Origin of the sequence: Staphylococcus lugdunensis (genome assembly GCF_001558775.1) — a bacterium.
GTDB lineage: Bacteria > Bacillota > Bacilli > Staphylococcales > Staphylococcaceae > Staphylococcus > Staphylococcus lugdunensis.
In genome coordinates this window covers 1,038,085-1,240,000 of record NZ_CP014022.1, presented here as the reverse complement: position 1 = coordinate 1,240,000, position 201,916 = coordinate 1,038,085, and the positions used below count along the sequence as shown (strand labels likewise).

The window sequence follows — 201,916 nt, the reverse complement described above, 5'->3', positions numbered from 1 at the left end:
GGCCTATAGCTCAGCTGGTTAGAGCGCACGCCTGATAAGCGTGAGGTCGGTGGTTCGAGTCCACTTAGGCCCACCATTATTTTGTACATTGAAAACTAGATAAGTAAGTAAATTAGATTTTACCAAGCAAAACCGAGTGAATTAGAGTTTTAAATAAGCTTGAATTCATAAGAAATAATCGCTAGTGTTCGAAAGAACACTCACAAGATTAATAACACATACACACTTATATAATTTTGAAAGAAAACGTTTGTCAGGCGAGGCGTTGAAGCATTTCTAAGCGCAGTTTACTTTTGTAAATGAGCATTAGAAATGATGAAACAACAAAGCATGCGCGCGTTTGACTCAAAATGAATGAGCTTTAAAATGGTGAAACGAAGCCATATGAATGCGATTGACTTAAAGCGCAGTGTGGAAGATTAAGTTATTAAGGGCGCACGGTGGATGCCTTGGCACTAGAAGCCGATGAAGGACGTTACTAACGACGATATGCTTTGGGTAGCTGTAAGTAAGCATTGATCCAGAGATTTCCGAATGGGGAAACCCAGCACAAGTTATGTTGTGTTATCGACATGTGAATACATAGCATGTTAGAAGGCAGACCCGGAGAACTGAAACATCTTAGTACCCGGAGGAAGAGAAAGAAAAATCGATTCCCTGAGTAGCGGCGAGCGAAACGGGAAGAGCCCAAACCAATAAGCTTGCTTATTGGGGTTGTAGGACACTCTATACGGAGTTACAAAGGAATATATTAGACGAATCATCTGGAAAGATGAATCAAAGAAGGTAATAATCCTGTAGTTGAAAATATGTTCTCTCTTGAGTGGATCCTGAGTACGACGGAGCACGTGAAATTCCGTCGGAATCTGGGAGGACCATCTCCTAAGGCTAAATACTCTCTAGTGACCGATAGTGAACCAGTACCGTGAGGGAAAGGTGAAAAGTACCCCGGAAGGGGAGTGAAAGAGAACTTGAAACCGTGTGCTTACAAGTAGTCAGAGCCCGTTAATGGGTGATGGCGTGCCTTTTGTAGAATGAACCGGCGAGTTACGATTTGATGCAAGGTTAAGCAGGAAATGTGGAGCCGTAGCGAAAGCGAGTCTGAATAGGGCGTTGAGTATTTGGTCGTAGACCCGAAACCAGGTGATCTACCCTTGGTCAGGTTGAAGTTCAGGTAACACTGAATGGAGGACCGAACCGACTTACGTTGAAAAGTGAGCGGATGAACTGAGGGTAGCGGAGAAATTCCAATCGAACTTGGAGATAGCTGGTTCTCTCCGAAATAGCTTTAGGGCTAGCCTCAAGTGATGATTATTGGAGGTAGAGCACTGTTTGGACGAGGGGCCCCTCTCGGGTTACCGAATTCAGACAAACTCCGAATGCCAATTAATTTAACTTGGGAGTCAGAACATGGGTGATAAGGTCCGTGTTCGAAAGGGAAACAGCCCAGACCACCAGCTAAGGTCCCAAAATATATGTTAAGTGGAAAAGGATGTGGCGTTGCCCAGACAACTAGGATGTTGGCTTAGAAGCAGCCATCATTTAAAGAGTGCGTAATAGCTCACTAGTCGAGTGACACTGCGCCGAAAATGTACCGGGGCTAAACATATTACCGAAGCTGTGGATTGTCCTTTGGACAATGGTAGGAGAGCGTTCTAAGGGCGTTGAAGCATGATCGCAAGGACATGTGGAGCGCTTAGAAGTGAGAATGCCGGTGTGAGTAGCGAAAGACGGGTGAGAATCCCGTCCACCGATTGACTAAGGTTTCCAGAGGAAGGCTCGTCCGCTCTGGGTTAGTCGGGTCCTAAGCTGAGGCCGACAGGCGTAGGCGATGGATAACAGGTTGATATTCCTGTACCACCTAGTATCGTTTTAATCGATGGGGGGACGCAGTAGGATAGGCGAAGCGTACGATTGGATTGTACGTCTAAGCAGTGAGACTGAGTGTTAGGTAAATCCGGCACTCATAAGGTCAAGCTGTGATGGGGAGAGGAAATTGTTTCCTTGAGTCGTTGATTTCACACTGCCAAGAAAAGCCTCTAGATAGATAACAGGTGCCCGTACCGCAAACTGACACAGGTAGTCAAGATGAGAATTCTAAGGTGAGCGAGCGAACTCTCGTTAAGGAACTCGGCAAAATGACCCCGTAACTTCGGGAGAAGGGGTGCTCTTTAGGGTGCAAGCCCAGAAGAGCCGCAGTGAATAGGCCCAAGCGACTGTTTATCAAAAACACAGGTCTCTGCTAAACCGTAAGGTGATGTATAGGGGCTGACGCCTGCCCGGTGCTGGAAGGTTAAGAGGAGTGGTTAGCTTCTGCGAAGCTACGAATCGAAGCCCCAGTAAACGGCGGCCGTAACTATAACGGTCCTAAGGTAGCGAAATTCCTTGTCGGGTAAGTTCCGACCCGCACGAAAGGCGTAACGATTTGGGCACTGTCTCAACGAGAGACTCGGTGAAATCATAGTACCTGTGAAGATGCAGGTTACCCGCGACAGGACGGAAAGACCCCGTGGAGCTTTACTGTAGCCTGATATTGAAATTCGGCACAGCTTGTACAGGATAGGTAGGAGCCATTGAAACGTGAGCGCTAGCTTACGTGGAGGCGCTGGTGGGATACTACCCTAGCTGTGTTGGCTTTCTAACCCGCACCACTTATCGTGGTGGGAGACAGTGTCAGGCGGGCAGTTTGACTGGGGCGGTCGCCTCCTAAAAGGTAACGGAGGCGCTCAAAGGTTCCCTCAGAATGGTTGGAAATCATTCATAGAGTGTAAAGGCATAAGGGAGCTTGACTGCGAGACCTACAAGTCGAGCAGGGTCGAAAGACGGACTTAGTGATCCGGTGGTTCCGCATGGAAGGGCCATCGCTCAACGGATAAAAGCTACCCCGGGGATAACAGGCTTATCTCCCCCAAGAGTTCACATCGACGGGGAGGTTTGGCACCTCGATGTCGGCTCATCGCATCCTGGGGCTGTAGTCGGTCCCAAGGGTTGGGCTGTTCGCCCATTAAAGCGGTACGCGAGCTGGGTTCAGAACGTCGTGAGACAGTTCGGTCCCTATCCGTCGTGGGCGTAGGAAATTTGAGAGGAGCTGTCCTTAGTACGAGAGGACCGGGATGGACATACCTCTGGTGTACCAGTTGTCGTGCCAACGGCATAGCTGGGTAGCTATGTATGGACGGGATAAGTGCTGAAAGCATCTAAGCATGAAGCCCCCCTCAAGATGAGATTTCCCAACTTCGGTTATAAGATCCCTCAAAGATGATGAGGTTAATAGGTTCGAGGTGGAAGCGTGGCGACACGTGGAGCTGACGAATACTAATCGATCGAAGACTTAATCAAATATATGTTTTGCGACGCAAAATCAATTTTACTTACTATCTAGTTTTGAATGTATAACATTCACTTGTCTGGTGATAATGGCAAGGAGGTCACACCTGTTCCCATGCCGAACACAGAAGTTAAGCTCCTTAGCGCCGATGGTAGTCGGACTTACGTTCCGCTAGAGTAGGACGTTGCCAGGCAAAGCAAATGGATGCGATGAGCCGCATTGAGACCGAGAGGTCTCTTTTTTATGCCAAAAATTGAAAAACAAGTCGATAAATAACGGCTTTGCGAAGAGAAAGCGATTGAAGCTGACGTATTCTGACCTATAGAAAATACAAATTAAATGCGATACTTCAAAAATGAAAAAGTTATTGCTTTTTTAAATGATTAAAATTATTTTAAAACATTTGCACTGAAACTTAGTTTTTAAGTCTACAAAATTCTCACTCATAGTCATTTATGACGAGTGCGCTTATTAGTGCTTGGACATGATTAGACAAATCTTCATTTGAAATGCCACCAAACCCTAAAATAAAAGTAGGATAGCGTTCATTAGCATCATCGAAGTAATAGGGTTCCAGCTTAAGAGATATATTTGATGCGTTTTCTAGACATTGTTCCATTGTTAGCCCATTTATAACCCGAATGGTAAAATGCATGCCAGTTAATGCGCCATCAATCTTTAATTGGTTAGAGTAAGGTGCAAGTTGATTTAAAATATAAGTAAGTTTGTCGCGATAAATTTTTCTCATTTTATTTAGATGGCGTTCAAAACTGCCTGATGCCATAAATCTTTCGACGATATGTTGAATATGAACGGGAACTGTATTTCCTTCTTTATATGGATGATGATTATATATGTTTAATATTGGATAAGGTAAAACGATATACGCTATACGACAACTTGGAAATAGAGACTTAGAAAATGTACTAATATAAATAACTTTTCCTTTCGTGTCTAAACTTTGTAAAGCGGGTATCGGTTTGCCATAATATCTAAACTCAGAGTCGTAATCATCTTCAATAATATAACGTTTTTCTTGCTGCTGTGCCCATTGAATTAATTGGGTGCGTTTTTTTAAATTCATGATATGCCCCGTTGGAAATTGATGTGAAGGGGTAATATACAAAATATCATTATTGTATTCAAAGATGGGATCGACTTGGATGCCATCTTTTTCTACTATAACTTGTTTATAAGGCATCTGTTTCTTGTCTAATGTTTGTTTAATTGGTGGATAGCTTGGTTGTTCGATAATAAAGGAGCTATCTGATAGTACATCTGTAATCATATCGAGTAATTGTTCTGTAGAAGAACCGATAATAATTTGATTTGGATGACAAGTAACCCCTCTGCTGTTAAATAAATAATGGGCAATTTGTTGTCTTAATGCCAATTCACCCTGTGGATGTCCATGTTGTAAAAGGTCTATATTACTATCATCAAAAACATCTCGAGCATATTTTCTTAATGTATGCAATGGAAAGTTTTCAGCATCTATTTCAGCCAAGTTGAAGGCATAGCGGTAATGTGATTTTGGCGTTGACTTCTGAATGAAGTTGATTTCATGAAACCCTGATGTTTGTGGTACGACAGGCAGTGATTCGATATCTGATACATAATAGCCTGAACGTGGTTTGGCATAAATAAATCCTTCATCTAGTAAAAGTTGATAGGCATGTTCGATTGTTGTATGACTAAGTGATAAATGTTCACTTAATTGTCGCTTTGAAGGAAACTTTTCATTTGCCTGATAATGACCTTCAATAATTTGGGCTTTTAATTTTTCATAGAGTGATTGGTATAGTGCAGTTTTCTTCTTCATATCATCTGGCCTCTTTATTTATTATAAAATTGAACCTTTTTCAATATCAGTTTATCGTTTAGAATGGATTTAATCAATTAGAAAAGGGGCAATTTACATGTCTAAAATTGTAGGATCTGAAAGAGTTAAACGAGGTATGGCTGAAATGCAAAAAGGCGGCGTCATTATGGACGTTGTTAATGCAGAACAAGCTAGAATCGCGGAGGAAGCTGGAGCGGTTGCTGTTATGGCATTAGAGCGTGTGCCTTCTGATATTAGAGCGGCAGGAGGGGTAGCACGTAGCGCTAACCCTAAAATTGTTGAAGAAGTAATGAACGCTGTTTCTATACCGGTTATGGCTAAAGCACGTATTGGACACATTACTGAAGCGCGTGTGCTCGAAGCTATGGGGGTCGATTATATTGATGAATCTGAAGTATTAACACCAGCTGATGAAGAATATCATTTAAGAAAAGACCAGTTTACTGTACCGTTTGTTTGTGGGTGTCGTGATTTAGGTGAAGCCGCACGTCGTATTGGTGAAGGTGCAGCAATGTTACGTACGAAAGGTGAACCTGGAACTGGAAACATTGTTGAAGCAGTACGTCATATGAGAAAAGTAAATGCTGAAGTTAGTCGTTTAGTAGTAATGAACGACGATGAAATTATGACGTATGCTAAAGAATTAGGTGCGCCATATGAAATCTTGAAACAAATCAAGGATAACGGTCGCCTACCAGTTGTTAACTTTGCTGCTGGAGGTGTAGCAACACCTCAGGATGCTGCTTTAATGATGGAATTGGGTGCAGATGGCGTCTTTGTAGGTTCAGGTATTTTCAAATCAGAAGATCCTGAAAAATTTGCGAAAGCGATTGTACAAGCGACGACACATTATCAAGATTATGAGTTAATTGGTAAATTGGCTGCAGAATTAGGAACAGCAATGAAAGGCTTAGATATAAATAAAATTTCATTAGAAGAACGTATGCAAGAGCGTGGTTGGTAAGATATGAAGATAGGTGTATTGGCATTGCAAGGCGCTGTGCGTGAACATATTCGTCATATTGAATTAAGTGGTCACGAAGGCATAGCAATTAAAAGAGTAGAACAACTAGAAGAAATTGATGGATTGATTCTTCCTGGTGGTGAGTCAACCACACTTAGAAGATTGATGGATTTATATGGTTTTAAAGAAAAATTACAACAATCTAACTTACCTATGTTTGGCACATGTGCTGGCCTAATTGTATTAGCTAAACATGTCGAAGGTGAAACAGGGTATTTAAAAAAATTGGATATCACTGTAGAACGTAATTCGTTTGGTAGACAAGTAGATAGTTTTGAATCAGAACTTGATATTAAAGGCATTGCTGAAGATATAGAAGGTGTTTTTATTAGAGCACCACATATTGCTAGCGTAGAAGATGGCGTAGAAGTATTAAGTACTGTTGGCGATAAAATTGTTGCAGTTAAACAAGGGAACTATTTAGGTGTATCATTCCATCCTGAGTTAACGGATGATTATAGAGTTACGCAATACTTTATTGAACATATGGTCAAATAACATAGTCTTGTTGAAAGAGCACTCAAAAAATGAGTGCTCTTTTTTAATATAACCTATTAATATGAGACAATGATACGATGCAAGATTTGCTCTACATTAAATAGCTATTTTAAAATATTCGCTTTTTTATAAGAGATAGCAAGAAAGTATAAAAAAATGATGCTATAAGATGCCTACGATATAGGCTCTTATAGCATCACAAAACGATAATATGTCTATTTAATATTTATTTAAATAAAGAATCCAGCAATTGTTGCGGAGATAAATGAAACTAGTGTAGCACCGAACAATAATTTTAAGCCAAAGCGAGCAACAATATCACCTTTTTCAGAGTTAAGTGATTTAATGGCACCAGAAATAATTCCAATTGAGCTAAAGTTAGCGAATGATACTAGGAATACTGAAGTTACGCCTTTAGCGTGCGTTGAAATATCTGATAGTTTACCTAATGATTGCATAGCAACAAATTCATTAGAAAGCAGTTTTGTTGCCATAACTGAACCAGACTGTACAGCTTCGTTCCATGGAACACCAGATAAAAAGGCTAAAGGTGCAAAGACAAAGCCAATTAAAGTTTGGAAATCCCAAGAGACAGCGCCATGCGTTATGACACTTAAAAGACCACTAACGATACCGTTTAGTAATGCGATAATGGCGATATAGCCAATGAGCATTGCCCCAACGATAACCGCTACTTTAAATCCATCTAAAATGTACTCTCCTAACATTTCAAAGAAAGATTGATTTTTAGTTTCTGTTTCATCTACTAATAATTTATCTTCTTCTTCATTCACTTTATAAGGATTAATAATTGATGCAATAATGAAACCACCAAAAAGGTTAAGTACAACTGCCGTTACGACATACTTTGGTTCAATTAAAGTAAAGTATGCGCCAATAATTGAAGCTGAAACGGTAGACATAGCTGAAGCGGTTAATGTATATAACCGTTGTTTCGGTATGTAAGGTAATTGTTTTTTTAAAGAAATAAAAACTTCAGATTGCCCTAAGATGGCTGCGGCGACGGCATTATAAGATTCTAAACGTCCCATGCCATTGATTTTAGAAATTAACCAGCCTAACCCCTTAATAATGAGTGGTAGGATGCGAGTGTATTGTAGTATGCCGATTAACGCAGAGATAAATACAATCGGTAATAAAACACTAAAGAAGAATGGAGGGTTTTTAGGATTAACAAATTTAAATCCACCAAAGACAAAGTTAACGCCTTCTGCAGCTTTTTGTAGTAAATAATTAAAGCCGTTTGAAATTCCTCCGATGACATGTATACCTGCCGTCGTTTTAAGTAAAATAAAGGCGAATATAAATTGAATCACAAGTAACAAAGCGACGTACTTCCAACGAATATGCTTTCTATCTGAGCTAAATGCAAAGGCAAGCGCTAAGAAGAAAACGATTCCAATTATCCCAATGAGAATATGCATAGACCTGCTCCTTAATCTTTTTTCTAAATCTTATCATACAATAAATAGATGTGAACAAACACCTTTATTTTTTAAATTGAAAAACAAATTGGTTGAAAATGGTCAAAGTTGGTCATATAATATAGTCAAAGAAGGTCAAAAGGGGTGATAAGCATGCACAATATGTCTGACATCATAGAGCAGTACATTAAAAAATTATTTGAAGAAACGAATGGAGACGCTGTTGAAATACAACGAGCCAATATAGCACAGCGGTTTGATTGTGTGCCTTCTCAATTAAATTACGTTATTAAAACCAGATTCACCAATGAGCATGGTTATGAAATAGAAAGTAAACGTGGAGGCGGTGGATACATCCGAATCACGAAAATTGAAAATAAAGATGCAACGGGGTATATTAATCACTTGCTTCAATTAATTGGACCAACCATTTCACAGCAGCAAGGTTACTATGTTATTGACGGCTTGCTTGAAAAAGGTTTGATTAGTGAAAGAGAAGCTAAAATGATACAAGCTGTCATTGACCGTGAAACATTAAAAATGGATGTCATGTCTAGAGATATTATCCGAGCAAATATTTTAAAACGAATCTTACCGGTGATTAATTACTATTAATACTGAAAAATGCGAGGTGTTAAGACGTGCTTTGTGAAAATTGCCACTTAAATGAAGCAGAGGTAAAGCTTACGGTTAAAAGTAAAAATGGAACCAGTGAGAAATGGGTTTGTCCTGTTTGTGCACAAGGAGAAAATCCATGGAATCAGAATTACACATCTCATCACCAGTATCAAGATGATATTGAAGAAGCATTTGTTGTAAAGCAAATATTACAACATTTAGCTACAAAACATGGTATTGATTTTCAAAATGTTGCTTTTCAAGAAGAAAAACAGTGTCCAACTTGTCATATGACCTTAAAAGATATTGCGCATGTTGGTAAGTTTGGCTGTGCACAATGCTATGCTACCTTTAAAGATGACATTATTGATATTGTGAGACGGGTGCAAGGTGGACAGTATGAACATGTTGGGAAAACGCCGCATTCATCACATCAAAAATTAGCAATAAAAAAACAAATTGAAGAAAAATCACAATATTTAAATGTATTAATAGATGAACAAAAATTTGAAGAAGCTGCTCTTGTAAGAGATGAGATAAAAGCATTAAAGCAACAGAGTGAGGTGTTACATGATGAATGATTATAATATTAATCCTGATGATATATTGACCAATATCGAAACAGCACCAGTTGTTATGTCATCACGAATTCGCTTAGCACGTAATCTTGAAAATCATGTACACCCACTTATGTTTCCATCTGAACAAGAAGGTTTTCGAGTTATTAATGAAGTTCAGGATGCATTGCCAGATCTAGATTTACAACGTCTAGATCGCATGGACCAGCAAAGTAAGATGCAACTTGTTGCGAAACATTTAGTCAGTCCTGAACTAATTAAGCAACCAGCATCGGCAGTGATGACTAACGAGGATGAATCTCTTAGTATTATGATTAATGAAGAAGATCATATACGCATACAAGCGATGTCACCTGAGTTATCTTTGTCTGAATTATATACGAAAGCATCTGATATTGATGATTTACTCGATAAAGCGTTAGATATTAGTTACGATGAACATTTAGGGTACTTAACTACATGCCCAACCAATATTGGAACAGGCATGAGAGCAAGTATTATGTTACATTTGCCTGGTTTATCGATAATGAAACGAATGAATCGTATTGCTCAAACAATTAATCGTTTTGGCTTTACAATTCGTGGTATATATGGAGAGGGTTCGCAGGTCTATGGACATATATATCAGGTTTCAAATCAACTAACTTTAGGGAAAACAGAACAAGACATCATCGATAATTTAACAGAAGTTGTTAATCAAATTATTAATGAAGAAATGCAAATTCGCGAACGGTTACACACATATAACCAAATTGAAACGTTGGATCGTGTTTATCGTTCGCTTGGTATATTACAAAATTGTAGAATGATTTCTATGGAAGAAGCATCCTATCGACTTAGTGAAGTGAAATTAGGAATTGATTTAGGATATGTACAATTGCAAGATTTTAATTTTAATGAATTAATGGTGAGTATTCAATCTGCTTTCTTGTATAACGATGAAGACGAGGACGATGAGAAATCCGTCAATGAGAAACGTGCAGATATTTTAAGAGCTCAGACCATATAGGAGGTAAATAGATATGTTATTTGGTAGATTAACTGAACGTGCGCAGCGTGTTTTAGCACATGCACAAGAAGAAGCTATTCGTTTGAACCACTCAAATATTGGTACTGAACACTTGTTATTAGGTTTAATGAAGGAACCTGAAGGTATTGCTGCTAAAGTATTAGAAAGTTTCAATATTACTGAAGATAAAGTGATTACCGAAGTCGAAAAACTTATTGGCCACGGACAAGAACAAGCTGGGACGTTAAGATATACACCTAGAGCTAAAAAAGTCATTGAATTATCAATGGATGAAGCTAGAAAACTTCATCACAATTTTGTTGGTACAGAACATATTTTATTAGGTTTAATTCGTGAAAATGAAGGTGTAGCGGCACGTGTTTTTGCAAATTTAGATTTAAATATTACGAAGGCACGGGCTCAAGTTGTGAAAGCATTAGGTAGTCCAGAGATGGGTACGAAAAATGCACAAACAAATAAATCTAATAATACACCAACGTTAGATAGCTTAGCGCGTGACTTAACGGTGATTGCTAAAGATGGCACATTAGATCCGGTTATCGGTAGAACAAAAGAGATTACACGTGTGATTGAAGTCTTGAGCCGTCGAACTAAAAATAATCCTGTACTTATTGGTGAACCAGGTGTAGGTAAAACAGCTATTGCTGAAGGTTTAGCACAAGCAATCATAAATAATGAAGTGCCAGAAACGTTAAAAGACAAACGTGTGATGTCATTAGATATGGGTACGGTTGTAGCAGGTACGAAATATCGTGGTGAGTTTGAAGAACGCTTGAAAAAAGTAATGGAAGAGATTCATCAAGCCGGCAACGTGATTCTATTTATTGACGAGTTACACACGCTCGTTGGTGCAGGTGGTGCAGAAGGTGCTATTGACGCTTCAAACATTTTAAAACCAGCACTTGCACGTGGTGAGTTACAATGCATTGGTGCGACTACTTTAGATGAATATCGTAAAAACATCGAAAAAGATGCCGCTTTAGAACGTCGTTTCCAACCGGTACAAGTTGATGAGCCGTCAGTTGAGGATACAATCGAAATTTTAAAAGGATTGCGTGATCGATACGAAGCACATCATCGTATTAACATTTCAGATCAAGCTTTAGATGCGGCCGCAAAATTAAGTGACCGCTATGTTTCAGATCGCTTCTTGCCTGACAAAGCCATTGATTTAATTGATGAAGCAAGTTCTAAAGTAAGATTAAGAAGTCATACAACACCAACAAATTTAAAATCAATTGAGCAAGAAATTGAAACTGTAAAAAAAGAAAAAGATGCTGCAGTTCACGCTCAAGAATTTGAAAATGCAGCCAACCTTAGAGATAAACAATCTAAATTAGAAAAGCAATATGAAGATGCCAAAAAAGAATGGCAAAATGCGCAAGGTGGTAGTAACACAGAATTGTCGCAAGAAGATATTGCTGAAGTTATCGCCGGTTGGACCGGAATTCCTTTAACAAAAATTAATGAAACAGAATCAGATCGACTATTAAATCTCGAAGCGACATTACATGGTCGTGTCATAGGCCAAAATGACGCTGTGACATCAATTAGTAAAGCTGTGCGTCGTGCACGTGCCGGCTTGAAGGATCCTAAGCGTCCAATTGGTAGTTTCATCTTCTTAGGACCTACAGGGGTTGGTAAAACAGAATTAGCACGTGCATTAGCTGAAACAATGTTTGGTGAAGAAGATGCGATGATTCGTGTTGATATGAGTGAATTCATGGAAAAACACGCTGTGAGTCGCTTAGTTGGGGCGCCTCCAGGATATGTAGGCCATGATGACGGTGGTCAATTAACTGAAAAAGTAAGACGCAAACCATATTCAGTTATTTTATTTGACGAAATCGAAAAAGCGCATCCAGATGTATTTAATATTTTACTTCAAGTATTAGATGATGGACATTTAACAGATACGAAAGGACGTCGTGTAGATTTCCGCAATACTGTAATTATCATGACATCAAACGTTGGTGCCCAAGAGCTACAAGATCAACGATTTGCTGGATTTGGTGGTGCAAGCGAAGGTCAGGATTATGAGACAATTCGTAAAACAATGATGAAAGAGCTTAAAAATGCTTTCCGTCCAGAGTTCTTAAACCGTGTGGATGATATTATTGTCTTCCATAAATTATCTAAAGACGAATTAAAAGAAATTGTCACAATGATAGTTAATAAATTAACGCAACGTTTGTCAGAACAAGATATTCAAATTGAGGTTACAGACAAAGCGAAAGAAGTTATTGCTGAAGAAGGTTATGATCCGGAATATGGTGCTCGTCCACTCATTCGTGCAATTCAAAAAACAGTTGAAGATAATTTAAGTGAATTAATTTTAGAAGGTAATCAAATCGAAGGTAAAGCAGTGACTATCGATCATGATGGTACGGAGTTTAAATATGATATTCATGATAGAACTGCTAATTCTGAAGAAGAAATGACTCAAGCATAGAAAGACTGGAAATTAATGCGCTCGCTAGATAGATTTAGCGAGCGTTTTTTTTCATTTTTAATATAAAATGAATAAATGTACATAAACTATAGGTAAAAAATAATTTTATTGTAGTTATTTGATATATTATTTGTTAAATGATGATTTCCTATCTATTTGAATCTCTAAACATTTGTCATAACCGTGTGCAATGTATAAAATGGATTTAATGAAAATTGTGGAGGTGCGAAAGTGGCCAAGAAGAAAATCATTTTTGAGTGTATGGCATGTGGCTATCAATCTCCTAAATGGATGGGTAAATGTCCTAATTGTGGTGCTTGGAACCAAATGGAAGAGATTATAGAACAGAAGGCTGCACATCCTAAACATGGGGTTAAAGCACAAACGGCTACCGGAAAAGTTCAAAAATTAAACAGTATTCAACATGAATCGACACCACGTGTGCAAACGAAATCTCAAGAGTTTAATCGTGTGTTAGGTGGGGGGATTGTTAGTGGTTCTTTAGTGTTGATTGGTGGAGATCCAGGTATCGGGAAATCAACACTATTACTACAAATCTGTGCCTCGCTTTCGCAACAATTAAACGTGCTGTATATTACAGGTGAGGAATCATTAAATCAAACAAAATTGAGAGCAGAACGCTTAGAGGAAGACTCTAGTCAATTAAATGTGTTAGCTGAGACAGATTTAGAAGTTATTCACCAAACCGTTTCAGAAACTAAGCCAGATATTTTAGTGGTGGACTCTATTCAGACGATTTACCATCCTGAGATTGCATCGGCACCCGGATCTGTTTCTCAAGTGCGTGAGAGTACTCAAAGTTTGATGAATATTGCGAAGCAGATGGATATTGCCACATTTATTGTAGGACATGTGACTAAAGAGGGGCAGATAGCTGGTCCACGATTGTTAGAACACATGGTAGATACAGTGCTTTATTTTGAAGGTGATGAACATCATGCGTATCGTATTTTACGTGCTGTTAAAAACCGTTTTGGTTCAACAAATGAAATGGGTATTTTCGAAATGAAGCAAAGTGGTTTGAAAGGTGTCAAAAACCCGTCCGAAATGTTTTTAGAAGAACGTTCAACAAATGTTCCGGGTTCAACAATTGTGTCGACAATGGAAGGAACACGACCATTACTTATTGAAGTACAAGCTTTAGTGACCCCAACAACGTTTAATAATCCACGACGTATGGCAACAGGTATTGACCATAACCGTCTGAGCCTGCTTATGGCAGTGCTTGAAAAGAAAGAAAATTATTTATTGCAGCAACAAGATGCATATATTAAAGTAGCAGGTGGTGTAAGATTAACAGAACCGGCTGTAGACTTAAGTGTAATTGTAGCAACTGCATCAAGCTTTAAAGATGAAGCGGTTGATGGTTTAGATTGTTATATTGGAGAAGTAGGTTTGACTGGTGAAGTCAGACGTGTGTCACGTATTGAACAACGCGTTCAAGAAGCAGCTAAACTAGGATTTAAACGTGTGATACTCCCTAAAACAAATATCGGCGGATGGACATTTCCTGACAATATACAAGTCATAGGTGTTTCGACAGTACATGAGGCATTGAAATATGCTTTCAAAGCTTAAAATTTTCATACACAGCCAAAGAGGTGAAAGTTGAATGGATATACTTAAATTTATAGTAGTAATCATCTACTTTATTGTTGGTGCTGCTCTAGGAATTCTTATTATTCCAGAAGTCGTCAATGATATAGGGGTTACAAGTTATCCAATTTTAAAAAATCATTATATAGATGGGTTGCTTGGTGCGCTCATATTCTTTATTATTTTTGGTTTTTTCATTAACCAAGTAACACAATTAATCCGCACTATGGAACAGTGGATTATGAAGAGAAGTGCTGTTGAAATACTATTTGCGACAATTGGTCTTATTATAGGATTACTTATTGCAGTTATGGCATCATTTATTTTAGAAATGATTGGCAACTCGATATTTAATCATTTTATACCAATTATTATTACATTAATTTTATGTTATTTAGGATTTCAATTTGGTTTAAAGAAACGAGACGAAATGTTGCTATTTTTACCCGAAAATATGGCGCGTTCAATGTCGCAAAGTCATCGTAGTGCGGTGCCTAAACTGTTAGATACAAGTGCTATTATTGATGGGAGAATACTAGAAGTGATTCGCTGTGGATTTATAGATGGTGAAATTTTAATTCCACAAGGTGTAATTAATGAGTTGCAGATTGTTGCTGATGCCAATGACAGCGTTAAGCGAGAAAAGGGACAACGTGGCTTAGACGTATTAAATCAACTCTATGATTTAGACTATCCAACGCGTGTAATCCATCCGCAAAAGTCACATAGCGATATTGATACACTATTAGTTAAATTAGCACAGTCGTATCATGCGCATGTCATTACGACGGATTTTAATTTAAATAAAGTTTGTCATGTTCAAGGCATTCAAGCACTCAATGTGAATGACTTATCAGAAGCAATTAAACCCAATGTACATCAAGGTGACTACTTAAACATCTTACTCACAAAGATGGGGAAAGAGCCTGGACAAGGTGTTGGCTATCTTGATGATGGGACAATGGTCGTCGTAGATAATGCAAAACAGTTGGTTGGTCAGCAAGTAGAATTAGAAGTAATTAGTCTGTTGCAGACGTCATCAGGTCGTATTGTCTTTGCTAAAAAAATTGATGATAACCTGTGATTAACAAACCAATCATTAAACATTAACAGTTTCATGTGAAACGTATACGAGCAAAATTTAGTGTGTACGAATTACATGAAACTTTTTTGTTATAAGGCAAGGATATGACAAAACATGGTACTTATCAAAGTACTGAATAAGTGCTACAATATATGAGAAAATATTGTCTTACCAACTGAACATGGCCCTGAAAGTTATTCACTAAGAATTAATGTAGCGGAAAGTTGATTTTTAAGAATAGCTTTTTCTTATTAACTTAAAAGATATGCGAAGTGTTGCGTAAGTGATGAAAACAAGAAATAAATGACGTAGGAGTGAATATAATGAGTAATCGCGTTAGAGTAAGATACGCACCAAGTCCAACTGGATATTTGCATATTGGCAATGCCAGAACGGCGCTATTTAATTATTTATTTGCGAAACATTATGATGGAGATTTCGTTGTTCGTATAGAAGATACGGACAGTAAACGTAATTTGGAAGACGGAGAAGCTTCACAATTTAATAATTTAAAATGGTTAGGCTTGGATTGGGATGAATCTGTAGATAAAGACAAAGGTTATGGCCCTTATCGTCAATCTGAAAGAGCAGATTTTTATAACCCACTTATTCAACAATTACTAGATGAAGATAAAGCTTATAAATGTTATATGACAGAAGAGGAATTAGAAGCAGAACGTGAAGCGCAAATCGCGCGTGGCGAGATGCCTCGATACGGTGGACAACATGCGCATTTAACAGAAGAACAACGTCAACAATTTGAAGCGGAAGGACGTCAACCAGCTATTCGCTTTCGTGTACCTCAAAATCATACGTATACATTTAATGACATGGTTAAAGGTGAAATTTCATTTGACTCAAATAATATAGGTGATTGGGTTATCGTTAAAAAAGACGGGGTGCCAACATACAATTTTGCAGTAGCTGTCGATGATCACTATATGGAAATATCAGATGTTATTCGCGGAGATGATCATGTTTCAAATACGCCAAAACAATTAATGATTTATGATGCGTTTGGTTGGGAACCGCCGCGTTTCGCACACATGTCATTAATCGTCAATGAAGAGCGCAAGAAACTAAGTAAACGCGATGGTCAAATTTTACAATTTATCGAGCAATATCGTGACTTAGGATATTTACCAGAAGCATTGTTTAACTTTATTACATTGTTAGGTTGGTCTCCTGAAGGTGAAGATGAAATCTTTTCTAAGGAAACGTTTATTAAAATCTTTGATGAAAAGCGTTTATCTAAATCACCAGCAATGTTTGATAGACAAAAATTAGCATGGGTTAACAACCAATATATGAAGACCAAAGATACTGAAACAGTATTTGAACTCGCGTTACCACATTTAATCAAAGCAAATCTAATTCCTGAGCAACCAAGTGAGGAAGATCGCGAATGGGGTCGAAAATTAATTGCCTTGTATCAAAAAGAAATGAGCTATGCAGGAGAAATTGTGCCATTGTCCGAAATGTTCTTTAAAGATATGCCAGAATTAGGTGCAGAAGAACAAGAAGTAATCAATGGTGCGCAAGTTCCTGAATTAATGCAACATTTGTATGGCAAACTCGAAGCGCTAGAACCATTTGAAGCTGCAGAAATCAAAAAAACAATCAAAGAAGTTCAAAAAGAAACAGGTATTAAAGGTAAACAATTATTTATGCCAATACGTGTTGCTGTTACTGGACAAATGCATGGTCCTGAACTGCCAAATACAATTGAAGTGTTAGGTAAAGACAAGGTGTTAAGTCGTCTGAAACAATATGTATCATAGGAAGTCATGTTCGAGTGAGGAACTACTTGAAATTTTGAGCTAAACGACATATGATTAGAGTTGTATCGTCCACAAAGGATTAGTAAATAATGATATTGTGCTATAGAGAATGTACGGTTGGTGAAAGTACATCACAATAGTTATGGAATGCACCTTTGTGTAGACAATTGAATAATATAAACGAGAGTAAAGTGATATACTGATATTGCTTTACTGAATTAAGAGTGGAACCGTGCAAAAGCGCCTCTAACATCATACTTGTTAGAGGCGTTTTTTCATAAGAAACGTTTAAAGAACAAATTGATGTTATTAAATGGGCAAGGAAAGAAATAAGTTATTATGAAATCGGGGAGGAGATTATCTTGCTAAGAAGAATGAGAGACGACGTTAAAATGGTCTTTGAGCAAGATCCAGCAGCAAGAACAACATTTGAAGTAATCACTACGTATGCTGGGCTTCATGCGGTATGGAGTCATTTAATTGCACATAAATTATATAATAAGAAAAGATATGTACTAGCACGTATTATTTCACAAATTTCACGCTTTTTTACTGGTATAGAAATACATCCTGGTGCACAAATTGGCAAGCGCCTATTTATTGACCATGGCATGGGTGTAGTCATTGGTGAAACATGTACGATTGGAGACAACGTCACGATTTATCAAGGCGTTACGTTAGGTGGAACTGGAAAAGAAAAGGGTAAACGCCATCCAGACATTGGAGACAATGTTTTAATTGCAGCTGGATCGAAAATTTTAGGCAATATTCAAATTGAGTCGAACGTCAATATTGGCGCAAACTCAGTAGTATTGCAATCTGTGCCTAGTTATACAACTGTAGTGGGTATTCCAGGGCATATTGTAAAACAACAGGGTAAACGAATCGGGAAAACATTTGATCACCGTAACTTACCGGATCCATTATATGAGCAAATTAAGCAGCTAGAAAAACAACTAGAAAAAGCCAAGAACGGAGAGATTAAAGATGATTACATTATATAATACATTGACACGTCAAAAGGAAGTATTCAAACCCATAGAACCTGGGAAAGTTAAAATGTATGTCTGTGGGCCGACCGTATATAACTATATTCATATAGGGAATGCACGACCAGCGATTAACTATGATGTAGTACGTCGTTACTTTGAATACCAAGGGTATGACGTAGACTACGTCTCAAATTTTACTGATGTTGATGATAAACTTATTAAACGTTCACAAGAACTGAATGAATCCGTTCCTGAAATTGCTGATCGTTATATTCAAGCATTTTATGAAGATGTTGGTGCTTTAAATGTTAAGAAAGCCACTTCAAATCCACGTGTGATGGACCATATGGAAGATATCATTGAATTCATTAAAAATTTAGTCGACGAAGGTTATGCCTATGAAAGTCATGGAGATGTCTATTTTAGAACACGTAAATTTGATGGCTATGGTAAATTAAGCCATCAGTCTATTGACGACTTAAAAGTAGGCGCTCGCATTGAAGCGGGTGAACAAAAAGAAGATGCTTTAGACTTTACATTATGGAAAAAAGCTAAGCCTGGTGAAATTAGCTGGTCTAGTCCCTTTGGAGAAGGGCGCCCAGGGTGGCATATTGAGTGCTCTGTGATGGCATATCATGAACTTGGTAAGACCATTGATATTCATGCTGGAGGCTCCGATTTACAATTTCCTCATCATGAAAATGAAATTGCGCAATCAGAAGCACATAATCATGCACCATTTGCAAATTATTGGATGCATAACGGTTTTATCAACATAGACAATGAGAAAATGAGTAAGTCATTGGGGAATTTTATATTAGTGCATGATATCATCAAGGAAATTGATCCTGATGTCTTGCGTTTCTTTATGATTAGCGTACACTATCGCAGTCCAATCAACTATAATATGGAACTTGTTAGTGCAGCTAAAAGCGGCCTAGAACGCATTCGCAATAGCTATCAATTAATTGAAGAGCGTGAAACAATAGCTACCAATATTGTTGAACAAACAGACTACATTGAACAAATTGATGCAATATTAAAACAATTTGAGCAAGTGATGAATGATGATTTTAATACAGCTAATGCGGTAACTGCATGGTATGATTTAGCAAAATTAGCCAATAAATATGTGTTGGAGAAATCAACTTCAACGGCAGTAATCGAGCGTTTTAAAGAAGTGTATCAAATATTTAGTGATGTACTAGGCGTTCCTTTAAAAGGTCAAGAAGCAGATGTACTATTAGATGAAGAGATAGAGCAAATGATTGCTGAGCGTGATGAAGCACGTAAAAATAAAGATTTTGCGAGAGCAGATGAAATTAGAGATACATTAAAGGCACAACATATTATTTTGGAAGACACGCCTCAAGGTGTGAGATACAAACGTGGCTAATATGGATATAAAATTATTAAATCCACTAACATTAGCTTACATGGGTGATGCGGTTTTAGATCAACATGTTAGAGCATATATTGTGTTGAAATTACGCAGCAAACCTAATCGTCTTCATCAAGCAGCTAAACGCTATGTCTCAGCTAAAAGTCAGGCACAAACACTAGAAAAATTATTAGCACAGCAGTGGTTTACAGAAGAAGAATTAGATATCGTTCGGCGTGGTCGCAATGCTAAAAGCTATACAAAAGCTAAAAATACTGATATTCAAACGTATCGTAAAAGCTCTGCAATAGAAGCAGTGATTGGCTTCTTATACTTAGAGCAACGAGAGCAGCGTCTTAATTCACTATTAACAGAAATCATTCACATTGTTGACGAAAGAGAGGGAAGATAGCATTGGAAGATCATATAATAGTAGGTCGTCATGCCGTAAAGGAAGCCATTGTCACTGGTCATACAATAAATAAAATACTGATTCAAGAAGGTATTAAAAAACAACAAATCAAAGAAATTTTAACAAACGCAAAAACTCAAAAATTAGTCGTGCAAACAGTGCCAAAATCTAAATTAGATCATATGTCAGATGCGCCTCACCAAGGTGTTGCAGCCTTGATTGCACCATATGAATACGCCGATTTTAACCATTTTATTAAAATGCAACAACAAAAGGAAAGCCTATCTACGGTCATTATTTTAGATGGATTAGAAGATCCACATAACTTAGGTTCTATTTTGCGGACAGCAGATGCAACAGGTGTGGATGGTATTATTATTCCTAAACGTCGTTCAGTAGCGTTAACACAAATTGTAGCTAAAGCATCTACAGGAGCGATTCAGCATATACCTGTAATGCGTGTAACTAATTTATCTCAGACAATTGATGATTTGAAAGCGCATGGTTTTTGGATTGTAGGAACAGAAGCAGATAATGCCACAGACTATAGAGACATGGCAGCTGATATGTCATTAGCAATTGTCATTGGTAGTGAAGGCCAAGGGATGAGCCGTCTAGTTAAAGATAAATGTGATTTTTATATTAAAATTCCAATGGTCGGTCACGTGAATAGTTTAAATGCATCCGTGGCAGCTGGTTTGATGATGTATGAAGTATATCGTAAACGTCATTCATATGGAGACAAATAATGAAGCAAAAATATTTAGTTATAGACGGTTATAATATGATTGGCCAATCGCCAGAGTTGATGACCATTGCTAAAGAAAGCCTTGAAGAAGCACGCGAACAATTGTTGGATGCCATAGCGAATTATAGCGCTGTGATAGCTGATGAAGTGGTATGTGTCTTCGATGCATATGAACAATCAGGTATTGAACGTGAATATATGTATCATGGTGTAAAGATTATTTATACAAAAGAAAAAGAAACCGCAGATAGCTATATCGAACGTTATGTCTATGACTTATATAATAAACATACAACGCATATTACGGTTGTGACGAGTGATATGAGCGAACAGCATGCAATTTTTGGAACAGGTGCTTATCGTGTATCATCTCGAGAAATGTGGCGCGAATTAAAAGAAATGGAAATAACAGTAACAAAGTCGTTAGATGACTTTAGTCAATCAAAACCTAGAACTCGAATACCGTTATCTGATGATATACTTACTGAATTTGAAAAAATACGTCGAGGTCATCATCACAAACACTAGTATTGTGATATTGCCGAAATCCTATATCAGGGTATAAAATTTAGCATATAACTCTTATTGGAAAGTAGGCGACAAACATAACTGGTAGACATCTTGAAAGCGCGTTTAAAATGTACCGAGAGTGTGACAATAAAGATGATGCTTTTGCAGAACTTGTGAATTTGTGGAAACCCATTATTATTAATAAGCTTAAAAAGGTAGATTATTACCTAAATGATATCGACGATTTATATCAAGAGGTCTTAATTAAACTTTACTTGGTCATTGATCGCTATGACACACAACAAGATAAACCATTTGAGTATTATGTGAATTGTGTTATTAGGTCAGTTAAATATGATTATTTACGTAAACAATATGCCTATCATAAACGAATACAAAGCATGATTAAAGAGAGTCATGTAAACGTATATTACAATCAACATGTGAATCCTGTTGAAATAAAAATGTTACAACGCGCAGATTTAATGAATATATTTGAACACACGAAGTATTTTACTAAGGTAGAAAAAAGGGTGTTTTACGCGCTGATTGCAGGATATAAACCATTAGAAATTGCACGAATACTTAAGTTACAACGCAAAGCGGTTTACAATAGTATACAACGTTGTAAAATGAAATTATATAAAGTGATATTAAAGACTACGGAATGAGTTTTATTGATCATATTGTTTCATAGCTTCGTTTGACATTTAAGCCCAAATATAGGTATAGTATATTGGTATTAAAATGTGTAAGGGTGAATAAATGTGAAAAAAGTCCCTTTAAATTGCGATGTTTGTGGCAATAGAAATTATCATGTTCCAAAGAAAGATGGCTCAGCATCAAGGTTAACACTTAAAAAATATTGTCCAAGATGTAACTCACATACAGTACATAAAGAATCGAAATAATACTTTTAGTGCTATGAAAAGTGGTTATTCGATGTTGCAACATGAGACAACGTATAGGCTAGTTAATGAGTGAGAGTATGGAGGTTGTTTTTGATGGCTAAAGACAAAAACAAAGAAAAAGATAACTTTTTCAAAGGCGTTAAGTCTGAAATGGAGAAAACAAGTTGGCCAACGAAAGAAGAGTTATTCAAATACACTGTTATTGTAGTATCTACAGTGCTATTCTTTATGGCTTTTTTCTATGTTTTAGATATCGGTATCGGAAATCTTATTGAATTATTTAGATAAAAGTAAGGAGTGACAACATGTCTGAAGTAGTTGGTGCTAAACACTGGTATGCAGTGCACACATATTCTGGATATGAGAATAAAGTTAAAAAGAATTTAGAAAAAAGAGTCGAATCAATGAATATGACAGAACAGATTTTTAGAGTTGTCATACCCGAAGAGGAAGAGACTCAAGTCAAAGATGGCAAAGCTAAAAAAGTAGTTAAAAAGACATTTCCAGGATACGTTTTAGTGGAACTCATCATGACAGACGAATCATGGTATGTCGTGCGAAATACTCCTGGCGTTACTGGATTCGTTGGTTCTGCAGGCGCAGGATCTAAGCCGAATCCATTACTACCTGACGAAGTTCGTTTTATATTAAAACAAATGGGTCTTAAAGAAAAAACAATAGATATAGAATTAGAGATTGGCGAGCAAGTGCGTATCAAATCAGGTCCGTTTTCTAATCAAGTTGGAGAAGTTCAAGAGATTGAAGCAGATAAATTTAAATTAACTGTGTTAGTAGATATGTTTGGCAGAGAAACACCAGTAGAAGTTGAATTTGATCAAGTAGAAAAGCTTTAAAGTAAAGCCTCAATACTGGAACTGTGTTAATAATTGTTGAACGCTTTAAATGTTGAAATATTACTATTGATTTTTGTAACGAAAAGGTGTTAAAATAATGTGGTCGCGTTTTTAAGACGCTCATTTCGTCACGAAATGTTTGAGTGGGAGGGCAAAACTGAGCCCTGTGACCACATCACGATATCAAGGAGGTGCACATCGTGGCTAAAAAAGTAGAAAAAGTAGTTAAATTACAAATTCCTGCAGGGAAAGCAAATCCAGCACCACCAGTTGGACCAGCATTAGGTCAAGCAGGTGTGAACATCATGGGATTCTGTAAAGAATTCAACGCACGTACGCAAGAACAAGCAGGTTTAATCATTCCGGTAGAAATCAGTGTATATGAAGATCGTTCATTTACATTTATCACAAAAACTCCACCGGCTCCAGTACTACTTAAAAAAGCAGCTGGCGTAGAAAAAGGTTCAGGTGAACCTAACAAAACTAAAGTTGCTACAGTTACTAAAGAACAAGTACGTGAAATTGCTAATTCTAAAATGCAAGATTTAAACGCTGCAGACGAAGAAGCAGCTATGCGTATTATTGAAGGTACTGCTCGTAGCATGGGTATTACTGTAGAATAATTAAGAATTTAAACTTGAAATGAATTGATAGACGATAACAGCAGATAACGAAATGGCAACCAACGCTATTGTCTTCGATGGATTTAAGTGAAATTGGGTGAACATCGTCTCCCAAAATTAACATAGATATCATCAGTTATCTGCTCTTAACTTGTGTGATACGCAAGTGAAATGTGGGAGGAAATTCCGCTAAAACCACTAAAGGAGGAAGAATAATGGCTAAAAAAGGTAAAAAGTATCAAGAAGCAGCTAGCAAAATTGACCGTACGCAACACTACAGTGTTGAGGAAGCAATTAGCTTAGCTAAAGAAACTAGCGTAGCTAACTTTGATGCATCAGTTGAAGTTGCATTCCGTTTAGGTATTGATACACGTAAAAATGATCAACAAATCCGTGGTGCAGTTGTACTACCAAACGGAACTGGTAAATCACAACGTGTATTAGTATTTGCGAAAGGTGATAAAATCACTGAAGCAGAAGAAGCAGGCGCAGATTATGTAGGTGAAGCAGAATATGCTCAAAAAATCCAACAAGGTTGGTTTGATTTCGATGTAGTTGTTGCTACACCTGACATGATGGGTGAAGTTGGTAAATTAGGTAGAGTATTAGGACCAAAAGGTTTAATGCCTAACCCTAAAACTGGCACTGTTACGATGGACGTTAAAAAAGCTGTTGAAGAAATCAAAGCAGGTAAAGTTGAATACCGTGCTGAAAAAGCAGGTATTGTTCACGCTACTATCGGTAAAGTTTCATTTGATACTGATAAATTAATTGAAAACTTTAACGCATTACAAGACGTTTTAGCAAAAGCAAAACCAGCTTCAGCTAAAGGTACTTACTTCAAATCCGTTGCTGTTACTACAACAATGGGTCCTGGCGTTAAAGTTGATACTTCATCATTTAAATTATAATTATATAATGACTTCAAAGACTGGCAACTTTTGCTAGTCTTTTTTTAAAAAACGATTGACATATTACAATAACAACGTTATATTAATTATTGTGATTATTTTACCTAAGACAGTAGGAGTTAATTATAACTTAAAAATCAATCCTACCGAGGCTAAAATTGACTTGAACGTGATGATTAATTGATCTTTCAAGCACTTTTTGCCGTGGGTAGAAAGTGCTTTTTTTATTGCTATTAAAAAAAGCACCGAACAAATTTAAATGGAGGTGTCTGAATGTCTGCTATCATTGAAGCAAAAAAACAACTTGTTGACGTTATTGCTGATCAACTTAAAAATTCAGTATCAACTGTCGTTGTCGATTACCGTGGTTTAACAGTTGCAGAAGTAACAGAATTGCGTTCACAATTACGTGAAGCTGGTGTTGAGTATAAAGTATACAAAAACACAATGGTTCGTCGTGCAGCTGAACAAGCAGGTATCGAAGGCTTAAACGATTTCTTAACAGGTCCTACAGCAATTGCAACTTCAACTGAAGATGTTGTAGCACCAGCGAAAGTTATCGCAGGTTTTGCAAAAGAACACGAAGCTTTAGAAATCAAAACAGGTGTCATGGACGGTAGTATTATATCAGCAGAAGAAGTTAAAACTGTTGGTTCATTACCTTCACACGACGGTCTTGTATCTATGCTTTTATCAGTATTACAAGCTCCAGTCCGCAACTTCGCTTATGCAGTTAAAGCTGTTGGAGAACAAAAAGAAGAAAGCGCTGAGTAATTGCGCATAAATTTTAAAATAACGGAGGAATTATAAAATGGCTAATCAAGAACAAATCATTGAAGCAATTAAAGAAATGTCAGTTTTAGAATTAAACGATTTAGTAAAAGCAATTGAAGAAGAATTTGGTGTAACTGCAGCAGCTCCAGTAGCAGCAGCAGGTGCAGCTGGTGGCGGAGACGCAGCAGCAGAAAAAACTGAATTTGATGTTGAATTAACTTCAGCTGGTTCATCTAAAATCAAAGTTGTTAAAGCAGTTAAAGAAGCAACTGGCTTAGGATTAAAAGATGCTAAAGAATTAGTAGATGGCGCTCCTAAAGTAATTAAAGAAGGCCTTGCTAAAGACGAAGCTGAAAAACTTAAAGAACAATTAGAAGAAGTAGGCGCGACTGTAGAATTAAAATAGTTCTCTCGTCTAAACTTAATATAGGTTAAGATAAATGAGATACATCGTTTGAATGTAGGAAGACTTAACCTAAATGCTTTGAGAAATGAAAACCCCGTTATCACGATAACGGGGTTTAGTTCATTTTCAGAATACAGTGGTACTTAATTAACGCATCCAAGTAGTTCAAGAAAAATGAAAAAATACACGAATAATATGTACTTTTTATGCTCATGACGTAAAAATACACGGTGATAATTCTTTAATACAAATCTATAAAGGAAAGGGGTGGGCTTATGAGTCATTATTATGATGAGTGCCCAGACGTTAAAAGTAATCAACAAACCATTGTTTACTCATATCAGCACGATAAATTACAGCTAGTGACAGATGCAGGTGTTTTTTCTAAAGATAAGGTAGATTTCGGCTCTGACTTGCTAATTCAAACGTTTTTGAATGAACATCCGCCTGGTCCGAGTAAGTCGATTGTTGATGTTGGATGTGGATATGGTCCTATTGGCCTAACCATAGCAAAGGTCTGTCCGCACCATAAAGTGACAATGCTTGACGTTAACCAACGCGCATTAGCACTAGCTGAAAAAAATAGTAAGCATAATCAAATTGATAATGTCATTATTAAAGAAAGCGATGGTCTTTCTGCAGTAAAGCATAACGCTTGTGATTATATTTTAACTAATCCGCCAATTAGAGCTGGTAAAGAAGTTGTTCATCGAATTTTTGCTGAAGCATATGACAGGTTAAGGACACAGGGTGAGCTGTTCGTTGTCATACAAAAGAAACAAGGTATGCCATCCGCTAAAAAGAAATTGGCTGAACTATTTGATAATGTAGAAGTCGTCACAAAGAATAAAGGATATTATATATTAAGAAGTTCAAAAGGTTGATTTAATATTCGTATTCTGATATAGTTATAAAATGTAAAAATTTATGTTCAATAAGTGTGTACTTTTACCTAATAAGAGTAAGTGGAACAGGAATAACATGAAACGGAAATGGTGTCATCTTTAGTGTTGCCGTTTTCTTTTTGTCTTGTTAGCACACTTTTAAATGGACGGTAGCACACAATATTTGAGGGGTGAATCTGTTTGGCAGGTCAAGTTGTCCAATATGGAAGACATCGTAAACGTAGAAACTACGCGAGAATTTCAGAAGTATTAGAATTACCAAACTTAATAGAAATTCAAACTAAATCTTATGATTGGTTCCTAAAAGAAGGTTTACTAGAAATGTTCCGTGATATCTCACCAATTGAAGATTTCACAGGTAACCTATCATTAGAGTTTGTAGATTACAGATTAGGTGAACCAAAGTATGATTTAGAAGAATCGAAAAATCGTGACGCTACTTATGCTGCACCTCTTCGTGTTAAAGTGCGTCTCGTTATAAAAGAAACAGGTGAAGTTAAAGAGCAAGAAGTATTTATGGGAGACTTCCCATTAATGACAGATACAGGTACGTTTGTTATTAATGGTGCAGAGCGTGTTATTGTATCGCAATTAGTACGTTCACCATCCGTTTACTTTAATGAAAAAATTGACAAAAACGGACGAGAAAATTATGATGCTACAATCATTCCTAACCGTGGTGCCTGGTTAGAATACGAAACAGATGCTAAAGATGTTGTCTATGTTCGTATTGATAGAACTCGTAAATTGCCATTAACTGTCTTGTTACGCGCATTAGGCTTTTCAACTAATCAAGAAATTGTTGAGTTGTTAGGCGATAACGAATACTTGCGTAATACATTAGAAAAAGACGGAACAGAAAACACTGAACAAGCGTTATTAGAAATTTATGAACGTTTACGTCCTGGTGAACCACCAACAGTTGAAAATGCAAAAAGTTTATTATATTCTCGCTTCTTCGATCCGAAACGCTATGATTTAGCAAGCGTTGGACGTTATAAAGCGAACAAAAAATTGCATCTAAAACACCGTTTATTTAATCAAAAATTAGCAGAGCCTATCGTAAACAGCGAAACAGGTGAAATTGTTGCTGAAGAAGGTACTGTATTAGATCGTCGCAAATTAGACGAAATTATGGACGTTCTTGAAACAAATGCGAATAGTGAAGTATTCGAATTAGAAGGAACAGTAATAGACGAACCGGTTGAAATTCAATCAATCAAAGTCTATGTACCAAATGATGAAGAAGGTCGTACAACAACGATAATTGGTAATGCTTTACCAGATTCAGAAGTGAAATGTATCACACCTGCAGATATTATTTCTTCTATGAGTTACTTCTTCAACTTATTAGCTGGCATTGGTTACACGGATGATATCGATCATTTAGGTAACCGTCGTTTACGTTCAGTTGGTGAGTTATTGCAAAACCAATTCCGTATTGGTTTATCAAGAATGGAACGTGTTGTGCGTGAAAGAATGTCAATTCAAGATACAGAATCTATCACACCACAACAATTAATTAATATTAGACCAGTTATTGCATCAATTAAAGAATTCTTTGGTAGTTCTCAATTATCACAATTCATGGACCAAGCTAACCCATTAGCAGAATTAACACACAAACGTCGTTTATCTGCGTTAGGACCTGGTGGTTTAACACGTGAACGTGCACAAATGGAAGTTCGTGACGTGCATTATTCTCACTATGGCCGTATGTGTCCGATTGAAACACCAGAGGGTCCAAACATTGGTTTGATTAACTCATTATCTAGTTATGCGCGTGTCAACGAGTTTGGCTTTATTGAAACGCCTTATCGTAAAGTAGATATTGATACAAATGCAATCACAGATCAAATTGACTACTTAACTGCTGATGAAGAAGACAGTTATGTCGTTGCACAAGCGAACTCTCGCCTTGATGAAAATGGTCGTTTCTTAGATGATGAAGTAGTATGCCGTTTCCGCGGTAATAATACTGTTATGGCTAAAGAAAAAATGGACTACATGGATGTATCTCCTAAACAAGTTGTTTCAGCTGCGACAGCATGTATTCCATTCTTAGAGAACGATGACTCTAACCGTGCATTGATGGGTGCAAACATGCAACGTCAAGCAGTTCCGTTGATGAACCCTGAAGCGCCGTTCGTAGGAACAGGTATGGAGCATGTTGCTGCTCGTGACTCTGGTGCTGCGATTACTGCAAAATACAGAGGTCGTGTAGAACACGTTGAATCTAATGAAATCCTAGTGCGTCGATTAATTGAAGAAAATGGAAAAGAATATGAAGGCGAACTTGATCGCTATCCATTAGCGAAGTTTAAACGCTCTAACTCTGGTACATGTTATAACCAACGTCCAATTGTTTCTATTGGCGACGTTGTAGAATACAATGAAATTCTAGCTGACGGTCCATCAATGGAGCTTGGTGAAATGGCATTAGGCCGCAACGTTGTAGTTGGTTTCATGACTTGGGACGGCTATAACTATGAAGATGCTGTCATCATGAGTGAACGTTTAGTCAAAGATGACGTTTACACATCTATTCATATTGAAGAATATGAATCAGAAGCACGTGATACGAAATTAGGACCTGAGGAAATCACACGTGATATTCCTAACGTCTCTGAAAGTGCACTTAAAAACTTAGACGATCGCGGTATTGTTTATGTAGGTGCAGAAGTTAAAGATGGCGATATTTTAGTAGGTAAAGTAACGCCTAAAGGTGTCACAGAGCTAACAGCTGAAGAACGTCTATTACATGCAATCTTTGGTGAAAAAGCACGTGAAGTGCGTGACACTTCATTGCGTGTACCACATGGTGCTGGCGGTATTGTGCTAGATGTTAAAGTCTTCAACCGTGAAGAAGGAGATGACACACTTTCTCCAGGTGTTAACCAATTAGTACGCGTATATATTGTGCAGAAACGTAAAATACACGTTGGGGACAAAATGTGTGGTCGTCATGGTAACAAAGGTGTCATTTCTAAGATTGTTCCAGAAGAGGACATGCCTTATTTACCAGATGGACGTCCAATTGATATTATGTTAAACCCACTTGGTGTGCCATCACGTATGAACATTGGACAAGTTCTAGAGTTGCATTTAGGTATGGCTGCTAAAAACTTAGGTATTCATGTTGCGTCACCAGTATTTGATGGTGCGAACGATGAAGATGTATGGTCAACAATTGAAGAAGCTGGTATGGCACGTGACGGTAAAACCGTATTATATGATGGCCGTACAGGTGAGCCATTCGACAACCGTATCTCAGTTGGAGTTATGTACATGCTTAAACTTGCACATATGGTTGATGACAAATTACATGCTCGTTCAACAGGTCCATACTCATTAGTTACACAACAACCACTTGGTGGTAAAGCACAATTTGGTGGACAACGTTTCGGTGAGATGGAAGTATGGGCACTTGAAGCTTATGGTGCTGCCTATACATTGCAAGAAATCCTTACTTATAAATCTGATGATACGGTAGGCCGTGTTAAAACATACGAAGCTATCGTTAAAGGTGAAAACATTTCTAGACCAAGTGTTCCTGAATCATTCCGTGTATTGATGAAAGAACTTCAAAGTTTAGGTTTAGATGTGAAAGTGATGGATGAGCACGATAACGAAATCGAAATGGCAGATGTTGAAGATGAAGATACAACAGAGCGCAAAGTAGATTTGCAACAAAAAGATGCGCCACAATCTCAACAAGAAGAAACTGCTGATTAGTCAATATATTAGATATAAGGAATGGTGTTAGGAACAAGTGCTACGGATGTTTAAACATAATGTGTTTTGAGTTGCATCCATCCTAACCTTTCCTTAATTTCAATAGATGTAAATCAATCAAATGGCACAGCTAATCTAAATTGAAGGAGGTAGGCTCCTTGATTGATGTAAATAATTTCCATTATATGAAAATCGGTTTAGCCTCACCTGAAAAAATTCGTTCATGGTCATATGGTGAAGTGAAAAAACCAGAAACAATTAATTATCGTACGTTAAAACCAGAAAAAGATGGCTTATTCTGTGAGAGAATATTCGGCCCAACTAAAGATTGGGAATGTAGTTGTGGTAAATACAAACGTGTGCGTTATAAAGGCATGGTTTGTGATAGATGTGGTGTTGAAGTCACTAAATCTAAAGTTCGTCGTGAAAGAATGGGACATATTGAATTAGCAGCTCCTGTATCTCATATTTGGTACTTCAAAGGTATCCCAAGTCGTATGGGTCTGTTATTAGACATGTCTCCTAGAGCATTAGAAGAAGTTATCTATTTCGCTTCATATGTTGTCGTCGATCCAGGTCCAACTGGTTTAGAAAAGAAAACTTTATTATCTGAAGCTGAATTTAGAGACTACTATGACAAATATCCAGGACAATTCGTTGCTAAAATGGGTGCAGAAGGCATTAAAGATTTATTACATGAAATTGACCTTGATGAAGAGCTTAAGCAATTACGTGATGAATTAGAATCAGCAACTGGTCAAAGATTGACACGTGCAATTAAACGTTTAGAAGTTGTTGAATCTTTTAGAAATTCTGGCAATAAACCTGAGTGGATGATTTTAGATGTACTTCCAATTATTCCACCAGAAATCCGTCCTATGGTTCAATTAGACGGGGGCCGTTTTGCTACAAGTGACTTAAATGACTTATATCGTCGTGTCATTAATCGTAATAATCGTTTAAAACGTTTATTAGATTTAGGTGCGCCTGGTATTATCGTGCAAAATGAAAAACGTATGTTGCAAGAAGCAGTAGATGCTTTAATTGATAATGGACGACGCGGACGCCCAGTTACTGGACCAGGTAACAGACCTTTGAAATCTCTTTCTCATATGTTGAAAGGTAAACAAGGTCGTTTCCGTCAAAACTTACTCGGTAAACGTGTTGACTATTCAGGACGTTCAGTTATCGCAGTAGGTCCAAGCTTGAAAATGTACCAATGTGGTTTGCCAAAAGAAATGGCGCTCGAATTGTTCAAACCTTTTGTTATGAAAGAGTTAGTACAACGTGAAATTGCCACAAACATTAAAAATGCGAAAAGTAAAATTGAACGCATGGATGATGAAGTTTGGGATGTATTAGAAGATGTTATTAGAGAACATCCGGTTCTGTTAAACCGTGCGCCTACGCTTCATAGATTAGGTATTCAAGCATTTGAACCAACATTAGTAGAAGGTCGCGCAATTCGACTTCACCCACTTGTAACAACAGCTTACAATGCGGACTTTGATGGTGACCAAATGGCTGTTCACGTACCATTATCTAAAGAAGCTCAAGCAGAAGCACGTATGCTTATGCTGGCTGCACAAAATATTTTGAACCCTAAAGATGGTAAACCAGTTGTTACGCCATCACAAGATATGGTATTAGGTAACTACTACCTTACTTTAGAGCGCAAAGATGCAATTAATACTGGTGCTATTTTTAACGATACAAACGAAGTGTTAAAAGCATATGCCAATGGCTATGTACACTTGCATACACGTATCGGTGTACATGCTGGGTCATTTAACAACCCGACATTTACTGAAGAACAAAATAAAAAAATCTTAGCTACATCTGTAGGTAAAGTCATTTTTAATGAAATTATTCCAGAATCATTTGCGTATATTAATGAACCATCACAAGCAAATTTAGAAGACAAAACACCTGATAAATATTTTGTTGATCCATCACAATTAGGTGAAGGTGGACTTAAAGCATTCTTTGAAGAACAAGAATTGACTGAGCCATTCAACAAAAAATTCTTAGGTAATATTATTGCTGAAGTCTTTAATAGATTTAGCATTACTGATACATCAATGATGCTTGACCGTATGAAAGACTTAGGTTTCAAATTCTCATCAAAAGCAGGTATTACTGTAGGTGTCGCAGATATCGTTGTATTACCAGACAAAAAAGATATCTTAGATGAACATGAAAAACTTGTTGATCGAGTAACAAAACAATTCAATCGTGGTTTAATAACAGAAGATGAACGTTATAATGCAGTCGTTGAAATTTGGACAGATGCTAAAGACCAAATTCAAGGCGAATTAATGCAATCACTTGAGAAAACAAACCCAATCTTTATGATGAGTGATTCAGGTGCGCGTGGTAACGCATCTAACTTTACGCAATTAGCTGGTATGCGTGGTTTAATGGCTGCGCCATCAGGTAAAATTATTGAGTTGCCAATCACTTCTTCATTCCGTGAAGGTTTAACCGTATTAGAATACTTCATTTCTACCCATGGTGCACGTAAAGGTCTTGCCGATACAGCGCTTAAAACAGCTGACTCTGGTTACCTTACTCGTCGTCTTGTTGACGTTGCACAAGATGTTATTGTACGTGAAGAAGACTGTGGCACTGACCGTGGTTTACTTGTATCTGATATTAGAGAAGGTACAGAAATGATTGAACCGTTTATCGAACGTATCGAAGGTCGCTATTCTAAAGAAACAATTCGTCACCCTGAAACGGATGAAATTATCATTCGTCCTGATGAATTGATTACAGCTGAAATCGCGAAGAAAATTACCGATGCAGGTATTGAGCAAATGTACATCCGTTCAGCATTTACTTGTAACACACGTCACGGCGTATGTGAAAAATGTTATGGTAAAAACCTTGCGACAGGTGAAAAAGTTGAAGTGGGTGAAGCAGTTGGAACAATTGCTGCTCAATCAATTGGTGAACCAGGTACGCAGCTTACAATGCGTACATTCCACACAGGTGGTGTAGCAGGTAGCGATATCACTCAAGGTCTTCCACGTATCCAAGAGATTTTCGAAGCGCGTAATCCAAAAGGACAAGCTGTGATTACTGAAATCGAAGGTGTTGTTGAAGATATTAAATTAGCGAAAGACCGTCAACAAGAAATTGTTGTTAAAGGCGCAAACGAAACAAGATCTTACCTTGCTTCAGGTACTTCAAGATTAAAAGTAGAAGTAGGACAATCAGTTGAACGAGGAGAAGTATTAACAGAAGGTTCAATTGAGCCGAAAAACTTCTTAGCTGTGGCTGGTTTAAATGCTACTGAAAGTTACTTGCTTAAAGAGGTACAAAAAGTTTATCGTATGCAAGGTGTAGAAATCGATGATAAACACGTTGAAGTAATGGTTAGACAAATGCTACGTAAAGTGCGTATTATCGAAGCTGGCGACACTAAATTATTACCAGGTTCACTTGTAGATATTCACCACTTTACAGACGCAAACCGCGATGCATTTAAACAACGTAAACGCCCAGCAACAGCCAAACCAGTGTTGTTAGGTATTACTAAAGCATCTCTTGAAACAGAAAGCTTCTTATCAGCGGCTTCATTCCAAGAAACAACACGTGTCCTTACAGATGCAGCTATCAAAGGTAAACGTGATGACTTACTTGGACTTAAAGAGAATGTTATTATTGGTAAACTTATCCCAGCTGGTACAGGTATGAGACGATACAGTAGCGTTAAATACGATAAAACCACTGTTCCAGTAGCTGAACAAACAGAAGAACAATTAACAGACAAATAATAAAATTGACTGGGACATTTCCTGAAAAATTAGCTAGTAAATGCGGTTTTTGTAACATCATTTACTAGCTATTTTATTTACAATACTTGTATTGAAAGCTCACTTGCTTAGTCGACACTTCTGAGTGTGGTCCCAACTTGTTGGAAATATTTGTTTCTGACACTATGATTTTCAATCAATTTTGCTATTATATATTGACTGTAATAAAGTTAAGTGTTATTATTGTAAAGGTTGATGCAAGCAGAACTTTGGAGGATGTTCATGTCTAATGAAAAAGTTGCACGCTTTAACAAACAACACGTTGTAGTTGGTCTTAAAGAAACGCTCAAGGCGTTAAAGAAAGATCAAGTTACAGCATTGATTATTGCAAAAGACGTCGAAGTATTTTTATTATCTCACGTGTTTAGCTATATCAATCACACAAATATACCTGTTTATTATTTCGAGAGCAAACAAGCTCTTGGCAAATATGTAGGTATTAATGTTAATGCGACAATTGTTGCATTATTGAATGAGAATTAGTAAGTATTTGCTTACTAACTTTTATTTAACCTTAAAATGAACCACCTGGATGTGTGGGATTAAAAAGTGAAGAGAGGAGGACATACTCAATGCCAACTATTAACCAATTAGTACGTAAACCAAGACAAAGCAAATCTAAGAAATCAGATTCACCAGCTTTAAATAGAGGTTTCAACAGTAAAAAGAAACAATTTACTGACTTAAATTCACCTCAAAAACGTGGTGTTTGTACGCGTGTAGGAACAATGACTCCTAAGAAACCTAACTCAGCGTTACGTAAATATGCACGTGTGCGTTTATCAAATAACATTGAAATCAACGCATACATCCCTGGTATCGGACACAACTTACAAGAACACAGTGTTGTACTTGTTCGTGGTGGACGTGTAAAAGACTTACCAGGTGTGCGTTACCATATTGTACGTGGTGCACTTGATACTTCAGGTGTTGATGGACGTAAACAAGGTCGTTCATTATACGGAACTAAAAAACCTAAAAACTAAGTTTAAGATTGTGTAAATTTTAAATGAGAAAACTAAAAATATACTATAATGTGAAGGGAGGATTTTAATTATGCCTCGTAAAGGATCAGTACCTAAAAGAGACGTATTACCAGATCCAATTCATAACTCTAAGTTAGTTACGAAATTGATTAACAAAATTATGTTAGACGGTAAACGTGGAACAGCACAAAGAATTCTTTATTCTGCTTTCGACTTAGTTGAACAACGCAGCGGTCGAGATGCATTAGAAGTATTCGAAGAAGCAATCAATAATATTATGCCAGTATTAGAAGTTAAAGCTCGTCGTGTAGGTGGTTCTAACTATCAAGTACCAGTTGAAGTTCGTCCAGAACGTCGTACAACATTAGGTTTACGTTGGTTAGTAAACTATGCGCGTCTTCGTGGTGAAAAAACGATGGAAGATCGTTTAGCTAACGAAATTTTAGATGCAGCTAATAATACAGGTGGTGCAGTTAAGAAACGTGAGGATACTCACAAAATGGCTGAAGCGAACAAAGCATTCGCGCACTACCGCTGGTAAAATGAAAGCTTTTACCCTGAGCGTGCTCCAATCCATTGGTTTACCAGTGCTGGTACATGCTTAGGGCATCGCCATATCTAAAGTACTTATTCAGTAAATACTGGAAGGAGAAAAAATACATGGCAAGAGACTTTTCTTTGAAAAATACTCGTAACATCGGTATCATGGCTCACATTGATGCTGGTAAAACAACTACGACTGAACGTATTCTTTATTACACAGGTCGTATCCACAAAATTGGTGAAACACATGAAGGTGCTTCACAAATGGACTGGATGGAACAAGAGCAAGATCGCGGTATCACTATTACGTCAGCTGCTACAACTGCGCAATGGAATGGTCACCGTGTTAACATCATCGATACACCAGGACACGTAGACTTCACTGTTGAGGTTGAACGTTCTTTACGTGTACTTGATGGTGCGGTTACTGTACTTGATGCACAATCAGGTGTAGAACCACAAACTGAAACAGTATGGCGCCAAGCTACAACTTATGGCGTACCTCGTATTGTATTCGTAAACAAAATGGATAAATTAGGTGCGAACTTTGACTACTCTGTAAGCACATTACATGATCGCTTACAAGCAAATGCACAACCTATCCAATTACCAATTGGTGCTGAAGATGACTTTGAAGCAATCATCGATTTAGTTGAAATGAAATGTTTCAAATACAACAATGATTTAGGTACTGAAATTGAAGAAATCGAAATCCCAGATAGCCATAAAGAAAAAGCTGAAGAAGCACGTGCAACATTAATTGAAGCCGTTGCTGAAACAAGCGATGAGTTAATGGAAAAATATCTTGGTGACGAAGAAATTACTGTTCCTGAATTAAAAGAAGCGATTCGTGAAGCTACTACAAATGTAGAATTTTACCCAGTACTTTGCGGTACAGCTTTCAAAAATAAAGGTGTTCAATTAATGCTAGATGCAGTAATTGACTATTTACCATCACCATTAGATGTTAAACCAATCATTGGTCACCGTTCTGAAAATCCAGACGAAGAAGTTATCGCGAAAGCAGACGATGATGCAGAATTTGCTGCATTGGCTTTCAAAGTAATGACTGACCCTTATGTTGGTAAATTAACATTCTTCCGTGTGTACTCAGGTACATTATCATCTGGTTCATACGTGAAAAACTCTACAAAAGGTAAACGTGAACGTGTAGGTCGTTTATTACAAATGCATGCAAACTCACGTCAAGAAATTAGTACCGTGTACTCAGGCGATATCGCTGCTGCGGTAGGTCTTAAAGACACAGGTACAGGTGATACTTTATGTGGTGAGAAAAATGACATTATCTTGGAATCAATGGAATTCCCAGAACCTGTTATCCACTTATCAGTTGAACCAAAATCTAAAGCTGACCAAGATAAAATGACAACAGCTTTAGTTAAATTACAAGAAGAAGACCCAACATTCCATGCACATACTGATGATGAAACTGGACAAGTTATCATTGGTGGTATGGGTGAATTACACTTAGACATCTTGGTTGACCGTATGAAAAAAGAATTCAACGTTGAATGTAATGTAGGTGCGCCGATGGTTTCTTACCGTGAAACATTCAAAAAAGCTGCACAAGTTCAAGGTAAATTCTCTCGTCAATCTGGTGGACGTGGTCAATACGGTGATGTTCACATTGAATTTACACCTAATGAAACTGGCGCTGGTTTCGAATTCGAAAACGCAATCGTTGGTGGTGTAGTTCCTCGTGAATACATTCCATCAGTTGAAGCAGGTCTAAAAGATGCTATGGAAAATGGTGTCTTAGCTGGTTATCCACTAATTGATGTTAAAGCTAAATTATTTGATGGTTCATACCATGATGTCGATTCATCAGAAATGGCCTTCAAAATTGCTGCATCATTAGCGCTTAAAGAAGCTGCTAAAAAATGTGATCCAGTTATCTTAGAACCAATGATGAAAGTTACAATCGAAATGCCTGAAGAATACATGGGTGATATCATGGGTGACGTAACAGCTCGTCGTGGACGTGTTGATGGTATGGAACCTCGTGGTAATGCACAAGTTGTTAACGCTTATGTACCGCTTTCAGAAATGTTCGGTTATGCAACATCATTACGTTCTAACACACAAGGTCGCGGTACTTACACAATGTACTTTGACCACTATGCAGAAGTTCCAAAATCAATTTCTGAAGAAATCATTAAGAAAAACAAAGGCGAATAATTTAACTTGTTTTAACCTTGCTAACTAGGTTAAAATACACTTTGAGTTAAAACAACTTTGCTCACGCTTTTACAATTGATTTTTTGTAGAAAATGCATTATAAAGGAATTATGAATTTCTTTGAGGCAACTCAATCTATTATATTCTCATGATGGTGAGAAACTGTCATGAGAGATAATATTGAAATAACTTTTAACTAGAAGAGGAGAGATTTAATAATGGCAAAAGAAAAATTCGATCGCTCAAAAGAACATGCCAATATTGGTACTATCGGTCACGTTGACCATGGTAAAACTACTTTAACAGCTGCAATTGCAACTGTATTAGCAAAAAATGGTGATACTGTAGCACAATCATACGACATGATTGACAACGCTCCAGAAGAAAAAGAACGTGGTATTACAATCAATACTGCACACATCGAATATCAAACTGATAAACGTCACTATGCGCACGTTGACTGCCCAGGACACGCTGACTATGTTAAAAACATGATCACTGGTGCTGCTCAAATGGACGGCGGTATCTTAGTAGTTTCTGCTGCAGATGGTCCAATGCCACAAACTCGTGAACACATTCTTTTATCACGTAACGTTGGTGTGCCAGCATTAGTAGTATTCTTAAACAAAGTTGACATGGTTGACGATGAAGAATTATTAGAATTAGTAGAAATGGAAGTTCGTGATTTATTAACTGAATATGACTTCCCAGGTGACGATGTGCCTGTAATCGCTGGTTCAGCATTAAAAGCTTTAGAAGGCGACGAAAAATACGAAGCTAAAATCTTAGAATTAATGGATGCAGTTGATAACTACATTCCAACTCCAGAACGTGACTCTGACAAACCATTCATGATGCCAGTTGAGGACGTATTCTCAATCACTGGTCGTGGTACTGTTGCTACAGGCCGTGTTGAACGTGGTCAAATCAAAGTCGGTGAAGAAGTTGAAATTATTGGTATCCACGATACTACTAAAACAACTGTTACTGGTGTAGAAATGTTCCGTAAATTATTAGACTACGCTGAAGCTGGTGACAACATCGGTGCGTTATTACGTGGTGTTGCTCGTGAAGATGTACAACGTGGACAAGTATTAGCTGCTCCAGGTTCAATTACACCTCACACTAAATTTAAAGCTGACGTATATGTTTTATCTAAAGATGAAGGTGGACGTCATACACCATTCTTCTCAAACTACCGCCCACAATTCTATTTCCGTACTACAGACGTAACTGGTGTTGTTAACTTACCAGAAGGTACAGAAATGGTTATGCCTGGCGACAACGTTGAAATGACAGTTGAATTAATCGCTCCAATCGCTATCGAAGACGGAACTCGTTTCTCAATTCGTGAAGGTGGACGTACTGTAGGATCAGGCGTTGTAACTGAAATCATGGAATAATTTAATTATTCAAAGCTCCCTTTAGGGGGCTTTTTTAGATTTAGAATTGTTATATAAGTAAAAGCTACGCCATGATGATACTTGATTGTATCTTTGATGGCGTAGCTTTTTCAGTTAAAAAACATGTTCTAATTCTAGTATTTTTAAGAAGACACTAGCCGCATACTTAAATGCGGACTCATCAATATCAAAATGTGGATTATGATGAGGTGCTGTTATTCCTTTATCTACATTGCCACATCCCGTTAAGAAAAAGGCACCTGGACGCACTTTTAAATAGTGAGAAAAGTCTTCTCCAATCATCATTAAATCAGACTCGTTAAATCTTAAGTGCAAGTCATTCGATGCTTGTTTCACTTGAGCGTATGCTTGTGGATGATTATGCACTGGTAAATAGCCTTTAATGTATTCTAAATCATAAGTAATATCATTGGCTAAAGCTAGTCCCTGTAGTAGTTTGTCCATACGCATTTCGACGTGCTCTTGTATGTCAGTATCAAATGTTCGCACGGTACCTTTACAGAAAGCACTATCAGGAATAACACTATCAGATGAACCAGCTTGAATCATACCAAATGTTAATACAGCTTCTTTAACAGGGTCTATCGTACGAGAAATAATTTTTTGTGCACTTAATATAAATTCAGCCATAATAACGATAGGATCTATCGTTTCATGTGGCTTTGCACCGTGTCCACCTCTGCCTTTTATGGTAACTGAGAATTCGTCAGGGCTTGCCATGATTGCACCGGGTCTAGAATAAATCGTGCCTGTTTCATAACCACTCCATAAGTGTGTGCCATAAATTTTATCAACATCTTGTAAACAGCCATCTTCTATCATTTCTTGAGAACCGCCAGGCATGATCTCTTCACCATATTGGAATATGCAGACGACATTCCCTTTTAACAAATGACGATGCTCATGAATAATTTCTGCTACACCAAGTAAAATAGCGGTATGACCATCATGACCACAAGCATGCATAAAGCCTTCATGTCGCGATTTGTAAGGCACATCATTCAATTCCGTTACAGGTAATGCATCGAAATCAGCGCGAAAGGCTATAGTAGGGCCTTCTTCATTCCCTTTGAAGGTCGCCTTAATACCATTACGGCCAACAGGGGCTTCGATATCACAGTCAAGATGGCTGAGTTGATTTAAAATATAATTATGAGTCCAAGTTTCTTCGAATGATGGTTCGGGATACTGATGCATATAGCGCCGCATTTGAATCATTCGATTTTCTTTATGACTCGCTAATTGAAACCAATCTAACACGTGTTTCACTTCCTCCATTATGTTCGTATTTCTTAGTATATCAAACTCTGCACGAGCGATATAGATGTGAATAAAAATCTTTTATTTATAAAATTGATTATGCCATTTTTATATTAGGCTGGACATAAATTTCACAATAATATTCCGTATGATTGACTCGCTTGCTTAGGGGAAGTTTCAGCTTGTCCTATTCGCTTAAGTGTCTCACTAAAATACAGGATATTTATATGAGTTTTCATATTTAAAATACTTTAAAAAAACAAGGCACTTTTATAGTACTTAATCAATGTTACTAAACAAAATGAACGAGCTACCTTATGTATAAAAACGATAACATGAGGCATCATAAACTATTAATAGAAACTTCAGTTTTAATCCCTTTAGTTAGAAATAACACTCGAAAGAAATACTTTGACAGTGCTATTTTAATTCGTTACAGTTATATCCCAAACTGAGGGATTGATTTAATAAATGAAAAAATAATCATACTGCAATAATGATAAGGCTTTCATGAGCGATTAAAATAAGGTATGATAAATGTGAAATTCGAATACAAGGGGGACATATTTGTGGTTCAATCATTACACAACTTTTTAGAAGAAAATATTCAATATTTAAAAGACAACGGTTTATATAATGAAATCGATTCAATCGAAGGTGCCAATGGTCCTGAAATTACTATTAATGGTAAAACGTATATTAACCTATCTTCAAATAATTACTTAGGACTGGCTACTAACGAAGATTTAAAAACGGCAGCTAAATCTGCAATCGATTCACATGGTGTAGGCGCAGGTGCTGTACGCTCAATTAATGGTACATTAGACTTACATGATGAGTTAGAAGAAACATTAGCGCAGTTTAAAGGAACTGAAGCAGCCATTGCATATCAATCTGGGTTTAATTGCAATATGGCTGCAATTTCGGCAGTCATGAACAAAAATGACGCGATTTTATCAGATGAATTAAACCATGCTTCAATTATTGATGGTTGCCGATTATCTAAAGCTAAAATCATTCGTGTAAATCACTCAGATATGGATGACTTAAGAGCTAAAGCTAAAGAGGCTGTTGAATCTGGTAAATATAATAAAGTAATGTATATTACTGATGGCGTATTTAGCATGGATGGTGATGTTGCCAAGTTACCTGAAATTGTAGAAATTGCTGAAGAGTTTGGTTTAATCACTTATGTGGATGATGCACATGGTTCAGGAGTTATGGGTAATGGTGCTGGAACCGTTAAACATTTTGGTTTACAAGATAAGATTGATTTCCAAATCGGTACACTTTCTAAGGCCATTGGTGTTGTTGGTGGTTACGTAGCAGGTACGAAAGCGTTAATAGATTGGTTAAAGGCACAATCTAGACCATTTTTATTCTCTACATCATTAGCCCCTGGTGATACTAAAGCTATTACAGAAGCTGTAAAAAAATTAATGGCTTCTACTGAGTTGCATGACAAACTCTGGGATAATGCACGATACCTAAAAGACGGATTAGCAAAACTTGGCTTTAATACAGGTGAATCAGAGACACCAATTACTCCGGTTATTATTGGAGATGAAAAAGAAACTCAAGAATTTAGTAAACGTTTAAAAGACGAAGGTATATATGTAAAATCAATCGTCTTTCCAACAGTACCACGTGGCACTGGTCGAGTAAGAAATATGCCTACTGCAGCGCATACGAAAGAAATGTTAGATAAAGCAATTGCGGCTTATGAAAAAGTAGGTAAAGCATTAGGCACAATCGAATAGTGTAAACTATCATTATCCACTGGCTACAAAGCTAGTGGATGTTTTTTATGGAGTGAAATGCTAAACTGAAATGCGTAAACACACTTGTATGGAGGTCTGGGAATGTTAGTTATAAATGAACAAGATCAACAGCAATTATTGAATATGAAAGAAGTGATCGATGAAGTTGCTCATGCACTGAAAGCTTTTTCAGAGGGAAAGACAGAAACACCATTACGCTATGTATTACCATTTAATAATGAAAATAAATATTTGGTTATGCCTGCGCTTTCAGATGAGTTGAAAATTGTTGGTATCAAAACTGTAACATTTGCACCAGAAAATCCTGAAAAAGGTAAAAAAACAATTACTGGTTCTGTATTATTAAGTGACTATGAGACTGGAGAAACACTAGCTGTGTTAGATGGGAATTATTTAACCAAAATTCGCACAGGTGCTATTTCCGGTGTTGCAACTAAATACTTAGCACGTGAAGAAGCTAAAACATTATGCGTGATAGGTGCAGGGGACCAAGCACAAGGATTAGTGGCTGCAGTTATGGCAGTGAGAAATATAGATACTGTTCATTTTTCAAGTCGTACTAAAGAAAAAGCCAATCAATTCGCAGATACAGTTGCTAAAAAATATCACGTTACAACAAAAGTTTTTAATGTGGCCGATGATGCTATGGAAAAAGCCGACATTATTGTAACTGCTACGAATTCTAGTTACCCAGTTTATTCTCGTTCGCTAAAGCCTGGAGTGCATTTAAATGCGGTAGGTTCATTTAAGCCAGATATGCAAGAATTACCATCAGAATCAATGTTAGTTGCTAATAAAATTGTTGTAGAATCGGTTGAAGCAGCCATGGAAGAGACAGGGGATTTAAAAGTACCACAAGATGAAGGTTTAATTACAGTAAACTCACTGTATGGAGAGTTAGGTGATATTGTAGCGGGAAACATTCTAGGACGTGAAGACAATAAAGAAGTAACGCTATTTAAATCAGTTGGATTAGCAATTATCGATATTGTCGTTGCACATTATTTTTATAAGAAAGCACTAAAAAACAGCAATAAATCATAAAATATGTTGAAACAAGTGCTTCAATAAAAATAAATTAACACAACACCAAACGTAAAGATTGTTAGTCTAAACTAAAGCTAATACGGCAATTAAATTAATGAAAGAGAGATATTTTGTATGTTAGAACTGAGACCATTACGCAACAAAGATGAAGTTGCTTTAAGACATTATGTAGAAGCGTGGTATCATAACAATGAACCGATTGTGCCTAACAATACTGATTTAGCCAACTACACTTCCTTTAAACATATGGTTGAGGAATTGAATAACAAAGGTGTACATAAGGATTGGGTTCCTACAACAACACTATTTTGTTTTAAAAATGATGAAATTGTTGGTGCGGTAGATATTCGACATCAGTTAAATCAACGTTTGACCAATATAGGCGGTCATGTAGGTTATGGTGTAGTGAAATCTCAGAGAGGTCAAGGCATCGCTTTATATATGCTCAAAGAAGCGAAGAAAATATTGAAAGAATTGAATGTTGATAAAGTTTTAATGACGTGCAATCCTAAAAATTATGCGTCTCAAGCAGTTATAAAGCATTGTGCTGGCTATGAAATAGCACCTTATATTAAGAAAAATGGGCAGTTAGTCAGCCGTTTTGAAATTCCGAATGATTGAAGGTTAAAATATGAAAGAATTAAAAGTTGTATATGCATTAATTCAAAATGAAGATGGACAAGTCTTACTTGTACATAACACAGACGGTGGAGGTTGGTCATTGCCTGGAGGTAAAGTTGAGCCGGAAGAAACGTTAGTAGAGGCTGTAAAGAGAGAAATTATGGAAGAAACAGGTTTGGAAGGACAAATTGGTGATATATTAAGTATTAATGAGGGCAAGTCACGATCCATGGATGTCCACACACTATTCTTTATGTTTCGTGTAACGGTTACGTCATTTGCGACTCAAATCCAGGTGCCAAATGAAATATCCACAGTACGTTGGATGACGATAAGAGAAGCGGATGAGAAATTAATTTATTATCAACAAAGTTTAGCAGAACTGTTGAAAAATAGAGCAACTTACGATTATGAAGGTTATGTATCGTAAAAATAAAGGATGATAGAAGGTCTGTCTCAATAGGCCATTTATCATCTTTTCATATCTTTATGATTAACTGAATCATATTTTTAACAATAATACAGGCAACAATTAAAATAATGAGACTTGAAATCTTATTTAACAGGGTGATATATTTACCTGTTTTATCGAGATGACCGATGACTTTACCAATAATTGCTAATAAAATAAACCAAAACCAAGAAACGCTTATTGTTGCAAATGTAAACCACCATTTGTCTAGACCTTGATATAATGTTGAACTTGTACCAATGACTCCAATAGTATCCATAATAGCATGTGGATTAAGTAATGATACTGATAAAGTAAAACTAATTTGCTTCTTAGCAGACATAGGAGGTTGTGATTTTAAATCAGCCGGTTGTTCACGCCACAATGACCTAGCGATATATAATAAAAAAATGAAGCCAACAAGAAAAATGACGAGTTGTAACATAGGCAGTGAGATTAAGATAAGTGATACGCCTAGAACGGCTAGCAATATTAACACGCTATCACACAATCCTGCTGTGATAATGACAGGCAGTGTGCTTATGAAATGCTTATGATTAGCGCCTTGATTAAACACAAAGACATTTTGTGCGCCTAAAGGTAAAATTAAGCCTAATGCTAATAAAAAGCCATGGGAGATTGCTTGAAACATCTGAGTAACACGTCCTTTCAAGAATTTACTCAGCATATTATAAGTTCAATAAGTGGTAAAGACATTGTCGGAAATGCCTCACATCTTATGCGCTTAAAAATGAGTCAGTCGCAATAAATGAGTTTAGATTTAGAAGATTATGATAGCTAAAAATTAGTGGTTTAAGTAATTGCTAATTAATAAAGATAATGCAATAGACATCAAGGAATAGCGTACACTTAAAAGTGCAGCATATTCCCAATTGCTATTGTTGGGTAGAAAACATACATATTATTGTCCCTGTTTTCTACCCGGCGTCAAAAGTTTATAAATAGTTTTACAATGAACTGTAAAATCGCAAGGCAATGAAGTAAAACTAGGACTGCCTTTTATTTATAAATTTTAATTTAGCACAATGTAAATCAAAAAACAATATGTAATTACTGTGAATTTTTATATCAGGATTCATTTTTGAATGAAAAGAACCTAGTTTCGAATGTTTAATGAGTATCGAAATATCACTTAATAACAATCATATTTATAATAAATTGAATATTTGATGAATTAAAAAGCTAATATTTTAAAATTAGTTAGTAAAAATGTACTTTGTGTATATACATGTAAGCGTTTTTATATTATAATATTTGTGTAAATACAGGTAATGTACATATAGTAAGGACAAAAATACTTTTAGCAAAAACAAAGGGAGCGTATATTTTTATGAAAAGAATAATGATTACGGGTGCTTTAGGACAAATTGGTACGGAATTAGTAGGTAAATGCAGAGAAATTTATGGCACAGACAATGTTTTAGCTACTGATATTAGAGAGCCTGAAGCAGATTCACCTGTGAAAGATGGTCCTTTTGAAATTTTAGATGTGACTGATAAGGATCGTATGTTTGAGATTGTTAAGGATTTTGAAGCAGATTCATTGATGCATATGGCTGCTTTATTATCAGCGACTGCTGAGAAAAAACCGTTATTAGCATGGGAATTAAATATGGGTGGACTTATGAACGCGCTAGAAGCAGCAAGAGAATATGACTTGCACTTCTTTACGCCAAGTTCAATAGGTGCTTTTGGTAGCTCAACACCAAAAGTAAATACGCCACAAGTGACCATCCAACGACCAACAACGATGTATGGTGTGAATAAAGTAGCTGGAGAATTATTATGCCAATATTACTATGAAAAGTTTGGTGTAGATACACGTAGTGTCAGATTTCCAGGGCTTATATCTTATGTTAAAGAACCAGGGGGCGGCACGACTGATTATGCTGTTGAAATATACTTTAAAGCTGTTCGTGAAGGGCGTTACACTAGCTATATAGCTAAAGACACATATATGGATATGATGTTTATGGATGACGCGATTGATGCCATCATCAAACTAATGGAAGCAGATAGTGAAAATTTAGTAACACGCAATGGTTATAATCTTAGTGCAATGAGCTTTGAACCAGAAATGCTCAAAGAAGCGATTCAACAATACTATCCAAATTTTGTTTTAGATTATGAAGTGGATCCAGATCGTCAAGGCATTGCGGATACTTGGCCTGACAGTATTGATACAAGTTGTTCACGCAATGAATGGGGCTTTAATCCTCAATACGATTTACCTAAGATGACTAAGATTATGCTTCGAGCAATTGAAGCGAAAGACAAAATATAAATATATCTTCAAACACGATGCATATCAATAAAAAATAGGATAACTCTTACCTCATAAGCTTGAAAAATGCTTAAGGGGTAAGAGTTTTGTTATGCTTGTTAAATAACGGTTAATATTCTGATATATTTTGAATTTTTAGAAAATTTATTGAAAGACGCCGTTGAGATTGCTATAATTACATATAATTATTGATAACGGAAATTTTTAGGAGGCAATATTCATGTCAGAAAAAGTAAAATTTGTAGAACGTCAAGCACTTAAAGAAAAACCAGATACTGCTGGTTTAGGATTTGGACAATATTTCACAGATTACATGCTCAGTTATGACTATGATATCGATAAAGGTTGGCATGATTTAAAAATCGTACCGTATGCACCATTAGAAGTATCACCAGCCGCACAAGGTTTACATTATGGACAAGCCGTTTTTGAAGGGTTAAAAGCATATAAAACGAATGATGAGGTTGTCTTATTCCGTCCAGACCAAAACTTTAAACGTATTAACGATTCTTTAGCACGTTTAGAGATGCCGAAAATTGATGAAGATGTATTATTAGAGGGATTAAAACAATTAGTTGATGTAGAACGCGACTGGGTACCAGAAGGAGAAGGCCAATCATTATATATTCGACCATTTGTTTTTGCAACGGAAGGTATCCTTGGTGTGCGCCCATCACACCAATATAAATTATTAATTATTTTATCACCATCAGGTGCATATTATGGTGGAGACACATTGAAATCAACAAAGATTTATGTCGAAGATGAATATGTACGTGCCGTACGCGGTGGTGTTGGATTTGCTAAAGTAGCAGGAAATTATGCTGCAAGTTTACTCGCACAAAGTAATGCGAATAAGCTAGGTTATGATCAAGTATTGTGGTTAGATGGTGTTGAACAAAAATATGTTGAAGAAGTAGGTAGTATGAACATCTTCTTCGTTGAAAACGGAAAAGTAGTTACGCCAGCATTAAATGGTAGTATCTTACCTGGTATTACACGCAAATCAATCATCGAATTAGCTAAAGAATTAGGCTATGAAGTTGAAGAACGTAAAGTATCCGTTGATGAATTATTTGAAGCATACGATAAAGGTGCTTTAACTGAAGTGTTTGGTTCAGGTACAGCAGCAGTAATTTCACCAGTAGGAACATTACGTTATGAAGACCGTGAAATTGTAATTAACAATAATGAACCAGGAGAAATTACTAAAAAATTATACGATACTTACACAGGCATTCAAAGTGGTAAATTGGAAGATAAACACGGTTGGCGTGTGGTTGTTCCTAAATATTAATAGGTTATTAGAATTAAACAGGATGGGACATCAATGTCTCTGACAAGTTGAAGAGGGAGCGGGATAGAATTCATTATGAATTCGTATTCTCGCTCCCTTCATTATTCATATGAAGTGTCATTAAGACAAAGCTCAATGCTTTTAAGTATCAAGTATTTTAGGATTTATGTTCAACCTGCTTTAAATTTCTTGAAATAAAAAGAGAAGATTTAACATTTTTATTAAATTATAGCTTTGATTAGAAAAACAATGTCATTCATACTTAGGTACTGAATGTTTTTTATCAACAACGCATACTTTTTTGTGTCATTATTGAATCATAATTACAGCTTGGTATATAGAGTGGTTGTGTAGGAAAAATTAACCAAAAAGATTTTAGAAGAGATTAAAATAAAAGTGACAATAATATATTGAGGTGAGCAAAATGAATGATTTATTTGGTTTCATAACTAAAGTTATTGATTTCTTACGTAGTATTCTTGTCAACGGTGAACCTAGAAGATAACCAACGAAAAAACTCCTTAAGTATACTGAGCCTCAAATGATGCGTCTTGGTTTAGTACACTAATTAAAGAGCTTGTTTCCCAAAAAGGGAACAAGCTCTTTGATTTTTTATAAACTATGAAGTTAAACAATGGTTAATTATTTTATTTAAATAATAAAATACGTAGACTGTGTAGTAATATTTTAAAGTTATAAAACGAGAGAACACTCATCCATAAAATAGTTTGGAGAGTGTTCTCGATTTGTATCAATATATTTGTTGCCATTATATAAAAGAATATTTAATTTCTATAATACTAGCTACAACTACTAAGTTGTTTTTTTAGTATAAAGATATATTGGGGTACCTGCTAACGTAATAGCTATCCCAATAAACGCTAGTATCGGTTGTGTAATTAAGGTATTAACTAGAACGAATATACCGGCAATAAGCGCGATACCAGGAATAAATGGATACAATGGCACTTTGTACGGACGGGGCAACCCTGGTTCTCGACGTCGTAACAAGAATACGGCTATAAATGCCATACAGTAAAATGACCATATAACGAATATCAGCATATTTGTAATCGTATCAAAAGCGCCAAGTAAAATCATTACTGTAGCAATGATTACTTGTATCATGCCACCAAACCATGGTGCTTTTGTAGGTGTTAAGCTTGAGAATAGACGTTTAAATGGCAAGCGATTATTTTGCGCCATTGCGTATGGAATACGCATGCCTGTCATAGTATAACCATTCATTGTTCCATAGACTGATATTAAAATACCAATGGTAACCAGTTTACCGCCAATTGGTCCAAACAATAGGTTAGAAGCATCACTGGCAGCATTTAAGTTACCGGCAATATGAGAAATAGGTAATGTCATTAAAAATGCAGCATTTATTAATAAATATACTAGCATAATACAACCTATACCTATTGCGATAGCGCCAGGTAAATCTTTGCGTGGATTTTTAAGTTCTCCTGCAATATTTCCTACGTGAATCCAGCCATCATATGCAAACATCGTTGCTAGCAATCCACTACCAAGTGCTGTGAAGAAACCTGAATGCGTGCCGTTTTCTATAGGGAACAATGAGAAGTCTACATTGCTGCTATTGAACCAGCCGAATACTACGATAACGGCAATAGGAATAAGTTTGATTACTAAAGTTACGGATTGTAGAATACCACCGACTTTAGAACCCATGCAGTTAAATGCTAATATTGATACAGCACTAAGAAAGGCAATGGGAATAATCCAAGCTGGACTCAAATGAAACAAATTAATCAGTTGTGTCCCAAAGACAATCGCTAGTGCTGCGATATTGGCTGGGAAGTAAATAAAGGCTTGAGCCCACCCGGATAAAAAGCCCCAAAAATCACCATAGGTATATTCAATATATTTGGTGAGGCCTCCCGTTTCTGGGATAGCCGCAGCCAATTCAGCACCTGTTAGTCCCGCACAAATGGTCATGAGACCACCTAAGAACCATACAAGCATAGCCATACTTGTTGAGCCTGTTACTTCTGTTACATTGGATACTTTAAAAAATACACCTGATCCAATTACAGATCCCATAACAAGAGAAAGTGCTGCAAAAAAACCAATATTTTTCTTTAAATCTGTTGAGTTTGTATTCATGGTGCGACCTCCAATTTACGGGATTGAACTAGCCAACGACACCTTTACTAGTATCTGCAGGTTTTAATAAGTGATCAATAATATTTGATACACGACTTAAGTCAACGTTACCACCAGAAACTAGGGCAACAACATTTTTATCTTTAACCCAGCGAGGGTCTATTTTTCCACTAAGTAATGCGGCTGTTGGTAATGCACCAGCACCTTCAGTAATAATTTTGGTTCGTTGCATAAGTGTTTTCATCGCATTAGAAATTTCTTCTTCAGAAACTAAAATAAATTCATCTACTAATTCTTTTGTTATTTCAAATGTTTTATCACCTGGAATAGCAACTTCTGTGCCATCAGCGATTGTATGATCATTATATTGTGAAACGATTTCACCTTGTTTAATTGATTCAGCCATACCATGAACATTTTCGGATTGTACACCAATAATATGGATAGATGAATTAAATGATTTTAAAGCAGTTGCGACACCAGAAATAAGACCGCCGCCACCAACTGGAACAATCACGGTATCAACATCCCAAATCGCATCTAAGATTTCTAAGCCAATCGTACCTTGACCAGCCATAACTTCTGGATCGTTATAAGGATGTACGATTGTCATTCCTTTTTCTTTTGCCAACTCTTCCATATATAATCGAGAGTCATTAAAGGTTTCACCTTTTAAAATAACTTTGGCACCATAACCACGTGTAGCCTCTTGTTTAGAAATAGGTGCTTCTTCTGGCATAATAACTGTAACATCAACGCCAAGTAATTTCCCTGTTAAAGCTAAACCTTGCGCATGGTTTCCTGCTGATGCTGTAATGATACCTTTAGCTTTTTCTTCATCAGTAAGATGCATAACTTTATTAGCAGCACCTCTATATTTAAAAGAACCTGTAAATTGCATATTTTCTAGTTTTAAATAAACGTTACCACCAGTTGTATTATTACTTAAATACATAGATTGTATAAGAGGAGTTTGTCGAGCAATACCTTTTAATTTCATTTTAGCTTCTTGAATGGTACGTATATCACAGTAACCTGCTGTTTTTATTACTTCACTATTCATCGTCATAGATAAAACATCCTTTAATTTAAGTTATATTTTTGTAAAATTATATTTTGGAACTATGATTTAAATACAATGTGTTAACTAAGTGCTAAAGTACTTTATTTTAAAACAGAAGATAGTTCTTCATAAGTCATATCATGAGAAGTTGCAAGTCCTTGGTTAGTTACATGACCACGATAAATGTTAACGCCTGTTGCTAATACGGCATCATCTTTAATTGCTTGGTCGATACCTTTTTGACTAATTGCCATTAAGTAGTCAATATTACCAGCAGCTAGCACCATAGTAGATGTACGTGGAACAGCGCCTGGTTGGTTTGGCACGGCATAATGAACAACGCCGTCTTCTACATAAACAGGATCACTAATTGTTGTTGGGTGAATACCTTCAACCGTACCACCTTGGTCAATAGCGATATCGATTAATACTGAACCGGTTTTCATTGATTTAACCATGTCACGAGTAACTAATTTTGGTGGTTTTTGACCAGGTAATAAGATTGTTGAAATAAAGACATCAGCTGTTTTAATATGTTCAGCTAAATTTTCTTGTGTTGATTTAACAACGGTAACTTTATCATCTTTGAAATGTTGTTCTAACCATTCAATTCTTTCGTCTTTAAGCTCGATAATTGTAACTTCTGCTTGTAGTCCTAAAGCGATTGTAGCAGCGTTTACTGCAGCTGATCCTCCACCGAAAATAACAACTCTACCTGATGGAATACCTGAAATTGCATCTATACCAGAAATGAGAATACCTTCACCTTGATGTTGAGCTTCTAAATAATAAGCACCCATTAACATAGAACGGCGACCAGCAATTGCGCTCATAGGTGCAAGTAAAGGTGCAGCACCATCTTTTTCTATTGTTTCGCCACCAATAGCTGTGACACCTGCTTTTTGCATAGCCTCTACCGTTTCTTTAGATGATGCAAGATGTTGGAAGCCCCAGATGACTTGTCCTTCTTTGAAAAATTTAAATTCTTTTGCATCAGGTTCTTTAACTTTGACAATCAAGTCTGCTGTCCAACATTCTTCATGCGTAACGATTGTTGCACCAGCAGCTTCATATGCATCATCATAAAAGCCTGAGCCTACACCTGCATCATGCTCAACCATCACTTGATTACCAGCTTTTACTAATTTTTCAGCATTTTCTGGTGTACAAGCGACACGACCTTCTCCGGGTTTAAGTTCTTTTACAATTCCAATTTTCACTATTAAAACGCTCCTTTGTGATTTTTTTCACAAAAAATATACATCGCGAGAGCACCATTTGTCAAACGCTTTCATATATAGTAATTTTACATTAAACATGCCCGATTCCTTGATACACATAGGTATAAATACATTTTAGTTCGTGAAAATTCTTTTAAATAAGAAAATTATGAATCTTTGATATTTTGAGATTAATTGTAATTTTAAACTAAAAATAAATTTGAACTTAGAATTTTTTGAGATGAAATAAAAAGTAATCCGCAGTGATATGATATTTTTTATTTTATAACTATTTCAATTAGATTTATTTTTTAATTAAGTAAAATTCGGAAATTTTGTAAAAAGGTAGCTAAATCGTTACGTGGAATAGAGGGATTCCTACAATACAAAAGGGTATCGTGATTCATAAAGAGATGGTTGACTAGGTTGAATTTTTACAGCGTTGAATAGTTAAGATGATTACGAGGAAGTCCAAAGATTTTGTAACTTAATAAAATAGCATATTTTTGTTGTGAGCCTCATATTTATATTACAATAGACATAAACTTAGATAAATAACATATTGGGAGCGTGTCTCATTATATGGAATGGATATTATTTGACAAAGATGGTACGTTAATTGAATTTGATAAAAGTTGGGAAAAAATTGGGTTGCGATTGGTGGATCAGTTTTTAGAAACTTTCCCAGTAGCACATAAAGAAACAGCGCATCGTCAATTGGGTATTATAGATGATGCTATTGTTCCCAGTTCGGTTATGGGTTCAGGTTCATTAGATGAAATCATAACGGCATTTGGTAATCTTGCTGGACAAGATGTTTCTAAATGGACACGTACGGCAAGCCAAAGTTTAATAGATGAACGTCAACCTGAACATAACTGGATTACTGGTGTTTATGAGACAATTCAGCAGTTGCGTGTTAAAGGGTATAAAATTGGTATTGTAACGAGTGATACGAAAAAGGGAACGCTACAGTTTTTAGAAGAGACAAACTCAAGTGAACTGTTTGATTTAGTTATTTCTACGGAAACGCATGCAGCAGAAAAACCAGACCCAAAAGTGTTAGCACCGTTATTTGAAGCTTTTGATGTGAAACCAGAAGCGGTTACAATCATAGGAGACACAAATAATGATATGAAGACTGCTACCAATGCACATTTGGGCTTAGCAATTGGTGTGTTATCTGGCATAGCTACACGAGAAGAATTAACTAACGCAGATGTAATTGTGGAGGATGCATCACAAGTTTTTGATATTATAGAAAAACATCTATAAAGAAAATTTGGGGCATCATTATGTTTTAGGCTATGAACTTTATATTGGTGGTAGTTGACTGGATTGAAAATACGCTGATACCAAGCTATTTTCAATCCTAGTCAATCTTGCCAGGACGGGACTACGAATTCGTAGTTCTGCTCCCTATTTTTCTAGGAATTTTATCCCAGGCTGTTCACTTTGTTTGCTTAATTCGTCCAATGTCTAGTATCTACTTGACGATGCGTTTGAATAACATGTGCAATTTTTTCAATAATAGGATTTAATGAATCTGGATTTTCATGAATATCATAGTCATTAATATTGACTCGGATTACAGGACAAGCATTGAAATTATTAATCCAATCTTCATAACGTTTAAATAATTTTTTCCAATAATCAGGTTCTGTGTTGATTTCCATATCACGTCCACGTTGTTTAATGCGTTCAATGACTTCGTCATAGTTACACTCTAAATAAATTAAAACGTCTGGTTTAGGAAAATAAGGTGTCATGACCATGGCATTAAATAGTTCGGAATAAGTTTGGAAATCTTCAGGACTCATTGTTCCTTGTTCTTGATGCATTTTAGCGAAGATATCAACATCTTCATAAATAGAGCGGTCTTGTATAAACCCACCGCCATATTCAAACATGCGTTTTTGTTCTTTAAAGCGTTCAGCTAAAAAATAGATTTGTAGGTGAAAACTCCAACGTTCAAAGTCATCATAAAATTTATCAAGATACGGATTTTGGTCGACATTTTCAAAGGACGTTTTAAAATTGAGTTTATCTGCTAGTGCCCGTGTCAGTGTGGATTTACCAACACCCACTGTACCAGCAATTGTTATAACAGCGTCTCGAGGAATAAGTGTCTTAGTCATTTGTCAATTCTCCTAGCAAAGGTTTAATTTGAGTTAATATATCAGCATAATCTTCAGGGTTATGTACAAAATCGATATGTGTCGTATCAATTTGAATAACGCGAGCACCCTGTGCTTTTAGCGTTTCATAAAAGTGGTGGTATTCTTGTTGCAATGTCAATAAGTAATCATCTTCTATATGAGATTCAAAGCTGCGTTGTCTTTGCGCAATTCGTTGTTTCAATACACTTAGCTCAGCATCAAGAAAGATAATCATATTGGGTAATACTAAATCTTCAGTAATAATGTCGTAAATACGTTCAAATTTATCGAATTCACTAGCGTTGAGCGTATTACGGGCAAAGATTTTATTTTTATAAATATGATAATCACTGACAACACCATGTTGTAATGTTTTAAGATCATTTAATTGTTTATATCGGTTACATAAGAAGAACATTTCAGTTTGAAAGCTCCACTTACTAATATCTTCATAGAAATCTGATAAAAATGGATTTTCATCAACGATTTCTTTTTCTTCATAATAATCAAGTGTTTGGCTTAATTGATGAGCCAAAGACGATTTACCAACGCCGATTGGCCCCTCAATCGCAATAAAAGGTTTGTTCATAATCACTTCTCCAAATGTTAAAATAGATATTGAATATTGTATCATAAGTGAGGTAGCAGACATATGAGAAACGATGAATATTACATGAAAATAGCTATAGCAGAGGCTCGAAAAGCTGAGGCTATTGGAGAAGTTCCCATTGGCGCCGTGATAGTTAAAGACACACAAGTGATTGCACGTGCACATAACTTACGTGAAACCTCACAACAGCCTACTGCACATGCAGAACATATTGCAATTGAACGCGCCTCGGAAGTATTAGGTAGTTGGCGTTTAGAAGCGTGCACGCTCTATGTCACTTTAGAACCATGCGTGATGTGTGCAGGTGCGATTGTGATGAGTCGTATACCTCGAGTAGTCTACGGTGCGATTGATCCTAAAGGCGGCTGTAGTGGTAGTTTGATGAATTTATTAGAACAACCACAATTTAATCATCAAGCTATTGTCAAAACGGGTGTACTTGAACAAGAATGTGGTCAATTGTTGCGATCATTTTTTCAACGGCTTAGAGAAAAAAAGAGAAGACAATTCAAGTCATAATACAAAGTGTGTGAAGTTTGTTAGAATAAGAAGGGTAAGAGATACTTACAATTTTTGGACATCATTTTATAGTATATAAAACATAAATTAACTTAACTACAAAAAATGAAATGAGGTTAATGAATGATAAAGTTAATAGCTACAGACATGGATGGCACACTACTAAATGCTGCTCATGAAGTTTCTGAAGAAAATATTAAAGCAATTAAATATGCGCAACAACAAGGTGTAACTGTGGTGATTGCTACAGGCCGAGCTTTCTATGAGGCAAGTACACCAATTGCGGAAACCGATTTATGTGTACCATTTATTTGTTTAAATGGTGCAGAAGTACGAGATGAGACATTTAACATTTTGCATACATCCCATCTTAATCATGAGTTAACACAGCGCATTCAGAATGTGTTAAAAGATCACGATACGTATTATCAAATCTACACCAATAGAGGGATTTATACAGAAAATCCAGATAAAGATTTAGAAATATACATGGATATAGCTAAGCATGCGGGTCAACAAGGTGATATCGATAAGATTAGAGCGGGAATTCAAAAACGCATCGATAATGGTACGCTTAACATTGTTAAAAATTATGATGATATCGAAGAAATTCCAGGCGAGATTATTATGAAAATATTAGCATTTAATCCAGACCTAGAAAAATTAACTAAGATAGAACAATTATTAGCACAATCACCAAATTTAGCAGTTTCATCATCAGCAAGAGGCAATTTAGAAATTACGCACTCTGATGCACAAAAAGGTATCGCATTAGAAACGATTGCTGAACAGTTACGTATAGATTTAGCAGATGTTATGGCAATTGGTGATAATTTAAATGACATGTCAATGCTAGAACGTGTAGGGTATCCAGTAGCGATGGCTAATGCCACACAAGCAGTGAAAGATGCGGCAGTATATGTAACAGACACCAATGAACAAAGTGGTGTAGGTAAAGCCATAATGAAATTATTGCAAAGCGAAAATAAATAAGGAGTGTTTTTTAGAATGAAAGGATTAATTATTGTGGGTAGTGCACGTGTCAATTCTCATACGAATGCACTGGCAAAATACTTACAACAGCTTTTTGATAATCACCAGGTAGAATGCGAAATCTTTGATTTAGCAGAAAAGCCATTACATCAATTAGACTTTTCAGGAACAACACAAGCTGCTAACACAATCAAAGAAAATGCTAAAGTGTTACAAGAAAAAGCTATGGCAGCAGATTTTATGATTCTAGGCACACCAACGTATCATGGTTCCTATTCTGGTATTTTAAAAAACGCGTTAGATTTCTTGAATATGGATCACTTCAAAATGAAGCCAATTGGATTAATAGGCAATAGTGGTGGCATTTTAACATCAGAACCATTATCTCATCTACGTTTAATTGTACGCAGTTTACTAGGTATTGCAGTGCCAACACAAATTGCAACACACGATCATGATTATGGAACAGCAGCTGATGGTACATACTATTTACAAGATGATGAATTCCAATTACGTGCTAAATTATTTGTTGATCAAATTGTATCATTTGCTAACAATAGCCCATACGAACATTTAAAATAATAAGACAAAACATTTCAGTTTTGATACGCACCCCAAAAGTTAGATTTAATTTCTAATTTTTAGGGGTGTGTTTTTATATTGTAATGGTTGTTTTAGAAGACTTGAACAGTTTTATATAGATTGGTTAACAACAGTATACTATATTAATTAAAAATTAAATAAAAATATTCTATTATGTATTGTTTGGCATATATTTGGGTGATAATATAATTAATAGAGTGACTTTTAGACTTAAACAACAAGGAGTGATCATCAATGAAGTCCAAATCAAACAAGAATTTAGGTTTGAGTCCGATAAAACAAAATAAATACTCAATTCGTAAATTCAAATTAGGTGCAGCGAGTGTGACCGTAGCATCTTTATTAATCTTTGGTACGGCAGGCGTTGCTAAAGCAGCTGAAGTACATGGTGCTGATAAAGCTCAACAAGCTGAACATGTTGCTAATGTAGCTAAATCAGACACAGCTAAAGCAACAGAAGCACCACCGGCAGCAAGTACACAACAAAATGAAGTGAAAACTTCTGAAGCACCAAACACTGCTAAAGCTGTTACTGATAAAGAAGCAATAACACCAACAGCCGCACCGAAAGAAGACAAAGTTGTAAGCGATAAAGCAACAACGCAAGACAAAAAAGAAACACGTGGATACAAAGCGAATAATACAGAACCACAAAAAGGAACTAACGCTATCGCTAATACCGGTAAACACGATCCACGTAATGGACAAGCAATTCCAGGATATGGCACAAGTAGCTTCCGTGATGGAGGAAATACGGTGTCTATTGATGGTGGGAAAATTACAGCTAGTGGACATGTAAATGTTGACGACCGTGTCAATACGACAACTGGTATCAGCTATGACTATACGCTTAATTTTAAAGAAGGTGTTTTTCATGAAGGCGACACATTTAAAATAGGTATTAAAGAATTAGGTGAAGATACACGTTTACCTAAAGAATTAAAAGCAGATGATGGCACTACTTTTGCAATCCGTGATTCATACAAAAGCTTATATAACAACCCTAATACGAATCAAATACCATTCTTCTCTCAACGTAACCCAGGTACAATCGACGAAAAACGCTCTTGGCATTTACAAAGTAGAGGTACATTTTTAGAAGGTGTTTATAAATTTACAAAAGAAGTAGAAAAATTAAAAAATCTACACTTTTCATTTAGTAATAAAGATGGATTACGATTCCCAGAAGTAACTAAAGATAAAAGAGTGACAGGTGCAATTTTAGTTAATGATCAAGTGATAGCATCTAAAGATTATACAGTGGTCGGACAAGCAATTTCACCGGCACCAGTTAATTTAAACAAAGCTGTTATAGATACTAGTGGTGACATTAACATTGACAAAGATGGCACCGTTAAAAGTAAATGGGAAAATTTACGTTTAAATACTAATGGTAAAACATTTACAACAAATACAACGTTTACAGTGACATTACCAGATACAGGTATGAACTCATTTGAAAAGGTTGGAGATTTTAATGAAACAGGCGTTATGATTGTAGAGGTAGCAAGCAATGCTTCCAATTCAGTAGCCAATGAAAATGATGTTGTATTAAAAGCACCTAAAGAGGATCCATCACGAATTGCTAAAGTTCGTGTAGAAAGTGTTCAACCTAATAAGTTAGTATTTAAACTTGTTTCTGGTCAGTTAGATCCAAACAAGGTATATGTTTTTCTACTTAAAAATATGGGTGTAGAACGAAAAGTTAACAGCACAACGTTGAACTATTTAAGCCCTGACAAATCTTCAATTAGTGAGCAGGGAGCAACATTTGAAGTTACAAAAGATGGACAAAGATTGACAGACACATACACTACAACTGCAGGAGTAAACTGGAATGTAGTTGGTGATCGTACTAAACTTAATACTGGAGCTAGTCTTGCATTCTATGATGTTACATCAAGATATATTGACGGCAGTGGCAACCTATTAATTTCAGCTGATCCAGCTGTTGAACATGGTTTAGCATCTGTGGATGAGTTTAATACACATAATCCACAACCAAACTTTAATGAAGCTCAAGTTGGTAATCCAGATAATAGTCATGCAACAATTACGACTACAAACGGTTCAAATAAAAAAATCACAGATATTACGCCACCTTATCTTATTAAAAAAGATGGTAAATATTATGTGTTTAACCAATATTTAACAAAAAGTAATTATTATCAAAACACAAGAACTTCTGGTACAATCGAACATTCTCCAGTGAACGTTGTAGCACAATATGCGAATGCAAAATTCGGTACAGTATCAGTAGGTTATGAAATTAAAGACTCAAATGAAAAACTAAAAGCTGATGAAGTCATTCGTGATGGTTCTGCTCAATTAACTAACATCGTAGGTAATCAATACACAGTTCCAAGTGATAAAGTGCCAAATACGATTGAAAAAGACGGTATCCTTTATGTATTAAGTAAAGTTCCTGCTGATGCACCTTCAAATGCAACAGGTCAAATCGCAGAAACACCGACACGTGTAGTTTATAAGTACACTAATGCATATGTATCTGTAACACCAGAAAATCCTGGTCATCCAGGTCAACCGATTGACCCAAATAACCCTAGTATCGTTTGGCCACGTTACACAGATTTAGCATCATTAACAAAATCAGTCACTCGAACAATTAAATATGTAGATGCTGAAAATACAAGTAAAGTGTTACATGCACCAGTTATTCAAACAGTTAAATTTACGCGCACACCAATTGTTAACGTAGTAAATGGTCGCATTGTTGGCTATGATGAAGACGGCAATGGCACAATTGATACGACATCAGCTGAGAATGCTTGGGTTCCAGAAAATTCAGGAGCTACAACTTGGCCTGAACAAACTTCACCAAAAGCAAATGAGTTAACTGAACAAGGTTATCATGAAACAACGACACCTTCAGTGGCAGCAGTAAGTGTTAATGCCTCTACAATCTCAACAGAAGTATTAGTTAAATATCAACGTCAAGACAAAGAAAAATATGAACCAACGCCTGGTCAAATTAATCATGATTATGGTACGCCGACAACAGCAGATGAAGTTAAAAATTCAGTTAAAGTGCCGGGTTATCCTACAAGTGTTGGTACACCAACAATAACAGTAGATAATCCAAATCAAATACCAAATGGTCAAACACCAGGTACAGTAGTTATTCCAGTAACTGTAACGTACCCAGACGGTTCAAAAGATAAAACCACAGTTACTGTTGTAACAGGAAACCCTTTAAAAGATGCTTATGAACCATCTACTAAACCAATAAACAAACCATTTGGTACGCCAACAACAGCGGACGAAGTTAAAAAAGCAGTAACAGTACCAGATTACCCAAGTTCAAAAGGTACACCAGAAGTCACAATTGATGACCAAAGTAAAATACCAAATGGTCAAACACCGGGTACATATACAGTGCCGGTAACAGTGACATATCCAGATGGCTCAAAAGATCATGCCAATGTTACTGTTAATGTTGGAAACCCTGAAAATAGTACGTACGAACCACATGTTACACCAATAAACAAACCATTTGGTACGCCAACAACAGCGGACGAAGTTAAAAAAGCAGTGACAGTACCAGATTACCCAAGTTCAAAAGGTACACCAGAAGTCACAATTGATGACCAAAGTAAAATACCAAATGGTCAAACCCCAGGTACACACAATGTACCAGTGACAGTGACATATCCAGATGGCTCGAAAGATCATGTGAATGTTCCTGTTAATGTTGGTGATCCAGATAGCAGTAGACACGAACCAAAAGTAACACCAATCACAAAAGACTTTGGTACACCAACAACAGCGGATGATGTAACTAAAGCAGTAATCGTGCCAGATTATCCAAGCTCAAAAGGCACACCAACAGTAACAGTAGACAATCCAAGCACATTGCCAAATGGTCAAACGCCTGGAACGTACACAGTACCAGCAACGGTAATATACCCAGATGGATCAAAAGATCATGTGAATGTACCGGTAACAGTGAAAGAACAACCAGACAAAGACAAATATGAACCGAAAGTAACACCAATCACAAAAGGGTTTGGTACACCAACAACAGCGGATGAAGTTAAAAAAGCAGTAACAGTACCAGATTACCCAAGTTCAAAAGGCACACCAACAGTAACAGTAGATAATCCAAGCACATTACCAAATGGTCAAACCCCAGGTACGCATAATGTGCCAGTGACGGTGACATATCCAGATGGCACAAAAGACCATGTGAATGTACCGGTAACGGTTGGTGATCCTGATAGTAGTAGACATGAACCGAAAGTGACGCCAGTCACAAAAGATTTTGGCACACCAACAACAACTGATGACGTAACCAAAGCGGTAACCGTACCAGATTATCCAAGTTCAAAAGGTACATCAGTAGTAACAGTAGATAATCCAAGCACATTACCAAATGGTCAAACGCCTGGCACATATACAGTACCAGCAACGGTGACATACCCAGATGGATCAAAAGATCATGTGAATGTACCGGTAACAGTGAAAGAACAACCAGATAAAGACAAATATGAACCAAAAGTAACACCAATCACAAAAGACTTTGGTACACCGACAACAGCGGATGAAGTCAAAAAAGCGGTAACCGTACCAGATTATCCAAGTTCAAAAGGTACACCAGTAGTAACAGTAGATAATCCAAACACATTACCAGATGGTCAAACCCCAGGTACACACAATGTACCAGTGACAGTGACATATCCAGATGGCACAAAAGACCATGTGGATGTGCCAGTAACAGTGAAAGAACAACCAGACAAAGATAAATACGAACCAAAAGTGACGCCAGTCACAAAAGATTTTGGTACACCGACAACAGCGGATGAAGTCAAAAAAGCAGTGACTGTTCCGGATTATCCAAGTTCAAAAGGCACACCAGTAGTAACAGTAGATAATCCAAGCACATTACCAAATGGTCAAACGCCTGGAACGTTTACAGTACCGGCAACGGTAACATATCCAGATGGCACAAAAGACCATGTGGATGTGCCAGTAACAGTGAAAGAACAACCAGATAAAGACAAATATGAACCAACTACTAAACCAATTACTAAATCATTTGGTACGCCAACGACAGCAGATGAAGTCCAAAAAGCAGTAACGGTACCAGGTTTCCCAAGCTCGAAAGGTACACCAGTAGTAACAGTAGATAATCCAAGCACATTGCCAAATGGTCAAACACCGGGCACATATACAGTGCCGGTAACAGTAACATATCCAGATGGTACAAAAGACCATACCAATGTTACTGTTAATGTTGGCGATCCAGATAGCGGAAAATATGAACCGAAAGTGACACCAATCACAAAAGATTTTGGTACACCGACAACAACGGATGACGTAACAAAAGCAGTGACCGTGCCAAACTATCCAAGTGATAAACCAGCACCAAAAGTAAGTGTAGATGATCCAAGTACATTACCGAACGGTAAAACACCAGGAGAATACACAGTACCAGTGACAGTGACATATCCAGATGGCACAAAAGATCATGTCAATGTACCTGTAAAAGTTGGAAATCCAGATAGTAGTAAATATGAACCAAAAGTAACGCCAATCACAAAAGACTTTGGTACACCGACAACAGCGGATGAAGTCAAAAAAGCAGTGACTGTTCCGGATTATCCAAGTTCAAAAGGCACACCTGTAGTAACAATAGACAATGCAAGCACATTACCAAATGGTCAAACGCCTGGAACGTTTACAGTACCGGCAACGGTAACATATCCAGATGGTTCTAAAACCCATGTTGATGTTCCTGTAACAGTGAAAGAACAACCAGACAAAGATAAATATGAACCGAAAGTAACACCAGTCACAAAAGATTTTGGTACACCAACAACAGCGGATGACGTAACCAAAGCAGTAACAGTACCAGATTACCCAAGTTCAAAAGGCACACCAACAGTAACAGTAGACAATCCAAGCACATTACCAAATGGTCAAACGCCTGGAACGTTTACAGTACCGGCAACGGTAACATATCCAGATGGTTCTAAAACCCATGTTGATGTTCCTGTAACAGTGAAAGAACAACCAGACAAAGATAAATATGAACCGAAAGTAACACCAGTCACAAAAGATTTTGGTACACCGACAACAGCGGATGAAGTCAAAAAAGCAGTAACCGTGCCAGATTATCCAAGTTCAAAAGGAACGCCAATAGTAACAGTAGATAATCCAAGTACATTACCGAACGGTAGAACACCAGGAGAATACACAGTACCAGTAACAGTGACATATCCAGATGGTACAAAAGATCATGTAAATGTACCAGTTAAAGTTGGTGATCCAGATAGCGGAAAATATGAACCGAAAGTAACACCAATTACAAAAGACTTTGGTACACCAACAACAGCAGATGATGTAACCAAAGCAGTGACTGTTCCGGATTATCCAAGCTCAAAAGGCACACCAAAAGTAAGTGTAGATAATCCAAGTACATTACCGAATGGTCAAACACCGGACACATACACAGTACCAGTAACAGTGACATACCCAGATGGATCAAAAGATCATGTGAATGTACCGGTAACAGTGAAAGAACAACCAGACAAGGATAAATACGAACCAAAAGTAACACCGGTCACAAAAGACTTTGGCACACCAACAACAGCAGATGATGTAACCAAAGCAGTGACTGTTCCGGATTATCCAAGCTCAAAAGGCACACCAAAAGTAAGTGTAGATAATCCAAGTACATTACCGAATGGTCAAACACCGGGCACATACACAGTACCAGTAACAGTGACATACCCAGATGGTACAAAAGACCATGTGGATGTACCAGTAACAGTAAAAGAACAACCAGACAAAGATAAATATGAACCATCTACTAAGGCAATTACTAAACCATTTGGTACGCCAACGACAGCAGACGAAGTTAAAAAAGCAGTGACAGTACCAAATTATCCAAGCAATAAACCAACACCAGAAGTAAGTGTAGATGATTCAAGTAAAATACCAGATGGAAATACTACAGGTACATTTACCGTGCCAGTAACAGTGACATATCCAGATGGTTCTAAGACCCATGTGGATGTGCCAGTAACAGTGAAAGAACAACCAGACAAAGATAAATATGAACCATCTACTAAGGCAATTACTAAACCATTTGGTACGCCAACGACAGCAGATGAAGTTAAAAAAGCAGTGACAGTACCAAATTATCCAAGTGATAAACCAGCACCAAAAGTAAGTGTAGATGATCCAAGTACATTACCGAACGGTAAAACACCAGGAGAATACACAGTACCAGTGACCGTGACATACCCAGACGGATCAAAAGACCATGTAAATGTTACAGTTAAAGTTGGTGATCCGGATAGCGGAAAATATGAACCAAAAGTAACACCAATCACAAAAGATTTTGGTACACCAACAACAGCGGATGACGTAACTAAAGCAGTGACAGTACCAAATTATCCAAGTGATAAACCAGCACCAAAAGTAAGTGTAGATGATCCAAGTACATTACCGAACGGTAAGACACCTGGCACATACACAGTACCAGTGACCGTGACATACCCAGACGGATCAAAAGATCATGTGAATGTTACAGTTAAAGTTGGTGATCCGGATAGTGGAAAATATGAACCAAAAGTAACGCCAATCACAAAAGACTTTGGCACACCAACAACAACTGATGATGTAACCAAAGCGGTCACAGTACCAAACTATCCAAGCGATAAACCAGCACCAAAAGTAAGTGTAGATGATCCAAGTACATTACCGAACGGTAAGACACCTGGCACATATACAATACCAGTGACCGTAACATATCCAGACGGATCAAAAGATCATGTAAATGTCACAGTTAAAGTAGGCGATCCAGATAGCGGAAAATATGAACCAAAAGTAACACCAATCACAAAAGATTTTGGCACACCAACAACAGCGGATGATGTAATCAAAGCAGTAACCGTGCCAAACTATCCAAGTGATAAACCAGCACCAAAAGTAAATGTAGATAATCCAAGTACATTGCCAAACGGTAAAACACCAGGTACTGTATATGTACCAGTAACAGTGACATATCCAGATGGATCAAAAGATCATGTAACAGTTTCTGTAACTACTAGACCAAATAAACCATCTGAATCAGTACAACCAGTTCAACCAAATGAACCAGTTCAACCAGCTAAAGACGCAACACCTTTAGTCGATGGAAATCATGTAACTGTTGATACGCAAAATCATGCAAAAACAGCTACTAACCAATCAACTCTAGATAATAAACATCAAGCACCAGCTAAAGCTTCTGAACAGAAATCTTTACCTGATACAGGTCAAAAAGAAACTACAAATACAACATTATTCGCTGGCTTGTTCGCAGCATTAGCTACAGCTATGTTTGTATCTAGAAAACGTCGTAAAGACAACAAATAATAGTCAGTATATTAGTATTTAATGTTTAATATAATGACATTTAATTGGCCTAGCGAGGAGACAAATTATTCCTCGTTAGGCCTTTTTTAATACAAAATTTTATACTTATAGTAGACTACTCATATAATTCTTCTATAGGAATCAACCGTCCTTCGCTATCTCTATGTAATCCCATACGTTCTAATATATCTTCTTCAGAGTCGATATTAGTCATATTAATCTTATAGTCTTCTTTTAATTTCTTTTGGTTTAAGAAAAACAATACTGCAAGTAAAATATTTGTAAATATTAATAAATTTTTCATTGCAATAGCTCCTGTTAGATAATTTATTTTACTTTCATAGAAAGAAATCCATTAATTGTCGGATAAAAAGTGATATCATTTGAAGGTAATGTCATATTTTTGTTGTAAGCATATCTAATATTTAATGGTTTATAGTTATCATATATAACGAATACATTATAAATGCCTTTGCTAAGGTCATTTAGAATTGTTTCAGGTAGTTTAATTGTTAACAAGTCGTGGTTGATTGAATAATCTGATAAAAATATAGAATGCATAAAATTTGATCGACTTGCTAATTGAATGCCACTAATTGAAAGTTCAGATAAATTATGGATTGCTAATTGTAAATAGACAGACTTTTGAACTTGTTGTAAATTTTTAGTTGTTGCAAGTGGGTCTCTCACTTCAAAACGATAATCGTCTACGCTTATTAGCGAATAATGTTGTTGATTGGGCTTAGTTAGAAGTTTAGCACCGCTATTGTACCAAGCAAAAAAGGCGTTAAATTTATCAACATCGTCGTGATAAATTGCATTTATTACATCATCATATTTATGAGCAACGTTTGGTATAATATAATCACGTATATATGGATGTGTGCATATTTTTTTAATAATATCAAACACGCTAATTTTTTGCGTGAAATTTAAATTAATAAACACTTTTGAATTACAATTATTGAATAAATCATATTCAACAATGCGTAATAAAAATTTATCTCTAATTTTTTTATCTGAGATGTTTAAAGCAGACTTAAATATGATGTAATCACTTTCTCTTTTTGTTAAAAAATCTGATTTTTTAACGATAGAAACATTATCTGTTGAACGATTTAAATAGTTAGCTACGATAGGCGTCGTTGTAACATGATGTGCATTCACAAAGGCAGTCATAAAGAATAATTTGTCCTCACCAAAATGTAAGTTCAGAGGAAATTGAATGTTATTTTCAATAATCAACGATCTTTTAATAAATTTGCCACTGGGTCCCATATAATAATAAAGATAGGGAATATCGCTGCCTGGTTTATCTATATGTTCATCGATCGTCATAAATTTGGCATGAACGGTTGTATTACCATCTTTATATTTTATTACTTTCGCAATAATCAGATCGGTATCGTAAATAACATATTTGTTGGCTATCTTTTCTAAAATATTTAAATCTAACCAATCGTCACCATCGAGGAAGTAAATATAGTGGCCATGACTTAATTGAATGCCTAGATTGCGCGGTGCGGATGGGCCGCCACTGTTAAGTTCTAACTGATGAATTGTAAGATTATTTGCATTAAATGTCTGTAGTTTATTAAAAGTATCATCAGTCGATTTATCATCGATGACTATTATTTCATATAAATCGTTATTTAACGTTTGGTTTATTACAGAATTCAATGTTTTTTCAATAGTTTTATCATTATTAAAGGTAGTCACTATTATAGAAAAAAATGGTTTATTCATAAAAACGGTCCTCAATATATTAATTATAATATTTTGTTTCTCGTTACATTATAACTTGTTAATTGATATAATGTAATTAGAATTCTGAAATTTACAATATTTTAACAATCATATGAGAATATAACTGATATTATAAAGCTTATTAGAGCTTAGCTATAAGGTAATTGGAGGGAAATGAGTTGCATAAAATAACACAAGAAGGCACGGTTTTACATATATTATTTGATAGACCGGACAAAGTGATTCACCGAATTTTTGTAAAAAATGAATTTGATTCTATTGAATATGATAATGCAAGTGGCAGTAATCACTTTAAAATCAATTTGTTAGAAGTTGCTGAACATTTTAAATCACAAGATGATCCTAAAATCTATATTATTGTGGAAGAATCTACTGATATTTTAACTACACAAAGAACTTTAAAGGTTTTCAACGAAGATTTTGAAGTGGAAAATTTAAGTGCTGTTGTTGAAAATAATTGCATCATTTATCCATACATTACTAAAAATGGCTTTTTACATTTATCAATGAGTGACTATGTGCCAAGTAAAATATATTTTTCTCGCAGACATATTGATTCCTTGAAAATGAATAATCGTCAAGCACAAATTGATGGACAGTTTGCGATTATAAACTCACATTTAACTACAACACATTTATTAATAAAAACGAGATTTACGGATAGAGAAAAAAGGATAGCCATTGTACCTCAATTAAATGGCAATAACAAGAATGCAGCAACATATGATTTTTCAGCAGATATTTATGATGAACTGATAGAATTCATGCAGTATCCATATGATAGTGGTGATATCATAGATATTTTTCTAGAAATACAAGTTCAAGAAGTATTAGAGCCGATTAAATATAAATTAGGAAATCCACGCATTTTAGCCGAGCGTTTTTTAAAAGGTGAAATCATAACGGAATACAATAATGAAATCATTTCAATTACACCATATTTCACAATGAAAGGGCGCAATCTTTCATTCAGAATTAACCGTTATAGTATTGAGAGTTATTTACAATATATAAACAATATTAAAAAAACCAACATACACCATATACTTAAGAAAGAACAAGAAAAGATTTGGGTGATTGGTGAAAAATCATATAAAGCGCAGGATAATGGGTATCATTTCTTTAAATATATGCGTACACATTATCCGGAACGACCTGTGTACTATGTTATTGAAGAAAGCTCAAAGGAAGCCGAACATGTGCTGCCTTTAGGTAATGTCATATTTTATAAGACACCAGAACATTTTGATATTATGCTTCAAGCAGACTATATTTGTTCGACACATCATCCAGAGCTACTATATCCAACAAACAGTCAAATATACACACGAAAAATCAAAGCAATAAAGGTGTTTTTGCAACACGGCGTTTTAGGAACAAAAAATTTATCACAAATTAATGGAAATCAATTAAAAGATTTTAATGTCGACCTCTTTGTAACAAGCTCGGAACGTGAAAAAGAAATTGTTGTCAGAGATTTGAAGTTTGATAATAATCAAGTTGTTGTGACAGGTTTAGCCAGATTTGATGAGTTATTTAATCCTGATAATCAGGTGAAGAATCAGCTGCTTATTATTCCTACATGGCGTGACTGGTTAATCAATAGTGAACAACTTATTGAGTCGGATTATTTGAGTAGAATCAATGTATTACTCTATAGTTCTAAAATCAAAGAGGTTGTTGACCAAGGTATAGAAGTTATTTTCTGTTTGCATCCTAACATGCAACCATTTATTGATTTATTTGATGTGCCTCCGTATGTCACATGCATTAGACAGGGTGACGTAGATGTTCAACAATTGATTAAAGAAAGTAAATTAATGATTACGGATTATTCAAGTGTCGCTTTTGATTTTGGTTTCTTGTATAAACCTGTGATATATTATCAATTTGATAAAGAAAGATTTCTAGGTAAAGATGGTTCGCATATTGATATTGAGCAGGAATTACCTGGTGTGATAGTTAATTCACTAGCATCATTAGAACAAAAACTTAGTCATTATGTTAATCATAATTTTGAGGTTGAAGATGAGATTAAAGCAAGGGCGAATCAATTTATAAAGTATCGTGATCAGCATAATAGCTGTAGAATTTATAAAGCAGTCAGCTATTTTAAAGCACAGTATACTTTGAAAAATAAAGTTAAATATGATATTGTTTCACAGCATCTATTTAAACGGTTTAGAAAAAATAAATACTATTTCAAAACAATGGATAAGTATAATTCTGTAGTATCAAAAGTATTACCAACTAAAAAAGACTTAATTGTGTTTGAAAGTAATGTCGGAAAAACGGTTGGAGATAGTCCGAAAGTAATTTATGATACATTAAAGCAGTATCATCATCATTATGATATCGTGTGGGTGACAAATCAGGATTATCCTTTCAATGACCCACATGTGACAACTGTGGAAAGATTATCACCTGAATATTTCCATTATCTTTCTCGAGCAAAATATTGGATTAATAATCAAAATTTTCCATACTATCTTGCTAAGCCAAAAGACACCATCTATATTCAAACATGGCATGGAACACCTTTGAAAAAAATGTTAAACGATGTTGATACATTTGAAGGTAGAGATGAGGGTTATAAAGATCGAGTAAATCAGGCCATTAAAAATTGGGACTATCTTATTTCACCTAGCCCATACGCAAGTAAATGTTTTAAATCAGCTTTCAACTTTAAGAAAGAAATATTAGAAATAGGCTATCCTAGAAATGATATTTTTTACAGCAATAATGAAGCCCAACTAGAAGTAAAGAAAAAGATGATTAAACAGAAATTAGGCATCAAAGATCAGCGTAAAGTTATTTTATATGCACCAACATTTAGAGACGATGACATTAATAAAGCTAAAAAACACATCATTAAATTACACATGGATTTACAAAAAATGAAAGAAAATTTCGAGGAAGAGTACATTCTTATATTACGACCTCATATTATCATTAGTAATGCATTACATTTAGACGCATCATTAGATGAATTCGTAATTAATGCTAGTGCATATGATGATATTAGTGATTTATATTTAATCACAGATATTTGTATTACCGATTATTCTTCGGTTATGTTTGACTTTGCTAACACTAAAAAACCGATGTTATTCTTTACCTATGATTTGGATTATTATAAAAATCAATTAAGAGGTTTTTATTTTGATTTTGAACAAACTGCACCAGGACCACTGGTACGTACTAATGATGAATTAATTGATGCAATCAAACGAATAGAAACTGTTCGAGAACATTATGGTGAGAAGTATGATGCGTTTTATGAGCGATTTTGTCGATTTGAAACTGGTCATGCTGCCGAAGCAATTGTCAAAAGATTTTTCTTAAATTAAATCACGGTGTTACTCTTGAATCAATGATATCACTTAGCCATTAACAAAAAAGACAAATATTAAGACAATAAAAAAACTGAGCCAAGCAATAGTTGTGTAAACAACCTTGTTTGGCTCATTATTTATGAATGAAACAATTCTGACAAACAATGCGATGATTATCAGGATTTATTTTTATGATTTACGATATTTTAAGCGAGCAAAAGCATCGTGCTGATGGATAGACTCTTCGTTACGACATTCAATATCAAAACCATCTATCCACTCGAAATCAACAAGGTCAGCAGCAATTAAGCGAATCAAATCTTCGACAAAGCGTGGATTTTCATATGCGCGTTCAGTCACACGTTTTTCATCTGGACGTTTTAAAATAGGGTATAGGATCGAACTTGCATTCGCTTCCATGGCGTCCAAGATTTTCTCCTTGTAATCATCTACAATTTGTTCATCTTTATCTAAGTATGCTTTAACAGTAACAATTCCGCGCTGATTATGTGCAGAGTATTCACTAATTTCTTTAGAACATGGACATAGTGTAGTTACTGTTGCTTCTATCGTAAGCTCTTTACGGGTAATATTATTGCCTTCAATTGCCAGGCCATATGTGACATCTGCATTACCTACTGCTTTAATGTTTGTTACTGGACTATAGCGATCAAAGAACCATTTTCCTTTAACATCGACACCAGCTGAATTTTGTTTCATATTTTCTTGTAGTGTCCGTAATACTTGATACAATGTGCTGTAGTCCAATTCTAGGCCATTACTGTAATGCTTTTCAACGCTTTCTAAGATTCTACTCATATTAATTCCTTTTTCATTTTGTGTTAAGCTAGTCGAAAAACTAAATGTCCCGGCTGTTTGATATTGATTAATACGAACAGGGTACACAAGGTTTTTTATACCAACTTCTTCAATTTCAAAAAGGAAATTTTTATGTGTGCTTTGTAAGTCTGTCATGTCTTGTTTCGTCGTTGGTTTTGTACCTTCGACAGGATCAACTGAGCCAAAGTGTTTCCAACGACCTTCTCGTGTTGATAAATCAAATTCAGTCATATTTCAAACTCCCCTTATGCTTTAAAATGATAAGTCCAGAATGGTTCTACTTCTAAGAAACTTTGCGTTTCACCATCAATTTCAGGACTTGCTAATTGTTTTAAAAACGGACCTGTTTGTGATGCATGAGCTTCAAATGCTTTTAATTTAAGTTCTTTATATTTTGAAATATCATTTAAAATATCTGGTTCTCCTAAATGTTCGATTGCATCATTACTAAATGCAACTAATTGTAAACGAGGGCGCTGTGCAGCGGGCATACGTTTTACAGTTCTAATCACAGCGTCTGCAGTAGCTTCATGGTCAGGATGTACTGAGTAATTAGGATAAAAAGAAATAATGACAGAAGGATGTGTTTCGTCAATTAATCCTTGTATCATTGCATCCATTTGCGCATGAGGTTCAAATTCTACTGTTTTATCTCGTAAACCCATTTTTCTCAAATTTGTAATTCCTAAAATATTTGCGACGTTGTCAAGTTCTTGCTCTCTAATATCTGGTAAGGATTCTCTTGTTGCAAATGGTGGATTACCTAAATTACGTCCCATTTGTCCTAATGTAAGGCAAGCATATGTTACAGGTACTCCTGCCTCAATATAACTTGCTATCGTCCCAGCAGATGAGAAGGTTTCATCATCTGGATGTGGAAATATAACGAGTACATGTCTTTCATCATTCATGACTGTACCTCCTCTATAATGTGAATGGCTTATCACTGATTTCAATAGTGGCAGCCAATTGTCCTTCATAATTAAATCCAGCAATTAAAAATTCATTATTATTGTTGACTTCGAAGTGTGTGAGTCCTTGTACATAGACCCAGCCACCATCACGAAGTTTGAGACCAACGCGGTAAGGATCTTTGCCTCCGCCTTTAAGTTGTGCGTGTTCATATGTGACTTGTATATTTCTTAAAAACGTCCCCGCATTAAAAACACGTTGGTCGAAATGGTTTGCATACGCACCATTTGTTGTTTCAACGTGTAAATAAACAGGTTTATTTTCGTATGATGTGAGTCTTTTTTGTACTTCTATTTCATTAATTGGTTCCAACACATTCACTCCTTGTGCCATACAACATGTTTATCATTCTATTTTACTAAAAAGAACAGCGTAATTGTATATCTCTGCTCAATTTATTTAAAAAAGTAACAATAACGTTGTCATTATACATATAGACTATGCGAATACTTCAGTTAAAAGTTAATTGTTAGAGAAAAATCTAGTCGTTTAAAAAAAGATGAGACGGGTAAACTGCTAACTAGAAATAGAAAAACAAATAATGATTTATATAACATTAATGTTGAAAGGATGTTTGCATTGGAATTACAATTAGCAATCGATTTATTAAACAAAGAAGAAGCGGCAGAATTAGCTAAAAAAGTTGAGGAATATGTAGATATCGTAGAAATAGGTACGCCTATTGTTATCAATGAAGGATTACCAGCCGTTGAACATTTAAATAAAAATATAAATAATGCAAAAGTATTAGCAGATCTTAAAATAATGGATGCAGCAGATTATGAAGTAAGCCAAGCGATTAAATTTGGCGCAGACGTTGTAACTATTTTAGGTGTTGCTGAAGATGCTTCAATTAAAGCAGCAGTTGAAGAAGCGCATAAACATGATAAACAACTATTAGTAGATATGATTGCTGTTCAAGATTTAGAAAAACGTGCGCAAGAATTAGATGATATGGGTGCTGACTATATTGCAGTGCACACAGGTTATGACTTACAAGCTGAGGGACAATCGCCATTAGATAGCTTACGTAAAGTTAAATCTGTAATTAAAAATTCTAAAGTCGCCGTTGCTGGTGGTATTAAACCAGATACGATAAAAGAAATCGTTGCTGAAAATCCGGACTTAGTTATTGTAGGTGGCGGTATTGCTAACGCTGAAGATCCTGTAGAAGCGGCTAAACAATGTCGTGATGCGATTGAAGGTAAATAATATGTCTCAATTTACAAATTACCGTCTTATTCTTGAAGAGCTAGAGCGTACGTTATTACATGTTCAAGATGAACAATACGACCGTTTTGCGAATGATGTAAATGGTGCGCAAAGTATATTCACTGCAGGTAAAGGGCGTTCGGGCTTTATTGCGAATAGCTTTGCGATGCGTCTAAATCAATTAGGTAAAGATGCGTACGTCGTAGGGGAATCAACAACGCCGTCTATCAAAGAACATGATTTATTTGTAATCTTGTCTGGTTCAGGCTCAACAGCGCATTTACGTTTGTTAGCTGAAAAAGCCCAAACAGTAGGTGCTAAAGTCGTATTATTAACAACAAATCCTGATTCTCCAATTGGGGAGTTAGCAGAAACGGTGATTGAATTACCTGCTGGAACTAAATATAACGCAGAAGGTTCAGAACAACCTTTAGGCAGTTTATTTGAACAAGCTGCACTCCTGTTTTTAGATAGTGTGGTACTTGGACTCATGGATACATTTAATATTGATGAAGAAACAATGCAAAATAATCATGCTAATTTAGAATAAAAATTTATATATAATATATTCATTAGCCCGTTGAAATAGTAAATTTCGATGGGCTTTATTAATTAAATGATGTGCTTAAAAGTCTTATTTTACATAAATGAGTTACTAGTAAAAAGAGCAGTAACCACGTTGGTTTTTAGCGAAATAGATACAAAATGCCATTCTAATCGAAATAAATAAATATTAATAAAAGTGAATACATATAGATTATACAAAATATTGCATATGATTGGATAAATATATAGCGGGTATAGTTAGATGACATATTATATTTTATATAACACCGGATTTATGTTGAAAAAACAATATAAATTTTTGACAACTTTTATTGCCTTTAAAGTGAGTATTCGCTAGATTGACAACATTTTTCAAAATCCTTAAGTCATTGATATTAATGGAGATATAAGCATTATTAAAACGAGTGGAAATATGCCGGAATCCCTATGTTTAACTATGCGATAGTGAATATTTAAAGTCAAAATGTAGCGGGCAATATTTCAACACAATTTACTATAACACGATAAAGCATTAAAAATTTATATAAATATAATTAAAAATTCTGTAAAATGAATAAACTTGAATTTTAAAAATTAATTTTTCTTTAATCGATTTGACATTATAAATTAATAACGTATAATTATGTAACATATTACAAGGGAGTGTATCATTCATGGATTTCGAAAAAGAAAATATTAACATGGTAAACGCTCAAAAAGCCAAAAAAACTGTTATCGCAACAGGAATTGGTAATGCCATGGAATGGTTTGATTTTGGGGTTTATGCCTACACAACTGCATACATAGGTGCAAACTTCTTTTCTCCAGTTGAAAACGATCAAATTCGACTAATTCTTACTTTCGCTGCGTTAGCGATTGCTTTCTTATTACGACCAATTGGGGGAATTGTTTTTGGTGTTATAGGGGATAAATATGGTCGGAAAGTCGTATTAACAACGACAATTATTTTAATGGCGTTTTCAACGTTAACGATTGGTTTGTTACCCAACTACGATACTATAGGAATTTGGGCACCAATACTATTACTACTTGCTAGAGTGTTGCAAGGGTTCTCTACAGGAGGAGAATATGCTGGTGCAATGACATACGTAGCAGAGTCTTCTCCAGATAAAAGCCGTAATCGTTTAGGCTGTGGTTTGGAAATTGGGACATTATCGGGTTATATAGCAGCTTCAATTATGATTGCCATTTTAAGTTATTTATTAACGGCAGAACAAATGCAATCATGGGGCTGGAGAATACCGTTTATTCTAGGTTTATTCCTTGGTTTATTTGGATTATATTTACGTCGTCGCTTAGAAGAATCACCTATTTTCGAAAATGATATTGAAACGGCGCCACAACGAGATAATATTGGTTTTTTAACTATTATTCGTTACTATTACAAGGATATTTTAGTCTGTTTTGTAGCGGTTGTATTTTTTAACGTAACAAATTATACAGTCACTGCATATTTACCGACTTACTTAGAACAAATAGTGAAATTGGATGCGACAACAACAAGTGTGCTGATTACTTGTGTGATGGCTATTATGATTCCATTAGCACTTATGTTCGGTAGAATTGCAGATAAAATTGGTGAGAAAAAAGTGTTCTTAATAGGTACGGGTGGTTTAACACTATTAAGTATCGTTGCTTTTAGCTTATTGAATACTCGCTCATTACCACTGATTATTGTTGGTGTACTAGTATTAGGATTCTTCTTATCAACATATGAGGCGACAATGCCTGGATCGTTGCCAACAATGTTCTATACGCATATTAGATATCGAACATTGTCTGTAACCTTTAACTTATCAGTGTCATTATTTGGTGGTACGACACCACTTATAGCTGCTTGGTTAGTAAACTACACAAACAATATTTTAGCACCTGCATATTATTTAACTGCGATAAGCGTCATTGGTTTTGTTGTCATTTCATTACTGCATTTCAGTATGGCTGGAAAATCATTGAAAGGTTCTTATCCTAATGTCGATAGTGAAGAAGACCGTAGATACTTCGAAGAGCATCCTAAAGAGGCATTATGGTGGGTACAAGAACGTAAAGAAAAAGAAGACTTTTAGTATGACAATTAGACGTGCATGTCAATTTATGATGAATTGGCACGCACGTTATTTGTTTTTGTCGCTAAATTTGAATAAAAGGCGACGTCATTTTGTCAATCTTATGAACAGACTAGGTTATCGTGCTAACACGTTTTATAATATGGATAACTTATATAATAAAGGTGATTAATATGATAACGAAAGAAACAATTGTTGCAGAAGTAGTGACTGATTATCCAAAAGCAGCAGATGTTTTTAAGCATGCAGGCATAGATTTTTGTTGCGGTGGTGCTATTTCAATCGAACAAGCAAGCCAAAAGAGTAAATTATCGTTAGAAGCGTTGTTATCACAGCTTCAACAACTCGAAAGACAAAGTGAGCCAGGTGGCGGTTTAAATCCTAAATATTTAAGCGTGACCTCATTGATTCAGTATATTCAAGCTGCGTATCATGAACCACTAAAGGAAGAATTAAAACAACTAACGCCATATATAACAAAAGTAGCTAAAGTACATGGGCCGCAACACGATTATCTCATTGAGTTAAAAGCGTTATATACCCAATATAAAGACAACATGATTGCACACATGGCACAAGAAGATGATCATGATTTTCCTAAAATGATTGCTTTTTCAAATGGGCAAGATGTTGCAGAAATAGAACAAATTATTCTAGATTTGAAGACAGATCATGATGAGGTTGGTCAAATACTGAAGAAAATGAATCAGCTAACAAATGATTATACAATTCCAAATGAAGCATGCAATACATGGCGCCTCGTTTATCAACGCCTCCAAGCAATTGAAAAAGCAACATATCAACATGTGCATCTTGAAAATCATGTATTGTTTAATAAATTACATGCATAACAACAAACAAGCACTGATATTCGCCAAAGGGGACAACTTTGGAATGAATTCAGTGCTTGTTTGACTTTAATAAGGTGAATTTAGGAATACTATTTGACGTTTGTTACATGATAGGGGGGTCAGTAACACCGTACTTTTTTAAGGGTGGATCCATGACGAAATAACATGGAGGCCAATGAGGTTAATAACTTAATTTCATGTTATCAACGTCATTTTCTAGTAGAGAGAGCAATTTATAGATTTCGTTTTTATTAAACGTTTCATCGAATTTTACCGTAATTGTCTTGAAGGTTCGCGTAATGATTTCGTAGATAGGGACACCGTTTTCTATATTTTGCTTGTGAATAATCATGTTGACTTGCTCCTCCTTTATCTCTCTACACTTCATATCTTACTGAATTTTTAATTCAAAATCATGAGCCCCAAGTACCAACTTTTAATACGACGTACTACGTATAATCTTCTACGACTAAATACTTAGAATACGCAATGCTATCAGTGATTATGCTTCACCTTTAAATAGTTTGACAAAACGCTCAGGACTATCTTGGCCTAGACAAATATCCAATAGTTCGTGTGATTCTTGTTGCTCTGCTTCACTTCTAGGGAACATTTGACTTTCGTATTCTTTGATTACTTCGTCGAAATGATTGTAATTTTTAGCGATGCCTTCTGCTAATTCTGCACCATCTAGCATAGCTAAGTTAGCGCCTTCACCAGATGGCGCCATTAAATGTGCAGCGTCACCAATTAAAGTGATGCCTGACTTAGGTTCCCAGCGATGTTTGTCAGGTAAAGCATTGATTTTTCTAGCTACGATATTTGAATCTGACTCAGTTAACAATGCAGTAATTTCTGGTGCCCAGCCTTTAAATTCAGCTAAAATCGTTTTGATCGTTTCTGTTTTATTAGAAAAATCTATGCGATTAATCCAATCTAAATCACGGTTCATTTCTATATAAGTGTGAATAATATTATTTGCTTCGCGATGAGCTACAAAACCTTTTCCAGGAGAAAGGGCATACATCGCTCCTTCACCAACAATTTCAGCTGTTTTAGGATGTTTGTTATCAACATCGTGTAAATAAGTTTCAATAAAGGTTGTACCTACATAATTCGGTGTAATATCTGTTAATAATTTGCGTACTTTTGACCATGCACCATCTGCGCCAATTAATTTTGTAGTGTTTATAAAACTTTCATCTCTAAATACGACTTTATATTCTCCGTGTTGAATTTCTTCTATATGATCTACTTTTTTATTCCATTCAATTGTTTCTTCTGGAAGTGAGTGAATTAAAATTTGACGTAAGTCACCACGTAATACTTCAGGACGTCCATTTTCTTCATTAGCAGGCACCTCTAGAAGTAATTCTCCATTGGTATCTACAATTTTTGCTGCATCGGCACCTTCATGAATAATCGAATGAAATTCATCCATTAAATTAGCCTTTTCTAAAGCAACCTGACCATTATATTCATGAATATCTAATTGACCACCTTGTGTACGAGCATTCGGCGATGCATCTGCCTCATAGATTTTTGAAGGTATGCCATTCACATATAACACACGGGCAAGTGTTAAACCACCGATACCGCCACCAATAATTGTAATAGGTTCTTTTACTTTATTCATCATAAAACTCCTTTAAAACTCAATAATTAAATGCATTCTTACTTTACGCAAAAAACAGTTAGTTTAAACATAAAATAATAAATGTGATATAGTTTTTCCTATTCGTCGATGATTTTGATCGTTTATATTACTAAAATATTAGAAAGTAAAATAGACGAAATAGAAATAGTTACTGTAACTTATAGGGGCTAAAATGAACAAGTTGATATTTTAATACTATATAAAAAAGCTTTTAACTATTCCCGTTTGCTTTTGTTAAAGCCAAGAGAATAATTAAAAGCTTCATGTTAAAAAACTATACTTCTGTTACTTCTACGTCGATATGTTCAACACGATTAAATGCACCATGATCAACCGGTCCAACAAACGCATTCATTTTCCAGCCATTTTTAATTGCAGATGCCACAAAACCTTTAGCGGCAATAACAGCTTCTTTTGGTGATTTGCCATTAGCTAAATAAGCTGTTGTTGCTGCTGCAAATGTACAACCAGCACCATGATTGTAACTTTGTTGGAACATATCTGTTGTTAATTGATAGTAATTTGCGCCATCAAAGTATAAATCATAAGATTTATCTTGATCTAGTGCTTTACCACCTTTAATGATGACATGTTGTGCACCTTGATCATGAATGATTTTAGCTGCTTGTTTCATGTCTGCGATTGAAGTTAATTTACCTAAACCTGAAAGTTGTCCTGCTTCAAATAAATTAGGTGTCACTACGGTTGCTTTAGGTAATAAATATTTAATCATCGCATCAGTATTTCCTGGGTTAAGTACTTCATCTTCGCCTTTACAAACCATCACTGGGTCTACTACGAAGTATTTTGCACCCGATTGTTCAAAGGCCTCGCCAGCACGTTGAATAATTTCTTGTGTACCCAACATACCTGTTTTAATGGCGTCTGGACCAATTGAAATTGCAGTTTCAAGTTGTTTTTCGAGTAACTCCATTGGTAATGGTGTCACATCGTGAGACCACGTATCTTTGTCCATGGTAACGACAGCAGTCAATGCCACCATGCCATAAGTGTCTAATTCTTGGAATGTTTTTAGGTCTGCTTGCATTCCTGCGCCAGCACTGGTGTCAGAACCGGCAATTGTTAAAACTTTTTTTAAAGCCATTTAAGTTCACTCCCAATTATTTTCTAATACGTTTTTATCATATCATGTTTTAACGGTTAAGAAATAGCAGGGACACTTACATAGGTTGCTAGTCTTTAGTGTTTTTTAGCGGTGTAAATTGAATTTCTTGTTTCAATGGGAAAAACATCATCTCTTTTTGTGTCAGTATTTCTTCAGTTAATGTAAGCGAAAAAATTTGATTCGTTGAATATGGCTTGATGTAAAATGTTAATGTTTCACTGTCCATGACTAGTTGATACTGAGTATAGTGAGGTATGCCACCATCTAATACAGCACCTTTTGGAATACTCACACTATCCAGCAGCTTAAAGCAGTTGTTAAGATTTTGGCTTTCGTCAGTGGCACTGTGTAACTGTTGTCGAAGATAGCTTGCTCTTACAAAACGCTCGGTCGAAGTATAGCCTCCAGGCAAACCATTTGTACCTGCTTCGATGCCCATAGGACGAGTAAGTATCTTTCCTACAATAGGATAAGCAGTTTTCGTTGGTGACAGAAACGCGTAATTGCGTAAGTTTTCTATATGCCATTCTACGCTTGGTGCATTGGTAAGGACGTTTACATGATTATCTTTGATAATGACCCTACCATTACGTGGTTCAACTGTAGCAGTATGACCTGTTTTATCTGTGATCATAAATTGTAATGGGGGCACAATATTTAATGTCGTATTTTTTTCATTTAATATATTGATATGTGCTGCCTTTTGCTTTAAATCCGCAATGTTTTTTACGAAGCCTAATACCCAAACAATAAATTCTTCAGGTGCTAAATTAAAATATCCATAGCGTTTATGTTTACAATAAGAGGCTTCGCCGGTGAAATAATGATTGGAGATAGCAAGTCCTTGTTCATTGATACCATCACCAAAACGATATCGTCCCACTTTAAGATTAGTACCTACAAAACCATACGTTAATTGCAAAGCATCTTCTAAATCAAAATCATATTTGAAATCTCTTGGCACTACAGTAGGTATGCCATTAAATTCAAAGGCAAAATCCATGGTACGTGCTAAATAATGATGATTTTGTTTTGTATAAAAAGAAAAGCCAGTACACATCGTTATTTCTCCTTTATTTCCAGTGTTGTTATTTATTCATAGCATAATGAAATAGATATGATTTGTAAACTTTTGCGTATTATAAGTTTACATTATATAGATAGTGAACCTTTTAAGAGGTATATGTTAAACTATTGCTTGAGGTGAAGATAATGGAGTGGGCACAAATTTTTCATGATATAACATCTAGACATGATTTTTCTGCGATGCATGATTTTTTAGAAAAAGAATATACGACGCAAATTGTATACCCAGATAGAAAAAACATCTATCAAGCTTTTAGTTTAACGCCTTTTGAAAATATAAAAGTTGTGATTTTAGGTCAAGATCCTTATCACGGACCAAATCAAGCGCATGGTTTAGCTTTTTCGGTACAACCTAAAGCGAAATTCCCACCATCTTTAAAAAATATGTACCAAGAATTAGAAGATGATATTGGCTGTCATAGGACATCGCCGCATTTACAGGATTGGGCACGTGAAGGTGTTCTACTATTAAATACGGTGTTGACTGTGCGCCAAGGCCAGGCACATTCGCATAAAGATATAGGTTGGGAAATATTCACGGATGAAATTATTCAGGCTGTATCACGATATAGGCAAAATGTGGTTTTTATATTATGGGGCAAACCAGCGCAACAAAAAATGAAATTGATTGATACGCAAAAGCACTATATTATTAAATCGTCACATCCCAGTCCGTTATCGGCTTATCGAGGCTTTTTTGGCTCAAAACCTTATTCCAGAGCCAATGCTTATTTAGAGTCAAAAGGAATAGCACCAGTACATTGGTGTGAAAGTGGGGAGAATACTCATGGATAGAGAGAAAATCATCCAGTTAATTGAACAAGAATTAGTTCAGGCGGATGAAGCAAGTAATGAGCAACAATTTGAGAAGCACATATATGCGATTCATACGCTAACGTCTTTATATACAACCACAACATCAGGCCATCGAGCAAGTCAAGAAACATCCCAGGATGATATTATGGGACCAACTTTTTCAACCACGGTGAAGTCAAATACAAGATCAGCAGTGCAACAGACAGGACATAAGCAAACAGCAAAGGTAACAGCTGCTGAAATAGAAGCTATGGGCGGTAAAGTACCAAATTCCATGAAATCATCACACAACACGAACGTCGCTTCTTCAAATACTATGGTCACAGATGATGAAATTGGTAACGGCGATTCTATTTTTGATTTTTAAGCGTAAGGAGAGAACAAATAATGATGAAAGTATTTATTATCTTAGGTGCTTTATGTACTATGATGTCAGTTGGTACAGGTGCTTTTGGTGCCCATGTGCTTGAAGATAAACTCAATGAAAAATATATCTCTGTATGGGAAAAAGCAACAACATATCAAATGTACCATGGGTTAGTATTAATTCTAATTGGCATAATTAGTGGAACTACATCCATGAATGTTAATTGGGCAGGTTGGTTAATGTTTTTGGGTATCGTCTTCTTTAGTGGTTCGCTTTATATTTTAGCATTAACAGAGATTGGTATTTTAGGTGCAATTACGCCTATTGGTGGTGTCTTATTTATTGCGGGTTGGTTAATGCTAGTTATCGCAGCGTTTAAACTGCCAGTATAAAAGTAATGGTCATATAAATATGTTAGAGAACTCACTTTTGGGGTATACAGTTACCTTGAGGTGAGTTTTTTTATGACTGAAAAACAAAATAAAGTTGATAGAGGCGATTTAAAGCAAAATCTATCTGAGAAATTCGTATGGGCCATTGCTTATGGTTCATGTATAGGATGGGGAGCATTTATTTTACCAGGTGATTGGATTATGCAATCAGGACCTGTAGCCGCATCTTTAGGTATTTTTATAGGCGCATTGTTGATGATTTTAATCGCTGTCAGTTATGGTGCATTAGTTGAGCGCTTTCCCGTTTCTGGTGGTGCATTTGCATTTAGCTATTTAAGCTTTGGTAGATATGTTAGTTTCTTTTCATCATGGTTTCTAACATTTGGATATGTTTGTGTCGTGGCGTTAAATGCAACGGCTTTTAGTTTATTAATTAAATTTTTACTGCCCAATGTTTTAAACACTGGAAAGTTATATACTATAGCTGGTTGGGATGTTTACATAACTGAAATTATTATAGCAAGCGTATTACTTATCGTGTTTATGCTTATTTCGATTCGTGGTGCAAGTGTCTCTGGGTCACTACAATATTATTTTTGTGTTGCTATGGTGCTTGTCGTATTGTTAATGTTTGTAGGCTCATTTTTTGGTAGTACCTTTGATTTCGGTCATTTGCAACCATTAGCAAATCCTAAACGTGGTTGGTTTACATCTATTATTATGATTGTTGCGGTTGCTCCATGGGCTTACGTTGGTTTTGATAATATTCCACAAACGGCAGAAGAGTTTAACTTTTCACCCAATAAGACATTTAAGCTAATTGTTTATAGCTTATTAGCTGCAGCATTTACTTATGTCTTAATGATTTTGTATACAGGTTGGTTAAGCACGTCAGCAAAAAGTGTGAATGGCAATTTATGGTTGACTGGTGCGGTGACACAATCGACCTTTAGCTATATTGGATTGTTTGTCCTAGCGATTGCTATTATTATGGGGATTTTTACTGGATTAAATGGCTTCTTGATGAGTGCTAGTCGACTGCTCTTTTCAATGGGGCGTTCTGGAATTATGCCTACGATGTTTAGTAAATTACATCCCAAATATAAAACGCCTTATGTGGCAATTGTCTTCTTAGTTGCAGTTACTTTAATTGCACCATGGTTGGGGCGTACAGCTTTGACGTGGATCGTTAATATGTCATCCACGGGTGTATCGATTGCATACTTTATTACTTGTTTATCTGCTGCTAAATTATTTAGTTTTAATAAAGAGAGTGAAACATACGGCCCAGTATTTAAGAGTTTTGGTATTATTGGATCCATTATCTCATTTATATTCTTATACTTATTATTAATACCAGGGTCTCCGGCATCGTTATCGTTACCTTCATATGTTGCTTTAGCTGGCTGGTTAATTATTGGTTTAGTATTCTTTGTTATTCGCTATCCAAAAATAAAAGCGATGAACAATGATGAGCTAAGTCGTTTGATATTAAATCACTCTGAAGATGAAGTGAATGACATGATGAACGAAGATAAAAATGAATAATGACTATCAATGAATATATAAATTTTAAGAATACAAAAAGACACGCAGCGTCAATCTATGCACTGTGTGTCTTTATTTTAAATTGTTGTGTTCAAACGTTTGAAACACTATAGACGCTTATATCTTTTAACGAAACCGGACACACTAATTTTAGAAACTTGGTCTGCAAATAATAAGCCTAAAGCGATGGCACCTGCGATAAGTGTTACTTCTAACATTGTATTGATAGCTTTTCCAAACTCCAATAAGACAAGGCTTTTAGTGGCATCAAAAGCAAGACCACCAGGGACGAGTGGTATGATTCCAGTAACCATAAATATAATTGCAGGTTCTTTCTGTTTTCGCGCCATAAAATGACTGATAAGGCCTAAAGCTAAACTGCCAAAGAAACTAGAGTAGATCGTGTGGAGGCCTAAGCCGTTGAAAAATATAACGTAGACCATCCAACCACATGCACCTACAAGCCCACATGTCAGATATAATTTTCTAGGCGCATCAAAAATGACGCAAAAGAATAATGATGCGGTATAACTAAATATAAAGTTTAGTAACCAAAACATAAGACATTTCTCCTATACCATAATTAAGATTGAACCTACGCCTGCCCCGATACCAAATGAAGTAACGAGCGCCTCTAATGACTTGGTCGTAAACATCAGCATGTGACCACCAAATAAATCTTGTATTGCATTCGTAATTAATACTCCAGGAACTATAGGCATTACAGCAGCAATAATAATGGTGGCAAGATCACCATTGGGAATAAAATGATGCCCAGTCACAGCAATCATTCCAATGACTAAAGAACCAACAAACTCAGGAATAAATTGTGCGTGAAGCTTTCTATCTAAGATCTCAACGACTAAATAACCGAGACCACCAGCTAAAATGGCTGTTAAGGTATCGATGAGCGTACCACCTTGAAGATATAAGAAACTTAGCGCAATGATTGCAGCTGCTATTCCTTTAAAACTTAAGCTACTATCGCGTTCAGCAATATAAATGTGTTCGAGTCTATGTTTGGCATCTTCTAAATCAATTTTATTACTTGAAATCATTCGTGAAATTTCATTAGCTTGTGATATTTTAATTAAATTAGTATCACGGGCGTTGATTCTAAATAAACGAGGATATGTTTCATCGTGTAAAGTAAATTGAATGACAGTATTTGTGACGAAACTATTGCTGTCTGAATAGCCTAATGATTTAGCAATACGCGTCATTGTATCTTCAACACGTGTACCTTCTGCGCCTGATTCTAATAAGATACGACCTGCTAACATTATCACATCTTTAATTAGAGTTTCTCGCTCTGTATCTATATATTGTTTTTTGTTCATTTCATCACCATATCAAGTAGAATGTTACATTAATTATAGTAGATGCGTATCGAAATGGCTACACAATAATTTAAATCATGTAGCGATATTATAATGATGAAAGGTTAAACTTTAGTAACAAAAATTGTATTTTTATTACTTTTTTATCAGTATTATTGCGAGAACTTAACGAAATATGTTTATTTTTATTAAAAAGGGTTAAAATAAAAGTGTTAACAGGGAAAATATACTGGGTAGCGACAGTATATTTTGTGTAGTTAACGAATAGAGTAGTAGTAATTAAAGTTCTCCCAAGAGATACTAAGTAAGAACAGGGTTTAAAGCCCTGTTTTTTAAAAATACATATTGGGACAAATTCGCTAAAGCTACAAAAGAACTTCAGTGTAGTTGACATGCAGTAGAGTCTGCAAGATTTTCTGATGAAAATTTCAAAGGAATCAAGAGAACGAGCGCAACAAACTGAAATATGGTTTATGAGTATCACTAAACATAATATTAAATGGATTAATAACGCTGATTTAAAACAAGGTTTCCAATCAGCGATAAATGATGAACTCGATGACATAAAAGCTGAAACGAAAAACGCTGTTAATCCATTTCAAAACAATCAGATTTATGAATTAGATTGACAATTTACTGAAAATAAAACATTCAAACATAGATATTTGATACATTCTTAAAGCGCAAATTAACTTGAAAAGATCACTGAATTCAGTGATCTTTTTTATTATTATTTAGTTCTTTTTTGATTTCATCAGGTGATTTTCTTTCATGTGCGATTTTTAACAATTTATCAACGCCTTGACTTTTAATCATATCACCTACAAATTGAAAGTTACTCTCGGGGGATGCATAGGCTACAAAGTCATCATCTTTTTTATTATTTATGTATCCTTTAATTACAGCACTACCCATAGGGCTGTTTTCCAATTTAGTAAAGTTTACGAATTTAATGGTATTGGGTTCTTTGGTGTTGTGTTTAAGGTAAAGTGAAATACGTTCTTGTTGTTCTTTGTAGTAGATTTCCTTTTGTTTTTCACGTTCGTCATGTTTCATTTTGAGATAGACGCCTCCACTAATTATGCATAAACTCAAGATTATGCCAAGAATCATAAAAATGTGTTTTTTTGACATTGAATCAACTCCTAAACTGAGGTGAAATCTATGGATGAATTATATAATAACGATACTACATATTGTACTTTTTCATATATCACAGTTACATATAAAAATAATGAAAATGATTTAAAGTTACAGATTTTCGACAAGATAAGTATAACTCAATAAAGATGGAAGGAATATCCCTGTTGATAAGCACGGGAAAGTTCAGATCGATGATTTTTGGGGGATTTAAGAGAAAATATCAGATTGCCATTTTCTGTGCTAGGTACACAAGATGTAACGAAACTTTTCATTTGAGAAGTATTTAAAGTGTTTTTAAACATTAGCAAGTTTTAAATAAACAGTATGGGCCATCATTATGTTCTAGGCTATGAACTAAATATTGGCAGTAGTTGACTGGATTGAAAATGCGCTTATACCAAGCTTTTTCCAATCCTATTCAGCTTTGCCGGGCGGAACTACGAATTCATAATGAAGTCTGTCCTGCTCCCCATACTTTATGATGAAAAATTTATTGTGCATTAAAAAGAACCCTTAACTAAACTGAAGTGACGAATATCGGAATAGCTCGAGCTATTAACCTGCCGCATCAACAGTTTTTGAATTTGTTAAGGGTTTTGGGACTCAATTGCCAATAATACAATTGGAATAAAATATTAACAGTTCATGTCTTAAATGTTTTTGTTAAATAGCGAAAAATGAATCTAATTGATCAAGTTCTAGAATATGACCAATGTAGAAGCTGCCAAATTCACCATAGCGCGCTGTAGTTTCATCAAAACGCATTTCATAGACGATTTTTTTAAACTGTAGTACATCATCAGAGAACAATGTAACGCCCCATTCAAAATCATCAAAGCCAACTGAACCAGTAATAAATTGTTTGATTTTACCAGCATATTTACGACCGATTTTACCGTGGTTGTACATGAGCTCTTTTCTATCTTCCATCGGTAACATATACCAATTATATGTTTCATTTCGTCGTTTATCCATTGGGTAGAAGCAGATATATTCAGAATGTGGTAATTCTGGATATAAGCGTGCTTTAATATGTGGATTTTCATATGGGTCTTCATCAGATTTACCAGCAAGGTAATTACCTAACTCAATGACAGATACATAAGAGTATGTTGGAATTAGAAAATCTGAAATTCGACATTTATTTAATTCATTTTCGATTATATTTAATTCTTTCATTTCTGGACGCAACACCCATAATAAAAGATCTGCTTTCTGACCTGTAATATTATAGAGTGCTTGATCACCTGTATGAGAGGCTCTAGCATTTGCTTTATCGGCAAGAAATTGTTGTAGTTCTTGCACCATAGCATGACGGTCATCTTCAGGTACGAGTCTAAATGTTGTCCAATCTATCGCATAAAATAAATGTAAACTATACCAACCATCTAAAGTTTCTGCTGCTTCACTCATTAATAATCGCTCCTTTTCGTATCATTTATTTAAAATTTTAGCATAAGTTTGGTTGCTTATTCTAAATAAAAGATTACAAATTAGTGAAATGGAATTCTCATGATAAATCAAGTATAATTAAGAGTGCAAATATTATTATGTATAACAAATAGGAGGGTACTATGTCTTTATTAGATGTATTACAAAGTAAACTTTCAGGAAAAAATGTCAGAATCGTACTACCTGAAGGTGAAGACGAACGTGTTTTAACAGCTGCAACGCAATTACAAGCAACAGACTATGTAACGCCTATCGTATTAGGTGACGAAGCTAAAGTTAATGCTTTAGCACAAGACAAAGGATTGGATCTTACTGGTATTGAAGTTATCAATCCTACAACAAGCGAACTAAAACCAGAACTAGTGTCATCATTTGTAGAACGTCGTAAAGGGAAAGCGACAGAAGAACAAGCTAAAGAATTACTAAACAATGTTAACTATTTCGGAACGATGCTTGTATATGCTGGTAAAGCAGATGGTTTAGTAAGTGGTGCCGCACATTCAACAGGAGATACAGTGCGTCCTGCATTACAAATTATTAAAACAAAACCAGGTGTTTCAAGAACATCAGGTATCTTCTTTATGATTAAAGACGACAAACAATATATCTTTGGTGATTGCGCAATCAACCCAGAATTAGATGCACAGGGCTTAGCAGAAGTTGCTGTAGAAAGTGCTAAATCTGCTCAAAGCTTTGGTATGGATCCTCGTGTGGCAATGTTAAGCTTTTCTACTAAAGGTTCAGCAAAATCTGATGATGTTGAAAAAGTGGCTAATGCCGTTCAATTAGCACAAGAAAAAGTTTCAGCAGATCATTTAGAAAATGTCATTATTGATGGAGAATTCCAATTTGATGCTGCCATCGTACCTGCAGTGGCTGAGAAAAAAGCGCCAGGCGCTAAAATCCAAGGTGATGCAAATGTTTTTGTATTCCCAAGTTTAGAAGCAGGAAACATTGGTTATAAAATCGCACAACGTTTAGGTGGATTTGATGCGGTTGGTCCAGTATTGCAAGGACTTAATTCTCCAGTAAATGATTTATCACGTGGCTGCTCAATCGAAGACGTGTATAATTTATCAATTATTACTGCTGCTCAAACATTACAATAATGGAACTAAGTAGTAAATATTTTAATGGTGTGGATTGGCGCTATATAGACCATACGAATGGACTTGCGCCAATGCAATCATTTGCATTTGATGATACGTTTTCAGAGAGCGTGGGTAAAGATTTATCATGTAATGTTGTAAGAACTTGGATTCATCAACATACTGTTATATTAGGTATTCATGATTCACGTTTACCTTATCTCAAGGATGGTATTCGCTATTTAACTGATGAAGTTGGTTATAATGCGATTGTGCGCAACTCTGGCGGTTTAGGAGTTGTATTAGATCAAGGCATACTGAATATATCTTTAATTTTTAAAGGACAGACAGAAACAACAATTGATGAAGCTTTCTCAGTGATGTATTTATTAATTTGTAAAATGTTTGAAGACGATGATGTTGAAATTGAAACACATGAAATTGAACGTTCTTATTGTCCTGGAAAGTTTGATTTAAGCATTAATGATAAAAAGTTTGCCGGTATTTCGCAACGACGTGTCCGAGGTGGTATTGCTGTACAAATTTATTTGTGCGTGGAAGGCTCTGGGTCAAAGCGTGCTGAGATGATGCGCCATTTTTACCAACAGGCACTTAAAGGAGAAACAACAAAATTTAAATATCCAGACATCGAACCCCAATGTATGGCATCACTAGAAACGTTGTTAGAACGTGACATTAAAGTACAAGATGTTATGTTCCAATTATTACATGCGATTCAAGATTTAGGCGGCAAGCTAAACATGGATGCTATTACAGAAGATGAATGGCAACGATATGAAGGACATTTTGATAAAATAGTGGAGCGCAACGATAAAATGTCACGATTGTTATAGCACTAAGATGTGAGCATCCTGAATCATTGTATGATTATCTACAATGATTTAGGATGTTTTTTAATTTTGATACAAATAACGTGCACATTTAAATTGAAATTGTAGTATGATGGGTTAGGTAGAAAATAAAGAATATGAAATTAAGACTATAAATGTTTATAAAATCAAGATTTAAGGTAGAGTAAGTTAAATTTTTGAAACAAAAATACAATCGCTATATACTATTTAAGTGTTGTGCAACGAATGATAATTGTTATTTTACATTTTTGTGGTATTAGTCTACTATAAAAACAAAGTTTTATGACATAATTGTAGCGGAAACGTGACAAAGTTCGATAAAATAATAAGTTGAATAAAGCAAAAGATAGAATGTGAAGATTTCGAGCTTCGCGTTTTTTAATTGCAAATAAGTAAATAGAAAAAAGACTAAAGGTGAGCTAACATGACGCGACGAGGATATGGTGAATCGACTGGTAAGATTATCTTAATAGGTGAACATGCAGTAACATTTGGACAACCAGCCATTGCGATTCCGTTTAACGCTGGAAAGGTTAAAATTTTAATAGAAAGCTTAGAAAAAGGAAATTACTCTGCGATTCAAAGTGATGTCTATGATGGGCCTTTATATGATGCGCCAGAACATTTAAAGTCCATCGTTACCCGTTTTGTGGATAAACATCACATAGAAGATCCATTATTGGTTAAAATTAAAGCCAATTTGCCCCCATCACGTGGATTAGGTTCAAGTGCTGCTGTTGCAGTTGCATTTGTTAGAGCAAGCTATGACTATTTAGGTATTCCTTTATCTGATGACGACCTTTTAACCTATGCCAATTGGGCTGAACGTATTGCCCATGGTAAGCCAAGTGGCATTGACACACAAACGATTATTAGTAATAAACCGGTATGGTATCAGCAAGGTAAAGTTGAACATTTAAAAACTTTACAATTGGATGGCTATATGGTTGTTATTGATACTGGTGTGAAAGGATCAACGAAACAAGCAGTCGAGGACGTTCATCGTTTATGTAATAATGATGCTTATTATATGGATAAAATAACGCATATAGGTCAGTTAGTACATCAAGCAAGCGATGCAATTGAACACCATAGTTTTCAACAATTAGCTGAGATATTTAATCAATGTCAAGAAGACTTAAGAACATTAACAGTGAGTCATGACAAAATAGAACTATTTTTGAAGACGGCGCAACAAAATGGTGCAGTTGCTGGTAAATTAACTGGTGGGGGTCGTGGTGGAAGCATGCTGATTTTAGCAGAAGACCTGAATACCGCGAAACGTGTAGTATCAGCTGCAGAAAAGGCTGGGGCTGAGCATACTTGGATTGAATATTTAGGAGGTTAGGGCGTTGGTAAAAAGTGGCAAAGCACGCGCACATACAAATATTGCTGTTATAAAATATTGGGGAAAAAAAGATGAAGCATTAATCATCCCAATGAATAATAGTTTATCTGTTACGTTAGAACGTTTTTATACTGAAACACAAGTGACATTTAATCATAGTTATAATTCAGATCAGCTTATTTTAAATGGTGAACATGTTAGCGCGACAGAAAACCAAAAAATTCAACGTTTTATGGATATTGTTAGAGCCAAAGCGGGAATAACAATGCATGCCCTTATTGAAAGTACAAATCATGTGCCAACAGCTGCCGGTTTAGCCTCATCTGCAAGTGCTTATGCTGCTTTGGCCGCCGCTTGTAATGAAGCCTTAGAATTACAAATGACAGATAAAGATTTATCGAGATTGGCACGTCGTGGTTCTGGTTCGGCAAGTCGCAGTATTTTTGGTGGATTTGTTGAATGGCATAAAGGCTATGATGACTTAACATCATATGCTGAACAAATCGATGCCAAAGATTGGGAAAAGGATTTGGCCATGATCTTTATTGTTATTAACAAACAATCTAAAAAAGTTTCTAGTCGAGCGGGCATGTCGCTGACTAAAGAAACATCGCGTTTTTATCAATATTGGTTAGATTATGTAGAGCAAGATTTAGCAGATGCAAAAGCAGCGATCAAAACCAAAGATTTTCAACGGTTTGGTGAAACAATTGAAGCTAATGGATTACGTATGCATGCAACAAATTTAGGGGCGCAGCCACCTTTTACCTATTTAGTACCAGAAAGCTATTTGGCTATGGAAATTGTTCACCAATGTCGTGAAAATGGTATTCCTTGTTACTTCACTATGGATGCAGGGCCCAATGTCAAAGTCATTGTTGAAAAGAAAAATCTACAAGCTGTTCAATCAGCTTTTGAAGAAACATTTGAAACATCACAGATTATGTCGAGTGACATCATTTCATCAGGCGTCGAAATTATTAAGTAAGGAAGAGATAAAATGATTCGTGTGAAAGCTCCCGGAAAACTTTATATTGCAGGTGAATATGCCGTTACTGAACCGGGTTATAAATCCGTTTTGATTGCAGTGAATCGTTTTGTCACAGCTACAATTAAAGCTTCTAATGAAGTTGTTGGAACTATTCATTCTAAAACGCTGCATCATGATCCAGTATCATATAATCGTAATGATAATCAAATTGAAATTTCTGATACACATGCAGCGAAACAGTTGAAATATGTTGTCACTGCAATTGAAGTTTTTGAGCAATATGCTAGAAGCTGTGATATTAAGCTTGAGCATTTTCATTTAACTATTGATAGTAATCTTGCAGATGAATCAGGTCAGAAATATGGTTTAGGTTCAAGTGCTGCAGTATTAGTATCTGTAGTTAAAGCACTCAATAAATTTTATGATATGCAGTTATCTAATTTATATATCTATAAATTAGCTGTTATTGCAAATATGAAATTACAAAGTTTAAGTTCTTGTGGTGATATAGCTGTTAGTGTTTACAGTGGTTGGTTAGCCTATAGTACCTTTGATCATGATTGGGTGAAGCAACAAATGGAAGAAGGCCATGTAAGTGATGTTCTAGAAAAGAACTGGCCTGGCTTGCATATTGAGCCTTTACAAGCACCTGAAAATATGGAAGTTATTATCGGATGGACAGGATCTCCAGCATCTTCACCACATTTAGTTAGTGAAGTGAAACGTTTAAAATCAGATCCAGCATTTTACGGTGATTTTATTGAGCAATCACATTTGTGTGTTGAACAATTAATCAATGCCTTTAAGATGAATAATATTAAAGGTGTTCAGAAAATGATTCGCCAAAATCGTAAAGTGATACGTAAAATGGATGATGCAGCATCTGTAGATATCGAAACAAATAAATTAAAACGGTTATGTGATATTGCAGAAGCCCATGGTGGCGCAGCTAAAACGTCTGGTGCAGGTGGCGGCGATTGCGGCATAGCGATTATTGATACGAATGTTGATAAACACAAAATATATGAAGCATGGGCGCATGATGGCATTAAACCGTTACCTTTCAAAATATATCATGGACAGTAAATCAGATGTGACAACCTTTTGAATTTAATGAAGAGGTTGTTTTTCTTTTTGAAATATAATGTAATAATGTGATGATGTGTCTAAAGAGAACAGCTTGAAATTTTCTCTCAATAGAGTAAAATAAATAGAGTTAAATATGAATGCGAAGTAAAGGTGGGTGACACAATGAAAAACAAATTTTTAATTTGTGATGAATGTCAGGCAGTTAATATGAAGTCGCTAAAGAAAAAATTAGAAAAACTTGATCCAGATGCAGAGATTGAGATTGGATGCCAGTCATATTGTGGCCCAGGCCGACGAAAAACCTTTGCATTTGTTAATAATAGACCGTTAGCAGCATTGACAGAAGACGAATTGATGGAGAAAGTGGTAAAACAATTAAAAAAACCACGTAACCCTGAAGAAGAAGAACGCTTGAGAAAACGTAATGAAGAACGTAAACGACGTAAAGAAGAGCAAGATCGAAAACTAAAAGAAAAATTAGAACAACGCAAAGCTGCAAAATAAACAATTTGGAACATAAATACAAAGTATTAAAATTGTAATGTTAAAATCTTTTCTTCGGTATGATTTTTACAATATAATTTGAAGTGATTAAAACTGAAGCTTCTATTAATAACATATGTTGCGTCATGTTATCATTATTATACATAAGGCACCTTGTTTATTTAGTTTAGTAATATTTATTAAATGATACGAAACTGCCTTATTTTTTAAGCATTTAAAGGTGAAATTACATGTTAATACGTAGTATTGAATAAAAAATCAGCACTCAGATTGAGTTGAATTCAATTCATCTGAGTGCCATTTTTCTGGGATTTATGTTCCAGTCTGTTTTTATTATAAATTAAATAAATCATTGAATGCTTCTGTCATTGTTGGATGAGTATAAATATTATCTCTTAATACTTGATAAGGTATGTGTTGATCCATAGCTAATTTAATAAGGTTAATCATTTCTTCAGATTCCTTACCGTATAACGTTGCGCCTAAAATTTCATTTGTGTCCTTATTAATGACTACTTTAAACAAGCCGCGAGGATCATTATTAATTTTATGACGAGGAATGTTATTAACGGCTAGCTTGTTTTCCAAATAGTTATAATGACGTGCCTCTGCTTGAGCAGCAGTTAAACCAACTCGAGATAGTGGCGGATCAATAAATACGGTATAAGGAATTTGTCCACGATTTTCTGTTGTTCTATCCTTATTACCAAATAGTTTAGCTTTCAATATTCTAAAGTCATCTAGAGAAATATACGTAAATTGTAGTCCACCCTTTACATCTCCAGCAGCATATATATGCGGTACTGTAGTTTGTAGATGTGGATTCACTTTGATAGCACCATGTTCTTCTAATTCAATATCTGTATTTTCAAGGGTTAAATCTGTATTCGGAATACGGCCAGTAGCTAGAAGAACGGCATCAGCTACAAAATCTCCTTGAGATGTTTTCACTATTGTATGATCATTACTATCAATAAATTCAAATGTTTCAACATCGGTATGAATCTCGACGCCTTTATTTTCTAAATCATGGATGATAAGTTCAGCAATTTCACGATCTTCATTTGGGATGAGTGTTTGACTAGATTCAAGCACAGAGACATGTGTTCCTAAGTTAGCGAATAGTGAAGCAAATTCAAGTGCGATGTATCCACCGCCAACGATGACTAACTGTTGAGGTTGCGTAGCGAGATTTTGAATGCCAGTAGAGTCATATAATCGCGTGGCACGATCTACACCTTTAATATTCGGAATACGCGCTTTTGCACCTGTGTTAATAACAATATCTGTTGCACTAATGGTACGCTCAACTTGTCCTTGAGCATTAATTAAATTAACTTCAGTATTAGATTTGAACGTAGCTTTATAGTCCAAAACATCAATATGCGTATCATTTGCTAAATTTCCATAATTTTTCTTATTTAATGCTGATACGACTTCATTTTTTCTTGCAAAAGCATCAGCAAATGAACGGTTATGAAGTCCATCATGAATGAGTGTCTTTGTAGGAATACAACCAATGTTGATACATGTACCGCCATACATGTTTGCAGATTGTTCAACTACTGCGACACGTTGCCCTTGATTCGCAGCAAATTTTGCAAGCGTTTTTCCTGCTTTTCCAAAACCTATAATTAATAAATCATAATGTGTCATAACATTATGCCTCCTTTATTATATCTTCAATCACATCATCGATTGTCTTATCACGATAAAAATTTAAAATCAGTTGCTGTTCTTGTTCGCGATAGTGTGACATGGTAGTGGCAATTTGATTTGAAATGATACAATCACTGTCGATACTGCCTGTGAATAAGCGTTGTGTGTGTGTTTTATCGAGAACAAATTGTGAATAAAGTTCTGCTAGGGTGATAGCAGCCGTATGTTGATTAGCTTGATATCCTCCATGTTTACCACGAATTGTTTGTATATAATTACTATTGTTTAATTGTGACATTACACGTCTGAGTTGTACTGGATTTAAACACGTCAATTCTGCTAATTCAGTACTACTATAATGCTTATCTTTATGCTTTGCTAAAAAACATAAGACATGTACAGCAATGTTAAATTCTAAGTTCATCATGTCACCACCTTAATGTAACTATTATAGTTACATTAAATAAAATGTTAAGCAATGTGTCAACTTATTAGTCTTATTGAGCAGAAGTATGGAATGTTTTTACATGATGTGGGTAAATAATAATAAATAGATAAAGTTAAAGGAGTGTATTGTTTTGACCACTAAAGTACAATTAGGCAAATCAAATGTTGATGTTTACCCTATTGCGTTAGGTGCCAATGCAGTTGGTGGACACAATCTATATCCTAATTTAGATGAAGAACAAGGTAAACAAGTTGTACGTGAAGCAATTGATAATGGTATTACATTAATTGATACAGCTTTCATTTACGGACCTAAACGTTCCGAAGAACTTGTAGGTCAGGTACTTAAAGAATATCCAAGAGAGCAAGTTCAAGTGGCAACCAAGGGATCTCATGTCATAAATGAAGACGGTAAAGTTTATCATAATAATGAACCGGCATTTTTAAAGTCACAAGTAGAAGAGAGTCTTGCGCGTTTACAAGTAGATTATATTGATTTATATTATATACATTTTCCGGATGAATCAACGCCTAAAGATCAAGCTGTTGCTGCATTGCAAGAATTGAAAGAAGCAGGGAAGATTAGGGCGATTGGCGTTTCTAACTTTACTTTAGAACAACTTAAAGAAGCCAACAAAGATGGTTATGTCGACGTTGTGCAATTAGAGTATAATTTATTGCATCGTGAAAATGAGGATATTATGGCTTATGCGGCTGAAAATAATATTACATTTATTCCATATTTTCCGCTAGCTTCAGGCATTTTAGCTGGCAAATACACAGAAGATATGACATTTGACGATCACCGAGCTCCACGTCGGGATTTTCAACCTGAAACATTTAAAGATAATGTCCGCCGTGTCAATGCTTTAAAACCAATTGCGGAAGCGCATCAAACATCAATAGCTAATATTGTATTAGCCTTTTATTTAACAAGACCAGCCTTGGATGTCGTTATACCTGGAGCTAAACGAGTTGAACAGGTTAAAGAAAATATTGCAGCAGCACAGCTTATATTGACGGACAAAGATATTGAGACGATTGAACAATTATTTCCAATAGAAAAATAATGTCTTAATAATAAGTAAAAAGATTTCTGATAACGTTTATATAAGTGTCAGAAGTCTTTTTTTATATTGAGTATGTTAATGTGTATTTATAGAACTTGAAAGTAAGAAGAATGGGTATTAAGAACAATGTCAAGATTGGCATCATAAATAATAATGATATTATGAATTAAAGGAGAATGAGTATGATGATTACAGTGTTATTTGGAGGAAGTCGTCCTGATGGTAATACGGCACAATTAACAAAATATGCACTACAAGGACTTGAATATAACTGGATAGATTTGACAACATATCAGCTAAATCCAGTTAGAGATGCTAGACATGATAAGGGAGAAATCACTTCTTATTCTGATGATTATAAAGCACTTATTGACCAAGTGTTAGCAAGTGATGTGGTTATTTTTGCATCACCCGTATATTGGTATAGTGTTTCAGCTTCATTAAAGGCATTTATCGATCATTGGTCAGAAACACTTATAGATTCACAATACAAAGATTTTAAAATGCGTATGTCCCAAATTGATTTTCGTTTGATTTTAGTAGGTGGAGATGTACCTAAAGTAAAAGCTAAACCATGTATTACACAAATGAAATATAGTTTAGATTTTGTAAAAGCAGAGTTATCAGGATACATTATTGGTACAGCCGAACGTCCCGGAGATATTATGAAAGATAAACTAGCATTAGATAGAGCAACAGAATGGAATCAAGCATTTAGTAATAAGATATAAGCTAGCAAGTTGGATGATAAGCTATCTTTTAAATGCGTGATTTTTAAATTTTAAAGAGATATTCTAGGGTAACATTTCTAAAAAGTTAATGGCTTAAGTCTCATATCTATAATAATGATATGAATAACTCAAAATGTGATATAATGCAACTATTATTACTTCATTAACGGTCAGGAGAGACAGGCATGTATAGAGTTAGAAAAGCGACTGAGCAAGATGCAGTAGCCATTCGAGATGTTGCTACAAAAGCTTGGTATAACACGTATTTAGCAATTTATGCTGCATCAACAGTCAACGAACTATTGGCAGCTTCTTATAATGAGCAACATTTAGCGAAACGTTTAAAAGAACAATTATTTTTAGTTGCTGAAGAAGAAGGGATTATTGTAGGATTTGCCAACTTTATTTATGGTAAAGAACTATTTTTATCTGCCCATTATGTGCATCCTGAAGCACAGCATAAAGGATACGGCACAAGTTTATTAAATAAAGGTATAGAAACATTTAAAGGTCAGTACGATACAGTATATTTAGAAGTAGACAATAAAAATGCTAAAGGTATTGAATATTATCAAAATCATGGCTTTGAAATCGTGCGTTCGTATCAGCCAGAAATGTATGGCGAACATATGGATTTAGCTTTAATGAAAAAGGAAATAAAATAGCTTCGTTTTGCACAGCAGACAGCAACATGATTCATGATATTTCAAGCCTCAAAAGGAGGATAACTTTGAATTTATCATCATACGCGACAAAAAAGTTAGCAGAAGAAAAGGTGTTTAAAGACCCTATACACAGATATATACATGTCAAAGATCAACTGATTTGGGACTTAATCAAAACGAAGGAATTTCAACGCTTACGACGTATTAAACAACTTGGAACGTTGTATTTATCTTTTCATACAGCCGAACATAGTCGTTTCGGCCATTCTTTAGGTGTTTATGAAATCGTCAGACGTCTTATTGATGAGTCATTTAACGGGCGTGAAGCGTGGGATAACAGTGACAGACCACTCGCTTTATGTGCTGCGCTACTCCATGATTTAGGACATGGACCATTTTCACATAGCTTTGAGAAAATTTTCAATACTGATCATGAAGCCTTTACTCAAGCAATTATTGTTGGAGATACAGAAGTAAACGAAGTGTTAAGTCGCGTTTCGGATACTTTCCCACAAGAAGTTGCAGATGTTATTAATAAGACGCATAATAATAAGCTCGTGATTTCAATGATTTCATCACAAATTGATGCAGATAGAATGGATTATTTACAGCGTGATGCTTATTTTACAGGCGTATCTTATGGCACGTTTGATATGGAACGGATATTGAGATTAATGCGACCTTCTAAGGATGAAGTACTAATTAAAGAAAGTGGTATGCATGCTGTTGAGAATTTTATTATGAGTCGTTACCAAATGTATTGGCAAATCTATTTTCACCCAGTTAGTCGTGGAGGAGAAGTATTGCTCAATAATTGTTTGAAACGAGCGAAACACTTATATCAAGAAGGCTATATATTTAAAATGCATCCACATGACTTTGTACCGTTTTTTGAAGGAACAATGACCATAGAACAATATATTGATTTAGACGAAGCCGTTGTTCTTTATTATCTTAAAAATTGGATTAAAGAAGATGATGCAATATTAAGCGATTTATCGCGACGGTTTATCAATAGGGATTTGTTTAAGTACATTCCTTTTGATGGTTCTATTATAACAATTACGGAATTACAAGAATTATTTATTCAAGCTGGCATAGATCCAACGTATTATTTTGTTAGTGAAGCTTTTTCAGATTTACCTTACGATTATGATAGACCAGGATCTAACCGTCAACCGATTCATTTGCTACGAAAAAATGGTCATATTCGAGAAATTAGTAGTCAATCATTAGTAATTTCCAGTATTACAGGTATTAATCGTGAAGATTATAAATTATACTATCCTAAGGAGCGCATCCTTAATATTGCTGACCTTGAAGTTAAAGGTTCAATTATTAATTTACTCAATGAGTTAAATTAATGATTGATATAACCATTCAGTAACATTAGCTGATGCGTAGAATAGATAATAGTTAAAGTTCAAATAGATACTTTTTGATTTATATGGAGGTGTCATGATTGGCAGAGAATAAAGGATTTAAGTTTAATATTATTAAAAATGACCCTTTAGATGGCCATAAAGGTACAAATATTGGCTCAATTAGCTTAGATAATATTGCACCTGTATTTATTGATGTTGCCAACCAAGAAGCTTTTATTGATATTGGAGGTATGCATGCACGAGCTCAAGTAGAAAAAGGTGTGAAATGGATAACTGATAAAGAAACAGTAGAAGGTGACGATGCAAAGGAATATTGGCTTTGTTGGGTGACGACTGAACGTAGTGAACAAGGTCCATACTATGCAGGCGTTACTGCATGTTACTTGCTCGTTAATAAGTCCATTCGCCGTGGTTATAAAAGCATGCCTGAACATGTTAATATGATGGATAAATCAATGAAACATCATGTTATCATAGATCATATTGGTGACAATAACAAACAGGTACTCAAGAAATTTTTACAATCACATAATAGTGAAATGTGGAATAATTCGAGCTCTGAGCTACATTTAGCATTTGAATAAGATTGAGCTATACAAGCTTATATTATTTAAATATAAAGACAACACGTTTACCACTAAACTTGTAAAGTCTTGGATATAGATATCAGGTTGGGACATAAATCCCAGCATAATCGCACAAAGATGATTAAAAATTAAAAATCGTCTTTGTGCCTCTTTTATGCTCAATACGTCGTATTTAAAAGCACTTGGTTTGGTCTTAAGTGGTACGTAATATAACAAAGAATAAAGAAGCGCCTGAGAGATAACGCCTCATTTATTTTAGGTTCGTAACAATATATTGGCAGTAGTTGACTGGATAGAAAATACGCTTAAACTGAGTTTTTTCAATCTTAGTCAAGCTTGCCTGCGTGGGAATATGAATTCAAAATGAATGCTGTCTTACATGCTTGTTTAACTTGTCAAAGACATTGTTATCCCGGATGCTTTATATATTTTATGCTTAAAATATAATTTAATGAAAAACATTGTGAGCTAGGTTATTGCTAACGATAGTAAGCTTTTGCATGGTATAATTAAACTATAATAGTGTTGTATTACAACGAATGATAGGAGTGGAGTAATCATGAAAGCAGCTGTTGTTACGCAAGATCATAAAGTAAGTTTAGAAGATAAAACTTTACGTTCTTTGAAGCCTGGAGAAGCACTTGTTAAGACAGAATTTTGTGGTGTTTGTCATACTGATTTACATGTGAAAAATGCGGATTTTGGTGATGTTACAGGTAGAATACTAGGTCATGAAGGAATCGGAAAAGTGATTGAAGTTGCCGATGATGTTACCGCATTAAAAGTCGGCGATCGTGTGTCAATCGCTTGGATGTACGCAGCTTGTGGACGTTGTGAATATTGTACTTCTGGACGTGAAACATTATGTCGTGATGTCCAAAATGCAGGTTATACGGTCGATGGTGCAATGGCAGAAGAGGTTATTGTAAATGCAAATTATGCCGTTAAAGTGCCTGATGACTTAGATCCTGCCGCAGCTTCATCAATTACTTGTGCTGGTGTTACAACATATAAAGCGGTTAAAGTGAGCAAAATTAAACCTGGACAATGGATTGGAATATTTGGTATCGGTGGTTTAGGTAATTTAGCACTTCAATATGCTAAGAATGTGTTTAATGCTAAAGTCGTTGCATTTGATATTAGTGATGATAAGTTGAATTTTGCCAAAGAATTAGGTGCCGATGCAGTCGTGAACACTAAAAATCAAGATGCAACTGAAATCGTTAATCAACTAACCAATAATAAAGGTTTAGATGCCACAGTGATTACTGCAGTAGCGAAGACACCTTTTAACCAAGCAGTTGATGTTGTTAAAGCTGGTGCACGTGTTGTTGCTGTTGGTTTACCTGTAGACAAAATGGATTTAGATATACCACGTCTTGTGTTAGATGGTATTGAAGTCGTCGGTTCTTTAGTAGGAACACGTCAAGACTTAAAAGAAGCTTTCCAATTTGCTGCAGAAGGTAAAGTTGTTCCTAAAGTTAAAACACGTGACTTAGAGGATATTAATGATATCTTTGAAGAAATGGAACAAGGTAAAATCACTGGTCGTATGGTTATTAAGTTTTAATTTGAACGATACAACATCATTATAGCTATACATCAAGCTGGGACATTTTGTTACTGTTCCAGCTTCTATATGTTTTCATTGGTTAAAGAAACAAATTTAGGAAAGTGTGATAAAAATGACTAACAAAAATATTGATACAGTTTTTGAAATGGGTGAAAAAAATGACGCATTTAAAGAATATTTTATTGGGGGATAGTTATCTTAATATGTTGTCTACAGAAGGCATAACTATTGGTAATGTAACATTTGAACCTGGTTGTAGAAATAACTGGCATATCCATCATAAAGGTGGACAAATCTTACTTGTAACAGCAGGTGAAGGTTATTATCAAGCCTGGGGAGAACCTGCACGTAAGTTAACGAAAGGTGATGTGGTTCATATACCAGCAGAAGTCAAACATTGGCATGGTGCTACAAAAGATAGCTGGTTTACACATTTAGCGATTGAAGTTCCAGCAGAAAATAGCTCTAACGAATGGTTAGAACCCGTCGATGATGAGCAATATAGTAAGATTGAATAATAATGTTTAACGTGATTTTCCCATTTAAATGAATTAATTTTAAAACAAAATATGAATTATTTCTGTTCAGCGCATAGTGATAAAATATACAAATACTGAAATTTTATATATAATAAAATTAATAATTATATGGGAGAGATGACGTTATGCAGATGAAATTAAGAGAACAAGAACTTATAGATTTTTTAGAAATAAATTTTCCAGATAAAGAATTTAAAAAAGGGAGAATGTTAGTTGGTCAACATCATCGTGACGATTTGACAGTCTATTATCTTGGTGAAGAATTGTTTGCCGCTATCATTGTGGCATTTAACACATTTGAAACGAGAGAAGCTATGCTATTAGATTACACTGCAGTGAAGGATATCACGTTAAAAGAAGGTTGGCTATATCGCAAAATGATTATTACAACTGAAAATGAACGTATGAAATATGGTACTTCCAAAGTGCTATTAAGTGATTTCCAAACAGAAAACTTTAATTATTTTATAGATGGTCAAAAAGAACGTGTCATTTTTAAAAATGGGAAATTTGTCTAAAATCACCGTTAATGATTTATTTGAAATGTCAAAACACCTATGTTGTATCAAGCATAGATTAACTCTAAGCTGCTATATATAAACATATTACAAGATGCTTAAACGCTATGTAATAACCAGAGCGATACATATATTTGAAAAGGTTGCTCTATGTTAATGTAGCACAGTCTATTAATCAATTAATATTGTAATCAACTTAATAAATGGTATAATTTTTGTAAGTGAATTGATTTATAGAATGAGAGGACAACAAATGACTAAACTATTATTGTTTGTAACAACGCTTTGTTTTGGCATCATCTATTTCTATAAGTATAAAATGTTGGTAGATAAATATAATTATGACATAGTAGAACTTGAATCAGAAGCAGATATTTTTAGAAAGAATAGATAAATATTGTGACGCAGATGGCAAATTACAGTATATGATAGATTAAAATGAAGAAGCAAAGCAAAAGCTGGAGCAACTTATACAAGAGTTGTTTCAGCTTTTTAACGATTTAAGTAGTTAAAGCAATATAATTTTAAAAAAGAAGCAGTTGATGATGAGCTTAGCGATATGTCCAGTTTCATAAGGGGAATAATTGTCATAGAATGATGCATATTTATCGGCATACTCATGCTGACTATATCGCTATTTTGAATATGATTAACAAATGCATATTGTATTTCTGATATTGGTCCATGTAGTTCAATAGCAAAGTCTTTTAAAGCAAGATTAATTTTAATGATAAGATATTTAATATGTCGATAAGTCCATATTTTTAGTATATTGACGACTACAAGCGCTATAGTATTTATGCTATAATGTGGTGTAATTATTTAGAGATTAAGGTGAGTAACTTTTGACTAAGACTGTAAAGATTAATACAAAGCAAGTCTTAAAGCAAAATGGCGATAAGCAACAATTTGATATGACAACGATTGGTGTATGGCAACAGCGTCAGTCCGAATTCATTCGATATGAAGAAAATATAGAAGATGCTAATGTAAATGTAACGATTAAAATAGACCAACAAGGGGTCAAGCTCATTCGCAAAGGCGATATTAATATGAACCTCCATTTTGTTGAAGGTAAAACAACAACGACTTTGTACGATATTTCAGCAGGACGACTCACTTTAACGGTTAAAACATTGAGTATCCTGCATTTTGTCAACAAGTCGGGTGGCAAATTGAAGATACATTATGAGTTGTATCAAGAAGATGAAAAAATGGGCACGTACCAGTATGAAATAAACTATAAGGAGATAAGCGAATGAATATTATCGAACAAGTAAAGCAGACATTAATTAATGAAATTAAAACGAGCATAAAATCAGCTGAACTCATTCAAGATCAATCAATACCAGAAATAAAAATCGAAATTCCTAAAGATAGTAAAAATGGTGACTATTCTACCAACATTGCGATGGTCTTAACTAAATTAGCAAAGCGGAATCCACGCGAAATTGCTCAAGCCATTGTGGATCATCTTGATACAACGAAAGCACATGTAAAACAAGTAGACATCGCAGGACCAGGCTTTATAAATTTTTATTTAGATAATCATTATTTGACGGCAATCATTCCTGAAGCCATTTCTAAGGGAGCGTATTATGGTTATGCAAGTGAGCCTAAAAACAAACGTATTTTGTTGGAATATGTATCTGCCAATCCTACCGGGGACTTACATATTGGTCATGCTCGAAACGCAGCAGTAGGCGATTCACTAGCCAATATATTAATTGCTGCAGGATATGATGTAACACGAGAATATTATATTAATGACGCCGGTAATCAAATCACGAATTTAGCGCGTTCTATTGAAACAAGATTCTTTGAAGCATTAGGTGATACGAGTCATAAAATGCCGGAAGATGGGTATAACGGCAAAGACATTATTGAAATTGGTAAAGACTTAGCGCAGAAACATCCGGAAATTAAAGATTACTCTGACCATGACCGTTTAAAAACATTTAGACAATTAGGTGTTGAATACGAAATGGTGAAGCTGAAGAGAGATTTGGCTGATTTCAATGCGCACTTTGATAGTTGGTTTAGTGAAACAACGTTATATGACAATGGTGCTATTGAAAACACATTGGCACGTATGAAAGAAAACGGTTATACGTACGAAAAAGATGGTGCTACATGGTTACGCACGTCTGATTTTAAAGATGATAAAGACCGTGTTTTAATCAAAAGTGATGGCTCGTATACTTATTTCACACCTGATACGGCTTATCATTATGACAAAATTAATCGAGGTAATGATATCTTAATTGATTTAATGGGTGCAGATCATCACGGTTATATTAATCGTATTAAAGCAAGCTTAGAAACATTTGGCGTAGATAGCGATCGTTTAGAAATACAAATCATGCAAATGGTTCGTCTAATGCAAAATGGCGAAGAAGTAAAAATGAGTAAACGTACTGGAAATGCCATTACTTTACGTGAAATTATGGACGAGGTAGGCGTAGATGCGGCGCGTTACTTCCTAACCATGCGTAGTCCAGATTCACATTTTGACTTCGACATGGAACTTGCAAAAGAACAATCACAAGACAATCCAATTTACTATGCACAATATGCTCATGCGCGTATTTGTTCTATCTTGAAACAAGCAAGAGCGCAAGGAATAGACATCACTACAGATGTTGATTTTTCATTGATCACGAATGACAAAGCGATTGACTTATTGAAAAAGGTTGCTGAATTTGAACAAGTTATTGACAATGCTGCCGAGCACCGTGCACCTCATCGTTTAACAAATTATATTCAAGACTTAGCTGCAGCATTCCATAAATTTTATAATGCTGAAAAGGTTTTGACAGATCATCAAGAAAAGACAAAAGCACTTGTTGCACTTATTGAAGCGGTAAGAATTACATTGCATAATGCCTTAACTTTAGTAGGCGTGTCAGCACCTGAGTCTATGTAAAATAAATGAATTAAAGTACCCTCATAGCCTGTTGTTTATGAGGGTATTTTTATCTTATGAATGGGAGTGATAATGTGCCAACGCTAACAACTGAGCAACTTTATAAAAAATTATTCGAAGAGATGGGCCCACAAGCGTGGTGGCCTGCAGAAACTCCAGAAGAAATGATAGCAGGTGCGATATTAGTTCAAAATACAGCATGGAACAATGCACATATGGCATTGCTTCGTCTTAAAGAGGCAACACAATTTCAACCGCAAAGCATTTTATCTTTATCGTTAGAAACGTTGCAGCGCATAATTCGTCCTAGTGGATTTTATAGAAATAAAGCTAAGGCACTACATGAATTGTTCAGTTGGTTACATATGTATCACTTTGACTATGAACACATTGCACATTTATTTGATAAGCGATTGAGAGATGAACTGTTAGCAATTAAAGGGATTGGCTCGGAAACAGCGGATGTCTTAATGGTTTATATATTCAATGGTGTTGAATTTATTCCTGACAGTTATACACGGCGTTTATATCATAAATTAGGCTATCAACAAACAGCTAGCTATGATAAATTAAAGCAGCATATCACATTACCAGTAAATTTTACAAATCAAGATGCGAATGAGTTTCATGCATTATTAGATAATTTTGGTAAAAATTATTTCAATAGTTCAAATAGTAAAAAGTACAACTTTTTAGATGAATATTTTGAACAATAATATAGACATTAACGTAACGTTATTGTATATAGTAGTAGATAAGTATGCATGAATGAAAAATATTAAAGGGGTGAGTTGTTTGCATTACACATTTTTACCTAATGAAGTTGCGCATATTACGGGAAGTAGTACTAGAACATTACGTTACTATCATGAGATAGGGTTACTCATCCCCTCTATCATTGCGGAAAATGGTTATCGTTATTATAGTGAATCAGATATTGAGAAGTTACAAGAAATACAGTTTTTGAAAAATATGGGACTATCTTTGTCACAAATTCATAGGTATTGTCATAGTGATATAGAAGCTAAAAACAAGTTGCTTGAAGCACATTACCAGCAAATTTTGAAACGTTATGATGAGTTAGAACAGCGATTACAAGATTTACAACACCATCTCACTTCATCACATCAGAAAGCATTAGATGAACTTGATTATGATCATGTACGTTTGCATGCGCAATATGCTAAAGAAGCAAAAATAAAGTATGGGCAAACAGACTATTATCAGTCCTATAGCATACAGCAAGTGCAACAAAATAGCGCTTGTAAAAAGTGGGATGAACGTATTGAAGTACCCATGAATCAATTTTTTGATTGCATGAATGAATATTTAATACAAGGAGTTTCAGCTACACAACCAGAAGTTTACCTTAATATTGTTAAGTTAAAAAACATTATATTGCAACAAGTACCCCAATGCGATACTATATTTTTAAACTATATGGCGACACTCTATGAAGAGGATACACGCTTTAGTGCTTATATTAATCGACATAGAAGAGAAGGCCTAAATTGTTATATCTCTGAAGCAATTCGTGCCTATATTGCTTAAAAGATAATAGGCATCTTAATCTGTGGTAAAGTATAAACAAAGAATGTTTGATTACAAATAAGGAGAGATCATGCTGTGGGTTTTTACAAAAAATTTTGGTTAAATACATTTAAGCTTGAAGGAAGAACAAGACGCAAAGAATTTTGGCCGTCTGTCTTAATAACGTGGGGGCTAGTGATTGTGGCTTATTTTTTGATAGCTATCCTATCAATTGTGTTTCCTATATCACGTCCTATTAAAGACTCAATGATAACACTTGTTGAAATTGTTGCTTTATTTCCACTATTTAGTATTTCAGTTCGTCGTTTCCATGATTGTGGTCGCACCATGGCTGCACCGCTTATTATTGCAATATTTGACGGCTTATCAATCATTGAGAATATTTTTAAGATTGTGTTAAATGATTCTAGCGATAAATCATTATTTGAAATGGCAGGAAATATTGGACTATTCATTGGTTTAGTATATACTATAACATTTATTGTGACTGCGCTATATGCGCTTATTGTCTGTCTATTAGAAAGTGATAAAGGTCCTAATAAATATGGTGCAGAACCTGAAGTGCACTAGGCTGTAATAAGATACAAGTTTTAATATACCTACAATTATAAGTGCAAAATTTTTAAAGGTTTATAATGTAGAGACTAGGATACAAATCCCAACATAATCGCACAAAGATGATTAAAAAATTGAAAATCGTCTTTGTGCTTTTTTAATATTTTTGAAAATTACATAATAGTAGCTTAATAAATTTGATATGATGAATATTGAAATAAATATAAAGGTGGTAACATAATGAAGTTAAAATATGGGGTTATACTTTTGCTATCGATACTGCTTATATTAAGTGGTTGTAGTCAATCAGATAAAACGCAACGTAGTCAACATCAAAATGCGGATAAACAATCGCATACACCGTATCAACGAATAGTGTCATTGATGCCAAGCAATACAGAAATATTATATGAATTAGGATTGAAGAAACAACTCATTGGCGTTTCTACTGTGGATGATTATCCTAAAGATATTAAAAAAGGAAGAAAACAATTTGATGCGATGAATCTAAATAAAGAGGCGTTATTAAAAGCAAAACCAGATTTAATTGTTGCGCATGAATCACAAAAAGCATCATCTGATAAAGTACTTAAAGCGCTACAAAAAAATGGTGTCAAAGTGATTTATGTGAAAGATGCTCAATCTATCGATGAGATGTATCAAACATTTAAACAACTAGGTAAGGTAACTCATCGCGAGCAGCAAGCAGAAGCTTTGATACAAGACACAAAACAAAACATTAAAAAAGTAGTTGATAGTATACCGCAGCATCAACGACAACAAGAGGTGTTTTTAGAAGTGTCCTCTAAACCAGACATTTATACTGCAGGGCGGCAGACATTTTTTAACGATATGTTAACTATATTACATGCACGAAATAGCTTTAGTTCAATTGAAGGTTGGAAAGCTGTTAGCAAAGAAGCTATTATTAAAAAGAATCCAGATATATTAATATCTACAGAAGGTATTTCAAAATCTGAATACAACGATATCGTAAAAAAACGAGGTGGATTTAATCAAGTGAAAGCAGTGAAAAATGGTAGAGTTGAAGTTGTGAATGGTGACGAAGTTTCACGACCTGGTCCACGTATTGATGAGGGATTAAAGGATTTAAAAGAAGCCATCTATAAATGATAATAAAGTTGGTAAAAATGTGTGGGCTATTGCTGTAAGACTAATAATTAAACAGTATGTTTGGAAAATATAGCTTGCTTTGTATATTAATTTATTGCTTATAGTATATAGCTTATTTACTGTGGTCAAGTGAGGTTTTAATAAAAAAGATAAAGAGTGACGATAATGAAAGGATATCAGGTAGTAAGTCTTTGGCTAGTGTTATTATGTTTAGTTATAGGCACTAGTCTGTTATGGAACTTAGGCTCAATATTAGATCAATTTAATCAAATGATATTGCTAAAGGTGCGCATACCACGGGTACTTGAAGCGTTAATAGCTGGTGCTGTTTTAACTGTAGCTGGTCAACTGTTTCAAATTGTATTAAATAATCCGTTGGCAGATAGCTTCACATTAGGCTTAGCAAGTGGTGCCACATTTGGTGCGGCGTTACCACTATTTATTGGTATCAGCGTACTCTGGATACCTGTCTTCTCCATTGGTACAAGCATGTTAACACTTATCTTAGTTCTAGCAATTGTCTATACGATGGCTAAACAACAACCAATGCGATTATTAATTATTACAGGTTTAATGATTGGTGCATTGTTTAATGCATTACTTTATATTTTAATACTGATTAAGCCTAAACAACTTAATAATGTAGCAAATTATATGTTTGGAGGCTTTGCTACGGCAGAATTTTATGAATCTTGGATAATGCTTGTGGTATGTTTGCCTTTATTACTATGTTTATTTATTATGATACCGAGAATAAAATTACTACAAGTTGGAGATCTTAAAGGACAATCATTAGGTTTAAATGTAACCACGCTTACTTTCTATGTTTTAATTATAGCCTCAATGATGTCTGCTATTGTAATAGCATATGTAGGGATAATAGGTTTTATAGGTATGATTATTCCGCAATTAAGTCGCAGGATACATCATCGTTACTCACTATATATTCAAATGATATTGAATATTATAATTGGTGGGACTATGATGGTGATAACCGATTGGCTAGGCGCAATTATTATTGCACCAGTTCAAATTCCGGCAAGTATTATTTTAGCCATCATAGGGATCCCCGTGTTATTTTTAATGTTGATAAAATCTGCACGTTTTTTAAGATGACAATAAGTCTTTGCTACGATAATACAAATTATATAATAAAGAGGGACAAACATGGATTTAAGTGGTATTAAAGCAGTTGTATTTGATTTAGAAGGCACTTTATTAGATAGAAAGAAATCAAGAGATAAGTTTATTGAAGAACAATATGAACGTTTCCATGATTACTTCGTGCATGTTCAATTAGCAGATTTTAAAAAGACATTTATTGAATTAGATGATGATGAGGACAACGATAAACCAAATCTCTATAAAGAAATTATTAAACAATTTCATATTGATCGTTTAACATGGAAAGATTTATTTCGAGATTTTGAAATGCATTTTTATCGCTATGTCTTTCCATACTACGACACGCTATACACTTTAGAACAGTTAACAGAACGAAATTATCTTACTGGTGTGATTGCCAATGGTAAGTCAAAGATCAAACAATTTAGACTTCACTCTCTAGGAATTGAACATGTAATTAATTATCTATCGACCTCGGAAATGGTAGGATACCGTAAGCCACACCCAAAAATATTTGAAGATATGATTGCTCAATTAGGAGTTACACCAAATGAAATGATGTATGTAGGTGATGATGCACTAAACGATGTAGCACCAGCAAGAGCGATGGGCATGGTTAGTGTATGGTTTAAACAAGAAGATGCGGAAATTGAGCCATTAGCTGAAGAAGTAGATTACACGATAACAACGATTGAAGAAATATTAGACATTTTACCTCAACAATCAGCAGGGAAGGGAGAATAATAAATGGAGTTATTTACAAGAAAAGGTGGTATTACGATTCATTATCATACTGCAGGTGAAGGTTATCCTGTAGTATTAATACACACGGCATATGATAACGCAGCTATATTTAAAGATTTATCTAAGAAGTTAGCAGAATCATTTCAAGTTGTGCTGATAGATTTGAGAGGGCATGGTTATTCTGATAAACCAAGAATCATTAAATTTAATGAATTTGCAGATGATATCATTTTATTGCTCGATTATTTATATATCGAGCAAGCAGCGTTTATAGGTCACGAATTAGGAGCTAACATTATAGCTGATTTAGCCGTACGCTATCCTGAATATTGTTCTTCATTAACGCTAGTCAATCCAACGTTAATAGAGGGTGAATTGCCTGCTGAACGTTTGTTCCGTAAGTATGCTAATGAAATAAGAAATTGGGAAGACAATAAACAAGAGAAATTTTTAGATAAACATAGATATTATAAACCGCGTCATTTAAACAAATATTTAAAACATATTGAAGACACAAATGCGATTTCCACTAAAGAAGAGATAGAAGCGGTTGAAGAAGTATTTAAAACAACAGGAATTGCACAGTCATTTGACCAAGTAACGCAACCTACATACATTATCTCTGGAGAACATGGTGAGCAAGTTACAAGTGTAGAGGCAAAAGAAGTTGCAGATTTAGTAGGACAACCACAGTTTGAAGTGTTTAATGCTTCTAGTTTGTATCCTTTTATTGAAGAACAAGAACACTTTATTAGTCAGGTTAGTTCGTTTATTAAAGCACATATACCTCAACAATAGTAAGTAAAGAAACGGCAGGTTATATATTTATTATATTACAAATTACATATTTTTGTAATATATTTGTAATAGTAGTGTTATTTTAGTAATATGTAGGGTATAATATGAATGAGCAAATGAAAGATAGAAACAATAGAAGGAGAGAAAGCTTATGAAAAAATTAATGGCATCATTATTAGTTTCTGGCTTGGTAATCAGTGGCGTAGGCATATATCATGTTGAAGCTGCATCTGGAAATACTTCTCAAACTGTAGAACAATTAACGCATGGACAAAAAAATTTAGAAGATGTTAATATAGGCGAATCTATTAATAAAGTAACTAAAAAATATGGCACACCTATCTATTCAAAAGAGCCAAGTGGCAAAGAACATTATTATGAGTATCGCACAAGTAAAGGTGTTTTAGTTGTTACTGCAAATGGTCAAAAAGACCATGGTTATGTTACACGTATTTCTATGACTTATAATAAAGCAGATGGCCCAACATATAAGCATGTTAAGCACCTAGTGGGTAACAAAGCGATTGCACGCGTGCAATACAATAGCGTAAGTGGTAACTTTGGCTATATTGAAAATGGTAAAACAACATATCAATTTGCATCAAATTCACCAAAAGATAAAAATATTAAATTATATCGTATAGATATTGCAAAATAGCTTTTTGTGCAACACTGACATATTAATAATAGAAGCGACAAATACATGTTTTAAATGATTGTATTTTGTCGCTTTCTTTTTGTCATGTGACTTATGTTAAACTTTAAGTAAATGCGAATAACTTATGATACAATTGATTATTGAATCAGTTACGTAAAGGAGTTTATCATGCGTCCTAATGATAAAATATTACTAGAAAATATCGATGATTACTTCACACATAAAGGTTTACCCTCAAATATTATTGATGATATTGAAGAAAAATATCGTCATGATTTAGCTAAATCTGAAGCAAAAAACGAGGATTATATTGAGTATAGAGGGAAGTCGCCGGCACAAATTATCTTGACCATTCAACGCAATATTTTTGGTTTACAAATCAACCCGGCGATTTTCTTCATCATTAATTTTGTGCTTATCTCATATTTATATGATAAACAATTTGTTATTTATCAAGCAGCAACAACGATGTCTATTTGTTATTGTATTATATTATTTCCATTGACAGTTTTACTGCATTTTAGAATAGAAGCTAAAAATTATTTATATAGCAACCGTGTCGAGATGATTATGGGAGTTGTTATCGCTATATTAGCTATGATTTTAATTGTAATGCGCGCATTCAATTTTAATTTGGGGATTGTGCCAGTTTCGATGTATGGCCATCAAGTGGTCTTCTTTGTAGGAATTGCGCTAAGTTTATTAGGCATGTTTCTAAAGCGGTATGAGTTTACAGGAATAGGCCTTCTCTTTGCACAAAAAACAATCGATGCAGTTATTCATAACCCTCATCAAGCTCAAATATTTTCATTAGTAATATGGATATTAATTGTTGTATTAGTGATATACTATACAATTCAATTATCATCACGCACCAAAATATAAAAATTTTAAAAGCTTAGCCATAAGTATTGCTATGTTATGTAGGATGCTATGGGCTAAGCTTTTTATAATAAATGAATATAAATACAAAAGTAATAAAGTGTTTTTAAACTTCTTAGCGTATTCTTAGCGGGAGTGGGTATACAGATTAGTAAAGGGAGGTGCCGTCATGGACAAAATTAAATCGTTTGACCAAAAAGAATTAGTATATAAAGACGAAGGTCAGGGCATTCCCATTATCTTACTACATGGTTTAAATGGTAATTTAGCGGGTTTTTATAATTTAGCAGCAGAGTTAAAAACACAGTATCGAGTTATTACATATGATTTACGTGGTCATGGTAAGTCTTCGAGACCAGATGTGTATCACTTATCTGACCATATTGGAGATTTAAAAGCAATCATGCGTCATTTGGGAATCTGTACGGCTCATTTAGTCGGCCATGAGATGGGGGGCATGGTTGCACGTGAATTTACTGAACAATATCCTAGCCGAGTGTTGTCTTTAACGTTGATTTCTTCTAAACGTAAGGCCGTCGTCCATGGTTTTACACAGTTGATGATTGAGCATCAAGAAGAGATTCAAGGTTTCAATCGTTCAGAGGCTATTTTGATATTATTTCCTTACATTTTCAAGGAACAAAGTCGGGCAATGAAATGGTTCCAAGCACAATATTTATATCATAAGGCTACGTCAGAAGACAATGCGACTGCCAGTAGAGCATTATATTCAATAAGCAATAGTCAAGCTGAACAACCAGCGACTATACATGTGCCAACATTGGTTATTGATGGCAAATATGATCCATTAATTAGTGACGATGATATTGATAACCATTTTACGCGTGTCCAAAAGGAGTTGTTTGAATACTCAGGACATGCACCACACATTGAAGAACCTGATCACTTTTTGTCATTTTTAACTCAGTTTATTGATGCAAGTCATTCTTAACATGATAATAAGCGAGATTGAGATCTATTGAAATTTAATAGTCTATAGTAAAAGATTATGGACAAATATGTTTTTAATGGCTTAATTTGTGTAGTGAAATGTGTTTTGATCATACTATTAGTAAAACTAGAATAAGTTTGTTATTACACTCATTTTCTAGTCAATAAAAAACGCGATTAGCTTATAGCTGATCGCGTTTATGCAATAATATTGCATTATTATGTGCTGACTTATGCATCTTTATTTGCTTCTGTAATACGGTTGTTTACTTGCTCTAATAGCTTGTCGATTTTTTTGCGTTGTGTTGCATTAACAAAAATTAATACAGTTCTTTCATCATGTTCGTTACGTCTTTTATCGAAATAGTTTTCTTGAGACAAATTTTTAACAGCTTTAACAACTTGTGGTTGTTTGTAATTTAAATGATTAATAATATCTTTCAAATAATATTTATCCTTTTTATTTTGACTGATATATGTTAAAACTGCGAATTCTTCAAAACTAATTGAGAATTCTTTCTTTATAATACCTTTCAATTTGTCAGCATAAGTAACCATCGCTAATAATTCAAAGCAATCATTGATTTTTGAAACTGCCATATGTGAAACCTCCCCAATATATTTCCTCATTTACTATAAGACACCGTACCCAATTTAATAATCATACAGATTTATAAAAAAATTAAAGCGTTGCCTATGGATAGTTTGAAGTCAATAAAACTTATTTAAATGCACTTAATGCTATTTTATTTAGTTAATTATAACTAAATAAAAATAAAAAGTAAACATAAAAACACTTAATAAAACAAAATATTGTTTTGAGATAAGTTAGTTTTTATTTAACAGAATTTTCATATTACAAATTAATGTCGGCGTAATTTAGTTTAGTCTCATTATATAAAAAAATTAGTTAAGTGTCATTAAGTGTGCTCAATCATAAATATCTTTGGCTTCAGGATGTCTTACAACGCGGTCATTAATATTTAAACCTTGCGTTATAATAATATACCCTTTTTTTGAACTCTTAGTGTATTTTACTTCTCTTTTAATTAATTTGTTATTTTTTGAAATCAAAACGCAATCTTTTTGAATTAATACTGACTGTGGTAGTTCAAAAGTTGTGTGGTACGGTGCAACTTTAATGTGTGTGCCAAGAGGACAATTTTTATCAGATTTTATTATAACGCGATAAACAGAATTTTTTGTATGATATGCCTTAGGAATTGGAGAAATACTATTGATTTTGCCATAAAATTGTTGATTATTGCTGGTTAGTAATGTAACTTCTTCATCTATTTTAAATTTATTGCGGAATGTTTCTGGTAAATCTCCAACGATGATATGCTCTTCACTTGTAATCGTTAAGATAATATCATTTTCTTTTGAGGGCGTCGTGTTGTTTATCAAAACATACCCCTTGATTGGAGAAGTTAAACGTGTTACTAAATGATTTTGTTCAACTGCAATATCACTAATAAATTTTAAACGGGCTTGATCTTTAAATGTGTTAGAAACGTTTGAATGATTAATTTGAGTAAGCAATTTCTTTTGTGCAAGAATAAGGGGTTCTAATTGAGGATTATAGTAAGTTAATAAAGGTGTCTGTTTTTGGATGAGTTGCTGATTTTTGACATAAATATGATCTATATAGCCATAGCTTGAGTGATAACGTAATTCATAAAAGGATTTAGGTTGTTCCATAGCGGTAAATGAGGCTGATTGGTATGGTTTCACGGTTATTAAAGTTGGGGAAGATTTAGGTTGATTAAAATACGTGTGATAAGCCATCAGGCAAATAGCTAGAACAATTAATAGTAGGAGTAAGGGGAAAATAAAACGATGTTTGAATATTGTGGGCAAGTTAAATCACCTCGGGGTTATTTTATAAAAATATTATACAATATTTTGGCTATATTGAAAGCCTCAGAACGATATTAAATGATTTCACGTTCTAAGGCTTGAGACAAGACAAATGTCTATTAAAAAAGCCGCAGCAAAATAATCCCTAAAGCAATGGCGATAAGACCGAATGTTTTTCTTATAGTGATACGATTTTGAGGTGTCCCCAATAAACCGAAATGATCAATAATAACACCCATAAGCATTTGACCTAACATACCTATAATCGTAGTTAAAGCTGCACCTAAATGAGGCATTAGGACAATGTTTGCAGTGACAAATGCTACGCCTAGCAGACCTCCGATAAAATGTATCGGATGCAATGCTCCTTGCGTTTCATGGTAACGCTCAAGACGTAAATTACGATGAAATAATAATGTTAAGATGAATAAAGCCATTGTTCCAACACTAAAAGACACTAGAGATGCAAAAAGGGAGGAATGCACTTGTTGGGCTAGCGAACTATTAATTGTTGTTTGTAACGGGGGTGCAAAACCAAAAATGAGACCAATGATAAGCCATAAATAAAAACGTGGCTGTTTGGTTTCAGTCAACTTTGATTTCGGCAAATAGTTCATTAAAATAATTCCTAAAAGCAAACAACATGTACCTAAAGATTTGAGCGTAGTGAACGTATGTTGCTGAGCTCCAAGTATGCCAAAGGTATCGATAATTACCCCCATGAAAATTTGCCCAGTTACGGTCATGACAACTGTCAAAGCAGCACCCAGTCGTGGTAATAACAGTAAGTTACCTGTTAGAAAACAAACGCCAAGTAAACCACCTACAAACCATGTGTAATTAAAAGAAGTTTGTTGAGTATGTATGATATGTAGTAGCTGTGGATTGAATATTAAATTAAGCACAACTAAAAAAAGTGTTCCGGTGAAAAAGGAAATGGTCGATGCATAAAATGATGACTTCGTATAATAGCTTAGCCTTGAATTAATTGACGTTTGAATAGGTACGACCATACCGGCAATAAGACCGAATATAAATAGTAATATCATAAGTAAACACGCTTTCTTTAAAATAAGTGATTGGCCTTATTATAGCTGAAATAAAAGTACGATAAAAGATAGTTGTTAAAAAATAGATAGGGGGCGGGACAGAATTCATTGTGAATTCGTAGTCCCACCCCGGCAAGGTTGACTAGGATTGAAAAGCTTGGTGTAAGCGTATTTTCAATCCAGTTAACTACAATCAATATAGAGTTCAGAGCCTGAAAAATAATGATGCCCCAGACTCCGTCAAAAATGGTTAATAATAATCAATTGCTATGGATATTAGTATGAACAAGTTACTTTTCTTCAAAAATGGCAGTTGTTGATTTGTCAATGAGATAAGCCGCAATAGCTTTAACTGGTAAACCAGTTGTTGGATTTAAAATTTTCAATGCAATTAAGTTATTCATGGCTTCTTTAACATGATCTGCATCGGTTGTTGCAACGATATTTGGAACTTGCAGTCTAGCATTTTTATTATCAGCCGTTTTAAATACTAATTCTAGAGTTTTTGGCATGATATGTCCTCCTTATTATACAATTTCTTCAGTTTTAATCGCTTCCACTTTATCAAATTTTAAACCAGTAAGTTGACTTATAATTTGAGAAAATGATTTGATTTGGTCTGCAGTGGCTTGTGGATTCAGTTTTGCAAAGCGTCGTTTTTGTTCTTGTGCTTTACCTGCATCATTAAGTTTGATTTCAGTAAGCTGAACAGTCAGTTGATTGATTTGATTCATTATTTTCACCTCCTTACACTTTATATATCGTTGCGCATTATCAAAAGAGCCAAATGAATTTGAATATATAAGCATAATTCTTTTATGTAACTTAAATATGTATTATTATTAAATGAGAAACAATTATGAGGTGGCCAAATGAATCAAGTAGAACCTATTAGAAATAAAGAAGATATTAAGCGTATGTATCAAGTGCTTAGCATGAAATCTAAGCGAGATTATTTATTTTTCAAATTAGCAATTCATACCGGCATTAGATTGACAGACTTATTAAAATTAGAAGTGAAAGATATTAAAAATCCGCAAAGAGGGAATATTAAAACAGCTTGGATTGAAAACACAGTACCGTCAATTAAGATTAAGTTGCCTGAAACATTACGTCAAGAACTGACAGATTATATTGATGACTATCAATTGGCTAATCAGCAATTATTATTCCAATCAATACGTACACATCAGGCGCTTTCAAGACAGCAGGCCTATAGAATTATTCATCAAGCAGCAGAAGAATTAGGTATTTTACATATAGGATTAACAACTTTGCGCAAAACATTTGCATATCATGCCTATGAATCGGGTATTTCAATTTCGATAATACAAAAATATTTAGGTCACCAGACGACGCAAGAAACAATGAAGTTTATTGGCATTAAGAAAATTGAGAAAAATCAAACAGTGATTGCATTGAATTTATAAGTAATCACTTACATAAAAGGAGGCTTTTGATGAGCATTGTTTATCTTATGGGTGCACTCATCGTTGTTATGGTAGTCGTTTTAGGCACTTTATTTATAAAGCCAAGTCAACGATATACTGGTTACATTGCACTACTTGCACCTATAATGGCATCAAGCTATTTTATTTATCACATACCTATAGTATTAAAAGAACAGTATCCAGCCATCCATATACCTTGGATGTCATCTATAGACATTAATGTAGATTTACGTTTAGACGGCCTTGGACTAATGTTTGGTTTGATTATTTCACTCATTGGGGTGGCAGTATTTTTCTACGCGACACAGTACCTTACTTCTGGAAAAGATAATTTACCTCGGTTTTTTATCTATTTATTATTATTTATGTTTGCCATGTTAGGTATTGTTGTTTCCAATAATACAATTCTGATGTACGTTTTTTGGGAATTAACAAGCATCTCATCTTTTTTACTTATTTCATATTGGTATAGCAATGCAAATAGTCAGCTAGGTGCTATTCAATCATTTATAATCACCGTGTTTGGCGGACTAGCGCTACTTGCAGGTTTTATCATGCTTTATATGATGACTGGAACAAATACGATTACTGAGCTTTTACAGCAACGACACCACATCTCCCAACAACCGCTATTTATTCCCGCTATGCTTCTAATGCTAATTGGTGCATTTACAAAATCAGCCCAATTTCCATTCCACGTATGGCTGCCCAAAGCGATGGCAGCGCCCACACCGGTTAGTGCATATCTGCATTCAGCAACAATGGTGAAAGCTGGATTATTTCTGTTATTTAAATTCACACCATTACTTGGTTTAAGTGATAGTTATATTTATATTGTGACATTTGTCGGTTTAATTACGATGATATTTGGAGCTATCGCAGCGCTAAGATTATATGATTTAAAAGGGATATTGGCTTATTCTACTATTAGTCAACTCGGCATGATTATGTCAATGATTGGTCTTGGAGGTGGAATTGCACAACAAACTACAGGTAAAATGGCAGAATTATACATCATGATTTTATTTGCTGGTTTATTTCATTTAATGAATCATGCCATATTTAAATGTGTATTATTTATGGGTGTAGGCATTATTGATCATGAAGCAGGTACACGAGATATTCGTCGTCTTGGAGGTATGAGGCATCATTTTCCTAAGATGCATATTGTCATGACATTAGCAGCATTATCCATGGCAGGGGTCCCGTTATTGAATGGGTTCTTAAGTAAAGAAATGTTCTTCGACGGACTAGTGCATGCGCGTAATCTAGCACAATTTGATATAACGTTAACAATCATCGTTACAGCGATTGGTGTTATTGCAAGTCTCTTTACTTTTATTTATGCATTATACATGGTTAAAGAAACCTTTTGGGGTAAATTTGATACGCAAAAAGTCCCTCGAAAAAATATTCACGAGCCGTGGCTATTTAGTATACCTGCAGTGATATTAGGTCTGCTTATTCCGATTATTTTCTTTATTCCCAATTTGTTTACGCAACACATTGTCATACCTGCACTACGTAGTGTTTCTCAGTTGGGTACAGAAGTTGAAGCTATCGCACCACACGTTTCACAATGGCATGGCATAAATTTACCGCTAATTTTTACCATTGTTATCATCGCTGTAGGTTTACTTGGAACACTGTTTATTGATTGGAAATATCTCCGTTTAGGCATGTTAAAAACGGCTTCAATTACACAATCGTATCGCTCAGTGTATCAATGGTTTGAAAGATATTCTGGACAAAGTATTAGAAAATTAATGAGTAATCGCTTGAATTATTATTTGATTATTACGTTGATGATTTTTTCTGTGATTGTTGCTTATGGCATGATTCAAGTTGGTTTTCCCAAAGTGGCAGAAGTTCATGTTTCAGAATTTGGCCCCCTTGAAGTGATTTTACTTATATTAATTAGCATTGTTGGTATTGCGCTTGTCTTTATTAGACAGCGTTTGACAATGGTTATTTTAAATGGTGTGATTGGCTTTTCTGTGGCATTGTTTTTTATTGCAATGAAAGCCCCTGATTTGGCACTTACACAACTTGTTGTTGAGACAATTACAACGATACTATTTATTGTCAGCTTTTCACGTTTACCAAACGTGGCTCGTAAAGCACCCAATATGATGAAAGAAACGATTAAAATTATTATTTCATTGATTGTTGCTGGGTCAGTAATGATGCTTATTTTCATCACACAAAATGGAGAAAGCATCAGTTCAATCTCTAAGTATTATCTTAATGCTTATCAACTAACGGGTGGAAAAAATATTGTCAATGCTATATTAGGAGATTTTCGTGCATTAGATACTATGTTTGAGGGCTTGGTCTTAATTATTGCTGGATTAGGTATCTTCACATTACTTAACTATAAAGATCGGAGGGGTCAAGATGAAAGAAAATGATGTAGTTCTAAAAACAGTTACTAAAATTGTAGTGTTTATTTTATTAACATTTGGTTTTTACGTTTTCTTGGCTGGGCATAATAACCCAGGTGGCGGTTTCATTGGTGGACTTGTTTTTAGTTCGGCATTTATTCTAATGTTCTTGGCCTTTGACGTGTCAGAAGTATTGGCAAGTTTACCAGTTGATTTTAGAAAGTTGATGATTTTAGGTGCATTAATTTCTGTTACGACTGCCATTGTTCCTATGTTTTTTGGCAAGCCGTTTTTATATCAATCTGAAGCGCATTTACATTTGCCTATTTTCGATGAATTGCACCTAACTACGGTTACCTTATTTGAATTAGGCATCTTGCTGACGGTGGTTGGCGTGATTGTTACAGTGATGTTATCCATTAGTGGTGGTAAGTCATGAACATCATTTTATTATTAGTTATAGGATTCTTAGTATTTATAGGAACATACATGATCCTATCACTTAATTTAATTCGAATTGTTATTGGTATTTCAATTTATACGCATGCTGGGAATCTTATTATTATGAGCATGGGTAAATATAGTAGTCATATGACGGAGCCGCTTATTGGAACTTCGAATACGAATTATGTTGATCCTTTATTACAAGCTATTGTTTTGACTGCCATTGTTATTGGCTTTGCGATGACTGCTTTTCTACTCGTCTTAGTATACAGAACTTATCGTGTAACGAAAGAAGTAGAAATTAACTTGCTGAGAGGAGATGAAGAGAATCATGAGCAGTAATTTACTTATTTTACCCATTCTTCTTCCTTTTCTCTGTGCGCTTGTCTTAGTTTTTACTAAAAATAAGAACAATACTTCAAAAATATTATATATTGGGACGATGTCTGTTACGACCGTTATTTCTTTAGCATTATTAATATATGTGTTGAACCATAAGCCAATCACTTTAGATTTTGGAGGTTGGAAAGCACCCTTCGGCATCCAATTTTTAGGCGATTCTCTTAGTTTATTGTTGGTAACAATAACGTCATTTGTGGTTACTTTAATTATGTCATACGGGTTTGGTCGTGGTGAAAATCGAGTTAACCGTTATTATTTACCAACGTTTATTTTATTTTTAACTGTTGGTGTGATTGGATCCTTTTTAACTTCTGATTTGTTCAACTTATATGTGATGTTTGAGATTATGTTATTGGCTTCATTTGTACTAGTTACGTTAGGACAATCTGTTGAACAATTAAGAGCGGCAATTATTTATGTCGTACTTAATATTATTGGTTCGTGGATTTTCTTGCTGGGTATAGGTTTGTTGTACAAAACGGTAGGAACGTTGAATTTTACTCAAATTGCATTAAGGCTTGATCAAATGCAGGATAATAAAACAATCATTATTATTTCATTAGTCTTTATAGTTGCATTTGGTTCCAAAGCTGCATTGGTCATCTTTATGTGGTTGCCTAAAGCTTATGCTGTGTTAAATACAGAGTTGGCTGCGCTATTTGCTGCATTAATGACCAAGGTAGGTGCCTATGCATTAATTCGTTTTTTCACTTTGCTGTTTAATCAACATACTGGAGTCACGCATCCATTGCTGGTATTTATGGCATGCATCACGATGATTATTGGTGCGTTTGGTGTGATTGCTTATCATGACATAAAGAAAATCGCTTCTTATCAAGTAGTCTTATCAATTGGATTTATTATTCTAGGTCTTGGTTCTAATACTTTTGATGGCGTTAATGGAGCTATTTTCTATCTAGCTAATGATATGGTTGTTAAAACAATGCTCTTTTTCATTATAGGTAGTTTAGTTTATATGACTGGTTATCGGGAGTATAAATATTTAAATGGCTTAGCTAAAAAAGAACCATTGTATGGTGTAGCATTTGTCATTATGATTTTTGCATTAGGTGGCGTGCCGCCATTTAGTGGTTTTCCAGGGAAGGTGCTTATTTTTCAAGGTGCGATTCAAAATGGCAATTATATAGGTTTAACGTTATTGATTTTGACGAGTTTAATAGCGATGTACAGCTTATTTAGAATCTTTTTTGTGATGTATTGGGGTGATGCGGATGGTGAACAAGTAAATTTCAATCCATTACCGACACATCGTAAAAGTATTTTAAGCGTATTAATTGTAGTTGTCATTACAATGGGAATTGCTGCACCGATCGTCCTTAATGTTGCTGAAGATGCTACAAAGATGAATATGGATGGACACACATTTCATCAACTAGTTAATCCACACTTGAAGGAGGAACTAAAATGAGACAAGTAGTTTTAAATATTTTAATTGCATTTTTATGGGTCTTATTTCAAGATGAAGATTCATTCTTGTTCTCAACGTTCTTCTCAGGATATGTGATTGGTATCGTTGTTATTTACATTTTGCATCGTTTTTTCAATCAAGAATTTTATCCTAAGAAACTGTGGGTAGCATTTAAATTTTTAATGGTTTATTTATACCAATTAGTTACATCAAGTATCTCGACCATTAATTATATTTTGTTTAAGACGAATGATATGAATCCTGGGTTGTTGACATATGAAACCACATTGAAAAATGATTGGGCTATTACCTTTTTAACGATATTGATTATTATTACGCCTGGTTCTACGGTTATACGCATTTCAAAGAAAACGAACAAATTTTTTATTCATAGTATTGATGTGTCGGACAAGGATAAAGCAACTTTACTCAGAAATATCAAACATTATGAAGACTTAATTTTGGAGGTGATGCAATAATGATAGCGACTTTAACCATGTTCTTTACGACGAGTGCGTTAATTGTTTTTGGTATTGCATTACTTATCGCTATGTTTAGATTAATTAAAGGGCCAACAACAGCGGATCGTGTAGTGGCTTTTGATACAACGAGTGCTGTTATCATGTCCATCGTAGGCGTATTGAGTGTTATTAATCGTACAGTATCATTTTTGGATTCTATCATGCTCATTGCTATCATATCCTTTGTAAGCTCTGTATCAATTTCTAGATTTATAGGAGGAGGGCGTGTGTTTAATGGAACTAACAAAAGAAATAATTAATTTATGTGCCTCAATTCTAATATTTCTAGGTAGTATGATTGCATTGATTAGTTCAATAGGCCTAGTCAAATTTCAGGATGTCTTTTTAAGAAGCCATGCCTCAACTAAAAGTTCTACATTGTCAGTGCTATTAACGTTGGTAGGAGTATTAATATTTTTTACTAATGAACAAAGTTTCTTTAGTGTGAGATTGTTATTATCTATCGTCTTTATTAATTTAACTTCTCCAGTAGGAATGCATTTGGTAGCACGTGCTGCCTATCGTACTGGAGCTTATATGTATCGCAAAGATGATGTGCCACGACAGTCAACAATATTGCTGAGCTCAAAGGAATTTAACACACCTGAGGAATTAAAAACACGTGCTAAATTAAGAGAAGAACGGCGCGAGAAATTATATTATGATTTTACGCAAAAAGATGTTGGAAAAAAGAAACAAACTGATTCATCAGATTATAGCGATGATAAATAAGAACTATAATCTTCGAGCAGGTCTCATCATAACACTGCTAGAAGAAATTAAATGACATATTGACCTAAATATATTATTTAAGCAAGTCATTTAAAATAATGTATACAACATGTTAAAATTTATTACAAGTTTAATTGAAATTTAATCAATGCATGACATAGAACAATTTTAGGCTCAGTTCCTTCCTTTATGGTCATCCTCTATGCTTATGTTTATTGTTATCTACATAAAAGAGACATTGTGATTGCAATTACTCAATGTATTGAATAACTCAATTATGCAAAGAAAAAATGGAGAGGTGAAAGATTGGAAATATTTGAAACGATTCTAATATTTCTCGGTGTCGTCATCATAAGCTCTTTTGTGCATACTTTTATACCTAAAGTACCTCTTGCGTTCATTCAAATTACATTTGGCATGCTACTTTTCTTAACTCCTGTTCCTGTTGAATTTAACTTTGATACCGAATTATTTATGGTTACACTAATTGCACCATTACTATTTGTAGAGGGTGTTAACGTATCAAGAGTGCACTTAAGACGTTATATTAAACCAGTTATGTTAATGGCTTTAGGTTTAGTAATTACGACAGTGCTTGGTGTAGGATTATTTGTACATTGGATTTGGCCGGAATTGCCCATTGGTGCGGCCTTTGCATTAGCAGCTATCCTTTGTCCAACAGATGCAGTTGCTGTGCAGGCAATAACAAATGGCAAAATACTACCTAAAGGTTCAATGACTATTTTAGAAGGTGAGTCTTTACTTAATGATGCTGCAGGTATCATTTCATTTAAAATAGCAGTGGGCGTTTTAATTACAGGTGTGTTTTCAATTTTTGAAGCGATTGAACAATTTTTAATTGCCTCAATTGGTGGTGCCATTGTCGGTGTCATTATCGGTGTTGCTTTGGTAAGATTCCGCTTAACATTAACACGTCGAGGCATTGAAAATATTAATATGTTTACCTTCATACAACTATTAACACCGTTTGTGACATACTTAGTTGCTGAAATGTTTCATGCTTCAGGTATTATTGCGGCGGTTGTGGCTGGCTTAGTTCATGGCTTTGAAAGAGATCGTATTGCCCAAACGAGAACACAATTGCAAATGAGCTATAACCATACATGGAATATTCTAGGATATGCACTAAATGGTTTTGTTTTTTCTATTTTGGGCTTTTTAGTGCCTGAAGTTGTGGTTAGAATTATTGATAATGAACCACATAATTTACCATTTTTAATGGCGATAACCGTGCTGATTGCTTTGGCTGTATATGTCTTTAGGTTTATTTGGGTTTATGTATTATATCCATATTTTTATTTATCTGTCAGCCCTTTTCAAAAGATGATGTCTAAAGAAGAAGATAAGACAGATGAAAAACCGCCAAAGAGAAGTTTGTATGCCTTAATCATGACGATATGTGGCGTACATGGTACCATTTCATTGGCTATCGCGTTGACATTACCATATGTATTGGCAGATCATCATGCATTTACGTTTCGTAATGATTTATTATTTATTGCATCTGGGATGGTCATCATTAGTTTAGTTATTGCTCAGGTGGCTTTGCCACTAATAACACCGAATGCACCTAAAGCGAAAATCGGTAGTTTAAACTTTAAAGAAGCAAGAATATATATATTAGAAAATGTGATTGATTATTTAAATCAACATGCGACATTAGATACTAGCTATAAATATGGTAATGTGATTAAAGAATATCATGATAAATTAACATTTCTAAAAACGATGTCGAAAGATGATGAAAATTCTAAAGAACTAGAGCGATTACAAAAAATTGCATTTAATGTAGAAACAAAAACATTAGAAAATCTTGCTGAGGAAGGTAACATTACGACGAGTGCACTTGAAAATTATATGCGCTATGCTGAACGTACGCAAGTCTATCGTCAAGCTTCATTAATCCGACGTATGATTGTTGCTGTAAGAGGTATGTTACTTAAAAGTCGTGTAAAGACACGTATCAATGCATCTTCTTCTTTGAGCGTTACAGATAACCTTACAGAGTTGGCGAGAATCAATAAATTAGTACATTATAATGTCGTAAGTCGTTTAGCAAAAGAAGCAACAAGTGACAATACTTTAGAAATTGGTATGGTCTGTGATGGTTACTTAATGCGTATTGAGAACTTAACACCTGATAATTTCTTTAATACTAAAGCAGAAAATACAATGACTAAAATCAAGCTCAACGCATTACGAGAGCAACGTCGCGTATTAAATTCATTAGTTGAAGATGAAGAAATCACTGAAAGTACTGCATTAAAAATTAGAGAAGCGATTAATTATGATGAAATGGTCATCGTTGATAGTTTGACAGATTAAAACAAAAAGAGTGCGCGTTTGGGGAGTGTATGGGTTACACAAACGCGCACTAATTTTATATGGTATAAGCTTTATACCACCATATCGTGTATAGGTTGATTATAAGTTTTACGGAGGATGATGTTTACAACACAAAGTGTGTCAGTATGATTTATACACGATATGGGACTACAAAGCATACTAATATTATAAAGGTGACCTGCTCACCTCAAAGGTGATTGGGGCAAGCAGGTCTGCTATTATTTCATACTATTATGAATGATATCAATATTATATTTCATCATATTGTAGTATGAATCGCCTTTGCTTCCTTTTTTACCAATTGAATCGGTAAAAACTTCGCCATAAATATCTTTATTGGTTTCTTCAGAAAGGCTTTGCATAGCTTTTTTATCTACACTTGTTTCAACAAGTAAATGTTTTACTTTATTATCTTTAACAAATTTTGTTGCTTGTTTCATTTGTTCAGGTGTACCTTGTTTTTCGGTATTAATCTCCCAAATATATCCTGAATGAATATTGAATTGTTTTGAGAAATATTTAAAGGCGCCTTCACTGGTAATCATCGTTCGTTCTTTTTTCGGTATGTCATTAAATTTTGCTTTACTATGATTATTTAATTTTGTAAGTTTATTTAAATACTTATTGCCATGCTTGTCGTAAGATGAAGCATGTTTTTTATCAATATCTTTCAAGGCTTGTTGAATATTTTTGACATATTGAATACCGTTGTCTAGGCTTAGCCAAGCATGTGGGTCTAGTTTGTCTTTATTGCCATTTTCTCCGTTTAGATAAATGGGTTTAACGCCTTTGGAAACAGCAATAACATTTTTATCTTTCAGTGATTTTCCGGCTTGTTTTAAAGCATTTTCAAACCATGCATCACCAGATTCTAAATTTAAACCATTGTAAAAAATGACATCAGCATCTGTAAGCTTTTTAATATCTTTCGGTTTTACTTCATATTCATGAGGGTCTTGTCCTACTGGAACAATACTATGTATATTTACATTATTACCACCGACATGTTTGACCATATCATATATAATAGAGTTTGTTGTTACAACGTTAAGTTTTTTATGATTGTGCGATGTATCTTTACTTCCGCAAGCTGTTAATACTAATAACAGTGCAAGTATAAAGGGAATTAACTTTCGCATGATGAAATACCTCTTTTCTGTTTGTTAGCTAATTTTTTAAAAGTAAATACAATAACGTATGTAATAAACGTACAGATAACGATAGATGCACCACTAGGTAAGTTGTATAGATAACTAAAGAACATACCAATGATTGAACATATCGTACTCAATAAGCTAGAAACCATCATCATTGTAGATAGTTGCTTCGTGATTAAAAATGCAGTCGAAGCAGGCGTAACTAGTAGGGCAACAACGAGAATGATACCCACAGTCTGAATGCTGGCAACTGTAACTAATGCAAGTAGCAGCATGACAAAATAATGTAGCAATGATGTGTTCAAACCGCTCATTTTACTAAATGTAGGATCGAACGTTGAAATCTTCAATGGACGATAAAAAATAATAATTAATACTAAAATCAGTCCACAGATTATCAGTGTTGACAAAAATGCTTGATTCGTAATCGCTAATAAATTACCAAATAAAATGTGATACAAATTAGTTGAACTTTGAATTAAACTAATCATGATAACTCCGAGTGCCAAGAAAGCGGTGAAACAAATTCCTATAGCTGCATCGGGTTTAGTTTTACTTTTATCAGAAATAAAACCGATAAATAAACTTGCAAGCATACCTGAAATCATTGCACCAATGAAAAACGGTATATGTAAGATAAAGGATACCGCGACACCAGGTAGCACTGCATGACTCATGGCATCACCCATAAGTGATAATCCTCGTAAGATGACTAGACTACCGACAGTACCACATGCGATACCTACAACAATTGAAGTAATTAAGGCACGATGTAAAAATTGGTAATCTAATATTTGATTTAGAAAATCTATCATAAACAGCAATGGTACTCCTTTCTTAAATAGTGTTATTTTCCGAGGAATGTCTCATAGATGAGTTCACTATTAACAACGGATTTAGTCGGACCTAAATAGCGCAATGTTTTGTTTAATAACAACACACGATCAAAATAGGCTTCAGTTTTAGATAAGTCATGATAAACAATAAAAATAAGTTTACCACTTCGCTTCAACGCTGCTAATTTTTGCATGATGATATCTTCACTTCTAAAATCTATACCAACAAATGGTTCATCTAAAAAATAAATTCTACTTTCAGACATTAGAGCACGTGCTACAAGGACACGTTGTAGTTGTCCTCCGCTTAGCTGTGAGATTTGTTTATGGCGCAGCGGTGTTAGTTCTAAATCGTCCATAACTTCGACGAGATGTTGACGTGCACTTTTCGGAATTTTAGTAAACCAACCTGTTTCCTTATAACAGCCAGAGAGGATGACTTGTTCTACACTAATAGGGAAATCAATATCGATGTTGGCTTTTTGAGGAATATAGGTCATAGATTTTAACTGATGTTGTATCGGTTTATTAAATAATGTTTGTTTCCCGCTTGCTTGAAACTCACCAATCAGTGATTTAATTAATGATGACTTGCCGGCACCGTTAGGACCTATAATACCAATTATTTCGCCTTGTATTGGTATTTTAAAAGAAATATCTTTCAAGACAATTTTACCGTCAAGTTGAAGTGTTAAGTTAGAGACTTCTAAAATGTTTACACCCCCTAATAAAAATTTTAGGTTAACCTAATTTATTTCATGATAAACTCTGAACTTTTAACATGTCAAGTATTTTCATGGTACAATTAGGTGAATGTGTCTGTGAGGTGAAGAAATGTTAACAGAAGAAAAAGAAGATTATCTTAAAGCTATACTTGCAAATGATGGTGATCATCAATTTGTTTCCAATAAGCAGTTATCGCTCTATCTTGAAATTAAGCCACCATCAGTTAGTGAAATGGTGAGTCGTCTAGAAAAGGCTGGATATGTGGAAACTAAGCCGTATAAAGGAGTTAAACTGTCTCAAGAAGGTTTAATTCATACATTAGATATTATTAAACGTCATCGCTTGTTAGAATTATTTTTAATTGAAGTGTTGAAGTATAATTGGGAAGAAGTGCATCAAGAAGCAGAGGTATTAGAACATAAAATTTCTGATTTATTTGTACAACGCTTAGATGCGATTTTAAACTATCCAGACACTTGTCCACATGGAGGTATTATTCCACGGAGTAATGAATACAAAGAGAAATATACAACTTCTATCTTAAATTTTGAACCAGGAGAGCATGTGATAATAAGACGTGTGAGAGATAAGACGGAGTTATTGGTTTATTTATCAAGTAAAGACATCTCAATTGGCAATGAAGTGGAAATAGTAGCTAAAGATGAGACGAATAAAGTGCTTATTTTAAAAAGGACTGATAATACGTCAATCTTAAGTTTTGACAATGCGGAGAATATTTTTGTTGAGCAAGCGTAATGATTTTGGTCACGCGTTAAAACTGCATCATACAAAGGATATTCATTAAAATAAGAATAAATATATCGTAGGAGCAAGAAGTCAGAATTTGATTTCTCGCTCCTTTTATTTTTACTGATGCAAATTAAGCTATAAGATGGGGGTAGTTATTAGTAAAATGAGTATTGGAATAACAGATATAAACTGTAACCGTTTATCGAAATCCAAATTAAACTGAATGCGATACTAGGGACATGTGTCATATCTGCTAATGCCTGCCCATCCCATTGGGTTTTAGGACGTTGAAATGTTAATTTAACAATTGTCCAAGACGATTGTATGACTTCGCCTAATAGTACACCTAAAATAAAATGATAACTATAAGACATTATTGTATGTGTAAAAGTATACTGCGCTTGCTGTAAAAATAAATATAATAATGTTACCAACAATATCAAAATGATAATGGGAGACCATTTTCTAGACGTTAAAATTAGAAAATAGATAAAAATAGCAATATAGCATATTAGAAAAATGATTGGATGCTCAGAATGTGCCGAAGCAGCACCAACAAGTAACATAATTGGAGGCAAAATATAGCCACCTAATGTTGTTATTGCATGACCTAATTTACTAGTTGATTGCGTAATCGCATAACCTTGTTGTGATGTCATCTGTCTTTCATATGGTCGCGTAACAATAACTAAATCTTTAGCGCGACCGCCACTTATTTTATTAAATAGAATATGTCCAAATTCATGTGTTAAGACAGGTATGTAATTTAATAAAATGTCAAGATAGGCAAGAACAGGATGATATCTGTAATGATGAATTAAAATATATAAGATACCAATTAACACAATGATATAAAATTTTAAAGTTATCACGGTGGTAAATAAATCTTCTAAATACAACATAATAAACCTCGTAATCTTTTGTTTTTAGTACATGATATTTTTATTATACGCTACTTTGAATATTTTAACTTTTGGACTTTAGATGTATTTTTAAGAATACAATTGCAAACGGGAATAATGTATCATAAACTATATATTCAAAGTATATAGTTATCACGCATGTCGATAATTAGATAGAAAACTCGAAGGAGCATACTGCTATGAGTAATCACGACAAGCCTCACAAAATAGATATTTTAGGTGTTCGATTTGATAATGTGACCATGTTGGAAATGGTAGAAAACATAACAGCATATGTTGAAAATGAAGCGCAAGACGATAATATGTGGATTGTAACTGCTAATCCAGAAATTGTTGATTATGCGTCTACACACGTACATTATAGAAACTTAATCAATCAAGCCGATTACGTCGTAGCAGATGGCACGGGCATTGTTAAAGCATCAAAGCGTTTAAAACGACCATTAGCTCGACGTATTCCTGGGATAGAACTTATGGATCAATGTTTAAAAATGGCTAATATAAAGCGTCAACGTGTATTTTTATTAGGAGCGAAAAATGAAGTTGTGACTAAAGCACAACGTCGTTTACAACAACGTTATCCATATATTACGTTTGCTAGTCATCATGGATATGTTGATACACATGATGAGACAGTATTAAAACGAATTAAAAAATTAAATCCCGATTATATTTTTGTTGGTATGGGTTTTCCAAAACAAGATGAATGGATTGTCGCACAGCAACATCAGTTTAAGCATACGGTAATGATGGGTGTTGGAGGTTCTTTTGAGGTCTTTAGTGGCATGAAAAAAAGAGCACCTAAAGTATTTAGAAAATTAAATATAGAATGGGTTTATCGGTTGTTAATTGATTGGAAACGTATCGGACGTCTTAAAAGCATCCCTATATTTATGTTAAAGGTTGCTAAAACACAGTATAAAGAACATAAAGAGCAGCATAAGAAATAAGCAAAAATAAAGTCGAGACGATGTGCCATATGCACTTGTCTCGACTTTTTCCTTTATTTATATCATTTAATTTCAAACAGGGGCGTTATATTGCAATGATCGAATAGGGGGAGCAAGATAACGTAACAGATTTAGTTATGAGTATTATTTTGCTGTATAGCTTGAACTAGCAATACGTCCACTATCAACAATAATATCTTTCTTTTGGAAAGGTTCATTGTTAAAGAAACGAGTTAAAATATCTTTAACGCCATCTTCAATACGTTGCTGTGATTCTAATGTCATGCCGGAATAATGAATCGTCATACCATTACGTGGCATTGTTCTCCAAGGGTGTGTTGCAGGTGCAGGTTGTGGATACCATACATCTCCAGCATAGCCTTGAATATGACCACTATTAACTGCAGCAACAAGTGCGTCAGTATCTACGATTTTACCTCGTGCAGTATTAACAAGATAGCTGCCTGTTTTCATTTGAGATAACACATCAGCATCAAATAGTGTGTCGGTAGAAGGTGTTAATGGCGCATGAATTGTAATTGCATCACTTGTGCGTACAAGTTCTTCAAACTCTACAAAATGAGACAGTTCAGAATCTTTTTGATTGATAGGATCATAATGTTGAATGTTAACATTAAATGGTTTTAAACGTTCTGCTACAAGCTGTCCAATACGGCCAAATCCAAAAATACCAATTGTTTTGTGCTGTAATTCACGTGCTTGATTACCTACTTTAGAAAGGTTCCATTCACCTTCAACAGCTTGACGATGACCTTCCATATAGTTTCTTAAAATAATGAGTAAGTCCATAACAGCATGTTCTGCAACACTTACCGTATTGCTACCTGTTACTTCTACAACGGCAACGTCATGTTCACTAGCTGCTTCAAGATCGACATGGTCTGAGCCAACACCAGCAGTAATAGCAAGTTTTAGTTTTGGTGCTTGTTCGATACGTTTTCTAGTTAAATAAGCAGGATAGAATGGTGCGCTAATAATAATATCTGCATCACTTAAGTGTTGATCTAAGTCTGTTTCTCCATTTTTTAAAATGACAAGCTCATGCTCTGTATGTTCAAGAAAATCAGGAAGACCGATTGCTTTTGTTGTATTTAATAATTGATTATCTAAACCTTGTTCTGTTTCTGGGAATAATGCCACAATTTTCATAATTAATCCGCTCCTATTTATATAAATTAAAATGTTAATCGCATGGCTAATGAGAATATATTAAAAATTAGTAAAAAAATACTCAGTCTTGTTCGACCACCTCCTAAAATGCATACTTTGATTAGCATATTTGAAAAAGTGGGTTAGCAAACAGCACTGAGTACCTTACACCAATCCCTTAGATTGATAATTATTCGATTGTTTTGTCAAAGACGAATATAGAAACGACTTCATCCGTTTTTAAATCAACATCTGTAAATAATTTTACAAATTTTGCACCAACAAGTTTCTCCATTTCAGTTGGAGGGTTTTGCTGATATAAAGCTTTTATTTCTTCGGTTCTGCCATATTTCAACATGCTTTTAAAATCGTCATTTCTTAAATAGAAATTTTCAACTTTACTTAAGCTTCCGGTCATGTGACAGACAGCCCAATTATCTTTAAAGAATACTTTAATATTTTCTGGGCCTTTACCGATATATGACTTACGGTATGCACGTACAAGGTTTGCAAATTGTTGTGATGTCTTGTTAGTAATGACTCAATCACCTACTTTTCCAAACGCATAAAATGTGTCTAATTTGTTACATCTGTTTATATCATAGTACTGATTAGGTTATTTGAAAAGTAAAAAACTCAAAATTTATGAATTTTTTTGTTTCATAAATTTTGAGCTAGTGTCATTATTTTATGATAAAGCGATTTGCATCCAAGTTTTTACGAAATGCTTTTTGTTCTGCTTTGGATTTTTTCCTGAATTCTTTTAAAAATTGTTCGTATTGAGGTAAAACGTCATCAATATCACCAAATTCTTTGAGTTTACCGCCCTCAATCCAAGCGATTTTCGTACAAAATTCTTTAACTTGACGAATGTTATGACTTACAAAGAAGATGGTTTTGTTCTGTTCTTTAAATTCATAGATTTTATCTAGACATTTTTGAGTGAACGTTTGGTCGCCTACAGATAAAGCTTCATCGATAACTAATATGTCAGGATTAACAGTTACATTGATTGAAAAACCTAATTTTGCACGCATACCACTTGAATATTTTTTCACAGGTTGATAAATAAACTCACCTAATTCACTGAATTCAATAATTTGTGGCATAAGTTTCTTAATTTCTTTGCGTTTAAAGCCCATGCAGAGCATTTTAAACTCAATGTTATCAACACCACTAAGTTGCCCATTAAGTCCAGCGTTAATGGCGATGACACTTACATCACCGTGACGCTCAATATCGCCAGATGTAGGGGATAGAGAGCCGCCAATCATATTGCTTAACGTAGATTTGCCTGAACCGTTGATTCCAACTAGCCCAATCACATCACCTTCATGAGCAGTAATTGAAACATCATCTAAAGCGAAAAAGGTATTGTTTTTATGCTTTGGAATTAGCGCATCTTTAATGCGTTCTTTGTTTGTTCGATAAATGCGATATTCTTTTGTAACATTTTTAATGTTTACCGATACGTTCATAATTAAACCTTCCTTACGTGCATTTGTATAGATTATAATATATCACACATCAGTTGTGAAATTTATTAACCTGGTGTAAAGTGAATAGAAGATTTCAGTGATACATCATAAAAGATATCACTCGACTATTAAGATGATTACATATTGATGAAAGATACTGCTAAAACGATAAGTTTGGATGAAATTTATCGATATTTGCCAACTTAAAGCTACTTTTTAAGTTAAATGATAGTATAATGGTTAAGTAATAAAGTAAACGTGTGCAACAATAAAAGGTAACTGTTTACAACTACAGGTTATCGTATGAGTGTGTAACACAGGTTATGCATGCGCAAATAACAGTGGACAGTCAAGTAAAAATAGAAATATGTAATACGTTTGAAAGTGTGGTTTATACGATGTCAGCAGTCTTAACTGTGTTAAAAGAGCATATAAAAAACTTTTATTTAATTCAACGTTTGGCACAATTCCAAATTAAAATTTCTAACCATAATAACTATTTAGGAATTGCATGGGAATTATTAAATCCAGCGTTACAAATTATGGTTTATTGGCTTGTGTTTGGTTTAGGAATTAGAAGTAACAATCCTATTGATGGCGTGCCTTTCGTACTATGGTTATTAGTGGGTATTAGTATGTGGTTTTTTATCAATCAAGGAACATTAGATGGTACGCGTTCTATCTCTCAAAAGTTTAATCAAGTTGCTAAAATGAACTTTCCATTATCTATTATTCCAACATATATTGTGACGAGTAAGTTCTATGGACACATTGGCTTGTTAACATTAATTATTTTAGCATGTATGGGAGCAGGGATTTATCCATCTATTCATATCATACAATTGTTGATTTATGTGCCGATTGCGTTCTTCTTTACAGCATCCGTAGCTTTATTAACATCGACACTTGGGATTTTAATTCGAGATACACAAATGATGATGCAAGCAATTATGAGGATCTTATTTTATATGTCACCTATATTATGGATGCCGAAAGACCACGGTGTAAGTGGCATTATCCATAACATTATGAAATTAAATCCAGTCTACTTTATTGCTCAATCTTATCGTGCCGCAATATTATTCCATGAATGGTACTTTATTCAGCATTGGAGATTATTAGTATACAATATAATAGTCATACTATTCTTCTTCATCGTTGGATCAATACTCCATAAACGCTATCGCGATCACTTTGCAGACTTCCTATAATCAACATCCACTAGGCTGAGACATCCAAACATGTCCCAGCCTAAAAAAATGCGGGGGCCCCAACAAAGAGAAATGCGAAATGCATTTCCGCAAGCAAAGGAAGTTGGGGTTGGGGCCCCAACACAGAGGCTTTCCAAAAGAAAGCCAACGGACAAGGCAAGTTGGGGTGGGCCCCAACACAGAGAAATGCGAAACACATTTCCACAAGCAAAGGAAGTTGAGTTCCAACAAAAGAATTACGTTAAAATCGTGCCTTGTTTCTAAGAAATAGTTATGGCATATTGTACAGCTTTTATTTTCTATCTATTGTAGAATCATTTATAATTTTAAACATATTATATTTTTGGCGGTGACTTATGAGAATTTTAATCAAGAAACTCTATATGGCCATTATTCATAGCTTAAATATGTTGTTTTTTCCTGTAAAAGTGAATAAGCAACATATTGTTGTATTTATGACTTTTTATGAAGATATGATGCCCATCATTAAAGCGTTAGTGCAACAGTCATATCAAATTACGGTTATTGGACCTAAAAAATACCAACAAGAGGTTGAGTCATTAGGTCATCTAAACTACTTAATTGCTGGTAATAAAGGTGTCATTCAACATATTAAAGCATTAAGCTCAGCTAGGGTAATATTAATAGATACGTATTATCTTATGTTAGGTGGTTATCGAAAAAAAAGAGGCCAAACGATTATTCAAACCTGGCACGCATCAGGTGCTCTTAAATTATTTGGTCTCCAAGATCATCAAGTAGATACTGCAAACACACAAATGGTGACACAATATAAAAAAGTTTACGATGCGACAGATTATTATCTTATTGGTGGAGAAGAAATGGGGAAGTGCTTTGAAGGTGCGTTTGATGCGCAGGCAGCACAAATGCTTAAATTTGGGCTACCTCGTTTAGTAGACTATCAACAGCAGGATATGATAAAAAGGCAGCGCGATCTCAAACAGCAGCATGGGATAACGAAGAAACTCATCGTTTACGTTCCTACATATCGTGAAGACCATGGCAACAATCGTAAAATAAACAGTGAAAAGATTGAACAAGCATTGCCAGAGTATCGTGTGATTAGTCAATTTCATCCAAGCATCGTCCATCAATCTTCAGGAATATCTACGCAAGAGTTATTGATTATGGCTGATGTGCTTATCAGTGATTACAGTTCATTGCCCATTGAAGCAAGTTTATTACACAAACCAACATTATTTTATGTTTATGATGAAACGGAATATCATGATCAGCGTGGATTAAATCAATTTTATTGGACGATTCCTGAAGTTTACAAAGTGACAGATGAAGCGGAGATAATTAATAAATTAAAGAATGATAGCGCACAACTTAAACCGTTATTTGAGAGTTGGCATGATTATAATTCAACACAGAGTTTAATGTTATTGATGAATTTTATTGATAAGTTGGTGAAAAAATGAAAATAGCAGTTATCATACCTGTATATAATGCTGAGACAACAATACGTCAGGCAGTAAAATCTATTGATACCACGCATGATGTTGAAATTATATGTGTAAATGATGGATCTACAGATGCTACGCATGAAGTATTAGAAGCACTCCAAAAAGAAGTAAAAAATATGAAAATTATAAAACAAGCTAATCGTGGTGCTGCTGCGAGTAGAAACATTGCACTGGAAGCCATGTCTGCAGATATCGAGGGCTTCTTATTCCTTGATGCGGATGATCAATATTTATCAGGAAGTATCGACAAACTAGTACATTATTTTAACAAATATGAAGATACGGATGTTGTTATCGGACAAATGGTACGAGGAAAAGAAGGGAATTGGCGTGATATTCCTACGCATGAAGTTTTAAAGCAAGAAGCTCGGGTTACATTAGCAGAATGTCCGGAAGTTCTACAGTCAATCGGACCAAGTGCTAAGTTATTTAGTGCTAAATTTAAAAATGAGCGCTTTGATGAAGATGTCGTCTACTGTGAAGAACATACATTTATGGGGCGTGTGTTCTTAAAGGCTAGGGATATTCAATTAATTCCAGACGTGGTATTGGGCTATAATGAACGAGAAGACTCTATTACTGCTAAAATTGCAGACCAATTTTTACCTTATCTAAATGATGCTAGACAAGTACGTTCTAGAATGATGTCAATTCTATTATTAGATAATGAGAAGATATATTATAGCCATCGTTTAGATAATCTCATTGTTAGTTATTTGATCCAAAATTATTTATTAAAGTATCCTAAAATTGATATAACTGTGATTGAAGCAATCATTCAATATATTAGAGATATGCAGCATACGCATTATTCAGGAGATGCTTTATTTAGAGTGATTCAAGCTGTTGAACAGGGTGCATCGCATTGGACTAAAGAAACTTATAAATTGTGGAGACAAACGTTGTTAGAAGTTGGCGTTGGAAGACCTAAGCGTTTATTGGCTTTTGAATTTAGTGTAACCCCTAAAAAAGTGCGTTTCACTAGTAAACAGAGAATCAAGAAGTTATTAAAAAAATAATACAATAATTATAAAGTGACATCTAAAAGATGGTGTAAAGAAATTATTTATGCTACATTAAGATTGTAAATTTTTAGTTAAGGATAAGGAGTTTAACATATCATGAGACGAGTCATTACTTATGGCACTTACGACTTATTACATTATGGCCATATTGAATTGTTAAGAAGAGCACGAGAAATGGGAGATTATCTCATTGTGGCACTTTCTTCAGATGAATTTAATCAGATTAAACATAAAAAGTCATATTATGATTATGAACAACGTAAAATGATGCTTGAGTCAATTCGTTACGTAGATTTAGTAATTCCAGAGAATGACTGGGGTCAAAAAGAAACAGATGTTGAGCGCTATGAGATAGATACATTTGTTATGGGTCATGATTGGGAAGGCGAATTTGATTTCTTAAAAGATAAATGCGAAGTAGTTTATTTAAAACGTACAGAAGGCATTTCTACAACGCAAATTAAACAAGAGCTTTATGGTAAAGATGCAAAATAAAAAGTTAGAGATATAAATCCTTAAAGAAGCACAAAGATGATTTGAAATTTACAATCGTCTTTGTGCTTCTTTTATAATCAATACTTCATATTGGTGGCTGAAGTTGTCTTGTTCCCTCAAGCGTTTCGCAATGACATTTAATATAAAAATAATGAAGAGGGTCTAGGACATTATTATGTTTTAGGCTATGAACTAAATATTGGTAGTAGTTGACTGGATTGAAAATACGCGGACGCCAAACTTTTTTCAATCCAGTCAACCTTGCCGGAGCGGGACTAAGAATTCATAATGAATGCTGTCCCGCTTCCTTAAACTAGGTATCCTAGGTTGTTATTATTTTCTTTTAAACAAACGTTTTATAACTTGGTAAACAATCAGTGCGATGGCAATGATAAGTAAACCAATAGCGGTGGATGTTATGATTGGATGATCTTTCCATGTGCTTTTAGCTATGGTATCTGCTTTATGAATCATAGGTTTCTGAACTTGAACGGTTGGTGGGCCGTATTGTTTAGAAATAAATTGACGTTTGTAATCTAAATGGACTTCACCATCGTTAATGACAAATTGGTAGTCTTTAGCGTGTAATGTTTTAGGAACAACATCGTAAAGATCTTTTTTGATATAATATGTTTTACCATTGATATTATGTTCGCCCTTAGAAAGTACTTTTTTGTATGCATATTGATTGAACGAACTTTCCATTATAGCGTTGCCCATTTTATTTCTCTCTTTTTCGCCACCGAGATTATTATAATCACCTACGCCTAGAATAACTTGGTTAATTCTAAACTTACCACGTTTTGTTGTAATAGTATGGTTGTAATTAGCAATATCACTAGAACCGGTTTTTAAACCATCTGTTCCTGGTAAGCTTAAGCTAGCACCTTCTAATGAATGATTAAATGTATAATACGTTACACCGTGTTGCGTTGGTGCGAGTTGTTTTGTAAAGTGAAGTATATTCGGTGTATCTGCGATGACATGTTGATCAAGAATTGCATAATCTTTTGCTGTAGATGTTGAATTATTATCATTTGTTGTTAGTTTAGGTGCAAATTCTTGCAGTTGCGTGTTTTCTGCCCCAGTTGGGTTAGTGAAATATGTATGCGTCATTCCAAGCTCTTTAGCTTTTTTATTCATAAGCTTTGTAAACGAAGTGACGTTGCCTGATACTTTGTTAGCTAATATTAATGCAGCTGCATTGCTTGAATTAGATACAGTAATTTGTAGTAATTCTGCAATGGTATACACTTCTCCAGGATAGAGTTTTGTATTACTTAATTCAGGTAACGTTGACATGCGATAATGATTTTGTGTGATTTTCACTTTATCATCAAGCGATAAGTCTCCTTTTTTGACAGCTTCTAATGTTAAATACATCGTCATAAGCTTAGTCATCGAGGCAAGATACCATTTTTTATTTCCATGGTAATTATACAAGATTTGTCCAGTTTGACTGACATTAATTGCACCTTCTGGATCGTATGCAGCAGTTATGCCAGTATAGCCATATTGGGTAGCGATTTGACTTGGGCTTAACACAGCATCCGACTCTGCAGCGAATAGATAAGGGGTAAACTGAGTAAAGCTAACAAGCACCAATATAAGTATTATAAAAATTTTTTTCATAAATTGAGTCCTTTTCTTTGAAGTTAGAATGCTCACATTTTACCACGAATATACTTTTAATAAAACTATAAATCTGATAATTAAGATGTTTTAGTACTTTATTGAATTTAAAAAAATATTAAATGTGTGTTTTTTTAATATTAGTATTATACTAATACTATAGAACTCGGAGCTTAGCAGTGTTATAGTAACAATAAACTGATAGTAAATAAGAAATGATTGAAAACAGTCAAAATAACAGAAAATAGCAAGCTTCATAATAAATAAGATAAAAATTGTAGAGGTAAAAGCATGAAAGCACAAAATCCATTATTTTTCCTGTTCAAAAAACTTAATTGGCCAGTTGGGTTGATTATAGGAGCAGTTATTATTACTAGTTTAGGTAGCATTAGTGGTTTATTAATTCCACTATTTACCGGTAAGATGGTTGATAAATTTTCAATGAGTAGTGTTAACTGGCGTACTGCCGTCATTTTTGGTAGCATTTTCATCTTAAATGCTTTGTTAAGTGGTATCGGCCTATATTTGCTAAGTAAAATTGGTGAAAAAGTAATTTACGCCATACGTTCTTTGTTATGGGAACATATTATTAAACTAAAAATGCCATTTTTTGATAAAAATGAAAGCGGTCAGCTTATGAGTCGTTTAACAGATGACACAAAGGTAATTAATGAATTTATTTCACAAAAATTACCTGATTTGTTGCCATCTATTCTAACGCTCGTGGGTTCTCTCATCATGCTATTTATCATGGATTGGCAAATGACATTATTAACCTTTATTACGATTCCAATTTTTATTGCGATCATCATGCCTTTGGGTCGTATCATGCAACATATTTCTAAAAATACACAAACAGAAATTGCTAATTTTAGTGGTTTATTAGGCCGTGTATTAACTGAAATGCGTTTAGTTAAAGTATCTAATACTGAGAGAAAAGAATTAGATAACGCGCACAGAAACTTGCAATCTATTTATAATTTAGGTTTAAAACAAGCTAAGATTACAGCAGTTATTCAACCCATTTCGAGTGTGATTATGCTGATCACGATTGCTGTCATTTTAGGATTTGGTGCCATACGTATCGCCAGCGGTGCCATCACTGCCGGAACATTGATTGCGATGATTTTTTATGTGATTCAATTATCTATGCCATTGATAAATTTATCGACATTAGTTACCGATTACAAAAAAGCAGTAGGTGCTAGTAATAGAATTTATGAAATTATGCAAGAGCCAACCGAACAGACTGAAATCACTGACGAAGAAGCGATTAACATCGTTGACGATGGAGAATTAACATTTGATCATGTGACATTCAAATATGATGTAAAGGATATATTGAAGGATGTATCATTTCGTATTCCACAAGGTCAGGTTAGTGCCTTTGTAGGTCCATCAGGTTCTGGTAAAAGTACGATTTTCAACTTAATAGAGCGCATGTATGATATTGATGGGGGAGATATCAAGTATCATAACCAAAGTATTTATGATATCTCACTGTCTAAATGGCGTAATAAAATAGGATATGTGATGCAGTCTAACTCCATGATGAGTGGGAGCATTCGCGATAATATTTTATATGGTATTAATAGACAAATTTCTGATGAAGAACTCATTGAATATAGTAAGTTAGCTAATTGTCATGATTTTATTATGCAATTTGATGATGGATATGACACGTTAGTAGGTGAACGTGGTCTTAAGCTTTCTGGTGGTCAACGCCAACGTATCGATATTGCACGTAGCTTTGTAAAAAATCCGGATATTTTATTACTAGACGAAGCCACAGCAAATCTAGATAGTGAAAGTGAACAAAAAATTCAAGAAGCGTTAGAAGTGCTCATGAAAGGACGTACAACGATTGTAATCGCTCACCGCTTATCGACAATTAAAAAGGCAGGACAAATTATCTTTATTGATCAAGGCCAAGTAACTGGTGAGGGTACGCATTCAGAGCTAATGGCTGAGCATGACAAATATCGTAAATTTGTTACGACTCAAAATTTATCAGAATAATTTTAGAGCTAGACTTTAAAACAATGAAATGATAAACAATCTTTAAGCTACGAATTAATAGATTTAATTTGAAATTATTTTATGAATATGAAATAATCAACTCTAATTTAACTATATCTAAAGCAAAGATGATTAAAGTTGAGACACAAAAATACCGACTTTAAATAGCGTCAAATTCATTTGTATCTTAAGTTAAGATGACAATATGAAGTTGGCGCTATAATGGCTTTTATATCACTTGCAAATTTTTTGCTATTGATGCAGACGTTAATCACTGTGCGTGATGCTTTGATATATTGGAGGAGATTATGTGTTATATACGGTGACTTCAACCTTACCGCCAGTGCATGGTGGAAGAACGAAATCATTATTAAAAAGAATTAAATTTTTAGAGGAAAAATTGAACAAATCATCGACAATATTGACCACAAACTATAATCCTAACTATAAAAAAGTGTATGATAAATTCAAACAACAAGGGATTATTACGGAAAATTTGAAGATTGATAATATTTATGATTGGCTAGCAGATTATAAATTGTTAGAAAAACCAAAAACGAAGTCACTATTACACCGAGGTCCAAAGGAAACCGCAGTTAAAATACCTGGGTTGACTTCTAAAGTAAAGGGAAATACGGTTAACTATTATCAACATGAACAACACGTAATGACTAGAAAATATTATAAGCATTCTAACGTAATGAAAACAGAGGAGTTACTTGCAACTGAAACGAAAGTTAAAATTCAACGTAAAGACTACACTGTAAACGGTAAACTGCATAGAATCGTCACGTATAACCCCAAAAACACCTTCAAGTTGAAAGAACAATACTATGAAAAAAAGGGTACGCTTTATTTAGAAAAACATTTTTCAAATGATCAAGAAAATAAACTGTTTCAAATTATTTATTATCCAAAGCATAAGTCTCGACGGGTCTTTAATACTGAAAAAGAAATGTTTACCTATTATTTTAATCATGTTTTGTCAGATGGCAGCGTGGTATTCAATGATGCACGACTATTAGATCGTTCATTGATTCAGTGTGAAAATAATATTAAACGTATTTTAGTACTTCATAGCAATCATCTTGAACATGGTAAAATCCGAAAGTCTTATGGTTTGGCTTTAGAAAATAGCGCGTCTATTTATAAATATCTTGTGTTGACTCACTATCAAAAGGCAGATATTCAGCAACAATTTAATATAAGTGATGATAAGATTGAAGTGATTCCACATTTTCAACATCAATTATTGACCGAACCATCCGAGAAAGTTGACGATTACTTCTGTTTTATTGGCAGGATTGCTAAAGAAAAACAGCTCAATCATCTTATTCATGCTTTCCAACAATATTTGGCTAAAGGATATAATAGTCAACTTCATATTTATGGAGAAGATGTTGACAATCAAGTGTCATCTTTAAAAGACTTAACAACTGAATTAGGTATTTGTGATAATGTAGTGTTTAATACGCATACAAATCAGCCAGAGCGTGTCTTTCAACATGCTACAGCGTCATTGCTGACCACCCAATATGAAGGCTTTGGCATGACGATTATGGAAAGTATTCATAACGGTTGCCCTGTGGTATCATATGACGTTCGGTATGGACCTAGTGAGCTGATTATTGATGGTGAAAATGGGCTATTAATTGATGCGGGCGACGTGACCGCTTTTGCTAATGGAATAGAAAAAGTTAGAAATATCAAGCGTGAAGATGTAAAATTAAGTGAAAAATTTAGTGAAGCTGCAGCGGTAAAAAACTATCAAAAACTTATCCAAGAGATAAGTAACTAAAGTAAAATGGAGCGAAACATATTGAATAAATTATCGGTTATTGTGACATATTATAACAATGAAGACCATATTGGTGATTGTATCACCAGTTTAAAAAAACAGAGAAATCAAGATTTTGATATCATTATTGTCGATGACGGTTCAATAGATGCATCGACAGAAATATTACAACATCAATTAGCAACGTATGATAAAGATGTGACATTCGTTCAAATCGAACATAACTCAGGGCATGCACATGCACGAAATGTGGCATTAGACTATGTTGATACCCCATATGTGATGTTCCTTGATGCGGATGACCAATTAGCAAGCTATGCAATAGACTTTTATTTAAACCATGTGAATGGACTTGATGGCTTGATTGCTCCCATTCATAAGTTTACCAATCATCGACCACAGTACGTTGATAAAGATAAAGTACGTTTAGAGTATTTATCACACCAAACAAATCCTAATTCTTTTTTACGAAAACATACAGTTTGTAATATATTATTCAGAACAGCTATTATTAAAGCCCATCACATTAGATTCAATGAAAGTTTAAGAATTTTTACAGATATGTCATTTACACTGGAATATTTGAAATACGCTGAACATTTTGTCAGAGTTTTTGACTTCCCATTTTATTATCGTGGAGAAGTTTATGATCCATTTAATGGCAATACATTAAGTGATCAAGATTTTGTTTTGACATTTGATGATTATGTGGAGAGCTTTTTCGATGCGATGCAACGTACTGATAATAAAAAAATTCAAAGCTTTTTAATAGATAAAATGAAAAATGAAATTAAACAAGGATTTGATCCATCATTAAGAGATATAAAAGCGCGTTATGTTGCATTGGAAGACAGTTTAATTAAAGTGGTTAAAGCAGTGAAATGGAATATTATTCGAGATGGTAAATTACTTTATAATCTTGAAGTGCTTTTCCTTGCTATGAATGATGTGGACCATGCGAAATACATCAATAAGTTACGTAAAAAAACGAGATTAGTCAAAGATATTGTTACTAATAGCAAAGCGAAAGAACGCTCAAGATATCAATTGACAGATGATAAAGATATTGTAGATGACAAGACAATTGTCTTTGAATCATTTGGTGGTAAAAATTATAGTGACAGTCCAAAATATATTTATGAATATATGCAACAACACTACCCACAGTTAAATTATATTTGGGTTTGTGCTAGACCAGAACAAACTGTCATTCCAGGAAATGCTATTAAAGTGCAAAAAGGTTCTAGGGCGTATTATCAAGCATATGCTAAAGCAAAATATTGGGTTTCTAATGCTCGTCTACCACTGTACTTAAATAAAAAAGAAAACCAAGTATATATTCAAACATGGCATGGTACACCACTAAAGCGTTTGGCTAATGATATGAAAGTTGTCAGAATGCCAGGAACAACAACAGCAAATTATAAGAAGAACTTTTATTCTGAAGCTTCACGCTGGGATTATTTAGTGTCTCCAAATAGATATTCTACAAATATCTTTAAAACTGCTTTTTGGATGGATGAGGCCCGTATTTGGGAAATAGGATATCCACGTAATGATGTCTTAGTCACACGTCAAAATGATACAGATTATCTAAATCAAATTAAGAGAGATTTAAATCTCCCAGAAGATAAAAAAGTAATCATGTATGCACCGACTTGGCGAGATGATGAATTTGTCAAAAAAGGACAATATCTATTTGATTTAAAAATCAATTTGGCTAACTTACAAAAGCAAATCGGTGATGACTATGTGATTTTATTGCGTATGCATTATTTAATTGCAAATGCTTTAGATTTAAATGGATATGAAGATTTCGCGATAGATGTTTCTAATTATAATGATATTTCAGAACTATATTTAATCTCAGATGCCTTAATTACCGACTATTCGTCTGTTATGTTTGATTATGGTATTCTAAAACGACCACAATTCTTCTTTGCTTATGATATTGAAAAATATGATAAAGGCCTTCGTGGTTTTTATATGGATTATATGAATGATTTACCAGGAGAAATTATCACTGATGAATTTAAATTAGCTGAAGAACTCAAACACATTGATAAACATAAAGAACGCTATAAAGATAAAATTGAGAAGTTTTATCAAGACTTTTGTTCACTTGAGAAAGGTCATGCTTCACAGTTTATTGGTGATCATATTTATAATGATATTCATCGTCATCAATAGTATAAATAAGCGCCAATCAAATTTAGAATATTAATCATAGAATGAGACGCCCTAAATGTATTGTCAGAATTCATTTAGGGTGTTTTTATAATAATGATTTATAGTATTGTCTTAATTTTCAAGGGTGCTATCATAACTTTGGATGGATACTAATTTCCTTGAAGACTTGCCTCAGTCAATAGCTATTTATATAAAATTTGATAAATTATCACTAAATACCAGAAAAATACTAGATCTACAACACGATAAATATAGTATTAATAAAAAAATGGCGATTTCTATTAAAAACAAAGTAGAAATTGCCATTTTCTTTGTTTAGAAACAATTTATATACTGAATGCTATTTTGTTGTAATTATGAATTTGCTAAAACATCATATCCTCTTATGGTAAGCCCGTGGTATAATATTTCATGTAGAATTTACAGATATTTTACATGTTTACTTTAAAAAGTGTATTCAAAATCTCATCTTAGATTGTTCATTTAAGGTGAAATAAAAAGGTAGGTGCCTTATGTTTTTAATTATCAATATTATAGGGTTATTTGTATTTTTAGGCATTGCTTATGCATGTTCGCGCAATCGGAAACATATTCAATGGAAGTCAATAGGAATATTAGTTGCACTTAATCTCTTTTTGGCATGGTTCTTTGTGTACTTTGAACAGGGAAGAAAAGTCGTTAGAGGTTTAGCTAACGCGATAGCTTGGGTTATTCAATCAGCGAATGAAGGAACTGGCTTTGCCTTTAAAAGTTTTGTGAGTGGGAAAATGATGGACATGGCAGTCAGTGCATTATTTCCTATTTTGTTAATTGTGCCATTGTTTGATATTTTAATGTATTTTAACGTGTTACCTAAAATTATTGGGGGCATAGGTTGGTTACTAGCAAAAATTACGCGTCAGCCAAAGTTTGAATCATTCTTTGGTGTCGAAATGATGTTTTTAGGTAATACAGAAGCTTTAGCTGTTTCGAATGAGCAATTAAAGCGTATGAATGAAATGCGTGTGTTAACCGTAGCAATGATGTCGATGAGTTCGATTTCTGGAGCTATTGTTGGCGCTTACGTTCGCATGATTCCAGGAGATTTAGTCTTAACAGCAATACCGCTTAATATTATCAATGCTATTATTGTAACGTCATTGCTCAATCCAGTGACGGTTGAAGAACAGGAAGATATTATCTATAGTATTAATACGAATAAACAAGAACGTCAACCGTTCTTTTCATTTTTAGGCGATTCTGTCTTAGCTGCAGGCAAGTTAGTACTGATTATTATCGCCTTTGTAATTAGTTTTGTAGCATTAGCAGATTTGTTTGATCGTTTTATTAATCTTATAACAGGGTTAATTGCTGGTTGGATGGGCTTCAAATTTAGCTTTGGTTTAGACCAAATACTAGGTGCAATTATGTATCCATTTGCGCTACTATTAGGTTTACCAATAGACCAAGCTTGGCACGTGGCACAAGATATGGCTAAGAAAATTGTGACAAATGAATTTGTTGTAATGGGGAAAATTTCGAGTGTCATAGATACATATAGTCCACATCGACGTGCAGTGATTTCAACATTCTTGGTATCTTTTGCAAACTTCTCGACAATCGGAATGATTATTGGAACATTAAAAGGCATTGTCGATAAGAAGACATCAGATTTTGTGTCTAAATATGTGCCTATGATGTTATTATCTGGTATTTTAGTGTCATTATTAACAGCTGCTTTTGTTGGCTTATTTGCTTGGTAATGAAAAATAAAAAGCCCCTATGCTATTACATGACTAAATGTATAGTATTGGGGTGTACTTATGTTTAGTAAATAGATAAAAACCAAGCACGAACAGTAAGGACACACTCTTTGCACTTGGTTTTTATGGGAAATGAATATTAATGTACTTGTAACGGTAAGGACTAGGTACTGTCACAGTACTTCGAGCAAAATTTGTTTGTTAATATAAACAACACAAAGGAGATAACTTCTCTTAATAAGAAGTTATACACATTATAACAGAAGAGAACTAAAATGTGAATAGAAAATTCAGAAAATTTAAATTTGTTTATAAATTCATTGCTTAACTTGATTTTATGGCACGCATAGTATTTACTTTTTTAATAATTATAATGAATAGTTATCAGAAGTATAGAACTGAAAATGAAGTGCATCATAAAAGTGTTGAAAAGCTCATACTACTTGTAGTTATATAGAGGGTATGTTTATATTATAATCGAAAGGATTATGTAAAAAATGCTTAAGCAAGGCGATAAAAAGTACATATAGGACACTTATATAAGTGGGTGAATATAATATGGAACGTGTAATATATGGTATTAATATCCTTAACTATATCATCGTTTTAACTATGATTTTTATCTTTAGAGATGCGTTAAGTAGTTATGGATTTTACATTGTTGCTACCTTTAGTGCAACAAGTTTACTGTTATTACTATTATCTATAATTTATAGTATTTATTATCGATACAATGATGACTTGAAAAATCATTGCTACATTAGCGTTTTTATCAATTTATTTAATATCATAATTATCGCTACAGCACTTTTAATCTTTTTATTCTAAGCTTCAATGAAATATATACTTACGTAATTTATATTAAATTCGGTTGACTTGTAAATTAATTAAGAAAGAATAGAGCGAAATAGCAAAGAAGTAACGAACTTTGCTTTCGCTTTTTTTATATCTTATTTTCTAAAAGTAGCGACTTTAGTCTCAACTTTTAGAAAATTTAATCATCACAGGTTTAAATTTCATATAAAGTCTCGTATGATGTTTATATATTACAGCTTTTACCTAAGACATTGCAGAGGGGATGAGTATAGTGAATAAACTTATTAGAGATATAGTATTTGTTATTATAGGTTCTTTTATTTTTTCTGCTGGTGTGAATGCCTTTATTATTTCCGGTAATTTAGGTGAAGGTGGTGTGACAGGTATGGCAATCATACTTTACTATGCCTTTCATATTTCGCCGGCAGTGACTAATTTTGTTGCTAATGCTATTTTAATCATCGCAGGTTACAAGTTTCTAAGTAAACGAAGCACGTATTTAACCATTTTGGCAACCATATTAATCTCTGTATTTTTAGGATTAACTGAAAACTGGCATATTAAAACGTCAAATATCATTATTAATTGCATATTTGGTGGTGGTTCGGTGGGACTTGGTATTGGGATAATCGTGTTAGCCGGAGGAACAACTGCTGGGACAACAATTCTTGCACGGATTGCTAATAAATATTTAGACGTTAGTACACCTTATGCTTTGCTCTTTTTTGATTTAATTGTGGTGCTGATTTCTTTAACAGTATTACCAATAGAAATGGTATTAGTCACTGTTATTTCACTCTATATAGGTACTAAAGTTATGGAATATGTCATTGAAGGATTAAACACAAAAAAAGCAATGACCATTATTTCAAGTAAGTCTGAAGATGTAGCTAAAGCAATTGGTGAGCAGGTAGGAAGAGGCCTGACCATATTAAATGGGCATGGGTATTATACACGAGAGCAAAAAGATGTCTTGTACGTGGTCATCAGTAAGACGCAAGTGTCAAGAGCAAAGCGCATTATTAAGCGTATTGATGATCATGCATTTTTAGTGATTCACGATGTGCGTGATGTCTATGGGAATGGTTTTCTTGTTGAAGAATAATCAAAGGAATAGAACAGAAATCGAACTTCTTAACAAAGGTTGTATTGTTTTGCACAATAATCATGCTATGTTGGAACACGTAGTGCTTATTTATATTTGTTGAATCCCACATGATTGTTGTTGGGAGCGGGACAGCATTCATTATAAATTCGTAGTCCCGCCCCGGCAAGGTTGACTAGGAATGAAAAAAGCGTGGTATAAGCGTATTTTCAATTCAGTCAACTACTGTCAATATAGTGTTCATCGCCTAAAATATATTGATGTCTCAACCATTTTGTATAAATAAAAAAGTTTGTTAGTCAATAACTTGTAAAGATGTTATAATAGCTTTTATGATAATGATTATCAATTGCGTTGTGACAATTAAAATATAGAATAGAAATAAATGAGAATAAATAGAAAGTTGGGGAATTATGAGTCGCTTGAATGGACAACAAGTTGAAATTGGATATGGTGATCATACGATAATTAATAACCTTGATGTAGAAATTCCTGATGGTAAAATAACATCAATAATTGGACCAAATGGATGTGGGAAATCTACGTTATTGAAAGCTTTATCTCGATTACTGTTGATAAAAAAAGGACAAATTATACTTGATGGTGAAAGTATTCATACACAGTCAACAAAAGAAATTGCTAAAAAGATTGCAATTTTACCACAATCTCCAGAAGTAGCTGATGGTTTAACGGTAGGTGAACTTGTTTCATATGGCCGTTTTCCGCATCAGAAAGGATTTGGTCGTCTTTCAGCTGAAGATAAAAAAGAAATTGATTGGGCATTAACTGTAACAGGAACATATGACTTCCGTCACCGCTCAATTAATGACTTAAGTGGTGGACAAAGACAACGCGTATGGATTGCAATGGCCTTAGCACAAAAAACCGACATTATATTTTTGGATGAACCTACAACATACTTAGATATTTGTCACCAGTTAGAAATTTTAGAACTTGTTCAGCGTTTAAACGAAGAACAAGGGTGTACCATTGTGATGGTCTTACATGATATTAACCAGGCTATTCGCTTTTCAGACCATTTGATTGCTATGAAAGATGGGGAAATCGTCGCAAATGGTACAACTAAAGAGGTACTTACAAAGGAAATTTTAGAACAGGTGTTTAATATTGATGTTGTGTTAAGTGAAGATCCACGTACAGGCAAACCATTATTAGTTACCTATGATTTGTTTAGTAAAACATACTCATAAAGATATTTTGAAAAGGATACGTTTTTATGTCGAGCAAAGTAAGTAAGAAAAGAATCAGTTTTATTGTTTATTTGATAGCGACAATAATATTGCTAATAATGGCATTATTATGCTCCATCCTAATAGGGGATGCTAAAATTGATTTTGACACTATCATGGAAGCAATTTTTAATTATAATCCACATAATCAGCAGCATAATATTATTAGTGAAATTCGTATACCAAGAGATTTAGGTGCTGTCCTTGTTGGGATGGCTTTAGCAGTCGCTGGTGCTGTCATTCAAGGCGTAACTAAAAATGGATTGGCAGACCCTAGCTTAATTGGTTTAAATTCAGGTGCATCATTTGGATTGGCAACAACGTTTGCTTTTTATCCAAGTGCACCTTTTTTAATCATGATGTTGGCTGGATTTTTGGGAGCTATGATAGGTGGATTGATTGTCTTGATGATTGGTAGGTCAAGACGTGACGGATTTAATCCCATGCGCATTATTCTAGCTGGTGCAGCGGTCAGTGCAATGTTGACGGCTTTGAGTCAAGGGATAGCATTGGTATTTCGATTAAATCAATCGTTGACGTTTTGGTCAGCTGGAGGTGTATCAGGTATCACGTGGCATCAATTATGGTGGAGTGGTCCGATCATTATTGTTGCAATCATCGTGATGTTAACCATAAGTAAGCAGTTGACGATTTTAAACCTAGGTGAATCTTTAGCAAAAGGATTAGGTCAGAATGTAACGCTGATTAGAGGCTTAAGTTTAATTTTATCAATGGTACTTGCTGGTGTAGCAGTCTCTATGGTAGGGCAAATCGCATTTGTTGGTTTAATGGTACCTCACATAGTTCGATTTTTAGTTGGTACGGATTATGCTAAAGTATTGCCATTGACAGCGATTATGGGTGGTTTGCTGATGATTGTAGCAGATACAGTAGCGCGCATGTTAGGAGATGCTCCAGTGGGTGCAATCATATCATTTATCGGTGTACCTTACTTCTTATATCTTGTTAAAAGAGGAGGGCGTTCGATATGATTGATCCAAGACTTAGACGTAAACAAATCATTACATTTATTATCATCACGGTGTTATTACTTTTTGCATGTGCTCTAAGTGTTTCGACCGGTGAATATAAAATTCCTATGGATCGTTTCTTTAAAACGTTATTCGGTTTTGGAGAATATACTGACCAGCTTATCTTGATGGAATTTAGGTTTCCAAGAATGATTATTACTATTTTAGCAGGCGCCGCATTAAGTATGAGTGGCGCGATTATTCAAAGTGTTACTAAAAATCCAATTGCAGAACCAGGTATTTTAGGTATTAATGCTGGTGGCGGTTTTGCCATTGCCATTTTTGTTTCTATAGGGCAAGTTGATCCAGATAATTTCATTTATGTGTTACCACTCATTAGTATTATTGGTGGTGTAGCAACTGCACTTTTAATTTTTTCATTTAGTTTAAATAAAAGAGATGGCATTACGCCATCGAGTATGGTGCTTGTAGGTGTTGGAATGCAAGCAGCATTGTATGGCGGCTCGATTACGTTAACTTCTAAATTTGATGAAGATCAGTCAGAGTTCATCGCGAATTGGTTTGCAGGAAGTATATGGGGAGACGAATGGGCATTTGTACTTGCATTCTTACCATGGATTGTGATTATTTTACCTTATTTATTATTTAAATCTAATGAATTAAATTTAATTAACACACATGAACACATTGCAAAAGGCTTAGGTGTTAAATTAGAACGTGAAAGAATCGTGTTGTTTTTTGTAGCAGTAATACTTTCTTCAGTTGCCGTAGCTGTTGCTGGCTCGATTGCTTTTATTGGCTTGATGGGGCCACATATTGCTAAGACAATTGTTGGTCCAAGACATCAACTTTTCTTACCTATAGCAGTAGTAATAGGTGCGTTCTTGCTTGTTATTTCAGATACAATTGGTAAATTAGTTTTAGAACCAACAGGTATACCTGCAGGCATTGTAGTAGCCATTATCGGTGCACCTTATTTCCTATTTTTAATGTATAAAGCTAAATCTATTTAATAAAATTCGTGTTGGAATGAATCAAAAAGGTAAAATATTTAGCTAAGTCAATACAGCTAATACCATTTGTAAAAGTATTAATGAGCCAATGTGCTTGCTTTTTTGAATTTTGATAAATTACATTACGATTGATAACTTGATGTTGCCGGGAGCGGGACTACGAATTCATAATGAATTCTGTACCGCTCCTTATATTTATGTATTGGTAGTAGTTGTAGTAAATATGTGATATGCAGTTAAAACATTATGCATCCTTTATATAGCCATAAATGATATATCAAGCGGTTTCTTAAAATGAAAATTCGACAATGATGAAAGATTGATTTTAATGCATGCATCGTATATTTTATAAGTGAATATGACCTGGTCAAAACGGAAGATAGCATCTTGTTGGGTTTTAAGTGGAAAAGTACAATTAATGTTGGCATTTCATATGTAATATTTTATATAATTTATAGTAATACAACTTGTGATAGATGGCAGAAGGTAAAAATACTAAATGCAGGGAGAGATGACTTATGACAGCAATTGTTTTGGTAAGTCATAGTGAAGCGATTGCAAATGGTACGAAAGACTTACTGAAGGATATCTCAAAAGATGTTAATATTATTGCATATGGTGGAGAAAATCATAAGTATGGAACGTCAGCAGACGATATTTTAACAATACTGAATCAATTAGAAGAAGATGCATTGTGTTTTTATGACTTAGGATCGGCAGATATGAATTTAGACTTAGCAATTGAGGCATATGATGGAAGTTTTCATATTTATAAAGTGAATGCGCCAATTGTGGAGGGTAGTTTTACCGCAACAGTAAATTTGTCAATGGGAGAAACTGTTGACAAAATATTAAATGATATTGAACAATATTCATTCAAAAAATCAACATTTTAATTATAAAATTAAAATGTAAAAGTTATACTGTGAAATTTTTGCATAGTGCATGCGAAAATGTAAGGTTTATGTTAAACTAAGGAAAATGAGTCCATCTGTGAAAGGAGGACATTAGTATGCAAGAACAAATAAAGAATTTAGTTTTAAATGGTAACTTTGATGCTGTAAGAGAATTAATGTCCGAAGCAGATTATTTAGAATTTGAAGAAGCATATATCTCAAGTGCACATGAAGTTGAAAGCATGATGTTTTATACGTGCATTTTAGATATGATAAAAGATGAAGAAACAGCTGAATTACATGATTTAGCATTTTTATTACTTGTTTACCCATTGAGTGAAGCAGAAGGTGCGTTGAATTCTGCATATTATCATGCACAAGCATCTATTCAATTAACTGAAGGTAAAGAAGTGAAAAGCTTATTACAAATGCTGTTACTACATGCAATTCCTGAGCCAGTCATTTCAGATGCAAAAGCACTTAAAGTAGCTAAACAAATATTGAAATTAGATCCATCGAATAGTGTGGCAAGAAATATTCTTAAAGAGACAGCTAAACGTATGGATAACGTTGTTGTAGATTTCAACGAATTAAATCGCTATAAAGATGCACATTCATAATATCATTTAAGCTGCGTTAGAAAACCCTTAAACTTGTCAATTGATGAGTTTAGGGCTTTTCTTTTGTTGAAAACGGTTTGCATCTTATCTTCTACTTTCGTGTGTTTACTGTTATAGTATTAAGGTTAATTAGAAATTCAGAAGCAAAGATGCACTACATAACAAAAAAATGGGTAATATTACAACGAGCTCTATTGCTGTTTAGCATAGGCAATAACGCTGATTTGCACCGTCACAACAGCTTTATGCATACTTGCATATTGCAATCAGTACGTTATAATGCTCAATGTCTAAATTTTAAGGAGGTAATTATTTACATGGGGCTGAATAAAGAAGCTGTTAAAATAGGTTTCGCTTACGTCGGCATTGTTGTCGGCGCAGGATTTTCAACCGGTCAAGAAGTTATGCAATTCTTTACACCTTATGGTTTATGGTCATATATTGGTGTAGTTTTATCTGGTTTAATATTAGGATTCATTGGGCGCCAAGTAGCTAAAATTGGTACAGCATTTGAAGCGACAAACCATGAATCAACGCTTCAGTACATTTTTGGTGAAAAGTTTAGTAAAATATTCGATTATATTCTTGTCTTTTTCTTATTTGGTATTGCAGTTACAATGATTGCAGGTGCAGGATCTACATTTACTGAGAGTTTTGGTATTCCTACATGGCTTGGTGCATTAATTATGACATTGGTCATCTACGGCACATTACTTTTAGACTTCAATAAAATCGTACAGGCGTTAGGAATAGTAACGCCATTCTTAATTGTGATGGTCGTGTTAATCGCTATTGTGTACTTATTTAAAGGCACAGTACCTTTAAATGAAGTTGATCAAGTTGTTCCTAAAACAAGTATCGTTTGGGGCATATTAAAAGGTTTACAATACGGAGGACTAGCATTTGCTGTTGGATTTAGTACCATTGTAGCTATCGGGGGTGATGCTTCAAAACGTCACGTCTCAGGTGCAGGTGCAATGTTTGGAGGTATTGTTTATACTATTTTGTTAGCACTTATTAACTTTGCTTTACAAACAGAATATCCAAATATTAAAGATGCGGCAATACCTACATTAAACCTAGCTAATGAAATCAATTCTTGGTTAGGATTGATATTGACAATAATTATGTTAGCTGTCATGTATAATACGATATTAGGTTTATGCTATTCATTTGCTGCACGTTTTACTGAACCGTACAGTAAGAAGTATCATATTTTTATAATAATCATGATGATTGCAGCATATATTTTAAGCTTCGTAGGCTTTGCTGATTTAATTAACTCACTTTATAATATTATGGGAGTTGTAGGATTATTTATTGTTGTTGCAGTACTTATAAAATATTTTAAACGTAAAAATGACAATAAAAAACATATTGCGTAAAGAATCATGGCAATTACGCTTTACAATTAAATTAAGTTGTTTTAATCTTAAAAGCAATTCGTCACTATGAAAAAGGCGAGTTGCTTTAATTTTACAATGTTAAATTGAGTAGAAGAAGTCTATTGATTATGGATGAAGGGATAGAAAATGAAAGAGACTAGAAAATGGTCTTGGATTACGTTGATATGCGTGTTAGTTATTGGTAGTGTGGTTGCGCTTGACTTAAAATATCATTACGATTCAGACCAAAATAATCATAGAACAAACAATAAAGTACAGATTAATAATAAAAATGTCCAAGTCTTTACGGATATTACTTATAGCCATGGTTATCCTAATAGCAAATTAGATATCATTACACCTGAAACAGTTAATGAAAATAGCAAGTTACCAATCATCTTTTGGATGCATGGCGGTGGGTTTGTTGCAGGAGATAAGCAGTATAAAAATCCATTGCTTTCTAAAATTGCTGAACAGGGTTATGTCGTTGTAAATGTTAATTATGCTTTAGCACCTAACTATAAATATCCAACACCGTTAAAACAAATGGATGCAGCGGTAAAATTTATGAAAGATAATCAACATGACTTCCCAATTGATTTTGACCAAGTCATATTAGGTGGGGACTCGGCAGGTGCCCAATTAATGAGTCAATATACTGCAATGCAAACAAATGATAAATTGCGTGAAGAAATGGGTTTCCAACAACAATTCACGCCAGAACAGTTAAAAGGAGCAATTTTTTTCGGTGGCTTTTATAATATGCAGACGGTTCGTGCAACTGAATTTCCTCGTATTCAAATGTTTATGCGCAGTTATACTGGTTCTGCCAATTGGGAAACAGATTTTAAAAATATTTCACAAATGTCGACGATTCAGCAAGTGACAAAGCAATTTCCTCCCACTTATTTATCTGTAGGTGACGGCGATCCATTTTACAGCCAAAATGAAAGTTTTATCCGTAAACTTAAAAGTAAACATGTACCTACTACGACACTTTTTTACGATGGTACACATCATTTACATCATCAATATCAATTTCATTTAGAAAAGCCGGAATCTAAAGAAAACATGAAGCGGGTATTGCTATTTCTAAGTCGAAATACGTCTTCATCAGGTGTTGAACGAGGCAATAATCATAGTTTAGACACGCATACACCAGAGAATAATACAGTTAATCTGCTACCTATCGAATGATGATAACAATAATTGTATTTCCGATTAGGTAATGATAAATAAGAGTTAACGCCACGACCAAAAAGTACATTATAGGTCGTGGCGTTATAGCGTATTTAAATATTATGTATAAAATTATATGGTTCAGCAGTGGTACTTTATCATAGTATAAAACACGTTAACGCTATATAGGTATTACGGACTAAATTAACAATTTGCCCAACACATACTTGCTATAATATTTACCATTTATGAACAGCTTATCTCTCAACTCGCCTTCAATAATAAAACCTAAACTTTTAAACAATATGACAGCGCTTTGATTTTCTGGAACTATAGAAGCTTCAAGACGCCGAATATGACGATTTAATGCCCATGCTTCTGCAGCGTTTATCAAGGCTTGTCCAATACCTTTACGTTGATATAAATATTTTACGCCTAAGGATATAATAGCCTCATGTTTTGTACGTTCATAATTTTTTGTAGTTACAAAGGCATAGCCAACAAGTTGTTCATCTTGTTCGGCCACGAAAATCGTATTTGCCGGAGATGTTATAAATTTTTCTAAGTTTTTACTTGCACGTTGAATGGTAGGAGCATATTCACCTGGATTATATAATGTGAATTCAGATTCATCATATACTGTCGACAATAGTTGTATGAAGTTTTCTACATCTTTAATGCTTATTTCGCGTATAATAGGAGCCATAGTAGACCTCCAATCGTTTAGAATTTATCGTTCTACTATAGTATAGTATATTAAAAGTATAATTGCTCATATCTTTAGTGATTGTTAAAGGGGATATTAAGATGAAACCAAATGTATTGCTTGCAGGGGGTAGTGGCTTTTTAGGTAAACATATTGGTTCTGCCATTGAACATGAGGCAACTTTATATGCTTTATCTAAATATCCAAACCCTCAAGAGACAAAAATTGAAAGTATTACTTGGTTAAAGAAAGATATATATAATTATAAAGATGTCCTAAGTGCAATGGAAGGGATGGACATCGCTATCTTCTACATTGATCCAAATAAACATTCAGCAAAGCTAACACAAGCAACAGCGAGAGATTTAAACCTAATTGCCGCTGATAATTTTGGACGTGCTGCCGCCAAGACAAGCGTGGCAACTATTATATATATTACTGGTAGTCGTTTTGACAAAGAAACGGTGGAGCGTCTGAGCGCATACGGGGTTAACGTACAACAAACAGAGCACATAGTCAAACGGCCACATATTAACGTTGAATTACAAGTTTCTAAGTATGACGATGTCAGAAATGCAATGCATATTGTTTTGCCAAAAAAATGGACACTGAGTCAATTAGTAGATTATTTTATGACTTGGCTAGGTAATACAAAAGGCACTTTTGTTAATACGTGTAAAGAAGGAGATAATTACATTATCTATGGTAAAGTTAAACATAAACCACTTGCCGTTATAAAAATTGGTGCAGAAGTAGATGGCATGATTACTTTAAACCTTGTTGGAGGTCGTCTAGTACATCCAAATTTGAAAAAACAGGGCAAATTGGAATTTAGACAATTAAAAGGAACCCAAATGGTTATTGTACATTTATATGATTACATTCCGCGATTATTTTGGCCAATATATTATGTTATTCAAGCTCCCTTACAAGGATTAATTATGCGTGGATTTGAAATTGATTGTAGAATCAAACATTTTCAAGGGCGTATACAAGATGGAGAAAAGATTAAATACACAAAATAATGAAGGTGAAAATTCATGCAAATATTACTCGTAGAAGATGATAAGACGCTATTTAAAGAATTGAAAAAAGAACTAGAACAATGGGATTTTAACGTTATGGGAGTAGAAGATTTTAGCAATGTGATGGAGACATATGAACAAGTTCAACCGGAGATTGTTATTATGGATGTTCAACTTCCTAAATATGATGGATTCTATTGGTGTCGAAAAATGCGCCAAGTGTCCAACGTGCCCATCTTATTTTTATCATCTCGTGATAACCCAATGGATCAAGTAATGAGTATGGAATTAGGTGCAGACGATTATATGCAAAAACCATTTTATACCAACGTGCTTATTGCAAAATTACAAGCGATTTATCGTCGAGTGTATGAGTTTGGCGTAGAAGAAAAGCGTATTTTAAATTGGCAAAAAGCAGTTGTCGATTTATCAAAAGATAGTATTCAAAAAGACGATAAAGTGATTTATTTATCTAAAACAGAGATGATTATCTTAGAAATGTTAATTACGAAACAAAATCAAATCGTGACGCGTGACACATTAATTACAGCACTCTGGGAAGACGAAGCCTTTGTTAGTGATAATACCTTAACTGTTAATGTTAATCGTTTGCGTAAAAAATTAGCTGAATTAGATATGGATACTGCGATTGAAACAAAAGTTGGTAAAGGATATATGGCTCATGAATAACGTGAAATGGTTTTGGCTGTTTATCAAGACACGTAAGAATTGGGTGCTATGGTTTTTATTTTTAAACCTAATGATGCTGGGTATTTCTTATATTGATTACGATATTTCTGTTGATAGTATGATTTATTTAGTGGTGTTAAACATTGGAATGACTGCTATCTTTTTACTCTTTGCTTTTTTAAAAGAAATTAAGTTATATCAACATTTTTATGAAAATAAAGAAATAGAGGAAATAAAGCATAAAGGACTCGCAGAAAGCCCGTTTCAAGAACAAATCGTGGATTATTTGTATCGCAAATTGAATTTACAAAAGGAAAAAGTAACAAAACAGCAACATCAGATTAAAGTAACGGAACAATCAATAACTGAATTTGTTCATGATATTAAAACGCCTGTGACAGCAATGAAATTGTTAATTGATCAGGAACAAAATCAACAGCGCAAACAGTCATTGCTTTATGAGTGGTCTAGAATTAATGAAATGTTAGATAAACAATTATACTTAACGCGCTTAGAGTCTCAAAATAGAGATATGTACTTTGAACAAGTATCATTAAAACGTTTAGTGATTGATGAAATACAATTAACAAGACACATTAGCCAAGCAAAAGGTATTGGCTATAACTTATCATTTGATGGTAATACAATGGTCTACACAGATGTAAAATGGTGCCGCATGATGATTCGGCAAATTTTGTCAAATTCTTTAAAATATAGTAAAAACTCTGATATTCATATGTCAGGCTATATTAAAGGTGAACACGTCCATTTGAAAATTCAAGATGAGGGCAGAGGCATTAGTCAGAAAGACTTGCCAAGAATTTTTGATCGAGGTTATACATCAACTGCTAATCGTGATGAAACAGCTTCTTCGGGTATGGGATTATATTTGGTTGACAGTGTTAAAGCACAATTAGGTATCCAAATTGAAGTGATGTCTGAAATAGGTAAAGGTACGACATTTATTTTAATTTTCCCAAAACAAAATGAGATTATGAAACGGTTGTCAGAAGTGACAAAATTGTCATATTAAATAAGTGTATTGTTACTTAAGATAGCGGCGTTACATATATCGACTCGTTATAATTAAGAGTGAAGATGGATGTAAGGAGTGTTGTTGTGTCAATATTAGTAGTTAAAGAATTAACTAAAATATACGGAAGTAAAGATATGCAGCAGGAAGTATTAAGAGGTATTAATCTTTCAGTTGATGAAGGTGAATTTGTCTCAATAATGGGACCTTCTGGCTCTGGAAAAACGACGTTATTAAATATTTTGGGATCAATTGATTATATGTCACAAGGTTCAGTAGAATTAGCTGGACATAAACTAGAAAAAATGTCGAATAAAGCGCTATCTGATATGCGTAAGCGGGATATTGGGTTTATTTTTCAAGATTATAATTTACTACATACATTGACGGTAAAAGAGAATATTTTATTGCCGTTATCTGTACAAAAAATTAGTAAAGAGATGGCAATGAAGCGTTATCATAAAGTTGTTGAAACATTAAATATTGCAGAACTGGGTGATAAATACCCTTCAGAACTTTCTGGTGGTCAACGGCAGCGAACATCTGCCGCACGCGCTTTTATTACATTACCTAAAATTATTTTTGCAGATGAACCTACAGGCGCTTTAGACTCCAAAAGTTCTCAAGATTTATTGGAACGACTTGTCTATATGAATAAATATCGACAAACGACAATTATCATGGTCACGCATGATCCATTAGCAGCAAGCTTTTCTAATCGTGTAGTCATGTTGAAAGATGGACAAATATTTACTGAGCTCTATCAAGGGGATGATGACGATGAAACATTTTATCGTGAAATTATTCGCACACAAAGTGTTTTAGGTGGGGTTCATCATGAATTTTAATCATATTATCTTGAAAAACTTTAGACAAAATATGAGGCATTATGCGCTGTATTTATTGTCACTTATTATTAGTATTGTCTTATATTTTAGCTTTGTCACAATTAGGTATGTGCGCCATATTAATATTAATCAATCTTTCGATGTCATCCGTGAAGGAACACAATTTGGCAGTTATTTTTTATTTGTGATTATTCTTATTTTCATCATTTATTCAAATATGCTATTTGTTAAGCGGCGCTTTCGAGAATTTGCTTTATATCAAGTGATAGGCTTAAGTAAGCGTAATTTAGTACATATTGTAATGGTTGAGCAGATTGCTATTTATTTCGTAACGTCTATTATTGGTATTCTAATCGGCTTATTTAGCACTAAAATTTTATTGATGATTGTCTTGAAATTGTTAGGCGCTAAAGCGACTGCGCCAATTGTATTTAGTGCTGAAGCCCTGTTACAAACTGGTATGCTTATTGGTAGTGCGTTTATCTTAACTATGGTGCAATCGATTATTTTTATTTATAGATATTCGCTTACAGAATTATTTGAAGATACGGAAGTTAAAGCATTAAGCAATAGTAAGTTGAGTTTTAAGGAAGCGATCTTCGGCATATTAGGGTTACTGATGATCGCAACAAGCTATTACTTTATTACGAATCATCTTGTTGATTTTGTACATATTTCAGTATTGTTTATCATTTGTATTTTATTATTAATAGGGCCATATTTTTTCTTTAGAAGTTCTGTATCTTTAGTCTTAAAATTATTAAAAAGGTTTAAGCAAGGGTCTGTGAATGTGAGTGATGTCATATTTACATCGTCTTTAGTCTATCGTGTGCGTAAAAACGCCTTTTCCTTAACGGTAATGGCGATTATTTCATCTATTACTGTTACAGTTCTTTGTATCGCTGCAATAAGTCGCAGCTCGTTAACGAACGAAGTACTATTGGCCTCTCCATATGATGTTACAACGAATCAAACTGCTGCTGCTAATCAATTATCATATATGTTAAATCAACGACAGATTGAACATGACTATAATTATAAAGAATTAATTTATACACACCTTTATAAAAATAAATTATTCAATAGCGATACTGCTAGACCATATTATGTTAATGTCACAAGTGCTGCCTTTTTTCCTAATCGGAACGTAGAGAAAGGTGAAGCAGATTTAATTATCCCTGATGGAACAATTCGACAGTATATGAAACATTACCCACATGGTACTACAGGTATAGGTACTAAAAAACATCATATTAATGTGAAATTAAACAAGGTAATACATGACGTTTATTTTAAAGAAGATAATGATTTAGGAGACCCAACGTTTATATTGAATGATTCAGACTATCAGAAAATTAAAACACATGCTAAAAAGAAAGATAAGATAGTACAATATGGCTTTGATTTAACACACCGGAAAGACGTACCTAAACTGGAGATGATTGTTAATGATATGAATCATCAACTAGAAACACGTAGTCAGATTGTAAGCGAAGTATCCAGCATAACAGGAATTGTGCTATTTGTGACATCATTTTTAGGCATCACATTTCTCATCGCAGTAGGCTGTATTATATATATTAGACAAATGGATGAAACCGAAGATGAACTCGAAAACTATTCCATACTGCGTAAATTAGGTTTCAACCAATACGATATGACAAAAGGACTAAAACTTAAAGTCACATTCAACTTTGGTCTACCACTCATCATTGCACTACTACACGCCTACTTCATCTCAAGAGGATTCATGGACATCATAGGAACCAATAATACAAGCCCTATATACATCGTTATGACCATATACAGCACCATATACGCCATATTTGCAATCATCACATACAACCACACCAAACGCACCATCAGCCACTCGATATAGGGGCCCCAACACAGAGAAACTAATAAAATTAGTTTCCCCAAGCAAAGCAAGTTGGGGTGGGGGCCCCAACACAAAGAAATGCGCCAAGCAATTCAACGTACAACGTAAGTTGGGTGGGCCTCAACAGAGAGGAAGCGGGACAGCATTCATTATGAATTCGTAGTCCTGCCCCGGCAAGGTTGACTAGGATTGAAAAAGCTTGATATAAGCATATGTTCAATCCAGTCAACTACTGCCAATATATCATTCATAGATATGGTGTTATGGCCATATATTAAGTTGCTTTAAAATACAGTCATTAAAAAGTGTATTCCAGTTACTTATTGCATCAAGCATTACGATTACATTGTCTAATTGTAAAGAATTTGTAAATAGAATTGTGATATTGTAAATTTTATGCTATTTTCAAAGAGGGACAAAGTCAGTATTTGAGAACATTTTTTCGCGATGCATAATGACATACTTACAAAATATTTACAAAAGTCAGAAAATGAATCGGGTTAGAGTGATTATAATGTAACAATTTTCTTAATAGGGATTGTCTTTAGTAGTATTAAATTACGGAAGTGATGATTTTCAATCGCTTAAATGGAGGATTTAAAATGTTTACAAAGAAAAAGGATAAGTTCATGGTTCAACTTGAAGAAATGGTTTTCAATTTAGATCGTGCAGCAATGGAATTCGGTAAAATGGATTTCAATACACATTTAGATTTAAAAGCGTATTCTGACAATATCAAAACTTATGAATCTCACGGTGATGAATTAATGCATCAAGTTATTACAGATTTAAATCAAACATTCATTACACCTATTGAACGTGAGGATATCCTATCATTATGCAACGCAATCGATGATGTATTAGATGCAATGGAAGAAACATCTGCAATGTTTGAAATGTATTCAATCGAATATACTGATGAATATATGGCAGAATTTGTTGAAAACATTCAAAAAGCAGTAGCTGAAATGAAATTAGCGGTCGGCTTACTTGTAGATAAAAAATTATCACATATGCGCATTCATTCTATTAATATTAAAGAATTTGAAACAAACTGTGATGGTATTTTACGTCAATCAATGAAGCATATATTTAATAGTGAAACTGATCCAATGACATTAATTAAAATAAAAGACATTTACCAAAGCATGGAAGAAATCGCTGATAAATGCCAAGTTGTAGCAAATAACTTTGAAACAATCATTATGAAAAATAGCTAAGGGAGTTCTTAAAGATGGATTACGTATTAATTATTACGATAGCTATCGTTGTTTTTTCATTGATATTTGACTTTATCAACGGTTTTCACGATACTGCAAACGCGGTAGCTACAGCGGTATCTACTCGTGCTTTAACGCCGAGAAGAGCTATACTATTAGCTGCAATTATGAATTTTATTGGTGCCTTAACATTTACTGGTGTGGCAGGAACAATTACAAAGGATATTGTAAATCCATTTGAATTACATAATGGGCTCGTTGTCGTACTTGCAGCAATTATTTCAGCAATTATTTGGAATTTAGTAACATGGTTTTATGGTATACCTAGTTCATCATCTCATGCTTTGATTGGTTCAATTGCAGGTGCAGCAATTGCATCAACTGGTTCTTTCATGGATATTCATTATCAAGGATTTACCAAAATTATTATCGTATTGATTATTTCACCAATCATTGCATTTTGTGTAGGTTATATCATGTATTCCATTGTGAAAATTGTCTTTAAAAATGCGAATTTAACAAGATCTAACCGTAACTTTAGATTTTTCCAAATTTTTACGGCAGCATTGCAATCCTTCTCACACGGGACAAACGATGCTCAAAAATCAATGGGGATTATTACCTTAGCTTTAATCGTAGCTGATGTGCAACACCAAGTAGAACCTCAGTTATGGGTTAAAGTAGCTTGTGCTACCGCAATGGGCTTAGGTACTGCAATTGGTGGTTGGAAAATCATCAAAACTGTAGGTGGTAATATCATGAAAATTAGACCTGCTAACGGTGCAGCAGCTGATTTATCATCAGCATTAACTATTTTCGTGGCTTCATCACTACATTTCCCATTATCTACTACGCACGTTGTATCTTCATCTATTCTAGGTGTAGGTGCAGCTAATCGTGTGAAAGGCGTAAAATGGAGTACAGCGCAACGTATGGTTATCACATGGGTAATTACATTACCTATTTCAGCTGTATTGGCAGCTATTATCTATTTGATTATGCATATTTTCTTATAAAGCATAATAAGTTATTAATTAAAATATTGCTAAAACAGGCTAGGACATCATTTTTAGAAAAATAAGCCAGTAAATGCGTTTTTAGTAAATGCATTTACTGGCTTATTCATATTCATTGCTTCGTAGTGTATAACTCGGGCTGTCTCAGCCAGCCCAGCTTGCGTTGTCCGTTGGCTTTCTTTAAACTAAGTGAATGTGATGTCTGATGTATAAAATGATGATGCAATAACGCTAACAATAGAAACTTTAGGCGGTTAGATTTTAATCCGTTATAAATAAGTTCAAAGCTATCTATTTATATCTTTTGAGTGAAATGGACTTAAAAGATAATTTTTAACAAAATAAAAAAGCGTAAGAGCTAGGTCTCACGCTTTGATTATTGTTATATTAATGGATAAATGCATAACTAGAAACTTCTGAAGCAGGGATAGTTCTAGTATTTGTGTTATATGGACCATAAGTATAATTCATTTCAGAAATTAAAATACTACCGTCGCCATTAACACGTTCAACATATGCAACATGACCATATGGGCCAGGTGTACTTTGCATAATTGCGCCAACTTCAGGTGAGTTATCTACACGGTAACCATCATTAGCAGCATTTCCAGCCCAATATTTTGCATCTGACCAATAAGTGCTTATTGGTTTGCCGGCTTGAGAACGACGATCAAATACATACCAAGTACATTGACCGGAAGTATATAGATTAGAATGGTTAAATGTTGGTGTTGTGTTTGTATTTGAAGGTGTTACTGTTGTGCCACCAGAACCAGCACCATTGCCAGAACCACTTGGGATATTTAATGTTTGATTTGGCATGATTAAATAGCCATTTAAATTATTAGCGCGCATTAAGTCATTAACTGACACACCATATTGATTGGCAATAAGATTTAATGATTCTCCAGCTTGAACTGTATGAGATGTTGCTGAAGAATTTTGACCACTATATTGGCTACTGTTGGTATTATTTCCACCAACTGATAAGACTTGACCAGGGAATACAAAGTTATTTGAAAGATTATTACTTTGTTTAATATCGTTAACAGTTGTGTTATGCTGTTGAGCGATACTCCATAAAGATTCACCAGATTTAACGGTGTGTTGTGTTGCGGCTTCGGCATGTTGGTGTGTAAGCGCTGCAGCAGCACCTGATGCAGCTGTAATAGCAAATGCTAATTTTTTCACGTTCATGTCCTCCTTATATTTAAATGCACATTAAGTCATGCACTTTAATTTAAATATTTAATTTCCGATTTATCACTACACCCCCATATTATCAAAAATAGTTTTCTTTGTGGGTATTGTTACTATCTTGTAATATTATTAATAAATGACGATGAAATGTAAATATATTTATAAACGTTGCTGCATAAGGGTTAGAAATGGAAATTATGAAAGTTATTTTCAATATAAAAATTTAATTTGTAATATTTCGAGAATAAAAAATGAAATGTAAATGCATTTATCCAACTGGATTATTCATTTTCAATAAAACAATGTTTATCTTATTGTCTTAGTGTTATAAATAACTATTGAAGGAAGGAGTAATAGCATGAATGATTTTTCAAAGAAACAAAGACATATGACAGATCACAGTCAATCTAAGTCATGGGCGTATTCGCAAGTATGGTTATATTTTATGTATTATTGGCTTATATTTGGTATTGGTTGTTATTTTGGACAATACCTTCCTGATGAATGGCGAATGCCGTTGTCTATAGGATTGTTAGTTCTTATTTTTTCTACCTTAATATTTAAAAGAGCGCGTAAATATGGTTTGATTATTTCTCATATCTATGCGATTATCGTGGGACTATTATCATACGCGATGTTTACAACATACTTACAAAATTTAGGTGCGGATGTATTTTATAAAAATATTGTCTTAGCTATTGGTGCATTTGTTATTTTTGGAGTGATAGGGTTTTTCTTTATAAAAGATGCATCAAGTATAGGAAGATATTTGTTTGTAACATTACTGGCACTGATTGTAGCATCTCTTATTGGACTGTTTATTCATAATCCAGTATTTTATACGGTTATCACGGTAGTCAGCTTGTTTCTGTTTCTTCTATATACTTTATATGATTTTAATAGAATGAAACGGGGTCAATTTTCACCGAGAGAAATGGGTTTTAATCTGTTTATTAATTTGCTTAATATTATTCTTGATATTTTAAGCTTAGCAAACCGTTTTCGAAATTAATCGAAAAATAAATATCTTAAATCAAAAGATGTTTGCGCTTTGTTTTACTTGTTTAGTGTAGTAAAGTTTTGGCAACAGCATGCCAATAATCAGCGAAAGAATTACACTAACCCAAAGCGCAATATTTTTTTATGTAATTTTATAGTTATCAATAAAATAGAAAAAACATAACAATAAATATGTTAGTTTATTTTTGCTAATATATTTAGATTGTGTTAAATTTATGCTTATTATTATAGGAAAAGCGGACTTTATGTTAAGTAAAATATAAGGGTTATGAGCTAGCAAGATTAGAAAGAGGAAGATATATGACTAATACTTTTTTTCGAATCCTCACTAAAGAAGAATATCAACCAACACGATGTATCGATGGTATTATTGTCATTTTACCTATACAAGGGGATCTGACGATTCAGCATTTTGCTAATTCTACTACGATTAGTGATGAAATATATATCATAAATAATAAAGATATTTTTACAATTAAGCAGAATCATAAATCATTAATGCTTTACATTACGAGCGATTGGTTTAAAAATCACGATTATGTATTTTTTGATTATAAGTATTCTGTGAACTTAATAAAATCAATCAATAAATTAAAACAACTGATGCTTAAAATTGCGATTAACTATATTAATCAAATGCCCATAACTAGTAATGAAAACTACATTAAACAAATGGTGGAAGTAATAGCAACAGAAGGAAGTGTTGATTTAGAAACAGCTGAAAATCAATATAAATTTTTATTTTATGGGGAACTTAGCCAAATACTAGAATATATTAATAAACACTCTCATGAAAAACTAACGTTAAATGCACTATCTCAAAATTTATTCACCTCAAAATCCAACATTTCCGCACAGTTTCACCAAAACTTAAACATGGGTTTTAAACAATACGTTGATTCACTAAAAATTGCTGAATCAATTGAATACTTGTTAACTGAAAATTCAACTATTAGTCATATTAGCGATAAATTAGGGTTTAGTAATTCGGCTAGCTATACGAAAATGTTTAAAAGTTATATTGGTATTACACCTAATGATTATCGAAGTTTAAATATAAAGGATAAATATTTATTAATGAATTATGAAGTGTTAAGTGAGGATAATGAACAACATTTAAAAACAGTACTCAGACAACAGATTAATTATTATCAAGAAAATATTGAACGTAAAATATTTATAGACAACAATAAAGTAAAAACAAAGCAAAATTTTGAACTTGTAACTCAGATTAATACTGTTGAAGAGTTTAAAGAGTTATTCTTTATTAAAATCAAAGGAAAAGCTAATATTAATACAGAAAATTTAATTATCTATGTTAATTTTGGTACTGGAACATTAATTAATAATCTGAGTGATGCTGAAATTGGAGATATGTTTAAAAAAATTGCGGCAAATAATTTGCATATTGCCTTTAAAATTCAATCATTAGAAATTATGGATTATATCGAGCGCATTTATGTACAAGTAGTAGAACGTTTAAACTATAAGAAATCATTAGCAAATGGTGATCGTGGTATTATCATGCTTGTATTTGATATGGAAGTAATAGAACTAAAAGAAATTTATCGGCTTATTTTAAAAATTCAAAATAAGCAATTTGGTTTAAGATTTGGTTTAGCCATTAGCTGTTTGCTTAACGAAACAGTCATGTTTAAAACATTAGAATCACAAATAAAACGTATCGGTTTTGATTATTTATTTATTGATAATGCTCACCTTGAACAACCATATTTACTAGAAGATAGTCAACATTTATTATTAAAAAATATTTTAGAGTATCAGAATATCGAAAAAATATTAACACAAATTGATTTATCATATAGCAAAGTTATATTTTTAAATATAGAGAACCACCAATTTTTAAATAATGAAAACGACTTGAGTAACAGTGCCCCATTAATTATTGAAACCTTTTTGAAAACGGCAGAGTTATTTGATGGTATGGGTGTTAACTTATATTTTAGTAGAAATTCGTTTAATGCAATTCATATCTTTGATGAAAATGGTTTTAAAACGGTGTTAGGCATCATCATTGGTCAAATTAAATGGATGATGAACCAGTCCAGAACAATTAAAGATAATTATATTGTAGTAGAAAATGAAGCACAGTATACATTATTTTTATATGATTGGAGAGTATTTGAAAGCGAAGCATCAATTACCTATTTTGGTGATACAGAAGTATTAATTCATTTTGAAGAAGTAGCCGAACAATCGATTCGTTTAATTAAGTCGGAAAAAGTTGACGAGAAAAATGGTAATATCAATCACATCATTAATCGCCATATTCGTGAAAAATACAATTGGACTCAGGAATTATTAAAAGAAATTGAAGATCATTTACATACGACTATGAGAATTATTGAACATGACTTCAGGAAAGACTATTTTAAAGTTAATTTAGGTTATGATTCATTAAGAATCATAAAAATATTCAAATAGTGTGCAATTAATGCGTAGTGCAATTCAATTCAAATGTGTTGGTAATTTTGGCAATGAATATTAAACAAATGAAAACGACAACCTCTAAAACATAGTAGATAATTATAATATATTGTCCGCTTATATTTGGAGGTGCAATAGTATTGAGTAAAGATAAATTAAATCAATTACTAAATCTTTATAAGAAGCATAAATTATTGTCAGAATATATAGATAAAAAATATAAGCTGACGCTTAATGATTTAGCAGTATTAAAACTTGCTAAAGATTATACTTCAGAAAAGAAAGTATTGATGCAATCGTTTTTAAAATTAGCGATTGAAGAATTAGATTTAAGTAGAACGAAGTTACTTGTTTCTATCCGTCGACTTATCGACAAAGAAAAATTAAGTAAACAACGTTCAGAAGAAGATGAGCGTAAAATTTTCATTTATATGAATGATGACAATATTGAAAGTTTTAATGACTTATTTAAAGATGTCGAAGAATTATTAGAAATCTAAGTTTGTTTGTACTGGCAAAGTTTACTTTGTCAGTATTTTTAATTTTATTTAAGCTCAATCATCAATATAAAAACAATCGGCTATAAGATGAGTTAATGATAGGCGGACATATATTGATATAATAGAATTGTTACTAAATTGGCATGTTTACGTGCTGTATGTTATATATAATCGTTGGAAAATCATGTATAATAAATAGTGTTAATTTAGAAGAACGAAAGTGAGATGACATTATGGGTCGTAAATGGAATAATATTAAAGAGAAAAAAGCCCAAAAGGATAAAAACACTAGCAGAATTTATGCTAAATTTGGTAAAGAAATATATGTTGCAGCAAAATCAGGCGAGCCTGATCCAAATTCAAACCAAGCATTGCGCTTAGTGTTAGAACGTGCTAAAACATATTCAGTACCTAATCATATCATTGACAAGGCAATCGATAAGGCTAAAGGTGCAGGAGAAGAAAACTTTGACCATCTTAGATACGAAGGTTTTGGTCCAAGCGGCTCTATGATAATTGTCGATGCGTTAACGAATAACGTAAATCGTACAGCCTCAGACGTTCGAGCTGCTTTTGGTAAAAATGGAGGAAACATGGGCGTATCAGGTTCTGTTGCATATATGTTTGATGATACTGCTACATTTGCTATTGAAGGAAAGTCTGCGGATGATGTATTAGAAGCATTAATGGAACAAGATGTTGATGTGAGAGATGTTATTGATGAAGATGGTTTAACTGTTGTCTATGCAGAACCAGATCAATTTGCGCAAGTGCAAGATGCATTACGTGCAATAGGTGTAGAAGAGTTCAAAGTAGCAGAATTTGAAATGTTACCTCAAACGGATATAGAATTATCAGCTGAGGATCAAGAAACATTTGAAAAATTAGTTGATGCACTTGAAGAGTTGGAAGACGTTCAAAACGTTTTCCATAACGTGGATTTAAAATAATGATATCTGCAGAAGAATGGATTAATCGACTTGAATTAATGCCTCATCCCGAGGGAGGCTATTATAAAGAAACGCTACGACCGGATGATAAAAAGCGTGCATCATATAGCAGTATATATTTTCTACTAAAAGATGCAGATGTGTCTCATTTTCATCGTATTGATGCGGATGAGGTATGGTATCACCATAGTGGTGAAACGCTTTTAATTCATATGATTACAACAGAGGGTAAATACTATGTTGAACAGTTAGGACAAAATGTTGCTGATGGTGATGTCTTGCAATGTGTTGTTCCTAAAGGCACGATATTTGCCTCAAGTTTAAAACATTCTAAAGGATACGGTATTGTTGGTTGTATGTGTCAACCTGCATTTGAATTTGAACACTTTGAATTATTGGCACAAGCAATATTATTAGAAAAGTATCCTCAACACCAAGAGATTATTAAAGCTTATGCAGTAGAATAGACGCATAACTTGAAACACAATTGTGATTTCATATTAAATAAGAATGCCATGTGCTTATTAACAGCACAAGGTGTTCTTATTTTTTAGAATTTTTCTTGTGGTTTAACGGTATTATATAATGATATGTGAAGGTGATTTTTAGCTTAGATGTGAGTATATACATTATGGACCAAGTGATAGGCTTTTGTTTAAATTTTAATTTTTGAAAATCTAGTTTAAATCTCAAAATTCATAGTAATATTATCGATTTTACCAAAATTCATAAATATATAGTAGAATATAAATGATCGAAGTCAAATAAATGCATGTAATTAATACAAAGTTTCGGATAAGATGACAGACGATAGTTAGTCTAATATAATAATGACAAGGAGTTGGTGGCTGTGAAAGTAAAATATATTGATAAACGTCACTGGCGTCGCCTTATAGAAAGGGAATATATAGAAGTTAAGGTGAATAATAAAAGATTCAAGGGCATTATCGGTTTAGTGACGATGAATAAAGTACGTGAACCGCTTGAGGTGACGGTAGTTGGAAAGCATATGGTTGTGGCTGATGACCATTATCAATGGCTGCAGATTTTACCCGAAAAGAAACGGTACAGTATTACAGCAATGTTTGATGATAAAGGCCAACCGTTAGAATATTATTTCGATATAAATATCAAAAACATTACACAAAAAGGTAATGCTAGAACATTAGACTTATTTCTAGATGTCTTAGTATTGCCTACTGGTAAGTATGAGCTTGTTGATGAAGATGACTTAATGAATGCGTTAGTTAATGAACAAATCACTAAAAGACAGTATCATGAAGCCTATATGATAGCACATCAATTGATGATTGAGATAAATGATAATTTTGATGAACTTGAACGACGAATCATGCATTGTTACCGCAAAATGAATCAAAAGAAACATAAAGCGAAACGACATCACCATCAAGCACCTCAACCACAGCAACGTCATAAAAGAAAAAAACGCTTTACAGAAGACTAAGATTTAAATCATGTATGTTTAACATTAGCCAAGAGAAACCGTTATAGAGACTTTCAAAACAAAAAGCAACGGACAACGCAAGTTGGAGTGGGGCCCCAACACAAAGACTTTCGAAGCGAAAGACAACGGACAACGCAAGTTGGGGTGGGGCCCCAACACAAAGGCTTTCGAAGCGAAAGACAACGGACAACGCAAGTTGGGGTGGGCCCAACACAAAGAAATGCAGTTAATATTTCAACAAGCAAAGCAAGTTAGGGATGGGACTTTCTACAGAAGCTTGTCATTATTAGCAAGAGTTTAAAAATACATTTTACATTAGACAATTAGTATTTTTATAATGTAGGTTTATCTACTTAATTATTTTATGTTTTACCAAAATAATGACTTATGCACTAATAGTACTTTTACTTTATAAAGTATTGTTATGATAGGCGCTGTTTAAATCCTAAACGTTTTAGTTATGACTTTATTATGTATGGATAAGCAAGAGGATTGTAGGGGGAAACTATGAAAATTGAAGACTATAGATTACTTATAACATTGGATGAGACAAAAACATTGCGCAAAGCTGCAGAATTATTATATATTTCGCAACCTGCTGTCACACAGCGATTAAAAGCAATTGAAAATAATTTTGGCGTAGATATTTTTATTCGTACAAAAAAGCAACTCATTACTACAACAGAAGGGGCTATGATTATTGAGCATGCTCGCGATATGTTAAAGCGAGAACGTTTATTTTACGATAAAATGCAGGCGCATATTGGAGAGGTCAATGGTACGATATCTATTGGTTGTTCTTCTTTGATAGGACAAACATTGCTTCCAGATGTCTTAAGTTTATATAATACACAGTTTCCAAATGTTGAAATACAAGTTCAAGTAGGTTCGACTGAACATATCAAAGCACATCATCGTGATTATCATGTTATGATTACGCGGGGAAATAAGGTTATGAACCTAACAAACACCCATTTATTTAATGATGAACATTACTTTATTTACCCTAAAGATAAGCGGGCAGAAGTAGATAAACTTCCATTTATTGAGTTTCAAGCAGATCCCATTTATATTAATCAAATTAAAGAATGGTACAATGATAACTTAGGACAAGATTTCCATGCAACCATTACTGTTGATCAAGTTGGAACATGTAAAGAGATGTTATTGAGTGGTGTAGGAGTAACTATTTTACCTGAGGTTATGATGAAATACATTGATAAAAATCAATTTGAATGTGAAAAAGTATTAATTGAAGGTCAGCCACTGATACGCTCTACATTTATGAGTTACGAAGCGAATATGTTGCAGTTGCCACAAGTAGATTCATTTGTTAATTTAATGTATAACTTTATACGCTAATTTATAGGATATCGTGCCGCAATATGTATCATGTTAACCTTGTCGGCATTTAGATTAATTAATTTTAAGGATAGAGGGTACGTTTATGTTTAAAGCATTACTCCATATTAAAAACTATAAATTATTTGTGGTAAATATGATGCTTCTCGGTATGGGTATCGCAATTACGGTACCCTATTTTGTATTATTTGCGACGAATGAATTAGGTATGACAACCAATCAGTTCGGCATTTTATTAGCGCTTGCTGCGGTTAGTCAATTTACAATAAATTCTATAGTCGCGCGCTTTTCAGACACGCATAATATTAATCGTAAGTTTTTAATTATTACTGCCTTATTTATGGGGGCAGTTAGTTTCTCTATATATTTTTATATTCATGATATTTGGTTATTTATTATTACATATGCGATTTTTCAAGGTTTATTTGCACCAGCAATGCCTCAATTATATGCTTCTGCTAGAGAATCTATCAATATATCGTCTTCCAGAAAAAATGCTAAATTTGCCAATACAGTGTTACGATCAATGTTTTCTTTTGGCTTCCTTTTCGGGCCGTTGATAGGTTCACGTCTTATCCATTTTAATGGGTACGCTGGACTCTTCGGAGGAACAGTTGCTATTATTTTATTTACGTTATTATTGCAGGTCTTCTTTTATCAGGATTTAAAGTTAACAGGAGATCAACAAGTTGGTGGAACAGCACATATTGAAACCACAGCGCCGAATATGTTGAAAGATGTTACCTTGTTTTTGCCTTTTGTAGCATTTATTTTGCTACATATTGGGCAATGGATGTATACCATGAATATGCCGTTGTTTGTAACAAAACAGTTGCATATTTCTGAAGATTATGTGGGGACATTAGCAAGCTTATGCGCAGGATTAGAAGTTCCATTCATGGTGATTTTAGGAATGTTAGCGACTAAGTTGCAAACTAGAACATTATTGATTGTTGGAGCACTAAGTGGTGGTGCGTTTTATTTTAGCATTGGTATCTTTAATAACATATATATGATGATGCTTGGGCAAGTTTTTCTGGCCTTCTTTTTAGCGATTTTACTTGGCTTAGGCATCAGTTATTTTCAAGATATTTTACCTGATTTTCCCGGCTACGCTTCTACACTTTTTGCTAATGCGATGGTAATTGGGCAGCTATGTGGGAATTTATTAGGTGGTGCCATGAGTCAGTGTGTTGGTTTAGAAAATGTCTTTTTTGTATCAGCAAGCTCAATATTTATTGGTATGGTGCTAATCTTTTTCACGAAAGATCAAAAATTTACTGAAGAAAAGGTGATATCTTAATATGACTGTCTTATTGTGGTTATTAATTATTTTCGCATTTATTTTGGCATTTGTTGGACTTATTAAACCTGTGATACCCTCTGTTTTGATGTTGTGGGTTGGTTTTTTAATTTATCAATTCGCATTTAATAATGGTGAATTATCGTGGATATTTTATGTGTCAATGATAGTGTTAACGGTACTCATGTTTATCTCTGATTTTGCAATGAATAAATATTTTGTTAATAAATATGGTGGTTCAAAGATAAGTGAGTATGTTGCACTTATAGGTGTGCTCGTTGGTTGTTTTGTCTTCCCACCATTTGGCATTATCATTATTCCTTTTGTAGCAGTTTTTGCAGTTGAACTTATGCAAGATTTCGATGTGAACAAAGCTTTTAAAGCAAGCTTGGGTTCAATCGTAGCTTTCTTAACCAGCAACATTGCCAAAGCGATCATCATGTTTATCATGATTGTATGTTTTTTTATAGATGTATTTGTGATATAAACCAGAGGATGCTGGATGGAAATCTTATTTTACTTTCAAGTATTAATCTTTTTGAAAAGGATGACTAGGATTGAAAAAGCTTGGTATAAGCGTATTTTTAATCCAGTCAACTACTGCTAATATAGAGTTCATAACTTAAAACATAATTATGTTCCAGACTCATGTCAATTAGTTTTACAAATGCGCACCAGGCGGGGCATCGCTCATCGAAAAAAGCCAGTAAATGAGTTTTTTATAAATTCATTTACTGGTTTCTTTATTTATGATGTTTTATATTGTTGTCCCGATTTATATTATCTGTTGAGTTTCTTAAGGAAGTTCATAATGATGGGCCCACCCCAGCTTGCGTTGTCCGTAGAAATGTTTGTCGCATTTCTTTGTGCTGGGGCCCCACCCCCAGCTTGCGTTGCACGTAGAAATGCTTGGTGCATTTCTTTGTGCTGGGGCCCCTATAGTCTTGTGTTGGCGTTTTTGTTGGTGTGTCGGTGTTTTGTGTAGAATGCGATGGGTGTAATGATGAGTGATGCGATAATAAAGTGCCAGTTGCTAATTGTGATATAGGGTCCGATTGCAAGGAATGATTGTGGGATAAAGAATACATAGACGAGTGCTGAAATAAGTAATCCTATGACGATGTAGGTTAATATCCATACTAAGTTTTTATTATTAAAACATTGAAGTTGAACCGTTTTGAAAATCATCCATATAAATAAAAAAATGATAAATAAACCAATGATGACAATAATTGGAAAGGTGTATAGATATATGCGGTTGTTATTGCCGCCGATAAAGAACCCAATAAATCCTTTACAAAAACAAAAAATACCTATTAAAAACATAAAATTTTGATAAATATAGTTAAAAATATTATTGATTGTTTCGTTTGGCAATGCGCGGATCTCCTGCTTTGCGTGTGCTTTAGGGTCGTGATTGAAAAATTCCAAAGCAAGGGTACCATTATCTTCTGCCTTCAATAATTGCTTTAATATACGATTGAGCATTAGTTCTGAATCATAGGGATTGACACTGAGTTCTGCTCGTACATATGTCATGTAATTCTCGAATATTTCTCTATCCGTATTATTTAGTCGTAGTGATTTGACATTATTTTCCCGCATGAGTTGAGACGTAGATTTCATACATTATTTTAAGCTCCTTTAGATATAGTAATAATAGTTATTATATCAATTATGATTAATCATATCATAGAAGTTGAAATAAATTAATTATCGTAATTACTATAAGTAGCTAGATAAACATTTATTAAAGCACGATTAGCTATAACAAATGATTAGAAAGTGGTTTCATGTTAAAATAATAGTATTCACTTATATTCAAAGGAGTCAAACATGAAGAAAGGGCTTGTGCTATTATTAGCAGCAATTTTTTTATTAACAGCATGCGGTAAGGGAAATGATGAAAAGCAATCTTTAGAACAAGATATACAAAAATTAGAAAAAGAGAAAAAAGATTTAGAAAAGCAAGAAGAGAAACTTAAAAGCGATAAAGAGAAATATAAAAGTCAACGTGAGACTTTAGAAAAAGAAGTAGAAGAGATGCAAAGTAATTCATCAGATGATGACAAAGATAATAAAGAAAAAACGAGTGACAAAAGTAAAGAGAAGTCATCACAACATCAAACAACGCACGACCAAAATAAAGATCAACAAAATCAGCATCAAAATTCAAACAATACAGATAACACACAGACAGATAAAGATAAGACGAATAAACAACAGTCATCACAATCTACTAAGAATGATACACAGAAGCAATCAAAGCAACCAAAACAACAACAATGATTCAATGTCACAAGTTAAAAAATTTGTGCCGTTTTATGTCTGATGTTACCGGGTATGTATAACCATAAATACAGAACGTGTATATGAACAAGTTTACATATCGACTTTAAAAGGAGCGAGCAACAATGCATGAACAAGATTTTCGTATTTTAGAAGGCCAAGATATTACTTTACCAGAATTAGGGCGTGAATTAGAAACGTTAACTGGACGTACAATTGTAGATTCTACAGGTGAAATCAATCGAGTAGTGGCACACTTGCCAAACTTTGATTCGGATTTTGATACATTTGTTGCTACATATAAATTAAATCATCAAAATGATTTCATTGATGCTATTTTTACAGCACCGAAAGCTCAGCGTAATCGTTTAAAAGAGATTCCTGTGCATATCGAATTAATTAGTTATATTTCGAAAGCTTAGTTGATACAAAGAACAAACATATAGTAGGTTGCGCGGTATGAAGAGTTTCTGTTCATAACGCGCTTCTTTTTATAGAGCACTGTTACAGAATGAAGCGATGAGGTGAAAGCAGAATGACTGTTTATATTGAAACGGAAAGATTGAAATTACGTGATTGGGAAGAAAATGATTTATTACCATTTCAAAAATTGAATGCAAATCCACAAGTCAGACGTTATTTTCCTAGTTTGTTAAGTTATCGCCGTTCAGCGTTAGATATGAAACAAATGCAAAAAAATATTACAGCAACGGGGATAGGTCTATTTGCAGTAGAATTAAAAGAAACTAATGAGTGGATTGGGTTTATTGGTCTGAATTATATTCCAAAAGATAGCCAATATCCATTTAATAATTTACCATTTTATGAAATAGGTTGGCGTTTAATTCCAGAGGTATGGGGAAATGGTATTGCAACTGAAGGCGCTGAAGCTGTGCTAAAATATGCACAAAAAAAGGGAGTTTATGACATATACAGTTTAACGGCAGAGACAAATTTATCGTCACGAAAAGTGATGGAGAAAATAGGGATGAAAGTCTTTGATCGTTTCGAATTTCCTGAATTGAATAAATATCATCCACTTAAAATGCAAGTTAGGTATTATAAAAATCTCAAATAAAAAATAGCCGCTCGTGTGGGCGACTATTTTTTTAATCGTAACTTCTTTCGCCAAGTGGTTTAGCGTTTTGAAGCCCATGTAGTAAGTCTTCTTTTGTGTGATATAGAGGTGCTAAAGCTTTATATTTTTCGTCAATAAAGCCTTCTTGAATCATGTGAATAATAAGTTGATGTAATGGCTCAAAAAAACCGTTTAAATTATAAATACCAATCGGTTTTTGATAAATACCAATTTGTGTCCAACTATAGATTTCAAAAAATTCTTCAAGCGAACCAGCACCGCCTGGAGCGAGGATAAAAGCATCTGCTAATTCTGCCATTTTCTCTTTTCTTTGATGAAGCGAATCCACTAGAATAAGTTCAGAAACCCGTTGACTCGTAATTTCTTTAGTATCTAATTCTTTAGGCATGACGCCAATAACAGTGCCATTGTGATCTAATACACCATTTTGTATGGCACCCATAATGCCTACAGAACCAGCGCCAAAAATGAGTTCATAACCTTTTTGCGCCATATATTTTCCTAAGTTATATGCTTCGTTGACATAGGTTGGATTACTGCCTTTACTTGCGCCACAGAAAACTGCAATTTTTTTCATGATGATAAATGCCTCCTATATTTGAGAGAGTACACGTCGAAATATATGTTCAAAGTGTTGCTGATCTTTGTTAGAAAAAGGAGTCGGTCCCTTGTGCCGACCACCTTGTTTTCTAAGTTGAGCATGGTTATAACGCTGTTGTATCAACATGTCAATGTTAGTACTATTGTATATATAGCCTTTATGGTGTAGTACTGTTTTAACTTTGTTTAACAATAGACTCGCCAAACCATAATCTTGCGTGATAACGATATCTTTACTTTGCGCTAATTGAACGATTTTATAATCCACTGCATCCGGTCCATCATCGACATATATCGTTTTAACGTGTTCTGGATAAGTCTGCGTTGTATAGTGACTGAAGCTACGTACAATTATAACAAAAATGCCTGTCCCTGAGGTTAATTCAATAACAGATTGAATGACAGGACAAGCATCTCCATCAATGATAATCGATGTCATCTTGTTAAGACTCATGATGTGTTTCTTTATTATTTTGTTTAGTTACACTTTGAGCATCATGTTCTTCATATTTTTTTATTTCTTTAATACGTGCTTTTTTATTCTTGTCACGATTTTTTTCTTCATCATGATGACGTTGTTCGATGTTTTTTTGTAACTTTTTAGCCAGTTTTTTAATATCATGTTTGTTATCTTTAGCTAATTTTTCGCCTTTTTTCTCTGTTTCATCATCCAATGCGCCGGGTGTTAGGCCTACTTTTTCTTGATACTTTTGAGTTTTCTTTAAATCTTTTATACGCTGTTTCTCATTTTTTTCACGTGCCTTTGCTTCTTCTTTATGACGTTGTTCGATATTTTTTTGAAGTTTTTTATCCATTTTATCGGCTTCTTTGCGATTTTTCTTCGCTAATTTTTCGCCTTTTTTCTCAATATATTCAGGATCATTTTCTTTTGCAATTTTTTTCAATTCTCGTTTGTTATCATGTTCTTGTTTTTTATCAATAACAAATTCTTTAACGTCAGTAGCTTTATTAGCCACAGTTTTAGATGCACGTGATGTTGCAGCAGTTACTTTTTTGACTTCAGAATGATTTTTGATATGTTTACGTTCAGTAACTAAGGGCACAATAAAAATAGGTAAAACGTTTATTAGTGTCTTAATTAGATGTCTTTTCTTTTGATCCATAGATATTGCCTCCAGTTCATATGCTTATCTTATTCATTACCCTATGACACTCTAGTATAAACGATAAATATACTGTATTGGTATATGTCTAAATATTCGTTTAAATAGTAATGACATCATTATAAAAAGGGACTCAGGAACTAATTCCTGATCTTAAGAAAAATAGTAGGTCTACAACTACAACATGGTAAATATAGTTTGAATAATAAAAATGGCAATTTCTACATTATTCCAATAGAAATTGCCATTTTTATTTGATTAGAGACGTATCTATATTAACACCATCAGTAAATAGTGCTATACACAATGTATTAAATTAATAAATCCCTTTACCAATGCCGAAACCAAAGTAAAGAATAGCGATAATTACTACTAAGATAATACGATATATAGCGAATGGTACTAATTTAATTTTATTGATTAAATGTAAGAAAGTTTTGATTGCGATTAACCCAACGATAAATGCTGCTAGGAAACCTAAAAGATAAAATGGTATGTGTGCTAAGTGAATATATTCATAGTGTTTAATTAAAGATAAACCACTTGCTGCTAGCATAATTGGTACTGACATAATAAATGTAAAGTCAGATGCCGCTTTGTGATTCATTTTCATAAGTACACCCGTTGAAATTGTAGAACCCGAGCGACTAAATCCAGGCCACATTGCAATGGCTTGAGAAATACCAATGACAAATGCTTGGAAATAATTAATTTGATCTACATTTTGTGGGTGCTTAACTTTTTCACTATATTTATCCGCAATAATCATATAAATGGCACCTAAAAATAACCCAATCATTACAGTAGGAACACTGAATAAATATTTTTCAATTAAATCATCAAACATTAGACCTAAAATACCGGCTGGAATCATACCGACAAGTACGTGTAACAAGTTCAAACGACGTGGTTTAGAGCGAAACTCTTCACTTATCGGTGCTTGATGTTGTTTTCCAATATGTAATAATTCGAAAAAACGTTCTCTAAAGACCCAAGCTGCAGCAAAAACAGACCCTAATTGAATGACTACTTTAAATGTAAAAGCAGATTCACTTCCTAGAAAATCAGTGGATTTCAACCACATATCATCCATTAAAATCATGTGACCTGTTGATGATACAGGAGCGAATTCAGTAAGTCCTTCAACGATACCGAGAATGATACCTTTGATTAACTCAAGTAAAAACATAGATTAACCTACCTTCTTAAATATCTTATTTATATTCATGAATCTTAAAAAATTACTACATTATCATAGCATATTAAATTCATTCCTAGCTACTGATTATTAGTTTAGAACTTATAAACTAGACTAAAGTTGTATATTAAACGATATTTATGAATACGTCATGAAATGGCGATTTATTTTTGAATGGATATGTTTAAGCTTCACGTAGTAAATTAAAGTGGAAAGGGAAAAAGTGGTCATTTCTATGGAGCTAGGTAGAAGAATACAATGTGTACATAAAAAACCCATCAATTAATATCAATTGATGGGACATTTTATTTAAAGATTTCGTTTAAAAAAATAACAGTTACAACTTTAATTCACATGACGCTGATACTATAATTATTCTTTGTTTTCAGTAAATGCGTTAATAACTTTACCTAGAAGACGGTTCAGTTCTTGTGCTTCATCTGCACTAAGCGATGAAGCGGTTGCCACTTTAGAAGAAGCATCTTTAAGATCAGGTTTGATGCCTTCACTTTTTTCTGTCAAGTGTATAAAGACCTCACGTTGATCAACTTCAGAACGTTCACGTTTGATTAAATCAACGTGTTCCATTCGTTTAAGAAGTGGTGAAACTGTTCCAGTATCTAATGCTAATTCAGTAACGACTTTTTTAACATTTACTGGTGACTCATCCCACAATATACTTAATACTAGAAATTGTGGGTAAGTAAGGTTGTACTTTTTAAAGACTTTGTTTGAGTAGTAGCGATTTACTTGTCTTTGAGCATTGTACAAACTAAAACATAGCTGCTCTTTTAAATTGTGATGTTCAGACATTAAAGTTCTCCTCCAGACATTCTATCCGTTTTCTCTTTTTCGGATTAAATCCCGTTAGTGTTGTGCAAAATATATTTATTGACACATTTCATTTCAATGTCATGATAAAATTAAAGTATGACTAAAGTTTAGAAGAAAACACACGTATAATCAAGTATAAACATAAATTTTTATATATTCATTATCATTTACTTAGAAATTTTAAATAGAAAAGAGAATAAAAATTGAAAAAACATAATTGCAGAAACACATATATTTCTATAGTTTCCGGGTTTTTAGGTAGTGGTAAAACCACTTTTCTACAAGAGTATATGCAATATTTATTAAAAACTGATGAGAAAATCACAATTATTATGAACGAATTTGGTACTTTTGACGTTGACAGTTTAACATTCAATAATGAGGTTGCCATAAATGCTTTAGTTAATGGTTGTGTTTGTTGTGATTTAAAAGCAGATTTAGTAGCGCAGTTAAAAAATATTATTGCGGATGGTCAAACAACACACATCATTATTGAGGCAACTGGAATTGCACATCCTTTAGAAATCATGATGGCATGTCAGGATCCTGAAGTGATTCATTTAATTAGTGAAGTTAAGATGATAGGGATTTTAGATGCTTCTCGATTTCTTCATAGACATCGTTATTCATTGACAACGGTAGAGTTAATGGAAGAACAATTGGCCTATAGTTCAACGATTATTATCAATAAAATGGATTTAATTAATGATCAGGAGCAGAAAAAACTGAGCGCTGAGTTAACCCAAATTAATCTGCAAGCAACCACATGCTACACTACGTTTGGTCAATTAGATATCACTACATTTAATAATATTAAGCATGTTGATAATATAAAGTCACCAGCTAAGCATGCACATCATCATGGCATTAAGAGCATGCAGTATACATTTAGTGGACCAATAGATAGACAATTATTTTATCAATTTATATTAAAGTTACCGCAAAATGTTTTTCGTTTGAAAGGTTTTGTCCGTTTTAGAGACTGTGCTGATGTGATTTATGAGTTTCAATATGCACATGGATTACCTAGTTATGGTGAGGTAGACAAAGAGGTACCACTTACAATAGTTATCATTGGTGAACATATTGATGTTGAACGTTTGCGCAATAATCTCGATATGCTTCAATTTACATGACATGGCATATCAGAAGTGAGATATCTTTACAAATACATAGATGATATAATAATAAAGTCGCCTACCTCTCAGGCGTCAAATGTCGACGCAGGGAGGAGGTGTTGCCCATGATGGAAATCCTTGTTCACATCACAACCACAGTTATTAGTGGTTGTATTGTTGCGTTATTTACGTATTGGCTACGTACGCGTAACAATAAGAAAAAATAGGCGACGCATAGCCAACGCCTAAAAAATCCCCTCACTATCGCAAGTAGTGAGGGGATTGGTGTTTCCATGTGGAAATCCTTGTTAACCATATTATAACACTGTGGCTTGGGAAAATGCAAAGTATGCAATGTCGTATATTAGAACGACACATATTAACGTTGTGACATAAAATAATTGTTCGATGAAGTTTGTGTTGTTTAAATGAATACTACTTTTTCGTTCTTGTAATGATTTAATTATAATTGCTTCTAAATAAATTAAGTTAAAATAAAGTGTTGCTATTTACGAGCAGAATTTAAAGTAACTCATTTATGTTGTTGTAGTGTGGATTTTGACATAAAATTATATGTAAGAAAACTTTTTCGTTTTAAGCAGGAGGTAAAGTTAATGAATAATGAAGATTTTAAACAAAAGCAGCTTAACTTTGAATTTAGATTTATTATGATTCCTTATCTCATATTTGCAGTAATTATTTTATTATCAAATATTTTTTACTCTCAAATTATTATTACAATGACTTTTTTTGGTTTGTTTTTTGCCTATAATTTAGGGTTATTATTTGTAGCGTTTGTTAGACACTTTAAACGTACATTAATATTAACAGCAATACTGACTTTATTGTCTGGAGCAGCTTTCTTTACAATTATTTATGTTTTTGGTTTGCACCATCAGATATTTGGATAAATAAAAGATGATATATGCTTGAAACATTATAAAAGTTTCATATAATAATGAATAAGCGCTTAAACATTCTATCTGGTGTGTATCTAAAATCTTAATGAAATAGTATTAATAGATGCACCCAGACAGAAGTATTTTAATTGTATTTATAAGCAATTATGTAAGCGGTTTCTACAAATGATTTTGTATGCAAAATACGTATATGCATTAAAATTTTTATAAAATAATATAAAAGGAGCGAAACCATATGATAAACAGAAATAAAATATCAGTCATTGGTGCAGGAAATACAGGTGCAACACTAGCTTTCTTATTAGCACAAAAAGAGGTTGGAGATGTCGTTATTGTTGACCAGCCTAAATTCGAAGGTATGTCAAAAGGAAAAGCGCTAGATATTCAAGAAAGTGGACCAATATTAGGGTTTAATAGTGTTGTGACTGGAACGTCAAATTATGAGGATATTTCAGATTCAGATATTGTCATTATTACTGCAGGTGTACCAAGAAAACCTGGTATGAGTCGTGATGACTTAGTTCAAATTAATGAAAGTATTATGGAAGATATTTCTCAACAAATTGTCCGCTATTGTCCAAAAGCATTTGTTATTGTCTTAACCAATCCGGTTGATGCGATGACTTATACCGTGCTGCAATCCACTGGTTTTGAAAAAAACCAAGTAATGGGGCAGTCAGGCATTTTAGATACGGCAAGATACAAAACATTCATAGCCGAAGCATTACATCTATCCGTACAGGATATTACTGGGCTTGTACTTGGAGGTCATGGTAATACTATGGTTCCTATCGTATCGTCTACTCAAGTAAACGGTGTACCTATTACCGAGCTACTATCACCTTCAGAACTAGAATATATTATCCAACGTACAAGAGATGGTGGTGCTGAAATTGTAAATTTATTAGGCAATGGTTCAGCATATTATGCACCGGCTGCTGCGTTATACGAAATGGTCATAGCTATTTTAAAAGATCAAAAACGTGTTCTTCCAACTATTGCATTTTTAGATGGGGAGTATGGCTATCGTGATATTTGCCTTGGCGTCCCAACCGTACTTGGCAAACAAGGCGTCGAACGAGTTATAGAACTTAAATTATCAGAATCAGAGCAAGAACAACTCGATTTATCTGCAGATGCAGTTATGAAAGTTAAACAATCATTAAAACAAGCTAAATAATATTGCTTATTTGTAATAATCTAAAAAGTGTGAAAATTGTGTGTTATTTGCAAATTTTCACGTCATTATTGTTGTTTAGTTGTTATACTAAAAATGAAAAATAAGCAAAGGGTGAAATATGATGGAGAAAGGGAGTCAAGATATACCACACACACGCAAAAAAGAAAAGACAAAGGGATACAAACCTATTTGGATTGTTATTAGCTTTATTGCTTTAATTGTCATTTTGTTATTACCAACACCAACAGGATTACCAGTAATGGCTAAAGGTGCCTTAGCTATTTTAGCCTTTGCTGTTATTATGTGGGTGACAGAAGCAGTGATTTACCCAGTTTCTGCAACGTTAATTTTAGGATTAATTATTTTAATAATGGGATTTAGTCCAGTACAGGATTTAGCGAAGCATTTAGGAAACCCTAAAGCAGGCGAGGCTATCTTAACTGGTAATGACTTGTTAGGAACTGGTAATGCTTTAACTCAAGCATTTAGTGGGTTTTCATCTTCAGCTGTAGCTTTAGTTGCTGCTGCACTTTTTTTAGCTGCAGCTATGCAAGAAACTAATTTGCATAAACGTCTCGCTTTACTCGTATTATCAATTGTTGGAAATAAAACGCGTAACATAGTTATTGGTGCTATTTTAGTATCCATTTTATTAGCGTTTTTTGTACCATCTGCAACTGCACGTGCAGGTGCGGTTGTGCCAATTTTATTAGGTATGATTGCAGCATTTAAAGTTTCTAAAGACAGTCGTTTAGCAGCGTTATTAATTATTACTTCGGTACAAGCAGTTTCCATTTGGAATATTGGTATTAAAACGGCTGCGGCACAAAATATCGTTGCCATCAATTTTATCAATCAAAGTTTGGGACACGATGTTTCATGGGGCGAATGGTTTTTATTTGCAGCGCCTTGGTCAATACTTATGTCGATAGCGTTATTTTTCATTATGATGAAAGTAATGCCACCTGAACATAATGCTATTGAGGGTGGTAAAGACTTGATTAAACAGCAGTTAACAGATTTAGGCCCTGTTTCAGCACGTGAATGGCGATTAATCGTTATTTCTATCTTATTGTTATTATTCTGGTCAACAGAAAAAGTGGTACATCCTATTGACTCAGCTTCAATTACAGTTGTCGCATTAGGTGTTATGCTTATGCCTAAAGTTGGTGTTATAAAGTGGGATGGTGTAGTAAAAACAATTCCATGGGGGACGATTATTGTCTTTGGAGTTGGTATATCACTTGGTAATGTATTGTTGAAGACTGGTGCAGCTCAGTGGTTAAGTGATAAGACATTTGGATTACTTGGGCTTGAATCAATGCCATTGATTGCGACGATTGCTTTGATAACATTGTTTAATATCTTAATTCATCTGGGTTTTGCTAGTGCGACCAGCTTATCTTCTGCGCTGATTCCAGTATTCATCTCATTGACATCAACGCTACATTTAGGAGATCAAGCTATTGGATTTGTACTTATTCAACAATTTGTTATCAGCTTTGGTTTCTTGTTGCCGGTAAGTGCACCTCAAAATATGTTGGCATATGGTACAGGGACATTTACAGTTAAGGATTTCTTGAAAACTGGTGTACTGCTGACTATTGTAGGTTATATTTTGATTGTAATTTTTAGTATGACTTACTGGAATTGGTTAGGGCTAATATAGGAAAATGTTAAATATATCAATAGAATAATCAATTGAACGATTTCGGGCACAAAACCTAGTGGATTTTGTGTCCGAAATCGTCCATCTTTATCATGCTTGTTGTTAGACGAGATGGGGTAATAAAATATCAAAGTTAAAGTGAGGTGATGTAGTTTGAATATCGCTTTAGTATTAAATAGAGTATTCAGATTAGAACAAAATCCAATGTTTGAGTACTTAAATCATAATCAAGCAGATATCGAACGATGTTACTGTGTGATTCCCTTAGAATTATTTGAAGATGAAGCACCATTAAAACGGACATTTTACCATCAGGCAGTTACTCAGTTTATACAACAACTGATTGAGATAGGAATTAAGCCCTTTGTGTTTCCATATACAGCGTTTGCTTCATTTTGTGAACAGAAAGAAATCGACACGGTAGTATTTCCAAGCGATATTATGAGTTTTCACAATTGTGAATGCGATATTTTACATGTTAAATCTGAGATACAAGCGCAAAAAATAGCAATCGTTAATGTACGTGCAAATCATTATTTTCAACCTAGTCGCACGTTAAATCAGGAAGGACAACCATATAAGGTATTCACCAGCTTCTACAAAGCAAATCGCCCTCAATTGAGACAACGAAGACGTTATCCTTATCAACTTGATAAATTAAAGCAACAAATCATCAATGCTGATAATACATCAGTTGAAAAAGTGACTGAGTATATAAATATTGGGGAGGCCAAAAGCCAGCAACAATGGCAAGCATTTTTAAATAATAATATTGAGCATTATCAATATTATAGAGAGTACTTACCAGAAACACTGACAAGTCAGTTGAGCATTGCACTTGCATATGGCTTCCTAGATATTAATGAGATCATGCGCCAGTTACTTGAACGTTATCATGATAATGAGGAAAATTATGAGGCCTTTATTCGTGAACTATTATTCAGGGAATTTTATTATGTTTTAATGGTTTATTATCCAGAAACGGCACATACATCATTTAACGATAAATATAAACATATAACTTGGTCAGAAAATCAATCAGATTTTAATGCATGGAAAGAGGGACGAACAGGCTATCCAATTATCGATGCTGCGATGCATGAGTTAAAACAAACAGGTTTTATGCACAATCGAATGCGTATGGTAACGGCTCAATTTCTAACTAAAGAGTTATTTATAGATTGGACATGGGGAGAAAATTATTTTAAAAATTTATTGATAGATTATGACGCTGCTTCTAATGTGCATGGATGGCAATGGTCAGCATCTACTGGTACAGATGCCGTGCCATACTTTAGAATGTTTAATCCGATTCGTCAAAGTGAGCGGTTTGATAAAAAAGGTTTATACATTAAAACATACTTGCCCCAATGGGCTAATGTACCTGCCAGCTATGTTCATGAACCGTGGAAACATGCGCAAACACTAAAAGATTATGGCATAGATTTAGGAACAAACTATCCGTGGCCTATCGTTGATCATCAACAAGCCAGAGCCCACGTGATGGAACAGTTTAAAAAACAAGCAGACAAATAACAACCACAACCATATAACCCGGGGCCCCATTAAAGAGTAATGCGCCAAGCATTACCATTAATGGGAGGATACATTGTCCACTTTTTCTATTTCTAAGCAATTAAAAATAAACATATATATAGCATTATAAATTCAAAAAATGTGGCAATATATAGATATTTCAACCGTAATTTAGTACGGTATGGGACTTCCCAATGTGGATATCGGCGTTCAAAATAGCATAATTGCATTAAGAATACACCAATGCCAAATGGAAGGCAGGTTAACAGCAAACTTAATGACAGTTTAAATCCGATTGAATGAAAGAAATGGCCAACGATTAGTTGCAAAATAATAATGCTAATTATTAAAAGAATGATATTAAAACTCATTGTGTATGACGCACTCCTTTCGCAAATATAAATAAAGTAGCTTGTAACACAACCATTAATAAGATGAAGATGAGTGATTTACCACTAAGTGAGCTCACTACATTTTCTATAATTTTAAAAGGTTGGTTAATCAGAAAAACGGAATGAAAGCGTAAGAAACGTCCGATATATATTCCTAATCCACTCAGAAACATTACTACAGCCACAAGGATAATATTTATCCATTGGTGAGAAGTAAAGTAATACAATTCCAAATAAATTAAGGTCATACAATAGAGTGCGAAGAAGACACCTAATAATAAATAGGTGAAGAAAATCCATTCCATTAAATTTAATGTTAAATAAAAGTTAAAGGTAAATTGATTAAGGTGAATTAAATCAGTCACCATATAAAAGGTATTTGGTACCATGAGTAAGAAAATTAAGCTAAAAATAATAAATAATGGCCATTCAATTACTTTTTTCGGTTTGAACAGCTTTAATAGTAAACATAATTCAAAAGGAATATATGCTAAAAATATATTGAGTGTCATAAACTCAAATATACGTGATTCAAATAATGAAATTACAATCAAGATTATAAAATAAATTCTGGCAATATACCGTCCCTGCATAATATACACTACTTTCGTATCAAACTTATCGTTCATTAAAATAATTGTATAGGTTAATAATCATACAGCTTTCATGCTAAATTTATCAAATTAAAAGGAGTTTTCAAATTAAATATTTATGTCGATTATTAACGGTATGTAATAAGTTTTAAAACACCGTTATTGCGAAAAAACATTTATTTGGTATAGAATGTCATAATATTGAATTTTTAATTTTTAGGGAAATGAAAATGTAGGGTAAAAATTAAATTAGTACAAAAGAGGTGAAGTGATTGAAAAAGCAATTATTCATATTATATTTTAATATTTTTCTAATTTTTGTTGGTATTGGCCTTGTCATCCCAGTATTACCTGTTTATTTGGAAGATTTAGGTTTAAAGGGACGTGATTTAGGAGTTCTAGTTGCTGCCTTTGCACTTGCGCAAATGGTTATATCTCCTGCTGGGGGCGCTATGGCTGATAAATTAGGGAAAAAATTAATAATCTGTATTGGCCTTATTTTATTTGCAGTTTCTGAGTTTTTATTTGCTGTTGGACATACTTTTGTCACGCTTATCATTTCAAGAATACTTGGTGGTTTCAGTGCTGGAATGGTCATGCCAGGAGTGAATGGTTTAATTGCAGATATTTCACCTTCAAAAGATAAAGCGCGTAACTTTGGCTATATGTCGGCTATTATTAATTCTGGCTTTATTCTTGGGCCTGGATTAGGTGGATTTCTAGCTGAATTCTCACATCGCTTGCCATTTTATTTTGCCGGAAGTTTAGGCATTATTGCTTTTATAATGTCATTCATTTTAATTCATAGTCCAAAACAACAAACAACAGACGGGTTCCATCATACATTACAACCTGAAGTATTTACTAAAATTGATTGGAAAGTCTTTTTAACTCCTATTTTATTAACGTTGATTTTAGCGTTTGGCTTATCATCTTTTGAAACGTTATTTTCTTTATATACATCATATAAAGCACATTACACACCAGCTGATATTTCTATTGCGATTGTGGGTGGAGGAATATTTGGCGCTATCTTCCAAATCTTTTTCTTTGATAAATTTATATCATATATGTCTGAATTAACTTTTATAGTTTGGGCACTTTTATATTCAGCAATTGTCTTATTTACATTAATCTTGGCAAATGGTTATTGGACCATTATGATTATTAGTTTTATTGTTTTCATTGGTTTTGACTTAATTCGTCCTGCTATTACAAATTATTTTTCTAATATTGCAGGAAATCGTCAAGGTTTTGCTGGAGGATTAAACTCAACGTTTACAAGTATGGGTAATTTTGTCGGACCACTTGTTGCTGGTGCATTGTTTGATATAAATATTGAGTATCCATTATACATGGCTATTGCAGTAATGGTATTGGGTATTGTTCTAATTTTTATAGAAAAAGGCTTGCGCAAACATTTATCAAAAGCTCAATAAAAAAATCTTTAACTTAATAGATGAATTAAAAAATGTTTAACAGTCTGGAACATAAATTCCAAAACAATAGGGCGCGGGACAGAATTCATAATGAATTCGAAGTTCCGCCCCGGCAAGGTTGGCTAGGATTGAAAAAAGCTTGCTATCATCCTATTTTCAATCCAGTCAACTACTGCCAATATAGAACTCAGAGCCTAAAATATAATTATTTCCCAGACTGTTTTTATATACAATAGTTTGTATGATTGGATCACTTGCTTAGAGGATAGTTTTAGTCATCCTAGCTCACTTTGTTAGGAAAAACTGGTTTAGTCAGGGACCGCCTCAACTTGCATTACTTGGTGAATTTCTTGTCGGAATTCTCTTTGTTGGGGCCCCAGCTTATCTTGTTCTCTAAAGTGTCTTGTCTTCAATACGTAATAACATGTGATTTTACATTGAAGTTCTTTTAATAAATAAGGCACTTTCGCATCATTATAGTAGACTTCACTAGATTAAATGAACCATGCGCTTTAAGTGTTTCATCATTAAAGTAAGTTAGACATTAGATTTAGGTTACAATACATAGTGATTTTGTAACATTTGCATCCTTTGAATGATGATTATGTTACAAAGATTACAGTTGGTTTAAATTGTATTATACACAATATATTTTGCGGTTTTTTATGTTAAGATGAATAAAAATTAAGTGAAGAAATGTGGGTAAGGAGATGAAACTGAAGAATCTTTTTTTAAGTGCTGTCGCAGTGTTGTTAACGATATGTTTGTTATTTCTATTGTTTATTGCTACAAATGAACAAGCTTTGGCTAAAGTCCATCAAACAATATCAACATTTTCAAAGATAAATAAAGTATCAGCTATTGAAAATGTAGTTAAAGTGAACCATCTTACAGCACATGCATCTGAAAGAACTAATAAACAACAGACACAAAGTTTAACGATAGAAGCTAACCAGCCACACAAATATACAGATCAAGAATGCAAAGTGATTGCTTCTAACTATGCGCAACAAAAGCAACAAGTTGAATCACATATGACGAAGATAGAAGAGACAAGTCGAGATGTGACTTATTCTGGCACACAACACGATAACAATATTAAAATTAACAAAAATGGCAAAGTAGAAAACGATAAGAATACACATTAGCACCGGATGATTGAGATAATCGAAGGTGTTTTTGTTTTGTTTGTATTTGAATCATTGTGCTTACTCAGCGTAAAATAAATTTGAATGAAGACAATGAGGTGACACGAATAATGAAGAAGAAAAAAGCAACTAAAACAAATGCAATGCGTATGTTGGATCAAGCAGGTGTAGATTATAAAGTGAATACGTATGAAATTGGTGAAGAACATGTTGACGGTGTCCATATTGCACAACTTGTTCATGCGCCCGTTGAACAAGTATATAAAACACTGGTCCTAGAAAATGCGAATCACGATCATTTTGTATTTGTCATACCGGTTGATACTACACTGGACTTAAAACAGGCAGCACATGTAGTTCAAGAAAAGAAATTAAACTTAATGCCACTTGAACAGTTAAAAAAAGTTACAGGATATATTCGTGGTGGTTGTTCACCTATAGGCATGAAACATTTATTCCCAACGACTATAGATGAGTCAGCACTGCAACAAGAATCGATATACGTTAGTGGCGGGCATCGAGGTGCTCAAATTATTGTAGGTGTCAAAGATTTAATAAACCTTACGAAAGCCAAAACCGCTAATATCATTCAGCATGGATAATTTCAACAGCATAGTGAAAAGACACTTAGACCAAGATTACGAAATAAATTTAAATGAATAATAGTATTAAACTTCTTACGAACTGCTAAGTGCTTCAAAAGCATTTTGCGGTTTTTATTTTGATGTGTGAACATATTATTAAAAAATGGTTTTTGTGACAAAACTGCGAATTGTGATTGTTTTTGACAGTTTTTGATAACTTTTGATTGAAAAATGTAAGCGCGAACATTATAATGTGAAGTGAAATGAGGTGAGGCAATGATAACTGAAAAACGATATGATTTAATCCTCCAAGAATTGAATAAGAAAGACTTTTTATCACTCCAAGAACTAATAAATCGTATTGGATGTAGTGCTTCGACAATAAGACGTGATTTATCGAAACTACAACAGATGGGCAAACTTCAACGGGTTCATGGTGGTGCAACCATTGTACATAACAGGGTGTTGGAACCAATATTGTCAGATAAGCTTGCAACGAATTTAACAGAGAAAAAAGAAATTGCACAGTATGCTGCAGCTTTGATTCAAGATCGAGAATACATTTTCTTAGATGCGGGATCTTCAACGATAGAAATGATTCCATTCATTACAGCGAAAGACATTGTTGTAGTTACAAATGGTTTAACGCATGTTGAAAAGTTGTTAGCAAAAGGTATCAAAACGCTTATGGTTGGTGGAGAAGTTAAAGATACAACATTAGCTACGGTGGGTGCCTCAGCATTAGAGATAGTTAGACGCTATTGTTTTGATAAAGCATTTTTAGGCATGAATGGTATTGATTTAAAGCATGGATTAACAACTCCAGACGAAAAAGAAGCATTAATCAAAGAAATGGCGATTCAACGTTCAAATGAGTCATTTGTCTTGGTAGACCATTCGAAGTTTAAACAAGTCTATTTTGCAAGGATTAATGACGATGATGCAGATGTGACCATTTTAACGTCAAAAGAAGCGTTAACAGAACCATCATTGGCACAATTTCAAGAACGTTATCATATTTTAGGAGGTTTGTCATGATTTATACGGTTACTTTTAATCCCTCTATAGATTACATTATGTTTACTGATGGATTTGAATTAAGTGGACTAAATAGAGCGACGACAACACATAAATTTGCTGGGGGTAAAGGTATTAATGTTTCTAGAGTGCTAAGCACATTAGAAATACCTTCAACGGCGTTAGGTTTTACTGGTGGATTTCCAGGTGAATTTATAAAAGATACGCTCGCAGCTAATGAGATTTATACGGATTTTATTACTGTAGATGAAGATACACGTATTAACGTTAAATTGAAATCTGGTCAAGAAACTGAAATAAATGCACCAGGTCCCAATATTAGTAAACAACAATTCGAAGCATTGCTTAATCGAATTAAGCGAACAACGTCAGAAGATGTTGTTGTTATAGCTGGTAGTGTGCCACAAAGTATTCCAAGTGATGCCTATGCACAAATTGCACGAATTACTCAAGAAACAGGTGCACAGCTTGTTGTAGATGCTGAAAAGGATTTGGTTAATACGATATTACCATTTCAACCTTTATTTATTAAACCAAATAAAGATGAGCTTGAAGAGATGTTTGATATCACGATTCAAAATGATATGGATGTCGTTTATTATGGTCGTAAAATATTAGAACAAGGTGCTCAGTCAGTAATCATAACATTGGGTGGCGATGGTGCTATATATATCGATCAACAGCAAAGTATTAAGGCACAAAACCCTCAAGGTAAGGTTATTAATACGGTAGGTTCTGGAGATAGTACAGTAGCTGGTATGGTAGCTGGTTTAACTTCAGGATTGTCAATTCAAGAAGCATTTAAACAAGCCGTTGCAGCAGGAACTGCTACAGCATTTAATGATGACTTAGCCACACGAGACGATATAGAAAAAATTAAAGATCAAGTTACAATGACAGTACTTGATGGGGAGTGATATTGATGAGAATTACAGAGCTACTTACTAAAGAAACAATAGCTATGGATTTAACTGCTACTGATAAAAATGGTGTGATTGATGAACTCGTCAATCAATTAAATATTGCAGGAAAATTAAATAATGTAACGGCTTTTAAAGAAGCGATTCATAATCGTGAAGCTCAAAGTACAACAGGTATAGGAGAAGGTATTGCTATCCCACATGCCAAAGTAGCAGCAGTTAATGCACCAGCGATTGCTTTTGGTAAATCTAAAGCAGGCGTTGATTACCAAAGTTTAGATATGCAACCAGCCCACTTATTCTTTATGATTGCAGCTCCTGAAGGCGGTGCTCAAACACATTTAGATGCACTAGCTAAATTGTCAGGAATCTTAATGGATGAGCAAGTGAGAGCACGTTTGCTAGATGCAACTTCACCTGAAGAAGTACTCCGAATTATTGATGCTGCTGATGATGAAGCAACAAAAGAAGAAGAAAAAGAAGCTCAAGAACAAGAAGCAGCAGAGGCAAATTCATCAGTTGATTCAACTGAACCATATGTTTTGGCTGTCACAGCTTGTCCAACAGGTATCGCACATACCTACATGGCACGAGATGCTTTGAAAAAACAAGCAGAACAAATGGGGATAAAAATAAAGGTTGAAACGAATGGTTCAAGTGGTATTAAAAATAAATTAACCCAACAAGATATTGACCGTGCAACAGGTATTATTGTTGCAGCTGATGTTCATGTAGAAACTGACCGTTTTGATGGTAAAAATGTGGTAGAAGTACCGGTTGCGGATGGCATTAAACGCCCAGAAGAATTGATAAACACCGCACTTGATACGAGTCGCAAACCTTTTATTGCACGTGGCGATAGTCAACATGGAAATGCGAGTGAACAAAATGAAAAACAAAGTTTTGGGAAAGCATTCTATAAGCACTTAATGAATGGTGTATCTAATATGTTACCACTTGTTATTGCGGGCGGTATTTTAATGGCCATTGTATTTCTATTTGGTGCTAACTCATTTAAACCTGATAGCTCAGAATATAATGCTTTTGCTGAACAACTTTGGAACATTGGTAATAAAAGTGCCTTTCAATTAATTATTCCGATATTATCTGGATTTATTGCACGTAGTATTTCGGATAAACCAGGCTTTGCTGCTGGTTTAGTCGGTGGTATGCTTGCAGTTACAGGTAGTTCAGGATTTATCGGTGGTATCATTGCTGGTTTCTTAGCCGGTTACTTAACTCAAGGTATTAAATATATGACGCGTAAATTACCACAAGCACTAGAAGGTTTAAAACCAACTTTAATTTATCCGCTCATAAGTGTGACAATTACAGGCTTGCTTATGGTATACGTATTTAACCCACCTGCAGCTTGGTTGAATAAATTATTACTTGATGGTTTAAACAGTTTATCAGGTGCGAATATTATGTTACTTGGCTTGGTTATTGGTGCTATGATGGCCATCGACATGGGTGGTCCATTCAACAAAGCAGCTTATGTCTTTTCAACTGCGGCATTATTTGAGGGTAACACTGCACCTATAACTGCAGCAATGATTGGTGGAATGATTCCACCGTTAGCAATTGCAACTGCGATAATTATTTTCAAACGTAAATTTACGAAAGAACAACGTGGTTCAATCATACCAAACTATGTTATGGGTCTCTCCTTCATTACAGAAGGTGCAATTCCGTTTGCAGCTGCAGACCCATTGCGTGTGATTCCTTCAATGATGGTAGGGTCAGGAGTCGGTAGTGCCATTGCATTAGGATTAGGTTCAAGCATTGGTGCACCGCATGGTGGTATTATCGTTATTTTTGCAACAGATTATCATCATCTTGTGCAAACATTTATCGCTTTAATTATTGGTACGATTGTGTCAGCTTTAATGTATGGTTTCCTCAAACCTAAATTAAGAGAACATGAAATCGAAGCATCTAAGGCAATGGATGAATAAGTGACCTTCTCATGAAGTTGGAGAAGTTAATATCAAGATAATAACTATAAATGAATTTATACTGAATCCCAAAGGTGGTATTTTTGTTTAGTATATGCATTAAGTGTCTGGACATCATTGCCGGAGCGGGACTACGAATTTATTATGAATTCGTAGTCCCGCTCTCTTTTATTATGAATGGATTTTTATTAAAATTTGTATAATAATGTATTGCTTTTGCCAATGACTGTTAAATACTTTACATAAAAGTATTTTTGCGTTAATAAACCAAAGAAAGGATCTATTTTCCAATCATGTTCGAATAAATATACCACAAAAACGCAAAAATATTTAGTAAAATAGAAACGTATGATAATGTATAGAAGATTGTAACTCGATGTTTTTGTTAAACATGATATTAAAATGAACGAAATGCCACTATTCGCAATTATATTATGATAAAATAAGAGTAATACAATTTTTTATGGGGGTGTCACAATGGGAAGGATTTAACTTGTAGTATTAATGTCATGAAACCAAGTGAATTCATAATCTTGTTTCCCAATGGGACATATATTTTGGAGGTGAATCCCTAGATATAGGGAGATTAATTGGAAACTGCGACCATAATAAATTTAGTTATATTTTTTCTTTTAATAGCATTAACAACTGTATTCGTTGGCTCAGAATTTGCCTTAGTAAAGGTGCGTGCAACTCGGATAGAACAACTTGCTGATGAAGGTAACGGTAACGCAAAAATTGTTAAACGTATGATCGCCAACTTAGATTACTATTTATCAGCATGCCAATTAGGTATAACTGTAACATCTTTAGGTTTAGGGTGGTTAGGAGAACCAACCTTTGACAAATTGTTACATCCATTGTTTGAGTTGTTACATTTACCTGATGCTTTAACAACAACAATTTCCTTTGTTATCGCGTTTATCATTGTTACTTATTTACACGTTGTTTTAGGTGAATTGGCACCTAAATCGCTGGCTATTCAACATACCGAAAAACTAGCGCTAGTATACTCTAGACCGTTATATTACTTTGGTAACGTCATGAAACCATTGATTTGGTTGATGAATGGCTCCGCTAGAGTGATTATCCGCATTTTCGGTGTAGATCCTGATGCACATAGCGATGCGATGTCTGAAGAGGAAATTAAAATTATTATTAACAATAGTTATAATGGTGGAGAAATTAATCAAACAGAATTAAATTATATGCAGAATATTTTTTCTTTTGACGAACGAAATGCTAAAGATATCATGGTTCCACGAACTCAAATGGTAACGTTAAATGAACCATTTAATGTTGATGAACTCTTGGACACCATAAAGGAATATCAATTCACACGTTATCCTATAACAGAAGATGGTGACAAAGACCATATCAAAGGATTTATTAACGTTAAAGAATTCTTAACTGAATATGCATCTGGTAAACCTATTAAAATTGCAAACTATATTCATGAATTGCCAATGATTTCTGAAACAACAAGAATTAGTGATGCATTAATTCGCATGCAACGTGAGCATGTGCATATCAGTTTAATCATTGATGAATATGGTGGTACAGCTGGTATTTTAACAATGGAAGATATCTTAGAAGAAATCGTTGGAGAAATTCGTGATGAATTTGATGATGATGAAGTTAACGATATTATTAAATTAGATGACCATACGTATCAAATTAATGGTCGAGTATTATTAGATGATTTAAATGAAAAGTTTGATATTCAATTTGCTGACTCAGAAGATATTGATACGATAGGTGGTTGGCTACAAGCTCAAAACACTAACCTTCAGAAAGATGATTATGTTGATACAACTTATGATCGTTGGTATATTTCTGAAGTTGAAAATCATCAAATTATTTGGGTTATTTTAAAATATGAATATCTTGAAAACAGACCAACCATTAGCGAAGAAGATGAAGATGAGTCTCATGCAAAAGATTAAAGCATAGCATATTGGGTGACTTATTTATTGGAGTGGGGAAGCACAGTCATAATTGACTTTGATTCCTGCTCTTTTTTATATGGCATGATGGTTAAGTTAACGATGTTAAGAAAATTTTTCACTGTTAAATTGAGTATGTTTTATTTGTATTATAATCTGTACTTACGATAAGCTTAACTCAACAATAGGCAACTTAAAAGGGGAGACTTTAGATGAATGATACGCAATTATTAAATAATGGCTATCCTATGCCCAAAGTAGGTTTTGGTGTTTATAAAATCACTGATGAAGATATGCCGAAAGTCATTCAACAAGCTATAGAAACCGGCTATCGTGCATTTGATACTGCATATTTTTATGGCAATGAGGCATCATTAGGACAGGCTTTAAAGAATAGTGGTCTGCCACGTGAAGAATTGTTTATCACGTCTAAGGTATGGAATGATCATCAAGGTTATGAACAGACGAAAGCCTATTTCCAACGTTCTTTAGATAACATGGGCCTTGATTATTTTGATTTATTTTTGATTCATTGGCCATGTGAACAGAATGGACGATATATTGAAACATATAAAGCACTAGAGGATTTATATCATGAAGGTAAAGTAAAAGCGATTGGCGTATGTAATTTTAAAATTCATCACTTGGAAAAATTAATGCAAGAAACCAATATCGTTCCACAAATTAACCAAATTGAAGTGCATCCTTACTTTAATCAACAGGATGTTCAAGACTTTTGCGATAAACACGATATTACTGTAACGGCATGGATGCCATTAATGCGCAATCGCGGATTATTAGATGATTCAACAATTCAACATATTGCCCAACAACACGACAAGACACCGGCTCAAATCGTGTTGCGTTGGCACTTAGCACATAATCGTATCATTATACCTAAGTCTCAGACACCTTCACGAATTAAAGAAAATTTCGATTTATTTAATTTTAATTTGGAATTAGCTGAAATTGCAGAAATTGATAGTTTGAATCGCAATGCAAGACAAGGGAAAGATCCTGATGATGTTAGCATTGGCGATTTAAAATAGTACAAATGATAAGCCTACTTAAAAAAATAAAATAGCTTTAAAAACTAGTTCGCTTGCAACTTTATTAATTTTTTGTAAAATTAAAGAACGATACTAGCGCGTTTTATGAATAAATTGATAAAATAGTATTAAGAAATAAGTAAAGGAAGTAATCGGATGAAAATCAGAGTCATTGTCCCCTGTTATAACGAAGGAGAAGTCGTATTAAAAACATATGAGCGATTGACTGAAATTATGTTGAAAGACAGTAACGAAAAAAATTATGACTATGATTTATTATTTATTGATGATGGTAGCAAAGATAGTACGATTCAACACATACA

General features: G+C 34.4%; 186 protein-coding genes, 1 tRNA gene, 2 rRNA genes, 1 pseudogene and 1 other annotated feature (2 of these 191 running past the window's edge). Of the genes and pseudogenes, 143 read left to right on the top strand and 47 right to left on the bottom strand.

Translation table 11 applies throughout. The features are described from left to right. From AL499_RS05855 to rrf, 3 genes are all read left to right on the top strand, one after another. Positions 1–76: transfer RNA gene (locus AL499_RS05855), tRNA-Ile, on the top strand (it extends 1 nt beyond the left edge of the window). Positions 77–417: 341 nt separating this feature from the next. Next, positions 418–3,339, top strand: a 23S ribosomal RNA gene (locus AL499_RS05850). Positions 3,340–3,406: 67 nt separating this feature from the next. After that, positions 3,407–3,521: ribosomal RNA gene (rrf, locus tag AL499_RS05845) — 5S ribosomal RNA — on the top strand. A 246-nt stretch (positions 3,522–3,767) separates the two neighbouring features. Here the strand turns inward: rrf and pdxR are convergent. Further along, on the bottom strand, positions 3,768–5,150 hold the full coding sequence (gene pdxR, locus AL499_RS05840; RefSeq protein WP_002459961.1) for a MocR-like pyridoxine biosynthesis transcription factor PdxR: 1,383 nt from the start codon (positions 5,148–5,150) through the stop codon (positions 3,768–3,770). A 97-nt stretch (positions 5,151–5,247) separates the two neighbouring features. Here pdxR and pdxS point away from each other — a divergent pair, with 97 nt between their 5' ends. Together pdxS and pdxT are read left to right on the top strand one after the other, a co-directional pair. Then, positions 5,248–6,135 (top strand): pyridoxal 5'-phosphate synthase lyase subunit PdxS, encoded by an 888-nt coding sequence (gene pdxS / locus AL499_RS05835; protein WP_002459960.1) that lies wholly within the window; start codon positions 5,248–5,250, stop codon positions 6,133–6,135. A gap of 3 nt (positions 6,136–6,138) precedes the next feature. Beyond that, positions 6,139–6,693 (top strand): pyridoxal 5'-phosphate synthase glutaminase subunit PdxT, encoded by a 555-nt coding sequence (pdxT, locus tag AL499_RS05830; protein ID WP_002459959.1) that lies wholly within the window; start codon positions 6,139–6,141, stop codon positions 6,691–6,693. 230 nt (positions 6,694–6,923) lie between these two features. Here pdxT and AL499_RS05825 read toward each other — a convergent pair whose 3' ends face one another. After that, positions 6,924–8,138 (bottom strand): NupC/NupG family nucleoside CNT transporter, encoded by a 1,215-nt coding sequence (locus AL499_RS05825; RefSeq protein ID WP_002493014.1) that lies wholly within the window; start codon positions 8,136–8,138, stop codon positions 6,924–6,926. 153 nt (positions 8,139–8,291) lie between these two features. Here AL499_RS05825 and AL499_RS05820 point away from each other — a divergent pair, with 153 nt between their 5' ends. From AL499_RS05820 to tuf, 28 genes are all read left to right on the top strand, one after another. Continuing rightward, the gene (locus tag AL499_RS05820; protein ID WP_002459957.1) at positions 8,292–8,753 is read left to right on the top strand and encodes a CtsR family transcriptional regulator; all 462 of its coding nucleotides are present in this window, start codon (positions 8,292–8,294) and stop codon (positions 8,751–8,753) included. A 26-nt stretch (positions 8,754–8,779) separates the two neighbouring features. Beyond that, complete coding sequence (locus tag AL499_RS05815; RefSeq protein ID WP_002459956.1) at positions 8,780–9,337, top strand: UvrB/UvrC motif-containing protein; 558 nt, start codon at positions 8,780–8,782, stop codon at positions 9,335–9,337. Beyond that, positions 9,330–10,343, top strand: coding sequence for a protein arginine kinase (locus AL499_RS05810; RefSeq protein WP_002492974.1), 1,014 nt, complete (start codon positions 9,330–9,332; stop codon positions 10,341–10,343). The genes AL499_RS05815 and AL499_RS05810 overlap by 8 nt, the downstream gene beginning before the upstream one ends. Positions 10,344–10,356: 13 nt before the next feature. Continuing rightward, on the top strand, positions 10,357–12,816 hold the full coding sequence (locus AL499_RS05805) for an ATP-dependent Clp protease ATP-binding subunit (RefSeq protein ID WP_002492959.1): 2,460 nt from the start codon (positions 10,357–10,359) through the stop codon (positions 12,814–12,816). 231 nt (positions 12,817–13,047) lie between these two features. Continuing rightward, positions 13,048–14,415, top strand: coding sequence for a DNA repair protein RadA (radA, locus tag AL499_RS05800; protein WP_002459953.1), 1,368 nt, complete (start codon positions 13,048–13,050; stop codon positions 14,413–14,415). A gap of 34 nt (positions 14,416–14,449) precedes the next feature. Beyond that, the gene (locus AL499_RS05795) at positions 14,450–15,517 is read left to right on the top strand and encodes a PIN/TRAM domain-containing protein (protein ID WP_002459952.1); all 1,068 of its coding nucleotides are present in this window, start codon (positions 14,450–14,452) and stop codon (positions 15,515–15,517) included. A gap of 323 nt (positions 15,518–15,840) precedes the next feature. Continuing rightward, positions 15,841–17,298: a glutamate--tRNA ligase gene (gene gltX, locus AL499_RS05790; RefSeq protein ID WP_002459951.1), complete on the top strand. Its 1,458-nt coding sequence runs from the start codon at positions 15,841–15,843 to the stop codon at positions 17,296–17,298. Between the two features lie 356 nt (positions 17,299–17,654). Beyond that, positions 17,655–18,302: a serine O-acetyltransferase gene (gene cysE, locus AL499_RS05785; protein WP_172412359.1), complete on the top strand. Its 648-nt coding sequence runs from the start codon at positions 17,655–17,657 to the stop codon at positions 18,300–18,302. After that, positions 18,286–19,686, top strand: a complete 1,401-nt coding sequence (gene cysS, locus AL499_RS05780) for a cysteine--tRNA ligase (RefSeq protein ID WP_002479468.1) — start codon at positions 18,286–18,288, stop codon at positions 19,684–19,686. The genes cysE and cysS overlap by 17 nt, the downstream gene beginning before the upstream one ends. A 1-nt stretch (position 19,687) precedes the next feature. Beyond that, the gene (locus AL499_RS05775; protein WP_037540504.1) at positions 19,688–20,083 is read left to right on the top strand and encodes a Mini-ribonuclease 3; all 396 of its coding nucleotides are present in this window, start codon (positions 19,688–19,690) and stop codon (positions 20,081–20,083) included. Positions 20,084–20,085: 2 nt separating this feature from the next. After that, complete coding sequence (gene rlmB, locus AL499_RS05770) at positions 20,086–20,832, top strand: 23S rRNA (guanosine(2251)-2'-O)-methyltransferase RlmB (RefSeq protein ID WP_002459947.1); 747 nt, start codon at positions 20,086–20,088, stop codon at positions 20,830–20,832. Continuing rightward, positions 20,832–21,359 (top strand): NYN domain-containing protein, encoded by a 528-nt coding sequence (locus tag AL499_RS05765; RefSeq protein WP_002459946.1) that lies wholly within the window; start codon positions 20,832–20,834, stop codon positions 21,357–21,359. The genes rlmB and AL499_RS05765 overlap by 1 nt, the downstream gene beginning before the upstream one ends. Positions 21,360–21,469: 110 nt before the next feature. Further along, positions 21,470–22,012, top strand: coding sequence for a sigma-70 family RNA polymerase sigma factor (locus tag AL499_RS05760; RefSeq protein ID WP_002479466.1), 543 nt, complete (start codon positions 21,470–21,472; stop codon positions 22,010–22,012). 96 nt (positions 22,013–22,108) lie between these two features. Then, on the top strand, positions 22,109–22,252 hold the full coding sequence (gene rpmG, locus AL499_RS12305; protein ID WP_002459944.1) for a 50S ribosomal protein L33: 144 nt from the start codon (positions 22,109–22,111) through the stop codon (positions 22,250–22,252). Between the two features lie 93 nt (positions 22,253–22,345). Beyond that, positions 22,346–22,540: a preprotein translocase subunit SecE gene (secE, locus tag AL499_RS05755; protein ID WP_002459943.1), complete on the top strand. Its 195-nt coding sequence runs from the start codon at positions 22,346–22,348 to the stop codon at positions 22,538–22,540. Between the two features lie 17 nt (positions 22,541–22,557). Continuing rightward, positions 22,558–23,106, top strand: coding sequence for a transcription termination/antitermination protein NusG (gene nusG / locus AL499_RS05750; RefSeq protein ID WP_002459942.1), 549 nt, complete (start codon positions 22,558–22,560; stop codon positions 23,104–23,106). A 200-nt stretch (positions 23,107–23,306) separates the two neighbouring features. Then, positions 23,307–23,729: a 50S ribosomal protein L11 gene (rplK, locus tag AL499_RS05745; RefSeq protein ID WP_002459941.1), complete on the top strand. Its 423-nt coding sequence runs from the start codon at positions 23,307–23,309 to the stop codon at positions 23,727–23,729. A 215-nt stretch (positions 23,730–23,944) separates the two neighbouring features. After that, positions 23,945–24,640, top strand: coding sequence for a 50S ribosomal protein L1 (rplA, locus tag AL499_RS05740; protein WP_002479465.1), 696 nt, complete (start codon positions 23,945–23,947; stop codon positions 24,638–24,640). 85 nt (positions 24,641–24,725) lie between these two features. Further along, positions 24,726–24,874: a sequence feature (ribosomal protein L10 leader region), on the top strand. Positions 24,875–24,913: 39 nt separating this feature from the next. Continuing rightward, on the top strand, positions 24,914–25,414 hold the full coding sequence (gene rplJ, locus AL499_RS05735; protein WP_002459939.1) for a 50S ribosomal protein L10: 501 nt from the start codon (positions 24,914–24,916) through the stop codon (positions 25,412–25,414). Between the two features lie 37 nt (positions 25,415–25,451). Further along, entirely contained in the window at positions 25,452–25,820 is a 369-nt protein-coding gene (rplL, locus tag AL499_RS05730) for a 50S ribosomal protein L7/L12 (protein WP_002459938.1), read from the top strand. Between the two features lie 275 nt (positions 25,821–26,095). Continuing rightward, complete coding sequence (locus AL499_RS05725) at positions 26,096–26,704, top strand: class I SAM-dependent methyltransferase (RefSeq protein WP_002492940.1); 609 nt, start codon at positions 26,096–26,098, stop codon at positions 26,702–26,704. 201 nt (positions 26,705–26,905) lie between these two features. Beyond that, complete coding sequence (rpoB, locus tag AL499_RS05720) at positions 26,906–30,460, top strand: DNA-directed RNA polymerase subunit beta (protein WP_002492996.1); 3,555 nt, start codon at positions 26,906–26,908, stop codon at positions 30,458–30,460. Positions 30,461–30,645: 185 nt separating this feature from the next. Continuing rightward, entirely contained in the window at positions 30,646–34,242 is a 3,597-nt protein-coding gene (rpoC, locus tag AL499_RS05715) for a DNA-directed RNA polymerase subunit beta' (RefSeq protein ID WP_161510814.1), read from the top strand. Between the two features lie 261 nt (positions 34,243–34,503). Continuing rightward, the gene (locus AL499_RS05710; protein ID WP_002492989.1) at positions 34,504–34,764 is read left to right on the top strand and encodes a ribosomal L7Ae/L30e/S12e/Gadd45 family protein; all 261 of its coding nucleotides are present in this window, start codon (positions 34,504–34,506) and stop codon (positions 34,762–34,764) included. Between the two features lie 89 nt (positions 34,765–34,853). Next, a complete protein-coding gene (gene rpsL / locus AL499_RS05705) occupies positions 34,854–35,267 on the top strand; it encodes a 30S ribosomal protein S12 (RefSeq protein WP_002459933.1) in 414 nt (137 codons plus the stop codon). 70 nt (positions 35,268–35,337) lie between these two features. Further along, positions 35,338–35,808, top strand: a complete 471-nt coding sequence (rpsG, locus tag AL499_RS05700; protein WP_001137495.1) for a 30S ribosomal protein S7 — start codon at positions 35,338–35,340, stop codon at positions 35,806–35,808. Positions 35,809–35,927: 119 nt separating this feature from the next. Continuing rightward, positions 35,928–38,009, top strand: a complete 2,082-nt coding sequence (fusA, locus tag AL499_RS05695) for an elongation factor G (RefSeq protein WP_002479461.1) — start codon at positions 35,928–35,930, stop codon at positions 38,007–38,009. 218 nt (positions 38,010–38,227) lie between these two features. After that, the gene (gene tuf, locus AL499_RS05690; RefSeq protein WP_002459931.1) at positions 38,228–39,412 is read left to right on the top strand and encodes an elongation factor Tu; all 1,185 of its coding nucleotides are present in this window, start codon (positions 38,228–38,230) and stop codon (positions 39,410–39,412) included. 114 nt (positions 39,413–39,526) lie between these two features. Here tuf and AL499_RS05685 read toward each other — a convergent pair whose 3' ends face one another. Continuing rightward, a complete protein-coding gene (locus AL499_RS05685; RefSeq protein ID WP_002479460.1) occupies positions 39,527–40,693 on the bottom strand; it encodes a M20 family metallopeptidase in 1,167 nt (388 codons plus the stop codon). A 569-nt stretch (positions 40,694–41,262) separates the two neighbouring features. Between AL499_RS05685 and AL499_RS05680 the strand changes: the two genes are divergently transcribed. The 4 genes from AL499_RS05680 (at position 41,263) to AL499_RS05665 (ending at position 44,572) form a co-directional block, all read left to right on the top strand. Continuing rightward, positions 41,263–42,453, top strand: a complete 1,191-nt coding sequence (locus AL499_RS05680; protein ID WP_002479459.1) for a glycine C-acetyltransferase — start codon at positions 41,263–41,265, stop codon at positions 42,451–42,453. A gap of 102 nt (positions 42,454–42,555) precedes the next feature. After that, positions 42,556–43,518 carry an ornithine cyclodeaminase family protein gene (locus AL499_RS05675; RefSeq protein ID WP_002492946.1) on the top strand — a complete coding sequence of 321 codons (963 nt, stop codon included), beginning with the start codon at positions 42,556–42,558 and terminating at the stop codon, positions 43,516–43,518. Positions 43,519–43,635: 117 nt separating this feature from the next. Continuing rightward, entirely contained in the window at positions 43,636–44,142 is a 507-nt protein-coding gene (locus AL499_RS05670; protein ID WP_002459927.1) for a GNAT family N-acetyltransferase, read from the top strand. Positions 44,143–44,152: 10 nt separating this feature from the next. Further along, on the top strand, positions 44,153–44,572 hold the full coding sequence (locus tag AL499_RS05665; RefSeq protein WP_002492975.1) for an NUDIX hydrolase: 420 nt from the start codon (positions 44,153–44,155) through the stop codon (positions 44,570–44,572). A 49-nt stretch (positions 44,573–44,621) separates the two neighbouring features. Here the strand turns inward: AL499_RS05665 and AL499_RS05660 are convergent, their stop codons facing one another. Beyond that, positions 44,622–45,245 (bottom strand): LysE/ArgO family amino acid transporter, encoded by a 624-nt coding sequence (locus tag AL499_RS05660; protein WP_002492962.1) that lies wholly within the window; start codon positions 45,243–45,245, stop codon positions 44,622–44,624. A gap of 699 nt (positions 45,246–45,944) precedes the next feature. Between AL499_RS05660 and AL499_RS05655 the strand changes: the two genes are divergently transcribed. Beyond that, positions 45,945–46,898, top strand: coding sequence for an NAD-dependent epimerase/dehydratase family protein (locus tag AL499_RS05655; protein WP_002479454.1), 954 nt, complete (start codon positions 45,945–45,947; stop codon positions 46,896–46,898). Positions 46,899–47,118: 220 nt separating this feature from the next. After that, positions 47,119–48,195: a branched-chain amino acid aminotransferase gene (locus AL499_RS05650; RefSeq protein ID WP_002459923.1), complete on the top strand. Its 1,077-nt coding sequence runs from the start codon at positions 47,119–47,121 to the stop codon at positions 48,193–48,195. A gap of 813 nt (positions 48,196–49,008) precedes the next feature. On the opposite strand, the gene AL499_RS05645 is transcribed toward AL499_RS05650, so the two are convergent. The 3 genes from AL499_RS05645 to AL499_RS05635 all read right to left on the bottom strand — a co-directional run bounded on the left by AL499_RS05645 (position 49,009) and on the right by AL499_RS05635 (position 52,611). Further along, complete coding sequence (locus AL499_RS05645) at positions 49,009–50,328, bottom strand: APC family permease (RefSeq protein WP_002492979.1); 1,320 nt, start codon at positions 50,326–50,328, stop codon at positions 49,009–49,011. A gap of 28 nt (positions 50,329–50,356) precedes the next feature. Beyond that, on the bottom strand, positions 50,357–51,397 hold the full coding sequence (tdcB, locus tag AL499_RS05640; protein ID WP_002459921.1) for a bifunctional threonine ammonia-lyase/L-serine ammonia-lyase TdcB: 1,041 nt from the start codon (positions 51,395–51,397) through the stop codon (positions 50,357–50,359). A 95-nt stretch (positions 51,398–51,492) separates the two neighbouring features. Further along, positions 51,493–52,611 (bottom strand): alanine dehydrogenase, encoded by a 1,119-nt coding sequence (locus AL499_RS05635; protein ID WP_002479452.1) that lies wholly within the window; start codon positions 52,609–52,611, stop codon positions 51,493–51,495. Positions 52,612–53,193: 582 nt separating this feature from the next. Here AL499_RS05635 and AL499_RS05630 point away from each other — a divergent pair. Then, the gene (locus AL499_RS05630) at positions 53,194–53,886 is read left to right on the top strand and encodes an HAD family hydrolase (RefSeq protein WP_002492986.1); all 693 of its coding nucleotides are present in this window, start codon (positions 53,194–53,196) and stop codon (positions 53,884–53,886) included. Positions 53,887–54,074: 188 nt separating this feature from the next. On the opposite strand, the gene AL499_RS05625 is transcribed toward AL499_RS05630, so the two are convergent. Beyond that, a complete protein-coding gene (locus AL499_RS05625) occupies positions 54,075–54,749 on the bottom strand; it encodes a deoxynucleoside kinase (RefSeq protein WP_002479451.1) in 675 nt (224 codons plus the stop codon). Next, positions 54,742–55,359 carry a deoxynucleoside kinase gene (locus tag AL499_RS05620; protein WP_002492985.1) on the bottom strand — a complete coding sequence of 206 codons (618 nt, stop codon included), beginning with the start codon at positions 55,357–55,359 and terminating at the stop codon, positions 54,742–54,744. Before AL499_RS05620 ends, AL499_RS05625 begins: the two co-directional genes overlap by 8 nt. Positions 55,360–55,422: 63 nt before the next feature. Here AL499_RS05620 and tadA point away from each other — a divergent pair, with 63 nt between their 5' ends. The 4 genes from tadA to AL499_RS05600 all read left to right on the top strand — a co-directional run bounded on the left by tadA (position 55,423) and on the right by AL499_RS05600 (position 65,880). After that, entirely contained in the window at positions 55,423–55,899 is a 477-nt protein-coding gene (gene tadA / locus AL499_RS05615) for a tRNA adenosine(34) deaminase TadA (protein ID WP_002459916.1), read from the top strand. A gap of 123 nt (positions 55,900–56,022) precedes the next feature. Continuing rightward, a complete protein-coding gene (locus tag AL499_RS05610) occupies positions 56,023–56,892 on the top strand; it encodes a Cof-type HAD-IIB family hydrolase (RefSeq protein ID WP_002459915.1) in 870 nt (289 codons plus the stop codon). A gap of 15 nt (positions 56,893–56,907) precedes the next feature. Beyond that, entirely contained in the window at positions 56,908–57,474 is a 567-nt protein-coding gene (locus AL499_RS05605) for an NADPH-dependent FMN reductase (RefSeq protein WP_002459914.1), read from the top strand. 255 nt (positions 57,475–57,729) lie between these two features. Then, positions 57,730–65,880: a Rib/alpha-like domain-containing protein gene (locus tag AL499_RS05600; RefSeq protein WP_062248882.1), complete on the top strand. Its 8,151-nt coding sequence runs from the start codon at positions 57,730–57,732 to the stop codon at positions 65,878–65,880. 115 nt (positions 65,881–65,995) lie between these two features. Here the strand turns inward: AL499_RS05600 and AL499_RS05595 are convergent, their stop codons facing one another. Both AL499_RS05595 and AL499_RS05590 read right to left on the bottom strand, forming a co-directional pair. Beyond that, positions 65,996–66,184, bottom strand: coding sequence for a hypothetical protein (locus AL499_RS05595; protein WP_002459911.1), 189 nt, complete (start codon positions 66,182–66,184; stop codon positions 65,996–65,998). Positions 66,185–66,207: 23 nt separating this feature from the next. Then, a complete protein-coding gene (locus AL499_RS05590; protein WP_002479447.1) occupies positions 66,208–67,626 on the bottom strand; it encodes a glycosyltransferase family 2 protein in 1,419 nt (472 codons plus the stop codon). Positions 67,627–67,805: 179 nt separating this feature from the next. Here AL499_RS05590 and AL499_RS05585 point away from each other — a divergent pair, with 179 nt between their 5' ends. Continuing rightward, positions 67,806–70,997, top strand: a complete 3,192-nt coding sequence (locus tag AL499_RS05585; protein ID WP_037540823.1) for a CDP-glycerol--glycerophosphate glycerophosphotransferase — start codon at positions 67,806–67,808, stop codon at positions 70,995–70,997. A 174-nt stretch (positions 70,998–71,171) separates the two neighbouring features. Here the strand turns inward: AL499_RS05585 and folE2 are convergent, their stop codons facing one another. The 3 genes from folE2 to AL499_RS05570 are packed head-to-tail and all read right to left on the bottom strand — an operon-like array spanning position 71,172 to position 73,109. Beyond that, positions 71,172–72,053 (bottom strand): GTP cyclohydrolase FolE2, encoded by an 882-nt coding sequence (gene folE2 / locus AL499_RS05580; RefSeq protein ID WP_002459907.1) that lies wholly within the window; start codon positions 72,051–72,053, stop codon positions 71,172–71,174. Positions 72,054–72,067: 14 nt separating this feature from the next. Beyond that, positions 72,068–72,733, bottom strand: a complete 666-nt coding sequence (bshB2, locus tag AL499_RS05575; RefSeq protein ID WP_002479445.1) for a bacillithiol biosynthesis deacetylase BshB2 — start codon at positions 72,731–72,733, stop codon at positions 72,068–72,070. Positions 72,734–72,746: 13 nt separating this feature from the next. Continuing rightward, on the bottom strand, positions 72,747–73,109 hold the full coding sequence (locus AL499_RS05570; RefSeq protein ID WP_002479444.1) for a YojF family protein: 363 nt from the start codon (positions 73,107–73,109) through the stop codon (positions 72,747–72,749). Positions 73,110–73,373: 264 nt separating this feature from the next. Here AL499_RS05570 and hxlA point away from each other — a divergent pair, with 264 nt between their 5' ends. The 4 genes from hxlA (at position 73,374) to scdA (ending at position 77,490) form a co-directional block, all read left to right on the top strand. After that, a complete protein-coding gene (gene hxlA / locus AL499_RS05565) occupies positions 73,374–74,006 on the top strand; it encodes a 3-hexulose-6-phosphate synthase (protein ID WP_002479443.1) in 633 nt (210 codons plus the stop codon). A 1-nt stretch (position 74,007) separates the two neighbouring features. Next, positions 74,008–74,556, top strand: coding sequence for a 6-phospho-3-hexuloisomerase (gene hxlB / locus AL499_RS05560; protein WP_002493000.1), 549 nt, complete (start codon positions 74,008–74,010; stop codon positions 74,554–74,556). A 670-nt stretch (positions 74,557–75,226) separates the two neighbouring features. Continuing rightward, on the top strand, positions 75,227–76,639 hold the full coding sequence (locus AL499_RS05555) for an MFS transporter (protein WP_002459902.1): 1,413 nt from the start codon (positions 75,227–75,229) through the stop codon (positions 76,637–76,639). Between the two features lie 173 nt (positions 76,640–76,812). After that, positions 76,813–77,490 carry an iron-sulfur cluster repair di-iron protein ScdA gene (gene scdA / locus AL499_RS05550; protein ID WP_002492977.1) on the top strand — a complete coding sequence of 226 codons (678 nt, stop codon included), beginning with the start codon at positions 76,813–76,815 and terminating at the stop codon, positions 77,488–77,490. Positions 77,491–77,671: 181 nt separating this feature from the next. Here scdA and vraX read toward each other — a convergent pair whose 3' ends face one another. The 4 genes from vraX to AL499_RS05535 form a co-directional block, all read right to left on the bottom strand. After that, positions 77,672–77,842, bottom strand: a complete 171-nt coding sequence (gene vraX, locus AL499_RS12640; RefSeq protein ID WP_002479440.1) for a C1q-binding complement inhibitor VraX — start codon at positions 77,840–77,842, stop codon at positions 77,672–77,674. 150 nt (positions 77,843–77,992) lie between these two features. After that, the gene (locus tag AL499_RS05545; RefSeq protein WP_002493012.1) at positions 77,993–79,126 is read right to left on the bottom strand and encodes an FAD-dependent oxidoreductase; all 1,134 of its coding nucleotides are present in this window, start codon (positions 79,124–79,126) and stop codon (positions 77,993–77,995) included. 295 nt (positions 79,127–79,421) lie between these two features. Next, positions 79,422–80,252 (bottom strand): bifunctional hydroxymethylpyrimidine kinase/phosphomethylpyrimidine kinase, encoded by an 831-nt coding sequence (gene thiD, locus AL499_RS05540; protein ID WP_002479438.1) that lies wholly within the window; start codon positions 80,250–80,252, stop codon positions 79,422–79,424. 88 nt (positions 80,253–80,340) lie between these two features. After that, positions 80,341–81,333, bottom strand: coding sequence for a choloylglycine hydrolase family protein (locus AL499_RS05535; protein ID WP_002459896.1), 993 nt, complete (start codon positions 81,331–81,333; stop codon positions 80,341–80,343). Positions 81,334–81,485: 152 nt separating this feature from the next. On the opposite strand from AL499_RS05535, the gene AL499_RS05530 reads away from it, so the two are divergent. The 4 genes from AL499_RS05530 (at position 81,486) to AL499_RS05515 (ending at position 84,482) form a co-directional block, all read left to right on the top strand. Continuing rightward, positions 81,486–82,154, top strand: coding sequence for a uracil-DNA glycosylase (locus tag AL499_RS05530; protein WP_002479436.1), 669 nt, complete (start codon positions 81,486–81,488; stop codon positions 82,152–82,154). Beyond that, positions 82,147–82,542, top strand: a complete 396-nt coding sequence (locus tag AL499_RS05525; protein ID WP_002459894.1) for a DUF5327 family protein — start codon at positions 82,147–82,149, stop codon at positions 82,540–82,542. The genes AL499_RS05530 and AL499_RS05525 overlap by 8 nt, the downstream gene beginning before the upstream one ends. Positions 82,543–82,565: 23 nt before the next feature. Continuing rightward, positions 82,566–82,934 (top strand): DUF423 domain-containing protein, encoded by a 369-nt coding sequence (locus AL499_RS05520; RefSeq protein WP_172412358.1) that lies wholly within the window; start codon positions 82,566–82,568, stop codon positions 82,932–82,934. Between the two features lie 72 nt (positions 82,935–83,006). Further along, the gene (locus AL499_RS05515; protein ID WP_002493015.1) at positions 83,007–84,482 is read left to right on the top strand and encodes an APC family permease; all 1,476 of its coding nucleotides are present in this window, start codon (positions 83,007–83,009) and stop codon (positions 84,480–84,482) included. A gap of 107 nt (positions 84,483–84,589) precedes the next feature. Here AL499_RS05515 and AL499_RS05510 read toward each other — a convergent pair whose 3' ends face one another. After that, positions 84,590–85,042, bottom strand: a complete 453-nt coding sequence (locus AL499_RS05510) for a threonine/serine exporter family protein (protein WP_002459891.1) — start codon at positions 85,040–85,042, stop codon at positions 84,590–84,592. A gap of 12 nt (positions 85,043–85,054) precedes the next feature. Then, positions 85,055–85,822, bottom strand: coding sequence for a threonine/serine exporter family protein (locus AL499_RS05505; RefSeq protein ID WP_002459890.1), 768 nt, complete (start codon positions 85,820–85,822; stop codon positions 85,055–85,057). Between the two features lie 419 nt (positions 85,823–86,241). On the opposite strand from AL499_RS05505, the gene AL499_RS05500 reads away from it, so the two are divergent. Next, positions 86,242–86,451 (top strand): hypothetical protein, encoded by a 210-nt coding sequence (locus AL499_RS05500; protein ID WP_002459888.1) that lies wholly within the window; start codon positions 86,242–86,244, stop codon positions 86,449–86,451. 82 nt (positions 86,452–86,533) lie between these two features. On the opposite strand, the gene AL499_RS05495 is transcribed toward AL499_RS05500, so the two are convergent. Both AL499_RS05495 and hemQ read right to left on the bottom strand, forming a co-directional pair. Continuing rightward, entirely contained in the window at positions 86,534–86,956 is a 423-nt protein-coding gene (locus AL499_RS05495) for a DUF1433 domain-containing protein (protein WP_002492988.1), read from the bottom strand. A gap of 672 nt (positions 86,957–87,628) precedes the next feature. Then, positions 87,629–88,378, bottom strand: coding sequence for a hydrogen peroxide-dependent heme synthase (hemQ, locus tag AL499_RS05490; protein ID WP_002459884.1), 750 nt, complete (start codon positions 88,376–88,378; stop codon positions 87,629–87,631). A gap of 161 nt (positions 88,379–88,539) precedes the next feature. Here hemQ and pta point away from each other — a divergent pair, with 161 nt between their 5' ends. The 6 genes from pta (at position 88,540) to AL499_RS05460 (ending at position 94,309) form a co-directional block, all read left to right on the top strand. Further along, positions 88,540–89,526, top strand: a complete 987-nt coding sequence (gene pta / locus AL499_RS05485) for a phosphate acetyltransferase (RefSeq protein WP_002459883.1) — start codon at positions 88,540–88,542, stop codon at positions 89,524–89,526. Next, positions 89,526–90,359 (top strand): lipoate--protein ligase family protein, encoded by an 834-nt coding sequence (locus AL499_RS05480; RefSeq protein ID WP_002479430.1) that lies wholly within the window; start codon positions 89,526–89,528, stop codon positions 90,357–90,359. Before pta ends, AL499_RS05480 begins: the two co-directional genes overlap by 1 nt. Before the next feature lie 442 nt (positions 90,360–90,801). Then, complete coding sequence (gene mvk, locus AL499_RS05475; protein ID WP_002479429.1) at positions 90,802–91,725, top strand: mevalonate kinase; 924 nt, start codon at positions 90,802–90,804, stop codon at positions 91,723–91,725. A gap of 4 nt (positions 91,726–91,729) precedes the next feature. Beyond that, positions 91,730–92,713 (top strand): diphosphomevalonate decarboxylase, encoded by a 984-nt coding sequence (mvaD, locus tag AL499_RS05470; RefSeq protein ID WP_002459880.1) that lies wholly within the window; start codon positions 91,730–91,732, stop codon positions 92,711–92,713. A gap of 12 nt (positions 92,714–92,725) precedes the next feature. Next, positions 92,726–93,802, top strand: a complete 1,077-nt coding sequence (locus AL499_RS05465) for a phosphomevalonate kinase (protein WP_002459879.1) — start codon at positions 92,726–92,728, stop codon at positions 93,800–93,802. 165 nt (positions 93,803–93,967) lie between these two features. Then, on the top strand, positions 93,968–94,309 hold the full coding sequence (locus AL499_RS05460) for a YuzB family protein (protein WP_002479428.1): 342 nt from the start codon (positions 93,968–93,970) through the stop codon (positions 94,307–94,309). A 333-nt stretch (positions 94,310–94,642) separates the two neighbouring features. Here the strand turns inward: AL499_RS05460 and merA are convergent, their stop codons facing one another. Together merA and hypR are read right to left on the bottom strand one after the other, a co-directional pair. Continuing rightward, positions 94,643–95,965 (bottom strand): hypothiocyanous acid reductase MerA, encoded by a 1,323-nt coding sequence (merA, locus tag AL499_RS05455; protein ID WP_002479426.1) that lies wholly within the window; start codon positions 95,963–95,965, stop codon positions 94,643–94,645. A 4-nt stretch (positions 95,966–95,969) separates the two neighbouring features. After that, positions 95,970–96,392: a redox-sensitive transcriptional regulator HypR gene (gene hypR, locus AL499_RS05450; RefSeq protein WP_002459876.1), complete on the bottom strand. Its 423-nt coding sequence runs from the start codon at positions 96,390–96,392 to the stop codon at positions 95,970–95,972. A gap of 154 nt (positions 96,393–96,546) precedes the next feature. Here hypR and AL499_RS05445 point away from each other — a divergent pair, with 154 nt between their 5' ends. The 21 genes and pseudogenes from AL499_RS05445 to AL499_RS05350 all read left to right on the top strand — a co-directional run bounded on the left by AL499_RS05445 (position 96,547) and on the right by AL499_RS05350 (position 114,808). Continuing rightward, on the top strand, positions 96,547–97,485 hold the full coding sequence (locus AL499_RS05445; RefSeq protein ID WP_002492963.1) for an aldo/keto reductase: 939 nt from the start codon (positions 96,547–96,549) through the stop codon (positions 97,483–97,485). Between the two features lie 185 nt (positions 97,486–97,670). Then, positions 97,671–98,216: a flavodoxin family protein gene (locus AL499_RS05440; RefSeq protein ID WP_037540847.1), complete on the top strand. Its 546-nt coding sequence runs from the start codon at positions 97,671–97,673 to the stop codon at positions 98,214–98,216. Between the two features lie 185 nt (positions 98,217–98,401). Next, positions 98,402–98,881, top strand: a complete 480-nt coding sequence (locus AL499_RS05435; protein ID WP_002459873.1) for a GNAT family N-acetyltransferase — start codon at positions 98,402–98,404, stop codon at positions 98,879–98,881. A 26-nt stretch (positions 98,882–98,907) separates the two neighbouring features. Then, complete coding sequence (locus AL499_RS05430) at positions 98,908–100,245, top strand: HD domain-containing protein (RefSeq protein ID WP_002459872.1); 1,338 nt, start codon at positions 98,908–98,910, stop codon at positions 100,243–100,245. Positions 100,246–100,343: 98 nt separating this feature from the next. Further along, positions 100,344–100,850, top strand: coding sequence for a YwhD family protein (locus AL499_RS05425; protein ID WP_002479423.1), 507 nt, complete (start codon positions 100,344–100,346; stop codon positions 100,848–100,850). A 562-nt stretch (positions 100,851–101,412) separates the two neighbouring features. Beyond that, entirely contained in the window at positions 101,413–102,423 is a 1,011-nt protein-coding gene (gene adhP / locus AL499_RS05420; RefSeq protein ID WP_002492995.1) for an alcohol dehydrogenase AdhP, read from the top strand. Positions 102,424–102,538: 115 nt separating this feature from the next. Then, a pseudogene (locus AL499_RS05415) lies at positions 102,539–102,944 on the top strand (cupin domain-containing protein). A 146-nt stretch (positions 102,945–103,090) separates the two neighbouring features. Beyond that, complete coding sequence (locus tag AL499_RS05410; RefSeq protein WP_002459868.1) at positions 103,091–103,483, top strand: hypothetical protein; 393 nt, start codon at positions 103,091–103,093, stop codon at positions 103,481–103,483. Positions 103,484–103,736: 253 nt separating this feature from the next. Further along, positions 103,737–103,877: a hypothetical protein gene (locus tag AL499_RS12635; protein WP_002479420.1), complete on the top strand. Its 141-nt coding sequence runs from the start codon at positions 103,737–103,739 to the stop codon at positions 103,875–103,877. Positions 103,878–104,328: 451 nt separating this feature from the next. Continuing rightward, on the top strand, positions 104,329–104,745 hold the full coding sequence (locus AL499_RS05405) for a YwiB family protein (protein WP_002479419.1): 417 nt from the start codon (positions 104,329–104,331) through the stop codon (positions 104,743–104,745). After that, positions 104,742–106,409: an arginine--tRNA ligase gene (gene argS, locus AL499_RS05400; protein ID WP_002492969.1), complete on the top strand. Its 1,668-nt coding sequence runs from the start codon at positions 104,742–104,744 to the stop codon at positions 106,407–106,409. Before AL499_RS05405 ends, argS begins: the two co-directional genes overlap by 4 nt. A 56-nt stretch (positions 106,410–106,465) precedes the next feature. Beyond that, complete coding sequence (locus AL499_RS05395; protein ID WP_037540831.1) at positions 106,466–107,125, top strand: endonuclease III domain-containing protein; 660 nt, start codon at positions 106,466–106,468, stop codon at positions 107,123–107,125. 70 nt (positions 107,126–107,195) lie between these two features. After that, positions 107,196–107,960 carry a MerR family transcriptional regulator gene (locus AL499_RS05390; RefSeq protein ID WP_226952585.1) on the top strand — a complete coding sequence of 255 codons (765 nt, stop codon included), beginning with the start codon at positions 107,196–107,198 and terminating at the stop codon, positions 107,958–107,960. Between the two features lie 75 nt (positions 107,961–108,035). Beyond that, positions 108,036–108,530, top strand: a complete 495-nt coding sequence (locus tag AL499_RS05385) for a DUF805 domain-containing protein (RefSeq protein WP_002459862.1) — start codon at positions 108,036–108,038, stop codon at positions 108,528–108,530. A gap of 225 nt (positions 108,531–108,755) precedes the next feature. Next, complete coding sequence (locus AL499_RS05380; RefSeq protein ID WP_002493019.1) at positions 108,756–109,649, top strand: ABC transporter substrate-binding protein; 894 nt, start codon at positions 108,756–108,758, stop codon at positions 109,647–109,649. A 165-nt stretch (positions 109,650–109,814) separates the two neighbouring features. Further along, the gene (locus AL499_RS05375) at positions 109,815–110,765 is read left to right on the top strand and encodes a FecCD family ABC transporter permease (RefSeq protein WP_002459860.1); all 951 of its coding nucleotides are present in this window, start codon (positions 109,815–109,817) and stop codon (positions 110,763–110,765) included. Positions 110,766–110,816: 51 nt separating this feature from the next. After that, entirely contained in the window at positions 110,817–111,518 is a 702-nt protein-coding gene (locus AL499_RS05370; RefSeq protein WP_002459859.1) for an HAD family hydrolase, read from the top strand. 3 nt (positions 111,519–111,521) lie between these two features. Further along, on the top strand, positions 111,522–112,316 hold the full coding sequence (locus AL499_RS05365) for an alpha/beta fold hydrolase (protein ID WP_002492978.1): 795 nt from the start codon (positions 111,522–111,524) through the stop codon (positions 112,314–112,316). Positions 112,317–112,467: 151 nt separating this feature from the next. After that, the gene (locus AL499_RS05360; protein ID WP_002459857.1) at positions 112,468–112,974 is read left to right on the top strand and encodes an SA0570 family protein; all 507 of its coding nucleotides are present in this window, start codon (positions 112,468–112,470) and stop codon (positions 112,972–112,974) included. 168 nt (positions 112,975–113,142) lie between these two features. Continuing rightward, positions 113,143–113,859 carry a hypothetical protein gene (locus tag AL499_RS05355; protein WP_002459856.1) on the top strand — a complete coding sequence of 239 codons (717 nt, stop codon included), beginning with the start codon at positions 113,143–113,145 and terminating at the stop codon, positions 113,857–113,859. A 166-nt stretch (positions 113,860–114,025) separates the two neighbouring features. After that, complete coding sequence (locus AL499_RS05350; protein WP_037540832.1) at positions 114,026–114,808, top strand: alpha/beta fold hydrolase; 783 nt, start codon at positions 114,026–114,028, stop codon at positions 114,806–114,808. A gap of 230 nt (positions 114,809–115,038) precedes the next feature. Here the strand turns inward: AL499_RS05350 and sarA are convergent, their stop codons facing one another. The 5 genes from sarA to sroA all read right to left on the bottom strand — a co-directional run bounded on the left by sarA (position 115,039) and on the right by sroA (position 118,450). Next, positions 115,039–115,407, bottom strand: a complete 369-nt coding sequence (sarA, locus tag AL499_RS05345) for a global transcriptional regulator SarA (RefSeq protein ID WP_002493003.1) — start codon at positions 115,405–115,407, stop codon at positions 115,039–115,041. A 330-nt stretch (positions 115,408–115,737) separates the two neighbouring features. Beyond that, the gene (locus tag AL499_RS05340; RefSeq protein ID WP_002492953.1) at positions 115,738–116,595 is read right to left on the bottom strand and encodes an efflux RND transporter periplasmic adaptor subunit; all 858 of its coding nucleotides are present in this window, start codon (positions 116,593–116,595) and stop codon (positions 115,738–115,740) included. A gap of 191 nt (positions 116,596–116,786) precedes the next feature. After that, on the bottom strand, positions 116,787–117,716 hold the full coding sequence (locus AL499_RS05335; RefSeq protein WP_002492944.1) for a DMT family transporter: 930 nt from the start codon (positions 117,714–117,716) through the stop codon (positions 116,787–116,789). Positions 117,717–118,006: 290 nt separating this feature from the next. Continuing rightward, the gene (locus AL499_RS05330; protein WP_002459851.1) at positions 118,007–118,228 is read right to left on the bottom strand and encodes a DUF2922 domain-containing protein; all 222 of its coding nucleotides are present in this window, start codon (positions 118,226–118,228) and stop codon (positions 118,007–118,009) included. A 15-nt stretch (positions 118,229–118,243) separates the two neighbouring features. Beyond that, positions 118,244–118,450 carry a sigS mRNA-stabilizing protein SroA gene (sroA, locus tag AL499_RS05325; protein ID WP_002479411.1) on the bottom strand — a complete coding sequence of 69 codons (207 nt, stop codon included), beginning with the start codon at positions 118,448–118,450 and terminating at the stop codon, positions 118,244–118,246. Positions 118,451–118,588: 138 nt separating this feature from the next. On the opposite strand from sroA, the gene AL499_RS05320 reads away from it, so the two are divergent. The 9 genes from AL499_RS05320 to AL499_RS05280 all read left to right on the top strand — a co-directional run bounded on the left by AL499_RS05320 (position 118,589) and on the right by AL499_RS05280 (position 127,425). After that, complete coding sequence (locus AL499_RS05320) at positions 118,589–119,146, top strand: tyrosine-type recombinase/integrase (RefSeq protein ID WP_002492948.1); 558 nt, start codon at positions 118,589–118,591, stop codon at positions 119,144–119,146. Between the two features lie 29 nt (positions 119,147–119,175). Then, entirely contained in the window at positions 119,176–121,578 is a 2,403-nt protein-coding gene (locus AL499_RS05315; RefSeq protein ID WP_002493017.1) for a DUF4040 family protein, read from the top strand. Next, complete coding sequence (mnhB2, locus tag AL499_RS05310) at positions 121,565–121,990, top strand: Na+/H+ antiporter Mnh2 subunit B (RefSeq protein WP_002459847.1); 426 nt, start codon at positions 121,565–121,567, stop codon at positions 121,988–121,990. The genes AL499_RS05315 and mnhB2 overlap by 14 nt, the downstream gene beginning before the upstream one ends. Further along, positions 121,987–122,337, top strand: coding sequence for a Na+/H+ antiporter Mnh2 subunit C (mnhC2, locus tag AL499_RS05305; protein ID WP_002479408.1), 351 nt, complete (start codon positions 121,987–121,989; stop codon positions 122,335–122,337). The genes mnhB2 and mnhC2 overlap by 4 nt, the downstream gene beginning before the upstream one ends. Next, the gene (gene mnhD2, locus AL499_RS05300; protein ID WP_002492954.1) at positions 122,327–123,826 is read left to right on the top strand and encodes a Na+/H+ antiporter Mnh2 subunit D; all 1,500 of its coding nucleotides are present in this window, start codon (positions 122,327–122,329) and stop codon (positions 123,824–123,826) included. Before mnhC2 ends, mnhD2 begins: the two co-directional genes overlap by 11 nt. Beyond that, complete coding sequence (gene mnhE2 / locus AL499_RS05295) at positions 123,823–124,305, top strand: Na+/H+ antiporter Mnh2 subunit E (protein ID WP_002459844.1); 483 nt, start codon at positions 123,823–123,825, stop codon at positions 124,303–124,305. The genes mnhD2 and mnhE2 overlap by 4 nt, the downstream gene beginning before the upstream one ends. Next, positions 124,305–124,607, top strand: a complete 303-nt coding sequence (gene mnhF2 / locus AL499_RS05290) for a Na+/H+ antiporter Mnh2 subunit F (RefSeq protein ID WP_002459843.1) — start codon at positions 124,305–124,307, stop codon at positions 124,605–124,607. The genes mnhE2 and mnhF2 overlap by 1 nt, the downstream gene beginning before the upstream one ends. Further along, entirely contained in the window at positions 124,582–125,079 is a 498-nt protein-coding gene (locus tag AL499_RS05285) for a Na+/H+ antiporter subunit G (protein ID WP_002459842.1), read from the top strand. The genes mnhF2 and AL499_RS05285 overlap by 26 nt, the downstream gene beginning before the upstream one ends. A 306-nt stretch (positions 125,080–125,385) precedes the next feature. Beyond that, positions 125,386–127,425 carry a cation:proton antiporter gene (locus AL499_RS05280; RefSeq protein WP_002492980.1) on the top strand — a complete coding sequence of 680 codons (2,040 nt, stop codon included), beginning with the start codon at positions 125,386–125,388 and terminating at the stop codon, positions 127,423–127,425. 239 nt (positions 127,426–127,664) lie between these two features. Here AL499_RS05280 and mntC read toward each other — a convergent pair whose 3' ends face one another. Genes mntC through AL499_RS05265 form a run of 3 tightly spaced genes read right to left on the bottom strand, consistent with a single transcriptional unit; the run spans position 127,665 to position 130,152 of the window. Next, positions 127,665–128,585 (bottom strand): manganese ABC transporter substrate-binding lipoprotein MntC, encoded by a 921-nt coding sequence (gene mntC / locus AL499_RS05275; protein WP_002459840.1) that lies wholly within the window; start codon positions 128,583–128,585, stop codon positions 127,665–127,667. Next, positions 128,573–129,418: a metal ABC transporter permease gene (locus AL499_RS05270; protein ID WP_037540834.1), complete on the bottom strand. Its 846-nt coding sequence runs from the start codon at positions 129,416–129,418 to the stop codon at positions 128,573–128,575. The genes mntC and AL499_RS05270 overlap by 13 nt, the downstream gene beginning before the upstream one ends. A gap of 32 nt (positions 129,419–129,450) precedes the next feature. Beyond that, positions 129,451–130,152, bottom strand: a complete 702-nt coding sequence (locus AL499_RS05265) for a metal ABC transporter ATP-binding protein (protein ID WP_037540836.1) — start codon at positions 130,150–130,152, stop codon at positions 129,451–129,453. Positions 130,153–130,273: 121 nt separating this feature from the next. Between AL499_RS05265 and AL499_RS05260 the strand changes: the two genes are divergently transcribed. Continuing rightward, on the top strand, positions 130,274–130,921 hold the full coding sequence (locus AL499_RS05260) for a metal-dependent transcriptional regulator (protein ID WP_002459837.1): 648 nt from the start codon (positions 130,274–130,276) through the stop codon (positions 130,919–130,921). Positions 130,922–131,070: 149 nt separating this feature from the next. Here AL499_RS05260 and AL499_RS05255 read toward each other — a convergent pair whose 3' ends face one another. Continuing rightward, positions 131,071–131,817: a M50 family metallopeptidase gene (locus AL499_RS05255; protein WP_002492947.1), complete on the bottom strand. Its 747-nt coding sequence runs from the start codon at positions 131,815–131,817 to the stop codon at positions 131,071–131,073. Between the two features lie 200 nt (positions 131,818–132,017). On the opposite strand from AL499_RS05255, the gene tarA reads away from it, so the two are divergent. Beyond that, positions 132,018–132,788, top strand: a complete 771-nt coding sequence (tarA, locus tag AL499_RS05250; protein ID WP_002459835.1) for an N-acetylglucosaminyldiphosphoundecaprenol N-acetyl-beta-D-mannosaminyltransferase TarA — start codon at positions 132,018–132,020, stop codon at positions 132,786–132,788. 144 nt (positions 132,789–132,932) lie between these two features. On the opposite strand, the gene AL499_RS05245 is transcribed toward tarA, so the two are convergent. The 3 genes from AL499_RS05245 to tagH all read right to left on the bottom strand — a co-directional run bounded on the left by AL499_RS05245 (position 132,933) and on the right by tagH (position 135,436). Then, positions 132,933–133,958, bottom strand: coding sequence for an NAD-dependent formate dehydrogenase (locus tag AL499_RS05245; RefSeq protein WP_002492941.1), 1,026 nt, complete (start codon positions 133,956–133,958; stop codon positions 132,933–132,935). 190 nt (positions 133,959–134,148) lie between these two features. Beyond that, a complete protein-coding gene (locus AL499_RS05240) occupies positions 134,149–134,496 on the bottom strand; it encodes a Na-translocating system protein MpsC family protein (RefSeq protein WP_014533359.1) in 348 nt (115 codons plus the stop codon). A 145-nt stretch (positions 134,497–134,641) separates the two neighbouring features. After that, on the bottom strand, positions 134,642–135,436 hold the full coding sequence (gene tagH, locus AL499_RS05235) for a teichoic acids export ABC transporter ATP-binding subunit TagH (RefSeq protein ID WP_002459832.1): 795 nt from the start codon (positions 135,434–135,436) through the stop codon (positions 134,642–134,644). A gap of 398 nt (positions 135,437–135,834) precedes the next feature. Between tagH and AL499_RS05230 the strand changes: the two genes are divergently transcribed. The 4 genes from AL499_RS05230 (at position 135,835) to tagD (ending at position 139,657) form a co-directional block, all read left to right on the top strand. Then, entirely contained in the window at positions 135,835–136,647 is an 813-nt protein-coding gene (locus AL499_RS05230) for an ABC transporter permease (protein ID WP_002492956.1), read from the top strand. Between the two features lie 356 nt (positions 136,648–137,003). Next, positions 137,004–138,092: a teichoic acid glycerol-phosphate primase TarB gene (tarB, locus tag AL499_RS05220; RefSeq protein WP_002493013.1), complete on the top strand. Its 1,089-nt coding sequence runs from the start codon at positions 137,004–137,006 to the stop codon at positions 138,090–138,092. Beyond that, positions 138,089–139,156 (top strand): glycosyltransferase family 2 protein, encoded by a 1,068-nt coding sequence (locus AL499_RS05215; protein WP_002459828.1) that lies wholly within the window; start codon positions 138,089–138,091, stop codon positions 139,154–139,156. The genes tarB and AL499_RS05215 overlap by 4 nt, the downstream gene beginning before the upstream one ends. Positions 139,157–139,258: 102 nt before the next feature. Next, the gene (tagD, locus tag AL499_RS05210) at positions 139,259–139,657 is read left to right on the top strand and encodes a glycerol-3-phosphate cytidylyltransferase (RefSeq protein ID WP_002459827.1); all 399 of its coding nucleotides are present in this window, start codon (positions 139,259–139,261) and stop codon (positions 139,655–139,657) included. 333 nt (positions 139,658–139,990) lie between these two features. On the opposite strand, the gene pbp4 is transcribed toward tagD, so the two are convergent. Next, positions 139,991–141,289, bottom strand: coding sequence for a penicillin-binding protein PBP4 (gene pbp4 / locus AL499_RS05205; protein WP_002459826.1), 1,299 nt, complete (start codon positions 141,287–141,289; stop codon positions 139,991–139,993). 291 nt (positions 141,290–141,580) lie between these two features. On the opposite strand from pbp4, the gene AL499_RS05200 reads away from it, so the two are divergent. From AL499_RS05200 to AL499_RS05135, 13 genes are all read left to right on the top strand, one after another. Then, positions 141,581–143,308 carry an ABC transporter ATP-binding protein gene (locus tag AL499_RS05200; RefSeq protein WP_002479400.1) on the top strand — a complete coding sequence of 576 codons (1,728 nt, stop codon included), beginning with the start codon at positions 141,581–141,583 and terminating at the stop codon, positions 143,306–143,308. Positions 143,309–143,618: 310 nt separating this feature from the next. Then, complete coding sequence (locus AL499_RS05195) at positions 143,619–145,106, top strand: glycosyltransferase (RefSeq protein WP_062248879.1); 1,488 nt, start codon at positions 143,619–143,621, stop codon at positions 145,104–145,106. A 21-nt stretch (positions 145,107–145,127) separates the two neighbouring features. Continuing rightward, on the top strand, positions 145,128–147,296 hold the full coding sequence (locus AL499_RS12295) for a bifunctional glycosyltransferase/CDP-glycerol:glycerophosphate glycerophosphotransferase (RefSeq protein ID WP_002492961.1): 2,169 nt from the start codon (positions 145,128–145,130) through the stop codon (positions 147,294–147,296). A gap of 512 nt (positions 147,297–147,808) precedes the next feature. Next, positions 147,809–149,038: a NupC/NupG family nucleoside CNT transporter gene (locus AL499_RS05180; protein ID WP_002459821.1), complete on the top strand. Its 1,230-nt coding sequence runs from the start codon at positions 147,809–147,811 to the stop codon at positions 149,036–149,038. Between the two features lie 558 nt (positions 149,039–149,596). Beyond that, positions 149,597–149,866 carry a hypothetical protein gene (locus tag AL499_RS05175; protein WP_002459820.1) on the top strand — a complete coding sequence of 90 codons (270 nt, stop codon included), beginning with the start codon at positions 149,597–149,599 and terminating at the stop codon, positions 149,864–149,866. A gap of 250 nt (positions 149,867–150,116) precedes the next feature. Continuing rightward, positions 150,117–150,959 carry a YitT family protein gene (locus tag AL499_RS05170; protein WP_002459819.1) on the top strand — a complete coding sequence of 281 codons (843 nt, stop codon included), beginning with the start codon at positions 150,117–150,119 and terminating at the stop codon, positions 150,957–150,959. Between the two features lie 413 nt (positions 150,960–151,372). Further along, complete coding sequence (locus AL499_RS05165; protein WP_002492960.1) at positions 151,373–152,170, top strand: ABC transporter ATP-binding protein; 798 nt, start codon at positions 151,373–151,375, stop codon at positions 152,168–152,170. A 26-nt stretch (positions 152,171–152,196) separates the two neighbouring features. Beyond that, positions 152,197–153,201 carry a FecCD family ABC transporter permease gene (locus tag AL499_RS05160; protein WP_002492998.1) on the top strand — a complete coding sequence of 335 codons (1,005 nt, stop codon included), beginning with the start codon at positions 152,197–152,199 and terminating at the stop codon, positions 153,199–153,201. After that, positions 153,198–154,214 carry a FecCD family ABC transporter permease gene (locus AL499_RS05155; RefSeq protein WP_002493018.1) on the top strand — a complete coding sequence of 339 codons (1,017 nt, stop codon included), beginning with the start codon at positions 153,198–153,200 and terminating at the stop codon, positions 154,212–154,214. Before AL499_RS05160 ends, AL499_RS05155 begins: the two co-directional genes overlap by 4 nt. A 518-nt stretch (positions 154,215–154,732) precedes the next feature. Continuing rightward, positions 154,733–155,110, top strand: coding sequence for a dihydroxyacetone kinase phosphoryl donor subunit DhaM (gene dhaM / locus AL499_RS05150; RefSeq protein WP_002459815.1), 378 nt, complete (start codon positions 154,733–154,735; stop codon positions 155,108–155,110). A 116-nt stretch (positions 155,111–155,226) separates the two neighbouring features. After that, entirely contained in the window at positions 155,227–155,730 is a 504-nt protein-coding gene (locus tag AL499_RS05145) for a hypothetical protein (RefSeq protein ID WP_002459814.1), read from the top strand. Between the two features lie 317 nt (positions 155,731–156,047). Beyond that, positions 156,048–157,115, top strand: a complete 1,068-nt coding sequence (locus tag AL499_RS05140; RefSeq protein ID WP_002479394.1) for a YkvI family membrane protein — start codon at positions 156,048–156,050, stop codon at positions 157,113–157,115. Between the two features lie 147 nt (positions 157,116–157,262). After that, positions 157,263–158,312, top strand: a complete 1,050-nt coding sequence (locus AL499_RS05135; protein ID WP_002493009.1) for an alpha/beta hydrolase — start codon at positions 157,263–157,265, stop codon at positions 158,310–158,312. A gap of 181 nt (positions 158,313–158,493) precedes the next feature. On the opposite strand, the gene AL499_RS05130 is transcribed toward AL499_RS05135, so the two are convergent. Then, a complete protein-coding gene (locus AL499_RS05130) occupies positions 158,494–159,000 on the bottom strand; it encodes a GNAT family N-acetyltransferase (protein ID WP_002459811.1) in 507 nt (168 codons plus the stop codon). Positions 159,001–159,101: 101 nt separating this feature from the next. Between AL499_RS05130 and AL499_RS05125 the strand changes: the two genes are divergently transcribed. From AL499_RS05125 to AL499_RS05095, 7 genes are all read left to right on the top strand, one after another. Continuing rightward, positions 159,102–160,025, top strand: a complete 924-nt coding sequence (locus AL499_RS05125; RefSeq protein WP_002492981.1) for a Rossmann-fold NAD(P)-binding domain-containing protein — start codon at positions 159,102–159,104, stop codon at positions 160,023–160,025. 15 nt (positions 160,026–160,040) lie between these two features. Then, entirely contained in the window at positions 160,041–160,715 is a 675-nt protein-coding gene (gene graR, locus AL499_RS05120) for a response regulator transcription factor GraR/ApsR (protein WP_002459809.1), read from the top strand. Further along, positions 160,708–161,748 carry a sensor histidine kinase gene (locus AL499_RS05115; protein WP_002459808.1) on the top strand — a complete coding sequence of 347 codons (1,041 nt, stop codon included), beginning with the start codon at positions 160,708–160,710 and terminating at the stop codon, positions 161,746–161,748. The genes graR and AL499_RS05115 overlap by 8 nt, the downstream gene beginning before the upstream one ends. 86 nt (positions 161,749–161,834) lie before the next feature. Then, positions 161,835–162,596 (top strand): ABC transporter ATP-binding protein, encoded by a 762-nt coding sequence (locus tag AL499_RS05110; RefSeq protein WP_002479391.1) that lies wholly within the window; start codon positions 161,835–161,837, stop codon positions 162,594–162,596. Next, positions 162,586–164,475: an FtsX-like permease family protein gene (locus AL499_RS05105; protein ID WP_002479390.1), complete on the top strand. Its 1,890-nt coding sequence runs from the start codon at positions 162,586–162,588 to the stop codon at positions 164,473–164,475. Before AL499_RS05110 ends, AL499_RS05105 begins: the two co-directional genes overlap by 11 nt. A 602-nt stretch (positions 164,476–165,077) precedes the next feature. Then, on the top strand, positions 165,078–165,695 hold the full coding sequence (locus AL499_RS05100; protein ID WP_002479389.1) for a DUF47 domain-containing protein: 618 nt from the start codon (positions 165,078–165,080) through the stop codon (positions 165,693–165,695). Positions 165,696–165,709: 14 nt separating this feature from the next. After that, positions 165,710–166,711 (top strand): inorganic phosphate transporter, encoded by a 1,002-nt coding sequence (locus AL499_RS05095; RefSeq protein ID WP_002459804.1) that lies wholly within the window; start codon positions 165,710–165,712, stop codon positions 166,709–166,711. Between the two features lie 387 nt (positions 166,712–167,098). Here the strand turns inward: AL499_RS05095 and AL499_RS05090 are convergent, their stop codons facing one another. After that, the gene (locus AL499_RS05090; RefSeq protein WP_002479388.1) at positions 167,099–167,902 is read right to left on the bottom strand and encodes a CHAP domain-containing protein; all 804 of its coding nucleotides are present in this window, start codon (positions 167,900–167,902) and stop codon (positions 167,099–167,101) included. Positions 167,903–168,299: 397 nt separating this feature from the next. On the opposite strand from AL499_RS05090, the gene AL499_RS05085 reads away from it, so the two are divergent. The 9 genes from AL499_RS05085 to AL499_RS05040 all read left to right on the top strand — a co-directional run bounded on the left by AL499_RS05085 (position 168,300) and on the right by AL499_RS05040 (position 177,446). Then, the gene (locus AL499_RS05085) at positions 168,300–168,923 is read left to right on the top strand and encodes a Bax inhibitor-1/YccA family protein (protein ID WP_371089515.1); all 624 of its coding nucleotides are present in this window, start codon (positions 168,300–168,302) and stop codon (positions 168,921–168,923) included. 308 nt (positions 168,924–169,231) lie between these two features. Continuing rightward, positions 169,232–171,376 (top strand): helix-turn-helix domain-containing protein, encoded by a 2,145-nt coding sequence (locus AL499_RS05080; protein ID WP_002493010.1) that lies wholly within the window; start codon positions 169,232–169,234, stop codon positions 171,374–171,376. A gap of 143 nt (positions 171,377–171,519) precedes the next feature. Next, positions 171,520–171,879 (top strand): transcriptional regulator, SarA/Rot family, encoded by a 360-nt coding sequence (locus tag AL499_RS05075; protein WP_002492965.1) that lies wholly within the window; start codon positions 171,520–171,522, stop codon positions 171,877–171,879. 233 nt (positions 171,880–172,112) lie between these two features. Then, positions 172,113–172,829 (top strand): YebC/PmpR family DNA-binding transcriptional regulator, encoded by a 717-nt coding sequence (locus AL499_RS05070; RefSeq protein WP_002493004.1) that lies wholly within the window; start codon positions 172,113–172,115, stop codon positions 172,827–172,829. Beyond that, positions 172,829–173,296 (top strand): cupin domain-containing protein, encoded by a 468-nt coding sequence (locus tag AL499_RS05065; protein WP_002459798.1) that lies wholly within the window; start codon positions 172,829–172,831, stop codon positions 173,294–173,296. Before AL499_RS05070 ends, AL499_RS05065 begins: the two co-directional genes overlap by 1 nt. Positions 173,297–173,679: 383 nt before the next feature. Then, on the top strand, positions 173,680–174,294 hold the full coding sequence (locus AL499_RS05060) for a ribonuclease FAU-1 family protein (protein WP_002493006.1): 615 nt from the start codon (positions 173,680–173,682) through the stop codon (positions 174,292–174,294). A gap of 507 nt (positions 174,295–174,801) precedes the next feature. Next, positions 174,802–175,656, top strand: a complete 855-nt coding sequence (locus tag AL499_RS05050; RefSeq protein WP_002459796.1) for a LysR family transcriptional regulator — start codon at positions 174,802–174,804, stop codon at positions 175,654–175,656. Between the two features lie 85 nt (positions 175,657–175,741). After that, a complete protein-coding gene (locus AL499_RS05045) occupies positions 175,742–176,959 on the top strand; it encodes a sugar efflux transporter (RefSeq protein ID WP_037540843.1) in 1,218 nt (405 codons plus the stop codon). Between the two features lies 1 nt (position 176,960). Further along, positions 176,961–177,446: a DUF456 domain-containing protein gene (locus AL499_RS05040; RefSeq protein ID WP_002492997.1), complete on the top strand. Its 486-nt coding sequence runs from the start codon at positions 176,961–176,963 to the stop codon at positions 177,444–177,446. Positions 177,447–177,895: 449 nt separating this feature from the next. Here AL499_RS05040 and AL499_RS05035 read toward each other — a convergent pair whose 3' ends face one another. After that, positions 177,896–178,585 carry a DUF1129 family protein gene (locus AL499_RS05035; RefSeq protein ID WP_002479384.1) on the bottom strand — a complete coding sequence of 230 codons (690 nt, stop codon included), beginning with the start codon at positions 178,583–178,585 and terminating at the stop codon, positions 177,896–177,898. A gap of 210 nt (positions 178,586–178,795) precedes the next feature. On the opposite strand from AL499_RS05035, the gene AL499_RS05030 reads away from it, so the two are divergent. The 3 genes from AL499_RS05030 to AL499_RS05020 all read left to right on the top strand — a co-directional run bounded on the left by AL499_RS05030 (position 178,796) and on the right by AL499_RS05020 (position 180,326). Then, positions 178,796–179,248: an SA0632 family lipoprotein gene (locus AL499_RS05030; RefSeq protein ID WP_002492952.1), complete on the top strand. Its 453-nt coding sequence runs from the start codon at positions 178,796–178,798 to the stop codon at positions 179,246–179,248. A gap of 125 nt (positions 179,249–179,373) precedes the next feature. Next, positions 179,374–179,670 carry a hypothetical protein gene (locus AL499_RS05025; protein WP_002459790.1) on the top strand — a complete coding sequence of 99 codons (297 nt, stop codon included), beginning with the start codon at positions 179,374–179,376 and terminating at the stop codon, positions 179,668–179,670. A gap of 113 nt (positions 179,671–179,783) precedes the next feature. Beyond that, positions 179,784–180,326, top strand: a complete 543-nt coding sequence (locus AL499_RS05020; protein WP_002492957.1) for a GNAT family N-acetyltransferase — start codon at positions 179,784–179,786, stop codon at positions 180,324–180,326. Positions 180,327–180,357: 31 nt separating this feature from the next. On the opposite strand, the gene AL499_RS05015 is transcribed toward AL499_RS05020, so the two are convergent. The 5 genes from AL499_RS05015 to mgrA form a co-directional block, all read right to left on the bottom strand. Further along, the gene (locus AL499_RS05015; protein WP_002479382.1) at positions 180,358–180,924 is read right to left on the bottom strand and encodes an LOG family protein; all 567 of its coding nucleotides are present in this window, start codon (positions 180,922–180,924) and stop codon (positions 180,358–180,360) included. 15 nt (positions 180,925–180,939) lie between these two features. Continuing rightward, a complete protein-coding gene (locus AL499_RS05010) occupies positions 180,940–181,386 on the bottom strand; it encodes a YaiI/YqxD family protein (protein ID WP_002492972.1) in 447 nt (148 codons plus the stop codon). A gap of 4 nt (positions 181,387–181,390) precedes the next feature. Then, on the bottom strand, positions 181,391–182,071 hold the full coding sequence (locus AL499_RS12630) for a hypothetical protein (RefSeq protein WP_002459786.1): 681 nt from the start codon (positions 182,069–182,071) through the stop codon (positions 181,391–181,393). 316 nt (positions 182,072–182,387) lie between these two features. After that, the gene (locus AL499_RS05000; RefSeq protein WP_002459785.1) at positions 182,388–183,260 is read right to left on the bottom strand and encodes an undecaprenyl-diphosphate phosphatase; all 873 of its coding nucleotides are present in this window, start codon (positions 183,258–183,260) and stop codon (positions 182,388–182,390) included. 381 nt (positions 183,261–183,641) lie between these two features. Beyond that, positions 183,642–184,082 carry a global transcriptional regulator MgrA gene (gene mgrA, locus AL499_RS04995; RefSeq protein ID WP_002459784.1) on the bottom strand — a complete coding sequence of 147 codons (441 nt, stop codon included), beginning with the start codon at positions 184,080–184,082 and terminating at the stop codon, positions 183,642–183,644. A gap of 224 nt (positions 184,083–184,306) precedes the next feature. Here mgrA and AL499_RS04990 point away from each other — a divergent pair, with 224 nt between their 5' ends. The 6 genes from AL499_RS04990 to AL499_RS04970 all read left to right on the top strand — a co-directional run bounded on the left by AL499_RS04990 (position 184,307) and on the right by AL499_RS04970 (position 190,526). Next, positions 184,307–185,239 carry a CobW family GTP-binding protein gene (locus tag AL499_RS04990; RefSeq protein ID WP_037540845.1) on the top strand — a complete coding sequence of 311 codons (933 nt, stop codon included), beginning with the start codon at positions 184,307–184,309 and terminating at the stop codon, positions 185,237–185,239. 107 nt (positions 185,240–185,346) lie between these two features. Further along, positions 185,347–185,448 carry a type I toxin-antitoxin system Fst family toxin gene (locus AL499_RS12490; RefSeq protein WP_014533356.1) on the top strand — a complete coding sequence of 34 codons (102 nt, stop codon included), beginning with the start codon at positions 185,347–185,349 and terminating at the stop codon, positions 185,446–185,448. A 387-nt stretch (positions 185,449–185,835) separates the two neighbouring features. Next, a complete protein-coding gene (locus AL499_RS04985) occupies positions 185,836–186,132 on the top strand; it encodes a hypothetical protein (protein WP_002479378.1) in 297 nt (98 codons plus the stop codon). 247 nt (positions 186,133–186,379) lie between these two features. Next, entirely contained in the window at positions 186,380–187,321 is a 942-nt protein-coding gene (gene mdh, locus AL499_RS04980; RefSeq protein ID WP_172412357.1) for a malate dehydrogenase, read from the top strand. 121 nt (positions 187,322–187,442) lie between these two features. Next, on the top strand, positions 187,443–188,990 hold the full coding sequence (locus AL499_RS04975) for an SLC13 family permease (RefSeq protein ID WP_002492993.1): 1,548 nt from the start codon (positions 187,443–187,445) through the stop codon (positions 188,988–188,990). A gap of 153 nt (positions 188,991–189,143) precedes the next feature. Next, positions 189,144–190,526, top strand: coding sequence for a cryptochrome/photolyase family protein (locus AL499_RS04970; RefSeq protein ID WP_002492973.1), 1,383 nt, complete (start codon positions 189,144–189,146; stop codon positions 190,524–190,526). 92 nt (positions 190,527–190,618) lie between these two features. Here AL499_RS04970 and AL499_RS12730 read toward each other — a convergent pair whose 3' ends face one another. Both AL499_RS12730 and AL499_RS04960 read right to left on the bottom strand, forming a co-directional pair. Then, entirely contained in the window at positions 190,619–190,897 is a 279-nt protein-coding gene (locus AL499_RS12730) for a hypothetical protein (protein ID WP_002479374.1), read from the bottom strand. Next, positions 190,894–191,511 carry a DUF1361 domain-containing protein gene (locus AL499_RS04960; protein WP_002493005.1) on the bottom strand — a complete coding sequence of 206 codons (618 nt, stop codon included), beginning with the start codon at positions 191,509–191,511 and terminating at the stop codon, positions 190,894–190,896. The genes AL499_RS12730 and AL499_RS04960 overlap by 4 nt, the downstream gene beginning before the upstream one ends. A gap of 272 nt (positions 191,512–191,783) precedes the next feature. Between AL499_RS04960 and norA the strand changes: the two genes are divergently transcribed. From norA to AL499_RS04915, 9 genes are all read left to right on the top strand, one after another. Beyond that, positions 191,784–192,950 (top strand): multidrug efflux MFS transporter NorA, encoded by a 1,167-nt coding sequence (norA, locus tag AL499_RS04955; protein ID WP_002479373.1) that lies wholly within the window; start codon positions 191,784–191,786, stop codon positions 192,948–192,950. Between the two features lie 710 nt (positions 192,951–193,660). Next, positions 193,661–194,098 (top strand): hypothetical protein, encoded by a 438-nt coding sequence (locus tag AL499_RS04950; RefSeq protein ID WP_002493002.1) that lies wholly within the window; start codon positions 193,661–193,663, stop codon positions 194,096–194,098. Between the two features lie 110 nt (positions 194,099–194,208). Then, positions 194,209–194,700, top strand: a complete 492-nt coding sequence (gene ybaK, locus AL499_RS04945) for a Cys-tRNA(Pro) deacylase (RefSeq protein ID WP_002459774.1) — start codon at positions 194,209–194,211, stop codon at positions 194,698–194,700. A gap of 258 nt (positions 194,701–194,958) precedes the next feature. Beyond that, entirely contained in the window at positions 194,959–195,720 is a 762-nt protein-coding gene (locus AL499_RS04940; RefSeq protein WP_002492945.1) for a DeoR/GlpR family DNA-binding transcription regulator, read from the top strand. Beyond that, positions 195,717–196,637 (top strand): 1-phosphofructokinase, encoded by a 921-nt coding sequence (gene pfkB, locus AL499_RS04935; RefSeq protein ID WP_002459772.1) that lies wholly within the window; start codon positions 195,717–195,719, stop codon positions 196,635–196,637. The genes AL499_RS04940 and pfkB overlap by 4 nt, the downstream gene beginning before the upstream one ends. A gap of 5 nt (positions 196,638–196,642) precedes the next feature. Next, a complete protein-coding gene (locus tag AL499_RS04930) occupies positions 196,643–198,598 on the top strand; it encodes a PTS fructose transporter subunit IIABC (RefSeq protein ID WP_002492994.1) in 1,956 nt (651 codons plus the stop codon). 590 nt (positions 198,599–199,188) lie between these two features. Beyond that, a complete protein-coding gene (locus tag AL499_RS04925; protein WP_002459770.1) occupies positions 199,189–200,544 on the top strand; it encodes a hemolysin family protein in 1,356 nt (451 codons plus the stop codon). A gap of 212 nt (positions 200,545–200,756) precedes the next feature. Continuing rightward, positions 200,757–201,593 carry an aldo/keto reductase gene (locus AL499_RS04920; RefSeq protein ID WP_002492999.1) on the top strand — a complete coding sequence of 279 codons (837 nt, stop codon included), beginning with the start codon at positions 200,757–200,759 and terminating at the stop codon, positions 201,591–201,593. Between the two features lie 156 nt (positions 201,594–201,749). Beyond that, a protein-coding gene (locus AL499_RS04915) for a glycosyltransferase family 2 protein (RefSeq protein WP_002459768.1) crosses the window boundary here: on the top strand, positions 201,750–201,916 show its beginning. Its footprint extends 856 nt past the window's final position; only the first 167 of its 1,023 coding nucleotides appear in the window; it begins with the start codon at positions 201,750–201,752; its stop codon lies off the right edge, out of view.

Coding starts and splice junctions, on each gene's coding strand:
- AL499_RS05765 (WP_002459946.1), top strand. CDS start 20,832: ATGAAGCAAAAATATTTAGTTATAGACGGTTATAATATGATTGGCCAA.
- AL499_RS05510 (WP_002459891.1), bottom strand. CDS start 85,042: ATGTTTTGGTTACTAAACTTTATATTTAGTTATACCGCATCATTATTC.
- thiD (WP_002479438.1), bottom strand. CDS start 80,252: ATGGCTTTAAAAAAAGTTTTAACAATTGCCGGTTCTGACACCAGTGCT.
- AL499_RS05820 (WP_002459957.1), top strand. CDS start 8,292: ATGCACAATATGTCTGACATCATAGAGCAGTACATTAAAAAATTATTT.
- AL499_RS05130 (WP_002459811.1), bottom strand. CDS start 159,000: ATGGCTCCTATTATACGCGAAATAAGCATTAAAGATGTAGAAAACTTC.
- AL499_RS05775 (WP_037540504.1), top strand. CDS start 19,688: ATGGATATAAAATTATTAAATCCACTAACATTAGCTTACATGGGTGAT.
- AL499_RS05045 (WP_037540843.1), top strand. CDS start 175,742: ATGTTTAAAGCATTACTCCATATTAAAAACTATAAATTATTTGTGGTA.
- pbp4 (WP_002459826.1), bottom strand. CDS start 141,289: ATGAAAAAAATTTTTATAATACTTATATTGGTGCTTGTTAGCTTTACT.
- AL499_RS12635 (WP_002479420.1), top strand. CDS start 103,737: ATGACTAAACTATTATTGTTTGTAACAACGCTTTGTTTTGGCATCATC.
- fusA (WP_002479461.1), top strand. CDS start 35,928: ATGGCAAGAGACTTTTCTTTGAAAAATACTCGTAACATCGGTATCATG.
- AL499_RS04960 (WP_002493005.1), bottom strand. CDS start 191,511: ATGCAGGGACGGTATATTGCCAGAATTTATTTTATAATCTTGATTGTA.
- AL499_RS12630 (WP_002459786.1), bottom strand. CDS start 182,071: ATGGATCAAAAGAAAAGACATCTAATTAAGACACTAATAAACGTTTTA.
- AL499_RS05065 (WP_002459798.1), top strand. CDS start 172,829: ATGATATCTGCAGAAGAATGGATTAATCGACTTGAATTAATGCCTCAT.
- AL499_RS05080 (WP_002493010.1), top strand. CDS start 169,232: ATGACTAATACTTTTTTTCGAATCCTCACTAAAGAAGAATATCAACCA.
- AL499_RS05460 (WP_002479428.1), top strand. CDS start 93,968: ATGAAAAACAAATTTTTAATTTGTGATGAATGTCAGGCAGTTAATATG.
- pdxR (WP_002459961.1), bottom strand. CDS start 5,150: ATGAAGAAGAAAACTGCACTATACCAATCACTCTATGAAAAATTAAAA.
- AL499_RS05145 (WP_002459814.1), top strand. CDS start 155,227: ATGCAAGAACAAATAAAGAATTTAGTTTTAAATGGTAACTTTGATGCT.
- AL499_RS05555 (WP_002459902.1), top strand. CDS start 75,227: ATGGATTTCGAAAAAGAAAATATTAACATGGTAAACGCTCAAAAAGCC.
- AL499_RS05215 (WP_002459828.1), top strand. CDS start 138,089: ATGAAAATAGCAGTTATCATACCTGTATATAATGCTGAGACAACAATA.
- hemQ (WP_002459884.1), bottom strand. CDS start 88,378: ATGAGTGAAGCAGCAGAAACTTTAGATGGTTGGTATAGTTTACATTTA.
- AL499_RS05480 (WP_002479430.1), top strand. CDS start 89,526: ATGGAACTAAGTAGTAAATATTTTAATGGTGTGGATTGGCGCTATATA.
- AL499_RS05370 (WP_002459859.1), top strand. CDS start 110,817: ATGGATTTAAGTGGTATTAAAGCAGTTGTATTTGATTTAGAAGGCACT.
- AL499_RS05200 (WP_002479400.1), top strand. CDS start 141,581: ATGAAAGCACAAAATCCATTATTTTTCCTGTTCAAAAAACTTAATTGG.
- AL499_RS05050 (WP_002459796.1), top strand. CDS start 174,802: ATGAAAATTGAAGACTATAGATTACTTATAACATTGGATGAGACAAAA.
- AL499_RS05070 (WP_002493004.1), top strand. CDS start 172,113: ATGGGTCGTAAATGGAATAATATTAAAGAGAAAAAAGCCCAAAAGGAT.
- AL499_RS05315 (WP_002493017.1), top strand. CDS start 119,176: ATGAGCATTGTTTATCTTATGGGTGCACTCATCGTTGTTATGGTAGTC.
- AL499_RS05825 (WP_002493014.1), bottom strand. CDS start 8,138: ATGCATATTCTCATTGGGATAATTGGAATCGTTTTCTTCTTAGCGCTT.
- rpoC (WP_161510814.1), top strand. CDS start 30,646: ATGAAAATCGGTTTAGCCTCACCTGAAAAAATTCGTTCATGGTCATAT.
- AL499_RS05085 (WP_371089515.1), top strand. CDS start 168,300: ATGACAGATCACAGTCAATCTAAGTCATGGGCGTATTCGCAAGTATGG.
- AL499_RS05435 (WP_002459873.1), top strand. CDS start 98,402: ATGTATAGAGTTAGAAAAGCGACTGAGCAAGATGCAGTAGCCATTCGA.
- adhP (WP_002492995.1), top strand. CDS start 101,413: ATGAAAGCAGCTGTTGTTACGCAAGATCATAAAGTAAGTTTAGAAGAT.
- AL499_RS05665 (WP_002492975.1), top strand. CDS start 44,153: ATGAAAGAATTAAAAGTTGTATATGCATTAATTCAAAATGAAGATGGA.
- AL499_RS05795 (WP_002459952.1), top strand. CDS start 14,450: ATGGATATACTTAAATTTATAGTAGTAATCATCTACTTTATTGTTGGT.
- AL499_RS05245 (WP_002492941.1), bottom strand. CDS start 133,958: ATGAAAATTGTGGCATTATTCCCAGAAACAGAACAAGGTTTAGATAAT.
- gltX (WP_002459951.1), top strand. CDS start 15,841: ATGAGTAATCGCGTTAGAGTAAGATACGCACCAAGTCCAACTGGATAT.
- AL499_RS05350 (WP_037540832.1), top strand. CDS start 114,026: ATGGACAAAATTAAATCGTTTGACCAAAAAGAATTAGTATATAAAGAC.
- tarA (WP_002459835.1), top strand. CDS start 132,018: ATGAGTAATCACGACAAGCCTCACAAAATAGATATTTTAGGTGTTCGA.
- AL499_RS05675 (WP_002492946.1), top strand. CDS start 42,556: ATGTTAGTTATAAATGAACAAGATCAACAGCAATTATTGAATATGAAA.
- AL499_RS12730 (WP_002479374.1), bottom strand. CDS start 190,897: ATGAGTTTTAATATCATTCTTTTAATAATTAGCATTATTATTTTGCAA.
- AL499_RS05115 (WP_002459808.1), top strand. CDS start 160,708: ATGAATAACGTGAAATGGTTTTGGCTGTTTATCAAGACACGTAAGAAT.
- AL499_RS05040 (WP_002492997.1), top strand. CDS start 176,961: ATGACTGTCTTATTGTGGTTATTAATTATTTTCGCATTTATTTTGGCA.
- AL499_RS05465 (WP_002459879.1), top strand. CDS start 92,726: ATGATTCGTGTGAAAGCTCCCGGAAAACTTTATATTGCAGGTGAATAT.
- AL499_RS05320 (WP_002492948.1), top strand. CDS start 118,589: ATGAATCAAGTAGAACCTATTAGAAATAAAGAAGATATTAAGCGTATG.
- AL499_RS05495 (WP_002492988.1), bottom strand. CDS start 86,956: ATGTCAAAAAAACACATTTTTATGATTCTTGGCATAATCTTGAGTTTA.
- AL499_RS05505 (WP_002459890.1), bottom strand. CDS start 85,822: ATGAACAAAAAACAATATATAGATACAGAGCGAGAAACTCTAATTAAA.
- AL499_RS05630 (WP_002492986.1), top strand. CDS start 53,194: ATGGAATGGATATTATTTGACAAAGATGGTACGTTAATTGAATTTGAT.
- AL499_RS05375 (WP_002459860.1), top strand. CDS start 109,815: ATGAAAGGATATCAGGTAGTAAGTCTTTGGCTAGTGTTATTATGTTTA.
- mnhF2 (WP_002459843.1), top strand. CDS start 124,305: ATGATAGCGACTTTAACCATGTTCTTTACGACGAGTGCGTTAATTGTT.
- AL499_RS05725 (WP_002492940.1), top strand. CDS start 26,096: ATGAGTCATTATTATGATGAGTGCCCAGACGTTAAAAGTAATCAACAA.
- AL499_RS05165 (WP_002492960.1), top strand. CDS start 151,373: ATGAGTCGCTTGAATGGACAACAAGTTGAAATTGGATATGGTGATCAT.
- rplA (WP_002479465.1), top strand. CDS start 23,945: ATGGCTAAAAAAGGTAAAAAGTATCAAGAAGCAGCTAGCAAAATTGAC.
- AL499_RS05410 (WP_002459868.1), top strand. CDS start 103,091: ATGCAGATGAAATTAAGAGAACAAGAACTTATAGATTTTTTAGAAATA.
- mvk (WP_002479429.1), top strand. CDS start 90,802: ATGACGCGACGAGGATATGGTGAATCGACTGGTAAGATTATCTTAATA.
- AL499_RS05710 (WP_002492989.1), top strand. CDS start 34,504: ATGTCTAATGAAAAAGTTGCACGCTTTAACAAACAACACGTTGTAGTT.
- rplL (WP_002459938.1), top strand. CDS start 25,452: ATGGCTAATCAAGAACAAATCATTGAAGCAATTAAAGAAATGTCAGTT.
- mnhD2 (WP_002492954.1), top strand. CDS start 122,327: ATGAGCAGTAATTTACTTATTTTACCCATTCTTCTTCCTTTTCTCTGT.
- rplJ (WP_002459939.1), top strand. CDS start 24,914: ATGTCTGCTATCATTGAAGCAAAAAAACAACTTGTTGACGTTATTGCT.
- AL499_RS05520 (WP_172412358.1), top strand. CDS start 82,566: ATGAAAGTATTTATTATCTTAGGTGCTTTATGTACTATGATGTCAGTT.
- AL499_RS05590 (WP_002479447.1), bottom strand. CDS start 67,626: ATGAATAAACCATTTTTTTCTATAATAGTGACTACCTTTAATAATGAT.
- AL499_RS05360 (WP_002459857.1), top strand. CDS start 112,468: ATGAAAAAATTAATGGCATCATTATTAGTTTCTGGCTTGGTAATCAGT.
- tagD (WP_002459827.1), top strand. CDS start 139,259: ATGAGACGAGTCATTACTTATGGCACTTACGACTTATTACATTATGGC.
- AL499_RS05035 (WP_002479384.1), bottom strand. CDS start 178,585: ATGAAATCTACGTCTCAACTCATGCGGGAAAATAATGTCAAATCACTA.
- AL499_RS04985 (WP_002479378.1), top strand. CDS start 185,836: ATGAATAATGAAGATTTTAAACAAAAGCAGCTTAACTTTGAATTTAGA.
- AL499_RS05805 (WP_002492959.1), top strand. CDS start 10,357: ATGTTATTTGGTAGATTAACTGAACGTGCGCAGCGTGTTTTAGCACAT.
- AL499_RS05010 (WP_002492972.1), bottom strand. CDS start 181,386: ATGACATCGATTATCATTGATGGAGATGCTTGTCCTGTCATTCAATCT.
- ybaK (WP_002459774.1), top strand. CDS start 194,209: ATGAAGAAGAAAAAAGCAACTAAAACAAATGCAATGCGTATGTTGGAT.
- AL499_RS05260 (WP_002459837.1), top strand. CDS start 130,274: ATGTTAACAGAAGAAAAAGAAGATTATCTTAAAGCTATACTTGCAAAT.
- AL499_RS05660 (WP_002492962.1), bottom strand. CDS start 45,245: ATGTTTCAAGCAATCTCCCATGGCTTTTTATTAGCATTAGGCTTAATT.
- tagH (WP_002459832.1), bottom strand. CDS start 135,436: ATGAACGTATCGGTAAACATTAAAAATGTTACAAAAGAATATCGCATT.
- AL499_RS04950 (WP_002493002.1), top strand. CDS start 193,661: ATGAAACTGAAGAATCTTTTTTTAAGTGCTGTCGCAGTGTTGTTAACG.
- AL499_RS05335 (WP_002492944.1), bottom strand. CDS start 117,716: ATGATATTACTATTTATATTCGGTCTTATTGCCGGTATGGTCGTACCT.
- AL499_RS05810 (WP_002492974.1), top strand. CDS start 9,330: ATGAATGATTATAATATTAATCCTGATGATATATTGACCAATATCGAA.
- cysS (WP_002479468.1), top strand. CDS start 18,286: ATGATTACATTATATAATACATTGACACGTCAAAAGGAAGTATTCAAA.
- AL499_RS05230 (WP_002492956.1), top strand. CDS start 135,835: ATGTCAGCAGTCTTAACTGTGTTAAAAGAGCATATAAAAAACTTTTAT.
- pta (WP_002459883.1), top strand. CDS start 88,540: ATGTCTTTATTAGATGTATTACAAAGTAAACTTTCAGGAAAAAATGTC.
- vraX (WP_002479440.1), bottom strand. CDS start 77,842: ATGATTATTCACAAGCAAAATATAGAAAACGGTGTCCCTATCTACGAA.
- AL499_RS05000 (WP_002459785.1), bottom strand. CDS start 183,260: ATGTTTTTACTTGAGTTAATCAAAGGTATCATTCTCGGTATCGTTGAA.
- AL499_RS05095 (WP_002459804.1), top strand. CDS start 165,710: ATGGATTACGTATTAATTATTACGATAGCTATCGTTGTTTTTTCATTG.
- mnhC2 (WP_002479408.1), top strand. CDS start 121,987: ATGAACATCATTTTATTATTAGTTATAGGATTCTTAGTATTTATAGGA.
- AL499_RS05140 (WP_002479394.1), top strand. CDS start 156,048: ATGGGGCTGAATAAAGAAGCTGTTAAAATAGGTTTCGCTTACGTCGGC.
- mntC (WP_002459840.1), bottom strand. CDS start 128,585: ATGCGAAAGTTAATTCCCTTTATACTTGCACTGTTATTAGTATTAACA.
- bshB2 (WP_002479445.1), bottom strand. CDS start 72,733: ATGAATGATGAAAGACATGTACTCGTTATATTTCCACATCCAGATGAT.
- AL499_RS05500 (WP_002459888.1), top strand. CDS start 86,242: ATGAAAATTTCAAAGGAATCAAGAGAACGAGCGCAACAAACTGAAATA.
- AL499_RS12490 (WP_014533356.1), top strand. CDS start 185,347: ATGATGGAAATCCTTGTTCACATCACAACCACAGTTATTAGTGGTTGT.
- tuf (WP_002459931.1), top strand. CDS start 38,228: ATGGCAAAAGAAAAATTCGATCGCTCAAAAGAACATGCCAATATTGGT.
- AL499_RS05530 (WP_002479436.1), top strand. CDS start 81,486: ATGGAGTGGGCACAAATTTTTCATGATATAACATCTAGACATGATTTT.
- AL499_RS05170 (WP_002459819.1), top strand. CDS start 150,117: ATGAGTATAGTGAATAAACTTATTAGAGATATAGTATTTGTTATTATA.
- AL499_RS05105 (WP_002479390.1), top strand. CDS start 162,586: ATGAATTTTAATCATATTATCTTGAAAAACTTTAGACAAAATATGAGG.
- AL499_RS05155 (WP_002493018.1), top strand. CDS start 153,198: ATGATTGATCCAAGACTTAGACGTAAACAAATCATTACATTTATTATC.
- AL499_RS05355 (WP_002459856.1), top strand. CDS start 113,143: ATGCGTCCTAATGATAAAATATTACTAGAAAATATCGATGATTACTTC.
- AL499_RS05015 (WP_002479382.1), bottom strand. CDS start 180,924: ATGAAAAAAATTGCAGTTTTCTGTGGCGCAAGTAAAGGCAGTAATCCA.
- AL499_RS05525 (WP_002459894.1), top strand. CDS start 82,147: ATGGATAGAGAGAAAATCATCCAGTTAATTGAACAAGAATTAGTTCAG.
- AL499_RS05650 (WP_002459923.1), top strand. CDS start 47,119: ATGTCAGAAAAAGTAAAATTTGTAGAACGTCAAGCACTTAAAGAAAAA.
- AL499_RS05545 (WP_002493012.1), bottom strand. CDS start 79,126: ATGAATAAAGTAAAAGAACCTATTACAATTATTGGTGGCGGTATCGGT.
- AL499_RS05625 (WP_002479451.1), bottom strand. CDS start 54,749: ATGACTAAGACACTTATTCCTCGAGACGCTGTTATAACAATTGCTGGT.
- mgrA (WP_002459784.1), bottom strand. CDS start 184,082: ATGTCTGAACATCACAATTTAAAAGAGCAGCTATGTTTTAGTTTGTAC.
- AL499_RS05600 (WP_062248882.1), top strand. CDS start 57,730: ATGAAGTCCAAATCAAACAAGAATTTAGGTTTGAGTCCGATAAAACAA.
- merA (WP_002479426.1), bottom strand. CDS start 95,965: ATGACACATTATGATTTATTAATTATAGGTTTTGGAAAAGCAGGAAAA.
- hxlB (WP_002493000.1), top strand. CDS start 74,008: ATGTCTCAATTTACAAATTACCGTCTTATTCTTGAAGAGCTAGAGCGT.
- AL499_RS04975 (WP_002492993.1), top strand. CDS start 187,443: ATGGAGAAAGGGAGTCAAGATATACCACACACACGCAAAAAAGAAAAG.
- AL499_RS05255 (WP_002492947.1), bottom strand. CDS start 131,817: ATGTTGTATTTAGAAGATTTATTTACCACCGTGATAACTTTAAAATTT.
- AL499_RS05535 (WP_002459896.1), bottom strand. CDS start 81,333: ATGTGTACTGGCTTTTCTTTTTATACAAAACAAAATCATCATTATTTA.
- AL499_RS05760 (WP_002479466.1), top strand. CDS start 21,470: ATGTACCGAGAGTGTGACAATAAAGATGATGCTTTTGCAGAACTTGTG.
- hypR (WP_002459876.1), bottom strand. CDS start 96,392: ATGAACTTAGAATTTAACATTGCTGTACATGTCTTATGTTTTTTAGCA.
- AL499_RS05620 (WP_002492985.1), bottom strand. CDS start 55,359: ATGAACAAACCTTTTATTGCGATTGAGGGGCCAATCGGCGTTGGTAAA.
- pdxT (WP_002459959.1), top strand. CDS start 6,139: ATGAAGATAGGTGTATTGGCATTGCAAGGCGCTGTGCGTGAACATATT.
- AL499_RS05100 (WP_002479389.1), top strand. CDS start 165,078: ATGTTTACAAAGAAAAAGGATAAGTTCATGGTTCAACTTGAAGAAATG.
- AL499_RS05030 (WP_002492952.1), top strand. CDS start 178,796: ATGAAGAAAGGGCTTGTGCTATTATTAGCAGCAATTTTTTTATTAACA.
- AL499_RS05605 (WP_002459914.1), top strand. CDS start 56,908: ATGAAAGGATTAATTATTGTGGGTAGTGCACGTGTCAATTCTCATACG.
- AL499_RS05515 (WP_002493015.1), top strand. CDS start 83,007: ATGACTGAAAAACAAAATAAAGTTGATAGAGGCGATTTAAAGCAAAAT.
- folE2 (WP_002459907.1), bottom strand. CDS start 72,053: ATGACTGAATTTGATTTATCAACACGAGAAGGTCGTTGGAAACACTTT.
- AL499_RS05430 (WP_002459872.1), top strand. CDS start 98,908: ATGATTCATGATATTTCAAGCCTCAAAAGGAGGATAACTTTGAATTTA.
- AL499_RS05440 (WP_037540847.1), top strand. CDS start 97,671: ATGATTACAGTGTTATTTGGAGGAAGTCGTCCTGATGGTAATACGGCA.
- sarA (WP_002493003.1), bottom strand. CDS start 115,407: ATGGCAGTTTCAAAAATCAATGATTGCTTTGAATTATTAGCGATGGTT.
- AL499_RS05160 (WP_002492998.1), top strand. CDS start 152,197: ATGTCGAGCAAAGTAAGTAAGAAAAGAATCAGTTTTATTGTTTATTTG.
- dhaM (WP_002459815.1), top strand. CDS start 154,733: ATGACAGCAATTGTTTTGGTAAGTCATAGTGAAGCGATTGCAAATGGT.
- AL499_RS05020 (WP_002492957.1), top strand. CDS start 179,784: ATGACTGTTTATATTGAAACGGAAAGATTGAAATTACGTGATTGGGAA.
- AL499_RS04930 (WP_002492994.1), top strand. CDS start 196,643: ATGAGAATTACAGAGCTACTTACTAAAGAAACAATAGCTATGGATTTA.
- rpsG (WP_001137495.1), top strand. CDS start 35,338: ATGCCTCGTAAAGGATCAGTACCTAAAAGAGACGTATTACCAGATCCA.
- scdA (WP_002492977.1), top strand. CDS start 76,813: ATGATAACGAAAGAAACAATTGTTGCAGAAGTAGTGACTGATTATCCA.
- AL499_RS05125 (WP_002492981.1), top strand. CDS start 159,102: ATGAAACCAAATGTATTGCTTGCAGGGGGTAGTGGCTTTTTAGGTAAA.
- AL499_RS05340 (WP_002492953.1), bottom strand. CDS start 116,595: ATGGCTTATCACACGTATTTTAATCAACCTAAATCTTCCCCAACTTTA.
- mnhE2 (WP_002459844.1), top strand. CDS start 123,823: ATGAGACAAGTAGTTTTAAATATTTTAATTGCATTTTTATGGGTCTTA.
- tarB (WP_002493013.1), top strand. CDS start 137,004: ATGAGAATTTTAATCAAGAAACTCTATATGGCCATTATTCATAGCTTA.
- pfkB (WP_002459772.1), top strand. CDS start 195,717: ATGATTTATACGGTTACTTTTAATCCCTCTATAGATTACATTATGTTT.
- AL499_RS05330 (WP_002459851.1), bottom strand. CDS start 118,228: ATGCCAAAAACTCTAGAATTAGTATTTAAAACGGCTGATAATAAAAAT.
- AL499_RS05595 (WP_002459911.1), bottom strand. CDS start 66,184: ATGAAAAATTTATTAATATTTACAAATATTTTACTTGCAGTATTGTTT.
- AL499_RS05025 (WP_002459790.1), top strand. CDS start 179,374: ATGCATGAACAAGATTTTCGTATTTTAGAAGGCCAAGATATTACTTTA.
- AL499_RS04940 (WP_002492945.1), top strand. CDS start 194,959: ATGATAACTGAAAAACGATATGATTTAATCCTCCAAGAATTGAATAAG.
- AL499_RS05270 (WP_037540834.1), bottom strand. CDS start 129,418: ATGATAGATTTTCTAAATCAAATATTAGATTACCAATTTTTACATCGT.
- AL499_RS05380 (WP_002493019.1), top strand. CDS start 108,756: ATGAAGTTAAAATATGGGGTTATACTTTTGCTATCGATACTGCTTATA.
- AL499_RS04920 (WP_002492999.1), top strand. CDS start 200,757: ATGAATGATACGCAATTATTAAATAATGGCTATCCTATGCCCAAAGTA.
- AL499_RS05285 (WP_002459842.1), top strand. CDS start 124,582: ATGGAACTAACAAAAGAAATAATTAATTTATGTGCCTCAATTCTAATA.
- tadA (WP_002459916.1), top strand. CDS start 55,423: ATGAGAAACGATGAATATTACATGAAAATAGCTATAGCAGAGGCTCGA.
- AL499_RS05175 (WP_002459820.1), top strand. CDS start 149,597: ATGGAACGTGTAATATATGGTATTAATATCCTTAACTATATCATCGTT.
- AL499_RS05655 (WP_002479454.1), top strand. CDS start 45,945: ATGAAAAGAATAATGATTACGGGTGCTTTAGGACAAATTGGTACGGAA.
- secE (WP_002459943.1), top strand. CDS start 22,346: ATGGCTAAAGACAAAAACAAAGAAAAAGATAACTTTTTCAAAGGCGTT.
- AL499_RS05365 (WP_002492978.1), top strand. CDS start 111,522: ATGGAGTTATTTACAAGAAAAGGTGGTATTACGATTCATTATCATACT.
- graR (WP_002459809.1), top strand. CDS start 160,041: ATGCAAATATTACTCGTAGAAGATGATAAGACGCTATTTAAAGAATTG.
- rpsL (WP_002459933.1), top strand. CDS start 34,854: ATGCCAACTATTAACCAATTAGTACGTAAACCAAGACAAAGCAAATCT.
- sroA (WP_002479411.1), bottom strand. CDS start 118,450: ATGAATCAAATCAATCAACTGACTGTTCAGCTTACTGAAATCAAACTT.
- tdcB (WP_002459921.1), bottom strand. CDS start 51,397: ATGACGATGAATAGTGAAGTAATAAAAACAGCAGGTTACTGTGATATA.
- AL499_RS05395 (WP_037540831.1), top strand. CDS start 106,466: ATGAATGGGAGTGATAATGTGCCAACGCTAACAACTGAGCAACTTTAT.
- argS (WP_002492969.1), top strand. CDS start 104,742: ATGAATATTATCGAACAAGTAAAGCAGACATTAATTAATGAAATTAAA.
- mnhB2 (WP_002459847.1), top strand. CDS start 121,565: ATGAAAGAAAATGATGTAGTTCTAAAAACAGTTACTAAAATTGTAGTG.
- AL499_RS05180 (WP_002459821.1), top strand. CDS start 147,809: ATGTTTTTAATTATCAATATTATAGGGTTATTTGTATTTTTAGGCATT.
- nusG (WP_002459942.1), top strand. CDS start 22,558: ATGTCTGAAGTAGTTGGTGCTAAACACTGGTATGCAGTGCACACATAT.
- pdxS (WP_002459960.1), top strand. CDS start 5,248: ATGTCTAAAATTGTAGGATCTGAAAGAGTTAAACGAGGTATGGCTGAA.
- AL499_RS05610 (WP_002459915.1), top strand. CDS start 56,023: ATGATAAAGTTAATAGCTACAGACATGGATGGCACACTACTAAATGCT.
- AL499_RS05670 (WP_002459927.1), top strand. CDS start 43,636: ATGTTAGAACTGAGACCATTACGCAACAAAGATGAAGTTGCTTTAAGA.
- AL499_RS05645 (WP_002492979.1), bottom strand. CDS start 50,328: ATGAATACAAACTCAACAGATTTAAAGAAAAATATTGGTTTTTTTGCA.
- AL499_RS05135 (WP_002493009.1), top strand. CDS start 157,263: ATGAAAGAGACTAGAAAATGGTCTTGGATTACGTTGATATGCGTGTTA.